Raw genomic sequence first — 230,686 nt, forward strand, 5'->3', positions numbered from 1 at the left:
ATCATAGCTTTGGACTTCCCCCAATTGAAGGAAGTCCTGACTACACAACATGTGATTTTGAATGATTTAGCGGTATGAACTATACAGCTCACGCGTAACTTCATATGCAAGCTTTGGCCTACGATATTCATCCACCAGTCCTTTGCTATTGCGAGTGCAGGAGCGAGTCAGCAACCAACCTTCTCCTTCAGTCACTCTGCAATCGCTAAATTGCCATATAAACATGCCGCAAATATGTGGAGAATCCTGATACGCTTTCAAACAAATACGCAGAATGTCGGCTTGCCGTTCTTCCGACCCTTTTTCCCTATTAGCACTACGGAAACCATAGAATCCATCTGCTCCAAATTCACTCATAATGATTGGCTTGCCTGCTCCACCCAGTTGATTAGCCCATTGGAGTGCTTCCATGGCTAAATCAACTGGATTCTCATCTGTATACCAGCCAGGATACAGGTTAAACGAAACGATCTCTGCAAGCTCAAAGCAGAGCTCGTGACCTCTATGGTGGGATGCAAAGGAACGCGGCCGACTAGGATCTAACTCACCGATAATGCCCAGTTGCTTGGCATAATGGACCTTACCTTCCTCCGTATCACTGGCACATTCATTCAGGATCGCCCAGATGATAATAGAGGGATGATTAAAATGTTGTTCCACCATTTCCCGCGTTACTTGCTCACTTTGCCAGGCAAAATTAGGATTACGCATCTGTTCCAGGCTCAACCCTCTAGCATGATTCTCTTCCCAGATCACAATTCCTCGCTCGTCACATATATCAAGGAACCGTTCATCATACGGATAATGACTTGTCCTGATTGAATTACATCCCATGCCTTGTATAAGGTCGATATCCCTAACCATCAGTGGAAGAGGGAATGAACAACCCACCATGGGATGATCTTCATGTCGATTTACACCTTTCAGGTTAATTTTATGTCCATTTAAATGTATTTTTCCGTTAGCAGTAGAAATTTCTCTGAACCCTATTCTATCGATATAATCATCGATTTTTGATTCATTAACGATGATTTGGGCTTGTAGGCTATAGAGATTTGGCTTTTCCAGCGACCACTCCAAAACTTCCGGATAAGATAGCGTTTGTATGAATTCTGCTTGCGCACCAGGTAGCAACTCTCCTTGACCTATCATAGATTCGGTTCCTGCAAGCTCTCCAATGACCTGGACTTGATGAGAGGTTTGGCCGATATTCCGAATAATCACTCTCCATTGCCCCGTCCACTGACTAGATTGCAGCAGAGGTGTGAACATCACCTTTTCAATGAATACATCGCTCAGTTCTTCCAAAACAACAGGGCGAATGAGACCGCCATAGGTATAATAATCATTCGGCACATGCAGTGCGGACGCTTCGCTGAAGGTGTTATCCACGTAAACTAAAATTTCATGTTCACCTGCAACAACGTCGGGGATAATTGCATCAAAGGATGTGTAAGCATTGTAGTGAGATGTAACTAAAGCTCCGTCAAAATACACATCAGCCGTATGGCTCACGCCTTTGAATTCCAATCGGATATGAGTCTGGTTTGATACCGAAATCACTCTTCGATATACAGCTTTCCCTCTGTAGGTGCCAAAATGAGGGTGAGTCTCCCAGCATCCTGGAACAGGTAGCTTATAAGGAAATTCTTCAGGTCGTTCGCCTACATAATGAATGGGAGAAAATTCCCACAGACCTTCAAGCTCACTGCTGATCCGAATATGATGCGTATCGAAAAGTCTAATCATCTTTTACAATTCCTCCTATGTCCAATCCCATTTGCGGTAATACATTTAAATTAACGAATTGGGAAGAGGTTATCCATGGTCAATTCGATCCAAGGCATGTCAAAATCGCTCCATCTTTGAGTTTATTTATATCGACAAAGAAGGTAGGATAGTCTATGTAGGAGGTTGAATAAAAAATGTATAATCCCCTTGATTTGGTGGTTCGAATCGTATGGAGCGCACGAAAGCAAACACCGATGGATTGGTCGGATATCCGCAACAATACATCTATACACACCTTTTATTGGATACATGAAGGTAAGGGGGTATTTCATACAAAAGATCAAATTTATGAAGTACAACAGGGAATGTTATTTTATATGGCGCCTGGTGCACAGATGAGGATGGAAAGTTCACAACAGTCTCCCTTGACCATTAGCATGATCTTGTTTGACTGTTGTGCGCTTCCATATATAACGCCCGAGTGGCAGTCACCTCAACCCATGCATCGGATGAACATTCCATTTTTCAGCAAGCACTATTCGGAGCAAGCCTTACGACTTGATCATGCTTTTAATGAAATCACGGAATCGTGGTTATTGGGAAATCACTATCGCGAGATGGTAAGTTGCGCTCTGCTTTTGAAGCTAATCGCCACATTACACCGACCTGATCATTTTCCGGCGACGAGAGACACCACTTCCATTTTCTTTCGAATTAAAGAGGAACTGGAGACACGATTTGCTGAAAAACTCTACATCCGAGACATCGCTAACAAACATGCCATTTCCGAATCTTATCTTCGTAAAATATTTATGAATCACCTGGGGAGGTCTCCCAAAGATTATCTAACAGAAGTAAGGCTACGCCAGTCCGAACGTTATTTGACCTATACAAATTACACGTTTAAGCGAATTTCCAGTGCTTGCGGATACAATGATGAATATCATTTCAGCAAAGCCTTTCGCAAGTGGAAAGGGATTTCTCCATCCGTATATCGCAAGAATTACGAAAAGGAAGAACAGATGGTTGAAGACAGGGTAGACCAGCGCTATTAACCAAGAGCGTTTACGGATACCATCGCCGCGTACAAAGGCATTTAAAAGCCAAGCGGTCCATGTCGGACGCAAAGCACACCAAAACATCATAACTGATTGAGCTTGCTTTCAGGCTCTTCACCATTTTCTACACGTTTTATATTCTTTATAAAAAAATCATATCTTGTTTTATGATATTTCCGACCATCAGGCATTCCCGCTGTATGGGGAGTAAGTATCACATTACCCAGATTCCGGAGATCACTGTCCATAGGAAGTGGTTCAGATTCAAACACATCCAGACATGCACCTGAAATATCCCCGTTTTTTAATGCATCCATTAAGTCCTTTTCGTTGACAATCCCGCCACGGGCTGTGTTGATAAAAAGAGATGTATTCTTCATTTTTTTGAATGTCGCTTTGTTGATCATCTGTTTGGTCTGTTGATTCAAGGGTACATGTACACTGACGATGTCCGATGTGCTTATAAGCGTATCGAAATCCACCATTTTCACCAAATCGTCCGATTGTGCAATGGCATTTCTGGCATAAGCCAGCACATTCATATCAAAGACCCTGCAAAACGCAGCTACTTTTTTTCCGATCGCGCCCAAACCGATAATCCCAATCGTTTTGTCTTTTAATTCACTCCCTGCATAGTCCAATTGATGTTCATCCATCTTGTTTTTCATGAAAGTATCCAGAAACGGTATGTTTTTATAATAAGACAATATCAGTGCCATTACGTGCTCGGCCACTGCCTGTGCATTTACTCCTGCAGCATTGGCCACCCAAATGCCGAGCTGTGTACAGGCAGGGACATCCACATTATCATATCCCGCACCCGTCTGTACCAATTTCAATTTTTTTGCGATAGAAAGCAGGCTATGATCCACTTTAATATGTTCAGGAATGATTACTTGGCAATCTTTAATATGATGCAGCATTTCGTTTCCAGGCGGAACAATTACAACGTTCCAGTCTTGCGGAAAACACCTTGCAATATTTAATTTTGAAGTCTCGCTAAAATAGCCAACGATGAGAATCTTCATTTGTCAAACCACCTTTCATAACCTATACCATTTTTCAAATATAACACGTATGATGTTCGTTATTGAGTAACGTCGTTAGGAGAGTATGGAAAAGAATCCAAATAAACAATATACTAGCTATATAGTTTTTTGTAGAGGTGAATATCAAATGGATGAAATGCATGAATCAAAACAAATTGTATTACAAATCGGCATTGCATTGAAAAAGTACAGAAAAGAAAAAAACATGACCTTAGACGACTTATCGGAATTAACAGGCGTAAGCAAACTTACACTGGGAAATATAGAACGTGGCGAGACCAATCCAACTTTGGCCATTATATGGAAAATATCAAAAGGAATATCTTTACCGCTATTGGCCTTGTTCACAGCAGAGAAACCTGTTAGTTTGTATCGGGCAGGCGAGGGACTGCGGTTTTCTAATGATGAAAAAAATTGGATCATTGAACCCGTTTTTAAAAGCAATGATATTGAAATGTGTCGGGCTTATTTACAGCCAAATAGCTCATATTACCCTGAAGGTCATCATGTGAATACAACTGAAATTGCGACAGTAATGACCGGTTCCATTGAGTTACAAGTCAATGGAGAGATTCACATATTGAATCAATATGATACGATCAGTTTCCGTGCAGATTATCCTCACGCTTATACCAATCATACGAATAGCGAAACAGTGCTCCATATATCCTTAAAATATGGTTTCTAAAAGTCGAAAAGCCACTTATTAAATGCAACTCCGAATTCCATGACGGAAACTCGGAGCTGCATTTTTTTAGGTGGTTTTAGTATATCATAAAATAATTATTGTTTAATAAAGTATATTATAATATACTTTCGTTATTCGCGCGAATGTTATAGCAAAGTTTTTAAGCAGCAGGAAGGAAATATAATATGCAAGAATTCAGGAAGGAGACATAAAGAATGCCGACTAAACAAAATAAAAAATTCGTGCCATCCTCTATAGCGTTGATCATTCTCGGCATTATCGTTATTGCAGCTAATTTACGCACGCCCTTGACCTCAGTTGGTCCTTTAGTGGGTTTTATAAGGGATGACGTTCATATTTCTAATACATTAGCAGGTCTGATCACAACGGTACCTTTGCTTGCCTTTGCTTTATTATCACCTCTCGTACCCAAATTAGGGAGAAGGTATGGGGTTGAGCGTATCATTTTGATTGCCTTAATCTTGCTGACTGTTGGTATTGTAATACGATCTTTATCTGGTGCAGTTAATCTGTTTATTGGGACAGCAGTTCTTGGATTCGCCATTGCCGTATGTAATGTATTATTGCCGAGTATAATCAAACGGGATTTTCCAAATAAAATCGGATCCATGACAGGAGTTTACTCTATTTCAATGAATTTATCTGGGGCAATCGCTTCGGGAATCAGTGTACCGCTAGCCATAACCGCAGGGCTAAAATGGCAGGGAGCACTGGCGGTATGGGGGATACTAAGCTTTGTATCAATCCTGTGTTGGTTACCCCAATTAAGAAATCAAACGGACCAAACAGCCAAGACGAGTCAACAGATGGCCAGCAACGATGTGAATGTCTGGCGATCCCCACTTGCCTGGCAAGTAACGATTTTTATGGGGATACAGTCCATGGTTTTCTATGTGTTGATCGCATGGTTGCCCGAAATTTTAAAGCAGCAAGGAATTGAATCCAACCAATCAGGCTGGTATCTCTCCATCATGCAGTTAGCTATGCTTCCATTTACCTTTATTGTGCCTGTGATTGCTGGGCGTATGTCTAGTCAACGCTTGTTAGTCGTCATCACAACCATTTTGCTTTTGAGCGGGACGCTCGGACTTCTTTACGGCAGTTCCACTATCATTCTGTTGTGGATCATCATACTCGGAATTGGTGGAGGCTTCGCCTTTAGTTTGGCCATGATGTTTTTCGGGTTACGCACTGAAAATGCGCATCAAGCAGCGGAACTATCTGGTATGGCCCAATCGATCGGATATCTTCTTGCCGCACTCGGTCCAGCTCTTATAGGATATCTGCATGATGCAACAAATAGCTGGAACCTGCCACTTTTCATTCTTCTAGGGGCTTCGATCTTACTCTTTTTAGTGGGTATAGGAGCAGCAAACAACCGCTTTGTGGGTAGTCAAAATAGTTACGAAATGTCACGGAAAGGATGATAACTATGTTTGACAAAATTCTAGTCGCCATTGATAAAGGCGAAATAACGAACAAACTCCTTGATGCAACCGTTGAAATAGCACAAAATAAACAAGCTCAAGTTACCTTGGTTCATGTTAGCCAGAGTTATGTGCCGATCGGCATGACGTTTTTACCAGAGAATTTTCTGGAAGACATAATGAACGAAATGGAGAAAGCGAGTTTGGAACAGTTGCATCAAGCCAAATCTAAATTAAAGTCTGCGGGAATTAACCCGGAAACTGTTCATCTTAAGGGAGATCCTGGGCATGAACTATTGAATTATGCAAGGGATACCGAGCAGCAACTTATTATTATCGGAAGCCGTGGGCTAATAGGCATAAAAGAAATGATGCTTGGAAGTGTCAGCCACAAGGTTTCACAGTTATCAAGTTGCCCAGTCCTCATTGTTCATTAACTCCTCTATACAGCGGCATTTCAGGATATTGTGTCCTACAAATGCCGCTGTTTTTTCTATCCTTTAGTTGCCGAAAATGATGAAGGATCAGAGGTTCCATAACACTATAAGCAGCTTAATTATAATATGTGGTAAAATAGACGGGGCAATAAGCCTAGATAAGCACATGCATCTGGCAAAGGAGTTAACCATGACCAAACAACGTAAAATCATTCTAACCTTAACCATATTCTATACATTGTTTATTCTTTATTTTATGTTCCTCGCCTTCGGTAGAAGAGATGCTTCAGAGACAACGACTGGCTATACCTTTCTTTTCTCCCCAGATAGCTTTTTTAAACTGCCGGCTCTATCTGAACTCCTGCATCCCAGTCTCATGACTTTAGTTGATTTGGGTAACATTGCCGCCTTTATCCCTTTTGGTATCCTGATGCCATGGTTGTACAGGATTACCTTTGCCCGGTTCTTTACCTTGTTTGTTATAGCGATTCTTGTGCTGGAAACCATCCAGGCCCTTACCTTACTTGGTAGTTTCGATATAAACGATGCCATTCAGAATACGATAGGAGCAACCATTGGTTATGGGGCGTACAAACTTGGTTTCCGTTCCCGGAACCTCTGGCGCAATCTGGTAAGAACGGCTATTTCCGGTATGATTCTTTTATTAGTCGTATGGGGATTATTCGGAGCGATAGATAACGCAGCAACTAAAGTAGAAGGCCCTTTTATGGCAATCAACGAATGGATGGACAGTTCGGGTAATTCATCATCTGCAGACAAACCGGACAGCATCAAAATAAGCGATCAAAATGTAAAGATTCTCTATAATATGTACGGCGCTGAAGGCGGAGATCCTAAAACGTTTACATACACGTCTGAGGGAGAGACGATTTTCTCTTTTTATTACGGAATCCCTGAACCAACAGATTATTCAGGAAAAATTCGTGTTACCCTCAATGGAAACGAGATAATGACCGGGTCTGGAGAAGATCAACGGAGTGATCCTGAACTATTCCCGTTGATATTCAAGATTCCTCTCGAACCGGGAAGCCAACTGAAGATCACCATCGAAGGGAACGAAAAAGTATGGGATGTAGGCTATAAACGGATGCAATATTTTTGGAGCAGCTAAATGTTTGATCTTCCATGCCTTTTTAGGCTTGAAAAATGGATAAAGCAGTACAAAAAAAGGACCGTAAGTGTTCATCTCCCATCGATGAATGCTTTCGGTCCTTTTATCTAATGAACGACGGTATCGGTCTTCGTCTCTCTTGATTAACGTCTTCGGAAGGCTCCGCCACGTGCGAGAGCGAAGAAGATGAGCAGGGCAATAATGGAGCCAACGATGGCTGGAATAATGTGAAATCCGCCAATCACCGGTCCCCTTGGTCCCAGCAATTCCGTTCCTAACCAGGAACCGATAAAACCCGCAATAACGTTCCCAAGTACACCGCCCGGTACATCTCGCCCAATCAAGTTGCCGCTTAACCAACCAATAAGTCCACCAACAATGAGTACCCAGAGCAGATCCATGGATTGTTCTCCTTTCTTCGGGTTTATTACAAGTTATGTGGGGTTCGTTGGATTATACCTCATCTTCCTGTCGGTGGAGGAATCTAAAGCGTCTGTGCTAAGATGGGTTAATATAGGATTGAAGACGTTGGAGAACAAGGGTAGATAGGGGTGCGTGTACATTTTGAAGAAAATCTTAGTCATTGATGATGAAATCGCTATTCGAGATTTAATTGAGCTGGTGCTAAGGCGAGAAAACTATGATGTGCAGACCGCAGAGGACGGCAAAACGGGCCTGAGGCTGCTCGACTCTTTTCAACCCGATATAGTGGTACTTGATCTGATGCTGCCAGATTGCTCCGGATATGATTTGTGCAAGGAAATTACCGGAAAACGCGCCATTCCTGTGATTATGCTCTCAGCCAAAAATGAGGTAATCGACAAGGTGCTTGGACTAGAACTGGGCGCGGAAGATTATATGACCAAACCCTTTGATAATCGTGAGTTGCTCGCTCGCATCAAGGTGATTCTGAGAAGAAACGAGAGCAAGGAGGAATCAAGCGAAGGAACAGAGGTGACATCTACACGCATCATTCATGAAGAGTTGACATTTGACTTGGAAAGCCGAAGAGTGCTGAAAAACGATGTACCTGTGTCTTTAACGGCCAAAGAGTTTAAAATTCTGGAAACGTTACTAAAAAGGCCAGAAAAAATTTTTACCCGGGATGAATTGCTGCAGATTGGGTGGGGATATGACTTTATGGGAGACAGTCGCAGTGTGGATATGACCATCATGCGATTACGGAAGAAGTTGGAGGATAACGCGGACGAACCGAAGTATGTTAGGACGATCTATGGATTTGGCTATCAACTTGGAGGTGGCGAGGCCTGAAGTATGCAACCCGGTTACTGCTGAATTATTTATTTTTCTCCGTGCTGTCCTTTGGCATCATCATTTTTGCGGTGAACAAAGCAATCGATTACTACAGCTTCGTTACCATTGAGAAACAGATGATGGAGAAGGCGGATCTGTCCGAGCTGTCCTTCCGTGAGGTGTTGGCACAGCACAGGTCATCGTCAGGAGAGCCGCAGACGGAGGAAATCGTCAGACTTGCTCTGGAGAAGCTGAAAGCTTCAGGCAAGGAAGTACGTATCTATGATAGCTCCAAGCAATTACTGGGCTTGGCTGTGGATGGCATCATCATTAATGATGGCAAACCGCTTATTTTCGACAAAAATATAGAGAAAGCACTGAGCGGCAGTTATGCCTACACCGTCACGGAAGATCATCAGCTTTATTTTGCGACGCCCATTCAGAATCAATTCTACGAAAACGCTTATGTGTATGAATTCGTGGATGACATTTCCTACTTTTATGCGATCATGAATCAAATCCGTTATATCCTGTTTGCAGGTGCAGGCGGTTTCATTGTGCTGATTACGTTATCCAGTCTGTGGATTGCACGCAATACAACCAAGCCGATTAAGATACTACTTGGCGCTGTGCAAAGCTTCTCCAGACAGGAGTTTCGGAGAGTTCATCTAAAACGGAAGGATGAGCTGGGCATGCTGGCAGATGGGCTGGATTCCATGGGGCGACAGCTTCATGATTACATTCAGTACCAGAAACAATTTGTCTCCAACGTATCTCACGAGTTAAAAACACCCTTGGCAGCCATTCGTGGTTTCTCTCAATACTTGGTTGAAGGAGAGACTGAGAACAAGGAGCTGCAAAAAATCTATGCTCATCTGTTGCAGGAATCAGATCGACTCACCCGCTTGATTAATGAACTGTTATTATTATCTCGATTCGATAAGGCGGGTTCTAATGATTTGGAAGCCCGGAAGACGGAAATGAACGAACTGATTCAGCAAGTTGCAATGAATATGGGAGCCAAGGCTAAGGATAGAGGGATCGAGATCAGAGTTAGTCAGGCGGAGCAAGAACCGGAAGATGACGGTATGACAAGAGTGCAAGCCAACGTGAATCCAATGCTGATGTCCCATGCCATCGCCAATCTTGTGGACAATGCCATCAAATATTCAGGCAGTCCATCGCTGATCGAATTGAAGTTGGAACATACGCCAAGCGAGGTCGTTATACGGATACGTGATCAAGGCATAGGCATCGCGGGCGATGAGCTGGAGCGAGTGCAGGAACGCTTTTACCGAGCGAAAAATGCAAGTACAGCAAATGGGTCGGGTCTTGGACTTTCCATTTGCAAAGAGATTGTAGAGCGGTTTAATGGATATATCGACATTGAAAGTCAACTGGGAAAAGGGACGACCGTTACAATTGTTTTGCCTCGTGCGTAGCCCTGCATTTCAAACCCAAGCCTAAATAGGTAACGTTACAAGATTGGTACATTTCTGTTATAAGACTAACAAATCTTTTATTTATAATCACTTCATAAGAACAAATCACACATTTATGGAGGGATCATGATGAAATTAACAAAGAAAGCTGCAAGTTTTATCGTACTAGGTGCGTTACTAACGGCGGCATTAACGGGCTGTCAATCCAGTGATGCTACATCTCCAGCAACCGGACAGAACACAGCAAACGAACAGAACACAGGCGAAGGTACAACAAATGCTAATACGCCTGCTTCCGAAAGTACTGAAGAAAAGGGAACTGAAGCTATTAAGGAAGGTTCGATGGAGAAGGAAGGCAATGTGGTACTGAAGGAGCTTGCTTTTGTCTATAATGAGCATACCTTTGCGATTTCGGATACAGCGAATGAAGAACAGATGGAACAGATGCTGGGCAAACCGGATAACCTGAAATCTCATACGTACAGTGCTGACGATGGAACCAATATGGATAACTTAATCGGTTTTACGGAAAAAGTGTACACGTATCCCGGTCTGGAGATTAAAACCATCAGTATACCTGAGGGGAAACAAGACTCCATCTTTCATATCGAAATCACAGATCCTAAGTACGCCACAGTGCGAAACATTCAAGCAGGGGATAGCCTCGATACACTCAAAAACGCCTACCCTGAGGGGAAACTCGTTGGTGATGGCGCTCCAGATGAGGAGGATGACTTCCGTTACGAGCCGTCCAATTATGTGGATGTGATGTCATTTCATATCAAGGATGCCAAGGTCGAGAGCATTCAAATCTACAGTCTTCTGGACTAATAAGTAGTGAGCAATGTTGGTAAGCCATTCATGCGATTCACCTTCAATATCTGAATAAAAATGAAAAGTTAACCCTCATACATCCTGAAAAGGAGCATTGAGGGTTAACTTGGTTTTAGGACTTTTAAATTAAGCGCTGCTTGGGCAAATGCAGAATAACGTTGAATTGATCGCCATGAATTTCGATGTTGATCTCCCCGCCGTGCAGCTCAACGATGCTTTTCACAATGGACAGCCCTAGGCCAGAGCCTTCTGTCTGGCGGGATTCATCTGCTCTTTTGAAACGCTCGAACAACTCTTCCGCAGCAAAATCAATCTCATACGCAGCCGTATTTTGAATTTTGAATTGTACCTGATCATCAGACTCGTCCAAATAAATATAGATTCTGGTTCCTGGAAGCGAATATTTCTGCGCGTTGCCAATTAAATTTTCGAATACACGCCAAATTTTATTGCCGTCCAAATGTGCATGGATGGGGAATTTCGCGATCCTCTCCCGAATCACTGCCGACGCTTGTCCCATACCAGTGTTGGACTCGGCGATCGCCTGTGTCAATAATGTCGCGACATCGACGTATTCAATATCCAGCTCTACTGTACCGCTGGCCATCTTGGAGATTTCGAACAGGTCTTCAATCAACAGCTTCATCCGTAGCGCCTTCCGGTCCAGGGTTTCAATATAGGCTCGGGTAGTCTCCGTAGACAGATCTTCTTTTTTTAATAAATCAACATAGTTGATAATAGAAGTAAGCGGGGTTTTCAAATCATGCGATACATTGGTAATCAGCTCTGTTTTTAACCGTTCACTCTTCATTTGATTCTCCAGCGCGCTTTGATACCCGGCTTTCATATTGTTAATATAGCCAGCAAGCTTGGATAGGGCATCCTTGCCGGTTACCTGAATCGTATTCTGAATATTGCCTTCAGCAATTTCTTTGCTCCCGTTGATGATGGCGATAAAGCGTCCAAGCTTGGAAAGGATATACGGAACCAGGAACAGCACATACAGCAACACATAGAGTATGAGCAAGTCCTGTTCGTATACACCGTAATATGTGGCTGCCTGCCAAATACAAATGCCCGCTATCGGAGTTAGCAGAAACATCATGATGATGCCAAACGTTAATCTCCAGTTCTGCAAACTGGCTCTAAGACCGGTTCTCCAGCTATGAAAGTAATCCATCAGCAGGCTACCATGCCAGAAGGAACGTCCAGCTTGGGGTGCCTTAAAATAAAGAAACAACCTGCTTGCCAGTAAGCAAAGAATAATAAAGGCAAGCAGTGCCTGGATGTAACTTGAAGTTGAATAGCTAATACTCAACCCCGTGTATGAATACGAGTTTATAAGTATGAGGATCCATGAGATCGCGGCGACAATGATGACAATAAGGTCGATTGGAAGCTTCCGATCGGCTTTATTTTTTCTCGATTTTGTATCCAATTCCCCATACCACCTTTAAATATTTTGGGTCTTTAGGGTTGATTTCAATTTTTTCACGGATGTTTCTTACATGTACGGCAACCGTATTCTCTGAAGTGAAGATCAGTTCATTCCACACGCGCTCATAAATCTCTTCAATGGAGAAAACTCTGCCTTTGTTCTCCATCAGCAGCTCCAGAATTTTGTATTCCTTCGGGGTTAATCTAACGTCCTCACCATCTATCTCAACAGTCTTCGAGCTTTTGTTCAGCACGAGTCCTCTTACTTGTATAAGCTCATCCCCGTTTGACTGAAAGGAACCTAAATTCGTAAACCGGCGCAGCTGAGATCGGACTCTGGCAATCAGCTCTAGAGGATTGAACGGCTTCGTAATATAGTCATCAGCACCAACGTTGAGTCCTAAAATCTTGTCGCTATCTTCTGACTTGGCGGAAAGCATAATGATCGGTATATTTTTGTTTTCACGAATTTTAAATGTCGTTTTAATTCCATCGAGCTGCGGCATCATGTTGTCCATAATAATAAGATGAATGGTTTCTTGTTCAAGAATTTCCAGCGCCTCCAATCCGTTAGAGGCAGTGAATACATCCACATCTTCGCTTTTCAAATAAATAACGAGCGCTTCTCGAATTTCTGGTTCATCGTCTACAACAAGAATGTTATTGATAGCCATTATTTCTCACCTTCATCACGATATTTCTTATACTTGCTAATCCGGAACTCATGTATCCCGAAAATTCAACATGGCCGGGGGGAGCGTCTGCAAGCATCAGCTCCTCTGGTGATTCTTCCTGATCTGTGTAAAACCCATGTACCCCAAACCTGGACAGAATCTGCATAACCGGTCTGCTGTTCACCGTGTGAACATAACTTTTTACCCCAAACTTATTCAGTGCTGAAACTAAATTGGGGTTTAGATACACGCGGTATGCAGGCATGGCAACAGCTGTCAGTTGTTTGTCCCTTACGAATTCTACAATACTTTCGGCGGAGGCGCCAGTTTTGTAAAGTGAATATATTTTGTTTGGAAAGGGATGGATTCCCATAACCGTGTCATACATTTCCGGGCTGAAGATTTCAGGTATAACCCGGTGCTGAATTTGCGCTTTGCTGCCTGCTTTCGTGTCCACAATTAAGTCAAAATCAGGATATTGCTGCATCAGCTGCAGGATGTCCGGCAGGGTAAGAGGGTGGAATCTTCCCATAATAAGCGAGTTCGCAAACTGAAGCTTGGTTACGTTTCGTCCGCGATGAGCAGTCAAGCCGGGCTGTAGCTTCTGCGACCAATCATGTCTGGCTACAAGCTTCCCGTCCGTCGTCTGCACAAGATCAACCTCGAACAAACGGTACCCTCTATTGTAATTGGTTATAAATGCCTCATAAGAATTGGTGTAGCTGGCACCGTCAACTCCACCGAATGCATGTGCAATAAGCCTGTTTTCCTGCCAGCCGCTGGCACCAGGTATAGAGTCCGGCTGATTCTGACTTGTCCTAACAAGCCCCCAGTTGCACCAGATCATTCCTGCCATAATGACTATGAGTAAGCTTAACATCATCGTTTTCTTCATTCGTTCTGCTCCTTCGTTATCCCGATGTAAGTCATACTACAGGACGCAAATGAAGAAGGAGTGGTATAAAAACGAAGGAATTTATGAAGTTTGTATACATTGAAATTCATATAAAAAGAACAAAGCGAAGGCTCGGAAACGGCAAGTTGATCCGCTGGTTTGAGACTGGCACTCAACAAATGCATGAGACGTTGTTGGATGTGTGGATTATAAACAGGGAGGGTGGAAGAGTGAACAAGTCGAGGACGTTTCTTTAAGTATGTATCGTGACGCAGCAGAAACAAAGGCGGAATGGTTCCCCCCTTGTTTCATTACTAGATTATGGACACAGGGTACATTATGCACTTAGAAATCTCCGGCAGTAGTTAGGCGCTGTCAGGACGGAATGTTGATAGCCGTTTGAATGTTTTTCAGGTCGAGCTGAATTTGCTCTGAAATATGGAAGGGATGATATAAGCCATGCTGTGCCATGTAATTTGATATCTTCTCATGAGAGTCTATCGCTTCATCGAGCTGTTTCATCAGAATTTGCTTGATTTCGGGAGTGGCACATTCGGTCACAGCCATGGCATAATTTCTGACTCCACTCTTGGCGTTAGGGAGAGTCATCCGGTACAGCCAGCTTCCGTACCTTATGGGACCCCAAAAACCTCTATCTTCTGGTCGATGTACAAGATGCGAAAGTCGATAAGAATGACCGCGTAGACATCTTTGTTGATTTTAATAATGGCAAGACCTCCTCCTACGAAGAAGATGACCGACATATTATGATTACACGTACAGGCAAATATCAGGGTAAAGATGTGCGTTCATCTCGTGTAAGAGAAACGAAAGGCGGGTATCAGGTAGAATTGTCCATTCCTTGGAGTCATATAAAGGTGAATTCTGGCTCTGAAATCGGCTTCGACATCCGTGTGACGGACGGCAGTGCAGGTGTAGAGCAACCGAATCAAGCACTGTATTGGAACGACCGCACACAATCTCAGGACACAGATACCAGCAAATACGGCGTGATTCAACTTGACCCTATGCCAAAATCAGTAGAAGCTGTGCAAGCTCAAGTTCAGATTGACGGGCATAAAGAGGCGGTGTGGAATAAGGCCGTTCCTTTTGAAATAAAACGGTTGAATAAAGAGCCAGGCGCTGAGGCTGTGGCTCGTGCGCTGTGGTCAGATGAGTATCTGTATCTGCTGATCGACGTTACAGACCCAAACATTATCACGGATAGTATTAATCCATGGGATCAGGATTCGGTTGAGATTTTCCTGGACGAAAATCACCAGCGCACACCGTATTTCCAATATGATGACGCCCAATTCAGAGTCAGCGCAGACAACGTGGGAACCTTCGCAGGCAGCGCCTCGCCTGGACGGTTCACAAGTGCGGTGAAGAAAACCAAAAAAGGCTATCTGGTCGAAGCCAGAATCAAGTTGCAGTCCCTGACACCCAAAGCAGGAGATGTGATCGGTTTCGAGCTTCAAATTAATGATAACCAGGGGGAGGGCAAGCAAAACGTAGCGAAGTGGAATGATACAACGAATGAAAGCTGGAGAAATACGTCCCAGTATGGCATTCTCTCTTTTGCAGGAAAAGACAAACATTAAATCTTCGTTAGGTATCACTGTATAGTCAGAACCCTCGTACTTGTGGAGAGAACGATCCATAGGTATGAGGGTTCTTTTCGTGCAAACGACAAGTCATATTAACAATTTGTTATCGAAGCTATGGTTTTATCATGTTGACTTGGAGGAAGCCAATCTATACTTAAACCTACAGAGATCATACAGAACCTTGGCTGATGTCTCTGAAACCAATAGAGAAAGAGGGGGAGCACACGAATGAGTAATGCAAAAGCCAATACACCGCCCCAAGCCGATGTGATTCGTCCGAGTCCCCGGCGTACCAAACGCAATAAAGGCTCCAGGCGAACGCTGGCACTGGATCTGATGTTATTGCCAGCAGTTATCCTGACGTTCATATTTGCGTACATACCGATGGGTGGATTGGTCATTGCTTTTCAGGATTACAAGCCCTGGCTCGGGTTTGCCAAGTCTTCCTGGATTGGACTTGAGCATTTCCAATTCCTGTTCAGTATGCCGGAGAATGTGAAGGTGATCTGGAACACCCTGATTATTGCGGGGTTGAAACTGATTGGAGGTCTGATTGCACCGCTGATCTTTGCCTTGCTCCTTAACGAAGTACGAAAGGAAACCTTCAAGAAGAGTATACAAACGTTCGTTTATCTGCCGCACTTTCTGTCATGGGTCATTCTAGGCGGAATTTTGCTGGACATGCTTGCAACGAAAGGCATGATCAATCAGTTTCTTGGGGCGGTGTTTGGTATTGAACCGATCTTTTTCCTTGGGGATGGCACTTGGTTTAGAATCGTCGTTGTTACAAGTGATATCTGGAAGGAATTTGGGTTCGGTGCCATTATCTTTCTTGCCTCGCTGGCAGGCATTAATCCAGCACTGTACGAGGCAGCTGAGGTGGACGGAGCAAGTCGCTGGCAGCAAACCTGGTCCATTACGATTCCGGCTCTCATTCCCATCATGATCGTGGTAGGAACGTTGTCCCTCGGGAATATCCTGAACGGAGGATTCGATCAGATTTTCAATCTGTATAACCCGCTCGTTTACGATAAGGGTGATATCATCGACACCTTTGTATATCGGGTAGGTCTCATCGATGGCAAGTTTGGATTCTCGGCTGCAGTCGGACTTTTCAAATCGGTGGTTGGATTCGTGTTGATCGTGATTGCATACCGTGCAGCGTATAAATTTGCGAACTACCGTATTTTCTAGAAAGGAGACCTCACCTCATGTATCACAAAACGAAGCCTTACAAAGTATTCACTGTGTTTAACTATACGTTCTTAATTTTATTATCACTACTCTGTATAGTCCCGTTGATTCACATTCTCGCGGTCTCCTTCAGCGGTAAAGCAGCTGCCAATGCGAATCTGGTTGGACTCTTTCCGGTAGAATTTACGCTAGATGCTTATGAGAAAACATTGGCCAATGAGAACTTCCTTCGTTCCCTATGGATTGCTGTACAGCGAACTGTGCTGGGTACAATCCTGAGTATGGTTATTGTCACGTTAGCGGCCTACCCTTTATCTCGGGAGAATCGCAGCTTCAAGCGGCGTAACATCTACACCTGGTATTTTGTATTTACGATGTTGTTCAGCGGAGGATTAATTCCATTCTACATTCTTATCCAGAAACTCAATTTACTCAACACGATGTGGGTGCTTATTCTTCCCGGAGCGGTATCTGTCTGGAACATGATTCTTTTATTGAATTTCTTCCGCAACGTTCCCAAAGAGCTGGAGGAGGCTGCCTTCATCGATGGTGCGGGTTACTTTCGAACATTGATCTCTGTCTTTTTGCCCGTGTCGATGCCAGCCATCGCTACACTCTCCTTGTTCTCCATGGTAGGGCACTGGAATGCCTGGTTCGATGGGTTGATTTTCCTGACGGATCACGAAAAGTATCCATTAGCCACTTTCCTCCAGACGATCATCGTACAGCAGGACTTCAGTAAAGTTTCCGTGCGGCCCGAAGACCTGGAGAACATCTCACAACGGACGATCAAGGCCGCTCAGATATTCATTGGCATGGCACCGATTTTGTTTGTATACCCCTTACTGCAACGCTTTTTTGTTAAAGGGATTGTTCTTGGTGCTGTTAAAGAGTAAGACGGATTCAGATCTAACCAATTTAGAATGATATGGGGGAGACAAGATGTTTAAAACATGGCAAAAACCGCTTCGCATATTGATGGCTGCTACAATGTTATCTGGTGTGCTCGCAGCGTGCAGCAATGAATCGACATCAGAGAACAAGCCTAGCGACAGTAATGAATTTTATTCCGCTCCGTTTGAAAATGGTAAATATGTTGAGCCGGTTACCATCTCGACTGTATTTCCGATCACCAGCAGCTTGAAGTTCAAAAATGGGGAAAATATTGAAAATAACGTTCATACGAAGTGGGCTCACGATACACTGGGGATCGATATTAAATACTTATGGACGGTGAGTGAACAAAATAATGCGTACCAGACCAAACTTCGTCTCATGTTAACCTCGGGACAGAAAATGCCGGATATTATCTCTTTCCGTGGTGACTCCACGCTAATCAGTGATTTGATCGAATCGGGTCAATTCACGGATGCGGGGGATTTATTTGATAAATATGCCTCCGATGTTTACAAAAAAGCGATGGCGGAAGATCCAAACGTATGGAATCCGTATGTCCGTGATGGTAAACGAATGGCTATTCCCATTCTGGAGAACGCTTACAATAATGATCCCGTCATGTACATTCGCGAAGATTGGCTCAAGAAGTTAAACCTGAAAGCACCGACCACCTTAGCCGAGTTGGAGACGGTCATGGATGCCTTCGTCAATCAAGATCCGGATGGCAACGGCAAGAAGGATACCATTGCTTTGTCTGTAGGTTTCAAGAATGACTTGAACACCTGGATGTCGGAATCCGGCTGGATTTTTGGCATGTTTGGAGCGATGCCTAATCAGTGGAACAAAGCCGCAGACGGTTCACTTGCTTACGGCTCCATCCAGCCTGAGATGAAGCCCGCACTGACGAAAATGAAAGAATGGATGGAAAAAGGATACATTGATAAGGAAGCGGGGCTTTATGATGAGCCCAAAGCAACGGAGGCGTTTACTGCAGGCAAGTCCGGTATAATCGTTGGCCCTTACTGGATGACAGGCTGGCCGCTCCCGGATCTGCAAAAAAACGTGCCTGATGCCGAGTATAAAGCCTATCCACTTCCGGCCGGCCCTGACGGGAAGATGGGACGACATGGAACACCAATAAGTACAGGAGCCGTTCTCATTAATAAGGATATGGAACATAAAGATGCATTCTTTGTATATCAGAACTATTTGTTTGATCACTGGGCTAATCCGGACAGCACAACGTTCGTGCACGGATTTGCTAAAGGTTATGATTATGACATCGCTCCAGACGGAACCGTTTATAAAGAACTGCAAAGCGATAAAATTCCTGGTGGCTGGATTGATGCGATCCGCTATACGTTGACGTTTGACGGCGCGATTATACCTAACCTGATGATGAATACCCTGGCAGAGCTTGCAGGTGGGAAAGAAGCAACCACTCAGTATGAGAAAAACCTGGCAGACCGTATCCCTGAACAGATTAAGGCCGCCAAGATTGTCATTGACCAGAAGGATATCATCATGCCTGAAATGTTCACGGGTGTCCCCACGAAAACACAAGTTTCCCGAGGCGATATGCTGAGCAAGCTGGAAAAGGAAGTGTTGAATAAAATCATTTATGGCCAAGCACCTGTTGAGGATTTTGATGCATTCGTGCAACAGTACATGTCTTCTGGCGGTAAACAGATCACGGAAGAAGTAAACGAATGGTATGACACGATAAAATAAAAAACGAACCGCACTACATGTATAAGGAGTTTTATTTACCTTTATACATGTAGTGCGGTTTTTTACTTTGTTTTACGCTAACTTTCTTCATGATAATCTGCTTTATTGCTCCCGGTAATCCTGGGGCGTCATACCGAATTTATCGCGAAACACCTTGATGAAGTATTGGGAGTTGGCGTAGCCCAGTTTATCGGAAATCTCATATACCTTATCCTGCGAGTGGTTAAGCAGGTAGAGAGCAAGATCCATTTTGACACTTAAAATGTACTCACTCAAGCTGATGCCTTGAAATTGTTTAAACAGCTTGGAGACGTAAACCGGATGCAAACATACATGATCTGCGATCGATTGAAGGCTAAGGGAGTGCAGATTGGCGGAAACAAACGTCTTGATCTGATGAATGACGTCATGTTGCTCACCTAAAGACTGTTCTTCCAGCTTCGTGCGCAGTCGATCAAGCATGTTCTCGGCCCAATCTGTAAGCTGGGATACGGACCGAAAAGGCACACGTGGAACCCATTCGTTTCCGGCCAGATCGGATAACAGCGCTTGATTTTTGTGGGCAATGTAATGAAAGGCTGACAACAATATAATCTGAATCTCGTCCAGATGTTCTTCGGTTTGTTCAGGCAGCGTGCCATAACCTGCCTCAATTCGGTGCAGACGTTCTTTGAATACTTCCCATTGTCCTGTTTCAAGCAAATGATTGAAGGTTGGTGGTTCATATAAAATATGCAAGGAACGAATGGATACGGGACGATAGCTTTCCTGAAGGGAAAGGAAGTACCCTGTACCGTTACCTACCTGCTTTTTGAGAGCGGACAGGGCTTGCTCATACATGTCACGGATATCATGCTGGAGTTTACCCTTTTGGCTCAGGATGACGGAAATGCCACCTTTCAGATATTCATTGACGTTATGATGCAGTTGTAGGGAAATATGCGTGAGACCCTGATTCTGATCCTCAATCTGATCCTGTGCCGGCAATTGCTTACAGTGACTTACCTTTAACAAAAAAACCAGATAATCATAACGATCCCTGCAATGCCAGGTATGAAAAGCTGTATTAAATAACTCACATGCAATGTTGGTCACAGCGTATTCAAACAATTGCAGGCTGCTCGTCGTATGCCTGGTGAAATGTTCTTCTAGCCGTACCAGAACGAGTTGAACTTCATCTTCGGCATGGAAGGGCAGATGATAGTGTGCCAACTTGTCGTTCAAAGCATCTTCTGCATAACGATTACCTTCAATCAACTGATTCAGCAGCCTGTCCTTCAACGAAGGCAGATGCTCGCGAAACGAGTTCATCGCCTGTTCATAGGACAAGGCTCTGCGAATGTGCTCCTCAATGGAAAGTACCGTCTTTTCCAGACATGCCGCCAGTTTTTCCACATCTAGCGGTTTTAATAAATACTCAACAACCCCATGTTTGGTCGCTTCTTTCGCATACTCGAACTCGGCATAACCGGTAAGCAAAATACAGGGCAGGTTGGGTTTAGCCGCCTTGATCTGCCGAATCAGCTCTAGTCCGTTCATCACCGGCATTGAAATATCGGTAATCACGATATCTACGGTCTGTTCATCCAGAATGGATAAGGCCTGCATTCCGGAATATGCTTTGTGAATACGCTCAATCCGATATTCATCCCATGGAAATGAGATCTCAAGATCGTCAATCACATAGGATTCATCGTCAACTAACAGAATCTGATGCATCTGCAATATCCTCCTTATGTATCGTAATCATGCACAGGGTACCTTCATATAGGCCAGATTGAACGGACAAGCCCGACCGTTTGCCATATGTGAGTCTGATTCGCTGATTGACATTTCGAACTCCAGTTCCGATCTGTTCCTCCGGGCGGGTTAGTTCATCCATGTGTCTGCAGATCAGCGACAGTCGCTCTTCGGGCATGCCTACACCATTATCTGCAACGATGATACGGATGACCTCTTGGTCCTGCTCCGCGCGAATCGTAATTTGCCCTGAACCCATGGAGGGTTCAATCCCATGTTTGACCCCATTTTCAACAAGTGGCTGCAAAATCATACGAGGGATACGTACCGAGAGAAGCTCTTTGGGTACATCGATATCAAAAGTAATCGTTTTTTTTCGCATATGAATAATCGACATGTAATGATTCACAAAACGTAGCTCTTCACCTAGCGTGGAATCCATATCTTCAATACGATGAATATAACGGCAGTAGGAAGCCAGTTCCAAGGTCATGGCTGTGACTGATTCATAATCCTTTACACTCGATTTGCTCTGAATATAGTTGAGACAGTTGTATAGGAAATGGGGATTAATCTGAGCCTGATACTGCTTGAGTCTGGCCTCTTTGACAGAAAGCTCGCCAAGAAGGACTTGCTCAATTAATGTCTGCGTATTCTCAGCCATTCGGTTGAACGATCGACCCAGGATTTTGAATTCCAGAATCTGAGTTTCGTCGACCCGGCTGGAGAAATCTCCACGGTCAAACCGGTCGATCGCTTTACGCAACCGAATAATGGGTTGTTGAATCTGATTACGCAGAGCCATGATGTACAAAAGCGAGAGAAGCAGCAGGGCTATAAGTGCCAGCACAAACAACGTATTGTTACGTGAAATGGATTGCTGAAGCTGATTGGTTGGATGATAGTCGATAAAGTACAAATCCAGAATACTTGCTTTCATATACGTGATGAAGTAATTCCTGTCCTGAAAGGAAATTTCAAAGAAACCTCTGTCATTTCTGAGCTGTGGAACAACCTGAGCATCAGCCTGGGCAAGTTCAAGGGAGCCTGAACCGCGAATGGCTGTTTGAAAATGGGAATCATACAGCATCGGTGTTCCGGATGTGTAATCAGACATCATTTTCTGCATGACGTCTAATGAGATCCTGATCTCGATATACATCGGCCCTCGATGTCCCTTGGTGAGATGTGAATAATAACCTGTGCCATCCTTGTTCATATGTAATATCCATTGATCGAGCGGGTCTTGAGACATGGAGAATGATCGAAACGAGAACTGTGGATCAGAAGATACCGTGTCCTTATGATCCGGATAATACAAAATAATGGTATTGTTCCATGAGGTGGAAGCACTGTTTAAAGCCAGCTTCTCAATGAGCTCCAGCTTGGCCTTGTATTTAGCAAAATCATTTCCGTAATGAAGAACATATGTATAACCTCTGACGGATTGATCCTCTGATAATGTTAGCGCATTCATTAATACCTGTTCAAATTGATTTGATAGCTGGGAGGACATGAATCGCACTTCGCCCAATTTATTCTTTTCCAACTCTCGTTGAATATCTTCCACATTTAATCGATAGATCCACCAGAAGATCAGTACAATCAGCATAAACATCAGTACTAGACCGAGTGCCAGCTTTCGAAAAATAGAGCCGTTCTCTGTGGCATACTTTTCCTTCAACATGTCATTTCCTCCTGTAGAAAAAGAACGATCATCTCCAGCTTTATTGTTGTTTGTTCAACCACTCCGATTGCAGCATTGCATATTGAAACTCATCTATCCAGAAACCTTTGGACATGTAATTTTCGAGCAGGTGTCCTTCACGTCTCATGCCCAATCGCTCTAACACTTGAATCGACTTGGTGTTCCTTACATCGGCAAAAGCGATCAGCTTATGTTTATTTAGAGCGCCAAATACATAGTCCATCAGGGCACAAAGTGCCTCATTCATGTATCCTTTGCCTTGAAATTCAGGTGCAAGAGTGAATCCGAGCTCGACAATCTGAGGTTCATCTGCACGTGTATGAATGGCACAATCGCCGATTAATTGATCCGACTCCGTTAGAGCAATGGCGTATTGGAACCAGGTCCCGGGCTGGTTAGGGGAATGTACTATTTGTTTGTTGATAAATGCTTCAGCTTCTTGGAGCGTATAATTTGCCCAGGATTGAAAACGGGAAACATCTGGATTAGCACGGTAGTGATAGAACGAATGTACATCCTGCAAAATGAAATTGCGAATAACAAGGCGCTCAGTCACGCAATATACTTCGTTTGATTTCTTCATATCATAAACCTCACTTTTTCTGTGTAATGTTCTCTTGCAGGTGGTGGCATCATTACTCTGGTTTTGATTCTAACATAAATCGCCGCAGCCTATTATTTTCACAGGCTTACGGCGATTGTCCAATCTAAACTGCTTTTGCTTCAAGTGTTGACGTTAGCACCTGTGATTCTCTTCGCAGGAATAATCCTATACCTAATGAAGCCAAACCGATAATCAGTATACAGGCTCCTAGCTCTACACTATAAAAAGTCAACTCACCGTGTCTAAAGGCCATTCCACGAATCATACGATTGAGCCAATTCATAGGCAAACCCCATGCTGTAACCTGAAAAAATGTTGGAAATGCAAGCGGCGTCAGTTGAATACCGGTTACCAGAAATGATGGATATAGGATCAAGCTCATTCTGGCACCAACCCTGGACACGTTTTGAACAGAATAACCGAGTAACATCGCGAGCAAACATAATGCCATCGAATACAGCAATAAAGGAATGATAAAGACATACGGTGCCGCTTCAAATCGCATATGTCCCACTTGTTTTAACATCCCATAACTGAGCAGGGAAGAGCAGGTGCTTAATATCACATAGGGCAAGACACGAATCCACAGCTGGAAGGGGGAACTCCCCTCAGATATAAGCTTACCCTCTTGCCGAAGACGGGGAGCGATCGCGCCAGCTGCACCCGTCGTGAGCATCAGTATAATGATATTTACAAATCCAATCACCATGGTACCAATATAACTTGAATTTGGATTATATAACATGCGCTGCACTTGAGATAGCGGGGACACCAGAGCTTTTGCTGATTCGATGTCCATGCCGGTTTGAGCAAGACGTGATACAGCAAGCGTCATATTTTCGGTTGTTATTATTTCTTGAATTGCAGGCCGAATACCGCTCAGGCTAGAAGGCATGGTGTTGTCCATCCATACCCCGATACTTGAGGGCAATCCCTGGTCTTTACGTTGCTCTATTCCTTCCGGCAAGAAAATGACTGCCACTGCCTTCTCGTTCGCCAGCAGCGTATCCGGAGAGAGGCGATTGGCAAACACATTTGTGACTTTCATATATTGAGAAGCATTGATTTCTTCAATAAGTTGCCTTGAATATGAAGAGTGATCCTCATCCATAACGACAACCGGTGTTTCGCTCAACTGATTGCGGGAGAACATAAGCCCGAAAAATACAGCGGCAATTAGAGGGGCAGCAAAAATAATAATGATCCACTTACTCCCGCGTATGTGCTTCCATTCATCAGCCAGTGATTTCATCAAGCTGCACCTCCGCAGTCATTCCCGGAAGCAAATCTGTACTTGTTGGAATAGAGATCCGGATCAGAAACATACTTAGATCTGCTTGGCCTTTTTCCCGCGTCATGCGCAGATTGGCGAATTGAGGAGAGGGGGCGATCGACGTAACCACACCTTCCTTTACAAGAAGATTCTCTAGATATGGAAAACGAACGTTTACCTTTTGATCTGCCTGAATCTGGTTAATCTGCGATTCCGGAATATACAGATCAACATAAAATCCTTCAGTTTTAGGTTCCGTATTCAATATTCCCTGCTTTTTACTTTCAGCCTGACTCACGGCGTCTGTACCTTTCGTGATCAACAAACCGCCTGCCAAAATAATGATCAAAGTTATGACGATATACAAACTCCATTTAGACTTCAAGATGATCTCTCCCTAATCTTATTACTCTCTATTATGATAAGAGTTGGTTCACACACATTTTCCAAGAGTAATCAAACGACTCCGGTTACCTTCTTTCCATTCTCTGATGGGCCTGTTCTGCTGCCTCCATGATGATTTCGCCCAGGGTTGGATGCGGATGAATGGTCATGGTTATATCTTCTACCGTTGCTCCCATCTCAATTGCAAGGGAAAGCTCAGATATAAGAGTAGATGCTTCAGCCCCGACAATCTGTGCACCCAATACAAGGCCAGACTCAGCGTGAGCAACGATTTTGACATATCCTTCGGTTTCCTTCAGAGCCAGTGCACGGCCATTAATGGAGAAAACAGATTTGCCAACGACAACAGGAATTGATTTTTGCTTACACGCCGTTTCGCTAAGACCAACGCTCGTAATCTCCGGGTGAGAGAACACAACGAGCGGAATAGCTTTGTAGTCGATGACAGAGGGTTTGCCTGCGATCGCTTCTGCTGCAATTTTTGCTTCATAAGAAGCTTTATGAGCCAAAGCAGGGCCTTGAACAATATCTCCAATGGCATAGATATGCGGGATGGATGTTCTGCACTGTTCGTCAATCTCAATCAAGCCTTGTGGAGTAGGGGACAGACCTATATGTTCAAGACCCAAGGCTCCATCTGTGTTCGGTTTTCTGCCTACCGTAATTAATGCATATTCAGCTTGAACAACATGGTGTTCATTCTGACGCATATAGTGGAGATCGATATGACTCGTATTTTGATCTGCTCCTGTAACCTTAGCTTCGGTTAAGATGGTTATCCCGTCCTTTTTCAGTTGACGAACGACAGGTGCAACAAGCTCTGCCTCGAATCCGGGCAAAATCTGTTCACCGCCCTCGAGCATCGTAACGTTAGTTCCAAATCTCGCAAACATCTGACCCAGTTCCACGCCAATATAACCGCCGCCAACCACAACGAGACTCTTTGGAATGTGCGGCAGCGATAGCGCCTCAGTGGAAGAGAGAATCCGTCCGCCGTAAGGAAGAGAGCTTATTTCAATCGGACGGGAACCGGTAGCCAGGATGAGATGCTTAAAGCTTATTCGACGCGCACCCTGTTCAGCGTGATATATTTCAGCGATATTCGCATCAGTTAATCTAGCTTCTCCTTCGATAACAGTCACACCCGCCGTTTTGAGTAAAAACCGAACCCCTCCAGACTGCTTATCCACCACAGCTTGCTTGAACACCTGAGCCTCCTGATAAGAAGAAGCTCCGTCAACAGCTCCCCATTGTCTGCGCATATGAAGACGCTCCGCTTCAGCAATGAGCGCTTTGGAAGGAATACAGCCTACATGCGTACAGACACCTCCGATCTGTTGGCGCTCTACAATGGCTGTTTTCATGCCTAGTTGTGACGAACGTAAAGCAGCCACATAACCGCCAGGCCCTGATCCAATGACCAGCGTATCTACGACTTCTAATAAATTCATGATTCGTACCTCCAAATTTAAAATATGATGATCGTAATATATTATAGTCATCATATTTTAAGGGAGTCAATACTCCATTTATAATCACTCTCCCTTTGCTGAAGATGGTGATATATGAATTGACATTAAATAATATGATAACTATAATATTTTAAAATACACTCACAGATACAGTCTTATATAAGGGGGAGAAGTAGGGATGCCTTATCCAAAAGGGCACAAGCTCAAAGTTCGGAACCATATTATTACCAGTGCGGCCAAAGCATTTCGAACCCATGGCGTGCGGAATATTAGTCTTCCACATATTATGAAAGGTGCTGGACTGACACATGGGGGATTTTACTCCCATTTTGAAAATAAAGATCAGCTTGTGATGGAGACCTGTCATTTCGCCATTAGTGATACCATTGCAATGCTACAGAGCATTGCAGACAAAAACAAAAACGAAGATCAGACGTCGATTGAGGCTGTCATTGATTTTTATTTAAGCTCCCTGCACCGAGATCAGACGGAAGTCGGTTGTATCTTACCAGCTTTATCGGGAGAGATTTCCCAACTATCGGAGGATATTCGACAAGCTTACACGCAGGAGTTGCAACGTTTTATCGCGTTTATTACAACTATGGCTGGGATGAATACCGCTGATGGTTATGCGTTGGTAAGCAGTATGGTAGGTACCGTTGCACTGGCACGGGCAGTTAGTGATGCGAAGTTCAGTGATGACTTGTTACAGGCAGGTCGTGTGCAGGCCAAACAAATGGTAAAGATCGGCTCCAGGTAACAACGACATTGATGACACAGAGGAAATGGGGGATTGATCGGATGATCATTAGAGAAGCCCGTATTGCAGACTATCCACAATTGAGACATATTTATTTGGATTCCCGGCGGGAGAGCTTTCACTGGGCCAATGCCGATGAGATGAGACTAGACGATTTTGACCGGGATACATCGGAAGAACAGATTCTTTTGGCAGAGAACAACGATCAAGTACTTGGATTTGCGTCACTATATGTACCTGACCGCTTTATTCATAATTTGTTTGTGCACCCAAGTGCTGCCGGCAAAGGGGTGGGAAAGCAGTTACTTCAGCAATCCGTGGTCGAACTGGGAACGCCTGTCACATTAAAATGTGTCTCGGATAATCATAAAGCACTCACATTTTATAAAAAGCAAGGCTGGAAAGCTATTGTAGAAGAAGGTGAACCTGGATCAAGATATTGGGTTCTTCAATATAAGGAATGAGGGAAAAGAAGACATGAATATCAGAAAAATAAATGAAAATGGAGTATCTATTGCTTACGTTACGAGTGATGAAGAATTAATTACCGATGTTCAATCCGCTATCGATTTTATGGCTACGGTTCGATATGAAGCCGATTGTCACCGTATTATAGTTAACAAATCTGCTGTCAGTGAAGTGTTTTTTGATCTGAAAACACGGCTGGCAGGTGAAGTGTTGCAAAAGTTCATCAATTACCAGACCAAAATTGCGATCATTGGTGATTTTTCCGGTTATACCAGTAAAAGTCTTCGAGATTTTATCTATGAAAGCAACATGGGGAACGATATATTCTTCGTAACAGAGGAAGAACTGGCTATTGAAAAGCTAAGCAAGAAACAGTGATTTAAATTAACTAGGGCGTGTCTGAAAACTCCGAAGGGAGCAGATTTTGCCGAATTTTCGTTCCAAGCAAGAAAGTTTTCTGCAGGCGTGCCGGGGCACGTCAAGGGAAAGTGACGCAGCAGGGGGCGAAAAGGCGGTGAAAGATGCAGTTCAGCGAGCTTTGAGACACGCCCTAAAGAGAGATGGAGAGATTGAGATGGATATTGTGTCATATCGGGAGCAAGATCAGGAACGACTGGTTCAGATTTGGGAGAGAGCTGTTCGAGCAACACATACATTTTTGGAGGAACAACACATTCAATTCTATCGGGATGTGGTAAGCAAAGTATTACAGGAACGGCAAGTCGAGGTGTGGGAAACTCTAGATAAAGAACATCAGCCTGTCGGTTTTATCGGGTTGCAAGATAACTTAATTGAGATGTTATTCGTCGATCCAAGTCAGCATGGACAGGGAGTTGGTCGTCTGCTGATCGAACATACTATCAAGATCAAAGGACGCCACCTGAAGGTGGATGTCAACGAACAGAATCCTGGAGCTGCACAATTCTATAGCAAAATGGGGTTTGTACAGATCGGACGCTCCGAATTCGATGGTTCTGGTAATCCGTTCCCGCTATTGCATCTGGAAATTTCATAAAGGATAAGAATGTTCCCATTGAAGTCGCTAATTTAGCGACTTTTTTTGCGAGCGTAACCTAGTATGATCTGAATCCTTCACTTGGTCCTATGCCAAATATAAATATTTACCTCTTGCATAAAGAACACATGTTCGGTTTATAATATATACAAACATACGTTCTTAAATGTACAGGAGTGATTTCAGTGTGGACTAAGCAGCGAACCATCATGCTCATTGATATGCAGAGTTTTTATGCTTCAGTCGAAAAGGCAAAAATGCCCCAATACAAAAATAGACCTCTCGCCGTTGCAGGCGATCCAGCAAGACGTTCTGGCATTATTCTTGCCGCTTGTCCATTAGCCAAAGCTAAGGGGGTATCTACCGCAGAACCACTCTGGCAGTCTCTTCAGAAGTGCCCTGAACTGATCATTGTCAGACCTCACATGCAAGAATACATTGAAGTTTCCACCCAAATTATGTCCATTATTGAGGAATTCACCGATCTGGTTGAGCCATACAGTATAGACGAATTATTCGCTGATTTTACAGGGTCTATGCATTTATTTGGTAATGATCCAATCGATTTGGCCAAACAAATTCAAGACAAAATCTATAACGAAACAGGGGTTTACGCCAGAGCGGGCATTGGTGAAAACAAAATTATCAGTAAATTGTGCTGCGATATGATTGCTAAAAAAGCGGAAGGTGGCATTTTTCACTTAAAGAAAGAGGAGTTACATCTTCACATTGGAGATAAGCCCATCCGCGATATGTGGGGGATTGGCTCAAGAATGGAAAAACATCTCTGGAAGATGGGTATCCGAACCATTAAAGACCTGGCGAATACGCCTCTTTCCAAATTAAGAAGCAAATGGGGTGTTAATGGAGAAGTCATCTGGAGGGTTGCCAATGGACTCGACAATTCGCCGGTAACGGTCAACACACATAATACACAAAAGGATATCGGAAACGGAATGACCCTGCCCAGAGATTTCACAGAAGCATGGGAGATTGAAGTGGTTATTCTCGATATCTGTACAGAAGTGTGCAGAAGAGCCCGTAAAAAGGGGCTGATGGGTAGTGTCATATCTGTGAGTGTATCGGGAGCAGATTTTGATCACCCAACCGGTTTTCACAGGCAGGTTAAACTGTCTGATCCTACAAACATAACCGTTGATGTGTGCAAAATAGCCAAACGCATATTCCATCAACATTGGGATGGGCAACCTGTGCGCCGTGTAGGCGTATCCCTATCTCAATTATCCAATGCGGATACATATCAACTATCTTTCTTCGATGATCAAGAGCAGAAACGAGCCATTGATCAGGTGATGGACAACATCAAGGATCGATATGGCGACATTGCCATTCTTCGAGCGAGCTCCATTACGGCTGCGGGCCAAGCGATCGATCGAGCATCTAAAATTGGGGGGCATTACAAATGAGCAAAAAACTGGAGGCCAATGGATTATGGGAATCGAGCCGCATGATGCTTCCACAACATAAAGAACGAATTATACAGCATCGTACTCAAATTCATGTTCAGGCGAAACCTCTGATTCATGAAGATGAGTGGGAGATTATTGCTCAACATATAGATATGTCCCTCAACTATACGTTGCGAGCCACCTTTGAAGTATTTCATGAGTCAGGCAATCGGTATATACACGGGATCGTCACTTCAGTCAGTGCCTTTGGAAAAAAAATAAAAATTGAAATGGAAAATGGATTTGAATGGGTCGATTTTGATCAACTGGTCACTGTAAAGTTTGAAGAAGGAGGAGGTGTGTACGGTGAGACAAACTTCTGAGGAACTTGCACTCGTCAAGAGGCTGGTTGAGCTTCCGTATCTTTTAGGTGCTCTGGAGGTAGATAAGCATAAAATATACGCTTCAAACTTTAAGATGAAATCGGTGTATATTGATTACCTGGACGGTACTCAAAAGAAAATTGCTTTAGAGATGTACAAGTCAAAACAAAGTTTAAAGGAACATCATATAAAAATCATTGAAGAGGAGAGATCCGAGCTGAGTTTAACAGTAAATTATTCGGTAAGAGGTTACCTTCACAAAATGACTCTATTGTGGAGCAAAGTGAAAGTGGATGTGACCTTAATGCTTACTGAACATATGAGCGTTGATATTACTGATATGCCAAGATAAACATAGAGTTAGAGCAGAATACGGTATATAACGGCATAAGGTGGATATAATACAGCTATAACCATTGTTTTCTTCTCCCGATTTGGGTAAACCGACCTTTGAAATTGAAGGGTCGGTATTTTTTGTCTTAAATTTTGTGATTGGCATATTAACCATATAAAATGAGAGAACTCAAGATTCAGTTACATACAGATAGATACATTTATCCATATTGTTCCGTCCCGAAACAAGAATTTATCCTTCAGAAGAATGGTATCAACATATCTGGATAGCACGGCATGGTTCCATTATCTTGACAGCCAGGAGTATTATAATACAACGTTGAATAAGAGTAGTACGTTGGTAACTCACCGTTGAACAACGAAAGATTTTAATGGGTGGAGGGGAGGAAAGTTATGGACTACAATTCACGGAAGGTAGCAGTGTTTGAGACAGAAGGGTTCCGTAACTGTACTGTAGCGGCAGGTCGCCGTCATACCGTCGCTCTTAAATCTGACGGAACAGTCATAGCCGTGGGTGATAATAAATACGGTCAATGTGATGTAAGCGATTGGTCCCATATCGTCGCCGTTGATGCCGGTAATGTTCATATGGCTACGAACACAGGTAATGCTCATACCGTTGGTCTTAAATCTGATGGTACGGTAACAGCTATAGGTTGGAATAAGCATGATCAATGCAATGTAAGCGAATGGCGCGATATCGTAACCATTTCAGCAGGTTGGTGCCGTACTGTTGGGGTTAAATCAGATGGCACCGTGGTTGCGGTGGGGCGAAATAATGAAGGGGAATGCAACGTGAGCAGCTGGCATGATATTATATCGGTCACGACGGGGGACTGGCATACAGTTGGTCTAAAAATAGACGGTACGGTAACAGCAGTTGGTAACAATAAATATAACCAATGTAGCGTAAACGACTGGGGCGACATGTTGACTGTTTCGGCAGGGTATCTTCATACGGTTGGGCTTAGATCGGATGGCAAGGTAGTGGCTACGGGTAGAAATCATGAAGGGGAATGCGACGTAAGCGGTTGGCTCGATATTGTCGCAGTTGCAGCGGGAAGTTATCATACCGTTGGTCTTAAGTCTGACGGTACAATGGTTGCTGTGGGTTCTAATAAACATCAACAATGCGACGTAAGGGGCTGGCATGACATTAGAGCTATTTCAGCGGGCTGTGCCCACACAATTGGATTGAAATCGGATGGTACGATGGTTGCTGTGGGTGATAATGATTATGCACAATGTGATGTAAGCGGATGGAGTAACATCCAACAATATCATTTCAACAAGGAAACGAATTGAACAACTCTCAGGACCCGTGCTGTCTTTTAAGATAACATGGGTTTTCTATTTATACTGCAAAAGAGGATTGCCATCTCAGTAGGAGACAAACCAAAGTCCCGTTGAATCCAAAGCTGTATGCTCCTTAAGTAGAGGGGGAGAGTAGATTAAAGTCGAAGAGGGACTGCATTTTGCATTCCCTCTTCTTAGTGATTTTACAATTAGGAAGATATAATCTTCTAGTTTTTAGCCTAGTTTTCGCGAACCATTGAACCACACGGATTGGATTGACAATGTATCTGAAATATTAGTGATCGGATCACCGTTTATGAGAATAAGATCAGCACGTGCACCTTCGGTAATCCGGCCACGATCATGTAGACCAAAGCAACGGGCCGGTTTGGAAGTAGCCGACTGAAGAGCTTCGATCGGAGTGAACCCAGCCTTCACCAGCAGCTGCATTTCGTGGTGAACACTGGCCCCATGAGCAAGGCCACCAAGGTTCGGAACGGGAACCGGTGCGACATCCGTCCCTACAAGAATATCAACTCCGGCACGGTGAAGATCCATCACATTTTTAAAGCTGTTCTCCATATTGCCATGTGGGAACGTATTGAAGCTTGAGTTCAAGATATCGATCCAATCTGGACTTAATTTGGAATGAACTCGTGGATCATTAGCCAATTCCGATGCCGGATTACCTATAATCGATGAATTCAACACCAAGCACGGTGTAACAAAAGCTCCAGAATCAGCTATGGATTTGACCAATTCGGACGTGTACTCGGGTCTGTCGATAAACAAGTGCCCCAAACCGTCGACTCCAAAATCGATGGCTGCTTTCGATGAAAGAGCCGTCAAAACGTGGGCAATAACCAACTTATCAAATTTGTGGGCTTCAGTAACGGCTGTTTTTAGGATCTCATCACTTAGAACAGGCAGGCCAGGTGCACCCATAACCGTTCCTTCTTCAATCATGATCTTAATATAGTCGGATCCATTCTCCACTTGGGTATGCACATGTTTGATCGCTTCTTCAACCGTCGTCACTTGAGGTATTTCGTCGTGATCGTGAGCGTAGGCGGCCAACATGGCTTCCCGGTCTTCCTCCGATAACTTCTCCAGTTCCTTTAATACGAATTCAGGTATTTCATCTCCATCAGGCAGTAATTCATCTGGGTGCCCACCAGGAGCGGTAATCGCCGTACCAGCAGATCGGACGTCTGCGATGTCATCGACATTTTTTAGCTGAATTTCGCGCCCTCTTTTAGTAAAGTCGCCGTTCATTTCGAGTTCTGTTGTAACGCCGAATTTTAAGGCATCCCGTAATCCGCCAATTGAGGTATGGACATGTGCATCAATCAGGCCGGGTATTAATGTCGCATTTTCTCCATCGATAATTGTTGCGTCGCTTGGAATGTCTCCGCCCACTGAAATAATGGACACCCCTTTAATGACAATATGTCTGGGAGCAATGATTTGATATCCATCAAAGATCCGTACATTCGTAATCGCAGTAATTTTTTCTAACCCAGCATTCTGATTTAATTTCTCCATCATAAATCCTCCTAATGTGTTTGTGACTGAACAACTCGCAGTATAACTGTTAGATACCTAACAGTCAATAGTCTAACAATCGTTTGACAAGCCTACTGGGATCACTGTATATTTTAGCTACTTACAATTAGATTCCTAACAATTAGAGAGGGGACGATGGACGGTCATGCATTCCCGAGAAGATACGCCTTATATGGAGTTGTTTCAAATTATCGGTCTTAAGTTAAAGAAAAGAGCGGATGAAAGTATAAAAGAGTTAGGATTAAGTTCTCAACAAGGAAAAGTAATCGATTATATTTATGAGAATCAAGATAATCATATTATTCAAAAGGATCTTGCAGATCGGTTTCATCTGCGTGGGGCAAGTGTTACAAGCATGCTTCAAGGTCTAGAGCAAAAAGGTTTCATCGAACGGAAAATCCCGGCCAATAATGAACGGCAAAAAAATATTTATGTATTACCAAAAGCGGTTGACTTGATTGAAGACTTTAATAACTCATTTCAAAAAGTAGAGGATGAAATCGTTCAAGCCCTAAATGACGAGGAGAAGCAAATCTTAAAGAAATTATTGATCAGAATTAATGAACGCATATAACAGATGAGCCTGCATAGGTAACTGAGGGCCATAGAACACTGATTTAATATAATCTTTAGAAAAAATTGGATAGGGACAAGAACATTAGTTAAGTAAAAGTCACTATCTATGAACATTACCCTGTCAAAGTAGACAAAAAGGGGAAATTTAAGCTACGACCGTTTCTCGGTATTCCACCGGGGGATGGTCGTTTGGATTATGAGACATACAAAAACTGTAATATTTAAAACAAAAGTGAGAGGAGCATAATTCATGTTTGATGAAATTGCTTTCTCACCAGGAATTATTCTTACAATGGAATGGAAATCTTGGATCAAAAAGATATTTTTCAAATCAGGTATAATTATAGAATGAATGTTATTGATGTTTAGACTCGAATAATTTACATAACTTAGTCCAAGAGTGCTATAAATATGTAAAGGAAATAATAGGATGAAGATAGTTGGCACTGAATAGAGTAAATACTTCATCATTTGAAATCTTTCTATTTAAGGCGGTATATTGATGAAAAAAATTGAAATTAAAGTAACTAACTATAATCCCAAGTATGCTGAACATACCGTGAAAATGTGGAGAGATAGCAAGGAACGGGCAATTGGCCAGGCTGAAACCCATAGCTTCGAAGACCATCTAAATTTTTTAAATCATATCCTATCTAAACAGTATCAAATAGATTTAGCGTTAATTGATGAAAAAGTAGTTGGAATGATTGCCTATAGTGAAACTGAGATAAGCCAACTTTATATTCATATTGATTATCAAGGGAATGGAATAGGGCGAACCTTGCTTAATAAAGCAAAAGCACAAGCAAATGGAAACTTAACTTTGTATACATTTGAAATTAATAAAAATGCCCAAAGATTTTATGAGAATAATGGTTTTGAAATCACTGGTAGAGGACAAGAAAATGAAGAGAATTTACCTGATATACGATATGAATTGAAGTTGTAAAAATCGAATATCAATTTACAGTCCAAAAAGAAACAGTCTGCAGGTTAGCTGGGTGCTTGACCACCCAACCATATTCACTGGAACTGTAATCCCACGTATTTATTATCTTGACAGTAATTGAGTCTGACTCGTAATATTTGAAGTGGAGATGTAGGAAAGGGGACTCGCTGGACAATGTGGACTTCCTTGTAATGATTATCTAAACTGGATCGCTCGACTTGGTGTTTTGGTTATAACCACACGCCTCGTTTGTGATGCCGATCTGCAATCATTCAAGGGACGCGAGGAACCGTTTGATCAAACCCGGGCGCGGATACTTGATGTATCCGTTTTTTGTTTTACCCAGGATAATTCCATCTCCAACGAAAAATGGATTTCTCCCTCCCCTATTAAACGGAGGAAATAAAATGAGCAAACTATATGGAAAAACGGCTATCGTGACAGGCACAAGCCGCCCTGGTGGGATCGGAACCGCCGTCTGCCGCACGTTGGCGCAAGAAGGCGCTAATGTGTTCTATACCCATCTGTACGATTACGATAAGACAGAGAATCCGGGAGATGCCGACAAGAACTGGCCGGATCTCTTCGCTGAAGAACTTCGCTCGTATGGCATTAAGGCAGCGCATATGGAGGTCGATCTTACCGATCCCGCTTCTCCGGCGCGAGTGCTTGATGCGTGCCGGTCGGCTGTCGGGCTGCCGACCATTCTCGTCAACAACGCTACGTACAGCGTATCAGCTGATTTCCGTCAATTGAATGCATCACTGATCGATGCGCACTGCGCTATGAACATTCGAGGCACGTTCATGCTATCGGCCGAATTTGCGCGTATGCTGGAGGTTGAACTGGCCGGCCGGCAGGTCCTTTGCGGTGGCCGGATCATCAACCTTACATCCGGTCAGGGTAAGGGGCCGATGCCTGGCAATCTCGCTTATGCCGCAACAAAAGGCGCTGTCTCCACCTTTACCGAATGTCTGTCTGCTGAGCTGGCTCCGTTTCACATTACTGTGAATGCGGTTGATCCCGGTCCTACTGATACGGGTTGGATGTCAGAAGAAGTGAAAAAAGCCTTGCTACCGGGATTTCCGATGGGCAGGATCGGTCTTCCTGAAGATGTATCCCGCCTGATTGCTTTTCTGGCAAGCGATGACTCCCAATGGATCACCGGACAAATCATCCATTCTCGAGGTGGGTTTAATTAGGCGACGGTTCATTAACTCAAGGGAAACAATAGTTCCATAAAATCAAAGAAGGCCGCCGATCAACAGGATCGGCGGCTTTATTCAATTACTAAGCAGTAAAGTTTAGTTATAATCAATTTTTATCACCAGAAAATAAAGTCTGCTTGGTAGAATTGTGGAGTAAAAATCACATTAACTGGAGTGGATACTATGCTTTCTGAGGAAGATTATGCGAAGGTAGCGAAAGAAGCTTTACATCGATACCCAATCATTTGGGAAAAACTTGTGTATCTCGGAAAGAATGATAATGTTACATTTCAAGTTCAGACCAACGATGATAATCAAAAGTATCTTATCAAAATCCATATCTTAACGATTTCCATTCATCCAAAAGGGAATGTGGCATCAGAGCTTATTTGGCTTGAAGCTTTGGTTAAAGATACAAATCTCGTCGTACCTGCCCCTGTCAGAAATTTTCAAGGTGATCTGGTAACAGAAATATCAACTGATCTTAGCGAAAATACAATCATGGTGACTATTCATCATTGGATTCATGGAAGTGTGCTTAGAAGAGAGCCAACAAGTAATGAAACTGAAAATTTGGCTCTCTTAATGGCGGCTCTCCATAAACATTCTATGCAGTGGAATCCACCTAAAGGCTTTAATAGACCAATATACAATTCTGATCATTTATATTCATCACTTAATCAATTAAAACAGTTGGTAAATTTGGAGCTTATCTCAAGTGAGGTATTTGTTTATGTGGAAGAGTCAGCCCATAAAATAGCAAATGTGATACAAAATCATAAACGTTTGCCAAGTAACTGGGGAATTATCCATTCTGACCTTCATGAGAGTAACTATGTTTTTTATGAGGATACTCCTCGACCCATAGATTTTTCCAATTGTGGCTATGGTTTTTATTTATTTGATATGGCTGAAACATTTATGCATCTTTCATCTGAGAATAGGAAAGTCTTTATTTCAACGTATAGCAAAGTAAATCAACTACAAGAGAATTATTTCGAGTTATTAGAAGCATTTTTTATATGGTCAATAATTAGGACTTTTGCATTCCACTCTCTAAATTCAAATGAACAACCATCCTTAGCGGAAAATTTCCCATCGGTTATTCAGAACTATTTTAAGAAATATCTTAAAGGTGAAAATTTTTTATTGAACTGACGGCGAAATTATAGTTTAACAAAAAACTAGGAAACAGCCGACCAAATTAATCGGCTGCCCTCACGACTAATTTACTCAAACCGATCCGGTTGACTTCTTCATTAATACGCTAGCAAACGTGAGGGGAGCTTAATTAATGTTTGATGACATAAATTTCTCACCGGGAATTATTGCTTACAATGGAACAGAATTCTTGGATCAAGAAGATATTTTTCAAGTCAGCTATAACGATGGAAGGATTATTATTGATGTTGGCCCGAATCGGTAATCATTCTAAGATTATCGGTTCGGACCTTTTTGATGAAAGTCTCTGATGTCGCAGCATCTCTGATCAGGATTATCCAATATACAACAGGTTTACGTCTCCGCCTGTTAACGTCTTCGGAACGCTCCACCACGGGCCAGAGCATAGAAAATCAAGAGAGCAATGATTGAGCCAACGATCGCGGGTATGATATGAAATCCACCCACCACCGGCCCCCTCGGTCCCAACAGTTCATACCCTAACCATGATCCCACAAAACCAGCAATGATATTCCCGAGTACGCCTCCCGGCACGTCCCGTCCAATCAGATTTCCACTTAACCAGCCAATTAGCCCACCGACAATAAGTATCCAGATTAGATACACGCATTGGTCTCCCTTCCATTGAATTATTACAAGTTATGTTTCATTAGGGGGAATGTTGCGGATGATCCGAGAATCGATCATGAAATCATTTCCATTTTAATCCAATGATAGTAAAATCGGTTGTACCACCACTAGGTATGAATGCTGGTGCAGATAGGGATTGAAGATGACTAGTACAGAAAGGAGGCAGTTAGGTGTTCTTATTTCGAAGTCCTTTTATTATAGCCTTGTTGATGATGTGTCTGATGTCGGGCTTGGCTGCTTGTTCCAAGTCAGAGCATGCGGAAGATAGGGGTGTTACGACAAATGCTGACTTCACAGAGCAGAGCCAGCATTTTAATCTGAATGTGCAAGAACCGTCATGGAAGCTGGATACCACCCCCGTCAATCTAACGTGGTTTGTTGGAGCCGAATGGTACGGGCACACTTGGGGTGAGAGTCTGACTTCCAAATATGTCACCCAAAAAACAGGGGTCAATATCGAATTTGAAGTATTAACTGGTGAACCAAACGAGAGGTTATCACGGATGTTGACGACCGATCATCTGCCGGATTTGATAACCATCGGCTCCTGGGAGAGTGCGGTTATCAAACTTCGGGAGAGTCATCTCATCTATGCCCTGGATGAGCTGGCCAACCAGTATGATCCTTACTTTTTCAAGGTAGCAGATGATGGTGCTCTACAATGGTATCGGCAGGAGGACGGTCATACCTATGTCATTCCAAATGATGCGTACAGTCCCGAACAGATGCGTTCAACCGGCTTGACGGGAGCAAACCAAACCTTTCTCGTACGTAAAGATCTGTATGAGTCGATGGGCAAACCGGACCTTAGCACGTCGACAGGTTTTATTAATGCATTGCGATTGTTGAAGAATCAATATTCGGTTTATAAAGGCCAACTAATCAGCCCGTTTTGGGCACAGGGAAATGCATCCTATGGAATGACCGAATACTTGCAAAATTTGCTTGCGATCCCCCATGAACAGAACGGAAAGGTATACGACCGAATGACAGATCCCGATTATATCGAGTGGCTGAAAACATTTCGTACTGCATACGAGCAGGGCTTGATTAATGTTGATTTTCTGGTCGACTCCAGTGCACAGGTGCAGGAAAAAACCAGCCATGCCCAATATTTTATGATGATTCGGGAATGGACAGACATATCGGACCTCAATTCGAAATTGGAAGTCCTTACGAATCAAAATTCAACCTATATTGCTGTGGATGGACCCCGGAACAGCAGGGGAGAATCCGCCAAACTGTTCCCTGGCAGCATGGATGGCTGGATGGTTACGATGATCAGCAAATCCACGAAAAACCCTGAACGAGCCATCCGTTTTTTGACCTATCTGGCCAGCGAAGAAGGCCAAAGAGATTTATTTTTGGGCAAAGAAGGTGAAACTTGGACGATGGAGAATGGCAAACCCCGATTGACAGCGGCAATGGTCCAGTTGTATGACACGGATCGGGAGCGGCTTGAAAAGGAATATGGCATTATAGATACCTACTGGATGCTGCGAAACCCTGCTTTCGTCAACCCGTGGAGACCCGAGCATACTCCGTCCATTAAGCAAATGGAGGCGTTCGCTAACCAACACGCCGATCTGGACAGCGGCATCTATAAGGGACTCGATCCTGTAGGGGATTCCGATATAGCATTAGCCTGGTCACGTATTTCTCAGAATTGGGAAGAGGTGCTGCCAGAACTGATTACAGCGAAGGATGAAGCTGCCTTTGACAAAATTTTCGAAAATTTTCTGATCCGTCGTGTGAACTACGGCTTTAACCAGGTAATGGAATATCGCCAAGCTGAACTGGAACTGCGAAAATCCAAGATAGCCAGATAACCATTCCCTAATACATTGTTACCGACATAATAACTAGTAATATACGGTATAACAAAGGTGGTGAATACATCCGAATGAAATACCTACTGACGAGATTGAGGAAGCTTTATCGCAATGCCCGTATATCCCAAAAGCTGTTTCTCGCATTTAGCCTGATGATTGCCATACCTGTTATTTTGATATCCTTTGTGTATATCCGCATGCAAGAAACCCAGCTATATAAGGACGCTATGGCGACAGGCAACAGCCACGTTACATGGCTGAATGAACAATTGCGCAGAAGAATGGACATGATTGAGAACGCTTCCAATACAGCCCTCACTCAAAAGTCCTTTGTGGATTTTATTCATTCCAATATGCTTGTGGATGGACTGCGCCTGGTGAAGTTTAAGCAAAACCAGTTTGAGCAAATGCTCAATATCATTCAAAGTAATGCGATGATCAGTGAACTTAGTTTTTACGTCGATAACCCAAACTTGTATGAAATCTGGCCTGAAATCTATCATTACAAGAAATTTTCACCGCAGGATTATTGGGTAAAGCTTCGGGATGAAGGCGGTGCGGCATACCGCTTATTTTCTTTTAGGGATGGTGAGCACACCTTATCCTACTATCGTCTGGTTCGCCTTCAAGGGCAGGAACAAAAACGCCCTAGCATTATGGAAGTGCGCGTTCCCCACAGCATGTTTTTCAGCGACCTGCTACAAGAGAACAAGGGGGACTTCTTTTCGGTGTTGATGAACGCAAGCGATTCTCCCCAGTATATTTACAATCCCCAGCATGAGTTTTCGGAGAAGTACGGGCAGGGGATGGAGGAGATCCTTGGCAATATTCATCGCCAGCTGGATATATTGCCGCAGGAAAGCCCGCTTCAGGTTAAGGTGGGAGATCAGAGCTACTATGCATTGTATCGATACATCGCTCCGTTGAACACATATGTGGTCGATATTGCTTCTCGTCAGGCATTGATGAAAGGGCCGCGCAGTTGGTATGCATTTGTGGTAACGATTACATTATGTGTATTGCTGCTGATTATGCTACTTGTATCCCAAACGACGCGGCGTATTTTCCGGCGGTTGGACAGCGTATTGGTATCCATGCGTCAGGTACGGAAAGGCGAGCTGGATGCAATGATTGATACAGGCCTTGATGAGAACGAAAGAGGGGATGAAATCGATGAGGTGGCAGTGAATTACAATAAAATGTTACATGAGGTCAAACGCCTAATGACACAGGTCGTGGATAAACAGTTAATTGCCAAAAACGCACAGTTGCACTCCCTGCATTCGCAGATCAATTCTCATTTTTTATATAACGCCCTGGAATCGATCCGGATGGTGGCAGAAGTACAGAGGCAGCCTGCTATAGCCAATTCATTGGTGTCGTTGGGCTCGCAGCTACGTTACAGCATGCAGTGGCGTAGCGATACCGTTGCTTTTCGTGAGGAGCTTGCCAATATCCAAAGTTATATTGAATTTATCAACTTTATGGAAGGCGGCAGTATCGTTATGACGGCAGATCTTCCTCAGGAGATCCTTCGCTACGCCATTCCCAAGATGTGTATGCAGCCCATCGTTGAAAATGCCGTTCATCACGGGGCACCTTCAGGCGGCAGGGTATCTATAGAGATTACCTTTTCTGTGGAGAATGACAGTCTGCTATTCATTAACATAAGAGATGACGGAGAGGGGTTAGAGCCGGAGATGTTACACCGTCTTCAGGCAGTACTGCGAAGCGAATCGGATACGCCTATGGTTACTAGCAGGAGCGGACTTGGTTTGGAAAACGTGAATAAGCGGTTGCAGCTCCATTATGGCAAAAATTGCGGTCTTTGGATTGATAGTGTGCAAGGTGCATATACCTGTGTAACGATACGCTTGCCTTGGGAAAATGTAAATCTTGGAGGGTGGTAGAGCATGATTAATATCCTGATTGTGGACGATCAAAAACACATTCGTGACGGACTGCAGGCCATGCTGCATCAATTTCCTCTGAAGCTGAACAACATATACTCTGCCGCCAGCGGGATAGAGGCGCTGAGCCTACTACGGCAGCATTGCATTCACATCGTTATTACCGATATCAGGATGCCGGATATGGATGGGTTGGCACTTATGGCTCAAACCAAAGAGGAATACATGGATGTGCAATACCTTATTATCAGCGGTTATAGTGATTTTACATATGCCCAAAAAGCGATCGGGCTTGGTGCAAAAGGCTACTTGCTAAAACCTTTGAAGCGAGAGGATCTGCAAAATTCCCTGGAGCATATATGGCAAGAGATCCAGACACGGCAGGCACTTACGCATAATATGCAGCATGTATCCCGTCTCGCCCAAGAGACCGAGAGTAAAGAATTAAGAATGTTTATGCAGGGTGCGTTAAGTGATGAAGCATGGATTTTTCAGATTGAGGAACAAAATGATGCATTATGGCGTAATTATCGCCTAGCCCTGTTGCGGGAAGATGTTTGCATGAGCCAGCCCGGAGCCAGCAGCGTCCATAGCATGGAAGCCATTGCTTATCGTGTGTTTGGCAGACAAGGTTGTATTTGCCTGCAACATCGCCCATACCTGATCCTTGCGGTGGATGCGTCCATAGATCCAAGTGTCCTGCCTGCAGCGCTCAAGGAAGGAAAGATCGATGCCATAACGGCCATAACTAACCCGATTCAGGGGTTAAAAGAACTACCATACAGCTATATCCAAGTGCTTGAGCTCTATCGCCACAGTTACTTGTTTCCTGATCAGTGCAGTATCTTCCCAGCACATATTGAGCATATGGAGCAGCAGTGGCAACTTCCCTATGAAGACTTATATGAACTCTTCCAGTCAGTCGGAACAGATAACAGTGGAATAATGACTCAGGGTATTTCTGCACTATTTCACAAAAAGGTATTGCAACGCTATCCTATTCACTATACCCAGCAGCTCTGCGCCGCCACCGTTCAGATGATGGAGGAATACGAACGAGTTATCCGCCCTTATATGGGGGAAGAAGCGCTGGACCTTGAATCATTGCGTAATCTCTTTGATTATCAAGGGATGCGTGATTATATACAAGCACTGCAACAGCAGCTGCTTCGGCTGAATCAGTTCTATTATGACTATAAATGCAGCTATCGCCATTCGAACGATCTTAATGAAGCCATTCGTTTTATACACGAGAGTTACCATAAACCGCTGGATCTTGCGATGGTATCCAATCATGTATCGCTTAATTATGCTTATTTTTCAAATCTGTTTAAGAAGAATATGGGTAAAGGTTTTGCTGAATACCTACGGGATGTACGTCTGGATAAAGCGCGGCGGCTTCTCGCCGAAACTGATCATAAAATTGTTGAGGTGGCTGCTATGGTTGGATATGAAAGCTATAAAAGCTTTACACGTGCGTTCCGACATGTGATGCAGATCCAACCCACTGAGTACCGACAGATGATGCGGCAGAAGGCAGATTGAATCAAAAGCCAAAAAAATGGGATACCACAAAAACAATTGTACCTTTTCAGCAAATTAACCTATTCGATAGAATAAAGATATCCCTTATGTAAGCGATTACCTTAATACGTATGGATTGGGAGAATCTATTATTCTATTAAAGGAGGGCAATTATGAATACATCTCACTTTAGGGAGAAACGGTTTATGAAAAAGGTACTCGGTATGTTGCTTGTGGTTGTGATGCTGGCTAGTATTGGCATACTTCCGGCTTCAAAGGTTCAGGCAGCGGGAACTACCGTAACCTCAATGGAGTACTTCTCACCCGCAGACGGGCCTGTTATTTCAAAATCAGGTGTTGGGAAGGCCAGCTACGGATTTGTTATGCCTAAGTTCAATGGTGGCTCCGCGACATGGAATGATGTTTACAGTGATGTAGGCGTTAATGTGAAAGTGGGCAGCAACTGGGTTGATATCGACCAGGCAGGCGGATATATCTATAACCAAAACTGGGGGCACTGGAGCGATGGCGGATTCAATGGCTATTGGTTCACACTCTCCGCAACAACCGAGATTCAACTGTACTCCAAAGCAAATGGTGTGAAGCTGGAGTATCAACTTGTATTTCAAAACATCAACAAAACAACCATCACAGCGATGAATGCAACACAAGGTCCACAGATCACAGCAGGCTTCACCGGCGGTGCAGGTTTTACATATCCAACGTTCAACAATAATCCTGCGGTCACTTATGAAGCTGTTGCGGATGATTTGAAGGTATATGTCAAACCTGTAAACAGCAGCACGTGGATTGATATTGACAATAACGCAGCCAGCGGCTGGATCTACGATCAAAATTTTGGCCAATTCACGGATGGCGGCGGTGGATACTGGTTTAACGTAACGGAGTCGATCAATGTCAAATTGGAATCAAAGACTTCTTCGGCTAACCTTGTTTATACCATTACGTTTAATGAACCTACAAGAAATTCATATGTCATTACGCCATACGAAGGAACAACCTTCACAGCAGATGCGAATGGTTCCATTGGGGTTCCGCTTCCGAAAATTGATGGGGGGGCGCCAATCGCCAAGGAACTGGGCAATTTTGTATACCAAATTAACATCAATGGACAATGGGTTGATTTGAGTAACGCCAGCCAGAGCAAATTTGCATACTCCGGTAATGGGTACAACAATATGTCCGATGCCAACCAGTGGGGATACTGGGCCGATTACGTCTATGGCCTGTGGTTCCAGCCGATCCAGGAAAATATGCAGATTCGTATCGGCTATCCACTGAACGGTCAGGCGGGCGGAAGTATTGGCAACAACTTCGTCAACTATACCTTTATCGGCAATCCCAATGCTCCGCGTCCGGATATATCTGACCAAGAGGATATCTCCATCGGAACGCCAACCAACCCGGCTATCGCGGGCATGAACCTCATCTGGCAGGATGAGTTTAACGGAACTACGCTGGATACAAGTAAATGGAACTATGAAACAGGATATTATCTCAACAACGATCCCGGTACATGGGGGTGGGGTAATGCAGAGCTACAGCACTACACGAATAGCACCCAAAATGTATATGTACAGGACGGAAAGCTGAATATCAAAGCTATGAACGACAGCAAATCTTTCCCGCAGGACCCTAATCGGTATGCACAGTATTCTTCTGGAAAGATTAACACCAAGGATAAACTGTCCTTGAAGTACGGCAGAGTCGATTTTCGTGCCAAACTTCCTACCGGTGATGGCATATGGCCAGCACTGTGGATGCTTCCACAAAACTCGGTATATGGTACTTGGGCTGCATCAGGTGAAATTGATGTGATGGAAGCGAGAGGCCGTCTGCCTGGATCCGTAAGCGGTACCATACACTTTGGTGGACAATGGCCCGCGAACCAGTATTCGGGCGGCGATTATCACTTCCCGGCAGGGCAAACTTTTGCCAATGATTATCATGTATACTCAGTAGTCTGGGAAGAGGACAACATTAAATGGTATGTAGACGGCAAGTTTTACTATAAAGTCACTAACGAGCAGTGGTATTCCGCAGCTGCACCGAACAATCCGAATGCACCTTTCGATGAGCCGTTCTACCTCATTATGAACCTGGCAGTCGGCGGAAACTTTGACGGCGGCCGCACGTTGTTCGATGTGACCGGAAATATCGAGGCTTTGCTCGTGGCCGAGCCAGACTTAATCATTGGCGCCGGAGAGGTCGATGCAGAACAATACGAGCTTTATTCCAAGGTTGCACCGACGTTTCGCTTGCCGGACGACGTACTTTCGGATTCGCGCAAAACATTGACCTTAATTGCTGATTTGCTTGGTCTCAGCGAGAAGGCAGAACAGGTTATTGCCGATTATGATGCTCACATTGCCGATGTAAAAGCAAAGTTGAACTCAGCGATCGGCGATGAGAAGATTGTTGTTCTGCGGATGAACGTCGCGGACAAATCGATCAATATTTTCGGCATCCATAACACGTTTGTCGGAGAAATCTTGTATAAGGAACTTGGGCTGAAGGCTCCCGCATTTGCCGAGGCAATGACGGAGGGCAACATCGTCTTGTCGAATGAGGTTATTCCGGAACTTGACGCGGACCATATTATTTTGCTGCCGTCCAACGGAACATGGGAGGAAGAGAGTAACGCAAAAGCGCTTGAAGAAATGAAGGCCAATTCGTTATGGCAGACGGTTCCTGCATTTAAGAACGGCCATGTATATCCCGTTGAGAGATCGTATTGGCAGACGGGAGCCATTACAGCCAACGGGCTGAAGATGGATGATTTGCTTCGATTGCTTGCCCCATAACGGAGCAGGGAAGAGCCACTTTTCAACGAAGGTTGAAGGGTGACTCTTTTTAATTTACACTATATACATTGAGAATGAATATCAATTGAAAGGCGATGGATAGTAAGAATGGATATTGAAGAGGGCAAACAAGCGTGGACGGCTCCTTCAGTTCAATATGTGCTACGATCGATCCGCTTTTTTGTAGTGGGCGAACAAGTAGAGACGAGTGACTGGGACGGCGAAGACGAGGATCGAAACCGAAACGACAAAGAAGGTTTTGAACTCTTCTTTCTCATGAATGGAACCGGTCAGGGAAAATGCTATTTACAGGATGCTGACACAGCTTTCTCTATTGATCAACAGGTCATAAACTGCAGCTATTACCGAGTGTGCTTCACAATGATCGGCAATGATGAAGCTTCAAGTTTGCTGCCGGACAAGCAAGAGCTTGCATGCACACCCTTCGCGAAAGCGATGGAGCTGCTTGATGAGTTATATGGACTTAGCGGAGCGACAGGCGAGCTGGAGCTGTTCCAACGATATGTTAAATTCCAAGAGCTGTTGCTCTTTCTATTCCGCCAAAATGCACCTGCAACTGAAGATAAAGGAACGGATATCGAGCGTCACGGGGTAGAGCGCAGTATACGGCACATCCATGAATATTACAGTGAGCTTCTGACCGTCGAGGAGCTGGCTTCCATTGCAGGCATTGATCGCTGGAAGTATACTCGCCTGTTCAAAGAGGTTACGGGTCAAGTACCGCTTCAGTACTTGAATGAAGTACGGATTAGTCAAGCCAAAAAGTGGCTGGCATGCGCCGATGACAGACTGCTCGATATTGCGCTCAATGCAGGATTCAACAATGAATATTATTTCAGTCGTCGTTTCAAGCAGACGGTAGGCATCTCGCCCGGACAATACCGCCGAAGCCGCAAGGGAGAGCTTAGAGTAGTGGCACCGTATCTGGAGGATTTTCTCGTTGCGCTGGGTATGCAACCGATCGTCCAATATCGACATGAGAAATGGGGAAAACAAGAGTATCTAGGTTTAAACCACATTCCGACGTTCGACGAGAATAGCGGCAACTTTGACGAGCTTACCTATTATAAGCCGGATCTGATAATGCTTGCGGATCGTTACGAGCAACAACAATATTCTCAGTACCGACGTATATCCAACACGTGCATCCTGCGAGAGCAGACCACGAATTGGCGTACGCTGCTGAGTACCGTCGCCGATTATTTTGGCCGGATGGAGTTGGCCGACGATGCGATTGCAAATTATGCTTTCAAAGCACGGAACGCGAGCCATATGCTGAATCAGCTTATGAAAGGTGAAACAGTCGCTTTTTTGCGTATCTCGGCGGACCAGATCATCCAATATACAGAAGAAGGACAAGGTTTTGTTTCAACGGTGCTCTATGGTGATGTTGGCTTACGCGCCCATTCCGCAGTAGGTATAGCCTCAAAATCGAATAAGCCGGGTATGTTCACTCTCTCTGTAGAGGAACTGAGTACGTTAACCGCGGACCATCTGTTCATTACTTTTGATAAGTGGCATAGCCAAGAAGAAGGGATGGAAAGGGTCCTGCTGGAACAGCCAGAGTGGCGCGATCTTCCCGCTGTAAGAAACAACTGCGTATATGAGGTAGATTTTCTAACTTGGATGAATAACGGTATTATTTCTAACGGCAAAAAAATAGATGATATCCTGCGATCGTTAGCATAAGTTTGTTTTCCTCGCGGCCAAAGGCTCAGCACTCTTTGTTTTGTATAAAGCAACCGTCGGTTTTGTCCATTGTTATTGTCACACTGTCGAAGCTAAAATAGTATTGATAATGATTATCATATGTGCGGACATGTACATACGCCCTCAGGAGGAGGACTTCAATTGAACGAGCAGCTTGAATTATACGATGTGACAATTATCGGCGGTGGTCCTGCGGGAATGTATACTGCTTTTTACAGTGGAATGCGTGATTTGAAGACGAAGTTAATAGAAGCGAAAGACGAGCTGGGAGGGCGGATGCTCATTTATCCCGAGAAAATGATCTGGGATGTTGGAGGATTTACCCCAATCCTATGCGAGAAGTTAATCACCCAATTATCGGAGCAGGCAAAAACGTTCGACCCAACGATTGTATTCGGCCAGCACATTGTCGGATTGGAGAAACAAGCGGATTCGACTTACATTCTGGAGGCGGCAACAGGGGAGAAACACTGGACACGCACAGTCATTCTGGCGATTAGTCGCGGCATTCTGCGAATGGCTAAGCTGGAACTGGAAGGGGCTGAGCGCTACGAGGTGTCCAATCTGCATTATACGGTGCAGGAACTGGAGCCTTTTAGAGGAAAACGAATACTTATTTCGGGAGGGGGAAATTCCGCTGTCGATTGGGCGAACGAGCTGGTGTCCATCGCTGCTCAGGTGACGGTCGTACATCGACGGGACCACTTTGGCGGACACGAAAAAAACGTTGTTCGAATGAAGGAGTCCTCCGCCGATGTGCTTACGCCATATGAAGTTACGCAATTATATAGCGGCAATGGAAAGGCAATTGAACGGGTGACGATTGCCCACATCGAATCAGGGGACTCGCACGAGCTAGAAGTTGACGAGGTCATCGTCAACCACGGACTGAAATCCGATTTTACAGGGATTAAGGATTGGGGACTGGATATGGATGACTGGAACATATTTGTTAGCCCAAAACTTGAGACCAACTTGCCGGGCATTTTCGGGGCAGGCGACTTTGCCAATTACGACAGCAAGCTCAACCTGATTGCAGGGGCATTCACCGATGCAGCTCTAGCCCTTAACAGCGCCAAACAATATTTAGATCCCGAAGCGCCGAGAATGGCTTATGTATCGTCACATAACGAGAGGTTTAAAGAGCGGAACAAAGCGCTTGGGGTAGCCACTGAATAGAATAGCGGGGCCTGCAAACCATTTACGAATAAAAAATGGGTAGAATCGCAACTGGCTCACATACACTCGTGTTCGAGCTAGACTAAAATTCTTAATATGTACGTAAGACTAAACAAAGTCGCTATTTTAGCGGCTTTGTTTATTTTATTTTATTGTTACAAGTTCTTGTCCCAAGATGGCTAAATGCGTTCTTCTCATTGCTGATACATTTCCTTCTTTTTACCTTGAAGTCCACGCTCATATAACACATACTTAAATTTATTTACTCAATCATCACGGCTTAACAGAAAGACTTCTCGGTATTACAGGGGGTGGAAGGTTGTGAGTTCAAAAATTACCAGATGGACCCTGCGATCCAAATTTATCTTGATCTTGCTGCTCTTTGGTGTGCTTCCCATGATTGTTATCGGCTGGGCTGGTTATAATGCCTCCAAACGTACAATCATTCACCAGGCTATGGAAATCCAGTCTCGTTTACTCGAACAGACAGTTGCCTCTCTAAACAGTGAGCTGTCCATGTACCAGATGCTTGCTGGATCGTTCGGGCAGGAGGAAAGCGTCCGCCAGATGCTTGATCCAGAATCTTCACCAGACGATCTAAAGCGGTACATCAAGGAATGGGATATGTTCAATCAATTGATGAGCAAACTAGTCTTTTCCAAATTCGAAAAAACGCCCTCCATCCTAATTTACGGCTATAACCGTAAAGTGTTCACAAGTTGGGGGGCGGACGGCAGCAGGCTAGTCGACTATCTCGACAGCAAGGCGGAGTTCAAAAAAGTTTTGCAAGCCGGAAGCAGCGAACGGTTCGTGTGGGTAACTCCGCATCTGGCGTTCGATCCGTCAAGCGCGACTGAGCCTATGCTCACTTATGAGGCCGGATATACGGATATAGAGACCGGCACAGAGTGGGGGAAGATAATGATTTCGAGTTCTGTGGCGGCCTTGGTAGACGATCTTGCTTCAAATAACCAGTTTATCATCGCGAAAACGGATGGGTCGCTGGTATATTCTCCCCCAAAAGCAACCGCGCCTGTTGCAATCCTCCAAGAAGCGGTCTCAGCGGATTACGGTAAAGTCACCACCGTACTGAATCAGGGTAAGAGCATGGATAATTCTCTCTATATATCCGCCAAGCTTCTGAATGATTGGGTCGTCGTCAAGGAGATTCCCTATCAGAATTTCCTGTCCGAACTTGGACAAATCCGCAACATTCTGTTAGTGGTCATCGGACTCTGCGCATTACTTTCCATCCTACTCGGACACTTGTTCACCGGCCGAATTCTGCGGCCGATTAAGCAGATGGTCCGTGTCATGAGAAGGATCGGGTCAGGAGAATGGACGCATGTTCCGCTGATTCGCACCGATCCTGAGCTTGATATGCTCCAGCGTTCATTCCTAAGCATGACCTCCGATTTGAAGGAATTGCATGAGCGTATGGAGATGGAGCAGCGACAGAAGCTAGAGCTAGAGTTGCAAACACTGCAATCGCAAATTCAGCCCCATATGATTAAGAATACACTGGCGGTGATCAGTGGGCTGGCGTTACACGGACAGATGGAGCAGATCCGTGAGGTCGTCCATGCTCTGGGATACTTTCTATCATCAAAAATATATCCGGAGAACCCGCTCGTGACTGTTGAAGAGGAACTGGATGCACTGCAGCATTACCTGACCATTATGCGGATTCGCTACCCGGACCGCATTCATGTCCTGATTGATGTACCAGACGCACTGCTTGGGCAGCACATTCCCCGCTTTACTTTGCAGCCGCTGGTGGAGAACAGTATCTATCACGGTATGTACGGCGAGGCGGCCATTCATATCTGGATACAGGCTTATGATATATCCGACACCTTCACCATCACCGTATCCGACAACGGAGCCGGTACAGCCAGTCGTCCACTCGAAGCGACCGTAGAAGTGAAGAACATAGAGCAGATGCAAACATATTCCGGTATTGGGTTGTCCAATATTCAGCAACGCATTGCCCTGTATTTCGGTGGAGCAGGAACCTTGCAATTCGAAAGCTCTCCAGGATCCGGCGCTCAGGTGGAGATATCGCTGCCGAAGCGACAATAATCTAGAAAAAGTTGTGTTCATAAGGAGGCGAAAACATGTCCATTCGAACGATGCTGGTAGAAGATGAGTGGCTAATTAGAGAGGCGCTGCTAAGAACAGTACCCTGGGAGCAATACGGATTTGAGATTGCGGGCCAGGCAAGTAATGGAAGAGACGCACTCGAAATGTTCATCCAGCTACAGCCGGATGTTGTGATTACGGATATTCGCATGCCGGGAATGGACGGGCTGGAACTGATCGGCTGTATCCGCGAGATATCACCGACAGTGCTGATTTGTATACTTAGCAGTCATACCGACTTTGGACTCGCTAGGCAAGGCATACGCTACGGTGTGTTTGAGTATTTGGACAAACTTAATCTATCATCTGGAGAGGTTGAACACTGCCTAGAGCGGCTATATGATACCTTTCACAAGAAGCTTTCCGAGCAACGCGGGGGGACCAGTTTACTGGTAGCATCACGGCCTGAAGTCCGGATCCTTGAGCTTCAGTCTCCATCCGCCTGGCTGAAACAGTTCAGGTTAAGTGCGCGGGAGTGCGCAGGCTGGAGATGGATTATTATGCTGATAGATCGGGAAATATGGGGGCAGACGGATATTCACGCTTGGCTGGAGTGGTTTCCCTATCCGGCCGTCATTGCGGAGAGGCGATTGTTCGTTGACACCGAGCAGCGACTGCATCTGATTCTCGAGGACGAGATTGAAGCGCCGCACTTGCTGCTAGAGCGCTATGAAGATACGGGCATACTGATCAGTTCCAGAGTAGCCGGACCGAACGAGTGGGAGAAGGCATACCGTGAAGCTGAGGAATTGCAGGCGGACTTATTCTATACGGGCTGGAACCATATGGTCGATTATGAGCACAAGCGTATATATCAAATGTCCGTCACGGTACTTCAGGCTGAACAGGAGGAAAATCTGATTGCTTTGCTGGCGGGCGGCAATGCGAATGCCATCATGGATTGTTTAGATCAGTTGATGCAGGACGCCGAGCGGCGTAGCGTTCATCCTAAGCGGCTGGTTCAGGCGCTAACGATGCTGCTCACGCGGAATATTCCCGGCAGATATTTTCATCGTGAGCATATTGCAGCTTGGGGGGAAACCATCAGCCTTGCCCATTCCTGTACAACCGCCAGACAATTCATGGAGCGTATGTCAGCTGCCTTAAGGACCGTTATGCAGGATAATGAACGTTCGGTGACCATAGATGTAGAATTGGCGATCCGCTATGTGCAGCAACATTATCCAGAGAAGATAACGCTTGGGCGCTTGGCCGGTGCTGTTCATTTGAATCCAAATTATTTCTCCACGCTGTTTAAGGAACAGACTGGAGAGACGCCTATGTCCTTCGTAGCTGGCTTTCGGGTGGAAAAGGCAAAAGAGCTGCTCAGGCGCAGGGAAGGAAGCATACAGGAGATTGCAGAGCAGGTAGGTCTGCATAATCTCAGTCATTTCTCACGGGTATTCAAAAAAATGACAGGAAAAACGCCCTCAGAATACCGCGGGGATCTGTAAAACAGAACACAAAACTGAATAATTGACTAACCAAGGGGAACCCCCCCTTTTTTTTCTTTTTAAATGTTATATATAAGATATATTTACTTACACTAAGTTAACAGAAAGCGCTATCAAAAATATGAATAACTCAACAATTGTGCTGAGATTTGTGCAAAGACAAAAGTTTAGAACTCTATTATAGTTACGTCAAGTAAGAAATACTCACACATTCGAACTTGGAGGGGACTACATGAGAAATTGGTTTAAACCTTTGATTGGAATTATGACCAGTGCAGTAATACTGGCCGGATGCGGATCGAGCACAATGGATAATACGACAGTGAATTCATCAACTTCGAAGCAAGCAGTAGCCATCAAGTTCATGCTATGGAACGACAGCGCCTCAGAGCGGATGTATGATGAACTGGCTCAAGCGTTCGAAGCGAAGAACCCGGGCATCACCATTGATTTTACCAAAAGTGATGCAAACACCTACAGCGAACGTCTAACCGTAACGCTGACAGGCGGTGGCGAGGTTGATGCTTTTGCTTTTAAGAGTCTGGATGAATATTACAAGCTGGCCTCGTCGGGGCGCACGCTGGCAATCGATGATCTTGCGACTGCTGACAACACAGAGCTTTCCGGTGTTCAATCCTTTTTTAACGATCTGAAAATTAACGATAGACTTTACGGCTTGCCATTCCGTTCGGACGGCTGGGCGCTCTACTACAATAAAGATCTTTTTGATCAAGCGGGAGTTGCATATCCCGGCGATGACCTGACTTGGGAGCAATATGTTGAACTAGCCAAGAAGATGACAAGCGGAAGCGGGACAGATAAAATTTACGGTTCCTTTATGCCGGACTGGCCGCAGACCTGGTACTCCTATGGACAGCAACTGGGAAGCTCGCTCTACAGTGACAACTTGACCCCTTATGTGGAAGGACTCAAGCTCCGCAAGGAGCTGTCAGAAAGCGGTGCGCAGCCTTCCGTAGCCGAGAATAAAGCAACCAATGCACATTACAGAACGGCTTTCCTCACTGGGAAATATGCCATGGTTGTTACTGGAACCTGGTTCCCAGGCATGCTGGAACAGGATCAGAAGGACAATAAGCTCAACTTTAACTGGGGGATGACGTATGTTCCTCATCCGCCGGGAGTGCAGAAGGGCACAACAATGACTGCAGTCGTTGTTCATGCCGTGAACTCGGAGTCCAAGCATCCCGAAGAAGCCAAGAAGTGGATCAGCTTCATTTCCAGTGAAGAAGGACAGCAGATCGTGGCAAAATATCAGACACCGGCTTCCTCAGCAGATCGTGTCAAGGATCAGTACAAAGCAACCTTTACCAATGATGCGGTGAACATGGATGCCATATTCAATATTATATCTGTTCCGGAACGGGAACTGCGCAAGGGGATTACCCAGATGAACACGATCGCCACAGAAGAAGGAGAATTAGCATTGCTGGGCGAGCTGACACCTGAGGAAGCAATCGAAAACATCAAGAAGAGAAGAGAGCAAGAGATTCAATAGATCAAGAAGTGGGAAGTGATGAAATGTCTTCTTTGAATAAAAGCACACTAGGGACGCAGGGAACCAGCCTGTTGGAAAAAAGCAAAAAAACGTCATTGTGGCAAAGGATGATGCATCCGCAAGCGAGAACAGCCTATCTCTTTCTGCTCCCAAATCTGCTAGGGTTCTTGCTATTTATTGCTATTCCGAGTGTGATGGCGTTCGGACTTGGCTTCACAGAATGGGACGGGTATAATCCGGTGAAATGGAACGGGCTGGATAATTATTTCCGGCTTGTGCGGGACGAGAACTTTCGAATTGCTTTACAGAATACGTTGCTCTACACCTTTGGCTCCTGCCTGCTCGTTATCATTGCATCTCTATCATTGGCCTTGCTTGTTAACCAGAAAATGAAAGGGATGTCGCTCTACAGAGCGGCATTCTTCTTCCCACATATTGCATCGTTTATCGCAGTAGCGGTGGTATGGCAGGCCATTTTCAATCCAACGCTCGGACCACTGAACATGTTCCTCAGCAAATTTATGGAGCAGCCCCCCGGATGGCTGGTCAGCTCGAATTGGGCTTTGCTCAGCATTATACTTGTCTCGGCCTGGAAGATGGCTGGCTACTATATGCTGCTGTTCCTGGCCGGCTTGCAGGGAATTTCCAAAGAGCTGTACGAGGCAGCCAACATTGACGGTGCCAATATCCTGCAGCGCTTCCGCAATATAACACTGCCTATGTTATCTCCAGTGACGTTTTTTGTCATCATTACCTGCATTATTAATCTGTTCAAGTCATTTGATCTCGTGTATGTCATGACCGGTGGTGGTCCGGGCCGCTCCACGAAGCTGCTCGTCTATGATATCTTCGTTCAATCATTTCGCAATTCCGCATTTGGTTACGCCTCGGCTGAGGCCATCGTGCTGTTCCTGATCGTTCTGGCGATTACTTATGTTCAATTTAAGGGGGAGAAACGATGGGTCAACTACTAGGTCGAGCAGTGCCTAAATCTCTGGCGCATCTGTTCATGATCTTAATATCTCTGGTTATGATCGTACCCTTTCTGTGGATGCTGTCCACCTCCTTCAAGTTGCAGGAGGAAGTGTTCCAGTATCCGATACAGTGGATTCCGCAGGTATTTCACTTCGAGAATTACGTCGAGGTATGGACCAGTATTCCATTTCCATTATACTATTTCAACTCTCTGAAGGTCTCTATCCTGGTTACTTTGGGGCAGCTGATTACCTGTTCTCTGGCTGGTTACGCTTTTGCCAGATTGGATTTCCCCGGGAAGAACCGACTGTTCATCATGTATTTTGCAGCCTTTATGATCCCTTATCAGGTCATTATGATTCCGCAGTATTTCGTTATTAAGAAGCTAGGCCTTGTCGACAGCCATTGGGCACTGATCCTGTTGGAAATCTTTAGTCCCTATGGCGTGTTCCTAATGCGCCAGTTCTTGTCGGGAATCTCGAAGGAACTCTCTGAGGCGGCGCGGATTGACGGCTGCAACGAATTTGGCATCTTTGCGAGAATCATCATGCCGCTGGCCAAGCCGGCGTTAGCAACGCTTGGAATCTTCGCTTTCTCCTGGGTGTGGAATGATTTTCAGGCTCCACTTATTTATCTTACCAGCGATAGCCTTAAGACACTGCCACTCGGCTTGGCCAGTCTAAACGGCGAGTTCACATCGCAGACCCAATTAATTATGGCAGGTACAGTACTGTCACTTATTCCGGTAGTCACTGTATTCCTATTCTTCCAACGATACTTTATCTCGGGCATTACTGCCGGTTCTGTGAAAGGATGAGAACTGTGAAGAAAACTCTAGTAACGAACGTAAAATGGCATGAGGCCATCGAATATGCAGTCCTCAAAACAAAACAAAATTTGTCCCGGTACAACCAGAAGTTCCCCCATATCTCCAATGACAAGTGTTATGAATGGGGTGATAACGAGGACTGGATCGAAGGCTTCTGGACCGGCATAGTCTGGCTATGTTACGAGTACAGCGGTGACGAATATCTGCGTTTGCAGGCTAATAGCCAGATTGCCAGCTTTCATCGCCGGCTTCAGGCCCAACATGCACTTGAACATCATGACATTGGCTTCCTATATGGATTATCCGCACTCGCGGGCTGGATCGTTGAAGAGGATGAACGGCACAAACTGCTTGCACTGCAAGCCGCTGATCATCTACTGGGACGTTGGCGAGAGACATCTGGGCTCATTCAGGCTTGGGGGCCGGAAGATGATTCGGAGAATGGGGGGCGTATCATCATCGACTGTTTAATGAATCTCCCGCTGCTGTACTGGGCTTCCAGTGCAACCGGCAATCCCCGCTATGCGGAGGTTGCCGTCCGACAGGCCGAGTTGTCAAGGAAATTTCTTGTGCGGGGAGACGACTCGTCCTATCACACCTTTTATTTTGACCGAAGCGGAAATTCGCTGAGAGGGGGAACACATCAAGGCAACAGTGACGGGTCCACATGGACACGTGGACAGGCTTGGGGCATCTATGGATTTGCTCTGTCTTATCGCCAAACGGGAAACATCAATTTTCTGGAAACCTCGAAACGCCTGGCTGCTTATTTCATAGAACGAATACCGGCTGACGGCATCGTTTATTGGGACTTTGATGTTCCCGTGACCGGCTCTACCAGTCGGGACAGCTCCGCTTCCGCTATTGCAGCTTGTGGCATGCTGGAACTACTGGAACATTTAGCACCTGACGATCCGCAGAGGCAGCGATTAGAAGATGCGGTCTTGGTGACTATGACGGCACTAGCCGAGTCCTCAATGAGCATGGCGCAGGAAAAGGAAGGCCTTATCGATCATGGATCATATCATGTCAGGGGCAGCTACGGGCTGGATGGTTATATGATCTGGGGGGATTATTTTTATCTTGAAGCGCTAATGCGTCTGGAAAAGCAGATTCCCGGGTATTGGTATGAGCGGGGGAAAAGCCTGATTCCGTTCAAGGATATAAATCGATAAATGTTCATTCTTCCTGATGTTTTGAAGCGGCTAGAATTTCGTTTGCTGCATTTATAGGCTTTTGACGCAAAATCAGAAATTTGGAGGGGTTGGTATGCAAGTGTATAATCAGCCATTCATTAAATCGTTCTTCTTCCGTTTGATCATCATGCTGCTGGTTCTGTCGCTTATCATTCCCCCTACAGCCTTGCCATCGGCGTTCGCCGCTGGCACCGTATACGTAAATGTTAACTATGATGAAAGCGGAAATGCCAAGAATACAAAGCTCTATAACGGCTCCACATACAGCGGCTCGGTCGGCGGAAGTTGGGGCATCTATAATTCTTTGGCAGAAACAGATTATGTGACTATAGAAAATGCTCCCCAGCGCGAGGATTACAGTCTCAAAATCGTTTCCAATACCAAAAACGTGAGTACCGGAAGAAATAATCTGGGCGGAACGGAAGCTGGCAATTCCGGCATCGCCGGAAAGCTGGTTTTTGAAGCGTCGGTTTATATGAACAGTACTACACATCGCCGGGAGATTCAGTTCAGAAGCCTTAATGCGCCTTCCCCCGCTACAAGCACTACCAATATTTCAGCCCTTACCTTCAATGCTGCGGGAGAAATAAGGGATGTCAGCAACCAGTTCCTAACACATTACGAGAAGAATTCATGGTACAAAATAAAAATGTTCATAGACAATTCAGCACGCTCCATAACTTATTTCCTGAATGATCAGTATTTAGGAGAAGCCTTGCTGCCTTCCGTCTGGATGAATATTAGACATATATACCTGAATCAGTATTTTCAAAGTGGGATGCAGGCAGAGTGGATGGTCGATGACCTGAAACTCGCGGAATACGTTCCAATTACGGGAATCAGTACTTCAGTGGCACAGCTTGAGCTGCCGGTGAGTGCCAGCACCAATATAGTGGTTACGGCCTTTCCGCAAAATGCTTCCGACCAGCGTTTACTTTGGAGTACGAATGACCCTGATGTGGCCACGGTGACTAATGGCACGGTCCATGCGCTCAAAGAAGGTAGCACTACAGTGAATGTAAGCACTTATGAGGGCAATTATTCGCTTGCGGTTCCAGTGTCAGTGACCAAACCGGTGCTGCCGCTCGGCATCATACTGCCGGATGAAATTAATCTGGCGGTAACAAGCAAGCAAACTCTGCAGCCTGTATTTAATCCCCAGAATACAACGAATCAGGCATTGAGCTGGAGTTCCAACAATCCAGCTGTTGCCACCGTAAATGCCGTTGGTGAAATCACCGGAATATCGGTCGGATCGACGGCGATTACAGCAGTATCACAAACCGATCCGACGATCTCTGCAGAGGTTACCGTTATTATTACTCCCTATATTCCTGTCGCCTCTGTTGCCATAACCTCTCCACCCTCACAAATTTCCAAATACGACAGCCTGCAACTCATCGCAAATGTTGAGCCGGCGAATGCAACGGAATCACAGCTAAGCTGGGTATCGGATCACCCGGAAATTGTAAGTGTGGCTGCAGATGGAAAAATACAGGCACTTGGCGTCGGTACAGCTACGGTGTCCGCAAACACAGTTAACGGAGTGGGAGATTCAGTTACACTTGAGGTGGTTGCTCCCCAGCCAGAAAATCCCGAAGAATATGATGAAATCAGGCAGCGTTGGAAGGAGACTCTGATCGGCAAAAATTCTCTGGATGTTAATGAAACAGCAGTGCAAACCATTATTCAGGCCAATGCATCTGCAGCTCAACAATACTGGGATAGCATGCAACTCGCATCGGGAGGCACAACGCTCTGGAATGACCTGCCTGCTTCTGCCAGTGATTCTACTTTTATCAACAACCACTATACCCGATTGAAGACAATGGCATTAGCCTATCAGACAAGAGGAACATCTCTATACCATAATTCCGGGCTAAAGGACGATCTGCTTCAAGCCATGGACTGGATGCTGGATAAGTTGTACACGGACACGGGCACCGAATTCGGGAACTGGTGGAACTGGGATATCGGCGTTCCCAATCGTTTGGTCGATATTCTGATCTTGATGTATGACGAGTTGACACCGGAACAAATTCTGAGGAATACGGCAAGCATCGATCATTATATCGGGGACATCACTTCCGCTTCTTTTACACAGACAGGTGCCAACCGCTCCGATATCATGCTGATTCAAGTCCGTATGGGGCTTGTCGAACATAACTACGACCGGCTAATTCAAGCCAGGAACGGGATGAGTGAGCTATTTCAGTACACAGCTGCAGGCGATGGCTTCTATGAAGACGGCTCGTATGTGCAGCACAGCACGATAGCCTATACGGGAAGTTATGGGGAGGTTCTGATACAGGGGATCGGGAACCTGATGTTTCTGCTGAACGGAAGCACCTGGGAGCCGATTGTTCCCGAAATGAGTAATGTCTATCGGTGGATCGACGAAGGATTTGCTCCTGTATTATATAAAGGGCAGGCTATTGATATGACAAGAGGACGCGCAATCGTCAGGCCGGCAGCAGATGCCTATTACTCCGGCAGAAACATTCTGGCAGGTATCTCCCGAATTGCAGTGACATCTCCTGCCGAGCTATCGCTTCAATTAAAGAGCTTGGTGAAATATCATGTAGAGTATCAGCTGAGTAGGGGGGGATCATACTATCAGTTTCCACTGGATTTGGCAGATACGATCAGGGATTGGGTGGAGGATCCTGCGATTGTTCCTGCCACCGATGTTCAGGCACACTATGAGTTGAGTGGCATGGCTCGTAGTGTACATCGGGGCGAAGACTTCCTGTTCGGGGTCAGTAAAAGTTCAAAGCGTATTGCTACCTATGAGCTTACCAACGGAGAGAATCCTAAAGGCTGGTATACTGGTGACGGGATGACGTATCTCTACAACCAGGATCTGTCCCAGTATACAGGCAGCTTCTGGGCAACGGTGAACTGGAGCCGACTTCCAGGCACAACGGTTGTCTCGCGGACAAGAAATTCTAGCAATTATCAATATGGGGATGGCGAGACCGTCCCGCTTAATTCCTGGGCGGGCGGCACAACGTTGGATACTTTCGGCGTTACAGGCATGGAACTGCTTCAGAACGGCACACAAATGCAGGCGCGGAAATCCTGGTTCGCTTTTGACAATGAAATTGTTGCGCTAGGTGCTGGCATTACAAGCACAGATAACCTTCCTGTAGAAACCGTCATTGAGCAGCGGAAGTTGAGAGAAGACAATTCAAACAGTTTCTACGTGGATGGTGAAGTTCTGAATGGGACCATAGTAAATGAAGAGATAGAGAATCCATCATGGGCTTATCTGGAGGGAAATGTGATAGGTTCGAACATTGGTTATATCTTCCCGAATCATTCACCGATCAGATTGACCAGACAAATTCAAGAGGGAAGATGGTCCGACATTAATCTCAGCAATCCTCCTTCTGCAACATTACCTACCGAACTGCTACAGAATTATTTCCTGACCATGTGGATTGATCATGGGAATAATCCTGCTGACAGTCAGTATGAATATATGATTTTGCCAAATGCAAGCAAACAGGAAACAAAAGAATACGCCGATTCGCCGGATGTCACCGTTCTCGCCAATTCTAAGACGGTTCAGGCGGTCCGAGAGAATACGCTTAACGTTGCCGGGTATAATTTCTGGACGGATACTCTGACTTCGGTAAATGGCGTTACTTCGAATAAGCAAGCCTCTGTCATGATTAGAAAAAATCCGGAGGCGAATACGATTGAGCTTTCAGTGTCTGATCCTACACTAGAGAATCAGGGGTATATTGAACTGGAACTGGATACAGATGCAGCAGGAATACTAGGTAAAGACGATCAGATCGAGGTACTACAGCTATCACCCACGGTGAAGCTAAAGATTAATATGCGAGATACCCTCGGGCAGACATTGCGGACTAAATTGCAAACCCAATGAAACCATGACGAGGCAGATTAATTTGTTTGGCTATCCCTGAGTTGGTCCAAGGCTAGGTCGCTGCTTCACCCTGACAGACGTAGAGAGTTCGAAATCATACAGTCGCCGTCTGGGGAGTTTGCCTGGAGGTAAATAGTACAGATATTATTACATCTAAATTTGGTCGATACAGTGACGGGACTACCACCCCCACGGTTCCGATTCTGTCATGTAAGTAATGTGAAATACAGAAGGCTAACGGATGTAGTTTATACTTAACATTACGCAGGAATGGATACAATGGATATTCGTGTAGATGATTTGAGTGGGGTACAGGTGATTGGATTAATTGCAGAACATTTGCAAGGAATGGCAGAGGACTTCCCACCAGAAAGCGTTCATGCCCTTAATCTGGACGGGTTGAAGAAGCCCGGAATTACTTTCTGGTGTGCATGGGAAGATGAAAGCTGCTTGGCTGTGGGGCTATCAAGGAATTGGACAAAGAGCATGCAGAACTCAAATCGATGCGAACAGCTAAGAATCATATGCGCAAAGGTGTAGCTAGAAATGTTCTTGCTCACATTATTGAAGCAGCCATAAGCCGTGGATACAAACGGATCAGCTCGCAAGCTGTATGAAGGTTTTGGTTTCACGTATTGTGAGCCGTTTGCAGATTATATCCTAGATGGGATTAGTACATTTATGACGAAGGAACTGTAGTACACGTTTTGTAAATATACAGAACGTTCAGAATATTTAGAGAACGTTACTTGAAGAACAGCATTCTGTAGATGCAGAGGGTGCTGTTCTTTGGCGTATATATGTTTCCTTCTACTGAAAAGGTGCAAATATGCTGTGTATTCAGGAGATCTTCGAGAAATCGGTTACTGGAGCACATGATTTATTTAGTCGTCTTCTATCAGTATCAGTACAGCATTGGGACACAACCAAAATACCTGGCTGATTCTATTTCCGATTAGATGATTGTAGGAAAAGGTCTCGGTGGGAAAGTTGCTCTCATAACATCCGGCAGATTCTCTGGTGGTTCGCATGGATTTATAGTCGGCCACGTATCACCTGAAGCACAAGTATGCGGGCCAATCTCTTTACTCCAAAATGGAGATATTATTACCATGAACAGTGACATTCAGGAAAGTAAGGTTGAGGTGACAGAAGAAGAGTTAGCCGCTCGAGCGCAAGCGTGGATACAACCTCCACTAAAAGTAAAATCCGGTGTACTCGGCAAATATGCCAAATTAGTTTCCTCTGCTTCAAAAGGTGCAGTAACAGATTTGATGGAATAAACAAGCAAATATTGATGCTGCATATAAAATAGGACGTTAGAAGCTGCTACAACGAATGCATAGAGCGTGTGAAACAAAAAAATGCAAGCTTTAAAGATTAAGAATGTCGCGCCATAAGATTCTACAACAGTTGTATGTAAAAAGATTGAATTTTAAAAACCCGTTAATCAGAAAAGTTTAGCGGATTTTTGTTGACCAGGGTGGAAATCCAGGTTCGGAATGGGCAGGTTAAAAAGATAAGATATTCCTTTTAAGGCAGGTCTCTGTCCGGACTTTAGCGTGATGTTGCAAGGTCAGAAAATTTATTTGATAATCATTATCATTCATGTTATATTGTTCACGAGTAAACAAAATAAAATTAATTATCCTTAAACACCATACTATTAAAGTGATATTTTTGTTTACAAGTAAATAAGGAGCGATCACAAGATGACTTCAAAAGATCGAACAAAACAATTGCTTCATGACCAATTTATCCGTTTTTTACATGTATATGAGAACCACAAGAATACAGAAATTGAGCATTTCCTAAGTATCGCCCAGCGAGAAAGCATCGAGAAAATCCCCCAGCATTTGACCGCCGTTCATATGATAGATTGCATAGGAAAGCATGAGCCTATTAACAACACAGGTATTGCCGAAGCGATGAATTTATCCAAAGCAAGTATCACCAAAATTGGCAACAAACTACTGGAAGAAGGATTCGTCAAACGCACAAAAATGAATGACAACAAGAAGGAGAGTTATTTCCGGTTGTCACCGCAAGGCAAAAAGATCTTTGAATTGCATGAACGTCTGCATGTACATGAGGCTGAACGCTTCTATCGTACGCTCGACAAATATTCGGAAACAGAGCTAAAAGTAATTCATCAATTTCTTCAAGACAGTAGCATCAATATTGAATCCAGATCAAACGAAGGAGAGTGAAGCATTTGAGTCTGGCGGAATTGATCAGGGAGCGCAGAAGCATTCGTAAATGTAACTCTACGCCGGTGGACCAGGAGTTAGTTGTTGAATTACTACGTAAGGCTAATCGGCTTCAACCATTTGATGAGGCTGGCTCGTGGCGTGTGGTATATGCCGGAACTCCAGAAGCGCGCAAACGGTTGGTGGACTGCATGCTCGAACAGATGTCGCAGAGCAAACTCGGCAAACTGATTCCCGGGAAACTTCTGGATGTGTTCAAAAAGAGAGTTACCGATATTCCTGCACACGTCATTGTTATGTCGACTGTAGGGCCGGATCGTTTGACCAATGACCGCAATTATGCGGCTGCCTGCGGGATGATGCAGAGTTTCCAACTGATGGGTTGGGAACATGGGTTAGGAATGTTATGGGATACAGAGTCCATGATTCAGCATGAAGGATTTTTCAGAGGAATTGGCATGCGTGAGGATGAAAGATTCGTTGGCATTCTTCATATAGGGTATTTCGACAAAGTGCCGAGAAGTCGGAAAAGAACACCAGCCGAGCAGAAGTGGACCGTATTACGAGGTCAATCTACATAGAAGAGGAGGTTGTAAAAATGAAATTGTCAGATCTGGAAGGAGACATGGGCGGTCCGAGTGAATTTTTGGATCAATCAGTATCGCAGGATCTAATCCTTGAGTTGCTCAATCACGCCGTATGGGCGCCAAATGATGGACTCCGAGAACCGTGGCGATTTATCTTTGTTGATAACCCGTATGGGGACATCATGCAGGGATTACAGGAGCAAGCACCTGCGTATCTTCTGGTCTTGGTGAATGCAGAGTCAGATCAACATAAGCGGGAAGAGGATTTTGCAGCGGTCTGCTGCCTAATTCAAAATTTCCGCTTGCTGGCATATGAGCAGAGTCTGGGTGTGCGCTGTACATTGCATGACTGGATGTACGAATCGAGCCGTACTGAAGTGTTTGGTGTACTGAGTAACGAGCGTATTGCTGCGGTTCTAGAATTGGGATACGGTGCAAATCAGTCGAAAGGAACTACTGATTTGCCTGAGACTCAACTTCATTTTGAACTTCTCTAGAGTGTTTTTCATTAAAGTCGCTTTTTGAGCGGCTTTTTTTATTTTATCGACCACGTTTTGATCGTGTTGATCTTTTTGAAAGCTTGACAAAGTCAAAATGTTTATATATAACTAAATTAGTTATAACCATTATGGTTATATTTAAAAAATCAAAATTGGAGGTTCATATGAAAATCATAAATCATTTTATACCCGTTTTTACCGAGCAATTGGAGGTAACCGTTGCATATTATGAATCTCTTGCGAATCGATCTATGGATCGTACGTGGAATATTCCCGAGGCAGGCTTATCTTTAGCCACAGTATATCCTTACGTCATTGTGTCTGGAAGTCCTGAGGCGCTGGAACCTGCTAGATCACTCCGAGCAGTGGTGTATGTCGATTCCATGGACGAATTAAAGGCAGAATTAACCAAACAAAATACCCTTATCGTAAGAGATCAGCATGGTCCTATTGGTCCAAGCGTTTTTGTTCAACATCCAGATGGCAGTTTTATTGAATATGTTGAGCCTGAGGCAGCTTCTGTCTGAATTGGTGCAACATCAAAACATACAAAATAAGCTACTCCATTAGAGGAGCAGCTTTATTTTGTATTTGCCTTTATCCGTAGTTGCTCCACAATTTGAGCAAGGGTAACAGAAGCGAGTTCATCCTCCATAGCCTTCTGGGCATTAGAGAATTGGGGTAATAGAATGGATTCAATGTTCATTCCTACAGAACAATTGGGGTCAGTATCCTTGTGGATTTTGAAAAGCTGGTCTCCGTCCACCGATTCGACTGCTTGGAAGATATCCAGTAGCGTTAACTTTTCAGGAGATATCAGAAGAGAGGCCCCTGCAACTCCTGGTTTTGTATCGATATAACCCGCTTTCTTGAGCTGGGCCATGATCCTTCTAATGACTACAGGGTTACTATTGATGCTACGCGCAATTCGATCGCCTGTACTGTAAAGCGGGTCCAGCGCGATCATGGATAGAATATGGACGGCCATCGAAAAGCGACTACTTATTTGTTTCAATCTACTCACCTTCTTTGCTGAATAGTATAGTTTCTTTCATAGAACAGGTCAATCGACGGCTTCGTCACCAGGCAAACAGAGTGGATGTGAGGAATTGTCAAAAACCACCCGCTATGAACTGCACCTCCAATCGTTAGATAGCCTCCAACAATTTAAGATACAGCTCACCGAGCGCGTGGTTACGATTTTCCTTATCCTAATGGAAGGTAATGAATTGGTGCTTATGTTTCTATGGAAGAGCAGTAATCATAATATCATCCACGAAAGCTGTGTTGTCCCCGGTTCCCGAAGTTGCCACAAACCGGATTTGATGTTTTCCCGGCTTGATGAGCTGAAAGGAGTTCGTGGTGAACTCGGCATAAGCACCGCTTGTCGGTATAAATGAACCGAGCAACTGATCATCCATGTAGACATCAAACGACTGTTGCCCCCCAAAACTGCTCCGCTTCGCAGACTGAAATTGAATGGCGTAGTGGCCTGCTGGGAAAATCAGGGATTGGCTGAACTCGCCCTGCTTGCCATTCAGGGTCTGCAAATACGCAGCTTGCGTGCCTTCCGGTGCGTCGGAAGCACCGAACACACTGCCATTGCGAATGCGGCCTGCATTGTTTTTGAAGCTCCAACCGTCACCACTTGCCACAGCTACTCCGTTCTGGGACGTGACGGTTGGACTTTCGAATCCGCCATGTTGCAGAGCGACATAGTCAGGAACGGCAACCTTTTCTATGGAAACCTGATCAATAAAGGTTGCACCTGTGCCTGTACCCGTTGCGGAAAATAGGATCGTATGCGAGCCAGGTTCAACGGTAAACCAATCCGTTGTAAAGGATGCATAGGTGCTGCCGGACGGCGTAATCGTTGCGACCGTTTGCCCATCCACTTCAATCTGCACTGGTTGAGCTGGCCCTGCATTCTGAGCAGCAGCTTTCAGATTAATGACGTAGCTGCCTGCAGGAAACGTCAGCGACTGTTGAAATGAACCATGAGCGCCATCTTGTATTCGAACAAATGCAGCCTGAACCCCGGCAGTTGCTGGAGTAGAAGTCATGCTGCTGCCACTTCGCAATATCCCCGCCTGATCATTAAAGCTCCATCCAGCAGTTATGCCGCTCACCGTGCCCGACGGATTAGTAACCACAGGTGACTCAAAGCTCGAATTGGTGATATAAGGGTCTTCCGGAGTCTGTGGTAACGTAATCCGTACATCATCGATAAAAGCCGTATTGTCACCTTCCGTCGTTGTGGCTAAAAACTTGATCGTGTGTTTGCCCCCAGCGCTCTCGAAGGGCTCTGTTCGGAAAGTTTGGAAATTACCGGATTCAGGCCGAAACGAGCCAATGACCTGATCATCGAAGTAGATGTCAAAGGACTGCGTACCGCCAAAGCTGGTGCGTTTGGCCGCCTTGAACGACATTTGGTATGTTCCCGGCTTGAAATGGATCGACTGCCTTATCGTGCCGGAGACGCCACCATCCGTTTTCAGATAACCTGTCTGTACACCTTGAGGTGCAGCACTAGCCTGGAATGGACCGTTGTTATGCTGCACGCCGGAACGGCTGTCGAACACCCATCCGTTGGTCATGGGTCCCGGTCTGGCCGATGTGGTAGCCGGTTTTTCAAATCCAGCGTTGAAGAACGTGACCACAGGAAGCTCATCCGGTATCTCGGGGTTAACAAAGCATCGCTTGTCTACGCCCGGAATCGGATCGCCCAGAATGGCACTTGTACAGGCAACGCCGTTTTCCTGAATGGAATAATTAAATAATCCGTCTGCACCGTAAGCAACGACCGCTTTACCCTGAAAATAACACTCTCCGCCGTTTTCAATCATGCACAGCTTATACCCGTCCGGGGCGCTGCTGATTTGTCCGATCTGATACAGGGAGGACACCGTGCCGGATGGTTGCAAACCATCTTTAAATGCTTTGGCTTTGTAGAGCGCAAGCGAACCTTCGTTCAGAACAATGGGCCTCACATACAGGGAGGACTGGGCTGTAGGCTCGCTGCCGTCTGTCGTGTACCGAATTTGCGCTCCGCTGGTCGTTGTCTCCAAATAGAGCATCTCGGAGCTAGGGAATATGTGCCGATCCAGGCTGAATGTTGGCACTTCAACTTTACCCGCCTGTGACGAAGGCAGAACGCGTACGAGGGCGACGCCATATGCCGATGGATCGGCCGTACTGGTCGCACGAACCGCAATCAGCGTTTCATCCGTCACCTGAGGTGCCTGATATACGCCGCTGCTGCTGTTAATGGTGCCGTTGTTCTGTCCGACCACGCTCCAGGTCACACTTCCGGTATTATCGATTACTTCTGCCCCAAGCGTGATGGAGTCACCTGAGCGAACCGTAGGATTAACTTCATCCAGCTTGATCTGGGTCTCGGCAGGCCGGGTTGTGTAAATGATTACATTGTAATCTCCATCCACGTTGCTGTCCGTCAATGAAGTCCCTCCTGGAAAAGTTGCTGCAACCGGAGGAAGAACCGCGTTGGCTTCTTGAACAATATCGTTCTTGTATACAAATTTGCGGAACGTTTGATTCACCGCAGTATCGCCAAAATCAAGCTTGATTTCTTTTTCCGTGCCGGCTTTGGTCTCCACAAGCACGGTATAATTGCCGTCGTCGCCTCTGAACGCCGCAGCGCGTACATCGTTCGAACCGCCCGTGTCCACAGCCAGAACCTCGCTATGCTCGGGAATATAACGGTTCAGCATGCCTGCGATATAAAATGTTTTGCGAGGGATCAGCCCCAGAACAAGCGCATCCCACATCGTATATGTGCCGTTCGTTCCGCCGGTAGGATCATTGGTCCAAACCCCGTTTAACTGCCACATGAGGGCTGATTTCACACCCATATTGGCGGTTTGGATGACCGAGTTCGCATATCCCGCATCCCAATTGCTCGCCTGATCATCTGCCCAGCCGAATTCGGTCAGGTGTAGCGGCTTGTCGCCAACATACCCTTTCCGCAGCGCAAAGGCGCTGCCGAGCCCTTCATACGATTCTCCATATACATGGAAGCTGTATCCATCGATGGCGTCATCCGCATATTGCTTCATGTACTCAATCCAGGCCGGAGCGCCCGTCTCTTCAGGACCCCAGATTTCGATCAGATCGCGCAGACCATCCACAGTCAGCCTGGCACTCGTTTTATTCACCATTTCGGCATAATAGGCTTTCTGGTCACCGGGAGCCTCAAAGTCCCAACTGCCGTTCGGTTCGTTATAAAACGTCAGATATTTCACGTTGTCGTAACCGCGGTTCAGTATCAATTCCTCCAGCAGGGCAGAGGCAGAAGCGGCATAAGCATCCAAATCAGCTGGCGCACTCGTCCATGGATCAATGCCCGGTATTGTGAACCAGTCATGCACAGTCGATCCGACTTTCCAACCAAAGTTTAGCTCAATTTCGGTTCCGGCAGCCTTGAAGGCGTCGAGATATTTGTAGAAAGCTTTCATTTTTGCACTGTCCCATGTATAGGTTCCTTTCGCGGGTTCCATCCAGTCGATCTGAAACCACACTCTGGCCACCTTGGGCTGAATGGTCTGAATTCGCTTGTTGTCTACCTCCCAGTGGGCTTCCGAATAGCCGTATTGAGTTTGCCCGGGCATGAGGGCCGTAGGAATGGTGTTGACGCCGACGCCGAGAAAATCATCCTGAATCACATCACTCGTATCCATCGTAATTGTGTGGCTGGTACGGTTCAGATTCTGGCTCTCGTTCTGATCCGCATAAATGAGGGAAGGAGCGGGAACAAACGAAGCGAGCATGGTGGATATAAGGAACGGAATTGCCCATCGTGAAGCTAAACGACCGGATCTACTTTTCATTTCAGCTCTCCTTTTTTATGGTTTACCGCAAGGGCTACTCCATGAGGTGGTTTAAGACAGTCGACTTGCGGCACTTAAAATGATAGCGTTTACAATATAAGTCAGATTTGAATTATCCATGGATACAGTTGAAAAAATAACGGCTGAGGTTGAACAAAACGAAGCCGGGTTGAACGATTCTGCTTGGTAAAGGCCCTTTACGAATACAAATGTGCATTTTATGCTTTTATTAGAGAGTGTTTCGTCAGAAACATGAAAATGATCGTCATAGCAATGCCCATGGAACTGTAAAAATAGGGAGGGTCCAATAACATGTCAACTAATCCATACTCTACCATCACTGCGCTTCAGGTTTCCGACACCGGTCGCTATCTGGAAACGTCGGAAGGAGTCCCTTTTTTCTGGCTTGGTGACACGGCTTGGGAACTTCTGCATCGTTTGAACCGGGAAGACACTGAACTGTACCTTCGTACAAGGGCCAACCAGCGTTTCACGGTCATTCAAACAGTGCTGCTGGCCGAGTTCAGCGGTACCACAACGGGCAATGCTCAAGGCAGACTGCCTTTTCATATGGACGAGAACGGTCAACCTGAACCAATCCGTCCGGATACCGATGGACCTTATTCCTATTGGGATCATGTAGACGCTATGCTTCAACTTGCAGGCAATCTGGGTCTGTATGTTGCACTGCTCCCGACTTGGGGTGACAAGTTCAACAGGAAGTGGGGGAAAGGCCCAGAAGTATTTTCACCGGAAACGGCCTTTGATTACGGAAAATGGCTGGGAGAGCGATACGCTGAATATCCTCAGATTATCTGGGTACTGGGGGGAGACCGTCCTCTGGAGACAAAGCGTCATTTCGCAATTGTCACGTCCATGGCACAGGGGCTGAAACAAGGCGGTGCCCGGCAACTAATGACGTTCCATCCACCGGGATGCGAGTCATCTTCTCGCCAACTGCATGATGAGCCGTGGCTTGATTTCAACATGATTCAATCCGGACACGGGGAGCGGGAGATTACCAATGATAGACGTGTGCAGCAAGATTATGAACGTAAGCCGGCGAAACCCACGCTGGATGCCGAGCCATGTTACGAGGATATTCCTGTCGGATTTCGGGGGGAACAAGGTTATTTCGATGCAGCGGATGTGAGGAAAGCTGCGTATTACGCTTTATTTGCCGGTGCGCTGGGTCATACGTATGGACACCATTCCATATGGTCAATGTACCAAGGTCCGCATGATCTCATGGAATCGAACAGCCAAGGGGATTATTTCATTATGTCCTGGCGGGAAGCACTGCATCGTCCTGGTGCGGAGCAGATGCGCCATGCGCGTGCATTACTCGAAGGGGAGCTGGGCCCGGATTGGAGACCCAATTCGAATCTGATTCATCAGAACCGTGCAGGCGCAAATCATGCCGTAGCTGCGCAGAGTAAATATAACGCTTACATTTATCTGCCCAATGGCTTGTACGTCGATGTCGTCATGGGGTATATTGAGGGCAAGAAAACAAATGCCATGTGGTTTTGCCCCAGAACAGGAGATACAACCAAGGTTTCTTCAGATTCAGATTCTACAATACCGAATCAAGGCATTAAACGTTTTGCAGCCCCAACCAGCGGAAGAGGGAATGACTGGATTTTGATTTTGAAGGGGGTCTAATGCATGTATAAGGTGATGATCGTAGAGGATGAAATGCTCGTTCGCATCGGATTGAAAAATTCCGTCGAATGGAGTAAATTCGGCTTGGAGGTTACGGCCGATTTCCCGGATGGCCTGGCCGCATGGGATTATTATGAGCGCGAGAAACCCGACGTGGTCATTACCGATATCAGTATGCCCAGAATGGATGGCATGGAGCTGATCTCCAACATCCGCAAGCAAGACAAACATACACGCGTCATTGTGCTGTCATGTCTGGAAGAATTTGAATTGGCTCGCAAAGCACTGACACTGGATGTCTCCAGTTATATTCTTAAACTAACCATGACCGAAGAAGAGATTGAGCAGGTACTAACAGGGGTCAGGGAAGAGCTGGATCAGCAGCATATCCCACCCCAATCGCAAAAGACAGGGACGGCGTCTCCGGATATGGAGCTTGTGAAGGAAAAGATGTTTAAAGATTTTATGTTCTATCGCATCTTCTCAACGCAGGAATTCGCCAGATTCGTCTCGGAGAGCGGTCTACGCCTTTCGCCCGTTCGTCTCGTCGTGTGCGTAATGGAAGTGGATCGATATGCCTCGCTCAAGGAACGTTTTCGGGATGAACACGGCCACTTGGTCAAGATGTCGCTGTTAAACATTTTAAGCGAGATTATGTCCGGTTATAAACGGGGAGAGGCGGTTCAGATCAACGATCGGCATTACGCGCTTGTATTGCATTATGCCGATATACTGTCCGAACAATCCATCGTGCAGGAACTTCGGCAGTTGCTCGAACATGTTCAGGATACGATCCGTCATTATTTCAACAGTACCGTTTCGTTCGGGATCAGCAGCATCAATGGGGGATATGACTCGCTGCCGAGACAATACGCCGAGGCACAACGCGCGTTACAGCGTAAATTCATCACCGGTCCCGGACAACATCATCAAGGAATAGGGCGTGCAGACCATTCGGGCGTGCTTGAACGACTTGTACGGCTTCGAAGTCATACACCTCTTCGGGAATTGCTTCCTTCGCTCAAACAGAAAGAATACGACGAATTCCTGGATGAGATCGAACGTGGCATGAACGAAGAGCGAAAATCAATGGAGATCACCATTTACCAGTTTGTACAGTGGATTAATACGAATGTATATGATCATAACAATGAAAAAACGCTGCTGCTTAGCATGACCGAACAGTTGGAAATCTGTGACACGATGCCGGATATGCTTGACCAGGTCGTTATCTATATTGACACGTTGGTTGATTTAATTCGCAAGCGCTTACAAATGAGTGATGAGATTACCCGCGCCATTGAGTACATCAAACGTCATTATACCGAAAACATCAGTCTCCAGATGGTTGCGGACCATGTAGGTCTAAGCATGGGGTATCTCAGCAACCTGTTCCGGAGAGAGCTGCAGATCACTTATATTGATTATGTGAACCGTTATCGGATTGAACGTGCCAAGGACCTGCTTGCCCAAAATCAACTGCGCTCGTCCGATGTGCCGGCTCTGGTCGGCTTTTCGCCCGAGTATACGTATTTTAGCAAGGTATTTAAAAGAATTACGGGTCTTAATCCGAACGAATATCGGCGCCAAACGACGCTCAAAGACAGAGGGTGACATGAATGAGAACATCCGTCAAATCCCTGTTTGTCTCCAGACAGCTCCGAACACAGCTTATTCTGTATATTATGGTCATCAGCCTCGCCGTACTGGCGGGGGCTTCTTATTTTATTTATTCCTTTATGCAGAACATGATCAAAATCCAGAACGAACGGTTGCTCTACCAGCAATTCCAACAGCTTGACCATAACATAGGCGGCCTGGTGAAAGAAATCGATCGCCTATCCATGCTTTTTCTGCGGGATGATCACATTCAGCAGTTTTTGTACAAAATTTCAGAGAAAACGGAAGAGGAATTTCTCGAATCGAAAAACGACGTGCAGCGGGTGATTGCCGATTTCATCGACAACTACAACTATATTGACTCGATTTATATTACGGCGGACAATCTCGGGGCAGTAGGAGGCAGTCAGAAGCGGACGCTCGTTTACGATCGGGACGCATGGCAGCAGAGCTTCTTTACTTCCGAGCCCTTCCGTCAAACGCTCGAACAGTACCCTCATCTGGTTATGCATTCCGGGATCAAAAAATCATTCTACAATCCGTATCTGACCGGAGAGGACGATGGTTACCTGATCAGCCTGATGCGTGGCACGCGTGCCATCTATGATCCAACCACAAGCGCCACCCTGATTTTTAATATCGATGAACGGTATCTATCATCCATCTACGCTACGGCGCTCAATAGTGAAGAAGGCGATATGTATATCGCCAGCGCTGACGGAACAATCATTTCGGCAAGTGAGGCGGATCGGGTAGGGACGCAGAGCCACTTCACACCGGGAGCGGAATTGACGGACGGGGCCTACGGAAGCCTGGATGACGAAAAAGCCGGACGCAGCATGCAGGTTGTATATTACAAACTCCATGACGGCGGGTGGTACCTGCTGAAGGAAATTCCGCTCAGTCAATACGCAGACCAGATTCTGGGCGTTCAACGAATGCTTGTACTCGTGTTCACGATTAGTGTGTTCGCGATATTCATAGCCTCCTATTTCTGGCTTCGCAAAATCATTAAACCCCTCAACCAATTGTCTAGCAAAATGAAAGACATGAGCCGCGGTGAACTCGGGGTTACCGTCGATCACGTTCCGAATAATGAGCTGGGCACGGTCATTCGCCGCTTTAATGAGATGTCGCTCAGCATGGTAGAACTGGTGGACAAAAACAATGAGATTCAGGAGAAAAAGAGGGAGCTGGAACTGGAGGCATTGCAGTATCAGATTAATCCGCATTTTCTGTATAACACCTTGAACATGATCCGCTGGATGGCTGTCATTGTGAAGGCGGACAACATCGTAAATACGATTGTAGCACTGGGCAATATATTGCGCCCCGTATTCTCCAGCAAAGACTCCATGTGTTCTCTGCGGGACGAACTGTCGTATCTGGACAATTATCTGAAGATCATTAATATGCGATTCAACAATAATATTACATTTACAATGGACGTGGATGAAGAGTGGATGGATTGTCAGGTGCCACGTTTTATCCTGCAACCGCTACTGGAAAATTCCATTGCTTCCGGCAGACAGAGTGAAGATTTTGCCCTTCAGATTGGAATTACGGCCTCAGTCAACCAGGAACGTCTGATGCTGAGGGTCACCGATTCTGGCGTCGGAATGGATGCAGAGAGCATCTTAAAGTTAAACGAAAAGCTGGCTAAGGGGGATTCGCCCAAATCCACTGTTGGCGGGAGCGGAATCGGACTGAATAACGTCAATAAACGGATTCGTTTGTATTATGGACCGGACTTCGGAATTCATTTCGTTCCGGCCGATCAGGGCGCAGAGGCCATCGTTACCTTGCCTGTACATCGATTATAGAAGAGGAGCTGCGGCTTCGAATGATCCATGCTCTCGTGAGCTTCGCCGAAAGGCAGCACATGAGGGCGTTTTTTGCATATTGGAGCACTGCTTATTCGTTCAAGCGGAGTCTCAAAATTGTTCAAGTCGGCTCGGAAGGCAGCTTTGTTTTTTTCAAGCAAATCAGGAGATCTTTCATTCAAGGGCCATCAAGAAAGCGTTATCATATGAATAAGCCAATACGAAAGCACACGTACAAAGGAGAAATTCATATGCAACGTACCAAGACCCTGAACAGAGCCGTAACCCAAAGGACCGGCAAGCTGAATCGCAAGGACGGCATACACCTCCTGCTTCTGGCCACACCATTTGTACTGTTTACGCTGGCCTTCAGCTACGTACCTTTATTCGGATGGATCTACGCATTCTTTGATTACAAACCAGGCATCCCACTTCAACAAACCCCTTTTCTGGGGCTGGAAAATTTCCGCAACATGCTGGATGATCCACGGATGGGACCCGTGCTGGCGAACACGCTGGCACTAAGCTTGTTGTCCATTGCAACCGCTCCCGTACCGATGCTGCTTGCCATACTGATCTCGGAAGTCCGCTCCGGCTGGTTCAAAAGGCTGGTGCAGACCGTCTCTACACTACCGAATTATATTAGCTGGATCATCGTATTTTCCCTCGCATTCAGCATGTTCAGTACGGAGGGAGCCGTCAATTCCATCATGATGAAAACGGGGATCGGCAGTCCACCCGTGGATATTCTTGGTAACTATGACCGGGTATGGACGGTGCAAACCTTGCTGTTGCTGTGGAAGTCCGCAGGATGGAGCGCCATCATCTATCTGGCTGCCATCGTTGGCATCGACAGCGAACAGTATGATGCAGCCAAGGTGGATGGCGCCGGGCGCATGCGTACGATCTGGCACATTACGCTACCGAGCATCATGCCGACCTTCATTGTGCTTTTGCTGCTCTCTGTCAGCAACCTGCTGTCCGCAGGGTTTGAGCAATATCTCGTATTCAGCAACGTCATGATTGCAGACCGGATCGAAGTGCTTGACCTCTACGTGTACCGGCTCGGATTGGTGACAGGTGACTACTCGTACTCGACGGCTGTGGGCATTTTCAAAACGGTAATTAGCGTTCTGCTGCTCTTCAGCGTCAACATTCTATCCAAGAAAGTTCGCGGTCAAGGCATCGTCTGACCCCAGGGAAAGGAGCAAAACAAACATGCGCACACAACCCGCAGGACAGACGCTTCGTCCCGTCCGCCATACCGATTGGAAAGACCTTACGTTCACCCTTTTTAATTACATCGTGCTATCCTTGCTTGTCATCATCACCATCTATCCGTTTTATTATATCTTCATCTATTCGATCAGTGATCCCATCGAGGTTCAGAAAGGGGTATATTTCTGGCCAGCCGGCTTCTCCCTTGAAGCATACCAAGCGACGGTGAAATTGCCGGGCATCATGGACGCAGCCATTGTCAGTGTCTCCCGGACCGTGCTCGGAACGTTAATTACGGTGTTCAGCTGTTCCTTCTTTGCCTATCTCATTACCAAAGAAGAGATGCCATTCCGCAAAATCATTTACCGTTTTGTACTGATCACCATGTACTTCAATGCAGGCTTTATCCCATGGTATCTGACGATGAAAACGTATGGATTGCAGAATAATTTCCTGCTGTACATCATTCCAAGCGCGATGTCGGGCTTTAACATCATCTTGATCAAAACGTTCATCGAACAGCTACCCGCATCCCTGGAGGAATCGGCCAAGATCGATGGGGCCGGGTACTTCCGGATCTATCGCAGCATTATTTTCCCGCTGTCGATGCCGATTATCGCCACCATTGCCGTATTCTCCGCCGTAGGTCAGTGGAATACCTGGTTCGACAACTTTTTCCTGGTGGAAAATCCGAAGCTGCAAACGTTGCAACTGGTACTCTACAACTTCCTGAACCAGTCCAGTAACCTGTCCAACATGACGACAGATGAGTTGACCCGCGGCGATGTTGTCCGGACGCTCACACCACAGTCCATTCGCATGACCATTACGATGCTTGTCACGCTGCCGATTGTCCTGGTGTATCCGATGCTGCAGCGGTATTTTGTCAAAGGCATCATGATGGGAGCCGTCAAGGGTTAAGGTTGTATATGGTGCAATCACACCGGATTATCCGGCAATCGCCGATAATTATAGAAGAAGAAACAGGAGGGTTATGACATGAGAACTAAAAAGTCGTTCCGCCATGTAATTGCACTGCTCATGATGACGTCCTTGCTGCTGGCAGCTTGTACGGGCAGCGGCTCGGGAACGGGCCAGACCAGCACGGGCGAAACCGGTTCGTCAGATACCGGCTCGGACAAAGACCTCGTGACGCTGCGGGTGCTCATCATGGAAACCGGCTCCAAGTGGAATACGCAGCAGAACAACGAAGTGGCCAAGGCTATTGCCGAGAAGATCGGTGTCAAAATTGAATACGTTGAGGCAGACGAAAACAAATTCAATGTATTGCTCGCTGGTGGCGATCTGCCCGACCTGGTACGTACGGACGTGAACAAATATCAAAAACAGTTAATTGAAGGGGATCTAATCGTTCCGCTCGACGATCTGCTCGCTACATCCGGCAAAGACATTACGGCGAACATCGGTACTGTGGTCGAATACAGCAAAAAGAACTGGAGCAACGGCACCGGAAACCTGTATTTCCTGCCTCCCCAAGTGCAATCCAAACCGGGCACTTCCATTGCGCCAATTACCATAGGCCCGACGATTCGTTGGGACTGGTATAAGGAGATTGGCACCCCGGAAATGGCCACAATGGATGACTTGCTGGACGTTGTAGGAAAAATTGTGGAAAAGCACCCGCAGACCGAAGACGGCAAAAAAGTGTACGGCGTGTCCATGTGGCAAGATTGGGGATTATGGCCTTATACGATTCCGCCAATTATCTTTACCGAGAATGTAGGCACGACAAGCGACCTGACTGCAGCCAAAGTTGGCGGCAGCGATTTCATCAGCAACTTGACCGACGAATCCTCCAACTTCTGGACTGCACTTAACTTTTATAACAAGGCTCAACGCAGAGGATTGCTCGATCCGGATTCCCTGACGATGAAGAACAATGACTACATGGCTAAGGCAACTGCAGGACAGATCGTTGTTGGCCCCGCCACCTGGGCGATGGGAGATTTCAATGCACAGCATGCCAAGGATGGCAAAGGATATCTGGTTGTGCCTGCCGGCAAACTGGCCTGGACGGGTGCAGTCAATCCGCTCGGATGGCAGGATAAAGCCTACAGCATATCCAAAACATCCAAACATCCTGAAAAAGCGATGGAATTCCTCAATTATATCTACTCCTATGAAGGTGCACGCACCATGTATAACGGCGTAGAAGGCAAGCACTGGAAGATGGTAGACGGCAAACCGACACTTACGGACGAAACACTCGCATTGAAAGCAGCAGGCGGAGCTCCATACGAAGCCACCGGACTTTCACTGGATCGCAACATCATTGGTCTGGGCGGTGACATGGTCAATCCCGATGACAAAATGCCGGTCGACCTCTTTACCTCGGAGGAGGCGCTGTCCAAAGCGGCCACCCCGCTTGAGAAAGATTTTGCAGAACACTATGGCGCTTCTTACTCGGGAGAAGTATTCAAAAATTGGATCGATCAAGGCAAACTAAATACGTTCACCAGCTGGATGGACGGCATGACGGACGAGGAGATCGTACAGCGGAACACCGTTCCAGGCGTAACCTTGGACGACAAATTGAAGAAACAGGAAGCAGAACTTAAAGAACTGGCAGCGCGCGAAGCGGCCAAAGTAATTCTTTCCAAGGATGAACAGGCATTCGAAGCAAATAAACAGGCGGCACTTGCGGCATTCAAAAAAGCAGGAGCAGATGAGTTTACCGCCTGGTATAACGCCGAAGTACAGCGGCTTCGTCAAGCTCACGGGCTGTAATACGACTTCGCTCGTAACGACAAGCGTCACGAAGAGGGGCTAAAGCTGTGAAGTTTTAGCTCCTTTTCTTTTAAAACATTCAGTCAAACGGGAGTTGATACAGCCGTGGAGCACATTTTATCAACTGGCGGGAGGGATCTGCCGACGGAACGGAAAGAGAGCGCTGTTCAGACGGAAGCATTCACGTGGCATGCCTCATGGATCTGGGGAGAAGGCGAGGACTGGCCGCGCAACGAATGGCGTTGTTTTCGCCGGGAATTCGAATGGCATCATGGGGACCATGGAAGCGCTGAGGTAACCATCACAGCAGATGCCCGATATGTGTTATATGTCAACGGAGTGCTATGCGGAAGAGGACCCAATCGCTCTTGGCCTTTTGAACTTAACTATCACGTGCATGAAGTGGGCCATCTGCTGCATTCCGGTCGTAATACGCTGGCTGTACTTGTTATCAGCTATGGTGTAGCTACGTTTGCGTATTTGCCGGGAAGGGGCGGGCTTCTCGCTCAACTGGAGTCCGTTCACTATGAGGCTGATGGGAGTTACCTGAGAAAAGAACTTATCGTGGGTACGGATGCATCCTGGCAGACCGCTCTGCATGACGGATATGAACGAAGGTCGGCGCGCATGTCTTGTCAGCTTGGCTTTGCCGAACAGATGGATGTGAGCTGCTGGAATGATCGTTGGCAAGGAGTTGACACCTTGCCGCTCGAAGAGCAAGGTATCTGGACTCCTGCCCGCATCATTGGCACGCCTGGCGATGCGCCATGGGAATGCTTGGTCGCAAGTGATATTCCGGAGCTAACGGAGCAAGAAGTATGGCCTGTCCGAGTAGAATCATTGAAAGAAGCATCTCTCGTGTACTGGACGCATGTGCTTGATGTACGTGAAGCGATGGAGCCGACAAGTCGGATGCACGCCAATCCGGTATCCTTTGCCGGTTATGTCGCAGCGGTCATTCGGGCAAGTAGCGAAGCCGAAGCGGTTGTCGGATTTTTCAGCGCGTTCCATGCTCTTCGCGGCATCACGCTTAACGGCTCATATTACCCTGCATCAGATATGGAGGGAGAACGGCCGCGCAGGCTTCAGCAGGTTAGATTGCAGCAGGGAGAGAATCTTCTGCTGATCGAGCTGGCAGGGCAGGATCATGGCGGAGGACTGCACTTTGGAATCGACTGCGATGTTCCGTTTACGGTTGTATCGCCATTCGATGATGCGCCAATAGGCAACACACCGTTTGTCCTGATTGGTCCGTTTGCCACCCTCGTGCATATCGACCACCAGCCGGATCGTGATCCCATCCGTGCATATCAGGGCTTTGGAGGCGGTAGGCCTTTGGACGAGAAGGCATTTCCGGATGCCGAGGTATATCTGCGATGCCGCAGCTTGGCTTCCATCCCTGAACTTGCTCCATTCCGCAGCTGGATGAAGCCATTTCCCGAGAGGCTTAGTTCGGAAGCTTCAATCTTTGTGTCCAGCATCTGGAAGATGCAGGAGCAGGCGCGTCCCGTTCCTGCGGACTTGCAGCAGGTATGCGTCGCCAATCGGCAGCCGGCAATCGTGCCGACAAGCTCTGGCGGAAGGAGCACGGAGCTGATTCTAGACTTTGGCCGCGAATGGTCGGGCTATCTGCGATTCGAGGTCGATGCGGGGGAAGGCACCGTCATCGACGCGTATGGCTTCGAGTATATGGACGGTGACTGGCGACAGGATACCTTTGGTGTGGATAATACGCTTCGCTATGTATGCCGCGAAGGCAGACAACGCTACGAATCGCCGATTCGGCGCGGACTTCGTTATCTCATGCTTACCATACACGGAAATACGAGACCAGTACGGCTGTTCGGCATTAGCCTTGTGCAAAGCAACTATCCGGTGACAGAGATCGGCCGATTCCATAGTTCGGACGCGATCCTCAATGACATTTGGGAGATCAGCAAGCATACTACCTTACTGTGCATGGAAGATACATTTGTGGATTGTCCCACGTATGAACAGGTATTTTGGGTTGGCGACAGCCGTAATGAAGCGCTCGTGAACTACTATCTATTCGGTGCAACAGATATCGTACAACATGGTCTGCAGCTTGTTCCGGGATCAAGCCGGCAAACGCCGCTCTATGTGAATCAGGTACCTAGCGGCTGGAGCAGCGTGATTCCAAACTGGACGTTTTTCTGGGTCACCGCGTGCCTTGAATATGTCCGACATACAGGAAGCAGGGACTTTGCAGCGAAAATCTGGCCAAAGGTAAAGTTCACGCTTGATCACTATATCTCACATATCGATGCCAGAGGATTATTGTTCATTGAAGCCTGGAATCTGTTGGACTGGGCACCATTGGAGCAGCCGAACGACGGAACGGTCACCCATCAAAATGCGATATTTGCACGCACGTTGGCAGATGCGGCCCAACTGGCCGAATTGGCAGGTTGCACAGAAGACAGCCCTTACTACTGTTCCGCATCGGAAAGAGTAACCCGCGCCATAAACAATCATCTATGGAGTGAGGATCGGCAGGCTTATATGGACTGCATTCATGCCGATGGCTCTCTTTCCAGCACCTATAGTATGCAGACGCAGGTCATGGCGCTGGTTACCGGCATTGCAGTTGATGAGCGAAAGGAGAAGCTCAACGCATATTTAACATCGCCACCTGAAGATTTTGTAGCCATAGGCAGTCCGTTCATGACGTTTTTCTATTATGAAGCGCTGGTGATGCACGGCAAGACGGATCTAATGCTCCGGGACATGAGAGAGAAGTTTGGGGAAATGGTGAAACATGAGGCGACCACTTGCTGGGAGATGTATCCGGGATTTGCCGAGAATCGGCCCCATCCGAAATACCTGACACGCAGTCATTGCCACGCCTGGTCGGCAGCACCAGGTTACTTTTTGGGAACATCCGTGCTCGGGGTTCGCCCGATTGCAGACGGTTGGACACAAGTTAAGGTTGCCCCCCAGCCTTGCAATCTGCAATGGGCGAAAGGAGCTGTACCTCTGCCTGGCAACGGAAGGATCGACGTGAAATGGGAGATTTGGGAAGAGGAAGGTAGCGAGTCCACGTTTCATTTGGAGGTATGTGCTTCGAAAGAAATTGCAATTGTGATGGAAGCACCTGAAGGATACCGACCAGTACTGGTACACAGGACATTATGAGTGCACATGCAAAGCGAAACTGATCAAGAATGGAGAATTAGCGCGATGACACACATCTCATATTACCGTTCAGATGAAGGTAAACGCTTTCTGGACGAAGTTCAGGACGAGGCCTACGTCCGTTCCTCGCTGCATGGGGATGCATGGGTGGAGAAGGACAGCCGCATCCCAATCCGCTGTACGACAGACAAAGTGCAAATTTCAATAGCATCCCGCCATGCCGATGCAGAGCCATCAGCTGATTTCACATATGCCAATCACCACAACGTTCGCAATTCTGCCTCCAAAAAAACATTACTTCTGTCCGGAATCTGGCGTATGAAGGGAGGCGAAGCAGCTGATCATGGAGATCCCGCGCCTGCGACGGGCTGGTATGGACGAAAAGCTCGGGCGAGTGAAGGCATGCGGGAACGCTGGTACGAACCGGCTCACGATCGAAGCGATTGGCTGGAAGTCAGCGTACCCACAACGGTGCAAAAAGCGCTGGTTGATCAGGAACTGCTCGATGATCCCCACTGGAATACCAACACGATCGATGAACTGAAGAATCACGGTATGCCTGAAGAGACCCCCGTCTGGTTCCGCAGGACACGTGTGGAATGCGAGGAATGGTGGTTTGCTACATCATTTGAACTGCCTGAAGAATCGGTGGGAGGCCGACTCTCCTTGCAATTCGACGGGATCGACTACTCGGGCACCGTATTTTTTAATGGCGCATCACTGGGACATCATCAGGGCATGTTTGGCGGCCCAATTCATGATATTACAGACTTGGTTCGACATGATAAATCCAATGTGGTTGTTGTTCGACTGGACCCTGCACCTCAAAGTTGGAACGGCCTGATGAAGCCCAGTCCGGGCTTTGGCTGGCATTATGGACACCTGATTTCACTCGGCATCTGGAAGGATGTACGGGTGGTGGCCGAACCGGACATCGCTTTGCTTGATCCGTATGTTGTAACCCTGTCCCACACCTCGGATGAAGCTGTGCTTCACTTGGAGTTTACGACGGAGAGCAGTCTCATTGAGCAAGTGAAATTAACCATCAAAGGCTGTATCCGGTCGAAGAAATCGAAAACGGTTGTGGGTTCATTTGACCCCGATAACCAGACATTTTGCCAAAGGGATACCCATTTTACGTATTCCATTGAAGTGCCCTATGGTCGCAGCAAATTCAGTACCGCAATCAGACTGACTGATCCCGAGGTTTGGTGGCCGACGGGTTACGGGGAACAGCCTCTCTATGAGCTTGTGTTATCTGGATCCAATTCTGGGCCCATTAACGTTGGAGAAGCTCACACGACTTTTGGCATCCGTACGATTGAAATGCGTCCTCTGAACGATGCAGTACCGGAAACGGAATATCGCTGGCAGTTTGTCATCAATGGCGAGCCAATGTTCATCAAAGGCGCGAACTGGTGTTGGCCTGATGCCATGCTTGACCATCAGAATGGGCAGTATGAACGGCTGCTGGAGCTCGCCCGCAGGGGAAATGTGCAGATGCTCCGGGCCTGGGGAGGCGGCTTGGTGGAAAGTGAAGAATTTTATAATCTGTGTGATGAAAAAGGCATTATGGTCTATCAGGAATTCCCGCTCTGCTGGGGTCCACCCGATTCACCACTGACGGACCTTGGCGTTATTGACCGCCAGACCACAATTTCAGTAAAACGGCTCAGAAACCACCCTTCCTTGATCATGTGGGGGGGAGGCAATGAGAACGGCAATCATGGCGGTGCAGATGAAGGATTATTTTTGGTCGGAAAAAGATGCCGTGGATACGATCCATCCCGTCCGTTCCATCGAACCGATCCATGGGGCGGAAGTGTGCATAACTGGAACGTATATCACGGGGGTGAATCCCTGGATGAGGCAACGTTAGCGATGCCATCGGTGTTTTATGGCGAATTCGGCATTCCAAGTCAGACCAATGTTTCAAGCTGTCTGCGCTATATGCCGGAAGAAGCGTTGGCGTCATTTCCTCCAACGGAAGATAGCAGGGGTTGGAAAGCGCATTTTCACCAGTTCGGTCTGAAGGATATCATTAAAGTCATGCGCTACGCGGCGTACGGACCGATCCGCAACTGGCAGGACTACATCACGTATTCTCAAACCGCTCAAGGTGATGCGATTCGACTGACCGCTGATGTACAGAGGGCGGGAACAGGAAGAGATAAGAGCGGCTTCTGGTACTACAAATTCACGGATTGTTTTCCCGGACATTCGTGGGCGGTGGTCGATTATTACGGAACAGCCAAGCTTTCCTATTATCGTGCCAAACAGGCTTCACGTCCGCAAAATGCCTTCATCACCTGCACCAAACTGGATGCGTGGCAGCCAGATGAGATATTCCGCGCAGCACTGCATGTCGTGAACGATTCGCGTAACGCCCTTATCAATGCAGCTATCCAAGTCTCGATGTACGACAGTCAATTAAGCGAGGTGATGAAGTGGAATTATCCAGCGCTAACCGTGAAGACCGGGCTGGCGAGCTGCATCGATCAACTGGAAATCACGTTGCCGGAAGAATCAGCAATTCGGCCGTTCTTGATTGTCATCACGCTTCATGAAAGCAATGGAGATCTTGTGTCCGATCAGTGGTATTGGTTCAATGCCCAGCCGAAGAGCCCAGAGCTGATCACGTTTGAGAGGGAGCACCGCCATCAAGCAAACGAATACCCTGGCGATGAGGCCAAGCAGGCATTTGCATTGTACGCCGAACTCTCCGATGCACCGCTGCATGAACTCCCGCGAACTACGCTTGAATGGTCTGTCGAGACCCAAGACCAGAGCGGTTTCATTGTCATTCGAAACATGGGAAACGTGCCTGCGATTCGAGTGATGATTCACCATTTTCCAGACGAGTGGAGTTGTTATCTGGATGACAATGATTTTGGATTGCTTGCGGGAGAAGAGAGACGTATCCCGTTTGAAATCGGGCCTGACGTGATCCTGGACGGCATCACGGTAAGTGCCTGGAATGCGTTTGAGATATCCCGAAGTGGCGTGCCCATCACAAGTAAATCGTGCTGACTGACAGGAAGGAGCGACAACATGACATCCATGAAGAACATGGCGGAAACGAAGGAGAAATCAGTATCTGACGAATGGTGTGCCAAGTGGATTACACGCCCGGTAGTCCAGCCTCATGACTGGATTTCATATCAGGCGGAAGTCATTCTCAGCGTGGAAGAAGGCGGTGCAGCATTTCTGTTCGGTTATCGTGACGAAGGCAATCACTGTGGTATTGAACTGCTTGAGCCTGAAGAAGATGCACAGCAGACACACGTGTGCATATACCGCGTTGAAGAAGACGTACGCCAGGTTCTGGGGAAGATGGTTTTACCTGCACTGCACAAACTTCCTCAACGTTTATCACTCAAGATAAGTACGGAAGCCGGGGAATGGCAAGTATCCATCGATGAACATTACACGCATCGCTGCATGGCAGCAGCTTATGAAGGAACGATTGCATTCCGGACGACTGACGGGCAAAAGGCAACCTTCCGTGATCTAAGGCTCAGCGGGAGTGATGGCCGCGTGCTGTACTCCAACCGCTTTTATGATCCGAAGACGACTCATTTTACCACAGATACGATTAGCCCTTCGGGGAATGGGCTTGTGCTTGAGGAAAATATGCTGTCGATCTGTGAGGCACCCATTCCAGTTGACAGCCCTCTGTTTCGCAAACCATTTGAATTGCCATCGTCCGCAGTTGAAGCCAGATTGCGCATCTATTCGGTAGGTTGGTATGAGCTCTGCATCAACGGGAACCCGGCGGACAACCGAGTTCTGGCTCCAGCCAATTCGCCGTATTCCCGCAGAATGCTCTATGACACCTATGACGTGACCCATCTGCTTCAAGACAACGATAACGTACTCGGCGTGTGGCTCGGGAATGGTTACCATTTCAATTATTCACGGTGGGGATGGAAATGGAATCAGGATAAAGCCTTTATCATGCAATTGGACCTCCAGTTTGAGGATGGCAGCAAGCGTACCATCATAACGGATGAATCTTGGTCATTCGCGTCAAGCCCGATACTTTCCAATGATATCTATGACGGAGAGTCCTATGATGCACGAGAGGAGTACATCGGTTGGGATCAACCGGGATTTCTTGAAAACGGAAATTGGTCGAGGGCTGTAACTGCCGAACCACCTATCGGCAAGCTTGAAGCGAACATCCAACCTCCTGTTGTACCTCACAACCCGGTCGAGCCCATCGCTGTCTTCAGGCCAAGTCCGGGCGTGGGCGTATACGATTTTGGTCAGAACATGGCAGGGTGGGTTCGCATTCAGGTAACAGGAGCGGAAGGCAGTCAAGTGCGGCTGAGATACAGCGAGCTAGTCGATGAACAAGGCAACATTGATCCCTGGACGAATCGAAATGCCAAAGCAACCGACACATACATTCTCCGTGGAGAGGCGGAAGAACGTTATGAACCTCGCTTTACGTATCACGGCTTCCGTTATGTGGAAGTCAGCGGTGAAACAGATCATCTCTCCATTCAGGCCATTCCCATTCATGCAGACGTAGAGCCGGCAGGCAGCTTTGAATGTTCAGATGAAGGGCTCAATCAGCTCTACAGTAATATTCGCTGGTCATACCTCAACAATCTGGTCAGCATACCCACGGACTGCTGTCAGCGAGATGAACGTACGCCTTGTCTCATGGATTCTGCTGTTGTTGAGGAAGCCGGCATGCACCATTTCAATATGCAGAATTATTATCGCAAATGGCTCGGAGATATTGAAGAAAGCATGACCAACCCGGACTGGAGCGGGGACAAAGTGTTTCTTCCTTGGCGTCTCTATCAGCATTATAACGATCTGGATATCTTGCTCCAGCGTTATCCTTCCATGAAAGCATATATTGACCATCTGCATCAGGAGTGGCCAGACCATCAGGTGAAGGATGGCTTTGGGGACTGGTGTCCTCCCAATGATGATGGTTGGGAGAACTACTTCCACGAAGTCGAACTGGTGAATACAAGTATTTACTACAAAATCACGTCCATTGTTGCCGAAACGGCGTTGATCCTGGACATGAGCGCAGATCATGAACATTATTCGACACTGGCTCGGGATATCAACCAGGCCTTTCATCGCCATTGGGACGTGGGGAACGGCGTTTACAGCAGCGGTTCCCAGACTGCTCAGCTGCTGCCGCTCGCTTTTGGCATGGTGCCGGTCAAAGAGCGGGCCTCAGCCGCAAAGCGGCTAGTGGAAGCTATTGAGGAACATGGCGGTCATCTTCATACCGGTATCTATGGCACCAGATATCTGATTGACGTGCTGGCGGACTACGGATACATCGATGTTGCCTATGAGCTTCTGAGCAAGAAGGAATATCCCGGGTTCGGATACCAGATTGAGCGCGGAGCTACGACGCTCTGGGAGCAATGGAGCGAGAAAGGTGGCATGCATTCCCATGACCACGCCATGTTCGGGGGCATCAGTGTTTCTTTTTACACGCGACTGGCTGGTATTAGGCCCGACTCTCCCGGTTACGAAAAAATATGGATTGAGCCGATGATCCCCTCGAAGTTGGAAAGGGTGAGCGCTTCGCTCAGGACGGCACATGGACTCATTGCAGTAGCGTGGAAAAAAGACGAGGCAGGTCTTCATATGGAGGTGACGATCCCTGAAGGAACCACAGCCACGTTTGTCGTGCCTGCTGATATGGTAAATGCCGTGAATCTACGTCGTTCTCACACATTGAACCCGGGACAACACATCTTCTCCATCCCAATCCATACCATCCAATAAAATATGCAGAAAAGGGGAAATACAGATGACGGATATGAAGCATCGTTATGAGAGCGGATTTCCAAAGATCGGCATTCGCCCCATCGTGGATCGCCGCAAGCTTGTAAAGGCTGCGCTGGCTGAAAGCACGATGGAACTGGCGCACGAAGCTGCTGCTGCGATTACCTCCGTTCTCCGAAACCCGGACGGCTCCCCGGTGCAGGTTGTCATCTTTGATACATGCATCTCGGGAATGAGCGAAGCAGCCCGTTGTGCCGAGCAATTCAGAAAGAATGGTGTCGGAGTTCTGGTCACGGTAGCAAACGGTTGGTGTTATCCACTTGAAACGATGGAAACCGACCCAACCTTGCCGCACGCCGTCTGGGGATTCAATGGCACCGAACGGCCCGGTGCGGTCTACCTGGCCGCGCTGCATGCGGCGCATAACCAGAAAGGTCTGCCCATTTTCAAAATCTATGGCAGACATATTCAGGATCTGGAGGAACGCAAACTGCCAGAGGATGTCCGGGATCAACTGGTCCGGTTCACCCGTGCAGGTCTGGCTGCTGCACTGCTGCGAGGAAAATCCTATCTGTCGATCGGTTCCGTCTCCATGGGCATCGCAGGTTGTATTGTAGATGAAGATTTCTACCAGCGTTATCTGGGCATGCGTAACGCCTATGTGGATATGACTGAGGTTACGCGCAGGCTGGAGAAACATATCTATGACGAGCAGGAATTCCACTCAGCTATGGCTTGGGCCGATCTTCATTGCAAGGAAGGGCCTGATCCCAATCCGGAGTCGGTTCAAATTGATCCAGAGAGCAAAAAGGAGAACTGGAAAACTTCTATTCGCATGACGTTGATTGTGCGTGATCTGATGATTGGCAATCCCAAACTGGCCGAAATGGGATACGAAGAAGAGGCGTATGGTTATAATGCCATTGCTTCCGGGTTTCAGGGACAGCGTGAATGGACCGATCACCTTCCCAGTGCAGATGTGCTGGAGGCGATTCTGTGCAGTTCATTCGACTGGAATGGCACTCGCGAACCCTACATGGTCGCCACCGAGAACGACAATCTGAACGCCATCACCATGTTGTTCAATCACTATTTGTCGCATACTGCCCAGATTTTTGCGGATGTTCGTGCATTTTGGAGCCCGGAAGCTGTGAAACGCGTAACAGACTGGCAGCCGGATGGTCTGGCTGCGGCAGGGTTCATACATCTGATCAATTCTGGACCAGCGGCGCTTGATGGAACGGGAGAGCAGCTTCGCGACGGTCAGCCCGTGATGAAGCCTCACTGGGAGATTGGTGAACAGGAAGTTCATGCCTGTCTCAATGCAGTTAGCTGGCGACCAACCTATATGGACCAATTTGCAGGCGGAGGCTATTCTACCGATTATACAACCCGTGGGGGGATGCCCGTCACCATGGCACGCATTAACCTCATAGCCGGGCTGGGGCCGGTGCTTCAGCTTGCGGAAGGGTATACGTTGGAGCTGCCGGAGGACGTGCATCAACGACTGGATCTGCGAACGACGCCAACGTGGCCAACGACATGGTTTGTCCCGAATCGGGTAGCAGGTGATCCGATATTTGATGACGTCTACAGCGTTATGGAGGCCTGGGGTTCGAACCATTGTGCTGTAAGCTATGGCCATATCGGAGGTGACTTGATTACGCTTGCGAGCATACTCCGCATTCCGGTTAACATGCACAATGTTGAAGCACAGCGCATTTTTCGGCCTAGCGCCTGGTCAGCATTTGGCACAAAAGATCATGAGGGTGCAGACTATCGTGCTTGTGCTGCATATGGCCCTTTATATGGCTAAGCAGAGAGGATGACAGGATTGAGAATGCTTTGTGAATATGGACAGGTATTCATTCATGACTCGGAGGTTGCAGACATATGACGACTCATTTACAGCCTAAAGGGATTGGCAATATGGAGAAGTTCGACTTGCTTCCTGTATTAAAAGACGGCGTGCAGGTTCACTATGAAGGAAGCATCGACAAGCAGGGACGAAATGCAGACTGGGACTGGTGGCTTTATAAGGACAGAGAGGAGTGGGTCATTTTTGATTATTGCGGCCCAGGCTGCATCTATAATTTTGTCCAACACCGTTATCCCGAAAGTCCGGAACCGACCTTTTCCTTTTATTTTGACGGCGAAGATACACCCCAATATGTGATCAAGGCCTCCGAATTCGGGAGTAAATTTCCTTTCGTAACTCCGCTGGCAGACGCTTATCTTGGCCCCGAGGACAATGGGCGCGGACCGATACGCGTTGTTCGAAGTTATGTCCCTATGCCCTTTGAGAAATCATGCAGAATCACTTCGGATATTCAACTGAAAGGAGCTGCCAAAGGGCATGGCGGATGGGGCCATGTCGTTTATCATTCCTATGATGACTCTGATCAAATATCTACGTTCACCGGAAAAGAAAACTATACCCCGCTGATTGAAATATGGTCTCGGGTTGGTGAAGATCCCAAACCAGCCGTAAAATGCAAATCCCGATATTACGAAATGCTGACCGTTAAAGCAGGAGAGAAACGAACCATTCTGGAAGAGGTGGGTCAAGGCAGTATCTCCTCGATAAGCGCTGCATTCAATCCCCACTCCTTTTCATCCGAAGACCTGCAACACCTCTGGATCAAAGCAAGCTGGGATAAACATGAACAACCGGATATTTGGTGCCCCATAGGTGTATTCTTTGGCAACGAGCTTGGATTCAATCCTGTCGGTGTACTGTCGCATGGAAGAAGAGGGGACGGATTATTCTATAACTATTTCTCCATGCCGTACTGGGAGCATGCGGTAATTGAACTGGTGAACAAAGGGAACCGTGGCGCCTTATTATCCGAATTACACATTGAATTTACAGCAGAGCGAAACGCGGTTTATGAGAAGGGTCGAACCGGTTATTTTCGCACATCGAAATATTATGAACGTTTGGCAACAGAAGGGTCTGACAGCATCATCGGTCAAATCAAGGGAAAAGGACATATGGTGGCTGGACACGTAACAGGCTTTACCCGTAAACCAGGTACTATCAGCTGTGAAGGCGATGTCCGTATCCACATTGACGGCAATGCGACACCACAAGTTGAAAGCGACGGTTCCGAGAGCTGGGTATGTTATGGTTGGGGATTTCCCACGCCGCCTGAATGTAATCCATCCAGCGCCTATGACGGAATCCCTGACAACCCATGGTCCATGGTCAGAATGTGCAGCGGTGACTGGTATCCGTTTCAGACGGAGCTTGTATTTGGTATCGAAGCAGGCGAGTATAACAACCAGTATCTCGAACATTCAGGCATTCTGTTCTACTATGGTGTGGACGAACCCGGAATGGTTCTGACGGACGAAATGGATATTGGCGATCCGATATCGGAGAGGAACCATGATTACAAAACAGAAGGCAGCCGCGGTTACTATACTCTGGATTCAGCTTATGAAGGCGACCAAGACGATATCATAATTCGTGATAGAGGTCATGAGACAGATGGTTATAGTGAATTCACAATCCGTATCAGGGAGGACAACAGAGGCGTAAGACTGCGGCGGCGGTGTGATCAGATCACAGGCAGACAACGGGCCTTCGTTCATGTAGATGGGGTGAGAGTAACAGAAAGAACGTGGTACACGGCGGACCGAAATCCCTATAAACGATGGTTGGATGATGAGTTTGTAATCCCTGAATCCTATACCAGAGGAAAAAAGGAGCTGCATATTCGAGTCGAATTCATTCAGGACGGCGAGGCCAGAGCATGGAATGAATTCCGTTATTGGGTATATGCGATGAACTAGAGGAACGGAAAGATGAGCTGGACGTTCGACTCTTTCACTCAGTTCCTAATCAAGAGTTCAAACAGACATTATTTGAGGGAACTACGGATATCCCTTATATGCTTGACGAACCTATTTAGAAGAAAAGCTGCGTTCGTAAATGGTTATGGTTTATCAAAAATGGTCTGGACCCGAATGGACAGCCGTATGTTATGGCAGTCACATTCCATCGTAGTGAAGTGGATGAACTGGCCATTAAGAGTCTTGGCGATTCCGTTCGGGATACAGCGCAGTATGATAACCTGAATCCGGATGGGCTAACACCTCAAGCACTGACCGCCCCAGAAGGTGAAGGATATATGGATCAGAGTATTACGAGAGCCATTATTGCTCCAAGTGAAGCTGAAGCCAACACTGTATTTGACAAGATGCTGGAGGATATGAAGAAGGCTGGCGATGAGAAAGTGGAAGATATCATTAACGAGAAATATGCTCAGCGTATGGAACTGTGGTCTTCAAAATAATTGGAAATAAACTTATAAATAAAAGTGTCCCGGGCGATTGCTCGGGGCGCTTTTTATTTGTGGACGCATTTAATCATAAATCCGTACGAAGTGAGAGGTAATTCATAGATCAATTAACAATTTCTTTGACTCTAATTGACTAAATCATTTCTTATCTGATGAACTAGTAAAAATGCTACAGAAAGTGGGAACAACATCTATGATTCCATTTGTATATGACCAGATTAACCATTGGGGAAAAGACGACGAGTTTTTCCTTGCCTTACCAAATATATTAAAAGTAGAGTCTATCGTTGACTTAGGCTGCGGAACAGGAAGATGGACGACTCATCTTGTTCAGTACGGTTATAAAATTACAGCTATTGATCCCCATGAAGAAGCAATTGAAGTAGCGAGAATTAAAGATAATGCAGACAAAGTGAATTGGATTGTAGGAGATAGCTCAAATTTACAAATCAATACCAATGACGCGGTTATTATGACTGCCAATGTTGCACAGGTATTTCTTACAGATGATAGTTGGAAGAAAGTAATCTCAGACGTATTTCGATCCCTAAACGTTGGCGGTCACTTTATTTTTGATATTAGAAACCCTTTGGCAAAAGTGTGGGAAGAGTGGGAGAAGGACGGGACGCCGGACTTAGCTAAAGATATGCGAAGTGGAGTACCCTCTTGAAATCTCTACAGAATATGAAGGGTTTGAGGGAGATATCTATACTTTTTATGAAACTGTGAAAAATACAAAAACAGACGAAGTCCTAGTTCATGAAAAAATGCAGATCAGATTTCGAAATCAAGAAGAATTGGATGAGTCGCTGAAACAAACAGGGTTTTCGGAAATTGAAACATATGGCGATTGGGAATTTGAACACGCAAATTCTAAAAATCGATCCTTTATTTTTCATTGTGTAAAATAGAGTCATGCACAGAAATTAAAATCTTTAGCCTTTAGCTATGGTGTCAGACATTCCCAATCGTATATTTCAAGGCAACCGGATCAAGTTGCTAAATTTCAACCGAATTCTTTACCGAAGTCCTCCATCTTTTCAAGAATTGGAAGTAACTTCATTCCCTTTTCTGTCAACGAGTACTCGACTCGTGGAGGAACTTCCGGATAAATATCACGTTGAATAACGCCATCATTCTCTAATTCCTTAAGTTGCTTGGTAAGTGAGCCTTGAGAAAGATCCCCAAGGAATTTTTTGATGTCCGAATAGCGACGTGTTTCATCTTTTAGATACCATAATATAAAATACTTCCATCGTCCGGAAAGAACATTTTGCGTAAAGGCTATCGCGTACATATCACTATTTCCATCGATGAACTCTTGCTCAAATCCTTCATTACAAACCCGCATTGATATCACTCCTATTCTATAGGTACAGAAAGATGTACTATGTTCATTTATATTGCCCTCTTTGCAAAACAAACGAACACACTTAAGATTGGGTCAACAACCAAGACAATTTAATTTTGTTTTATAACATAATATTATTTTTTAGTTATATATTTAGCATGCTAAGTAATTATTATATTTTTCAATGTCATCTTTAGCAAGCTAGACTATTAAATTAATTGTGTATTGTAAATCCACTACTTGCTTATATGGAATGAATGAAGGAGAAGAATTATATGCAACAAAATAAGAAGATGCAATTGGCTCTACAGATGGTTTCGGGATACGGCGGTGAATTCAGCGCTTGGAGAGTGCCTGGCACTGACCCAGCAGCTTATACAAATATAGATAGTTATGTAGAACGGGCGAAGATAGCCGAAAAAGGGAAGTTTCAAATGATTTTTATTGCCGACACTCCTTCATTAACTGTGAACTTAGGCCCTCAGACGCCTGCGTTCCCAATGGATCCAACGTTGGCTCTAATGGCCGTAGCCCGAGAAACGAAACACATTGGACTTGTTGCTACACTCTCTACGACATTCAACTATCCATACAACATTGCGCGTCAGTTCAAAGCACTGGATGTAATTAGTCAAGGACGTGTAGGGTGGAATGCGGTTACAACATCCGACCCCTCAGCTGCTGCAAATTTTGGTGCCAAAGTTGCCAACCGTAAAGAGCGGTATGACAAAGCACATGAAAGTATACAAATTGTTCAGGCTTTGTGGGGGAGTTGGGAGTCCGATGCTTGGACACTTGATGTAGAGGGAGGGCAATTCGCTGATATGGACAAAATCAAGCCAATAAACCTTCAAGGTCAATATTATGCATCTCGTGGTCCTTTGCCAATTCCCCCTTCTGCACAAGGCCAACCTGTTATCTTCCAAGCGGGAGGAGGAGGTGAGGGATTAGAATTAGCTGGGAGATATGCCTCGGGCGTGTACGCGAATCCCTATGATATCGAATCTGCTCGTGAACAAAGACAAGCGATTCGGCAAAGTGCCGTTCATTTTGGGCGAGAACCTGATGATATCAAAATGTTTGCTGGTTTTATGTTTTCGCTGGCATCTACCGAAGAAGAAGCCTTGAACCGTCGAAAACAGCTTATGAGCTTTAATCCTCAGGAGATTCCTAGTCGGGTAAGTTATCTCGGTTCTATGATCGGTTTAGCCTTGTCGGTAAACTCGATAGATATTGATAAACCAGTACCTCCTGACTTGTTGAAACATGCATATGCTCATCCAATGGACCCAAGATCACCAAAAGCTTTGCAATTACTGCAGCAAGGGCTATCCATTCGCGATGTTCTTGCCCATGGGGTCATTAATTATCATCCTGTCGTTGCAGGAACACCCACACAAGTTGCTGATTTTTTAGAAGAATGGTTTTTGGCTGAAGCTTGTGACGGCTTTTCGGTCGTCCCCGATATAGCTTTTGATGGCGTTGCGGATTTTGTAGAGCTGGTTGTGCCTATCTTACAGAAACGTGGTTTGTTTCACACTGAATACGAAGGAAAAACCCTTCGAGAGAACATGGGCGTTCCATACGAATATGGGATGCGGGTATTGAAATAAACAAATAAAGGAGAGATTACATGAATCACACACTTGAGTTGCTTCATAATCACACATCGTATCGTACGTACACATCGCAACCCTTAGCAGAGGAACAAGTCGATGCGATCTTTAAGGCCGCCAATCAAACTTCATCGTTCAGTCTTTTGCAGGCCGTGTCCATTGTTCGTATCACTGATCCGGTTCTACGAAAAAAGGTGAGAAAACTTTGTGTTGATCAACCTTATATTGAAGAGGCGGCAGAGTTTTGGATTTTTTGTGCGGATTTTAACCGAAACCATCAAATTGCTCCGGATGTAGATATCGAATATATTGAATTCCTCTTGATTGGTTCATTCGATGCCGGGCTCATGGCACAAAATGCATTAACTGCGGCTGAATCCATGGGACTAGGCGGTGTTTTTATTGGTGCGGTCAGAGCTAATATTGAGGAATTATCAGACTTGTTGGGCTTACCGAACTATGTGATTCCCTTGGTGGGATTATGCATAGGCAGTCCCACGGGAGATAAACCTGAACTGAAACCTCGTCTGCCTCAATCTATGGTTTTACTTGAAAATCAGTATCAGGCACTCGATCAAGATATAATGGCTAGCTATGACGAAACCATGTTGAATTACTATGAGAATCGTCTGGTAAGAGCTCCTTTCACAGTCAAAAAAGTAACAGGATGGAGTGACCACATTCAGGATCATCTACAAAGAAGTATCCTACCTCAAATGATGGACTATTTGAACAAACAAGGATTTGCTAAAAAGTAACACGGCACACCTTATCAAACAATTAAAATGAAGAACTATGCTATGAGGTAACATGACTCACAAAATGGAATATCAAAAAGGGGAGCAAAAAAATGAGATTTGGAATAATCGGAGCAGGACCCATTGCATTATCTATTTCGAAAAAGTTGGTAAATAATAATCACGATGTGAAAATTGCAGATGCTCGTGATATAGAACGGTTGAAAGGGAAACCTATTAACGCAATACCTGTAAAGGTAGAGGATGTCATTTCCAATATTGATGTTCTCATTATATCAATTCCTCTTCATGCGCTGCCTAATATTCGTAGTGTAGTTGAAAAAGCGGCGGATGAAGTTATTGTAGTCGACACTTCCAATTACTATCCTCAAATGGGAGTGAAAATTGATGACATCGAGAATGGGATGGTTGAAAGTGTCTGGGTTACAAAACAATTAGGCAGATCAATTATCAAAGCTTTTAATAATTTGTTAGCCTATACTTTAGAACATGAGGGTACACCGGAAGGAAGCAGTCATCGCATTGCGGCAGCTATTGCCGGTGATGATCTTCAGCAAAAGCAAACAATTATGAGCATAGTCAGTGAATTAGGTTTCGATACAGTGGATAGCGGGAGTTTAAATGATTCATGGAGACAGCAGCCAGGAACACCAGCATATTGCACAGAACTAACCCAAGAGGAATTAAGTGAAGCACTTCAAAAGGCCAAAAAAGAACAAGCCCCATTTCTGCGGGACAAAGTTATGGAGAAGCTGATCGCGGCTTCTGGTGGATATTCGCATAAAGAAATCGTCAACCTAAATAGAGAAATGTATAATTCCTAAATCAATAACTCGGATACTAATATAGAAGAAGCGGCAGATGAGGACACGCAATAATGTCTATCTGTCGTTTTTTTGAAATTTTGGGTCACATGCAGTACGGTTCCCAGAGAGATATTTGCTAGAAATGATGTCCTTAGCACCTGGGTGTTTGACTTGAAAGTGAATTGACTCCTAAAATAACGTCGTGATACATTTAGTTTGCTTAATATTAATCAGTTTAAAGGGAGGGATCATATATGACAGATGCAGTAGACTGTGACATTCGACAGTCTTTAGATCGGATTTCCTCCCAAATGCGTCGTAATTATAGTGAATCACTGCGGGAACTTAATCTTTATGTAGGGCAGGATAATTTGCTCTATCGTCTGTGGACAGGTGACGGCGTAACACAGATGCAGCTATGTGAACACTTAAAATGTGAGCCTCCAACAGTAACAAATATGGTTAAATCACTGGAGCATAATGGATTTATATATCGCAAACGGGATGTACAAGATGCGCGAGTCATGCGTATTTATCTGACCGAAAAAGGGAAAGAATTAGAGCAACCAGTCAATAAAAAATGGAGGGAGCAACAAGCAAAATTGCTTCACTCCATTTCTGAGGAAGAACGTCTGATCTTAAGAAAGCTAATGCACCAAATGGAGAGGAATATAATACGACCGGGGATCGGTTGCAGTTTTGCTGAAATGTAATCAACTGAGCGAAGATACTCGGCAGCACTGACCGAATGTCGCGAGACGAGAACATGTTTCCACTTAAGTCGCTAATTTAGCGGCTTTTTTATTTTATCTGTACCGATTACCGGAATGGACAAGAGCATATTTAAATCCCTTAATTTGCTTGATGTCTTGGATTCTAAAACTCTTAAAATTCTCAGTTTAATGGGCAGGTTAGTTTTAAATTTAACGGGATTATATTTTTGAATTTGAATAGTACCTATGCTATCATTTACACAAATATTTATAAGAGGAGTGCTTACTTTGAGAAGCGTCAACATACATATTAGGGATATTTCCGTCGATGATGCTGCTGGACTACTCCAGTTGCAGAAAGAAAACCGTGATTTTTTTGAAATCTACGCACCGATACGCACCGACGATTTCTATACGATAGAAGGACAGCTTAAGTATATTCAAAAGCAGGTCGAAGCTAGAAAAAATGACCAAGCATATAATTTTGGAATCTTCACAAACACCGATAATATGTTAGTGGGGACGGTAAGCCTTTTCCACGTGATGCGGGGCCCACTTCAAAGTGCATACATCGGATACGACTTAGATCAAAAAAGTAACGGTAGAGGCTACACAACTGAGGCTGTTCGGTTAGTCGTTGACTATGGCTTCAATAAATTAAAATTACATAGAATTGAAGCAGGGGCAATGACGCATAATATCGCCTCAATTCGAGTGCTTGAGAAGGTTGGTTTTCAAAAAGAAGGTATTGCTCGACAGAATGTTCATATTAATGGAAAATGGGAGGATCATCAGATACTCGCGATTCTTAATCCATACAGTTAGTTCTTTAGAATATGAGTAGTACTGCCTCCATATAACTTTACGTTATAGAGTATAGTAAGACGGGAAACGTTAGCTCAATAATATGAAAAAAGCAGCTGATCAATGTGATTGGCTGCTTTTTATTTTAACTATCGAGCAGGATCATTCAATGACTAAAAGGAAATAAATCAACGAAACAAGTGTCGAGGGACAAGAACATGATCCCATTGAATTGAAGTCGCTATTTTAGCGGCTTTTTTATGTTATCGGTAGAAGTTCTTGCCCCGAATCAAAGACAAGAACTTCTACCGATTACCGAAATGGACAAGAATATATTCCTTTTTCCGATTAGGTGAATATCTATGTGGTCAGGAGAGCCTAACTTCGGCAAGCGCTTCCCTACGAAGTCATCTCATTGCGTTGGCACTTAAGGACCCGTTTGCATTGGGGAAAATCGATTAATTAAAAGATATAAACAAAAATTTAATAGCGATTACTTCCGGGGATGAGAGAATAATCACTATGTATATTTGCGTATTTTTTTAATTTTTGTCCTCCACATGTGTACAAAGAATAAAAATGATGCTACATTGAAATTAGTAAAATCCCATTAACAACAAGGTTTTTTTGCATAATGACATGTCTCCTGTAAAAGGACAAACGTATATTAAGGAGGGAATCGAATGTCAAGTCAAGCATTGGACCAATTTTTAAGTTCGAACATCGAAGATATAAAGAATAAAGGTCTATATAACTCCATCGATACACTGCAGGGTGCAAATGGTCCTGTTATTCGTATTGACGAAAAGTCCCTAATCAATTTGTCTTCTAATAACTATCTAGGCTTGGCAACAGATTACCGACTGATTGATGCTTCTGTTAAGGCGGCGCAGACATACGGGGCAGGAGCAGGGGCTGTGAGAACAATTAATGGTACGATGGATCTTCATATTGAGCTGGAAGAAAAACTGGCCCGTTTCAAACAAACGGAAGCCGTTATCGTGTATCAATCTGGATTTAACTGCAATATGGCTGCGATATCCGCGGTAATGGACCAACATGATGCGATTTTATCAGATGAGCTGAACCACGCTTCCATTATTGATGGCTGCCGCTTGTCGAGAGCCAAGGTAATTCGCTTTAAGCATTCGGATATGAATGATTTAAGACGGCTGGCGAAAGAGACCAAGGAATCCGGTCAGTACCATAAAATTATGGTCATCACCGACGGGGTTTTCTCCATGGATGGTGATATAGCAAAGCTGCCCGAAATTGTGAAAATAGCAGAAGAATTCGATCTGATTACTTATGTGGATGATGCCCACGGTTCGGGCGTTCTCGGAGCAGGTGCAGGAACCGTGAAGCATTTTGGATTGTCCGACCGTATCGACTTTCAAATTGGTACTCTTTCCAAGGCAATTGGCGTTGTCGGCGGTTATGTGGCGGGAAAAAAACAACTGATCGAATGGTTGAAGCTGAGAAGCCGCCCGTTTCTGTTCTCCACATCTCTACCTCCGGCTGCAATCGCTTCCTGTAGCGCTTCGATCGACATTTTGATGAATGACAAGGAGCTGATTGAAAAGCTGTGGGAGAACGGCAATCATTTGAAAAATGGCTTGAGCAGGCTTGGATATAATGTAGGTCAAAGTGAAACACCGATCACCCCTTGTATCATTGGTGATGAATTAACCGCCCAAGAGTTCAGCAAACGACTCTATGAAGAAGGCGTGTACGCTAAGGCCATCGTGTTTCCGACAGTCCCGAAGGGAACCGGAAGAATACGCAACATGCCGACAGCAGCCCATACTAAGGAGATGCTCGAACAGGTGATCTCCGTTTATGAGAAAGTTGGCACAGAAATGAAGCTGATTTAGCTACATTCGCGGGAGACTATTTCGGGAGGAATGTCTTATGAAGAAGATATTGGTGACCGGAGCACTGGGCCAGATCGGTTCTGAGTTAGTTGTTAAATTACGTGAGATTTATGGTGCGGATCACGTTGTTGCTACGGATCTCAGGTCATCATCCCACGAGATCACCCGATCCGGGCCATTCGAACTGCTGGATGTGACAAATGATAAAGCGATGTTTGAAATCGCCAAGCGGTACGAAGTAGATACCGTCATGCATTTGGCTGCGCTACTCTCGGCTACGGCAGAGGAGAAGCCCCTGCTTGCCTGGAATTTGAATATGGGCGGATTGATGAATGCACTTGAAATATCCAGGGAGCTCAGTTGCCAATTTTTCACTCCGAGCTCCATTGGATCTTTTGGCCCTTCGACTCCGAAAGATAATACCCCGCAGGATACGATCCAGAGGCCTAATACGATGTACGGCGTGAACAAGGTGTCCGGCGAACTGCTTTGTGATTATTATTTTCACAAATATGGTCTTGATACCAGGGGACTGCGATTCCCGGGTTTGATATCTTATATGACGCCTCCCGGCGGAGGAACGACGGATTATGCAGTGGAAATTTACTATGCAGCTGTGACGAGTGGTCGGTATACATCTTATATCGCCAAAGACTCAAATATGGACATGATGTATATGCCGGATGCGCTGAACGCCATCATTGATTTAATGGAAGCGGATTCATCCCATTTGATACATCGAAACTCATTTAATGTCACCGCAATGAGCGTCGATCCAGAAGCGATCGCTGCCGCGATTCGGGAAGAGATTCCCGGATTCATCCTGGATTATGACGTTGATCCGAAGAGACAGGCGATAGCTGATGGCTGGCCGCATTCCATTGATGCGACAGCTGCGAAAACAGAATGGGGATTTCATGCCCGCTACGACTTGAAGACCATGACGAAAGATATGCTATCACAGTTAAGTGAGAGACAAATGCTTCGCAAAGCTTAATGTTATTGTAAACTTACAGTACAGAGCGAGTAGAAATAAGGCTGGGTTGAAGGAACAGAACATGTTGATTACGAAATTTATCATTTCCATTAGGCCAACGGGCAGGATAGTGGTAAAGCGAAGAACGGAGATGTTTTGATTTATCTTCAAGCGTACAATATTATTTTTTAAAAGTGTAATCACAGAAAAGGAGCCATCATTCGAGGGGCTCCTTTTCTGTGATATCTACCCAGCTACTGTTCGCAAGCATTTATCACTCATCATCTATTGGAATACCTGCGGCTTTTAAGTGTCCATGAGTGAGAATTTTTCCGAATTGAGAAGCAAGTTCACTTGGAGTATAAGAAAAATCATTTTTAACCCACCATATTACAATGCCCATAAAAGTAGATGCGATATATTGAAGTAATAATTCCTTTGAAATCTGAAGGGGCATATTATCCAAGCCATCTTCCACTGTATTTTTTATAATTTCCTCCATCTTTGATTGAAACCCATAAATTCTATTCTCATCAAGTAACAATGCTTTATAAAAGGGAATATTGCCTTTAATTTTCTCCAGTATGGTTTGCATTAGTTGTTCAAGCATAAAGCCGCTTATAGGAGATTTGCTGCTCGAACAAAGATTGAGTGTACTCTTTAGTTCTTCTAATAATTCGTCCATAGATACGTTTAACAAATCGGGTTTGTTCTGATAATGAAGGTAAAAGGTATTTCGGTTAATCATCGCCTTATCGGCTATATCTTGAATCGTAATTCCTTCGTACCCTTTTTCATTAAGAAGTTCTATAAACGCCTTTTTTATCGAATGTTTGGAGCGAAGGATACGCAAATCGATTTTTTTGCTCATTATGGCTCATTCCCTTAACTTTTTTTGTTAGATATACGACATTTAAGTTGAAACTGTATTTTATCTCTCAAAATCAAAATTATTAAACATTGAATGCTGACCTTTTATTTATCATAATAAACAAAAGATAAATATACAACACATTGACCATTATTTATCTGGTTGATAATTAACTTTAACTAAAGGAGAGATTTTAGATGAAAACGATAGCGATTGTTGGAGCAGGAGCAGGTTTAGGGATGTCCATTGCAAAGAAATTCGGACAAAATGGATTCCGCGTAGCGCTTATTGCACGAAATGAAGAAAAGTTGAACCAACTAGTTATTGAATTAGAACAATTGGGAATCGAAGCTGCTTCATTTCAAGCGGACATATTAAATAAAGAACAAATTGAGATGGCATTTGCTGCTATTAAAGAGAAATACGGATTTATTGATGTTCTTGAATACAGTCCAACGCCGAGCTTTGACTCAGTAGCGCCAACACTAGATGTAACTGAAGAAAATGCATTATACCAATTTCAATATAATGTTTTAGGTGCTTTATCAAGTGTTAAACAAGTGCTTCCGGATATGTTGGATAAGCAAAGCGGTGCTCTGTTATTTACAACGGGAGGTGCTTCAGTACACCCGGTACCGATGATGGGTAATGTCGGCATTGCAATTTCAGGACTTCGTAATTATATCTTTAATTTGAACAGCGAACTAGCTGACAAAGGAGTTTATGCAGGTCACCTTTCGATCGGAATTTGGATGCAGCCAAATTCAGGAGTTCAAGATAAAATCGCTGATATTTGGTACGACATGTACAGCAAAAGAGACAGAGTAGAAGAGTTTATAACTGAAGATAAAGTCTAAGCTGAATAATTTATATTAGAGGAGACACAGGAAAGAATATGAATATCACTGTTTTTGGTGCAACTGGTGCAATTGGACAGCTTGTGACCCAACAAGCATTAGATCACGGAGATTTCGTTACGGCATACGTTAGAAACCCCCAAAAAATCAGCCTCAAACATCCAAATTTGAGTCTTGTACAAGGGGAACTTTCGAATAGCTCAACCATCGAGAAAGCCGTTGCCGAATCCGATGTCGTAATCAGCACATTGGGGCCAGCCTCCGATATGTCACGAAAGCTTAAAGGCACGCCGATTGCTGACGGACACGAACTGATAATTAAGGCTATGAAGAAACATAACAAAAAAAGGTTCATTACACTTGCGACGCCAGCTTTGCAATCAGATGACGATAAGAAAAACATGTCCACGATACTTCCAGGTGTATTAGCCAAAGTTCTCCTTCCGAACGGTTATGCAGAAATGAAGAAAATAGAAGGAATAATTAAAACATCGAATATGGATTGGACAGTCGTTCGAATTATTAACCCCAATGTTAAATACACAGGGCAGTCTTATGACTATTCATTTGGAGATCAATCGGCTAAAATGTCTGTTTCCAGAGAAAATGTTGCCAAATTCATGTATTCTGCTGCTCGTGACAACCAATTGATTAGAAAAATGCCTATTATTTATAACAAATAAACTCAATAAAAATGAAGTATTCACCGATTAAGGTGGTTAGTGAGGGAGAATTCAAAATGAAAATCGAGATATGGTCGGATTATGTTTGTCCATTTTGTTATATTGGTAAACGACGATTAGAGTCTGCACTGGAGCAATTCGCTCATCCAAATGAAGTGGTCATTGAATATAGAAGCTTTGAACTTAATCCGCAAACATCCATGTACTCAGGCAAAAGTATGCATCAAATTCTTTCTGAGAAACATGGTATGAGTATCGAGCAAGCGAAAAAGGCACATGCTGAACTTGAAAAACAAGCAGCAATGATGGGTCTCGTGTATAATATCGACCAAATACAGCCCACCAATACGTTTGATGCGCATCGTTTAACCCAATATGCCAAATCAGTGGGTAAAGATCAGGAATTAGCAGAGAAGTTGTTCTATTCTTATTATACGGACGCCAAGCTAATTAGTGATTATGATACATTAGCAGATATTGCAGAATCAGTTGGAATGAACAGAGATGAGTCCATGGCAGTTCTCCATGACCCCTCCAAATATGCTAGCGAAGTGCGTTCAGATGAAGCTACAGCAAAACAATTAGGGATTACAGGAGCACCTTTCTTTGTCATTGATAGAAAATACGCGATATCCGGCGCACAACCAACAGAGGTATTTTTAAAAGCTCTTAACCAAGCATCTCAATAAATAAATCCAGGTATTGGTAAGACAAAGATACTATGAAAGCATTATCGAGAGAGCAATCACAATGTATTTTAGAACAGCGTGTAGATAGTCAGTTCAAGCGAAATAGGCAAAATCATAAACCGCCCAAACTCCTTATTGGAATTGGACGGTTTTTTCTTTTCGTCATCAAATAATATTTGCTTCTCAATCGTGTATGCGATATATTGCATATAAGATTAATTGTAATGAGGATGAAAACCATGCCAATTCCCAAAGATTTTGCCTTACCCGCCCGTATGTCTGCAAAAGAAAGAGCGTTTTCTCAGATTCAGCGATGGATTATTGATGGAACACTGCAACCAGGTGAAAAGCTTATGGATGCGGAATTGGCTGAATCGCTTGGAGTCAGCCGGACACCGATTCGGGAGGCATTTCAGTTGCTCGAAGTTCAAGGCCTCGTGTCTATGCATCCAGGAAAAGAAACAAAAGTAACGAATATTGAGAAAAACGATATTTTCAAGATGTACTCAACGATGGCTGCTCTTCAGGCTTTAGCTGCTGAAATCACCGCCCAAATTATTGTTTCAGAACAGATCGAGAAACTAAGATCCATAAATTTGGAATTTGCTAGTTCCATTAAAAATGGACAAGTTTATCAGGCTATGGAGGTGGATGAGCAATTTCATAACTATATTGTGGAGCTCTCAGATAATCCTTATGTAGCCACATTTAATGCCTCTCTACAGATTCATATTAGGCGATTTAAGTATGTGTTTTTAAAACAACCCATCACGGCTACACTAGCTTCAGTGGAAGAGCATGATTTGATTATTAAAGCTTTTGAAGGCAAAAATAGCGATGATGCTCACATACTAATGAAACAAAATTTTATCCGACCGATGCAGGAACTGTACGAAATACTTTGAAATGAGGAATAAAAAACATGGAGAATAAAAAAGATCTTCGTATTCGAAGCAAGGTAATCAGTGAAGGTGCTAACCGTGTACCGAACAGAGCCATGCTGCGTGCAGTTGGTTTTCAGGATGATGATTTTAAAAAGCCAATGATTGGAATAGCGAGTACGTGGAGTGAGGTAACGCCGTGTAATATGCACATCAATGATTTGGCGGTACAAGCTAAGCAGGGCGCACGTGATAACGGCGGTGCTCCACTGATTTTTAATACGATTACCGTTTCGGATGGAATTTCGATGGGGCACGGCGGGATGTTGTTCTCGCTGCCAAGTCGGGAAGCTATCGCTGATTCGATTGAAATTGTGACCGGAGCGGAGCGATTTGACGGCGTTGTTGCAATCGGTGGCTGTGACAAGAATACACCCGCATGTCTGATGGCTATTGGACGCATGAACATTCCTTCCGTTTATGTATATGGGGGAACCATTCAACCAGGTAATCTCGACGGCAAAAAAGTGGATATCGTTTCCGCTTTTGAAGCCGTTGGTCAATATCAAGATGGCAAAATAACAGATGAACAGTTGCATAAAGTAGAATGCAGTGTTTGCCCAGGTCCAGGCGCTTGCGGAGGCATGTATACCGCTAATACGATGGCAGCCGCTGCAGAAGCAATGGGGATGTGTTTACCTGGTTCTTCTTCGACATCAGCCATTTCAGCGGATAAAGCATCGGAATGCGAAGCAGCCGGTAAGCAGGTCATCTCACTGCTTGAACAAGAGATTTATCCAAGAGACATTATGACGAAGAAAGCATTTGAGAATGCGATCACTGTTGTTATGGCTCTGGGGGGATCAACTAACGCATTTCTCCATCTGCTAGCTATTGCGCACTCGGTAGAAGTCGATTTAACTTTGGATGATTTTGAGCACATTCGCCTGCGTGTTCCTCATTTGGCGGATCTGAAGCCAAGTGGTCAATATGTAATGCAGGACTTGAACGATATCGGTGGCGTTTCAGGGGTAATGAAGCTATTGCTTGCTGAGGGATTACTTCATGGGGATTGCCTCACGGTAACAGGCAAAACGTTGGCGGAGAATTTAGCGGAAGCTGCTCCACTTCCGAATGATCAAGAGATTATACGTCCGCTCGATAATCCGCTGAAGCCAGATGGACCATTAGTTGTGCTTCGCGGAAACCTCGCTCCTGAAGGCGCTGTTGCAAAAATGTCAGGTATGAAGATACAACAGTTCTCTGGCCCAACTAAGGTGTATGATAGCGAAGATGAGGCGACAGTAGCGATTATGAATGATGAAATTAAAGAAGGCGATGTCGTGGTCATACGTTACTGTGGTCCGAAGGGTGGACCAGGTATGCCAGAGATGCTTTCCGTAACAGCACTCATCGTAGGCAAAGGACTCGGTGGGAAAGTTGCTCTCATTACAGATGGTCGATTCTCGGGTGGCTCGCATGGATTTGTAGTCGGCCATGTATCACCTGAAGCACAGGTAGGTGGACCGATCGCTTTGCTCCAAAATGGGGATATGATCACCATTAACAGTGACATCCAGGAGATGAAGGTTGAGGTGTCAGAAGAAGAGTTAGCCGCTCGAGCGGAAGCGTGGGTACAACCTCCGCTGAAAGTAAAATCTGGTGTACTGGGCAAATATGCCAAATTAGTTTCATCTGCTTCCAAAGGGGCAGTAACCGATTCGATGGATTAAACCAAATATAATCGATAAATTTTAATGATTGCTTTTTCAAAGTCGCTCCGCTATGCGGGGCGACTTTTTGTTGCTCTCTATCACATGAACGATATATAGATATTGCGATTGAAAAAAGAGTTAATTTCTATGTGGGAATTGTATATTTTATCGGGGGAAGACCTTTAGTATGTGTATAGGAAAAAACTAGCGGGGAGTGTAGAATTACATCATATATTGTAAGCGCTTGCTTTAATTGCTGAGAGAGGGTACGATGCATTCAATGAATTAACTCAACCCCGTAATTCTATTATTCCAATACCAAAGGAGATGCCTTATGAATCAACAACAACTACCTAAGCCTCACCAGCCGCTCGTAACCCACATCTTCACTGCTGACCCGTCCGCCCATGTCTACGAGGGCAAAATCTACATCTATCCTTCCCATGACCTCGATCATGATGAGCCGAGCAACGATAACGGCGACCAGTATAAAATGGAAGACTACCATGTTCTCTCAATGGACAACTTCGATTCCCCGGTGGTCGATCACGGTGAAGCACTGCATCTGAGAGATATTCCATGGGCCTCCAAGCAGCTCTGGGCACCGGACGCCGCTTACAAGAACAATACCTATTACCTGTTCTTCCCGGCACGGGACCATGACGGCATCTTCCGTCTGGGTGTGGCAACATCAGAGTCTCCGGCAGGCCCGTTCACGCCGCAGCCGAATTATATGGAAGGCAGCTTCAGTATCGATCCGGCCGTATTGGTGGATGACGACAATCAGTCATACATCTATTTCGGCGGACTCTGGGGTGGCCAGCTGGAGAAGTGGCAGACTGGCAGCTTCGTGCCAGATGCAGAAGGACCGGCTCCTGACCAGCCGGCGCTTGGACCGCAAGTTGCCGTGCTTAGCGACGACATGCTGTCCTTCCAGGGCAAGCCTGCTGAGATATCAATTGTCGATGAAGACGGGAATCCGATTCTGGCGGGGGATGAGGACCGGAGATATTTTGAAGGACCGTGGATGCATAAATATAACGGATATTACTACCTGTCTTACTCTACAGGCACCACACATAAGCTCGTATATGCGATCGGCAAGAATCCGATGGGACCATTCACGTTCAAGGGCGAGATTCTATCTCCGGTTATCGGCTGGACAACACACCACTCCATTGTGCAAGTTGAAGACAAGTGGTATTTGTTCTATCACGACAGCTCCCTGTCGGAAGGGGTCAACCACAAGCGGTGCGTTAAATATTCCGAGCTGAAATACAACGAAGACGGAACGATTCAGAAGATCAATCCTTATCCGGACGGTGAGTAAGCTGGCCGGTTAGCGGAAACAGATACAAATCAAGATAAGGCATAACATGAGGCAGCTCCTGACGGAGCTGCTTTTTTGATAGGAGGATCAATTGTGTCTCAAACGTAATTCTTAACTCCTGATCATGTTTAGGCTGCTTAAACTCGTTACATTGAATTTTAACCCAGGTTTGTAATCTACTATCTTTTTGCACTTTATAAACAAACCGACCTTATTCCGATTTAAGTAGAATGTAAGGTCGGTTTGTTTGTTTTAATGAAGGGACATTACTAACTGTCAATAATGCTCTTGATATTTTTAATTGTTGCAAAGTGCATGGCTTCATGGTAAATCAGAAAACTCAGTAATTGTTCTACATTTGTAAAGGTAAGTCCTGTAGAAGACTTGTAATGGGGATTGATTTCTTCTTTCAATTTGCCTGAAAGTATCGTTTCAACCCTTTCAATTTGTTCAGTTAACAAGTCGATTAGCTGTGCCATCGTTGGAGGCTCTATATTCCAGTCAGACGGTTTAGTTCCTGGATCAAACAACTTGCTAAAATGAGCAGGATATTTGGTTTCTTCCCCAGAAAGTTGGAACGCGAACTTCTCATGTATTACATACATGTGGCCTAGATTCCATTTTATATTGTTTTTCAAACCAGTTGGAATGATTTCCGAGGCAGAGTCAACTATATCCCTCACATAATCAACTGTCTGACGGCGAACAAATCCCAATTGATCAGCGACAAAATTGCTCATGATATTGACCTCCTATTAAAACAATTTTGTGTCAGTTAGCAGAGTTGCTTTTGGAAACATGAGTTGAGACCCGTTGTGACAGATTTGCCAACGTACGTTCAAAAAAGGATTCATCATTAAGAGCTCTACTCAGAATTAATCCCCCTTGAATACTGGCAATGGTTTCCTCTGAAATTTGGTCAGCAGTCTCTTTAGAGATACCTGTTTGAACTAGTGCCGCGCTGAAGGCTTCAATCCATCTTATAAAATATTGCCGAATGACAGCAGCGAATCGATCTCTTGTTTCGTCCAATGCGAATGCACCAATAAGGCATATACGCTGACCGGATTGAAAATAAGTATCGACCTCTTGCCACATATGTTCAATGGCTGCCCGGGGTTCATTCTTTTCGAGCGGTTCAAAAATGTTCTTGATAAACCATTGATCAATATGGGCAAGAATTTCAGCAGCCATCTCATCTTTTCCACCCGGAAAGAAATAATACAAGCTTCCTTTAGATAGACGAGTACGGGCTGTAATTTTACTCAAAGATGCGCCCTCATAACCTAATTCACGAAATACCTCAGCAACGAGAGGGATGACATCCGCTTTTTCAAAAACAGTACGAGTCATAGGTTTAACTCACTTAGGCTTGGGTGATCAGCGGGGCGCGTGCCGAGAGGCCAATGAAATTTACGTTCCTCTTCCTTAATCGGCATGTCATTAATCGAGGCAAATCTGCGCTGCATCAAGCCGTCCTCAGCAAATTCCCAATTCTCGTTTCCATACGATCTGAACCAATTGCCACTATCATCACGCCATTCATATGCAAATCTAACGGCAATACGGTTATCCGTAAATGACCAAAGTTCCTTGATCAGGCGGTATTCCAGTTCTTTGGCCCATTTCCGAGTTAGTAAAGATACAATTTCTTGGCGGCCTGTTATAAATTCGCTCCGATTTCTCCAATAACAATCCTCAGTATACACAAGTGAGACGCGCTGAGGATCTCGGCTATTCCAGCTGTCTTCAGCCATACGCGTTTTTTGGATTGCTGTCTCAAGAGTGAATGGGGGAGTTAAATTATTCATTAGATTTCCTCGCTTTCTAAACTGTTTGTATCAGTATAAACCGATCGGTTTATAAGTGCAAGTTTACATCCGAAATTCAATACAAATTTCGAATCGGTTCAGATTCATAATGTACCAAGTAGCCGTCAATCTTATGCGTAGTGGCTCTTTTGGTGTATTACCAATGATCACGAGAGTGTTCATTCTTCATATGCATATCCTATGAAAATTTTGAACAAGCAGGACGCTCTCCTCTATAGTAGGCGTTCTGCTTGTTCTTTCATTTTGTTCTTTTGGCTAAATGATCAGTCGAATTAACTTTAATCTTGCAAAAATTCGATCAATGCTGCATTAAATTGTTCAGAATGGGTCGCATTGAAACCGTGTGGTCCACCTTCAACAACGACCAGACGGCTGCCAGGGATGGATTCATGAGTACGTTGTCCGCTCACCTCCAAAGGCACGATGGCATCGGAATCACCATGGATAACCAGTGTAGGAATGTTGAACTTCTCCAGATCCTGACGGAAATCCGTAAGGGCAAAGGCAGCAATACAATCCAGTGTGCCTTTAGGTGAAGCCAGAGCTGCAATATCACGGTTATAAATACGGAATGGTTCGCTCACAAGATCTGTGCGGTCTCCAGCAGCGAAAAAGTTGCTTGTAAAACCATCCAGGAATGCTAGCCGATCCGCTTTTACCCCGTTTTGGAACTCTGCAATCGTTGCATCATCCAATCCGCCTTCAGGATTGTCTTCGGTTATATAGAGATAGGGAGGGACCGCTCCCGCAAATACGGCTTTAGAAACGCGTTCTGTCCCGTAGGTTCCCACATAACGTGCAACTTCGCCGCCACCCATGGAGAATCCGACTAATGTGGCATCACGCAGATCAAGGTGAAGTATCAATTTATGCAAATCCGAAGCAAATGAATCATAGTCATAACCATCCCAAGGTTGAGAAGACTGACCGAATCCACGACGGTCATATGTGATAACACGGTAGCCTGCTTCAATTAGGGCAGGAACTTGCTTCTCCCAGGATCGCCCACTCAAAGGCCAGCCATGAATCAGAATAATTGGTTTTCCCGCACCATGATCTTCATAATAGAGTTCAATTGCTTGTTCATTCTCAGCGCCTACATTCACTTTTGTCATGGAAAATACCTCCATTAGTTGTTATATTTTTGTTTATACACAAGCTATTTGGATCAGACATACGAAAGGGGACTTGTTCATGAATCGCCTCACTCTCTATACCGTTTGTTTTATTATAAACCGATCGGTTTATAATTGCAAGTTCATATCTTAGTGTGGGTACTCAGTTGAGTTACCACGATAATTGAGAATCTGAGATGTTAACGCTTCAATTTATTGAATCCATTATTTAATAAAGGAGTGTATTAATATCGATATTCAATTACGTTTAACTGTCAAAGAGAATATTGAACAACGAATTGAAGAGCAAAAAAAAGAGGCTGATCAAATGGACAAGTGGTTGATCACTTATTTCAACATATCCAATAGCCTTACTTACAAATCATCTGCTTTTAAAATCTGTACTATTAGAGGGAACAGCAACAAGTTCGAAATCTCGAGTTTCAGTTTGTAACTCGAGATTTCGAACTTGTTTTTTTGGTGTTCATCTTGAATGAAGGAAATCAAGTCCGTGCATAACGTAAGGAATAGCCGATTTTATATATTCTTCTGGTGGCACAGTGTTATTGTGTTGCCAATCAACTGAAGCCCCGAAAATTCCCCAACTTAACATGACTGCTGCAATTCTCAGTGATTCATCGCTGTCTGTGGAATGTTGTTTTAATAACATTTGGTAAAATAAAAGTTCTAGTTCTTTTTGTATTATGACTTCAATTGTTGTCTTAAAAGTCTCGAAGCCGCTTCGACACTGTTTTGATAAATCCACTTGAAAATTTATGATGGACAGGAAAACATTTATGATCGTTGTTTGATTTAGCTCTCTATACTCAACGATTTCATTATACACAGTGGTCATGAATCCCTCTTTTATTACTTTTTCCAATAAATCATATTTATCAATGAAGTGATAATAGAAGGTGGCACGATTTACTGTTGCTTCTTCCGTAATATCATGGATGGTGATATCCTTAAATTCTTTGTTCTTTAAAACGTGAATAAATCCATCCATGATTAATCTACGTGTTCGAATAATACGTGGATCTATTTTTGTTTCAGCCATAAGAAATCTCCTTTTCTTTTTACTATTTTCTATACATATTCGCTTATTTGTCGGATATCCGACATCGGTTTAAAACTGTTGGTTGAACAATATTTGAATAATAATATAATTCAATTATACAACATGTGTTGTAAAAACAATAGGTGATAAAAAAGCGAGGTGTTTACAGCTAAATATAAGTGACTTGGAATTTAACAAGTTAACTCGCAAATAGATGGAAGCTTGAGATATTAAAAATTATTATTTTGGAGGTTATCCTTATGACAAGTGTATTATTCATCAAAGCTAACAACAGACCAGCAGAACAAGCTGTGAGCGTTCAAATGTACGATACTTTTCTGAAAACATACAAGGAGCGCAATCCGCAGGACACCATCATAGAACTCGACCTTTACAGTGCGGAGCTGCCGTATTACGGCAATGAGACCATCTCGGGACTTTATAAGAATGCTCAGGGATTGGAAGCCACTGCGGAAGAACGGCTGGCTGCGGAAATCGCGAACCGTTACTTGGACGAATTCCTGTCCGTGGACAAAGTCGTTTTCGCATTCCCTTTATGGAACTTAACAGTTCCGGCCCCTCTCATCACTTATCTTTCCTATTTGTTGCAAGCAGGGAAAACGTTCAGATACACGGCAGAAGGGCAACCCGAAGGGCTGATTGGGGACAAAAAATTTGCTCTTCTCAATGCGCGCGGCAGTGACTTCTCATCGGAAGAAGTGGCCCCGTTGGACATGGGTTTAAACTACGTCAAGAATATAATCGGATTATTGTTTGGTATTAAAAATCCAGAGAGCGTCGTTATTGAAGGACATGCTAAATATCGGGACCAAGCTGCGGAGATTATCGAATCCGGATTGAAAAAAACGGCTGAACTGGCGGCAAGATTCTAAAAAAGCAAGCACACGAAAGAGGCGGAAGGAATTAAAAGTTAGAGATTTGGGCAGACATCGGCTGCCCCTTTTGTTATATCGGTAAACGCTATTTAACTCAATCTGCTAGCATAAAGGGGCTTAACGATATGAAAAATGTAATTTTCCAAGGCACAATAGAACATTCGGGATTTGTAGTACCCAATATTGAAGTAGCAGTTGAATTCTTCACTAACATTTTGGGTTTTGAAGTCTTGTTCCGGCCAAAAGGAATGCAATTTGAAGACGATAGTTTAAAGAGGTGCTTCGGGGTTCACGAGAATTCCGTTGTGGAAGGGGCAGCATTTTTACAATACGGGGGTAGAAAGATTGAATTGGTTCAATGGTCGACGCCAGATCAACAGAATGTTCACCTAAAACCCAGTGATATCGGTGTAGCTCATCTAGCTATTACAGTTACCAATTTAGAAGAGGCTTTGAAGTATTTCGCAGAACAGTCTGATGTTAAAGTTAGAGAGCTGAGCCCTCTTGGATTTTTCTATATAACAACTTCATGGGGGATGGAGATTCAAATAATGAAACAGATGCCAGGCACAGAAAGTATTCTTGAACACTCTTAACTATAAGTTCCACTAACTCTGGAAGAAGCAGTACTTTCGCTGGCGTCTCAAGAGGTACGTGTGTCGGTGCTTCATCTTTCAGCAACAGGTCATGGCGGTGGTGAACACAATTTTATTAAGAAGCTAATTCACTTCGCACGTGATAAAGGTGTTTCAGCGTATACAGGCAACGGGACTAACCGTTGGGCGTCTGGTAGCAAGAGTTGTTTGTGACCATGCTGGAGCTCTTCAAGCGCATCGACAATTTGGTTCAGCGGAATATATGCCATGACAATCACTTCCTAGCATTAGTTCTCATCAAAGAATACAAGTAAGAATGTTCCTAACTAACAAAGACGCTGAACTCGCCGAAAAATTAGAGGAGTGATTTATTTGACACGCCAAACGGGCAAAAGCGGAGAAATCGGTCACACAGGATTTACGGATGCCAATGTACCTGACCAGTCGGGCAAATGCTTCATCGTCACCGGGGCCAATACTGGAATTGGCTTCGAAGTATCGCAAGTACTGGCAGCGCGAGGTGCACGGGTGCTGCTGGCCTGCCGCAACGAAACGAAGGCCAAAGAAGCCATGGATCGGATTCGGATGAAGACCCCCGGAGCTGACCTAGCTTTCCTGCCGCTCGACCTGGCGGACCTGGAGAGTGTGCGGAGTGCAGCCGAATTGGCTTCCAAGGAGCCGCGCGTCGATGTATTGATCAACAATGCCGGCGTACAGGGTTCGAAGCTGAGGCATACAGTGCAAGGCTTCGAGCTGACGTTCGGTGTCAATCACCTCGGTTGCTTCGCGCTCACCACACTGTTGCTGCCCAAGCTCATGGAAACGCCTGGGTCGCGCATCGTCGTCACAAGTAGCGGTCAACACAAAGACGCGAAAATCGAATGGGACGATCTTAATGCAGAAAAGAGCTACAAATGGCTCCCACGCTATGGCGCGAGTAAGCTCGCGAATATGCTCTTCGTCTTCGAGTTGGACCGGCGGCTACGGGCTGCGGGATCACCTGTAACAGTCGTGGCCTGTCACCCGGGCCTTGTGGGAACGGACCTTGGACGCGATAACATGGCTGGCAAAGTGATGATGCCGTTGATCGGCCTATTCTTTGCCAAACCTGCCATGGGTGCCTGGGGCGCGTTGCACGCAGCCTCAGGGAAGATAAAGCCAGGCGGCTATTACGGACCGTCAGGATTAGGCGAGTTGCGGGGACCTTCCCGCGAATGCTCCTGCTCCGAGCAGGCGCGAGATCCGAAGCTTGCCAAGCAACTGTGGGATATATCCGTCGACATGACAGGGATCGATCCCGGCTTGCCTCCTGTAAACTGAAAGTGCACTTTTGTTTATAACAAGAAAAAGTTCTCCTATGGCGTCATCCACGGGACGAACCGATTCCTGGTACCGGTGTTGGAATTGAGGGAGCTTTCGAGCAAACGGATGGGAATTGTCATGGAGCAGGTGGTGCGTCATACCTCCTCACTGGGACTTGGCACCTGCTGGCCAGGAGGCACATTTAACTCTTCGGCAAAATGATGGGGGCTCGAGAGAAGGAATAACATTCGCGCAATCGGCTATCCGAAGGACGTTCTGGTTCATGGGACAAGAACACGCTCCCATTGAAGTCGCTATTTTAGCGGCTTTTTTTATTTTACCGATTACCGTATTGGACAAGAGCCTGTTCCAATTCATGATTAGATATATATCTAATTTAAATATTACGGATTAGATTAGAGTAGCCTCCCCCTTTTTAAAGCTAAACGATATCATTTGCTAAATGGAAGTGTACATTATGAAGAAAATAAAAATAGAAGAAGGAATTTACCTCGAAATGATTTACTTCGGCGAAGTCTGCGCGACCTCCAGTCATTGCTGATTAATATCCAAAAGTTCCAATACTGTGATTGGATCAATTTTGTTAGCTATGGCAATTGTATGGTACGTTTTTGGATCACTGAGGCTCATATCTCATCCTAGAATGCTTGTTGCATGGCGGACGTTAGATATAAAGCAAAGAAATTGAGTCTCCTAGGTATACCCTAGACCTTTTTTTTAAATTTGTCTCTCCGGAGACATTAAATGCCTAAACATAAGTCCCAGCTTTAAGAGCAGCAGATGATCGGTATTCTTTAAATCCAGATTCAGCAGCCCCGAAATTTTCTCCAGTCTGTACAGTACGGTGTTGCGATGGATATATAACTCACGTGCAGTTTCATTCACTTGACCGTTGTTGGCGAAATAGGCTTCAAGTGTGTGCATCATCTCGCTGGTGTATTCCTCTTCTTTGTCCAGTAGAGGACGGAATAAATAAGAGCAATACCTGATCATGACCTCCTGTGGAATATGTTTGAAGAGATAAATAAATTCCAGGTCAGCAAACATGACAATCGGTTCGCTTAAACCAAGCTCCGTACTGATTCTCTCAGCATCCCCGCACTCCCGGAAGCCGTCGATGAACTCCTCCATTCCCGTTCTTACTTTACTGATAAAACATGTCCTTGTTCCGTGGTCCCATGAATGCATCAAATCCGCATACAAACGTACCGAATCCTCATACTTCCTTCGATCCTTGGCCTCTTCTTCTAGAAGGGGGAAGAGTGAATATATGCGATTCATCACATAAAAATGATGGGATTCCAAGGAGGACGTTTTGGGATGATCCTGAAGCCTATTCTGAATCTCCCTCAGTTTGCGCCTCTGAATTTCATGGTCCCAAGCATCCGCTCTTGAGGAAGATACCATGCATACGTAAGGCGTGCTCCAAAATGTGCTGCCCAATGCTTCGGCAAATTCAAGCACCGTTTTTAAAGAGGCGTTCCCCTTTAAGTAACGTTCCATGGCCGTGCCAAGACGACTACCTGCTGCAGTTGCCTCCTGATTCTGGATGACCTCCAGATGATAGGAAAGAATAACGGCAGCTTGGTGAAAAATGCCCTCCATTTCATGTGCTTCGAGCAGGTTTTCAGTTTGTATCAGCAAGTAGCCGTATGACTTTCCGTTTTTCAGCAGGGGCACCCGATACAATAAGTTGCTCGCCGACTTGTAAAACCGATTGTCCTGATTCCAGGGCCAATCGCTCAATAGCTCCATATCGGAACAGCGGGTCATATTATACAAGGTCTGTCCTTCAGAGGTAACAATGGCTAAAGGAACCCCTAAAATGCTTGTGATACTTTGAAAATAATTGGTGTACTCATCCGCCTGCATCGCAAAATCAACCAGCTTCTTCTGTGTTTCAAGCAATTCATTCAGCCGGCGCGTATCGCGTTGGAACTCGGATTGGTAGAGAGCAGTGATCTGCTCGGAAAAGGTGAATTGAAAAGGCAGCTCAATTAGGGGCAGGCCCAGCCGATCAGCTTCCAGCAGGGCTATCTCTGGTATTTCGGCCCAATATCGACCAAGCTTGATGCCAAGTCCGGAGGCCCCACGTTCATTCAGCTTTTGCAGCAAATTAACAAATTCCTCGGGTGAATCCCTAATCGCATACGCTGTAGTCAACAAGAGTTCCCCTTCTTTCATCCAGTTGATCACATCCGGCGCATCCATCAAATTGATGGAGCTAATCGTTCGAGAAATTCCTTTTTTACCGGCTGCCAACTTGCCTTCCGATAACGGGTACACCGCCAACGCATCTTCTATCGTCAATTGCATGTCAATTCATCCTCCTAAAAGATACATATCTGAATCAGGTACCGGACACCATGTAACTTTTTAAGCAATTATATAGGGGCTTGTCGAATTTCTGCAATCCCTTTTGTTATATATATGTAATATAAATTAACACAAAACATCAAATGTTCTGTTTTTGAACCAACGTAAAGCGTATACCATTAGATAAAAAACCAAAATTGTGTCAGGAATATTTACACCCATATTTTTTGGCTATATGATAGGACACAACTTCAAAGAGAAGAGGGGATTCAGATGCAGCTCACCCAAAATCAACAGGCAGCGGCCCAAAAGGACAGTCGTTCCATGCTTGTAATCGATGATGTCGGCAAAATCTACCCCAATGGCACTGTAGCTGTGCAGCATGCGAATCTGCATGTGGGGGAAGGAGAATTCCTATGTTTTGTCGGTCCTTCCGGTTGCGGGAAATCTACCATTTTCAATATGATTGCCGGTTTGACGGAACCGACCTCCGGTCATCTGACCGTGCTGGGTACTTCCCCAAAGGAAGCACGCAAACAGAATGAAATTGCCTTTGTATTTCAGGAGCATACCCTGCTCCCGTGGGCCAAGCTGATTGATAATGTCACCATGCCTCTTACTTTGCGTGGTGTATCCAAAAAGGAGCGGATTACCGAAGGGGAGCGGGTTCTAGAGTTGGTAGGCCTGAAGGATTATATGAAAGTGCTGCCCCGTGAGTTGTCAGGCGGAATGAAGATGAGAGTATCTATTGCACGAGCGTTGATATCTCGTCCCAAGCTGCTGTTAATGGACGAACCGTTTGGCGCGCTTGATGAAATTACCAGGCAGACGCTGCAGAATGAACTGCTAAATATTTGGGAACAGGACAAGAAGATGTCGGTTCTGTTCATTACGCATAACGTGTTCGAAAGTGTGTTCCTATCAACAAAAGTCGTGGTGATGACGCCTCGTCCCGGTAAAATTTCGGATTTCATTGATATTCCGTTTGCCTATCCGAGGGATGATGAATTCCGGACCCAACCTGAATTCGGTGAATATGTACGCAGCGTGTCCAATGTACTGAATCATTGATAGCCAGAAATGAGAGGAGAGGGAAGCAACATGGAAGAGATGGTAGCTAATCCAGCCGTTGAAACGACACCAGGTATCCGAGCTTCCGGGAAGGACAATGCCCGCAGCCATCATCCGGCAGAAGAGAGCCCAATCATTGGACTGCTGAAAAAAATTCTGCCGCCAATCGTCGTGTTTGTCCTGTTTATCGGTGGATGGGAATTAATCGTGCGGATACTCGGAATGCCCCCATATATCTTGCCCAAGCCATCCGATATTGCCGCAGCCGCTGCTGAGAACAGCGCGAATCTGATTACGTCGGTAAGCACAACCATTGTTGAGGCGTTGATCGGTTTTACGATCAGTGTCGTGCTCGGTATTTCATTGGCCATTCTACTGGCCCTGTCCAAAACGGTAGAAAAAAGCGTATATCCTTATGCTATTATCCTACAGACTATTCCGGTCGTTGCGGTAGCGCCAATTATAGTGATCTGGTTCGGAGCGGGAATAAATGCCATTGTGATCATTTCATTCTTAATCAGCTTTTTCCCGATTTTATCAAATACGCTGATCGGATTGAATTCAACGGATCAGAACATGAAGAATTTATTCTATTTGTATAATGCAAGCAAGCTACAAACCATTTGGAGGCTGAGATTTCCAGCGGCACTTCCATACATTATGGCAGGACTGAAAATTTCATGCTCCAGTTCGGTTGTCGGAGCGATCGTGGGTGAATACATTGCAGGCATTGGTGGCGGACAAGGCGGACTCGGTTACGGGATTACTGTTGCGGCAACCCGTCTGCAAACGCCTTATCTGTTCGCCTGCGGTTTAGCGGCATCTGCCCTAGGAATCGCATTTTTCCTGATCATCAACATGGTGTCGAACAAACTTTTGAAGTCCTGGCATGAATCAGCAATGAAATGATACCAGAACCGGGGGAGAAGATCCAACATGTCCAAACATCATATGAACTTTCGTTACAAGAAATGGCTGCTGTCGGCTGCTTCTTTGATCCTACTGCTTCTAAGCGCATGCTCCAATTCCTCCGCTCTAGAATCCGCCGCCTCGGCGGGAGGGGAAGCGGGAACAGATTTGAAACAGGTGAAACTGATCGAGGGCTGGTACGCCAAAGGGGAAGATGGAGGCTATTTTGCGGCATTGCAGCAGAACTTTTATAAGGACAAGGGCATAGACATGACGATTCAGCCAGGAGGCCCCGAGGTGTCAACCATGCAGCTTGTCGCTGCAGGCAAAGCTGAATTCGGTATCTCGTATGCGGATGAAATTCTGAAGGCGCGGGAACAGGGAATCCCTGTTGTCGGTATCCTTGCCGGTTTCCAAAGCACACCGCAGGTTCTGATGTACCACAAGGGGGAGAACATTCAGGATTTCGCAGACCTGAACGGCAAAACCGTATACATCGGTACAGCGGTGCCTTACTGGGAATATATCAAGAGCCAATACAATCTGACAGATGTAAAAGAAATGAAGTATAACGGGCAGCTGGTCAATTTTATCAATGATCCCAGTTCGCTCAATCAGGGTTACATCACGAATGAGCCTTACGCACTTTCTCAGCAGGGGGTTGAGGTGGACTATCTGAAAATCGCCGATTCCGGTTATGCGAACTATGCAGACGTTCTTTTTACGACGGAAGATTACCTTAAAGAGCACCCTGATGTTGTTGAAGCTGTGGTGCAGGCAAGTCAGAAAGGTTGGAGCTATTATCTGGACAACTATGAAAAGGTAAACCCGTTTATCCAAACCTACAATCCCGATATGACGGTAGAAGCAATGAATTATGAAGCAGTGCAGGAAAAACCCTTTATTCTTAACAAGGATTCCGAAGCAAATGGTGTTGGTTATATGACAAAGGAACGCTGGAGCACCTTGCAGGATCAGATGATCAAGGGCGGAGGATTAACGAAATCACTAGATGTTACCCAGGCGTTTACAACGGAGTATCTGATGAAGCCATAGACCTGAACCAAAAGTAATGTGAAGCTTCAAATCAGAAATTTCAGAAAAAATGAGGGGACTTAATATGTTCAAACTTGGAAATCGAAAGAGCTATTGGCAAGTGTCCGAAACGCTGGTGGATCTGAGGCGAACGCAAAAGTACGGCAAGTCAGTAACCCTCCCTGCACAGCCGCAGGAAGTCATATTTGATCTCGACCATACGGCAGTTATTGTCATCGATATGCAGAATGATTTCTGTACACCGGGTGGATGGCTGGATTCCATTGGGGTCGATACCTCTCCACTCCTTAACCCGGTCAGCCGGCTGAACCGACTGATGCCCGAGCTGCGCAAAGCGGGAGTGCCTGTGATATGGGTGAACTGGGGCAATCGGGAAGACCGAATGAACGTGCCGCCATCCGTGCTTCATGTATACAATTCGGATGGGCGAGGCAACGGCATCGGGGACCCGCTGCCGGGGAACGGCTCCAAGGTGCTGGAGAAAGGCAGTTGGGGAACGGCCATTGTCGATGGTCTGGATTCGTCCCCCGATGATATCTATGTGGATAAATATCGCATGAGCGGGTTCTGGGATACACCACTGGACAGTATTCTACGCAATCTCAATATTCAAACAGTGTTGTTTGCCGGGGTAAATCTCGATCAGTGTGTCATGCATACACTGCAGGACGCGGCTTGTCTCGGATATGACGGCATACTTCTGGAGGATTGCTCGGCAACAAGCTCCCCGGATTTCTGCATAGAAGCGACATTGTACAATATCAAGCAATGTTATGGCTTCGTTACGGATTCCACATGGTTGGTACAAGAGCTGAGCGAGGGAGCGACTCCTATAGAGAGGAATACCTCGGAAGAGCTGGCATCGTTAGAAGGCTGAGCGGAAGGATGGGATGAAGAAATGAATGACCAATGGAACTCCATTGTCAACCAGGTGATCGTTGAACCGACAGGACAGGGTAGGCTGAACGGACTCAGCTATATGGTCAAGGATGTATATGCCGTCCGTGGCAATACAAATGGCGCGGGTAATCCGTGTTGGCTCCAGACGCATGGACCCGAGGCGGAACACGCGGAAACGCTCAACCTGTTATTGCAGCAAGGAGCAAGGCTAACGGGCATGACGCATACGGATGAGCTGATGTTCAGCTTGAATGGTGAAAATGTTCATTATGGAACACCAGTGAATCCAAGGGCTCCCGATCGCATCCCTGGCGGTTCATCGAGCGGATCGGCGGTTGCTGTCGCCGCTGGGCTTACTGACTTCTCCCTTGGAACGGATACGGGAGGATCGGTCCGTGTGCCATCTTCGTACTGTGGAATTTATGGAATGCGTCCATCGCATGGCCTTGTCTCCGCGAAAGGCGTTATCCCACTCGCTCCCAGCTTCGACACCGTCGGCTGGATGGCACGTGATCTCGAGACGCTGTGCCGGGTAGGAGAAGTGCTTTTGCCGCAGACAGACTCGGGTACAGGCTTCAGCCGGGTGCTCATCGGTGAGGATGCGTGGGAGCTTGCTGACACGGAGAGCAAAGAGGCACTTACCCCTTACCTGAAGTTGCTTTGCGGCATGGCTGCGAGCCATGAAACTGTTCGCATCGCCCCGCAGGGTCTACCAGAATGGATGACCATGTTCAGGACGATCCAGGGTTATGAAATATGGCAGGAGCACGGGGCCTGGATTGAACGTGAGCAGCCGACCTTCGGACCAGATACGGCCGGGCGATTCTCCTGGGCAAGCACCGTTGAACGTGCCGATCAGGAGAAGGCAGCCAAACGCCGGGTTGAGGTGTGCAAGCACATGGCTGACCTGCTCAGAACGGATACGGTGCTTGTGATTCCGACGACGACTGGAGCGGCCCCGAAGTTGGGCTTGGGTGGGCCTTTAATTGAAGAACGAAGAGTGAAAACGATGCGTTTAACCTGCATTTCCGGCTTGTCGGGTCTGCCGCAACTTACGATTCCGGCTGCGGAGGTACTGGGCTGCCCGGTCGGTATTTCGATCATTGCCGGTCCGGGACAAGATCAACGTCTGCTGGAATGGGCCACATCCTTTCTTTCAGCAGTACATTCTGAAGTAAAAGGATAAGAGCATCATTCGATATATGAACATGAAGCTACGCGTAAAAACAATAAAGCCTCAGGAGAAAGGGTGTCTGTTATGTTTCAACGATATGAAGGAACAGCGTGGGAGGAGCGATTTTTGCCCCGTCTTACAAGCAAACAGGTTCAAGAACTGCCGAAGGATAAGGCGCTGATTATTCTCCCAGTCGGAGCTGTGGAGCAGCATGGCCCCCATCTGCCTGTATATACGGACACTTTGATTGGGGAAGCGACATTATCACAAACGCTGGAGCGGGTGCGGGCGGATAAGGAAATCTGGCTGCTGCCTCCGGTCTCGTATGGCAAAAGCAATGAACATATCGGACTTCCGGGCACGATTTCCTTATCTGCGAGCACACTGCATGCCATCATGCTGGACATTGCAGAAAGTCTGAAGGCTAGTGGTTTTCGCAAGTTACTGTTGTTTAACACCCATGGCGGCAACGCGGATTTGCTAAATACGGTATCACGAGAAATACGGATCAGAACGGGGATGATGGTTTTCTATCTCAGTCCCGGCAGTCTGAATGTGGCAGAGGATCTCCTGTCTTCCGAGGAGCTGGAATACGGTATTCATGGTGGCGATTATGAGACCTCTCTCGTGATGTCCATCAAACCGGACTGGGTGAACAAGGAGTTCCTCGTCAAAGAACTTCCTGATATGTCCTCTTACCGCTTTCTTACATTAGAAGGGAAAATTCGTTTCGCCTGGAAGATGGCTGATATCTCCGCTACCGGCATTGCTGGTGATGCTACGACGGCCACGCCTGAGAAAGGTAGCATTATTCAGGATAGAATCTCAACGATTTTGTCAGAGGCGCTGGAGGAACTGTGTGATTTTGAAATCACCGATGTCCGCGGGACTGAACCGGTTCAGCAGCCAGCAGGAAGCACTCTGTGAAGCTCGTCAGTCTGAAACACGGCGATGGTGAACAGGCCGCGATTGAACATGCGGAACGATTCTTTCTTCTAGAGGAGATCAATAGGGCGGAAGGAAGCTCATGGGGCACCTCCGTTATGGAGATCTTGCAGCAAAGCCAGCTAGAGGAGCTAATCCAGTGGTATCAGAAGCACGGGGATAGAGCAGTTTCATCAATACCTTTCATACCTTCAAAAGAAGCCACAGCTGCTCCTCTCTTCCGCCACCCTCGTAAAATATGGGGAATTGGCATGAATTATGTGCAAAAAGCGATCGATCTCGCATCTACTCCTCCAGAGCGTGAGCCAGTCTGCTTCATGAAGCCGGACTCAAGCCTGATCGGGCCGGAAGAGTATATCCAGCTGACGGCTCAGGATGTGAATGTGACATCAGAAGCAGAGCTTGGCATTATCATCGGCCGAACCTGCAAAAATGTGCCGGAAGAACGTGCGCAGGAGGTCATTGCAGGTTTTGCCGCAACGCTGGATATGACTAACCAGGACATTCACGCACGGAACCCGAGATTCCTGCAGCGATCCAAGGTATTCGATACATTCTTCAGTCTTGGACCACAACTAATAACACCTGATGAAATAAGTGATCTGCAGAGCCTCGTCGTTGAAACGGTGTTGAATGATGAGGTTATTCATAGCAATACGGTGTCTCGCATGATGTATCATCCATGGTTCATTGTCTCGTATTTTTCACAGATGATGACTCTCTATCCGGGTGATGTGATCATGACAGGCACACCCGGGTCCGTCCGGATTCAGCAAGGAGATGTGGCCGAGTGTAGAATCAGTGGCTTTATGACGCTTCGAAATCCGGTAGGGGAAGTCGTACAAATCATCAGTAATTTTCCTTGGGGAGTGGTAATGAGATGAACAAGTACAGACAAAAGGGAACTGTCGTTTTACTCGCAGCAATATTTTCCTTATCCACATTGCTCGCGGCTTGCGGGAATCAGCCAACGGCTGAGAATGCCTCTGCTGCAGGGGGAAGCGAGGAACTCACGGCAATTACACAGGTGACGAACTGGTTTGCACAAGCAGAGCATGGGGGACTGTATGCGGCAAAGGAACAAGGATATTACAATGAGGCTGGTCTCGATATGACCATCCAGGCAGGTGGGCCGCAGGTGTCTCCAACACAGATTGTGGCTTCAGGCAAGGCGCAGTTCGGACTGGCAACAGCGGATCAATTGCTGGTCGCTCGTGAAGAAGGAATCCCTCTTGTAGCGATTGCAACGATATTCCAGAAAAGCCCGCAGGGACTTATGGTTCATGCCAATCAGAACCTGTCCTCCCTGGCCGATTTGAACAACCGCTCCGTATACGTGGGGACAGGCTCGGTGTTTTGGGATTTTGTGAAGAGTAAGTACCAATTGGGTAACGTGAAGGAATTGGCTTATACCGGTTCTTTGGCTCCTTTTGTAGCCGATGAAACGGTTGCCATTCAGGGATATGTAACCAGTGAGCCGTACGAGATGAAGCAGCAGAATGTAGACATTGATTTCCTGCTACTGGCGGATGCCGGTTATAACCCGTATTCCAATGTGCTGTTCACCACGGAGCAGTATATCCAGGATCATCCTGATATTGTGCGTGGTTATGTCGAGGCTTCGATGAAGGGCTGGGATTATTACAAAACCAATTATGATACCGTGAATGACGTCATTTTAAAGGAAAACCCTGATTTTACGAAAGAAAAGCTGAACTATGCCGCAGAAGCGCTTATCCCGTTTGTATATGAAGGTGATGCGGCGACACATGGTGTTGGCTACATGACAGAGGAACGCTGGACGGAGCTCGGAAAGCAGCTTAAGGAGATTGGGGCATTGAAAGAGGAGCCTGATGTCAGCAAAGTATTTACGGATGAGTTCTTGCCGAATTCCTAAGAGATTCCTTTAATGAGATCAGTATTACAACATACGGGAGGGGAACCGAATGAATGAACATTGGATAGCCGTATTGAAAGAACGCATGGATCCGGAATTGCTGCATTGGGAGGAGGCGGCGCTTGCCAAATATTCGATGGATTATCATCACTTCTCTCCTGTGCTGGCCAGTCAGCTGCAGGGTAAGGTCGCCGAGTGCATCGCCAGTCCGCGCACCGAGGAAGAACTTGACGATCTGCTCTCCATAGCAGCAGAGCTGGGAGTTCCGCTAACCATCAGGGGGAACGGCACCGGCAACTATGGCCAATGTGTTCCGGTCACAGGCGGAATCGTCCTGAATCTGGCCAAATACAACAAGGTGCTCGAAATGGGAGAAGGCACGATGCGGATCCAGGCCGGGGCCAGACTCGGCAAAATGGAATCTACTGCCCGCAAGGCAGGTTACGAGCTGCGTACGATGCCTTCCACCTTTCAATCCGCGACGATCGGCGGTTTTTTATGCGGCGGTTTTGGCGGCATCGGTTCGATCAGCTGGGGAACGATCTGGGATGGGCTGGTACGTTCTCTAAAAATCAAGACTGTTGAGGTTCATCCCCGTACCATTGAGCTCCAGGGGGACGAAGTGCTGCCTTACCTGCATACTTACGGTACAATCGGCATTTTGTCCGAAGTGGAAATCAATCTGGCTCCCCGAGTGGAATGGATGCAATGGGCAGTGACCTTTGACCGTTTTGAACAGGCTTTTCGCTTCGGGCAGTCGGTAGCTGAGGACAATTCCTTGGTGAAACGGCTAATTTCCATCCATGAATGGCCGGTACCATCCTATTTTCTTCCGCTTGATCTCCCCGCTGACCATGCTGTCGCATTACTGGAAGTGGATACAGCCAACGAATCCCAGCTTGAACGTATCCTATCGGAGTATGGAGGGCACTTGGCTATGAAGGTCTCTGCCGAACAGTATCACAAAGGTGTAGGTGTCTCCGATTTCACATGGAATCATACAACTTTGTGGGCGCGCAAGGCAGATCCTGACTTGACTTACCTGCAGCTCAATTTTGACCCCTCTAGTGCCCTTGAGCAAATCTCATCAATGAAAAAGGAATATCCGGAAGTGATGAATCATATCGAGTTTGCCCGGCAAAACGGAAATTTGCTGATCTCCGGCTTGCCGCTGGTTCCCTTCACAACGGAGGAGAACCTGAATCAGCTGATGGAATGTTACGAGAAAAACCGCGTTATCGTCAACAATCCGCATACATGGGATTTGAAGGAAGGCGGGCGATCATACGCCCATGATCGATTGTGGGAAATTAAACATCGCAATGACCCGAAGGGAATTTTGAATCAGGAGAAATTAAAGCGTTCGGCAGTTAGCGGTATCTGATCAACGGGTGACGGAAAAATGGCGCAACCTGCAGCAGTTAACGTGCCATGCGGATTTTACTAGTCAATCCGTATCTACAGCAAAGGAGCGAGTTGCATGAAATTTGGAAATGTAGTCATCCGCCGAAAGGTCCCTTGCACGATGCGCGACGGCATAACGTTGTATTCAGATATATACCTGCCGGACGAGACAGGAGAATATCCTGTGCTGCTGATGCGCCAGCCCTACGGACGGTCGATTGCTTCTACCGTTACGCATGCCCACCCCGTCTGGTATGCAAGTAAGGGATATATCGTGGTAATCCAGGATGTCAGAGGGCGGGGCGAGTCGGAAGGCGAATTTAATCCGTTTGTTCAAGAAGCAGAGGACGGATTTGATACCATCGAATGGGCAGCCAGTCTGTCCGGCTCGACCGGGAACGTAGGCATGTACGGTTTCTCTTATCAAGGGCTAACACAATGGGCAGCAGCTTCCCTTCACCCTCCTGCGCTCAAGGCGATTGCACCGAGCATGTGTCCGGCAGACATGTATCATGGCTTGTTTTATCCACATGGCTCCTTCGCACTTGGCAACCATCTGCCGTGGGCTTTCCAACTGGCTCGTGACACGGCACAAAGAGCGGGTGACTTCGAAACGGCAGAGCAATGCTCACGACTCATGCGCAGCCCCGATGAGATGCTTTGGAAAATGCCATTGAATGAAAGACATCCAATTCTGGAGCAATACTTTCCCTCATTTTATGATTGGATCGATCATCAAGCGTACGATGAGTACTGGGAGCAGATGAACTGGATCAACGATATCGTAAAGGAACCCGTGCCGGCGCTTCATATTGGGGGATGGTATGACGGTTTCCTCATGGGCACGTTACAGTCGTTCGAAGCTCTGCAAGCTACGGCCACACCGGATTGCTTTCATCGGCTCATTGTCGGCCCGTGGGCCCATATTCCATGGGGGCGAAGAGCGGGCGGAATCGATCATGGCGAGCAGGCGGATGGTGGTCATCATCTGGAGCAGCTGCGCTGGTTTGATTATTGGCTGAAGGGCAAGGAAGACATGGAACTGTCTGGTGAACTGCCGATCCGATATTTTGACCAATTGAGTCATGAATGGCATACGGGAGAACAGCTGCCTTCTCTATATGAGGATGGGGCCTCTCCGTCCGAATGGTTTTATCTGTCCGGGTCACAGACCCCGGCGAATGGTGCGGCAGGAGGGGGGAGACTCGAAAAGCATAAGGAAGATGTAGAGGAAGCTGTGCCGGATGTATTCGTGTACGACTCACGTCTGCCGATGCGCCTGGACTCTTACCTGCCGTCCGACCGAGCTGCCATTCAGGAACGGCAAGAAATTCTGGTATATACGGGAGGACCGCTTGCAGAGGATATCCCGATTTTTGGGTCCCCGGAGTTATCCGTGCAGTACCAAACATTGGGAGGTCCGACGGATCTGGTAGCCATCCTCACCACCGTATCCGAGAAAGGGACGGCCCGGCTACTGAGTGTGGGTCGCACGGAAATCTGCAGTGACGGAGCAGATGCTTCTAATGAATGGAGAACAGCGCAGATCCGGCTGCGTCCCTTGGCGGCCACCCTTCCGGCTGGCTCGTATGTCCGGCTTGAGTTGACAGGCAGCGCCTTCCCGTTATTCGCCCGGCATCCAAACGGTGTTAGAGACGAGATGAACAGCACGGGAACAGGTGGGTTGAAAATTGCTACCACAGCTGTTCGCAGTACAGAACAGGACATATCCTGTTTGAGGCTACCGGTAAAAAGATAAAAAGCGAAGCATAAATTAAAATCAATCAAAGTGAGGTTGAATGTATATGGTGAACATTCCAGGTCTGGTTGCTGGTAACTTTGAGAATTGTCCCGTCCACAAAATTTCCGCACAGGATACGAATAAGTTCATCCTGCTGTGCGACAGGGAGCAGGTTCCTTTCACTTCATTTGTGGAGATCTTCGAGGTTGGAGGCAGAACTCCATCCAATGAACACCGGGAAGCTTATGAATATTTTTATGTGTTAAAAGGGGAGGGGCTAGCCAAAGTTGGCAGCGAGTATGAGACTCCGATCCGCCAAGGCTCGTTCATTATCATTCCACCGGGCAACCATCACGATATTATTAACACGGGCAGCACACGTCTGTATTGTCTGACGACCATGGTACCAGACGAAATGTTCTCGGATATGATCAAAGCGGGTCCGGCCACCCAGCTTGACGAGGAGGATCTGGCCGTGCTTCAAGCGCTGGCTACCGCACAATGAGTGCAGGGCTGCGTTTCATTAATGTATGCCTTCCGCACCGGAAAGACCTTGGTCTTTATGAACTAAAGGCGGAGGTTGGAAAATGGGTTAGCATCCGTCGGCAAGATGATTTCCTTGATGCATGGGAAAGCGGCGCTTCCCGTCTGATGGTCCCGCATCAGGCTGGATCGGATCTGAAACGGCTCGCAGACGCAGATTGCATCGATCTGCAGGGCGGCATGATGCTTCCTGGCCTGGTTGACTGTCATATGCATCTGGATAAGGCCTTCTCGCTTGAGCAGGTGTCGAATCGATCCGGTACACTTCATGAAGCTATTCTTAATTACAGCCAGGCTGTACAGACATTCAGCAAGGAGCAGTTAGCGGAACGCATGCTGACGGCTGCCAGAATGGCACTGAGCTACGGGACCACGACCATAAGGAGCCACCTCGACTTCCCTGTTCATTTGGGGAGAGAGGTGGCCTTTCGGACAATTGAGGCAGCCTTGGAAGTACGGGAGAAGTTGAAGGGTAATCTGGCTATCCAATATGCGCTCATGGTTCCGTTCCGTGGCAATCATGAAGCTGCGGATGAGGCCATCGAGGAAGCACTGCGGATGGGAATTGATGTACTTGGCGGAGCCCCTCATCTGGCAGACGACTCTGAAAGAGAGATTAGCAGGATTTTTCGGTTAGCAGAACGTTTTGGCGTACCCATTGATCTGCATGCTGATGAAAGTGATCATCCCGGAAAAAAAACCGTGCTGAGCATCGCTGAGCATACGATTCGCTACGGTTATCAGGGCAGAGTGACGGCAGATCATCTGTGCTCATTGTCCGCAATGACGGAAAAAGATGCACAGCATGTGATGGCGAAGATGAAGGAAGCCGGTCTGAACGCGGTAACGCTGCCTGCGGTGAACCTGTATCTTCAAGGACGGGAAGATCGCGGCCTGGTAAGACGGGGTACAACACGCATTCGCGAGCTGCTTGCAGAAGGCATTCCGCTTGCTGCGGCCTCCGACAATATCCAAGACCCATTCCATCCGTTCGGCCGCGGGGATTTGATACAGATCGCCCAAATCACATCATATGCTGCCCATATGGGCAGTGAACGGGATTTCGTACAGCTGCTGCGGATGATCACGGATATACCTGCTGAAATCACGGGCTGCGACGAGTATGGAATAGAAGAAGGGCATGACTGCAACTTTGTTGTCACGGATGCTTCGGATGTGACGCAGCTGCTATCAGGTACAAAAATGAGTCGCTGGGTGTATGCCTCCGGCAGATGGCAGTCTGCTTTGCATACCGCTCAGGCATTCACGTCTGAACTGGTAACATGATTAGCAACAAACAGGAATTACCCTCAGTTGAACATAGAAGAGAAAGAAGGTGGCAAGATGGTTCCACAAGTCACAGGCACACAGACGATGGTAGTCAGCCCTCACTCTTTGGCCAGCGCGGCAGGATCGCGTATTTTGCAGCAGGGAGGTAACGCCTTTGATGCCGCCGTGGCGGTGAGCGCCTGTCTTGCCGTCGTATACCCCCATATGACGGGACTGGGAGGTGATTCCTTCTGGCTGACCTATAGCACCGAAGAGAGAAAGGTCAGGGCATATAACGCGAGTGGACGTTCGGGCAGTCGGATTACCGCGGCCTGCTTTGCCGGCAAATCAGCCATCCCGCAGCGGGGACCCCGAAGCGTCATTACCGTGCCGGGTATGGTGGACGGTTGGGATGCCATATTACAGGAATATGGTACGAAGACGCTGGCGGAGGTGCTTGAGCCCGCGATCCGTTATGCGCTGGAAGGCTTCCCGCTATCGCCGGACCAGCATGTCAATACGGCTGAGCGTTTCGATGTGCTGGCAGCTTATCCACAGACTGCCGCCATCTATCTGCCTGGAGGCAAGGTCCCGGAGCAAGGCAGCCGCTTTGTGCAGTCTGCTTTGGGACGCAGCCTGCTCCAGGTTGCGGATCAGGGTCGAGATGTATTTTATTCAGGCAGTGTTGGTCAGGAGATTGTTCGCGCACTTAAGGAGCAGGGAGGTCTACTGACACTGGAGGACTTTGCGAGACACAGAGGTGAATGGGCGGAGCCGATCAAAGGAAGTTACCGAGGACTTGATCTTTATCAGGTCCCGCCGAATTCACAGGGCTTTACCGGTATAATGGCGCTTCAAATTATAGAACAGTTTGATTTGGAGAATATAGAGCACGGTTCCTATGAGTACTATCACTTGCTCGTGGAGGCGCTGAAGCTGAGCTTCCGTGACCGTGATCGTTATTTGACAGACCCACAATTTTCCTCCATTCCGTTGGACCGACTGCTATCCAAATCCTATGCTGCGAAGCTGGCGGCCTGCATCGATATGGAGCGAGCTCTGCCCATGGATACCCAGCCGGTAGGTCATGATACGGCATATGCGGCGGTAGTAGACAGCGAGGGTAATGCTGTGTCATTTATCCAAAGTCTCTATTTTGAATTCGGCTCGGCTGTGGTTGGGGGAGACACCGGTATATTGCTACAGAACCGAGGCTCATTCTTCTCCCTTGATCCGTCGCATGTGAACAGGCTAGAACCGGACAAAAGAACCTTTCATACGCTGATGCCGGCGATGGCTTGCCGTGATGGGAAGCCATATATTTTGTACGGTACCCAGGGAGGAGAAGGTCAGCCCCAGACTCAGACCGCGCTGCTGACTCGCATGGTGGACTATGGTATGACTCCCCAGACCGCTGTGCGTGAACCCCGCTGGGTGTGGGGAAGAACGTGGGGAGAGGCAACACAAGAATTGAGAGTGGAGGGCCGAATCGCGGCAGAAGTGCAGCAGCGTTTAAAGCTAGCCGGACACAAGGTAAACACAGTTGAAGAGTTTGCTAGAGTCATGGGACATGCGCATGCCATTATGATCGATGACAATGGTTTCCTGCTCGGAGGCACAGACCCCCGCTGCGATGGTGCGGCTATCGGATGGTAAAGCAGAATCAAGTGAAAGGTCTGAGTGTATGCCGCCCAGGCTTTTATTATGGCTTTAGCCAGTTGAGTGCGCGAAACAAAAACCACCTGCTATGCGGGTGGAGGGATTGAGGGTTTGACCACTAAGATCATTCCGATACAAACCCGCTCTAGGCGCGTTTTTTTCAATTTAAAGGGTCAAGTTCATGTCCTTGGTCAGGCACATGAATTTGACCCTTATAGCCGTTGACTACACAGAGAGCCTACTCCCGCTACTCTGGTGAATGGGACTGGGAAACTGTATATAACTTACGGAATACTCAGAAACTGCTCGGGTAAAATGGTTTACCAAGGCACAACTCCATTTTCATCAAAAAATCTACCGGTTGGACCATCATTATTGATTGTGGCGAGCTTAACTACACTGGAAGCTGCTTGTTCGACTGTGCGATAGCCATTATTACCATTTAAATCGGTAGCTGTAAATCCAGGGCAAACCGAGTTGATTTTAATAGGAGTATCTCTTAATTCTTTAGCAAAGAAAACAGTTAAAGCATTTACAGCCGTTTTGGAACTATTATAGGCGAGCGAATTCACATTATAAAATTCCGACGTTGGGTCTGAATTCAAAGTTAAGGAACCTAATCCGCTGGAAAGATTTACGATTCTTCCGGCAGAAGATTTTTGGAGCAAGGGAAGTAATGATTTCGTGACAGAAAATACGCCGAAAACGTTTGTCTCAAAAGTATTCTTGAGAACGGACAGTTCCAGTTCACTTGGAGAGGTGGTGCCTTCAAAAAACACGCCTGCATTATTAATCAAGATATCAAGGTATCCATATTCTTGTTCAATCCATTCTACTGCGGAGAGAATGGAGCTGGGTTTTGTGACATCAAGAACCACCGTTTTAGCTTTAATGTTCTCCGTTTCCAAGTGCATTACGGCCTCTTGTCCTTTTTCTTCGCTTCTTGCTCCTATTAAAATCTCATACCCCATGTTTCCCAATTGTCTTGCTGTCTCAAAACCAATACCCTTATTGCCACCTGTAATTAATACGATCTTGGATTTATTCATAAGATTGCCTCCCTAATCTGTTTTCTAAAACCTGTACCTACGAAAATATATTTAATTCTTATAGTTGTGACTGCCATTAAGATTCTCTCATTGTACCCATGATATATCTCCTTTCATTTTTGATATAGTTAATATAGTGGAAATGATTGAGACTTATAAGTACGCACATTTTTGTAACTTAATGAATGGAGTGGCAATATGGGATATGGATTAAAAAATTATGGGGATTGCAGTGAAGAGGTTATAAAGGCTTGTCCTGTTGAAATGGTTTTACATATGATAGGAGGAAAATGGAAGGGAATCATTATCGACATTTTATCCGAAAAATCGGTCAGATTTAATGAACTTAAACGATTAATACCAGGGATTACACAACGGATGTTGACTTTACAGCTCAGGGAACTTGAGGCGGATGGAATTGTGAAGAGGATAGTAGATGATACTGTGCCACCCAAAGTAGAATACTCCCTCACTGAACAAGGAAATAAATTGTCGAGTATCATCGATTCTATAAGAGTATGGGGAAAAGAGTTTCAATCCTAAGTCTGCGATCGGGAAGTCTTAATGGATAGCCGCATCGAAAAAAAATCCTAGGCGTCTCCACTTTTCACCGCGCTGCATAGCGAGATTCGATTCAGAAGTTTTGGTTCTGGGCGGACTGCAACTCTAATGTTGGAATGCCTGAATCACTGAACCAAAAAGGCTTTTGTTCCCTAAGGGATCACCAAGCACGATTAGTTTATGGCCACACGAGAGTAGGGAATCAACACCTGATGATCCTGCGCCCAGAAAAATGGTTTGTCTCCCCAATAGAGAAGATGAGTCAAGGAATGAAGGATTGACAGGCATTATGCGGTTGTTTATTGTACTTATATGTGTAAAAATATATTTTATATATAAAAATATAATGAATGAATTGGTGATGTGATTATCATGAGTACGAATGATAGAATACCGTTGTACCAACAAATTCAAGACTACATCCGCAAATTCATTGCTTCCGAAAATATGAAGCCGGGTGATCGAATACCGACAGAGAAGGAACTCATGGATCGATTTAACGTTAGCAAAATTACAGTTGTGAATGCCCTGACAGGCTTGGCTAACGAGAAATTGATTGCACGCGTCCCGGGGAAAGGAAGCTTTGTCGCGGAAGGCACAGATGCAACAGACACCGCAATTTCTGAATCTCCGGCAGTAAAGGGAGGCAGATCGAGTACAAGAATGATTGGGGTGATCATGCCTACGATTCACGACTACTTTGCGATTCGACTCATCGAAGGAATCGAGCAGTCACTCAATCAGGAAGGTTATCGCAGCATGATCATGCTGACGCATGGCAACATCGAGAAAGAAAAGGATGCGATCAGGGAGTTAAAGGCACTTGGAACTGAGGGGCTGTTAATCTTTCCTGTGGATGAAGGTAACTATAACGAGGAGATTCTCGGCATGAAGTTATCCGGCTTCCCTTTTTTACTGATTGACCGATATTTGCCTGGCGTCGAAACCCATTACATTGCGGCTGATGGAAGGTTGGGCGTGAGGCTGGCCGTTGAACATCTATGGGAGCTTGGACATCGTGATATAGCGATCTGCTCGGATTCTCCATTGCAAACCGTCACTGTCCAGGAGCGGATTGATGGTTATATTGAAGCACTGAAGGATAAAGAAGCATTGATTAACCCTGCACATATGATTACAGATTTCAAACCGCTGTCTGTTCTGAAAGACGCCGAAGCCCATCCGTTGTACCGATATATCAGCAACAAAATGGTGACTGCTTATATATCGCTGAATGGCAGGCTGGGGGTTCAGATCTATCAAATGGCCAAGCAAGCCGGTCTTCGCATTCCCGAAGATGTATCGATTGTAAGCTTTGATGACCCCACTTCCATCGTGGAGGAATTCAGTATTTTTACACATGTAAAGCAATTTGAGAGAGAGATGGGAATCCGAGCAGGCAACCAGCTTCTAGAAGTCATTCGGAATAGCCGCGAGATTACGGGCTTCAGCAAAATTCTGATTGAACCTGAACTTGTCGTTCGTCAAACGACTGGAAGATGTCCCTAATCATATATGAATGCTTAAATTTAAGTCTTTTCCGTAGATGTACGGAAAAGACTTTTTTATTTTTATAAAAACATATTGAATATATTCTTAATATATATTATATTTTGTAAAATGGTGAATATTTACAACGAAAGACCAATCCAACAGGGGCAGGGAGGTCATAGCTGTGGTTAGAGATCGGAAAGAAGAACGAACCGGATTCCAGGAATCAGCACCCTATCATCCTGATTATGATCTGCAAACGGATTTTGTCATGGTCTATGGAATGGACGATACGATGCCGCAACGTATTCAGGAATGGAAGGATAAAGGGTACGTGGTTCATTTAATGACAGGAGTAGCATGGGGGACCTATAACGACTATCTGGACGGGGAAATAGACGGGGAAACGCACTGGGATGAAGCCCAGATGGATCGCGATGGCGAGATGATTGTACATGGGAAGGAACCTATTATTCCTTACATGGTCCCAACGGTTTCCTTTGGTAAATATATCGCTGAACGCATCCGTGCAGCTGTTGATTCTGGCGTGGAGGCGATCCATCTGGAGGAGCCTGAATTCTGGGTAAATGGGGGGTACTCGGAATCGTTTAAGAGAGAATGGCAGTTGTACTACAAAGAACCCTGGAGTCCGCCTCAATCCTCACCCGATGCACAGTTTCGGGCTTCCAAATTGAAAGCGTATTTATACACACGTGTGTTAGACCGATTGTGTACCGAGATGAAAGATTACGCTCTGAAACGTTACAATCGCATCTTACGATTCTACGTTCCGACCCACAGCCTGATCAATTATACGCAGTGGCGCATTGTTAGCCCGCAGTCTCGATTGATAGAGCTTCCCTCCGTAGATGGATATATTGCACAAATCTGGACCGGGACATCACGAACACCGAACGTGTATGAAGGGGTGCGCAAAGAACGCACTTTTGAAACCGCTTACTTGGAATATGGTGTCATGCAAGAGCTTGTGCGGAGTACAGACAGACGAATGTGGTTTCTGCATGACCCTATCGAGGACAATCCGAATTATACATGGGCCGACTATAAACAGAACTACCTGAAGACCGTTGCTGCTTCCCTGCTTCATCCCGGGGTTTCCCATTACGAGGTCGCACCTTGGCCGCGAAGAATTTTCAAAGGAACTTATCCTTCCGATGAAGGCACGCATAAAGAGCGGATTCCACCTGACTATGCAACGACATTGCTGCATGTGATGCACACACTTGGAAATATGGATCAAGATAATATCGAAACAGAAGGTGAATCTCCCCGCATTGGTGTATTAATTGCCGACTCAGCAATGTTTCAGCGCATGAAGCCTGAGCCGGAAGCACCGAATGCAGGAAAGTATGTCGGCACAGATCCGGAAGGTTTTCAAGAGGATGGCGACACGGAGCTGCTGGATTTCTCTCCATTCTATGGGCTTGCCCTGCCATTGCTTAAACACGGAATACCTGTGAGACCCGTCCAGCTTGATAATGTGAGGCGCTATCCACATTACTTGGCTCCATATCGTGTTCTGCTGTTGAGTTATGAGTACATGAAGCCGGAGCACTCCGATATCCATTATGCACTGGCCCAATGGGTACAGGATGGTGGTGCATTGATTTATGTGGGAGACGACAGCGACCCCTATCACAACATCCGGGCTTGGTGGAATGATGACCAGCGCAGGGAAAGCACGCATACCATATATCCCTCACCACGCGAGCACTTGTTTGAACAGCTAGGGCTTAAGTTAGAACAGGAAGGGATTCATCCTGTGGGCAAAGGGGCGATGTATTGGCTTCCTGTACATCCGGCTGCATGTGCGTCAAGTAAAGCGAGTGCAGATCAACTTCGCCAGACTGTGAAAGAAACATGGGAGAGACTACAGGATACCAACTTCCGTTGGGAAGCCAAGCATTATTTTAAAATTAAACGTGGGCCCTACATCATAGCCTCTGTCCTGGAAGAGTCCATATCCGAAGAACCACTGATTATCCCAGGTCCGGTGGTGGACTTGTTCGATCCTGACCTGCATGTTCGGCAAGAAGTAAGGTTGGCTCCTGGTGAGCAAGCACTGTTATACGACATTACGGCCGGAAGGCCACAGCAAGACAAGGTGAGCCTGATCTCTGCCTCTTCCAGAATTGAAGATCTGACGATAACGAATACAGGTTTTCAATGTGTAGCCAAGGGTCCGACCAACATGCAGGCCACCGCCAGATTCTATTGCCCATTTGAACCCATATCCGTTTGCAGTATAGATCAACACCAGACTGTGCTTGCCGAATGGAAATGGGATTCAAAATCGAAAACCGTACTGCTGAACTATGGGCATGGCAGCAAGAACAAGGTGGAGATTCAAGTAAGGTGGGATCATGAGAATGCAAAAGCAAAAACTTGATGAACGAGAGGAGAGAACACAATTATTATGCCATATGAACCGATTAGACTCGGACATCTGAATCAAATGCTGTCCAAACTCCGTGAAGGCATATATGAGCCCATTGCCCAGTTGAATGTGAAGGCATGGGTTACCCCGGAGCCTGTTCCATTCGAGGAAAGAATGTCAGGTCAGCAAATCACTCTTTCACAGGGCGAGCATTGGGGGAAGTTATGGGATTGTGCCTGGTTTTGTTTTACAGGGAGCATTCCACCGTCCGGTAGTGACGCCAAGGCTGTTCTTCTACTGGACGTAAACGGCGAACTCTGTCTGGTGGACCACGAAGGGACGCCTGTACAGGGATTGACAACGATCAATTCAGAGTTTGAATTCACACTCGGTCTCCCTGGGAAAAGAGTTGTTGAACTGGACCATTCGTCAATAACGGTGACGGACGGGGCATTCGAGCTGTGGGCTGATGCCGGCAATAACGACTTATTTGGAAAGTATCAGGGCGGTACGATAAAAGAAGCGATGTTGGCCATTTGTCATGAAGATATACGAAGCTTGTATTACGATACCGAAGTGCTTCTGGAGACGGCAGAACACCTTCCTGTCAACATGGCGCGCAGAGAAAGGATTCTTCAATCCCTGTATGACGCTTCCATCGTATTGACGGAATTAACGCCTGATCGCATACATCGCGCCAAGTTATTATTGAACGAACCATTATCACGTCGTGGCGGCGATCCTGTGCTGAACATAAGTGCGGTTGGGCATGCACATATTGATTTGGCCTGGTTATGGCCGATCCGTGAGACGATCCGAAAAGGCGCAAGAACATTCTCCACGGTGCTTCGCATGATGGAGCGTTATCCCGATTATGTGTTCGGAGCGAGTCAGCCTCAGCTATACGATTGGATGAAGCAACACTATCCCAAGATGTATGACCAGATCAAGGAACGGGTGCAGGAAGGCAGGTGGGAACCGCAAGGGGCCATGTGGGTGGAATCGGATACCAATGTGCCAGGCGGTGAATCTCTTGTACGCCAGATTCTGTATGGCAAACGTTATTTCCAACAGGAATTTGGAATGGAGATGAAGTCGCTGTGGATGCCGGATGTATTTGGCTACTCCGCAAGCTTGCCGCAGTTGTTGAAGAAATCCGGTGTAGATTACATGATGACCCAGAAGCTCTCCTGGAGTGAGTACAACCGCCATCCTCACCATTCCTTTCTGTGGGAAGGGATCGACGGTTCCTCGGTGTTAACACATATGCCACCTGAGGATACGTACAACAGTCCGGCCGCCCCACGTTCCATTGCCAAAGCAGAGCGGGAGTATCTGGACAGAAATGTTTCCAGCCACGCATTGATGCTCTTCGGCATTGGAGACGGCGGCGGCGGGCCGGGAGAAGAGCATTTGGAACGGTTGGAGCGGGAGAAGAACCTGCTCGGTCTGGCACCTGTTGTGCAGGAACCTTCCTGGAAATTTTTTGAACGATTGAATGAAGAAAGAGATCGATTCCAGACCTGGCGTGGGGAGTTGTATCTCGAAAAGCACCAAGGAACCCTGACCAGTCAGGCACGGAGCAAGTGGTATAACCGCAAGATGGAGAAAGCTCTGCGCGAGCTGGAATTTGCTGCTGTACTGGCTGCCCGCATAGGCAAGTCTTATCCGGCCGAAACATTGGAGACGATCTGGAAGGAAGTGCTTCTGTACCAATTCCATGATATCCTCCCCGGATCTTCGATTAAGCGAGTATATGATGAGTCGTTAATACGGTATGAAGCATTGCTCCAGCAGACGGAAGGCATGATCACCGAAACCTACAGCTATATTACAGATTATATCTCTTCCCAAAAGGAAAGCTCCAATTCAACTGTGGTATTCAACTCACTACCGTGGGAACGTCAGGAGTGGCTGCACCTCCATGGACGATGGCATAAGGTGCAGGTTCCATCCATGGGCTACACCGTGGTATCTAATCATGAAGATCAGGAGGTCATGGGGGAGATCGCAACGGGTATTGAAACGGATGTTGCTGCGCTGGAAACAGATTTCCGTGAAACAGCCAAGGAGTACAGTATGGAGAATGACATTCTCATCGTGAAATTTGACCCCAATGGCGGCATTACCTCAATCCTGGATAAGCTGGAGGCACGTGAAGTTATCCTGCAAGGACAGCGGGGGAACGATCTTCGTGTATATCATGATGAAGGCGATGCCTGGGATTTCCGCCATGATTATTCAGCGCAAGTGGGGATGCCATTAATTCTGAATGATATCCATGAGCTTCGGGATGGTCCGAAAGTTGGGCTGGTTTTTGATTACAGCTACGGAGAATCGTCTCTAACCCAAACCGTTATTTTAACGGAGGGCAGTCGGCGTATTGATTTTGAGACGGTCGTGGATTGGCAGGAACACGGTAAAATGTTGCGCACTTCGTTCCCGGTGCAGATTCGTACCGATCAGGTACACTGTGAAATCCAGTTTGGCAGCCTGAGCAGGCCGACTCACCGCAATACGATGTGGGACTTTGCCAAGGATGAGATATGCGCTCACCAATGGGTGGATATATCGGAACCGGATTACGGAGTCGCCTTACTCAACGATTGCAAATACGGGCATCGAGCCATTAACAATGTGCTTGACCTTCATTTGCTGCGCAGCAGTTCGTACCCGGATCCGGTGGCGGATCGTGCAGAGCACCAATTCACCTATTCGTTATATCCGCATCAGGGGAACCATGTTCAGGCTGAAATCTATCGAAGAGGCAATGAGCTCAATATTCCGCTGCGCCTGAGTTCATTGCCTGCACCTTCAATGGATGTCGAAGAGGAAAAGCTGCCTTACACGAAAGCATTCCTGCAGCCAGATCATCCGCACATCATGGTGGAGTCCATCAAAAAAGCCGAGGACAGCAATGACATTATTGTCCGTCTGTATGAGACCTCGGGAACCCAGGTTAAAACGAAACTGTCTATCGGATGGGATACTGCTGAAGTTTGGGCGGTTGATCTCATGGAAAATAACATTTCATCGCTGGAGCTTCGGGATCAATCTGACGTAGTTTTGTCCTTTACACCATTCGAGATCATCTCGCTGCGATTGAAAGGTTAGTTTAAGAGAAAGGAGCGTTGGGAATGTGATTAAGAACAGTGTGTTAATGAAGCGAGTCTGGAAGCATAAGCTCTTTTACTTGTTCATGTTACCTGGCATTATCTGGTTTTTCTTATTCTCCTATGTTCCCTTATATGGAATTCAGGTTGCCTTCAGGGACTATACCTTCGTTGGCGGTTTTACCGGAAGCCCTTGGGCAGGTTTCAAGTACTTTCAACAGTTCTTTAACTATTATCAATCTGGTGATATCATCCGCAACACGGTGATCATCAGTCTCATGAAGCTGTTAATCGGCTTTCCGATGCCAATCATTCTCGCCATTCTTTTAAATGAAATCCGCATGATCAGGTTCAAGAAAACCGTTCAGACACTTTCCTATTTACCCTACTTTGTATCCTGGATTGTGGTTGTCACCCTGATGCAGAGATTGCTTACGCCATACGGTGGGCCAGTGAATGATTTGCTGGGGTCGTTCGGAACTGATCCTATCCAATTCCTGAACAATCCCACCTGGTTCTATCAGATGATTGTTGGATCGGATATTTGGAAGAACATCGGCTGGAACTCCATCATATTCATGGCTGCGATTGCCGGAATTGACCAGCAGCAATATGAAGCTGCCAAGATCGATGGTGCTGGGCGTTTCCAACAGATGTGGCATGTGACCCTGCCGGGTATCCGTAATGTCGCCATTATATTATTTATTCTCGCCGTGGGTAACTTGATGAGCGCGGGTTATGAGCAGCTGCTTCTCCTGAATGGACCTGCGACCGCTGGCATGGGAAGTGTACTCGACGTGCACGCCATTAACTCGGGTATCCGGGAAGGGCGTCTGAGTTACGCGGCAGCTGTGGGGCTGTTCCAGAGTGTAATTGGGCTGATTTTGGTGCTAACGGTCAACCGGATTGCCCGCAAAGTCAGTGATGTATCCCTGTTCTAAGGAGGTGATGTGATGACACGCAAATGGTCCTTATTTTCAGTTATAAACTATACCATTCTCACTTTGGTCGGATTCTCCATGATCTACCCGTTTATTTACATCCTGGCGTACTCGCTGAATGACGGCAAAGATTCCATGCAGGGCGCGATCTATTTCCTTCCACGCCAATTTACATTGGAGAACTATGCCCAGGTATTTGATAATGCACGCATCTGGAAGGCGTACCAGATCACCATCATGCGAACCGTGCTGGGTACGTTCCTTCATGTGATTCTGTGTACATTGATGGCTTACGCGCTCTCGAAGAAATCATTGCCGGGCCGTTCATTTTTCACCTTTTACATCTTTTTGCCTACGATTTTCAGTGCCGGATTCATCCCGTTCTTCATTACGCTTCAGAAGCTGCATCTGATCAATACCTTCTGGGTGTACGTCTTACCGCTGTTATTCAACTTCATGCATATCATCATTATCCGGACCTTTCTGCAAGGAATTCCCGAAGAGCTGGAGGAATCAGCCCACATTGACGGGTACGGGGATTTTCAAATCTTCATTCGCATCATTCTGCCTCTCTCGGGACCCGTACTGGCAACCATCTCCCTCTTCATTGGGGTCGCCCACTGGAATGACTGGTTCTCGGGTGCCTACTATGTATCCAACAAGGATCTGATTCCGGTGCAAACCCTCTTGCAGGAAATGCTGACCGAAGCGGAGTCGCTGTCCAATTCGATGCAGCGCGCAGCACAACAGGGCGGGCAGACGCTTGGCAGTTCAGGCGGAGCGGGTGCGACACCCGAATCCCTGCGTATGGCTTTGCTCGTCATTACGGTCTTCCCGATCCTGTGTATCTACCCGTTCCTGCAACGATATTTCGTAAAAGGAGTGATGATCGGTTCGGTGAAAGGTTAGGTGATCCTAACCTGGAATTTGCTGAGTTTTATCAGGCTTGACCCAGATCATTCATCATCATATTTCAGGAGGCGATTGGTTTGAACCGAATTTGGTCGAAAGGCGTATCCGTATTACTCGTGTCCATCTTGGTTGGAGGATCGTTGAGCGGATGCACGGATTCATCAGGAAACGGGAATAGCGGAGAAGCAGCTGATGGTTCATACAAGCTCAAAATATTGCACAACTGGAACGGTTCAGGTGGTTCGGACAACGGAATAACGCCTGTGGAAGAAGTCATCAAGGAGAAGACTGGCGTCACGCTGGATTGGGAGTATACCAAAGGCAGTGAGACCGAGAAGGTAAACCAGATATTTGCCACGCAGGATCTGCCGGATATCTATACCGGACCCGCATGGGGAGGGGAGCTGGACGGCATTATCAAGGCGGCCAAAGAAGGGCAGCTCGTCGATATTTCCGACAAATTGGGGGACTATCCTAACCTCGCGAAATCCATTGCTGAAGAAAATGTACCCCCAGCGCTCTACGAAAAAGCGATTAATGCCTATGACGGCAAAAAATATCTACTCCTGCAAAACCAGCCTGCCCAGAATGAAGATGGCATGGATTGGCTGTACGGCTTCTATGTTCGCAAGGATATCGCGGATAAGGTGGGTATAGACCCTCAATCGGTCGTGACAAAGGAGGAATTCTATAACTTCCTCAAAGCAATCAAGGATGCCAATCTGCAAGAGAACGGGCAGCCGGTCTTTCCATTGGGTGGCTTCAGCAACGGCTGGTCCGTCGGCATCGGCAATACCATGTTCAATTCGGGTGGCAGTTATGTTGACAAAGGTGACGGAACGGTAGAGCATAACTTTTTCACCAAAGGTTATGAAGAATACACCCTGTTCTACCGGAAATTGGTTGAAGAAGGGTTAATGGACCCGGAAGCATTCACCCAAACTGACCCGATCGCCAAGGAGAAAATCAATCAGGGCCGCATCGCCACTCTGGCCGCACACTATCCGGCCATTTTGGATGCCTCCAAAGAATATGTTACTTCACACCCTGGAAGCGATTACATCCCGATCGGCCCTTTAGAGCGTGCAGATGTTGAACCGAATCGCCCTGCGGATCTGGGCATTCAGGGCAACAACGTAACAGTGATCACCAAAAACTGCAAGGGCGCATGTGTAGATGCGGCGCTGAAGTTCCTCGATTACATGGCTTCCGATGAAGGATTTATGCTGGCAAGATACGGAGTGCAGGGCGTTCATTGGGATATGAAGGAGGGTAAACCTGTTGCCAAAAAGGAGTGGTTCGATAAATTTACGGCAGATCAATCGGGTAAAGTTCGCAAGAACGAAGGCATTTCCATTGGTTTGGAATCCATCACGGGGCCTGATCGAATCAATTCGGTCGCAGGCGGAGATATCTGGGCCGATCAGAAACGGCTTGATGCCATGGAACAAGCCAGAAAAATTCTGCGTCCTAATGGCATTCATGTCATTACAGCCTATAACCCGGGCGATGTGATTACCAAAGCACCGGAATGGGAGATGCTGAAGCCTTCCATGGACCGGATGGGTGATGCCTGGAAGGAAGCCATCTTTGCGAAATCGGATGAAGCGGCGTTCGGCATTATCAACGAGCTTCGCGAGCAGCTTCGAAAGACCGGATATGATCAAGCCATGCAGTTTACGAACGAAAACTTGAAAGGGAAAGACGTAGTTACCGTTCAGATGCCGAACTGATCACCTCCATATTCTTAATTCTTAATTCGAAGGAGTTGCATTCATATGACGACTGAGTTCAGACCGCCTTCCGTACCTCTGGTTACTGTGGACCCTTATTTTAGCGTATGGTCAGCCGCGGACCATCTGTATGAAGATCATACCCGGCATTGGACGAACAAAACGAATGGCATGGTGGGCTTGGCGGTGATCGATGGAAAGCTTCGACGATTTATGGGGAAAGTGGGATCGGAGGAGCGTACAGCTGTCCAGGAACCTGAAGTGCTGGTGCAGACCAACCTGACTGTCCAGCCTGTAACGACTCGATATACGTTTCAAGGGGAAGGAATTGAACTTCATGTTCAGTTCCATACACCTTTATTGCTGGATGATCTGGACCTGTTATCCAGGCCGGTGACGTATTTGACTTTTCAGGCCAAATCCATCGATGGGGCATCCCATCAAGTCAAAATATATTTTGATGTGACAGGTGAATGGTGTGTAAACACATCCGATCAACACATTACATGGGAACGCCATGTGATTGAGGGGCAATGGAATGTCATGTCCATGGGCACTGTGGATCAGCCCGTATTACAGCTTGCCGGTGATGATACACGAATCGATTGGGGATACATGGTTCTGGCTGTTCCCCAATCTTCCGATATCCAGACGGCCATTCATTCAGTAACAGGCCGTGAGCAGTATGCACGCACTGGACAATTGCCTATCGAAGATGATCATCCTCAGCCGCGAGCTGTATCGGACAACATGCCGGTTATGGCCGCCGAGATCGATCTGGGGGCTGTCCGGAACGAACCGATATCCGAATTTCTCATGCTTGCGTATGACGATATCCATGCGATTGAATATTTTCAACAGCCTTTACATGCCTATTGGAAAAGAGATGGATTAACGTTTCATGAAATGCTATTACTGGCAGCTCAACAATACGAAGAGATTCAGCAGCGCTGTGACAGCTTTAATCTTGAACTCATGGCAGAGAGTCAGGCCGCAGGCGGTGAGAAATACCGGGATATGGTGGCGCTAACCTACAGACAGGCGATTGCAGCGCATAAGCTGGTTGCCGATGAGGAGGGGAATGTTTTATTTTTCTCCAAAGAGAATTTCAGCAACGGATGTATCGCTACGGTGGATGTCAGTTACCCTTCGATCCCATTGTTCCTGAGATACAACCCTGAACTGATCAAGGGCATGATGCGTCCAATTTACAAGTATGCGATGAGCCCGGATTGGACGTTTGATTTTGCTCCTCATGATGTAGGAACCTACCCTAGGGCCAACGGTCAGGTGTATGGAGAGAATAAGCTGGAATACCAGATGCCGATTGAGGAATGCGGCAATATGCTGCTGATGGCTGCGGCGGTCAGCAAATATGAGGGAGATATCGAATTTGCTCGGCAGCATTGGGAACCTCTTACGCGATGGGCAGATTATTTGCTGCATAATGGACTCGATCCTGTAAACCAGCTGTGTACGGATGACTTCGCCGGGCATCTGGCGCACAATACCAATTTATCGATCAAGGCCATATTGGGTATTGCTGCTTATTCCTACCTGTGTGAAAAGCTCGGTTTGCAGGAAGGGGCGAAGTACCTGAAGGAAGCTCGGAACATGGCTCAGGAGTGGGTGTCCATGGCAGATGCCGGGGACCATTATAAGCTGACGTTCGACAGTCCAACCGAGTCATGGAGCATGAAGTACAATCTGGTGTGGGATCATCTGCTAGACCTGCACCTGTTCCCGAAAGAGATCGCCGCCAAAGAACTTGAATATTACATGCACAAACAAAACCGCTATGGCCTGCCGCTGGATAGTCGTGAAACGTATACCAAATCCGATTGGCTGGTATGGTGTGCCTCCATGAGTGCAACGAAAGCGCAGTTTGAGTCTTTCATTTCACCGCTGTGGGATTTCATGAATGAAACTTCGTCTCGTGTTCCCGTAACGGATTGGTATGACACGATCACCGCTAAGCAGATGAATTTTCAGAATCGCTCTGTGGTCGGCGGCTTCTTTATCCAATTACTCATGCAACAGTCTACAGACTAATGGGTGTGAAGGCAGGTGGTGAATATGAAGGCAGGCGCAGAGGAAGTCTGTGATCATTTACAGCAGCTCAAGCAGCAATTTGCGAATCCGGATGCAACGTATCGTCCGCAGCCTTTCTGGTTTCTGAATCATGCGCTGGAGAAGACCGAACTGGAGAGTCAGATTCAATCCATGTATGAAGCGGGTGTCGGCGGTGTGGTTCTGCATGCCCGGCACGGAATGCTAATCCCATATCTCTCGCCGGAATTTATGGAGGTGCTGGAGTTTTGCACAGCAGAATGCAAGAAACGGAATATGGTCGTCTGGCTGTACGATGAGGAGAATTGGCCGAGCGGAACCTTGGGCGGCAGACTGACACGGGAACAACCGGAATATCGCATGCGTTATTTGAGAATAGAGGAAAAGCGATATGTGCGAGATGTGCCGCAGGAAAGCTTGAAGCTGGATTTTGCCTCCCATGATCACAATGAGCTGATCGCCATCCTGGCCTATCGCGCGGTTAACCGCGATGGAGAGTGGTTGCTTCATGATGAACCGGAAAATATCACGCATTATTGGGGAGAGGAGTGGAGTCCGGGTCACGCCCATGAGTCTTATATTGTTCTCGCTTGCTGGTCCTGTGAGATTGCCGAGGGAATCACCTTCGCTAAAGGGTATTACCTGGATACATTGAATCCGGAAGCGGTTCAGTCTTTCATTCGGATGTCTTATGAACCGTTTCTCGCATTAAAGCCCTATTACGGATCAACCATTCAAGGGGTGTTTACTGACGAGCCGGGTCTTATGATTCACGATGGCTTCTTCGGGGTGGAGGCCATCCGAACCGCCGTTCATGATGTGGATGCTACGTTGCCCGGCCTCGTCTTCGCTTGGACCGAGGGAATGGCTGAACGATATCAGCAAGAGAATGGTTATGATCTAATCCCGCGGTTGGGGGCATTGTTGTATCCCATGGCAGACGGCAGCCGATCCGCAAGACAGGGATATTATGATACGATCACCCGCTGGTACGTGGATGGATATCATGCAGCGATTCGTACATGGTGTGAACAATCCGGTCTGCTCTATATCGGTCATACGCTGGAGGAGCCTGTCTGGGGGCAGGCTCGATCTCAGGGCAATCAGACCCGGGTATTGCAGCAATTCCACTATGCAGGCGTGGATTATCTCACTCCCGGCATCGGGTCAAAGGCAAATCCGCATCGCATTGTGTCCGTCAAGACGGCTGCTTCTGTCGCGCAGCTGAACAGGAAGGAGCGGGTGATCTGTGAAGCCTTTGGTGCAAGTGGTCATGGTTATTCCATGCGCCAGCGGCGACTTGATGCCAATTTTATGGCCTTTTTGGGAGTTAATCTGTTTATTCCGCATGCATTCTATTATTCGTTTGCCGGGTATCGGAAGACCGACTTTCCGCCGACTGAATTCAAACATGCACCCCATTGGCTGCATTATCGTGCTTTTGCCGATTATATAGGGCGATTGAGTCTGCTTGGAGCAAAAGGAAAACGAATGCCAGAAGTTCTGCTGTTATCGCCTATCCATACGGTATATGAAACCATGTTCACATCAGGCGAAGCGGATATGCATCCTGCATCAGATGTGCTGTTCTCGCTTTTGTCAGATCGCTTGCTGCGATCATCTATCGACTACGACTATGTGGATGAATGCCAGCTTCGCGAAGCGCTCCTTGTTGAAGGAGAGGGTTTGCAATTTGATGGCCATGGATATTCGATCCTCGTTATGCCGGAAATAGAGGTGCTGTCAAGGGACATCGCAACTAGGCTTGTATCCTTTGTTAAGCAGGGCGGAACGTTAATTGCAATAGGTACAATTCCGCAGCATAGTGAATCTTTGCGGCATGATCCGGTGTTGATGAAGGATATCCAGCAGCTGTTTGGTTCCGATCCGCCGCACGGAAAATTACGTGCTATTGGCAAGGGGCACAGCCTCTTTTATTCCATGGATGACGCTGTTCATCAAGGCGGTCAGAGTCAGCGTCTGGATCAACTCGAAGCGTTTTGTATTCAATTAGGGGAGTTGATTAGAGAACCACCGGTAATACGATGGGATTGGCTTGAAGGTCAGTCTGACGATTTGATTAGTGTCGAACGCAGAATTGGAAATCTGGTGTATGTATGGCTGATGAATTGGTCGGAGCACTCCGTGACCATAAAGCTCATTTGCGATGAAAAGAAAGGTGGCTTGCAAGAGTGGGAGTTGGAGAACGGAAGCGTATGCAGCATTGACGCTGAATCGTTCCTTTCATTCGTACCCGGAGAGCTGCGTGTGCTGTCGGTAAGTTCTCAAGAGAGCTCCTCTATTCCGCAAGAACGTACGGATCATGCGGAGTATACAGAGCAAGCGTGCCTGGGAGATAAATCTTTTTCCATGAATGTGGTAGAGGTCAATCTGGATGAGCAGTGGGAGTTCAGGACCGCAGGACCCAACGTTCTTCTGCTAGATCAATGGCATGTCACATTGAATGACCGACACTCCAGGATGAACGCGACCATGCCCGGGCAAGTAAATACGTATCGCACGACGTTTGGCATGACGCCAAAATTGATTGAACGGCTTCAATCCCGGTGTGGTTCGGATCGTTCCGGTAAGGCGGGAGAAGAATCATGGGGCAGGATGGAATTGCTTCTGGATGATGTAGATCAGAACATTCCATCCCATATCGGATTTTTGCAGCGTAGGCGTAATCTGGAAATATTCGTCAATGGGGTACGTCAGGAAGCGTTAAGACGCTCTTCGTGGCAGGCTGGTGATGTTGACAGTGTAGATATCACTCCACATTTGTTGGCTGGCGAGAATGAGCTGGAAATTCTGACGGTTTCGTTATTGGAGCCGATGCCTGCTATTTCATTCCCAGCCTTTCTGATTGGTCCGTTCGCGATAGAAAACGATACAACGTTAAATACCGATGTGGAACAATGGGGTCGATGTTGGAATACTGCTGGCTATCCTTATTATTCAGGTACGGGTGTCTACTCGCAGCAGGTGGATCTGTCTAACGTAAACTTAGCTGCAAATGAGGAGCTATGGCTGGTGGCCGAAGATATAAGGGAGACAGCCAGCCTATATGTGAATGATATTGAAGCAGGTACTCGTTTATGGCCGCCTTACCAATGGAACATTACGCCATATATTCAAGAAGGATTGAATGAAATAAACTTACATGCCGCAAATACACTAGAGAATTTGTATGGAAAGTCAGCGCTGACATCAGGAATTAATGGACAGGTGAGGTTGATCCGACGAACGCGAAGAACATCACAGACGCAACATCACAACAAATCATAAAAAACATTAAAAATGCGTGTTCAAAAAGTTAGTTTTTCAGCACCGAAGCTTATGCTTCCGAAGTGCGTTTTTTCAAAACGCTGGAGTTGGATGAAGCTAGGGACGGAGTAGCGGAGCTACACGTTTTTGGAGAAAACGGCTTCGGAAGCATGTGCTTGAGAACCTACGTGAGCAACGGAAGGCCCGGCTGAATTCAAGATTCGATGTCGAATCCGCTTCTCGAGTTACCTCGTGATCAAAATTTGGCTTTTTGAACAACCTCTAAAAGGAGATATGAACTTTATGATTCGTAAATTAACTATTTTGTGTGTTGCCCTGGTCTGTACAACCGTGTTATCGGCTAGTGCATTTGCTGCCACAGATGAGTTGAAGCATACCAACTCTTTGAAGTGGCCTCAAAATCAAGCGCTTCCAACTTTCAATAAAGTAGAACGTTTGGATGTGGCGAATGTATATGAGGAATCTGGCGATATCAAATTGCTTTTGACGACGCTTGAAGGGGTAATCAATCGAGAAAAGCCGCGAATCTACATTCAACAGAATAAAGTAGACCCTTGGCTGCAGGACTTAAACGTCCCTTATAAGCAGCATGACAACGTAATGGATGTTTTCAATAAATATGCGAAAGAGATCAAAGGCATTATCGTATATGATCCGCAGCTGCCGGACTCCATTAACGTGGCCACGACACTAGCCGGGCTCAAAAATGCTGTTGTTGCCAGTCCTGAATTGGCTCAACAATTGACTGCTGCACCGTATCACCTTTCGGTAATCGAAGACTTGCAGGGCAAGTTCAAGAATCGTATGGATGCATACAACTGGCAGTATGAGCATCTCTGGAGCCAGTCCACTCAACGAATGTTGGTCGGATTGAGTCCAAACACCTCCATCCCGATTCCGTCCGGAAATTTTGATTCATTCCAAACGGTTGGAGTGGAGAAGGAACAGATTCGTGATGCAAGTAACAGGAAGACCTATGACTATGACTTGTCATCCTATTTGGGAAAAGAAGCGGTCTACCTCCGCTTTAATGATGCCTTTCCTCAGGATGGCTGGGGACCTGCCGTTCATCAAGTGACGGTGAAAGCAGATGGACAGATTATTGCGGATTTCAAAACGGGTTCTACTGAGGAAGAAGCGTTTCTCTATGACCGACATAACTCCAAATTTTTGCCTGGAAGCGATCACCGCTTCGCAGATAATGGAAACTACTTTGTATACGAATTTAAGCCTACAGCGGACACAAAGCAACTAACTGTATCGATCGAGATGTGGAACCAATACAAGGTATCTGCGAGCAATGTTCAACCACTCTCGTCTGAAGAAAAGGAACCTTATGGCTATCTCCGCGATTATGCTGTAGCGAACAAAGCCATGGTGTTCTGGTTGTCTACCAGTGTGCCAGAGGAAAAAGCGCTATTTGAGAAGATTCTGTCTGATGTAAAGCCAGGGACACCTTATCTGGGTTGGTTCGATAATGATTTTGAAGGCGAAGTTGCTGGCATAGAACTCACATCTCGTCATGGTGTCTATGTTGTTCCTTCCGACTGGTTCCATAACATGACCGTATTTTCAGGAACAAACGTAAAACAACAGCCTGCTCCCAAACCGATAAAATCCAAGCTGGAGAACAAAATCTATGTAACCTATACCTTTGGCGAAGGTGACAACCTGCAATACGATCAGAATCATATGCGCAACCTGTGGGCTGATCCCGCTCGGGGTAAAGTGCCTATCAACTGGACTTCCAGTCCGTTGCTCTACGATGCAGCGCCTGCCATTCTAAACTATTACCGTTCAACCGCGACGCCAAATGATCAGCTTGTTGCAGGCCCATCCGGAGTGGGTTATTTCAATCCAAATGTCTGGCCAACAGACACATTCCCGGCGTATCTGAAACAAACCTTCTCATATCTGAAGAAAACTAACATGTCGTACCCTTTTGTACTCAATCGTGAACTTGGAAAAGACGTTCCGCTGAGTGATTCGATTGCAGCTGCGTATGAGAAGAACTATAAACTTCCAGGCCTGTTCCTCGCAGGCGAGGACAAAGCCAATGTTCAGATCATGAATGGCAGCCTTCCGGTTTCCATTCTGCGAGGCATCTCAACGGTGCAGGATGGTAAAGATATTTTGAATCGTACCAAGACCGAATGGGATGGCAAATCTCCAACGTTTATTTCGGTTGGGATTAATGCATGGAGCATGACCCCATCGGATGTGCTGGCGATTACGGATTCTCTTGGAGCCGAGTTCCAGGTCGTTAAGGCGGACGAATATTTCTCACTGATCCGAAAAGCGTACGGCTTGTCCAAGTAGGATGACAAAGTGAGCTTAAGGAGCTTTGATCCGTCTTCAAAGCAATCGGAAGCTCGAATCTGGCAAAGCGATCTATAGATATTCAAATATCATTCGGCCAATAAAAGACCTGCCGGATCCTTGCGGATCAGGCGGGTCTTTAGCTTGTGAATACGTTTATTATGGTAGAATTAATGAATGGATTATGTCCAAGGACAATGTACAATGACACATCAAAACTACGCCCATGGGATTACAGGAAGGAAAGAATCAGATGTATCTAAAAGCATTTGACTTAGACTTACCATATATTGCGAATGATGAAAGCATTGAATCTATAATGAAAACACAAATATGTGAGTACAACGAGGCAACAAAATTAGATTATGAATTGAATTGGAAATGGAAAAGACGTTCATTTAGATTGGAAACTCGCTGTATTACAGCAATGTTTGAACGTTTATTCGGGAAATACAAAACGAAAGATTGTTGGAAAGTCCTAATAGAATGTGTAGAAAATATTTCGGACGAAAGAATTGTTAATGATTCAGGTGTTTGTTCGGCGCCAATCCAATTTAATTTGAATGACTTTCGTGCAAAACATGAGTTGGAGAAAAAAAAGGTTACGCTTCGACTACTCATGGACGGGATCGAGAAACTTGCTCTACGTAATGGTTGGAATATTGATCTATTTAGAGAAATAGCATTACAGATAGAAGAGTTAGGTTATGTAAATGAATGGACTTGGAAAAAAACAGTAAGGAGTTCTAATATGAAGTACACTGCTAAAGTTATATGCCATCATAATGTAGAAAGCATGGATATATTCATATCTATTCTACAACGAGATGGTAAGCAAGTGCTTTTAAAAAAGGTCATATCAGAACAACCAGATGAATTTGCTTATACTAAGCATTTAGGCGAACTTAAATGGGAATCTGATTTTGAAGTTGCTTTAATCAATAAAAAGGCAAATGAAAAGTATTTGGTAGCCATAGAACACTAATTATATTGTCGTTAGAAATAAATTGTATAAGGACAATATGCTCACTTGATGGAAAAGGACATATCAACAATTTAACAAAGCAAAATGTACCAACACCTCATGTTAAAAATAAATCAATACCTGGGGGAGTTAGTCTATAAAGAAAAGATGAAATTCCGCAGAAGAGGTAGAGATGATGAACACATTAAAATGGCTTCAAAACTGGTATCTTGAAAACTGTAATGGTGATTGGGAGCATTCATACGGTGTTAAAATTGATACTGTGGATAATCCCGGTTGGTCTGTCAAAATCGATTTAATAGGTACTTTTTTAGAGGATGTTCCTTTTGATATGATCGAAGAAGAGAGAAATGAAGAAGATTGGTTCTACTGTATCGTGAGTGATAGAGTCTTTCACGGTGCAGGAGGAGCAACAAATTTGGAAGAAGTACTAGACTGCTTTAAAAATTGGGTTTCGAGTTTAGAGATAAGTTAATTTTTACACCTATGCGATGAATCGACAGTTTGTTATTCGATATCACAATTTAAGGGAAACAAATCGTTGGATATTTCTTTGAAGGTAGTACGGCTCATAAACTAATCGATTTTTTTACATTGAGAATAACGATAAAGAAGGGATTTCGCGTAAAAGTTTTTTTCAAGTCATACTTTTATTTAGAAATCAGCACGAAAGGGATCAGTTTATTGTTCATGTGCAGCGGAATGAAAGTGACTTTAAAGATAAGCTTTGCTCTCTAAGCGAAGATTATTCAGCGCTTGGAACACATTGTTGAGCATATGAAAACACCAAAAAGTAGCTAATCAACTATTACTATCTATTTTTTATCATATCTCCGAAATTGGTAATTAAGAAAAAGTATGTGTTAACTTTTCCCATCAGTTAACACTTATTTTATGTTCACATTGTCATGGACAACTGAAGAATAAGTAAGGAGCCGTGCTGTAACACGACTCCAGTGTACATTAACTACATTAAGAGCAGTCGGCCGCTAGGTGGTCGTCGGAATAGACTGTTAGCTTAGGGTGGACGGTCTATTTCTTTTCATGTAAGCAAGAAGCACCAAAATTAAAATACCGAAAAGGAACAGTAATGAAAGTGTGTCTTTGCCTCAATGCTTGGATTTATGGTTATTTCGTGATTGGACTTGCTTTTTTACCCATAATGTAAATTCCAATCCAGCCTAGCAATAAGAAGATCTGAACCAGAGCAACCAGCCACAACACTTCCGTATAACCGCCTATAATGCAAAATATAGTATTGACTAGGGGGAACCCTACGAAAGTAAACATGATAGGAAAATCTTTTTTGGGAGTGATTGAATAATTAACCTTCCGGTCCCAAAACTTTATAAAAGCTAATGCTAAAATTCCGATTGTAATTACAGAAAGTGTAATCAACATCACCTATTGCATATTAGAGGTTCTTTCGAAGAACGGCCCCATATAATTAAGGAAGTTAGATAAAGGTGAGAACATACAGGCTAATGACAGAATGGCCGCCAGAAACGGATAGATATAACCAATTGATTTACTGTAGCCTTTCTTTTTATGCCACCATTCTCCAATTAGAATAAAGACGGTCCAATATCCTGCTATATAAATCCATCCTGTAAAATTCATCACAGGTTCCCCATAGATTTGAGGCTCACCGGCTAGCGGATAATAAGTCCATCTTGCCATGAGTCCATCTGTAGTCTGAAATATCTGTTTAACAGCCACCGGGTCGAGTGAAAAGTCAAAAACCATAGCGCTCAATCCCGTAATAAATGGTTTAGTCCAGGACGGTATATTTACAGACTTTAGAACACGCAAAGTTGAATAAATGATCAGAAACTCAATAATAGGGACAGTAATCGGTATATTAAATAACATTAAAATACTCCGCCCATAGGCGTAAAAGCCTTCCCCAAGCGATGAAGCAGTAATTTCAAAAACGGCTGCGTAAAAAAACACAAAACCTATAAACTGCAGTAGAACCGTTTTAGGATGCGTTTCCTTATCCAGGATATAGAAAACCATTAGAACAGCAGCAATTAAGACTATAAGATCTTGAATTATCCATACAGGTACTACAGTTATATCGCCCATATTTTATCTCCATTTCAGTTTAAAACTAGAATTGAACGTTCAAATAAATTATAATTTCACTATGTTACTTAAACAACAGGCTGTTCGATTGAGATATGTTAGTTATCATACAAGCCACCTTAGATTTGTTCATTATTTTAAATTAGGAGGATATTATGGCAGACAAAAAAACAGATCACAGAGTGAGATACACAAAAATGGTTATCAAAGAAAGCCTGTTGAAGCTGTTGAAAGAACGGTCTATCAATAAAGTTACAGTGACCGACATTTGCAGAGAAGCAGGGATTAATCGCAACACCTTTTATACACACTATGCTAATCAGTTTGAGCTTCTTTCAACGATTGAAAATGATCTTTACGAAGACATTAAGCAGGTTGGGATGAGTTCTTCCAACCCTCAAACGCTATCTTATGAATTATGTAAGTACATAAAAGCGAATAAAACGATATGTGAGGTTCTGTTCTCAGAGCACGGCGATAAAGAATTATTAGAACGAATCCTCTATATCAGTCACGATTTAACTATTGAACGATGGAAGACGGAATTAAAATATTTTGATCCACAATTATTTGAGTCCTGGTATACGTTCACCGCTCATGGCAGTATAGCTATTATTAAAAAGTGGGTGAGTAGTGGTCTGAAGGAAAGCCCGAGTAAAATTGCTGCTTTTATTGATAAAGCTACGGAATCCGTATCTAAAGCTTTTTATTCTGAAGAATTGTAGGATTTCCCCGCTTCTCACCAAAAAGCCCGGCAGCTTCTACGCAGTATGAGTGTTGAAACTCACGCCGGCAAGGTGTGCGGTATTGTATTCGTAGGTCATATCAAAGGAATTATTTATAAGTTTCCTACATCGCGAAATAAATAAACGATAAGACTTTTTTCTCTGAGCAAGAAAACAAACTAGACTTAAAGAAATAGCTAATGAAGATAAGGTTTCAACTTCATTACGAGCAGCAATCAAACGTGATCTAAAAAATGACTTCCATTTTGCCAATAAATATTCTTAAATAATGCTGATCATGCTGTATTAGAAGTGGATATACCGAGGGACAAGAACATATTCCCATTGAAGTCGCTATCGAAGCGGCTTTTTTTATTTTATCGTTGCAAGTTCGTGTCCCGAGCCAAGGACAAGAACTTGCAACGATTGTCGTGTCAAGGAAAGATGAGTTGCACGGGAATAATGGCGTACTTAGGAGAATAAGTATCTTCCATCTGTTCACGTAACAGCTTGACTGCTGTTCGTGCCATTTCCTGTTCATCCTGCTGCACATAAGCTACGCCAGAAAGATGTGGATTATCGAAAGATAGCAAATCGATATTGGAGTGATCGTTCAGACGAAGGATAGCGGTCGATGTAAGGCGTGCTGATTCTTCAGTCAAGGAGAAGGCTGCCGAAATTCCACTGTGGTTCAGCAAGAATTCGCTTACATATTCCAATGCATGCTCGCTGCGTAGAATGCTGAGAGGGATGTGACACCACAAGCTCTTGTCAATCGAGATACCTTGAGCTGTATATGCTAGAAACAACAAGATTTGAAGAGACGGATGAGCCTTTGCCTTGTACGCGTATAATTAATCCTTCGTCAGCGAGTTTTCTCGAATTTGTTTGTAGAGCGCCAGCTTTTTCAAAGAGTAGCATCTCCCCATAAACTTTATGATTTTATAATCAAATGGTTATATAACGCTTATTTCATATATATATTAATACGGCATATGAAGCGCTTACAGTACGGAGTCTAAGAAATTGTTGCGAAGGGGTCTTTTCTTTGAAAGGTTAGAATTATGTTAAGGATGGTGGTGCCAAGATGGATTGTAACCGCTTAAATCAACAGAACTAACTAGTCAGCCGACTTTTCAAATGCATAACAAAAAGAGAGGATGACGAACAAATGAAAAAACGCAGTGCTTTAATCTCCATCGTTACACTCCTTATTATGTCACTTGTTTTTACTGCATGTGGTAATCCTTCTGGTTCAAAAACGGAAACACGTCAATTAGGCGCTAATGCCGGTGAGAATGCAACAGAATTATCATTTTGGACATTCGTAGATTTGCACGGCAAGCATTTGGATAAAATGCTGGGGTTATGGAACCAACAGAACCCAGACAAACAGATTAAGTTAAATGTGACGGTTATGCCTTACGATGATATGCATAACAAGCTTTTACTGGCAGTTACAAGCGGAAAAGGTGCTCCTGATATCGCGGATATTGAGCTAGGTAAATTCCCGAAATTCTTGGAAGGTGACAACGTTCCCCTGGAATCTTTGAATGATGTATATGCACCATACAAAGACGCTGTTGTTCCTTCACGTGTCGAGATTTACTCCAAAGCCGATCAGGTTTATGGCTTTGATTATCACGTAGGTGCTACGCTTGCTTTCTACAACACTGAAATTCTCGAACAAGCAGGTGTTGACTACAAGAAAATCATAACGTGGGAAGATTACAAACAAGCAGGTATCCAGGTTTACGAAAAGACTGGCAAGTACTTAGGTACTGCTGATACGTCAGCTTCGTTCCAAGCATCGCTGCTACTAGCTCAGCAAAATGCTGATTTTACAGATGAAAATGGTAATCCAAAAGTGAATTCGCCTGAAATGATTAAAGCGTTTGAAATGTTAGTCGATCTGCAGAAGAACAATGTTATTCATACGATCCCTGGCGGACAACCCGACACAGAAGAAGCAAAAGGCGAATATAACAAAGGCAACTACGCAAGTGCATTAATGCCTGAGTGGTACATGTCCCGCTTTGTAAACGAAATGAAAGACCTTAAAGGGAAGTATGCAATAGCTCCATTGCCTGTATTCGAAGAAGGTAACCCTCGTTCCGTTGGCTTAGGCGGTACTGGCACAGTTGTTACTAAAAATGGTAAAGACGTTCAGTTGGCAAAAGAATTTGTAGCCTTTGCTAAGCTTTCGAAAGAAGCTACGACTGAAATTTGGAATACACTTGGATTTGACCCAATCAACATGGAAGTATGGAAAGATGATGCCGTAACGAAAAATCCTGAAAATGAATACGTCCAATACTTTAAAACAAATGCATTTGATACTTTGAATGAAATCAAGGACGAAATTCAAGCGATAAAGTCCGTTAAAGCTTCACCAACCATCGGCAATATATTCAATACGGTTACTTTGAACGCGATCTTTGAAGATGGCCAAGACGTGAAAGAAGCGTTGGATGAAGCACAAGCAGCCATTGAACAAGAATTGAAATAAATATAATACGTAAATGATTTGGTTAAACCTGTTGGCAGGTATAGTGGTCGGCAGGTTTAACCATAGTCAAGGGAGATTGAGAATATGATAAAGAAATTTGTATACTCTCAAAAAGTTGCACCTTATGTTTTTGTATTGCCATTTATACTCATATTTTTGATGTTCTGGTTTTTCCCGCTTGTAAATTCATTCATAATGAGTTTTCAAGATCGGATGTTGGGGCAGGATCCTAAATGGATTGGTGAAGCAAATTATTCGAAATTGCTTACAGATAAAGTGTTTTTGATATCGATTAAAAATAGCGTTGTGTACATGTTAGGAACCTTAGTGCTGTTAATTCCCTTTCCCATGTTATTCGCCGTTATGATCAACAGTAAGTTAATGATGGGAAGAGAGTTTTTTAAATCTTCGTTCTTTCTCCCTGCATTGACATCTGTCGCAGTTGCGGGTACCATTTTCCGCCTGACATTCGGTGAAATGGAAGGTTCATTAATGAACAGTTTCCTGGGTCTATTTGGTGTAGAACCTATTAAATTTTTGAAAGACGGAAATTGGAGTATGGCAGCACTGTTAATCCTCGCATGTTGGAGATGGACAGGCGTTAATATGCTTTACTATCTATCGGGTTTGAAGAGCATTGACAATGAATATTATGAGGCTGCTTCAATTGACGGTGCATCTGCTTGGCAGAAGTTTAGAATGATCACAATGCCATTAATGAAGCCGACCACGGTATATGTTACCACAATTAGTGTTTATGCTGGTTTAGCCATGTTTACCGAGAGTCTGATGATGTTCAACGGTAACAAATCACCCCAAAATATTGGCTTAACCATTGTTGGATATCTGTATAGACAAGGGATTGAGCAGAATAAGCTGGGTTACGCAGCTGCAGTTGGTATCATTCTGTTAGTCATTGCGATGGTTATCAATTTAACACAGTTGAAATTTAGTGGAATGTTCAAAAAGGAGGAGGATTAAAGTGGGCAGAAGTCAGACGAGGAGTGATTTCATCTCTAGAATAGTAATTATTGGTTTATTCATTATACTATTCGTTATAATTATGATCCCATTCTACGCAGTGGCCCTATCTTCCTTTAAACCAGGTGAATCATTAGTTAGATATGGTCTTAACCTAAGTTTGGATTTTGAAATCATGAGTTTTGATAATTTCATCTTTCTGTTTACTGGAGAACATGATTATTTTGTGTGGTTTTGGAATAGTATGATTCTAACAATTGTTCAAGTGGTTTTAACACTTTTTGTAAGCGCATTTGTTGCTTATGGTTTTGCAGCATATGATTTTAAAGGCAAGAACTTCCTCTTTATATGTGTTTTGCTCATTATGATGGTGCCTTTTGAAATACTGCTGGTTCCTTTGTATAGCCTAATTAATGATTTGGGAATGGTGAATAGCTATTCGGCAATCATTTTGCCAGGTATAGCCAATGCCGCGACAATATTTTTCTTCAGGCAATATCTAAGAAGCATACCCAAAGAGATTATTCAATCTGGGCGAGTTGATGGGGCAAACGAGTATGCAATTTATTTCAGGCTAATTATGCCGATTATGAAGCCATCCTTGGCGGCAATGGCCATTCTGAATGGGATGAATAGCTGGAATAATCTGTTGTGGCCATTCATGGTGTTAGGAGATCAGAGTAAGTATACACTTCCAATCGGTTTGAAAACGTTATTAACTCCCTATGGCAATAACTATGATCTATTGATCGTGGGCTCTTTCTTCTCCATCATTCCAATTTTTATACTGTTCATTGCTTTCCAGAAATACTTCATAGACGGTATGACTGCAGGTGCTGTTAAAGGGTAGTAATATTATGATGAAACAGGTGATAAGATGGAAATCCAACAACGAGCGAAAGTGAACGAAGGCGCGGCATTTCTTCGCAAGGGTAATATATCTATTAGTAAGGATGTAAGCAATCGGATTGAATTGTGCAGATATTTATAGAAGGAAAGGGATGAAATATTTGTTTACTTAGATACGTATTGTGTCTTATAATCCCCATAAAGATACATTTCGTATCTTTGAAATTTGTATCACGCAAGTAATGTAAGGGTGCTCGCATCTTGGTTCCGGTTTTGTAGAAAGGAGGAGACGACCGCTGGAAACGAAAAAAACGCCTTGGCAGGCACCGAAATTAGAGGTTCTGGATGTGCGACAGCAAACGATGGCTGGCCGTGGATACAAGCAAATTGATTGGATCTCCGAACATGATGCAGACCTATATAATCCAGCGTCCTCAAGTTGAAAATCGTATTCTTGCTCAAAAGGTCGCCTGTGGGCGGCTTTTTCGATGCTCAGATGAGGTGTATCCGCCTCCTGTTGATGTAACATTAGTTCGAATAGATTGCGAAATCATTACGCCGCTCGACAAACATTGTCCAATTGAGGCCTTCACGAAAAAATGATTTCTATACATAAGCGATTTCAACAAAATATAGTGATGCATCATCGTAAACGGCTCTTCTTTTGTCAGCTTCAAATGGACGGGGGAGAAGGAGTCAAAAAAATACTCTTCTCTAAATACGATTGAATTGTGCATGATCAGATTCCCTTCGCTTCGTAAGTCATTCAATTGGATTCGTTTGTTATGTTAGAACAGGTTTTACACCATTCATAGCGTTGTGAGAGGGGAGTGATGCTTTTGAATACTTCTAAACAAATGATGCCTCATAATTCTAATGATCGTTTTAGTAAACTAGGAATTTATAGCGTCCAAAGTGTCTTTATTATTCTGTTCTTGCTGTTAACCCCTGTCTACTATTTGAACAAATGGGACTTTAAACGTCACAAAAAGCGGAAACCTTTCTACACCAGTAAATTGGTTCGATTGCAAGAGCGCTATCCGATTTTCTACGAATTGGCCATGTACGTTCAAAATTTCCCTATTCCTCGTAATGTCTACAAAATTTTACCCCCTTTAAAGGGCGATGTTCTTCAGGTGGGCTGTGGTACAGGTTTATTGAACAAGTATCTTCGCAAGCAGAAGGATGTTCGTTTTCTCAACATGGATCCGAATTTAAATGCCCTAAAATTTGGAAAGAAGTGGGGAAGGTTTAATTCTTATATCCATGCTTTCATTGATAAGCCAACTTCTTTACCTGATCATAGCTGCGATATGATTTTGTTTGCACGAAGCTTTCATCACATTCGCTATCACAAAAAAGCCTTCATCGAGAGCTGCAGACTGTTACGTGACGGTGGATCTATCATTATTGCGGACCCGGTTGTTCTCAAGTCTCTTTCAGGTTCTGTAACAGACCGTGGTTATATGGCGAACTCTTCGATTGATGGTGTAATTTGGAGATTTACCAAAGAAACATTAATTACTCACATAGAGCGCTGTCTTCCTCCTGAATTAAAGATAGAATCCGTAACCGAAACGAGACAAGTGCATGTAACGAATTATAATTTATTTGTACCTCAGACAGATATCGTAGTGGTACTGCGAAAAAGGGAGGCTGTATACAATGACAACTAAATTTATTTATGGTGTTTGAAATCTGCAGCATTATTTAATGCTTATCCGTTGCTAGAGGTACCTGCTGGTGTTTTTTAGACGGAAGTTAATGACGTAGGGAGGCAGCACTAAGAAATAGTTGCCGTTCCGAACCAGGCTGTTATTTCATGTGAGGAATCACATATACGCTGCATGCAGGGTATCGTCAGAGCTAACTGCTTCCTTATTTAAACGATACATAATGCTTGAAAAGCTATGATTGCGCTTAGGCTGGTGCCCTATATACTTTAATATTTATACTAAAACCTCCACTGTAGTGGAGGTTTTTCGTGTTGTCTTAAGAAATAGAGAGAATCAGTCATTCCGCAAAATTGATACGCATGAATTTTCTTAGGCCAAGTCGTCCCCATTGCTTTCAATTACTTTCTTATACCAGTTAAAACTTTTCTTTCTTGTTCTATTCAATGTTCCTTTTCCTTCATTATCCCGATCTACGTAAATGAATCCGTATCTTTTCTTCAGTTCTCCTGTTCCGGCGCTAACGATATCAATCGGTCCCCAATAGGTATAGCCCATGAGTTCTACACCATCTACAACGGCTTCTTTCAATTCTTCGATATGAGCTCTTACATAGTCAATGCGATAATCGTCATTGATTTCACCGTTCTCGATTTCGTCATTTGTTCCCAAACCGTTTTCCACAATGAAGAGTGGCTTCTGATAACGGTCATATAATTCATTACATACATAACGAAGACCTTTGGAGTCAATCTGCCAACCCCAGGGTGTAGCCTCCAAGTATGGATTCGGCGTTCCTGCTATTCCTCCCGTGTGTCCCAAGATTCGAGTTCCGGCTTTGTGTGTAGTTGATCGATAATAACTAAAACCTAAATAGTCCGCTGGATATTGTTTAATTAGATCCAGATCACTGTCTTCCATCTTGATTTGAACATCATGTTCATCCCAAATACGATAAATATAACTTGGATACGTTCCCCGAAGAAGAACATCACCAAAGAATAGGGCACGTCTTCGTACTTCGTAGGTTTCGAATACATCATCAGGGTGGCATGTATTTGGATAAATCGCACTAAGTGCTAACATAGCCCCCATTTGAGAACCAGGGATGATGTCATGACATAATTTCGTTGCTAATGCACTTGCTACAAAACAATTGTGACTTGCTTGATAGATAGCCTGAAGTCGATTCTCATTTTCTTCAATCAAGATTGCTCCCGCGGCTATGGGGCTTGTGTAGATGTTATTGATTTCATTGAAACCCATCCAATATTTCACTTTATTCTTGTAGCGATTAAATATCGTTTCACAATAACGAATATAGAAATCGATCAGTTTACGGTTTTTCCAGCCGCCATATTCTTTGACTAAATGCCAAGGGGTTTCAAAGTGAGAAATGGTCACAACCGGCTCGATTCCATACTTCAATAATTCACCGAATAGATTGTCATAGAATTCCAAACCCTTTTCATTTGGATTCGGTTCGTCTCCTTTTGGAAAGATACGGCTCCAGGCAATAGAGGTACGAAATGTTTTAAACCCCATTTCCGCGAACATAGCCACATCTTCCTTGTAGTGATGATAGAAGCCAATCCCTTCATGATAAAGGTTCAGGTCGGTACTATCCTCTTTAAGCTCCGCGAGAAGCCCATTTGGCATTAAATCAACAATAGATAAGCCCTTGCCATTTTCAAGATGAGCACCTTCAGTTTGGTTGGCGGCAATCGCACCTCCCCATAGGAATCCTTGTGGAAATGATTTATTTCTTTGATTCATTGTTAGTCCTCCAGAGTTAGCTTATTTTATAACGGTTAGTATCTGATCTCCTGCATTAGTTTGCTTGCGATCAGCAGGAAGCACATCCAGATAGTCACTTGTATTCGCAATAATAACAGGTGTAACGGTTTGAAATCCTGCATCCTTGATTCCTTGAACATCAAAAGTAACTAATTTGTCTCCCTTTTTCACCACTGCACCACTCTCAACATGAGATTCAAAATATTTGCCTTTTAATTTGACCGTGTCAATTCCAATATGAATTAGTAACTCAACACCTTCATCGCTTGCTAAACCAATGGCATGTTTTGTGCGGAATAAATCGACCACTTTTCCGTCAAACGGAGAGAATACGATCCCTTCAGTAGGTTCAATTCCGATGCCTTTACCCATCGCGCCTGTTGAAAATACAGGATCATCTATTTTATCCAGCGGTACGACTTCACCCTTCAAAGGCGAAAAGATTTCTTCAACTGCACTTGATTTAATTTTATCTTGCTTGAACGTAGTAACTTCATCCTGTTTTTTTTCATTTGAAGAGCTAGTTTTATCGATATCTTTAATACCAAAAATAAATGCTAAAATCGTTGCCGCAAAAAATGAAGAGCCTATTCCCATTGCATATCCAAGTGTAGGCGTGTAATTAGGAATTGTAAAAATGCTGTTAAATACAAAGGTCGAAATTCTCACATCGAATACAGCAATCATTGCTCCGCCAATCGCTCCTGAGATAAACAGCAGGGGAATCAATTTTCTGTGTCTTAGAATCAAACCATACAGAATAGGCTCAGTTACGCCGGCTAACAGTCCCGATACCGTGCCTGCAAACGTAAAGGAGCGTAAATCTTTGTTTTTTCTTGAACGCAGGAAGATACCAAATGCGATCCCCATTTGTGCAAAAACAGATGCGGCAGTAATCGGTTTAATCATATCTCCGCCATTGGCCATGTTATCCAATATGATAGGCAGAGTGCCCCAGTGGATACCAAATATAACGAGAAACGGCCAAGCAGAGGCAATGATAATACCTGTCAAAATTGAAGAGAAGTCCATCATGAAAGCAACGCCGTTTCCAATTCCTGAACTGATATATTGTCCAAATGGACCAAACACGAGAGCTGTAGCTGGAACCATGATCAAGATACCAACCATAGACACGAAAAATAACTGAATCGTATCAGGAGTTATTCGTTTTAACCATTTTTCCAGTGGGGCGTAAACAGCCATCGCCATGAGAATTGGAAATACCGTTGAAGAATAGCTGGCAAGGATTAATGGAATACCCATGAAGGTTGTATCCAAACCGCTTTCTTTTAATGCGGTGAAATTAGGGTCCAGCAAGCCTGCTGCAATCACACCGCCAACAAAAGAATTGGCGCCAAGTTTTTTTGCAGCAGATATACCTACAAAGATAGGCAAAAAGTAGAACAGACCACTGGATGCAGCATTTAATACGGCATACGTTGAACCCTTGACATCAATCCAGTGAAGCACACTGAGAATGGCAAGCAAAGCCTTTATCATACCGGCACCGGCTAAAGCAGGGATGAGTGGAGTAAATACACCTGCGATGTAATCAAAAACTTTTGCCATAACTCCATCTTTCTGGTCATTAGGATCACCGTCTTCAGATGCACCAGAAGTGATATGGTGGGAATTCATAATCTCATCAAATACCTTACCTACTTTATTTCCAACGACAACTTGAAGTTGTCCCCCTTTTTCTACAACAGTAATAACATCAGGAATGGTGGACAAGGATTCTTTATCGGCCTTACTGCTATCTTTCAGCTTAAATCTTAACCGTGTTGCACAGTGAATGAGTGATTCAACATTTTTCTCGCCACCGACTAAGTGTACGATTTTGTCGCCTAATTCTTTATTGTTCATCGTTGGATCTCCTTTATCGCAATAGTATAGTCTGGGATGTTTGTAAGACTAGAAGGAGGGTAGAAGATAAAAAAAACTTGAATTAAACCTAAAGCAATTGTCTTTGTGACAATGCTCCAGATTGAATTCAAGTCTAGCCTCCCGAAGAGTAACAAGTTTGAAAAGTGTTATTCAGTTTTTCTAGTTAATAAACGCTGAATATGAATGGTTAAGTAAGTCACCTCCGTATCGGAAACCTCATATGCATACTGATTACGTATAAAAGTTTTTACTTTCTCCGTAGTTTTGAAAGCTTCCGAGTATCTCTCTTTGACTAGCTCATATATATAAAAATCCTCATCTCCGTCTTCGTAAGTTTCTTGAGAGAAAATTCTATTCGCAAAGAATTTCAAATGTGTGATAAAGCGAAATCCGGATAAGGATTCCTCATCCACTGTAATTCGAAGTTGATAGTTGATAATATTTAAAATCTCTTTTATAAACTGCGTTATCTTAGTAACTGTATTCATGCCGTTATTCAACTGAGCATTCACAAAATGAAAAGCAATAAAACCTGCTTCATCTTCGCCAAGCTCGACTTTGAATTTTTCGTTAATCATCTGGACTGCTACTTTGGCTATACTAAACTCCTCTTTGTATATTTTTTTTATCTCCCAAAGTAGTCCGTTCTTCACATCCAAGCCATCTCTTGTTCGTGTAACGGCTAAGTTAATATGATCTGGCAATGAGATGTAGATGCTTTCATTCAGATCTTTTTTCAGCCTTTTTTTAGCAAGGCTAATGATGTCATCGGATATATCTATATCTTCAACGGAAACCTCTTTGAGGAGTTTTTTGAACTTAGCATACAATCCTTTGTCTTCCAGATAGAAGCGTTTTTCCACAAGCCTTGTATCTAGATCATCACCCTTTTTTTTATTAAATGCTAAACCTTTTCCAATCAGTATGATTTCATCTCCTTGGGCATCCACACTTATGGCAATGTTATTATTAATGACTTGTTTTATTACCACTAAACTCCCTCCCGAACCCAGACATGAAAAAAAGACTTCAACAAAACATAGGATATATTATCCCCATTTTTGCTGAAGTCTCGCCTGCATGACCAGTAACAATCTTCAATCGATTTGTATTTACTTATGGAATAGATGATAACTCGTAAACGTTCAAATGTAAACACTTACTTTAAACGCATATTCCGCAGCAATATGCGTTTAGATTCCATTACCATTCAAGCTCAGGAAGATCCTGATTCGCTAACCCCCAAAAAAGCAGTTGATCAATATGATCAGCTGCTTTTTTGTTTTGTTGTCCATCGAATCAAAACGTTGAACTTCAATGGAGTTTATCCTGCATTTGTTTTAGCTGAGGGTTTGGTGATTTTCCAACCTAAGACAATCACTACGAATCCAATAGCAATCAACAGATACATGGTTGGTAAGAAGCTTCCTGTGTAGTCATACAATAGTCCAATGATAAAAGGACCTACTGCACCAATCATATATCCAATCGCCTGTGTCATTGCAGACCATGTGCTGGCCTCGATGGGGGAACTTGTCTTATCAATGGGTAATAACAAGGTGAGTGAAACTAGTCCACCTGCACCAATACCCAAACATATACTGGCTACAATTGGTGTAATATTAGTAAAACTTAAAAGAGCTAATCCAACAATTTCACTTATCGTGAAAAAAGTAATCCAAAACCTTCTACTCGGAATGCTTTTTAAGAGGAAAGGCAACAATAGAGTTGCTGGTAGCTGTGCGAGCATAGATAATGTGCCTATAAAACCAGCGTAAGACGATGCATATCCCTTTTTCTCCACAATGGCTGGCAGCCAAGCCGCGAAACAATAAAACAAAAGAATAACAATCCCTACAAAAGAGGTTAAAAGCCAGGCTTCCTTATTTTTCAGCGGTAAGGAGACGTTACTGCGTATTAATGCTTTTTCTTTGGTAGTATGAGGATGCCTTATGATCTTAAACCAAAGTGGAACAGCAATAAGTGCAAATACAAACCAGAAACCTAAACCAATTTTCCATGAATCATTGAACAAGTGTTGAAGAGGCGTCGTTAAACCTATGGCAATGGATGCACCTACGACCATAGAAGTAGAATACATACTAATCATCAAAGGCACCTTATCTGGAAAATAACTTTTAATGAAACCGGACATTAACGGGCTCACAATACCTATTCCAGCGCCAATAAATAACGCAGTGAATAATAGATATACTGGTGAATTCGTAAAGAAGCGTAGGAATGTTGCGATACCAATACAAGTAATAAAGATGGTAATGATTTTCTCGGCTTGGTAGCGGTTTGCCAGACGTCCGGCAAATAAGGAGCAAAACCCGATACAGAGTAAAGGGATCGAAGTCAATAAACTTGCTGAAGTCGAACTCATGCCTAAGTCATCGGTTATGCCGTGTAAGACTGGACTGATTGAAGTAATGCCAGGCCTAAGATTGAAAGAAGCCAAAATGAGTGCGAAAAAAAATAACTTGTAACGAGTTGCCATGCACGAAATACCTCCAATGAATGTCTTGATGAAATATTTTCTTTTATGTTACATTAAATTTTACATATTATAAAATGCATATTCATTATAAAGGAGATATCAAAATTGATATGGAATGAGACGCAAATTCAACTTATTGTTAAAATATCGGAGACAGGCAGTTTCACAAAAGCTGGTGAACAGTTGCATATGACACAACCAGCGGTAAGTCGTATTGTTGCGACGGTTGAATCCGAATTGGGAACGAAACTGATTAAGAGAAATAAGAAGAGTGGACTGGTTTTTACAGAGGTAGGGGAACAGATACTAGTCCTTTTTAGAAATGTGCTGAGTGAATTGCGAAAAGTAGAAGAGTTAGTTGCAGCTGAACAAGGCTTGGAGATCGGTAAAATTCACGTTGGAGCTTATCCCACAGCATGTACAAGGTTCATTCCTAAAGTTATACGAAAGCTTGAAGAGGAACATCCTGGTCTTGAAATTAGGCTCTCGGAAGGCAGTGTAAGTCAAGTGAAAGACTGGTTACGAACGAAATCCATAGACGTAGGAATAACGATTTCGCCGGATCAAGATTTTGATGTCATTCCTTTAGTAAAAGATGAGTTAATCGTAGTTATTCATTCACATCATCCTTTAGTTCAGAAAGAATTTATAGAAATTCCTGACTTGGAAACCGAAAATTTGATAGTGGGGAGAGGTGGTTATGATGTAGAAGTGCATGCTATATTCAAAAATTATCATATGAAGCCTAAGGTTCGGTTCGTCGTTGATCATATCGATACAGCATTGAGTATGGTCAAAGAAGGTCTGGGGATTATCGTTACAACGAAAGGCGCCATTTTGTCGCTACCAGAGCAAGTGACATACCGAGAACTTAAACCAAGTATGTTTAGAGATATTAACATCGCAGTGCCAGATCTGAAGGATATGTCTAAGGCAACGGATGTTTTTATCCAAACGGCACGTTCCCTTTTTAGTAATAACATCTAAATGAGGCTGAAGAGTGAATAAAAAAATCCCTTACTCTGATGAGGTACCATCGTAGTAAGGAAAAGACTGAGATCATTCGATTTTTGAAACCTCTTTGGCCAACCACTCTACTAGAAAGAGAACAGGGAATTGAGTTGTAATGTTAGCTGATTCATAAAATTCTTCAGCAACGTAGTATGAAATATTAATATCTGACATTTTTGCAATGGTAGACTGACGATTGTTGGTTATACTCACAATTTTGTTTTTTTCCTGCTTAATTTGTTTCAGAAGTGGCAGTGTAAAAGGGTTCTCACCTGAAGTTGATAAAGCAATGGTAACACTATTTTTACGCATTTTAGCATGGACAGGGAAATGGGGATCATCGATATACATGGAGAATGTACCCAAACTTGAAAAGTACCTTGCTCCATATTCAGCCATAATACCAGAACTTCCTGTACCTATAAAAATGACACCGCTGGCTTTAGAAATCAACTGGGCAGCATTTTTAATTTTTTCTTCCAAATCAGGATGTTGAAACCTCTCAAAAAATTCATAGGCAGCCTGGTGGGGACTTTTTAAGGTTCTCGTTGATGTTCTTTGTTGAGACAAGAGCATTTTGAGCTTTACTTTAAACTCGGAAAAGCCTTCGCAATCGTTTTTTTTGCAGAAACGCAAGACGGTGGTCGTCGAAACATGAGTTGCATCGGCTAGCTCTCGTATACGCATATATGTAACTTTATCCATGTTCTGCATAATATAGTTAAAAAGAGACATTTCCAAATCATTATATGAAGAAATTTGCTCGTTAGTAAACATGATTTTCCTCCTCTGATTGATAAACTTTAAAACAAAACATCTAACTTACCATCCTTGCTAATGTAATATACTATTCCCCAAGAAAACAAGGCGTTACACATAAATAACAAAATTCATTTGATGTTAAATCAAACTAAAGGACTGCAACATATATATTTTCTATGGTATTAACATGAAATTTAAAAAGCCTTTCTTTCTAGCTCTCACTGGGGGAGCTGGAGCATTTACAGGGATACTTGTCATTAAATCTTTTTTTTTGTTGTGACTGCAGGTAAAAAAGTAGCAACTCTCCAAACATAACTTGGAAAGGTGCTGCTTTTCTAAAAGCTTAAATCCAAAGAAATTAAGAAACAGTTTCAAAACAAAAACACAGCGTTTTATTTAAGTAACAAATTCGAATAAGTGTTAAATCAAACTAAAAGTTGTGTATCTATTTATTTTCCTTTGTGATCTAAGTAACATGGATGATGCAAGCTTGAATCTGTTTAAAAAACGGATTGAACAGATACTCTAATAAATAAGAATTATTTGATCGCAACATGAAAGGTGGAACAATAATGAATCAAACATTTCAATTTCCAGATGGCTTCCTGTGGGGTGGGTCTGTATCCGCTAACCAATTAGAAGGTGCTTATCTTGAGGATGGAAAAGGGTTATCCATTCAAGATATCATGCCGAATGGTATTATGACACCTCCAACGGCTGAACCTACCGAAGATAATATGAAGTTAGTTGGTATCGACTTTTATCATCGATACAAAGAAGACATTAAACTGTTAGCGGAAATGGGATTTAAGGTGTTCAGAACATCAATCGCTTGGTCCAGAATCTTTCCGAAGGGCGACGAGCTTGAACCAAACGAAAAAGGACTTCAATTTTACGATAACTTGTTCGATGAGTGCCTGAAATACGGCATAGAGCCGTTAGTTACCATTTCTCATTATGAAACTCCGTTACATCTGTCCCGTGAATATGATGGATGGGTTAACCGTAAAATGATTGATTTCTACGAACGATATGTGCGGACTATTTTTAACAGATATAAAAACAAGGTTAAATACTGGCTGACATTTAATGAGATCAACTCGATTTTGGAGCATCCATTTATTAGTGGTGGTATCAGCACACCTAAAGAGCAACTTAGCAAACAGGATTTGTACCAAGCGGTTCATCATGAATTTGTGGCAAGTGCACTTGCCGTGAAAATTGGTCATGAAATCAATCCGGATTTCAAAATCGGTTGTATGGTTATTGCAATGCCCATTTATCCATTAACTCCTGACCCTAAAGATATGATTCAAGTTATGAATGCTGACCATAAAAATACGTTTTTTGCCGATGTGCATGTACGTGGATATTATCCAAGCTATATCAAGCGGTATTTGAGAGAGAACGGAATCAATATCCACTTCGAGCCTGGAGATGAGGATATCCTCAAACACACGGTTGATTTTATTTCGTTCAGTTATTATCAGAGCAGTTGTGAAACAGCAGATCCTGCTAAACAAATTAAGGGAGAAGGTAACCTTATTGGCGGTGTACCTAATCCACATCTGAAAGCAAGTGATTGGGGATGGCAGATCGATCCGGAAGGCTTGAGATACATTATGAATGTTCTGTATGATCGCTATCAGAAACCATTGTTTATCGTGGAAAATGGATTAGGTGCAGTAGATCAATTGATTACAGATCAAAACGGAGAAAAAACAGTTGAAGATGACTATCGTATCGATTATCTGAAGCAGCATTTAATCCAAGTAGCTGAAGCTATTCAAGATGGTGTTGAACTTATGGGGTACACGACTTGGGGTTGTATCGATTTGGTGAGTGCAACTACAGCGCAACTGAAAAAACGCTATGGTTTTATCTACGTCGATCGTCATGATGACGGCACGGGTACATTGGAACGTTATCGTAAGAAGTCGTTTTATTGGTATAAAGATGTAATCAGCAGCAATGGAGGAAGTTTGTTCAAATAATAAGAAAAGGAATGAATAGGGAAAACCATCATTCGTGAGGAAAGCCGCTGTAATAGCGGCTTTTTTTCTATTCCAGCATGATCTTCTCATTAACTAACTGGTAGTAGTACTCATCCATCTGTTCTGCTGTAACATCTTCTTCAAGATGATATATCCACCATGTGACCAGTAAACTAATAACGCCAGAATGATATTCGGCTAAAAGTTCAATAGGGGCTGAAAGTCGTTTCCCCCTTCGTTTGAGTTCAAGAAAATCTCTTCTGGAAATATCACCGATATAGTTTTTAAAAAAATCAGTAAATTCCTTGTCATTTTTTTGATTTTGCACAATCGGCTCCAGCAAATTTTCCAACATGAATTTAGACAGGCTTTGCAGGGGCTGTTTTAGCCGATCCTCTGTGTTCATTTTCAGATAATCCTGAAGCACCCAGGTCAGGGTTGAGTGTAAGAGTGCAAATTTATCCTCAAAATGTTTGTAAAATGTGGTACGGTGAACCATCGCTCTGTCGCATATTTCATTAATCGTAATATTGCTGAATAGTTTTCCTTGCTCGGATAACAAATCTTTAAAGGAGGTAGTTAACAATTTATGTGTTCTGAGAACCCTCAAATCTACCTTGGTTTCCGTCTTTTTCATCTACATCACTTCCATATTGTAGTTTAACTATATAGTGACTTTGTATTGAATCTTACCAGAAGAGAGATTTTAATTATATATTGGTAGTATAAGTAATATTTTGATCCTTCTACAACCGTAGAACAAAACTAAGTTTGAAGAAAGGATGAAGTTGAGATGTCTGAAGCGAAAAAAGCTCTGGTCATTGGGGCAGGGATTGCAGGATTGATTACGGCAAGAATGTTAGCTGACTATTATGACGAGGTATGTGTGATTGAAAGAGATGAATTCCCTTTGAATCCATATAACAGGCAGGGTGTACCTCAATCATTTCATCCACACCGTGTACAACCACGTGGCGCACTCATTATGGAGCATTACTTCCCGGGATACAATGATGAATTAATCCATATGGGAGCAATATCTTCACATGATGAGCAGTTTCTGATTGCTAACCGATACGGCACATTAGTCAACAAGGAGGACCCTTCTTCGTTTGAAATTGCATCGTGTAGCAGAGCTTTGCTGGAATGGGTGCTGCGCAAGCGAATCCAGAACATGCCTCAGATCAGCTTTTCAACAAGCAAGGAAGTGACTGGACTTATCGTATCTGAAGATCAGCGTACTGTCACAGGCGTTTATACCAAAGAAAGAAGCGGAGAAAAAAAAGAAGAGCAAATTTCAGCAAATATGGTTATTGATGCTTCTGGACGTTCTTCCAAGATAATCAGATGGCTTAATAAGATTGGATTAACAGTACCAGAGCCTGAAGTGCTTAAGGTATCTCTTGGTTACAGTACCCGGTATTACAAAATAAAAGGCTCCATTCCGAACGAATGGGTGATGTCTGACTCCGATCCTGAGCAAGGTATTCGTGCAGGTATATTTACGCGTATTGAGGATGATATTGTTGGACTCATTCTTTTTAATGCAGGAGGAAATGAATACCCGTCTACTCAGCCGGAGGAGTTTCAAGAACAAATCAAACATCTGTTCGCTGGAGATAAAATCGTCGAACTTATGGAGCAATTAGAACCCTTGCAAGGGCCTAGAGGATACCGTATTTCGGAGTCTGTTCGTCAGCGTTTTGAACTGATGGAGAATTGGCCCTCTGGCTTACTCGTCCTTGGTGATGCTCTGTGTGGTTTCGATCCTATTCACGGACAGGGCATAACTGTTGCGGCGATTGAAGCCGAGACGATAGGGAAATGTCTTGAAGAACAGCGCTTACAACCTGAACCACAGTTTGAGCGTAAGGCGTTACAGCGTATGCAGCAGGCCATTGAGCCAGCCTGGTGGCTTAGTTCTGTGGCTGACATGCGTTGGAAAGGGGTGGAACATGGTGGACCTTTCGAAATGAAAGGAGTTACTTTTGGTCAGAAATATATTAATTTGTTTACCAAGCAGGCGATGAAAAAAGCTGAACAAGAAAAAGATAATCAACTTTTCTTTATGCAATTCCTGATGAACGCATTGATCCTTCCGCCAAGTGAATACTTTAAAAAGGAAGTTCTGGACATGATTCTGGACGATAATGGTTCAAAAGAGGAGATGGAATTAAGAGCAGAGCTTGGTGTACAGGATCCTGATTTGTTTCAGCAAAAATTAGATAAGATTCTTCCTACATTTGAACTGGAGTATAATGAGCAGATTAAAGAACTTTTAGACTCACTTCAACCTGCGATGAGCTAATCAATAACAGAAAAGTCTTGTATGTACGAGTAAATTATGCCCCTCCATCGTTTCAAGAAACCCAGGTCATTCCGAGACTCTGGGTTTTTTAGCCTGTGTACTCCAGCGGTCATTTGTCACACCTTTCTAGATGCCCTATAATGATGAACAAGAACAATAACAAATGAGGGAATTCCATGGATTTATATAATATTACCGGTTTTCTTATACACCGAACAGATATAAAGCTGACCAATTATTTTACAAAACAATTAAAACCTTACCAAGTCACACCTGAACAATGGAATATTATAAGCTATTTGAATACGGATAAAGGGATGAACCAAAAAGAATTGGCAGAGGCCATTGATCGTGACCAGACAACCGTCGTTAGAATGGTACATTCTCTTGAGCGTAAGGCTATGGTAAAACGAATGACGAACAAACAAGACAAACGTTCCCATGACTTATTTTTAACCCCTAAAGGAGAAGAAATCAAACAGAAATTGTCACTAATTGTATTAAATGCTCATCATTATGTAACGCGGGGAATCGAATCTCAAGAGTTGGAACAATTAAAAGTGCTACTGGAAAAGTTGTATTCAAACGTACAGAACGAATAATTCCTTTTAAAGGTCTCATATTCATTTTTCCATCGAATAGAAGCTTGTTACAATACAGTTGGCTACAGGAAATACTTTGTTTATAGGTGGAACTGCTTTGAAAAATAATCATGATGACTTGAATGTATGGATATTTTAGCGTACTAATTCCAGCTTGAATGTAGGAACTCACTGTATTTTAGTGAGTTTTTTATGGTTTTGTAAATCAAAATCTTCTCCACACTCTTGATTATTTGACAGGCTTAATGGACATAGTGTTATAATATATATGCGTACACATGTAAAATCAAAAAATGCGTTAGGAGCGGGAAACGAATGACTGTAAAATTATTTACACCTTTCACCATTAAAGATACTACATTTAGAAACAGAATTGTTATGTCTCCCATGTGTATGAACTCCAGCTTGAACAAAGATGGAAAAGCTACCAATTGGCATGTGCTCCATTATGGCAGCCGAGCGGTTGGCCAAGTCGGATTAATTATGGTTGAAGCAACAGCAGTTTCTTCTGAAGGTAGAATTACGGATGAAGACCTCGGGATTTGGTCTGACGAGCAAATGGACGATTTAAAAAAAGTTGTTGATGCTGTTCATGAGAATGGATCGAAAATTGGAATTCAGATTGGTCATGCTGGCAGAAAGGCGGAGCTAGACGAAGAAATTGTTGCTCCATCAGCAATCACGTCAGAGGGTAAAAAAGTACCCAAAGAGATGACCCAAACTGATATTTCCGAAATGGTCTATAAATTTAAAGAAGCGGCCCGTAGAGTTAAAGAAATAGGATTCGATGTGATAGAGCTACATGCCGCTCATGGATATTTAATCAATCAATTTTTATCTCCAATTACGAACCAAAGAACGGATAAATACGGTGGAAATGAAGAGAATCGTTACCGTTTCCTTGAAGAAGTTATAGATGCTGTTAAAACAGAATGGCAGGGGCCTTTGTTCGCACGTATTTCAGCTACGGAATATGACAAACAGGGGAACTTGATCGAAACATACATTCGCTATTCATTGAAAATGAAAGAACAGGGCATAGATCTGATCGATTGCAGCTCCGGTGGAGTTGTCACCCTTCCCATTGATGTGTATCCAGGATACCAAGTTCAACTAGCTGAGACTATTCGCAAAGAATCCAACATTCCAACTGGAGCCGTTGGACTCATTACTACAGGTATTCAATCGGAAGAAATTCTCAAGAACGAAAGAGCTGATCTCGTATTTATCGGGCGCGAACTTCTTCGTGATCCATATTGGGCTCGAACAGCAGCAATTGAATTAAACACAATAATTGATTCTCCAGCACCTTATCAAAATTATGGAGCAAGCTGGTTTCCTAAGAAATAATTTTTTTCACCTTTAGAAACGTTTACCTCAATGTAGGGATTGAGAACAAAAAGCCACTTTATTGATATAGCGGCTTTTTGTTCTATGCGAAAAATCTTAATGTTGTATTTAGTAAAAGCTTCTCTTAACAAAAGTTCTTGCTAATCAGAACTCCATTAAAGATTGACATTGTATCAAATTTCAAACGAAATATATGCTATAGCATATATTCAAGGGACAAAAGGAGACTTTATATGGACATGATCAGCGAAAAACTCTGTTCAACCTATAACATTCTCACTAAACGGTGGAGTATTCATATACTTTACGTGCTCTTGAATAATCCTAAAAAATTCAAAGAGATTTACCAAGAGATCGGTGGAATTTCGGAAATGATGTTGGCCAGAAGGTTAGTTGATCTTCAAAAAGAACATTTAATTACAAAAAACCTGAACTCCAATAAAGTTTATCCTAAGTATGTCCTAACTGAAAAAGGGCGAGCGCTATCTTCATTCATACCTACTCTAATTCAATGGGGCTGTACTGACTTCCCCTTAACAGGAGATAGTTACTCAATAAATAAGGAGGAGAGAGGAGATGGAACGGCTTTCTCATAAAATTTTGATTGTTGACGATGAGCAGCGAATTCGAAATCTTCTGCGCCTTTACTTAGAACGAGAAGGGGTTGATGTAGAGGAAGCTAGTACAGGAGAAGACGGGCTAGACAAGGCACTCAGCGGTTACTACGACCTTCTTATCTTAGATGTCATGTTACCAGGTATGGATGGCCTCTTCTTAACATCAAAAATTCGTCAATACAAAACAACGCCTATACTTATGATAACGGCAAAAGCGAGTGAAAAAGATATCATTGAAGGGTTTGAAGCAGGAGCAGATGATTATGTAATCAAACCTTTTAGCCCCCGTGAAGTGGTACAACGAATAAAAAGGTTAATTCAAAGAAGTCAGGGGATGAACGAAGACAATATTAATTTTCAGAGAAGATTGAAACTGCGTAATTTTGTTATTGAAGAGAATCACTTATTGACTTCAAATGGAAGAGAAGTATATCTTACAACAAAGGAATATGAATTGTTATTTTATTTGGCAACCTCTCCAGATAAATTGTTTACAAGAGAAAACATTCTACAACATGTATGGGATTATGATTATAGTGTTGATTATCGAACTGTAGACACTCATATTATGCGAATCCGTGAAAAGCTGGATATGATCTCACCCAATTCATCCTCTATGATTAGAACTGTATGGGGATTAGGATATAAATTTGAGCTCAATTAATTATTTTTAATTCTTAGGATTTACTTTTAATTATGGAGGAGGATTTGTATGTCACAATATACTAGACCTGATTGGAGCCGTAGCGCTTTAATCACTATTGATTTGCAAAAAGATAACTCTCTTGCCGGATCAGTTGCAGAAGTTCAAGGTACCGCTGAACTTTTACCAACGATAGAATTGATAACGAATGCTTTCCGAGCTGCTAGTCGGCCTATTATTCATGTTATTCGACTTTATAAAACAGATGGATCAAATGTCGATCTTTGTCGCAGAGAAGTCGTAGAGAATGGTTTCCAATTTGTAGTGCCTGATACGGAAGGCTCCAATTTGGTTAACGCCGTAAGACCAGCAAACAGCCCCGATCTTGATGGAGATGAACTTCTTAGCGGGAAGTTCCAGCAATTAGGAGAACAGGATTGGGCCATGTATAAACCCAGATGGGGAGCATTTTACCAAACTCATTTAGAAAAATTTCTAATTGAAAAAAAGATTGATACATTAGTTTTTACGGGCTGCAACTTTCCCAATTGTCCACGAACAAGTATTTACGAAGCTAGCGAAAGGGATTTCAAGGTGGTCATGGCCGATGATGCTATATCTGGACTATATGAGAAAGGCGTAGCAGAGATGAACAATATTGGTGTTTCAGTCGTATCCTCCTCTGAAATTATACGGAATTTAGAACTTATCTCCGAGTAGATCAAAAATGAGCTCAGCTCCAACTATAGAATTCATAATTAGTCGCTATTATAGCGACTTTTTTTATATTATGGGTATGGTACAGGATTTTGATTCTAGAGTGCAACTTCTTCTCAAGAAAGAATTTTATGTTGCTTATTCCTTATGAGAATAATTATATTAACAAAGGGTACCATGAAAAAGTAAAGATATGCTGCTCCCACACAACGAAGAAAAGAGAGTGATTGATTTGGAATATATTAATCGTTGGGGATTATTGAATTCTTTGATTAGCATTATAAATGAAACTTCAGATAATGATACCAATGTGATGCTAGCTAAATATCTACTAGAAAATTACAATCGCTTACATGAACTTAATGTTTATGATATTGCGGATGAATGTTTTGTTAGTCGAGCAACGGTCAGGCGACTCGCACAAAACTTAGGATACGATAATTTCAAAGATTTAAAAAAACAATTCGACGATTTTTATAGTAATTATAGTTTTTATCGCTTTGGAATTCCTGCTACCAGCGAAGAACACTCCGTTGCCAAACAGTTATATGAGATGGCTTTGGAATGTGATCGTCACCTCACACCTGATTTTCTAGAGCGGGCGGTTACAAAAATTCATCAAAGCAAGCAGATCGTTTTCTTGACTTCAGACGTTTATAGTGACCAGTGCAGTGATTTTCAAAAGGCTATGATTTTATCCGGTAAAATTGTTAGAATTATTTCAAATAAGTTTGAAGATAACGCTGTGCTTGAAAGACTAAACCGGGATGATATGCTGGTTGTTCTATCGGTCGCTGGTTTTTTTGCGAGTGTATCATTTGATATGGTCAATTCCTTAGATACCAACAAGATACTAATCACAACCATTCATAAGGAATTGTATGAGAAACATTATGATGAGGTATGGTATCTAAGCAGTTCGGATCTTTCTCAAAGCCGAAGTGTGTATACAATCTATGCTCTTAAATATTATCTCGAAAGCATTTATGCGACATATATCAAAAAGTACGGCAAATAAAGTGTATCCGCTGGACTGCCGAGTCTCCTCCAATTTGATTTCCTAAAGAAACCAACGTTCTAACGTTAGGTTTCTTTTTAATTCAATTTTTGTAAATCAGAGTCGGAGGTGTCGTAAGCGCTTTCGGAAAGATTGAAAATCTGGGGTGCAGATTTTGTCCCCAACTTTATAAATCAAATAAATATAATGAAATTACAGTATACTTCATCTTCAAATGAGCACATCGAACATGAGGATGTACTAAAAAAGGTGTAGGGTGGGTGGGAGTATGGTTTCAAATAAAACGCTTGTACAGGATATTCTTGATGCTGCCGGGGGGACATCTAATATCCGAAGCATAACACATTGTGCGACAAGACTACGTCTGACAGTCAATGATCCAGCAAAAACAAAAGATGAACAATCAATCAAAAAAATCAACGGTGTTCTTGGCATGGTCATGCGAAATGATGAATATCAGATCATTATTGGCCCAGGAGTTGAAGCTGTGTATCTAGACTTTTTGAAGTTGGGAGAGTTCAAAAAGTCTGAAGTTGATGAAGATTCGCAGAGTGCACCGGAAAAGACAAAAAAGGGTCTTCGATCCCTCTTATTGAAAGCGATTGATTTCATCTCTGGTTCGTTTGTACCTGTGTTACCCATTATAGTGGCCGGTGGTTTAATCAGTGCCATTCTTGTTGTATGTACTACCTTTTTTGGAATGAGCACCGAATCAGGGACATATGTCGTACTCAATGCGATTTACAAAGCAGCATTTACTTTTTTACCTATATACGTGGGGTATAATACGGCTAAAAAATTGAATGTTACACCTATGTTGGGGGCGCTTTTAGGCGGTGTGTTTGTTACCGGCAGTATTAGTGGAGTTAAAGGACTTGATTTCTTAGGAATCCCTATTACAGCAGTAGACTATGGAAGTTCAGTTCTGCCAGTTGTGTTCGGTGTGCTCTTTATGTCTGCAATATATCATCCGCTCGAAAAACGGATTCCTAAGTCGATCAAATTCTTTGTAGTACCAACCATTACGATGATAATTACCGTTCCAGTCGCTTTAATTGCAATTGGTCCATTGGCAACTTGGCTTGGTAGCTACATTGCAATCGGTCTGGCTTGGCTTCATACGAACCTTGGTTGGTTCTCTGTTGGGGTTATGGGTGCCCTTGCACCAATATTGATCTTTAGCGGCACGGGTACTGCGTTATATCCTGCGATCTTTCTTTCATTCACAGAGAATGGATATGAAGGTTTTGTAATGACGGGCCTGTTGGCAGGGAATCTTGCGGTTGCAGGGGCTGCCATTGCAACAAGCATGCTGTTAAAGAACAAGGAATCCAAATCTGTGGCCATGTCTACAGGCATCACTGCTTCTTTCGGTATTACAGAGCCCGCGATTTTCGGAGTATTAACTAAATTTAAACGTCCATTTATAGGGGCGATCATTGGTGGAGCTATTGCTGGATTGTTTGCAGGATTAATGCGGGTCGTAGAGTATAGCTTTTCATCACCCGGTATTGCTAGTGTTATCGCCTTTATTAATCCCGATGGAACGCTTTTTAATTTCTTCATGGCCATTATAACGATCGTAATTGCATTTGTTTGTGGCTTTGTTGCTACTCGTATACTGGGTGTGGAAGAAGACACGTTAATTGAAAATTAGTTTGTTTTAGGAAACTGCATATGTAAATGCTAAAATTCAATATTGAAAGGAACGAATACAATGACTACTATTTTTCCAAAAGGATTCTTGTTTGGAGGAGCAACAGCAGCAAATCAGCTTGAAGGAGCTTTTGATCAAGGAAATAAAGGTCTCTCCAGCTCGGATATGGTTCGTTACATTCCACTGGATAAGGCTAATAAAGAGACCTCTTTTACCTTTGATGTAAACCAAGAACAAATTGACGAAATACTCAATGATCCTGACAAATTTAACCTTCCTAAACGTAGAGGTGTCGATTTCTACCATCACTACAAAGAGGACATTGCTCTTTTTGCCGAGATGGGCTTCAATGTATTCCGTATGTCGATTTCTTGGCCTCGGATCTTCCCAACAGGTGAAGAGACCGAACCTAATGAAGAGGGCTTGCAATTCTATGATGATGTGTTCGATGAGTTGGCTAAATATAATATCACTCCGTTAGTCACGATCTCGCACTATGATTATCCGCTGCATCTCGTTCAGAAATACAATGGATTTGAAAGTCGGGAAATGATTGATCTATTTGTGAAGTATGCAAAAACGTTATTTTCTCGTTATCACAATAAAGTGAAATACTGGCTCACATTTAATGAAATTAACATGGTGATGGACAGTCCTTATACTTGCAGTGGAGCTATCCCTGAAAACTCAAAACGAAATGAAATGGATTTTAGGTTCCAGTGTACGCACAATCAATTCGTTGCATCTGCCTTGGCTGTTCAGGCAGCACACGAAATTGATCCAAGCCTCAAGGTTGGCTGCATGGTTTGCCGCTTGGAATACTACCCAGAAACATGTGAACCAGCTAACCAATGGCGCGCTTTGCAAGAAGGGCAGTTGAACAATTTCTTTGGTGATGTGCATGTATTTGGTGAATATCCATTTTACATGGAGCGTTATTTTAAAGAAAATAATGTTCATATTGAGATGCAGCCTGGTGATCTTGAGATTCTGAAAAATGGACGTGTGGATTTTGTATCTTTTAGCTACTACATGTCTTATATCGCTCGTGCCAACTCAGGTGATCTGGGTCATTTGAACAGTAAAATTAAGAATCCTTATCTGAGCTCAACCAAGAGCGGCTGGCAAATCGATCCGCTGGGATTCAGAATTGCTTTAAATAATTTGTACGATCGATACGAACTTCCGTTAATCATTGCAGAGAACGGCTTCTCAGATGTAGAGATCCTTGATGACAACAACGAGATTCAAGATGAAGGAAGAATTCAGTTTTTGAAGGAACACTTGGAACAATTACAAGAAGCTATCCTCGATGGGGTAGACGTATTCGGTTATTGCTGGTGGGGACCAATCGACATTATTTCTTCAAGCTCATCTGAGATGACTAAACGATATGGATTTATTTATGTGGATCAAGATAATGAAGGAAACGGCAGTTTAAAACGGTATAGAAAGAAAAGCTTCTATTGGTATAAACAATTTATCGCTGAACACTCCAGTAAATAGAGCTTCCAGAATTACCTGCTACTCCATTTTAAAAATGAACTAGATGTACCGTCTTGGAGTCATTTTAAAAGATACACTGATCACGGTAATCGTCTTTCCAAGACCAGACTAAAAAAAAAGGAAATGATTGTTATGTTTAAAAACTTGTTTGGAAAAAAAGAAGAAGTGCCCACAACGATTGAATTAAAGGCATATGCAACAGGGCAATTGGTGGGTATTGAAGAAGTGCCAGATCCGGTTTTTTCAGAAAAGATGATGGGAGAAGGCGTCGCCATTATTCCTTCAGAAGGGAAAATATACGCACCCATTGAGGGTGAAGTGGTTCGTGTATTCCCGAGAAAACATGCAGTTGTCATAAGAGCGCACAATGGCGCAGAAATTCTAATTCATATTGGCCTTGAAACGGTATCCATGAAGGGTGAAGGATTTACCACACATGTTACCGAGGGAAAAAAAGTCAAAGCAGGGGATTTGCTTGTAACCGTTGATTTAAATTTGGTGAAAGAGAAAGCAAAAGATATTATTACACCGCTTGTTATCACCAACGCTGATATAATCGAACGTGTAGAAAAGCCAATTTCTACTGGAAAAGTGAGTGCTAACGAGCAAATTATTTTAACGGTAACTGCAAAGTAGTATGACGTCCTGAAAACATATCTATATGAGGAACTGCTAGTGATAGCAGTTTCTTTATTAGCCGTTTTGAATGCCAATAACGTCCTTAACGGAGAACGTGTCGAGGGACAAGAACATTGTACCATTCAAAGTCGCTATTATAGCGGCTTTTTTGTTTTAAGGAACCAAATCCTTGTCCCAAGCTGAGGTCAAGGACTTGGTTCCTTTGATGAAAAGGGACAAGAACATTGTGTCATTGCGGATTAGATTATTCTCTAAATATTATCATGGCAGAAATAATGTGTTGGGATAAGGCTCAAATCTTTCTTTGAGGGCAAAATCCTTGTTTCACTGCTGAATAGAGTCTAGACTTCAAACTATCGAGTGGGGACAGAACTTGTTCTCTTAATGATTAGATAATGTGCAAAAATAGTAGAATTATTTTAAATATAGTTTACGAAACTGTAACGGTGAAGTACCGAATTCTTTCTTAAAGCAAGCAGAGAAATAGGGTGAATGTCGAAAGCCTACTTCCTCAGAGACACGTTCGATGGACCAGTCATTGCTAACCAAGAGGCGCTTGGCCCTCTCCAGTCGATACTGTAGTAAATAATCTAATGGTGTGCAGTTGTATCTCTCTTGCATACAACGAACGATATAGTTTGGGTGAAAATGTAAGGCAGAAGCGATTACAGTGTTAGTAATTTTGTCTTTATAATTTTCTTGAAGGAACATGACCGTCCGTTCAGCAATCTTTGAAGTGGCAGAGTCTTTCTTTTCGAAACTCATTTCCTCTATTAGGCCGAGTAGCTCTCCAAGTAATTGCTGTTCTTGCCAAAATGATAGCACGGATGGATGAGCAAGCAGCTCTTCTAACATCTTGAATACTCTCTTAGTGTCGGGTAATCGCATATATTTAGGAATCTGAAGTGTATATGAATTGCTAAATGGTCTGTTAGAAGGTCTAGACAAATGGTCCTGCATCTTTTCAGAGGAAACGAAATTGTTTTGTGTTGAATGTTCAAAATGAATCCAGTAAAAGGCAGTATTCTTCTCACAGGGTTTTACAGAATAGTGTTCTGCATCAGGAAGTAACAGTAATAAGTCTCCATCTGTTAGTGTCCAAGACGAACCATTCTCACCTATATACATTTCACCATGTATCATAATTAGCATATCATACGCCTCAATATTGCTGCGATGAGGATGCTTTTCTCCTTGTGCATACTCTGTTCTTCCGCAGCCCAAATAATGTGGAAGAGGAGGGATGCGAAGCTCAATTCTAGTTTCTTCATTCATCTGTATATTCACCTTTGTTGTGTGAGATTTTATAGAAAATAGTTCATATCATTTGTATTACGCCCATTATACCAAGCTTATAATTGAGTTCGTTAAGAGTCAACTTACACAGGAGGTACTTCTAATGGGAACAACACAGGTCCATATTTCAGATCATTTTTGGAAGAACTATTTGGAGTTAGTGCGCAAAACGGTGATCCCTTATCAATGGGAAGCATTGAACGACCGCATTGAAGGAGCAGAACCGAGCTATGCTATTCGAAATTTTCGTATCGCTGCCGGTTTAGAACAAGGCGAATTTGGTGGATGGGTGTTTCAAGATAGTGATTTATATAAATGGTTGGAAGCGGTCTCTTATTCTCTGCGTAATCACCCGGATTCAAAATTAGAAATCATTGCGGATGAAGCAATCGATCTTATAGGTCGTGCGCAACGTGATGATGGTTATATAAACACGTACTTCACGATCAAGGAGCCCGGTAAAGAATGGACCAACCTTTATGAGGCTCATGAGTTATATTGTGCTGGTCATCTTATTGAGGCAGCAGTAGCGTATGCAGATGCAACAGGTAAACACAAGTTGATTGATATCGCTTGCCGTTTTGCTGATCTAATTGATAGTCTGTTTGGGACAGGGGAGAACCAAAAGCAAGCTTATTGTGGTCACCAAGAGATCGAACTAGCGCTAATCAAACTATATCAGGCAACCGGAGAAGAAAGGTATCTGAAATTGAGCCAATATTTTATTGACGAACGAGGCAAGAGTCCTAATTATTTTATTAAAGAGTGGGAAGCGCGGGAGAGAAAAAGTATTTGGCCTTGGTCCCTAGGTTCCCCTAATTTGCAGATGTTTCAATCACATCTTCCGGTGCGCCAGCAGACCGTTGCGACTGGTCACTCCGTACGTGCAATGTATATGTATACTGCAATGGCAGATTTGGCTCGGCTGAAAAAAGACGATAGCTTGCTTACAACATGTCAACAACTGTGGGCGAACACTACACGTAGACAAATGTATATTACGGGTGGGATCGGCGCGACACATCTGGGTGAGGCGTTCACATTTGATTACGACTTGCCCAATGACTCGGTGTATGCTGAGACTTGTGCATCCATAGGTCTTATATTCTGGGCGCGTAGGATGCTTCGCTTAGAAGCCAAAAGTGAATATGCGGACGTGATGGAACGAGCGTTGTATAACAATGTACTTGGGAGTATGTCTAAAGATGGAACGCATTTTTTCTATGTAAATCCACTCGAAGTATGGCCGGAAGCAAGTGAACAAAATCCCGATAAGCATCATATTAAACCCGTCCGTCAGAAATGGTTTGGTTGCTCATGTTGTCCGCCTAACGTTGCCCGTTTACTTAGTTCGTTAAATGATTATATCTATGATGTTTGTATGGAAGAAAGAATAATTCATGTACATCTGTATATTGGAAGTACTGTACATTTTAAAACACTGAATGATCGGAAAGTCACACTTACGCAGCGTTCAAATTTACCATGGAAGGGCGACGTTGGGTTCGAAGTTTTACTTTCATCTGATTGTACTGATGGTGTTGAATTCTCTCTTGCATTAAGAATCCCGAATTGGTTCCAGAGTGAGAACCCTGTTCTTCTAGTCAATGGTGAAGTGCATGCTTATTCCGTAATCAACGGTTACGCTCATATTCATCGGATTTGGTCAAATGAAGATGTATTGGACTGGATACTGCCAACAGAAACGCGGTTAATCGAAGCTCATCCGCAAATTCGTGCAAACGCGGGGAAAGTTGCGATACAACGAGGACCACTTGTCTATTGTGTAGAAGAGGCTGACAACGAAGTGCCTCTTGCCACACTGTCCATTGTTGGTACTCCCAATGAGATAGAGTTGGAGAACTCCGAATTACTTGACGGATGTGTTGTTCTGGAAGGTGAAGGATTAAAAAGTGATGGATCGACTTGGCCAGAAGATCAGCCGTATCATTCATTAGCCAAGCCGCTTCTACCAACTCGATTTAAAGCTATACCTTATTTTTTGTGGGGTAACCGTGAATCTGGGGAAATGAGTGTATGGCTGCGCGATTAACATCCCCTAGAAACACATTTCGTTTGATAAATGATATGGGAGGTAAACAGATGAAAAGTCCCTTATTTCGGGATCCGATTTATGACGGAGCAGCCGATCCTGTTTTGATTTGGAATAGGCAGGCTGAAGAGTGGTGGTTAATATATACAAATCGGAGAGCTACAGTCGATGGATCGGGTGTAGCGTGGGTGCATGGTACCGAACTAGGTGTTGCATCTTCTAAGGATGGCAAAAGGTGGCTGTATCGAGGGACATTATCAGGATTAGAACTAGAGTGGGGACATAATACATTTTGGGCTCCGGAGATTATATGGAATAATGGGCTTTACCACATGTATGTTACCTATATTCAAGGAGTACCTGATGAATGGGATTCTTATTTTAGACATATTGTGCATTACACAAGTCCTGACCTACTTCAATGGACTTATCATTCTAGAATTAAGCTCAGTTCCGAACGAGTAATCGATGCCTGTGTTTATCCTCTTCCTGATGGCCGATTTCGAATGTGGTACAAAGATGAGGCAAATGATTCTGCAACCTATGCTGCAGATAGTTCTGATTTGTATGAATGGGAAGTGATCGGCCCTGTTTTGAATCATAGGCCTCATGAGGGACCAAACGTTTTCAAATTTAGAGACTACTATTGGATGATTGTTGATGAGTGGAGTGGTCAAGGTGTATTTCGATCAAGCAACCTTGAACACTGGGAGAGCAATGGTTTGATTCTTGATAAACCTGGTATTCGGCAAGATGATGGAACAATAGGTTTACATGCTGATGTAGTTGTTCAAGGTGAACATGCATATATTTTCTACTTTACCCATCCAGATCGCACTGGCAATTTCGATGCTGACAAAACATATGCCGCGCGGAGATCTTCAATACAAGTAGCAAGATTAGATGTAATTGACGGCCATTTAGTGTGCAACCGAGATGAAGATTTTGAGTTAACCCTACTTCAAGAAACTTAAACTCTTCTTTTGAATATCACTTAATAATAAAGACTTCAGAGGAGATACTATGATGAAAAAAGACTACAATGTTATGTCCAAAAAAGGAAAATGGGGCGATCAGGGGGACGGTACTTATGTCAATCCTGTTCTGCCAGGAGATTACTGTGATCCGGATGTCATACGAGTTGCGGAAGATTATTATTGTATCTCTTCGACGTTGCATTGCTCACCAGGCATGGCCGTTCTGCATTCAAAAGACTTGGTAAATTGGAGTGTGATTAGTCATGTTGTCCATGATCTGACATTCATCGGGCCTGAATACCGACATGATCGAATGAATCGATATGGAAGAGGAGTCTGGGCGGGTGCTATCCGTTATCATCTCAATAAATACTGGGTATATTTCTTCACACCGGATGAAGGCTTATTCATGAGCACGGCTACAAATCCCGCTGGACCGTGGGATCCTCTTCATCACATGTGGGAAACTGATGGCTGGGATGATTGCTGTCCTTTTTGGGATGATGATGGTCAAGGGTATCTGGTTGCTACGAATTTTGCTGACAATTACAACATCCACCTATTTAAGTTAAGTGACGACGGGCAAAGTCTTCTGCATGACAGCGGGGTTGTGATACATCAATATAACGGAAGCGAAGCAAGTAAGCTCTACAAAATAGACGGATATTATTTCCTTTTCCACAGTGAAGTACGGCAAGAGAATGGTCAGGATGTAAGGGTCGTGATGATGCTGCGATCCACCCAACTATACGGCCCTTATGAAGAAAAAGAATTGATTCATACGCATGGCGTGGAAGTGGATCGCGAACCGAATCAAGGCGGATTTGTCCAAACACAAACTGGGGAATGGTACTTCATTAGCCACCAAGGAGCGGGCGGCTATTTTGAAGGCAGAACCCTACATTTGCTTCCCGTTTGGTGGATGGACGGTTGGCCCATGATCGGTGAAGATGTTGACGGTGATGGAATAGGAGAGATGGTATGGGGAGGAATAAAGCCAATTAACGGGTATCCCCAAACGGCCTTAGCCATAAATGATGATTTTGAAAGCCAAGTATTGAAACCGCATTGGGAATGGAATCATCAGCCTAAGGCAGATAAGTGGTCTTTAAAAGAAAGAACTGGATATTTGCGGTTATATGCTTGTGTTCCTTTGGAGAAGAACAATTTCTTTAAGATATGTAATACTATTTCGCAGCGTACATTTCGAGTTAATCATAATGTAGTAACTGCCAAATATGATATCAGTGGTATGGTTGACGATCAGGAAGCGGGGCTCTGCCATTTTGGACAAACTTACTGTACGATTGGTGTATATCAACGGCAAGGAGCTCGGATTTTGAAGTATAACCATTCAGGTGAGATAGAATGGGGGCCGGCTATCCCATCATCTTTCATATGGTTAAGGTCGGTTTGGAACCTACAGGGTGAAAACTCTTATGAATACAGTCTAGATGGTGAGAATTTTATTAGATTTGGTGAAGTCTACCAGATGGGTTGGGGATACTATCGGGGAGATCGAGTGGGGGTTTATAATTTTAACAACGAAAGAGAGCAAGGCTATATTGATGTGGACAATTTCTATTACGAGCATGATTAGCTTATTGTTGTAGTAATATATCTCGTATGCAAAGTCCTCTATATAAAATTGAAGGACTTTGCAATGAGTTTAGGATCCTACCCCATTGAAGACGCTAATTTAGCGTTTTTTTTGGTACAAATTCGTATCCCGAGCAAAGGACAAGAACTTTTTTTCTTGTAGCTCTGTATAAATTCCCTGAATTCATGTTTAAAGTAGTAATGATTGGGTGAATTCATACTTTAGATAGCCAGTATAATCTGACTAAGCAAAAAGGTTAATCAGTTGTAATGGTAGCGGACGTCCATTTACTTGTTTATTTAGGGGGAATATTGATTGGACACTTTTTTAGAGGCTCTTGATTATCATAAATCTGCAATTTCCGTACACTTAGTCAGCGGAGAGTATTATGTAGGTCAATGTATAAAAACATCCGATCCAAATATAATTGTAATAAAAACATCGGATCGGTATGAAAAAATTAAACTTTGGACGATAAAACGTTTTCAACTTTTGGACAATTAAAGATTTAACCCGAATCCATGCATTTGCTGAAATGTGTGGAATACTACGTAGCATTATCAAGATTTGAATAGTTTCCGGGAATTATATGAACTCCGCTTTCTTTAAATATCTGACTAAAGATTCTATTTAAATTATTACGGTTAAGTTGACTCCGTGAATAGAGCCTGTAACTTAACCGTATTCTTCAAGGCTTACATCATTGAAGATAAGTTTTTTTACGATTTTTAACGAAAGATGAAGAGGAGTAGACTACAAGTCCCAGCCATATGAAACTAAATGCAATGATATGTGCATTGGTTAACGTTTCGTGATAGAGAAAAACCCAGTAATTAATGCGATCGTTGGAGAAATATATTGAAGGATGCCTAGTAAGGATAACGTTACTTTTTGAGCACTCTTTGTAAATAATAGTAGAGGTAGGGCGGTGACGACACCAGTTCCAATCAATAGTAAGCTATTCGGGATCGATTCAATAAATTGCAGTCTATTTCCAATAATTAGATATATGATATAGCTCAAAGCGATCGGAGTAATTACCATCGTTTCAAGGGCTAAACTAACGGTAGAGTCTGTTCTAATTTTCTTTTTCAAAAGGCCGTAAAATCCAAAAGTCAGTGCCAAGCACAGGGAAATCCAAGGGAAAACCCCATAGGCTAAGCTAAGTGAAAGAACACCTAGACCTGCTAGTATAAAAGAAATAGTTTGAGAAACAGTTAACCTTTCCTTTAAGGCTATGACTCCAATTATCATACTTGTTAAAGGATTAATATATTGTCCGAGACTTGCTTCTAACATCTTCCCATTGATTACAGCCCACATAAATATTCCCCAATTAGAACTGATGAGTAGAGAAGCGATAACAAGTAGTGAGAGCAACTTTAAGTTTCTCATGAGTTGCTTGGTGAAATTAATGTAATTTCTCCATTTTTTTGTGATTATGATTAGAAAAAGAATAAAAATATAAGACCAGATCACACGTTGAGCTAAAATTTCACCAGGGGATACATATTGAACCACTTTCCAGTATAAAGGAGTTAATCCCCATAATATGTAGGAGAATATAGCATACATAACACCATCTTTTTCATTATTCATCTTTTAATGTCTCTTCTCCTATATATCAAGATATATGTCAACCAATGAATAATATTATGGTTAACAATCAGGGCTGTCAAGTGAAGGATTAGGTTAGCAAATACACAATTTGCAATAATGAGCTAATAGAAAATGCAATGTTTTTAGGTCAAGATAATTTAATTAAGTAATTTTGAGGGAGTGCTCTGGATGCGTTTTGATTGTTAGTAGCAAATATAAGCATACTGGGAGAGACCTTGTTCGTTGCTTAGATAAGTATGTTCTTTAGATATGTTTAAAAATCCATATTACATATCGTTCATACATTGTTTGCAATTGAGTAAAAATCTTTGAACGCATGGCTCTATAGAGTCATGCGTTTTTTTATCATTTAACGGTATGCTGTTTACGATAAACTCATTTTACATTTCTCACTGGGGCAAAACGTAAATGAACGCTATCTCAGTTTGATCAGATGGAGGTATGACCTATGAATGGGACCCTGCAAAAAAACAGAATATTGATCGTAGATGATGATGAACGGGTCCGGAGGTTACTTAGAATGTACCTGGAAAAAGAACAATATATTATCGAAGAGGCCTCCCTTGGTGTGCAAGCTTTGAGCAAACTTCATAAAGGTTCTTATGCATTAATCATTCTCGATTGGATGCTCCCTGACATTAAGGGTATTGAAATATGCAATTATCTGCGATTGAGTACAAGCATTCCTGTGATGTTCTTAACAGGAAAGTCTGAAGAAGCGGACCGAATTGAGGCGTTTAAGGCAGGAGCAGATGACTTTGTGATGAAACCCTTCAGCCCCAGGGAAGTTGTGCTTCGGATCAAGTCAATGATGGCACGTTTTACAGGGTTTTACGGGCATGTTATACCCGATCATTCCGCCAGTGAAGTACTGATTTCATCCATTTTAATTAATCCCACTTCTAGAAAAGTGCTGGTAAAAGATGAAGAAATTCATATGACACCCAAAGAATTTGATTTGTTATACCATCTGGCAACTCATCCGGAGATCGCTTTCTCCAGACAGGATTTGCTGAAAATCGTCTGGAAGGTGGAGAAAGATGAAGAACTGGACTATCGAACCGTAGATACCCATGTTAAACGATTACGTGACAAATTATCGGAATATGTAATGAATCGTGAAGATCTCATTCAAACCCTGTGGGGGTTTGGTTACATCCTTCGTTTGCCCCATTAATTTCTTATTAAAACCCAGGAGGAGCATCATGTCCTATAAACAAATCAAATCGATGATTCTATTCATTCCAACCATTACAGTCGCTATCTGGGAATATGTCAGGCACCAATTTTTACTTCCCTATATCTCGATGGATTTGGGCAATTGGTTAACACCGGTGTTAGTTTATCTCGTTACGATTACATTGCTAACCAAGCTATTTCGTATCCTTGAAAACATTCAGAAAGAATTGGAACGTGCACGTTCTGCAAAAGCTGCTCTTGAAGCACGCGAAGAGCTTGCGCGAGAACTTCATGACGGAATTGCCCAATCCTTGTTCCTGCTTTCCGTGAAAGCAGAAAAGCTTGAATCCGGTAACGATATGAAGCAGCAAGAACAAAATGTTTTGTCTATTCGTAAAACGATTCATGAGGTGAATCGCTATGTCAGACAAGCCATCACAAATCTTCGACTTGATCGTGACGAGACGGCAGATGGAAATCAAAATTCACCATCACTGGTGAAGCAAGTACATGCGATTTCCAAAGATATCCGTACTCCCATCCGGATTCGCTGGGAACTGGAGGATCATCGTCAGACGGATAAAGAACAAATAGAATTACTAGCTTGCATACGTGAGGCACTCATTAATATGGATAAATACGCGTTAGCAACCGAGGGATCAATCACTGCAGTAGGAATGAGTCATAGCTGGAAGATTACTGTAGCGGATAATGGTAAAGGATTTGAAGGAGATCCGTTTGCCAAGAAAAACAAGTTCGGTTTACGAATTATGAAGGAGCGCTGTAATGAGATGGGATGGATTATGAACATGTATCGAAAGGATGGGAAAACCTTAGTTGAGATCCAAAAGGGGGGACTCGTATGACAATGACCACAACCAGAGTATTGGTCGTTGATGATCACGCCCATGCAAGGGAAGCCATTCGTGAAATTCTGAGTATAGACAAACACTTTGAGATCATTGGCACGGTTAACAACGGTCAAGAGGCGATTGACTTCATGGAGAAGTGGCTTCCTGACCTTATTCTGATGGATATTCAAATGCCCATTATGGACGGACTCGAAGCAACGCGAAGAATCAAGCTCGTTTTTCCCTATGTGAAAATAGTTATGATTACGGTTTCGGACGACATGATTCATCTACTTGAGGCGCTCAAAAGGGGTGCACAAGGATATCTGCTTAAAAATTTGGAACCCACGACATGGCTTGAATATCTGCATTCCATCATTAATGAGGAAGCCCCTATGTCCAGAGATGTGGCCTATCAGATTCTGAAGGAAGTCAATGTAACCGAAAAGAAGAAAACCGAAGTTAAGCTGACGACCCGAGAACTGGATATTTTATATGGGGTAGCTGAAGGATGGACGAACAAAGAAATTGCAGGGAAATATGACATATCAGAATACACCGTAAAGAACCATTTGAAAAATATTTTGCAGAAGCTACAGTTACAAAATCGGGTTCAACTAACCCGGTACGCACTTGAACAGGGACTTGTGTGGGAAGCTAAAAGACAACGAGGGTGAACCTCTGTTTTTCATCCGCAATATCAAGCAAAATCTGTTCTAGGTTCTTGCATATAGTGTCATTGACATTCCCATTGCAGCTTTGGGATTCTTGGCGCCATGGATTGCTGGTGCCAGATAAAGAGACAAGATGTGCACAGTGAAGCGTGAGCAGGTTAAGAAGTCGCTAATATAGCGACTTCTTTTTTTACATGGAATAGATTTGTCGTAAGGGTCCCAGAATCATTTAAAAATTGAAGTTGGAGTGTATAGGAGGGAACGTTTGTTTAATGATGTCCGGCTGCTGGGGCAGACACATCCGCAGGCTGATCGCTCTCAAGCTGTGCAAGACGCTCTATCGCTTGATCTCCAATAGCAAAGCGTTTGGTTGGCATAACCTGAGCATCAGCAAATTTGACTCGTGATTGCACAACATATAACCCTTCTTTTTTAATAACATAAGAGACTACATATGAACCGGGGGAGGGCTCATCTGCTTGAATAATTACAGCAGCATTCTTGTCGTCCTCTGGCCATATCACAAATTCTGCTTTCTCTGCATGTTCCAGTGGTACATTACGTTTGGACACTTGTACTGAAAAAACATTAGAGCTACCTATTTTGAATTCCTCAGGTAATTGAAGATCCACGCTTATATGAGGGGGAAGGCCATTCTCATCGGTTTCTGCAACTTTGGCAGTACATCCGCACAGCAACACAATAAGCAGTATAGGCCATGTCCATGTATACATTCGATGCATTTTTATGTTCATATATAACTCCTTTAGCTATTAAATCGAGAACCAATGCCTGAGCGACTTGATTCTGCGGAGAATGAATAGATCAAGAACAAGAACGATTAAAATGGACAAGCCTACTAGCGGCATGACGGCGCCGCAAATCAGCATGATTATCAACACACCTATGGTTACTTTTGGATTTTTCGGTTTAGACGGTGCTCCGAGCTTACCTGAAGGTTTTCGCTTGCGCCACATGACGTAAGAGCTAATTGAAACGAGTATCAATCCCAGGCAAGCAATCAAACCCAGAAGTTGATTAGCCAGCCCGAATAGTCTGCCTTCATGAAAGGCGATGCCATACGAGATAAGCTTGGCCATAATTCCATAATCCGCAAAGCGAACATCGGTCAGTACTGCACCGCTGTATTGGTCAATATGAAGTGTGGCGCTGTGACCTGGCTTGGAATGAGAAGTAGATACGGTGAACACACCGGTTTCTCCGCTAGGATAGGTAATCGTATAGGGCTTGATAACTTGCTGATCATCCGCGATATGGGCAATGTCGTTGAGTCCAAGTGGAACATATCCTCCAGCCATCAAAACAGGAACGGGAATATTCTCGGCTGCCCAAGGCAGATCCTCGGCAATATCTTTCGCTACTGTAATGGATTCCGGTTTTTCTCCAAAACTGTAGGCGAATGGAGGCGTATTCGTGTTGGTCGAGTTGGCTAATTTATCGATCTGACCGCCGAGTATCCCTGACCAAGGAAGGCCACTTAAGATAATTATTAGAATCAGCAGAGATAGCCAGAAGGCAGGAACAGCATGTACATCACGCCAAAAGAGGCGGCTTCCCGGTTTACTAAGTCGTGGTAAAATCGTTCCCCATATGGATGATTTATTTCTAGGCCACCACAGGAACAGTCCCGTTAAAATTAGAATAATTGCCCAGCATGCCGCAAGTTCGACAAGTCGGTTCGCGAACGTACCACCGATCACAAGTTCACTATGCATTTTTTTGAAAAAGGCTGAGAACGTCTTGCTGCTATCCATTGCGCCCCGCGCGTGCCCCGTATAAGGGTCCACATACATCGTCTTGGAAATTCCATCACTGATGACGGAAAGCTTATAAGTAGACTCCCTATTGTTTTCCAATGTGATCGAGGATACTACCGTTCCGGGATAACCCTTGACTATTTTCCCGACAATACTCTCTGGTGCCATCGGTGTTGTTCCGACTTCACGGACCGTCAACATATCTTTGTACAGCTGGCCTTCGATCTGAGGCTTGAATAAATAGACGGCGCCGCTAAAAGCTAAAATAATTAAAAAAGGCGCAAAAATAATACCAGCGTAAAAATGCCACCTCCATACGGATTGATAGACGGACTGGCGTACTACGGATGATGTTTTTCTTTTCATTTCGGGTGTAGAAGAGCTTGAATGTTCTGTGGGCATCGTCCTCATCATCTAACTCCATTCTTAACTGAATAAAATACTTTTTAAGTATACTGGAGCCTTTCGAATTAGAAGATGGCTCAACAGAGCTATCTCATATCGAATAAAAGTTTTTTTGTTCATCGTTTGTTCAATAATCGGAATAGAAGGTCATATTTACAACACCCATATCCTAAATAATGTTGATCACGCATTCCGTACAGAAACATGAGGATTTTCGTTTGCTTCAGTGGCTATTACCGATCGCGGATCGTATGGAAGGGAGAAAATGAGTTGAAGCTCTTTGAGTAGCATACGATTAAGACGAATTAAACAAAACAAATAAACGTATCAAGAATCTCCATCAGTTTAATCGTGAACGAGATACGGTAATAATTCATTAATCTTAGGAAGTACGGTTAGTCAGAAAAGAAAAGAAGGGAGAAGTGTCGAGGAACAAGAACATGTACTTGACTAAAGAAAAAAAAGAGCATATCATGAATAAAACTGAATGATCAATCAATTAAAAAAACAAACAATCAAATTTCATGAAAGTGGATGAAACGATGAAAAACAAACAATATCTAATCGCTGATGCTCGCAAAGAGCAAATCATTAACTCTGCAATTGAAGTTCTAAATGAGAATGGATATTTCAGCACCAGTCTTTCCAAAATAGCCAAAAAAGCAAATATTAGTACTGGATTAATTTCTTATCATTTCTCCAGCAAAGAAGATTTAATGAACAACACGTTGCTCTATCTGGTTCAACATGAGCAAGCATTCATTAAGGACAAGGTAGAAATTAAAGAAACATATTTGGAGAAATTGAAGGCTTTTATTGAAGCGGGGGTAGCCTATCGGGCTACAAAACGTGAAAATACTATGGCATTGTTAGAGATTGCCTTTAATGTTCGAACACCTGAAAATATTCCTTATTTTCGGGTAGAAATGAGCCCTGAAGATGAGTTAAATATCTTTTTAGAGGACATCCTCTCCAAAGGACAAGATTCCAAAGAATTTAAAGATTTTAACACCCAAGTTGTTGCCATGATCATTAGGGGAGCTATATCCCTATCGATGTCTTTACCTCAAAAAACAATTCTACTAAGTTTTGAAGACTATACTGAAGAGGTGAAGGAAAATATTTTAAAACTAGTTAGATAACTTAATCAGAAAGGACAAAATATAATGACAATAAAGTCAACTAGAATAAGGGCTCCAAGCGAGAACAGCTCTCATATCATCTTTTTAATAACCGTTTAGATAGTAGAGCATATTATTTTTTTTGTTAAATTTTGATTGAACAATTAATTTTTTATATGTTCGTTCAACCAAGTATGAACTACAGAGGGGATGGTTACTTCTAAAATGAACTCTTTAAGGTTTATGTTCACGCACTATTTCATAACAAACTATTACTACTTACGGGTTTAGTCTGGCAAAGTTCATATATGTACGGGGATGTTCGAATTTTTAAAAAGGAGAGTGAATCGTTAAAATGAATAAATGGTATTTTATAGGGATTTCTTTGGTTATTTTGTTCTTAACCGGAACGTCTTGTCAATCTTTTAATGTTATCAACAAGTTGTCTGCACACGAGCAGAAGTGGATTTTTTCTCATGACGATCTGGATGCGCTTGTCATCAATAGCGAATATGACGTAAACATGGAATTTATATCTAGCTCTGACGACACTAACTACGTGGAAATCAGCGGCAATATGCAGCAAAGTACGATCGATCAATTGAAAGGGACAGAGGTTGCAGGTAATACGTTGGAACTCCAGCTGCATAAGGATGTGAAGTTAGTCGCTCCCAATTATAAATCCATCAAGACACGCATTATCGTTGCGCTCGCGGATGATACCCAGTTGCAACAGATTAGCTATATATCAAGTTCCGGCAATACCAGCTTTACTGGGTTGAAGGCAGAAATGATCGATTTGTCCGTTTCTTCCGGTAATCTGCGCACGGAAGCTATCACCGCTGGCAGGTTGAGTTTAACTTCAAAATCCGGGGATATTACTGCGGAGCGAATCCAAGGGAATACGGATATCCAGTTGCACTCAGGGAATATCAAGGTGAATGGGCTCCAGGGCTCCCTGACAATAAAGTCGACTTCCGGAAACATTAACACAGTCGATGTTGAAGGTACAACCAATACTACGCTACATTCAGGCAACATCAAATTTGACCGGTTCAGGGGAAACGGCGTGTTTAAATCAGTTTCCGGCAACGTTTCGCTGACTGGTCAGCGCTCGGACAGTCTTGATATCTCCGTCCGCACCGGAAACGTTACTTTGTCGCTCGATCCACAGTTTAAAGGGTTCTTTGACCTAAAGACCACATCAGGACACATCACGGCTCCCAATTCCAAGAAAGAGACGACGGACGTTGTAATGGTACGGACAGTTTCGGGTGATATCCGGATCATGTAAGAGAGTCGATTGAGAAACACGTTATGAAAGAGTTGAGGCAGAATTATGCTTTTGAAGAAAATAAAAAAGGAAGGTGTGGAAATGTTCTCAAAAAGGAGTCAACTTAAAGCCGCACGACGGGTCAAGATCGGGAATGGACGTCCATTAAAGGTTTTTCGCTGGTGGCAGCCACTCTCCCGTGCTTTGTTCTACCTCACGTTGAAAAACGATGAAGGCCAACAAGTAAACTTCGCTGTTGATGTCTCTTATTGGCAACAGTTTCTGGGGGATGATGGTAAGGGAAAGGCTCATCTATACCTCGATGGCAAACATCACGCTGAGTCTAAACTCCCTGCTGCCTTCCCTGTGACTGGAGGAACAATCGAAGTAGCGTCCACGGTTTTTGGCCTAAAACGCTGCCACTACGTTACCGACGAAGGACTTGTGCACCAACTTATCCCGGACGAGAATTCTGCGGAAGGGCATCGCGCTCGTCTTGATCGCGAGCATCCGGCGTTGAGCCGATGGATCGGATTCCTTTCTTTAATCATGCTCATCGTTCCTATGTTTCTAGCCATCCCTCAAATTATCGGTTCGATCACTCAGGTACCTTTTATAGCTCAGAACATTGGAACGTTCAACTCGCCCATCAATCTGCCGATTTGGCTGAATATCGTGCTCGGTCTTTGCGCAGCAGCGGGTAGTGTAGAGCGCGCAACGCGACTTAAATGGAATAGTTTTCTGGACGGTAGCTTTTAGATCACATGAAGAAACCTATATATTTGATTTAATTCATCCTTCATCACCATTGATACCTTTCCTTTCGTTACCGAAATGATTGTTTTGTATCTGTCTTGACATATCGAAAGGTAGAAGAGGATATAGTTCAACTTGTCTTTACGGCGTGATTAACGAACATTTTGTTATTATTCTATTTACGCTCAATATATTGGTAATATCCCTTTTTAGTAGGCAAGAGAAAACAGATCGACTTAATCTTGTCCAAAGAAAGGGATATTTTTGACTAATAAAACAAACGGTGACACCTTTATTATACTTAATTAAGTAGGTTCTCATAAAAAGAGTGGGAAATGGATCATCTGAATGGGTCACTGATTTATTAACTGTGGGAAGAAAGTGGTATACTAAGTTGCCAATCGGCTTGATTTGTTCAGGGGAGCCGGGTAACGATCGTTAAATAATATCAAGAAAGTAGCGGATCAATGTGATCAACTGCTCGATTAAGGCGTGTTACATAAATAGGGCTAGCTACAGACTTTGAATTTAACTTTTAAATAACTTTAAACTTTAACACGCTTAATCGTCCACAATGGAATTTCAATTTTTGCTCTCTCTCCATGAAGAATCGTTCCTGACGGACGTGTGGATCTGTTTTTTGTATTTACTCGGTCCGGATGCTCCGCGATCAGGAGAAGCAGATGCTGCACCAATAAATTAAATCGTATCCCGTGAAAAAAGTTAACGACTGAACTTGCGCCCCATCTTTGCTTTTGTCCCCCTTATGTGACCGTGGCAGGGTAGCTACGTATTTTTAGCTGAACCGCTTGATATCACTCACCGGAGAGAAGCCAAACAAACGTGCATATTCCCGGCTGAATTGGGAAGGACTTTCATAACCTACCTCAAATGCAATATCTGCCACGTGAGTTGATTCGGTTAAAAGGCGACGGCGTGCTTCCTGCAATCGGATTTGCTTCTGATACTGTACCGGAGTCATGGTAGTCACTGCTTTGAAGTGACGATATAACGAAGAGAAGCTCATGTTCGCCAACTCAGCTAATCCTTCGATGCGCAACGGTTGGTTGTAATCCCTTTTGATCCGCTCGACTACTTGTGCAATGGATGCGTAATTGCTTCCGGCCATAGCAATTTGCTTGAACACATCACCTTGATCATCGCTTAGCAGTCTGTAAATAATCTCACGTATGATGAGGGGAGATAATGCAGGAATGTCCTTCGGCGTTTTTAATAGACCTACCAGTCTGACGGCTGCATCGAGTAAGTCATGATTCATTTTGCCTACAAATAGCCCTCTGTGGTATCTCTTCGTGCTATCTGGAAGTAATTCTGTCTCCTTCATGATCTGAAAGATTTGGCTTGCCTCTAAATCTAGACGAATCGCTAAGTAGGGCGATTCAGGTGAGGACTTAGTGGCTCGGCCGGTTATCGGTACATCCAGGGAAACCGCAAGGTAATCGGATACCCCGTATCGGTAGCGTTTATTGGCGAGCATAATAAGCTTCTCGCCTTGGGCAACAATGCATAGCGAAGGTTTTTGAATTCTGCATATCGGTACCTCGGAGTGGGAATCACGAACTAGGTGCAAAGAGGGAATTAAGGTAGTGTGATCACCATCTACACCAGAGAACTTCTCAATGAGTTGTGCAAGCTCCCGTTGTTTATAGTAAGTTTTCTGAACGTCATCTAGCATATGAATCCCTCCTTTTGTTGTGTTCTATTATAAATTCTTGGACTGTCTTTGTTAAGCGGGGTGAGAATAATAGGCAAGAACGCGAGAATATTAGTCTAACCGAAATTACCTGACTCGTACATAATAAGGATGTTCCAACAGACCGCCAACAATCGCCAATAACACAACAGTAAATTCCATTGGAGGAAAAAATATGTCAAATGATAAAGTATGGTACGTGACCGGTGCTTCGAAAGGACTGGGACTGTCCTTAGTAAGAAAATTGATTGAGTCCGGATATAAAGTCGCTGCAACTTCACGTAAAATAGAAGATTTAAAGCAAGCTGTTGGTGAAGTGCCCGAAGGACAATTCCTGCCGTTGGCAGTTGATTTGACCCAAGCGGATTCGATTAAGTCATCCTTGAACAAAATGTATGAACAGTTCGGGCAAATAGATGTGGCCGTTAACAATGCAGGTTATGGCATCGGTGGTGCGATCGAGGAATTGTCGGAGAAGGAAATCAGGGCCAATTTCGAAGTCAACGTATTTGCTCCAATTAATGTCATTCAAAGTGTACTGCCTTACATGCGGAAGCAGAGATCAGGACACATTTTCAATATCGCGTCAATCGCTGGCTTCGCTCCGCATATGGGCTGGAGTGTGTATGCAGCGACTAAGTTCTCGCTAATGGGGTTGACCGAAGTGCTTGCCCAAGATGTTCAATCACTAGGGATTAAAGTGACGGGAGTTGCTCCCGGAGGTTTCAGAACGGAGTTCAATAAAATGAGTTCCCTCGTTTTATCTTCCCGTAAAATTGAGGACTACATCGAGCTGCATGGTGGGCATAACCGATTCGTGGCGCAAGATGGAACACAGCTCGGTGATCCTGAAAAAGCGGCAGAGGTGTTCATTGATTTGGCTGAATCTCCGAATCCTCCGTCTCAATTATTCCTGGGCAGTGATGCTTACCGGAGAGCGTCCGAGAAGTTGGATCAATTGCGTGAAGAACTAGAAGCGAACAAGAATATCACATTCCGAACTGATTTTGAATAAGGGGGATCACTCTACTGTGAAGAAGGAAAAGACGTTGGTGTTCCCTGGAAAATGAGCGTGACTTGAATCCAGATCGCTTTGTTCAGCCGGACGCTCGTAAAACTAAAAAGATGTTGGAGAAGTATTCAGTTCCCATTGAAAAGATTCTCAAACTCGGTATTGGTGCATAGGACTCCTAAGGAAAACTTCATATCAAAACAAGTCTAGTCAATGGTGTGAATACAGCTCGTCTTGCGAAGCACTGATCTCTGCAAAAATGAAACATCCGAACATGTATTGTCTGTTCATGCAGGAGTCAATATCCGTTCAGCTATCATGTGGGTTGTCAAATTTTACGAGGCGTAGCCGATAAAAAGGGAGCTATTGGACAATGATCTTTCAAACCAAAAGCAAATGGCTTCGAAACAAAGGGCGGTCTATTGAAATTTGGAAGCTTAAGTTTCTATACCTTCACATGAATAGCGGTTATGTACTTAGCTCAAATAGGACGGGAAAGCGTCCTGTCTGGGTTAGCACCAGAGCATTTCGCATCTCTAACCGAAACTTAGAAAAAAATGATAGGTTGGTAGGAACCTTTTGCAGAAACAGCTTCTTATCTAGGGATTGGGCTTGCCAACCTAATCGATACGGTTCATCCAGTTTGGAAACATGGTTATACCCTAAGAGCCATCATCCTTTGGATGGTAGTAAGTTCGTGTCCCAAGCCAAGGTCAAGGACTAATGAGCAATTTAGTTACAATGTTAGGTGGAATATTAAAAGGAACTTGAAGGGAGAAACGTATGGAAAAAAGTATCTCAGAAATGATAGATACAGATTGGCTTCGTAACTTATCAAAAAACTATCCTCACTCTGAAAAAGGAATCGTTAAACACTGGTCTTGTAATTCAATCGGCGCTGTTGATAAGAATCTTGTGACAGGAGGGGTCTATCGGATATCTGGAACAACCGAAATGGATAGTAGGGCGCAGCAATCTTGGTCATTTATTCTGAAAGTAGTTAATCCTGCGTGAAGACCCAGCCAGCTCATTATAATTAATGGCGAGGGACAAGAACATATTCCCATTGAAGTCGCTATTTTAGCGGCTTTTTTTATTTTATCGGTACAAGTTCTTGTCCCAAGTCAAGGACAAGAACTTGTACCGATTGCCGGAATGGACAAGAACATAGTCCGATTGCTGATTAGGTAAATATCTAAACATTAAGCATATCACTTAAGACCTCATTTATCTTAAAAATAAGAATTTAGTTGTGAAAGACATGGAGAAGTAAATAATCCCCCACCTAAGCAATGGCTTTGAGGTGGGGGATTATTTACTTCTCTATTCTAGGGGGTATATGGGCTGAGAATCGTACACTTTGTTCCAAATTATTCATCGTGTACGTAATAGAAAGTGCTGCGAAAATTTGCTTTACAATAAATAATCCTAAGCCACTTCCACCCGTATTCCGATTTCTTGATTTTTCAACTCGATAAAAGGGTTGAAAAATTTGTTGAATATCCTGTTCGTTAATTTGTACACCTGAATTAATAACTTGAAATTGAATGTCTGATTGTTGTGAACCCTTTGTGAGTTGGATATATACTTTTTCACCAGATGGAGAACGGGAAATTATTTTTGCCGAAGATCGAATTAAATATGACCTCGAACCAATCCATTGGCATTATAACGGACCTGAAGCGAAAGCAGCTTTTGATGAATCAATTAGTTGACCATTCCCAATATTACATATTTCGAGCTGGGCAAAATGAGTATATACGTTTAACGGTAAAAGAACTGATCACTTTTCTAATCCAAGTAACAGAGGACCGAGAGTGTCGCTTTGTTGCTGGATTATTTTACATTATAAGAAGAGCGGAAGGTAAAAATCAAGGACTTAAGCTCATCGAAAAAGATGTATGTAACATTACTACGTGTATTTTTTGCACATCAAGCTACTATTGTGTTGGAGAAACCCTATATTTAGGCCGTTGTATGCGTGGGCAGCTTTGTTCTGTGCACTTTACCCTCCGCTGCCGACATGACCCTCGGTTCTACTAATATCAAAAGTAACTTCAACATCTCCGGACCCTAAAGCTTGTGCCAAACCTGCGGAATCTTCAATGCTACCAATTCTTGTATAACTATAAGAGGTATTAAAACTATCATAGAACAAGACGAGAGTTCTTGATCCATACAACATTAAATCTCCTGTATTGATCCGTCCGGGATTACTTGGATTGGTTGTTAATCCACTCGATAAATCAAAGAATTTTTCATTTGACAAATGATCTTTCAGTGTCACTGTCATTGGCAATAAGCTAATAAACTCTCTTGCTGTTTGATTATCTTCTATTGTTGCTTGAAACGTGTGATTATTTACTCTAATGGTTAAATCTGACAAAATACCTTCCTCCTCATTGTTCGATTCTTCTTCTGGTTCAGTTTCTTCATTTTCTATTGGTATCTGAACCTCTGGCTCGTTATCCGGCTCTTCTGAAGCTTCAGGTGTCGGTGCACGGCTGCAAGCAACAAATAATATAAGTCCTAGTGTGGATATCAATACAGTTTTAAGTATTCTAGTCATAAATATCTTCCTGCTAATTTATCTTTAATTATTGACATACAACTAACTCTCCTTGTATTTCGTTCTATTATTAAGCTATTCCACTTGTCAACACAGACAGGTTTGCGGCTAGTCACTCACGGAAAATGTAATTTGTACACTGCCTGAACCAACGGCTTCTGCAAGACCCGTTGTGTCGTTTATGCGTCCGAGCTTTACGTAGCTGTATGAAGTAGAAAATGTCTTGTAGAATAAAACCAGAACGTTATCTCCATAGAGCATCAAATCGCCTTCACGGATTGTGCCTGGATTGACAGACCGGTCTGCACGCAAATTGTCTGATAAATTATAAAACTTTTCATCGCCATTGAGTTCGGACATATCCATTGTTAATGGAAGTTGGGCAGTAAATGCCCTCGCTGTGTCGTTATTCTCAAGGGTTGCAGTGAAAGTTGTATTGCCGATTATGATATCCACGTTAATCCTGTCATTCGTCCTGGGTGTTTCAGGAAGCGGCGAAATAGGCTGTTCCGGTTGCATAGGGGACTCTGGATCTGTGGGTTCTACAGGAACAGTAGGTTCGGGCGCTTCTTCTTCCGTTACGGTTTCCATAAATCGCATGAGTATAACTGCAGCTTGGGCACGAGTGGCATAACCACCAGGCGTTAATTTACCGCTGCTGCCCTGCATGATCTGGCTGCCTAATGCCCAATGCATCGCATTTATTGCAAAGGAGCTGACTTGGGTTGCATCGGAATAACCGTCAAATCCCGCAAATGCAGAAGTATTATATCCCTTAAAGTTGGCATAACGATGCAGGATGGTGGCAAACTGCTCACGGGTAATCATGTTGTTTGGCGCAAATATGGCATTGCCGATACCCGTCACAATATGATTGTCAGCCGCCCATGTTACCGCAGCGGGATAATAGCTGTTATCAGGTACATCGGAAAAACCGCCATCGCCAGATACCGGCGGAGTGCCTTCCAAACGATGCAAAATGGTAACCAGCATTGCGCGGGTCATAGGTGTGTCCGGTTCAAAGTTACCTCCGCCTGTACCGGCCATGAGGTTATTCTCTGTCACATAGTCCACGGCAACACGATGCCATGCGTTCTCTGTTATATCGTTGTAGTCTGCCGCGAAAGCAGTAGGGATCATGGATAAAATCAGAACAATTCCCAGTAGCAGACTAATGAAACGCGATGTTTGCTTTTTTCTCATAAAATCATCCCTCTAAATTCGTTTGCATTCTTTTTGATTCTTGAGGCACGTCGATTTTTTTTATGACTTTGGCAGGAACGCCGCCTACAATCGTATTTTCCAACACATCCTTTGTCACGACGGCTCCGGCTGCGATAACGGCATTGTCACCAATGGTTACTCCTTGCAGGACGGTCGCATTCGCGCCGATCCAAACATTTTTCCCAATCATAATTGGGGCAGGATAAGTCGTGCCTCGATCTTCCGGCATGAGACCGTGATTGAGCGTCGCCAACACCACGTTATGTCCAATGAATGTGCCATCGCCAATGATAATACCGCCTTGATCTTGGAAATGACAGCCGGAATTAATGAACACATTTTTGCCAATGATTATGTTCTTACCGCAGTCCGTGTAAAAAGGCGGGAACATACTAAAGGAGTCATCTACTGGTTTGCCGATCAGCTTGGCGATCAAGGCGCGGATTTCTTCCGGTTCGTGATAGGAGCAGTTTAACTCACTCGTAATTCGCATAGCCTCATGACTAAGTCCAACCATATAAGTATGGATTTCTGAACCACCAGGTAGCGGCAATCCGCTATTTACATGATCTAAAAATTCTTTGAGGTTCATTGTGTACACATCCTTTTCTGCTAATCTGTAAACCACCTATAAACGAACTTTATCTTGTTATTTATTCTATCCCCATTTCTTTCAACATAACAAATACTCATATCTTATAACATGATATGCTTGATGAGCATTTCCAAATGGGTACAATAGAAGGGGAGGGATGCAGATGGAAATTAGAGTTTTGCGTTATTTCGTTACGGTCGCAAGGGAAGGAAGCATAACCGGTGCCGCAGATTTTTTACATGTGACACAACCCACGCTTTCCAGACAATTGAAGGATCTTGAACAAGAATTGGGAAAAAAACTGTTTATTCGCAGCAGTCACAGCATCATTCTCACCGATGAAGGCATGCTTTTAAGGAACAGGGCAGAAGAAATCCTAGATATGGTCGACAAACTGGAAGACGAGTTTAAATCAATGGAGGAAACGGTAGGCGGAGATATCTATTTGGGTGGTGGAGAAACAGACGCTATGAAACAGATCGCGCGAGTCGCAAGAGACCTCCAATCACGTTATCCCAATATACGATATCACCTTTACAGCGGAAACGAAGATGATGTGACAGAACGGCTTGACAAAGGATTGTTGGACTTCGGGGTTTTAATTGAACCGGCTAATATATCCAAATACAACTACATCAATATCCCGGCTAAGGATGTGTGGGGCGTTGTGATGAGGAAGGATAGTCCCCTTGCTGTCAAAGACTCAATTCAAGCCTCGGATTTGATTCAAGCTCCATTAATCTGTTCTCGACAAGCGATCAAACAAACTTTTTCCAAAAATGATTTTGCTGATTGGTTCGGTGAGGATTTCAATAAATTAAATGTCGTAACAACCTACAATCTGGCCTATAATGCAGGGGCTATGGTTGAGGGAGGCATTGGTTACGCCATAGCGATTGATAAAATAGTGAATACGTCCAATGAGAGCAAGCTGTGTTTCAGACCGCTGGAGCCACGACTTGAATCCGGCTTGAATATCGTTTGGAAAAAACATCATGTCTTATCGGCAGCAGCCGATAAGTTGCTAAAAGCAATTCAAGAAAAGTTTTGAAAACTGGCGAACAAACCGAAGAAGATGCTTACAGCATTTTCTTCGGTAACACGGAGTATTACAGATTCATAGCAGCCATGTTGCACTACTATGAAAATTCATAGAAATGGGAATCATTATGCTAACCGCCAGGGAAGAAGTTGACGATCGAGTCAAGGCTCTTAATCTGGGGGCCACGATAATGGGATTCCATAATGGTAATGCCACTACACCTGATGACTTACGTGCTGGATAAATGACCTATGTTTGGCTTGCTGAAGGTATCGAAGAAGGTACGGGTATCACAGGAAAATACTTTTTCCAAAGTGAGGAAGATTCAAATGCCTCCGATGTAGAATGACATAAAGTTACCAACCATGAAATCCCTTATAGAATAAGGTTTTTTTATTCTTTGGTAGAGAACTTTGTGTCAATTAATGTACTGTCGCAGGACAAGAACATTGTACCATTCCCCATTAGAATGTTATCTAAACAGTTGCATGATAGGAATTATGTCGATTGAAAAGAGCACATTACCATAAAAAGTCGCTAAAATAGAGGGCGTATGAGCTAAGAACAGATCCCCAAAAAAAACTAATTGTAAAGTAATATCCATTTTTAAAGTTAACGGGCAGTTTAGTTTAATGAACGATGCTAAAATAAAGAAAATATAAGAATAAATTGAGGTAAGAAATTGAAAACAAAGAAAAGTATGAGACAGATATGCCCAAAATGTGGGTACGAGAAATGTGTTCCCAAACTGTATATCGATAATCCAAAATATCCTTCTGGTTCGATTCTGAGATGTAAGCAGTGTAAATCACTTTTTTCGCTTAAAAATGGAGGATGGGTCTTTTGGAAGGAATGGGAATAAGCTAACGAGAACCGTTAGCTCAATCAAATACATAAAAAGCAGCCGATCATATGCGTTTGGCTTCTTTACACCGTGATCCGTGAGAAGTGCAGTATACTAACATGGCGATTTGTGGAGGGACAAGAACATGTTCCCATTGAAGTCGCTATTATAGCGGCTTTTTTGTTTTATCGGTACAACTATGGCAAATTAAACAAAACAAACAAACGTATCATGCATTTCCATCAGTTTAATCGTGAACGAGATACGGCAATAGTTTCACTAATCTTAGGATCAGGGCTTAGATTATCAGAAGTTTCCGGAATCAATCTTGAGGATTTAGATCTGACGAAATCATCAGTAAGAGTAGTCCGAAAAGGGGGAAAAGAGCAATATGTTTACTTTAGCAGCCAAGCATCCCTAGATATTGAGAATTATCTGCAGATAAGGGAAACAAGATATACCCCAGAAAAAAATGAAAGATTTTTGTTTATTGCAGCACCTGTAGGACGCAAAGGTAAAAATAGACGTTTAACACAACGTTCTATAGAAAAACTTGTTGAGAAATATGCAACAGCCTTTGGAAAGCCGGCTTTGACGGTTCATTCTTTGAGGCATTCATTTGCCACACGTTATCATATTGAGAATAATGATGTCCCAAAATTAAAGAATCAATTAGGACATTCTACAATACAAACTACAATGATTTATACTCACTTAACAGATGATCAAATGAGAAGCGCTGTAAATAACATGGATAAATAATCTGGAGGGAGTGACATAAAGTTTCCTACCAGACTGGAAAATTGACACAAAGTTACCCACCAGACTGGAGAATGACACATAAAGTTGCCTACCAAGTACCAAATTTGCTCCGTTAATTAAAGACAAAGGGCATAAATGCAGAACTTTGTGTCAATGTACAGTACAACATTGTCGAGGGACAAGAACATGTTCCCATTGTAGTCGCTAATTTAGCGGCTTTTTTATTTTATCGGTACAAGTTCTTGTCCCAAGCCAAGGACAAGAACTTGTACCGATTACCGGAATTGACAAGAACATAGTCCGATTACCGATTAGATGTGAATCATTGATCACATGCACCTAAACAAGAAAATATTCACGATGTTCGTTCTCCATTTTAGAATGAGTCAGCAATTCGTTCTATTCGGCAGTATGTAGAGGTTTATTTAGAAATCTTGATCAGTAAAAATAAATGACATTTAAGGTTTAGCTGCCACAATGAATAGAAGCCTTTCACTCGTGAGTTATTAGTGAAAAGCTTCTCGTGCTGCCCCCATGGTCGACCGTCTCCATCATTAAACTGGAAACAAGATGAAGGAGCCTGTTTCATAAGTAATTGAGACAGGAGTATACGTTAAAAAATACATAAACCTCTTGTGTCCCAATATGTTAATAAATGTAATAAACAGTGTCCCAATTGCTCATTGAGATAAGGGAAGAGAACTTATATACTCACTAATGAGAAAGCGTTTACATCTAAAAGCTGGTTACCTTCTCAGCTTCCGATGAATGTTTTCAACTTAATTAAGGGAGGCTAAAGCATTTGATACGTACACTATTTTCTAAAGGGAAACTGCTGCTATTGGCAGCAGCAGTTGTCAGCTCCACACTTCTCTCTTCGTCGCAGGTATCAGCATCTACTGCTTACACTGGTATGCGCAATATCTCATCTCAACAAATCGTAAATGAAATGAAGGTAGGTTGGAATTTAGGGAACACGCTGGATGCTACAGGTGGAGAGACGAATTGGGGCAATCCATTAACAACGAAGAGCATGATCGACAAGATTAAGGAAGCCGGATTCAATACGGTACGTATTCCAATCACCTGGGACGGTCACATGGGTGGAAGTCCGAATTATATTATTGATTCGAATTTTATGGACAGGGTGGAGCAAGTCGTTAATTATGCACTGGATAACAATATGTACGTTATTATTAATCTGCATCATGAAAATGCTTGGATTAAGCCATTTTATGCGAATGAGGCTCAAACTACTGCACAATTGACAAAAGTTTGGACTCAGATTGCGAACCGTTTCAAGGCCTATGGAGATTATGTTGTTTTTGAAACTATGAACGAACCGAGACCAGTAGGTACACCTTCTGAATGGACTGGGGGGACTGCTGAAAACCGCGATGTCGTGAATAAATTCAATCTGGCTGCAGTCAATGCAATCAGAAGTACAGGCGGAAACAATACGAGTCGTCATATCATGATTCCGACTATTGCAGCATCAGCGAGTTCTATAGCCTTGGATAATTTGGTCTTCCCTAACAATGACAGTCGGATAATCGTATCCGTTCATATGTATTCCCCGTATTTATTTGCTATGGACAATGCGGCTACTTCCTCCTGGGGAACCGCACAAGATAAAGCGGCTCTTGATGCAGAGTTCGATGCAGTGTACAACAAGTTCGTTAAGAATGGTAGAGCTGTCGTTATTGGTGAGATGGGAACGATCAATAAGAACAATACTTCCGTTAGAGCATCACACGCTGCATATTTTGCTCAATCCGCAAGAGCCAGAAGCATGACTCCCATTTGGTGGGACAACAATGCTACAACGGCTTGGCAATCCGATACCTATGGTTTATTTAATAGAAGCGCCTTGAGCTGGTATTTCCCCGAAATTGCACAAGCATTTGTTAACGGTGCTGGAGGAGTACCTGGTGGAAATTCAACAATTCTCTTTAATTTTACGTCGAGTAGTGAGGGATGGACCGGGGCTAATTTAGCAGGTGGACCTTGGATGGTTAATGAATGGAGCAGCAATGGTAGTAGTTCCCTTAAGGCGGATGTTAACTTATCGGGAGCAGCTCAATATTCTTTGTTTAGTTCAACAGGTCAGAACCTAAGTGGAAAGTCACAACTGAAAGCTGTAGTCCGTCATGCTACATGGGGAAACCAAGGAACAGGGATGAATGCTAAAATTTATATCAAAACAGGAAGTTCATATACCTGGAATGATGGAGGTAGTGTCCAAATAAACTCAAGTACTTCGGGTACTGTATTGACACTGAACCTATCTGGTATAACTAATCTACATGATGTAAGAGAAATTGGGATTCAATTTATTACAGGAGCAAATGCATCAGGAGCTTCATCTATCTATGTAGATTATGTAAATGTTCAATGAAATTGAAAATACAGGAATAGTTAACCGAAATCCAAACGAATCCCAACGTTATCTTTTCTGAAATGAAACTAATACATTTTATATGACGAAGGAGGAAGAAGATGAAGACAAGAAGAGCACGGAAGTGGACGATGATCTGCACACTTGCATTGTCACTTATAGTACCTTTTGTTGGAGGTACTCCTGCAGACGCAGCAAACGGGTTTTATGTCAGTGGATCGACTCTTAAGGATGCTAACGGCAACAATTTTGTAATGAGAGGAGTAAACAATCCCCATGCCTGGTTTGATACCCAAGCCTATACCGCTCTCACTACAATTAACAACAATAAAGCGAACACCGTTCGAATTGTGTGGTCTCTAAGTGGGAGTGCATCCCGTCTTCAACAAATCGTTGATCGCTGTAAAGAATTGGGCTTGGTAGCCATGATAGAGTTGCATGATGCAACAGGTTCTGATGATGCCACAAAATTAAATCAACTTGCTCAATATTTTACACGAAGTGATATTAAACCGATCTTGACCAATAATGAAAAGTATGTACTCGTCAATATTGCTAACGAGTGGGGGAGCGCTAACCTGTCTGATACAGGTTGGAGAGATGCCTACAAGACAGCTATCAGTACAATTAGAAATGCTGGAATTCATAATACCATTGTTGTAGATGCCTCGGGTTGGGGGCAGAATTCTTCACCAATCAAAACTCAAGGGAAGGCTCTACTAAATCACGATCCGGATCATAATATTTTATTTTCAATTCACATGTATGGTTCATGGAATGATGCATCTCGTATCGGAAATGAACTCCAAGCCATTAAAAACCTTGGTCTTGCCGTTATTGTCGGAGAATTTGGATACAACTATAATAATGGGAATAATAACCTAGGAAGCCAAGTCAATACACAGGAAGTCCTTAATCAGGCTCAGGCAAAGGAGATTGGATATCTGGCTTGGTCCTGGACTGGGAATGACACTGCAAACTCATGGCTTGATCTTGTTTCAAGTAGTGATTGGCAAACATTTACTCCATGGGGGAATCTCGTATTTAATGGAGCGAATGGAATTAAAGCTACTGCTGTCAAAGCATCCGTATTTAACACGGTTGGCAGCAGCATTATATATGACTTCGAAGGAAGTAATATACAGGGTTGGACAGGCTCAAACATAACAGGTGGGCCTTGGTCCGTAACGGAGTGGTCTTCGAGTGGTTCAGCTTCTTTGAAAGCGGATATCAACCTAGGCGGAGGTCAATTTACTCTTAGCCGAGGAGCAGCTCATGATTTTAACGGCAAACAAACATTGATGGCGAAAGTGAAACACGCGGGATGGGGCAATTTCGGAAGTGGTCTTCAAGCCAAGCTGTTCATTAAAACAGGATCAGGATACACCTGGTATGATTCAGGCATTGTTAATATCAACTCTTCCAATACAACAACGCTGACATTAAATCTAGCTGGTGTTGTTAATTTGCACGATGTGAAGGAAGTCGGTGTTCAATTCATCTCACCTGTGAACTCTAGCGGTACAACATCGATCTATCTTGATAGTGTAGTCGTACAATAAATTATTCTCAGGGAGCCCTTATAGTCATAGCGGGCTTCCTTTTTTGATATTCCTAAGATTGAAGTTCAAGTGGAGTCAAGTACATGTGCGTGTTAATTTCCTGTCTTCTAAAAGCTCCCGGCGTCAGACCAGTCCATTTGGAAAATTGCCTGATAAAGCTTTGCACATTGCCAAAACCAATTCGGTATGCAATTTGTTCAATCGTTTCTTCAGTATTCATTAGCAGCTGGATGGCCTCTTGCTGCCGCAAAATAGTTAAATATTCTCGAGGAGACATACCATAAGCTTCTTTGAACACACGGCTGCAGTGTCTTCTACTTCGTCCCAGCTTAGAAGAGATATCTTCAAACCAGTTGATGTTCAGATCAGCCTCTGCATCAATGCCGAACACCACTAGTTCATCTATCTTTCTGGCGATTTCATAAGACAATTCCGTTCCCAAAGAGAGCATGGAAGCTTTTTCATCACAGTAATTCTCAATGTGAAGTGAAATGTCCAGTATGGTTTGGAAAATGGATATATCAGATGCATCTTTTTTAAGCTTATTCATTAAGTCATACACCAGCGGTTTTACTAGATCCGTTAATTCTGAATTCCTTTGCTGGATGAACAGCGGAGCAATGGTAGCAATTTTCTGCAAGAAATTGATATCAGTTATTTTAATATGCGCAACAAAAAATTTAGTGAATTGAGCTTTCTCCGTTTTGTATTGATGAACGGTCATTGGCGGTATCAATACAAGTTCTCCTGTATGCTGCTCATATGAGTAGTCATTAAATATCACGACCTGTGAGCCCGCAAGCACGATATTTACCTCAAACATCATATGATGCAAATGTCTTTGACATATCGTTCTCGCATTATTAAATCCTGACTCGTGAGCACCATGTAAGTAGATTTCCATTCGTTTATTCTCAAATATAAGATGTTGAAATGACGCGTTCTCCATCTTCGACCCTCCCCATTTAATGTTCTATCGTGATGAATTAGAAGAACTATGTCCCATTTGGTTCATTAATAACGCTTTTGAAGTCCTTGTTGGTTATCCATTAATTCAATACATAGTTTTATAATCAATTTAATTCGTATGGTTCATTTCATAATCGGGAAGGGGGCAAGTGCGATAGACATTTTATATTATAGTTGCTCTATCTCAAATATGAAAGCGTTCTAATTTTGATGAGTACTATAATAATACCCAATCGAGGAGTGGATAAGAATTGAAAAGTATTACGAACAGTAGAACCAAACATTTCTACCTGTTTATTTCACCATGGTTGTTTGGTTTCTTAGCCCTTACTGCCGGCCCAATGATTTACTCCTTGTATATGTCCTTCACAGATTGGAAGTTATTTGGGGGTTCTAGCTGGATTGGATTGGAGAATTATCGCTTACTTACTCAGGATTTTATCTTTTGGAAGTCTCTATGGAATACGTTCTACTACACCTTTGTTGGAGTGCCTCTAGGCTTGGTGGCGGGATATCTGCTTGCCGTACTGCTAAACACCAAAGTGAAATTCATGGGCACATTTCGTACATTGTTCTACTTGCCTTCCCTCGTTCCAGCGGTGGCCAATTCGTTATTATGGTTGCTCATTTTCCAACCCGAGTTCGGGCTGGCCAACACCGTCTTATCCTCTATCGGCTTTCCCACTTCAGACTGGATTGCTAGTGAAACGATGGTCAAACCAGCACTGATCATCATGAGTCTGTGGGGAGCAGGGGGAGGGATGGTTATATATCTAGCCGGTTTGCAGGGTGTTCCTCAATCATTATACGAAGCTGCAGAAATGGACGGCGCTGGCCGATTCAAAAAATTTATCCATGTCACAATACCAATGACGTCTCATGTTATTTTCTTTAATCTGATTATGGGGATGATTGGTTCATTTCAGATCTTTACGCAATCTTATGTCATGAGTAACGGAGGACCCAATTACGCCTCGCTTTTCATGGTTCAGTATTTATATCAAAATGCCTTTGATTATTTCAATATGGGTTATGCTTCGGCTGTTGCATGGGCATTGTTTGTCATTATTCTCATCTTTACGGTAATTCAGTTCAAAGTCTTTGGCAAGCGCGTCTACTACGAAGATTAAGGAGGATATGATGGCTAATACAGTTCTTAATACAAATGTCTCTGAGCAAACCCTTCAGAGTATTCAAGCTTCAAAACGTTGGGATCGTATCGTAACTTATATACTCCTTGTGTTCATGTCTATTTTGTTCCTTTTACCTTTTATATGGCTAATTGGGACATCACTGAAACCAGAGGCAGAAGCTATTAGTTATCCGCCATCGCTTTTCCCTAAAGAAGTGGACTGGAAAAACTATGCAGAAGTCTTTGATCTTGTTCCCTTCCTGAAATTCTATCAGAACACAATCATCGTTACATTGACTTCTGTCGCGGGTACTGTGTTCTCAAGTGCGCTGGTCGGGTATGGTTTTGCGCGTATAAACGGAAGGGGGAGAAACTTTTGGTTTATGATGTTACTTGCAACCATGATGCTTCCTTCCCAAGTCACCATGATACCGGTCTACTTAATTTTTGCTAAACTCGGTTGGATCAACACGTTTTTACCATTGATTGTTCCATCGTTCTTTGGTAGCGCATACTTCATATTTTTACTTCGTCAATTCTTCAGAACCATACCCAAAGAGCTAGATGAAGCAGCTATAATTGACGGCTGTGGTCCTTTCCGGATCTTTTGGAATATCATGTTGCCACTTATTATTCCCTCTTTATTAACAGTTGCAATTTTAAGTTTCATGGGGAGCTGGAATGATTTCTTTGGCCCATTGATTTATTTGAATGATACGAGCAAGTTTACGTTATCTCTGGGGATTCAGACCTTCAAAGGACAAAACACGATGCTGTGGGGACCTATGATGGCAGCAAGTACGATGGTTATCACCCCGCTTGTTGTGTTGTTCTTTTTTGCTCAAAAATATTTTATTCAAGGAATAGCAACTTCTGGGTTGAAAGGGTGATACAGATGATAGTAAGTAAAACAAAGTTGCTGAGTGGTTTAGCGATTTTAATCCTGATGTGTATGACGCTTACTAGCTGTACAGAAGCAGCTCAGGAGGATTCGTCCGGTAAAAAGACAATTCGTATTATGATGTGGGGGAATGGTCCTGCTGAAGTAAATGGCGATCGTCAAATTATTGAAGAATTTGAAAAACAAAATCAAGATATCAATGTTGATATCGTCGTGGCACCTTACGATAATATTATGCAAAAATTTGTAACGATGTCCGCAGGGAATGATCAGCCGGATTTGATATGGATACAGGACGTATACTTGGCAGATTTTGCAGAGAAAGGTTTACTTCTCGAACTGAACAATTATATGGAGAGCAATAAGTTAAGCAGGGAGGATTGGCTGCCTGGAGCCATGGAGAGAGGCACATGGGCAGATAAACTGTATGCGCTTCCTAGAGATTTGATTACGATTAATATCGCGTACAACAAAGATATGTTTGACGAAGCGGGTGTTTCTTACCCGCAAGATAACTGGACCTGGGATGAGTTTTTGGATGCTGCAAAAAAACTTACAAAGCGTGATGACAAGGGTAGGACTCTTCAGTTCGGCATGGCTTCTTATTCTTGGCAAGAAGCTGTAGTAGCCAATGGAGGCGGACTTTTCAGTCAGGACGGTAGTGAGGTGTTATTGGATTCTCCGGAAACGATAGAAGCCCTTCAGTGGGTCGCCGATTTAACGACAGTTCATCATGTTGCGCCAACTACGGCGGAGTCTCAAGGACTCGGGGATTTGTTTCTAGCCGGCAAAGCAGCGATGACATTTAGTGGTCCATGGAACTGGAAAGCCTATACGGAAGAAACTAATTTTACCTTCGACGTGGTGGAAACGCCAGCAGGTAAAGCAGGCAATAAATCTCAGCTTCTTGGTCTTCCGATTGCCATCGGTTCACAGACAAAACACCCTGATGAAGCATGGAGGCTTCTTGAGTTTCTGACTCATGGAGGTGGGCAGGACATCCAGTCCAATATTGTAGGAGCGTATCCTTCTGTGAAGCGCGCGGAGGAAACTTTTCTGAAAGGTCAGTACTCACCTGATAGTGTAGAAGCTGTTCCAAATGCCATGAAAGAGAATACAGTCGTTATGCCTTCATTTCCGAACTTGGCACAAGCACAGGATCTTATTCAGCCTGTCGTAGACGAAATTGCTAGAGGAAAGCAACGTGCAGAAGTTGCCTTACCCAAACTCGCGAATCAAATTCGAAAAAAATTCGATATGAAATAAAAACTTTTGAGGAGGGTCACTTGAATGCTATTATTTTCTTCAATTCAACCCGATCATGTATATTTGGAAACAATTCAAGGAAGGACAGCTATGAAAAAGGATACTTCAACATTGAAGTGGAGAAATCACTCTACGTGTGTTGAATTCTCTGAGAAAGGTGAGCAAATGGAAGTAAGGCTTCAATCACCGGCATGCGAAGTATTCTATGTTGTCCTTCGATGGGAGGCTCAATGGCCGCAACAAGTGAGTATTCTGGGTGACCACTTTGAGAGAGGATATGGTGACCTGGAGTGGCGAGGGCACGTAACTGACAGAAAATTGCCGTGGTATTTTCTCGTTAACACAGGAGAATCAATCGATGCCTTGGGCGTGAAGACCCGTGCTGGTGCGATTTGTTATTGGAATACAGATCCGCGAGGATTTACATTAACATTAGATGTCAGAAACGGAACAAAGGGCGTCCAGTTAGGCGACCGTGTATTAGAAGCGGCAACCATAATATATCGTCATGGTCTCGCTGAGGAAACGTCCTTTGAAGCGGCCTGTGAATTTTGTAAATTATTGTGCGATGATCCCCTACAGACGGACGAACCTGTATACGGAAGTAACAATTGGTATTATGCCTACGGGAATAGCTCTTACAGCGATATTATTGAGGATAGCAGGTTGCTTGCTGAATTGTCTCCGATTGGTGGTCCTCGCCCGTATATGGTCATTGATGATGGTTGGCAGCCAATACGCCTGAGCGGACAATCTTGTAATGGAGGGCCGTGGGAACGCGGAAATAATCGATTCATGGATATGGAGAAACTTGCTGCTGATATGAAAGAAATTGGGGTTAAACCGGGGATATGGTATCGTCCTTTACTGACCAGTGAAAGACATGAGTCGCATTTTAAACGAAGAACAAGTGAAGGTGACGGTTCAACCATCCTGGATCCCTCTGTGCCGGAAGTACTCGAACTTATTAAAAAGGATATCCGTAGATTTGTAAATTGGGGCTATATGCTGATTAAACACGATTTCTCTACCTTCGATATTTTTGGTAAGTGGGGCTTTGAAATGAATGATTCATTTTTTGCGTATCGTGAAGAATTTAAAGATCGCTCAAAAACCACAGCTGAAATTATCGTTAATCTATATAAAGCAATTCGAGACGCGGCTGGGGACGCTGTCATTATTGGATGTAACACCATTGGTCATCTGGCAGCGGGTCTTGTACATGTACAACGTACAGGTGATGATACAAGCGGTATTGAATGGGAAAGAACGAGGAAGATGGGGATTAACACTTTGGCGTTCCGCATGCCCCAGCACAACGCCCTGTTCCAGGTAGATGCTGACTGTGTGGGTATAACGGATAAGATACCATGGGAGTTAAACAGGCAGTGGCTTCAACTCCTGTCCAGAAGTGGAACTCCATTGTTTATCTCTGCTGATCCCAAAATTGTTGATTCCGAGATGAAAGAAGAGATTCGGGCGGCATATGTAACATCTTCTAAATTTATACCCGCAGGATATGCGAGAGACTGGATGAATACGACCACTCCGGAGAAATGGGTACTTCAAGGACAGGAGGTTGAATTTAACTGGCATGAGGATGCTGTCCTTGAAAAAAAATGATATCTCATGAAAGTGTTGAGATACTGCATTGGTTCACTAAATTATGACCAGATATAGAAGGATGTGAACGTATATGAAAATCGTACTTATAGGCGGAGGCAGCTTCGTGTTTGCGCCTACTGTACTGGAAGATGTGATCGTGAAGCATAGAATCTCTGGTACCTTGGTATTGGTGGATTTGAACAAAGAAGTCGTTGAAGCAATGGCAGGTGCGGGACGAAGAGTGGCTTGGGATCTGCAAGTTCCAATTCAAATTGAAACCACAATAAATCGCAGAGAAGCATTAGTGGATGCGGATTATGTCATCATTTCAGCTTCTCCCCAAGGGGCACAACGTTGGCTTACAGATTTCAATATTTTGTCAGAATATGGATTGGCTGATCAAGCAAGAGAATGCGGAGGGATCGGCGGACTTATGAATACATTCCGTTCGGTGACGCTGATTCTCGACATCTGCAGAGATATGGAGAAACTCTGTCCGAATGCCATTTTGCTGGATGTAACTAATCCCATGCCGCGTGTAATCACAGCGATCGAACGCTATACTACGATTAAAGCTTTTGGATTCTGCAATATTGCCTTTCGCGGACCTAGAAACTATGCTTTTCTTGCCAGTTTGGTTAATCGGTCAGGTGATGAAATCTCCGTTGTTACAGCCGGCCTCAATCATTTTTCCTGGGTTATGAAGATAACAGATAAAATAACAGGCGCAGACCTACTTCCCGAATTAATTGGTGCGCTCCGGGAAGCAAGAGGGGCCAATTATGATGAAGAAACGAAGAGAGAGCTTAGAATTATGGGAGAATGGTATGATCTGTATGGAGCGGTACCAGCAGGCGCAGTTGATCATCATGCGGAGTATTTACCATACAGTGAGGAAATTCATTATACAACTTCCCCCCCGTATCATGGAACAGCCGCAGAACGGCAGAAACGATTACAGGAATTATTAAATATTGCAGAAGGGAAGCTGAATTGGCAGCGGTTGTTTGTAAATCCGAGCTGGGAACATCCCATTGATCTAGCAGTAAAACTCCATCAAGGTGGTCAAACAGAGATTCCAATACTTAATGTACGCAATAACAATGCTCTTCCTCAGTTGCCACGAGATCGAATTGTGGAAGTGCCTGTCACTGTTGACAATGGTGTGATATCGTCTGTAGCTGTTCCTCCATTTTCAGCTCAATTGGCAGAACTTCTCAATGAGATTTCCTACATTCACGAAATTAGTGTTAAAGCGGCAGCTACTGGGGATAAATACTGGGTCAAATTAGCAGTTGATTTGGACCCTGCGATCACCCAGAAAGAAACAGCTTACAAAGTGGTTGAGAAAATGTTAAACGCACATGCGGATCTGCTTCCACAGTTTTAATATCGTAGAAGATTTATCCCCATGAGCATTATAACTTTGAATGATATACTCTAAGGTATAGCTTATTGCCTATGGGGCAGCATGACTACGTTGACCTGAACAATAAATACAAGATAGTGAATATTCATATGATAATCACTGGTTCATCCTGCTTGTAAACGACAGTATGGGAGTTAACACCTGATAATCCGTTAAACTAAGGAGAAACGATGGCAATAATAGCAAGAAAGCAGCTGATCGCATTTTATTATGGCTTTAGACAGTAGAGTGCGTAAAAGGTGCGAAACGAAAAACCACCCGCTATACGGGGTGAGGGATCCAGACATGACAGAACCGATTGCCGGGAGGGGCATTAAGATAATAGTTTAGAAAACTTAAAAAAGGCTATTTTACATGAGATTTTTCATAGCAGTAAAGAAGGGAAATCGGTAACTCTATATAAGATAAGAAACTACATTATACCTGTACCATTGTAAGCTTATACGGGGTCAACCAGAACTAGTCTAGAGAAATGAAAGTAGCATTATAGAAAACACAAAGAAGGGGATGCGAATATGTGGAAATCAATATATTTACACGTCTTTTGGTGTTCAGCATAATTCTAATTACCACCCCGGTTAATACTTTAAGTTATCTATCATAATTGAAAGCAAAGGAAGTTATAACTTCAAGCGTTCTTAAAGCTAACATGCATACTTTGAGCAATTTTATCGGTATAAGTTCGTGTCCCGAGCCAAGGACAAGAACTTGTACCGATTACGGGAATGGACAATAACATAGTCCGATTGTTGATTAGATGTGTATTTAAATGAAGAACAAGCTCATTCTGAACTTTTTTGTTACTATAATCAAGAGAGTATATCTGCTCAAATTGACACTACGGTTGCTATATACTATATGATATTTTTGTAGAATAGGGGGTATCTATTCGAGCTAAATCAGTAGGATTCGATGGGGTTGAGATCCATGGAGCAAATGGCTATTTACTTGATGAGTTTCTTACCGATTATACCAATACTCGTTTAGATGAGTACGGTGGCAATACAGAGAACCGTGTACGATTCCTAGTAGAAGTGTCAACGGCGATCAGGGAAGCTATTGGACAGGATTTTACAGTTGGAATTCGTATCTCTCAAGGTAAAGTGAATGATTATGCTCATCAATGGGAAGGTAAAGAGAAAGATGCAAAGATCATCTTTGAAGCGTTAGGACAAGCGGGTCTAAATTATATCCATGTTACTGAGTACAAAGCTTGGAAACCCGCTTTCCAAGAATCGGATAGAAACATCAATGAAAAATCGCTGGTGTCACTTGCAAAAGAATATGGAAAAGTACCTGTATTAGCGAATGGACATCTGGAAGAACCAACGAAGGCAAGCGAAATGATTACGTCTGGAGGAGCTGATCTAGTTACTCTTGGCAAAGGAGCACTTGCGAGTCATGATTGGGTGAAAAAGGTGAAAATAGGAGAACCAGGGAGAATTTAGATCAGGAAAAGATACTAAGACCTAATGCAAAAATAAAAGATCTCGAAATGAAAGAAAATTGAATGTTAAACTTCTATCCATTCAACTAATGGGAACGAGATAGCTCAATATTACCAAGAAAGCAGCTGATCAATGCGATCAGCTGCTTATTCAGTTTGTTTCACTAAACTACCCGTTAGTAAAAAAAGCAGCATCCTCGAACCTTTGTGAAAAAGTTTCTGACCGATAAAGTTGGTCAAAATTTAATAAAATGCTGTAACACGAAGCAAATAGTCTCTTTGAGGCCACTGTTGGTGTTTTTTTATTGAATATGTATAAGTTGTTGTCCTAAGCCGAGGAATTAAGGATTTGCCGAAGAATAGTTCCTTTTTCCGAACACAGATACGTTTTTTAAAAGATTATACAATACTAAAATGAAATCAGATGGCCAGTCACCTAGAGTTGAAAGCGCATACATTTGCTTGAAGAGGAGGTACGACAAGAGTAGGATTCACAACATGCTTAGGTAGAATGATTGATTAAAGGAGGCAGGGAAATGGTCAGAGTTAGCGTTCCACTCAAGAAAATTAGTTTCATTGTGTGTGCGGTTTTGTTGCTTACGGGACTACTGCCAGGAAAAGCTATGGTCAGCGCAGAAACAGACATCGAAACAGAGTCTCCGAGCGGAGTGGCTCCGATTTCCAACTTGGACACATCAACCTATCAGAAGCCTACACTGGTCGCCAATGGAAAACCGTTCTTCTTTAATGGCGTTCAGATCAGGGATGACAAGATTTTAACGCGTTTTAATTACACTGATGCTCAGATGCAAAACGTATACCAGTTGGCAGCAGACGATGGTTTTACTGTTGCAAACTCACAAATCCTGTGGTCGATGATTCAGCCAGATCAGGTATTCTCAGCCACGGAATCCACTTATATCTCTGGAGGTACCAACGCCAGTACTAATTTCTCAACCAGTAAATCGGTAAAAGCAAAATATGATTCTACGAATGTGAGTAATCAGGCTCTAACCTATTTGAAGTTTGATTTTACCTCCTTATCTGAAACCTCAGCCGACGCTGCCAAAATCAGGATCTACGTGAATAGTATGGATGCTGGAACCGCTAATCTGCATCTATATGGTATTACGGATGACTCATGGAATGCATCAACGATGACTTGGAACAGTGGTGCGCCGAATCACGATGGGTACCAGGTTTCTGGGACGTTGGGCGTCGATTATTTTGACTTAGGCATCACCCCGTCTTACGATCCTGTAAATCAAGTGGCTATGTATGATTTCGACGTTACGGATTTTGTTAATAACCATGCGTTTGGAGACGGTAAGAAAGCAAGCTTTATACTTCAGACGGATACCGTCAATAACGTAGGCGTGACAATGGATGGGACACAAGGAGCCACCTATTCACCTAAGTTAATCATTTCCAGGGCCGATGCTTGGGATTATTCATGGTTAGACAAAGTTATTGGATTTGCAGAGACAGCCAATCTGAAGCTGGAATTAATGTGGTTCGGATCGGATACCACAAAAATGACAAACGATCACAGAGTTCCCTATTATGTCATTCGAAACTTTACAAAGATGCAAACCAATGATGGACAGGTGCTTCTTGAAAAAGCAGCTGGCTACACGAACGAAGCCGTATATACGTTTCGTATGTCCAAAAACGATCCGAATTTGAGGGCTCAGGAATACACTGCTCTAAAAAATATGTTTGACCATGTGGCTGAATATAATGCTACCCATGGTAATAAGCAAACGGTAATAGGTGCGAACATTAGTAATGAACCCGGTAATGGTATTGGGGGAACACGTTCCTACGATTCATATAGCAACGCCGATTATACAGCTGGTGGTTACACATCACACAACAGATTTAACTGGGATTCGTATTGGGTTTGGGCTCAAAATTTAGGTGCCGCAGTAAAACAGTCTAACTACCCGGTATGGACGAGGATCAATTTTCATACCTTCGAAGGGGACTTCATTTTCAGGAATGAGGAAATGAAAGCTAGAGGAGAAACGACTTATGTGGATTTTGTAGGATACGATCCATATATTGGTTCAACCGATGAGGGTTTTCGATATGGATTGGGACTCTGGCCGGATACCAGTTATCTGCCTTACAACTATGGGGGGAACTTTCCAATGATTATGGAGACATCCGGATCAAGATCCACTTCAGATTATCTGAATATTGCTACCCTTGCAGGGGGATCCACCTATAATATCTATAACATGATGGCAAATGACGGTAACGATTTGTACAACAATGGTCCGAATAACTTGCCTGTAGCCAAAAACAATAATACCACAGGAATAAGAAAAACGAACTTGTGGCTTAAGACAATCTGGTACGATCTTGCGACTAAAAAGCCGGATAGCTCGGGAGGAACGATGCTCAAGTTTTTTAACGAACATGCCGATAATGCGGCCAACGTCACTAAAAATATTCGAGATATCAATATTGTCTACAGTACTGCAAATAAAGGAGTCGGTATGGCGATAGAGAGAAGCGAAAACGAAATAGCCCTAGCTAGCAAAACGGCTTCGACATTTACACTTGAAAATTTGCTTGCCTACGGTCCCGTTACAATGACCACTGGTTATTACGATGAAAATAACAGCTGGGTATCGACGGGGAGCAAATCCTTTACCACAAACGGAAATGACGTTACTGTAGCTATGAATGAATATGATACCGTAAGAGTAGTGAGTACGAGTTCTCTTCCAGAACTGAACACATATTATTCAATTAATGACGATTTTCTCAATTCATATGCAGGTTGGACGACCCAAGGAAAAGTAAGTATCGCAGATAAACCAGGAGTACTCGATCAGAGTCTTCATATTGAAGGGTCTTCCTCATCCGCTGAAAGCTCCTTTGCCGAGAAAACGTTCACGCCTGTGAGCGGCGATGTAAAAATGGAGTTTCGTATTCGCCGAAATGAAGCAAGTGGCACTGTTATTGCACCTGATGTGTATGACAACTTAGGTAACGTTGCCCTAAGTCTGGCCATGGATACTGCAGGCAATATCGTCTATAAGAATGCAAGCGGTGCATGGGCGACATTGCAAACCTACACAAACAGAACCTGGTACAAGGTTGAAATGGATGTGAACACGAATACCGATACCTATGATCTCTACATTAACGGTGTGAAAATGTTAGAACAAGAACCATTGGCAACTCCCGTAACCAATATCGCCAAGATCAGATACTTGGCTGAAGATGCAACAAGCGAAGCAAACATTGATAAGGTCAAGATTTACCAGGAAGGTGCACCTACTCAACCAAGCGAGGAACCCTTACATTTTGAAGCTGAGACGACTCCTTTTTCAACTAGTGGTATTACCATAAATAATGTCTCAGCGAATGATGCAAGCGGAGGACAATATGCTCAAACAAGCACATCAACAAACATAGGAGATTGGGTCCAGTATACTGTTCAGGTTCCTACTGCCGGAACCTATAATTTCAATGTCGGATATAAGACACATAAAAAGAGCAGAGGGACCGTACAATTGACGGTCGATGGCGTGAACCAAGGGGCTCAAATCAATCAATTAGCCGCCACTGAAGGATTTACCTCAGTTGATTTAGGCGAAGTTACACTATCTGCTGGAGAGCACACATTTCGATTTACAGTAACGGGAAAGAACGTTTCGAACAATAGCTATGCTGTTACCATTGACTACATCGACTTAATTCCCGCTTCTTCAAAAAATAGCGATCCACTTGATGTACACTTTCACATGAATAACTTATAAGCATAGAGAGGAGAGAATCTCCTCAGTCTATTGTTCTGGTAGAATGTTCTTAACCGAAATTAGAATTCTATTCGAGGGGTGGCAGCACCATGTGGGCATTTCTGAAATACAGACATACGCTGTCATTTCAAAAGAAGTTAATTCTTTTTTTCTTGCCATTAGCTCTGATTCCGATGATTTTCTTGGCAGCGCTATCAAGCTGGATTTACAATGATCAAATCTCCCAAGGGATGAACCGTAATTTGAATAGTACTGTAAATTTAATAAATGATCACCTCAATACATATCTGAATGAATTGACTAGATTGTCAGTTCTCCCCTATTACAACAACACCATTTTGGAAATCATGCAAGGGACAGACAGTGTTAGCACTTCCGATTATTATCAAGTTCAAGGGCTCCTAGTCCAAGCCATTCGAAACCCTAGGGAAGATCTACAGAGTGTGTTCATTTATCGGCGTGATGGTCAGATCTTCTCGAGTGCCATTTACAATGCAAATATAAATGATCAATATAACTTTAAAGATTCAGAGTGGTACCACAAGTCAGTAAAAGCCAATGGAAAAGTTGTGTTTATGGGTAAGGCAAATGATCCTCGTATATTAAACCGCCCAGAGCCCACATTCTCTATTGCCAGAGCGATTAAAATTTATAATGGCCCCATTATAGGGGTGATTATTATCGATGTAAACTTCACGGGGTTCGCCAGCATATTCCAAAACGTAAACTTGGGGAATAACTCAAATATTGTAGTACTTGACCAGAACAAGCATGTTGTATATAGCAAGAACGAACATTATTTGTCGGTTGCGTCTGAAGTAGGTCCTGACAAACCGAATGTACAAGCAGAAGGTGAGCAATTAATCATTAGTCAGATACAGTCTGAAAAAACAGGCTGGAGCATTATGGGAATTGTATCTGAAACGGAGCTTAACCAGGGTAAGGCAACGGTTTACAAACTTATCTTTACCGTAGCAGCTATCGTATTTTTTGTCATTTTAATGGTATCCGTATTCCTGTCCAATACGATTACCAAGCCGCTCAGAACACTTCGCCGGCTGATGGGAAGAGTGGAGAGGGGTGATTTCAACGTGGCTTATAACTCATTAGATGAGAATGTAGAAATTAGTCAGGTGGGGCGCGCCTTCAACAAGATGAATCAACGGATCGATGAGCTTATTAATCAAGTGTTGGAAATCAGATACAAGCAGAAGGAAGCCGAACTAAATAATTTGAAGCTGCAGATCCGACCTCATTTCCTGTATAACAACTTGGAAGCGATAAGGGCTCTAGCTGAAATGGGGGATCGGGAAGGAATCACAGAGATGACATCTGCACTGGGCGGAATGCTTAGATACAGTCTAAATAAACAAGATACGAAAGTCACACTCCGTCAGGAGCTGGAGCAAGTACAAAATTACATTAAAATAGAAAAGATTCGGTCGGGCGATTCCCTAGTTGTTCATTATGATGTGGACACGGATCTATTGGATTGTATGACCATTCCAATCCTGATCCAACCCATTGTGGAGAACTGTATTCACCATGCTTTTAATCACTCAACTGGAGTAAAACAGATTGAACTTGCCATATTAGCAAAAGGAGATGATATGGTCATATGTTTAAAAGATAATGGAATCGGAATAACCGCAGAAAGATTGACCCAACTATCAGCTTACTTGAGAGATGACGTGGAGGAACTTCCATCCGCTAATTTTGGCATCGGGTTAAAAAATGTCCATACCCGAATTCAATTAGAATACGGTCCTACTTATGGACTCTTCTTATTCAGTGAGTATCAAAAAGGCATGATCGTGGAGCTTCACATCCCAAAAAGATGCTAGGAGGTAGGCATGTTTCGATTATTGGTCCATGATGATTATGTCATCGCGCGGCAGCGTTCCGACAACAGAAGTTGTGTTATTGGAAAAAAGGGAAAGGGCTGTTCTCGTTGTGGAATAGTATGTCCTCTGTAGTTTTAATTTAGTATTTAAAGTCCTTTGCAAGCCCTATATCGGATAGACATGTCCTCCGACAAGCAAATTTCCGGGCAATAAAGTGTCGTACATATGTACAAAATACGAGTTTTGTGAAACAGTACTAATGATTTAAAAGCTGCACAGTGATTTTAACCCTGCACAGCCAATTCTCATACGCATTCGTTTTAATCCCAGACTACTTCTGTTCCTGCAATAAAATCATGAATCGCACGTCGATCCTCACGCAAACCAACCATAAAAGCACTCACAATAACTCCGATACCCAAAGTTATTACATACACAAGTCCAGCCACAACAACTCGCATCAGCATCGTACCAATTTTTGGCGGTTCATGTGTATCGTATTTACGGATTCGAATTCCACATATACGTTTTCCAATGGTTCGGCCATACCAGTAAACTGGTAATAAAATTGAATATATCGCACTAAGTAATTTGGCAATCGGTTCATCCGTATCAAAATTACCCGTAAGCACACCTGCAATAATAACTAACGGAATTGAAATAATAAGACTATCCAATACATTTGCTCCTAATCTAATCCAAAAACCTGCTTTATACAAAATGTTTTCCTCCAAACTACAATTTTAAACTAAATTTCTAAATTACTTCCTGAACTCCCTTCATTAAAATATCTAACTTTATGTACACAACTCAAATAGTATAACAGAAAATTTTACCTTTTCACGATAAAACTCCTATTTCATTTTAATTGCAACCTTTGTGAATTTTATAACAAATTTCGAATTAACTTAACTTCTGTTCACACTACTTACTCTTATCTTTTCTAATATTTAGCTTCTGAGTCTCCAATAAAAACACCATAATAATTATGTAAACCAAGAAAGCTACTCAACATTTGTTAAGTAGCCTTCTGTTCGTTCTGCATCTGCCCTCTTCGCCAAATCTTATTCTCCACAATGGCATAGACTAAACCGGCGATGGCAAATATCCATATCGATGTCATTCGGTTCAGATGGTATCCATTCACGAAATATGGATTGTACATGAGATCAAAAACCCACAGCCCGCCCCATCCAAACCCAATCATATAGATGAAAGTTCTCATCATAGGAAAGCATACATATTTCCGCAGCAGCCATGAGATCGGGATAAGAATAATAACATAAAAAGCGACTAAATAGTGACCGAATCCCAGGATAAGCGACAAAATATATATCAAGCCCCCTAGATTACGTATGCCGTAATACTCTGTCGTTGTAATATGGTACCCTTCAATCCTCTCAAGAACGATGAGTGCTGTAAAGAAGATCCCGATAAATATCAGTCCTAATACCATGTAACGTTGAACCGCGTTCACCAACATCAGATCACCCCAATGTCTAAAACGCAGCCAGAACCGTTCAAGTTACATGATTTTGAACAAATTACACAATTACACATAGGCATTATTAGGTTCTGTTAAATGTTAAAGTTAATCCATTGTTTATATTTTTATAACTCAACGACTACTTTTGCCCTTCCAGAATCATCGTACCTAGGCGGTCCATAAGCTCCATTCTCCCCATCGCTGTGTACGAATAATTGTTTAATTATCGACATTAGAGATTTCAGGCCCCATTCACCGTATAACATCTCAGCTGCCCCTTTATTGGAATAGATGACCAGGTTGTTTGGATATGTCTCAATTACGGCAAAGGATTCACCATGTACAACCGCCTCCAGCTTTTGTTTCCACTCTGCAGATTTCGCATCATATTTGATGACCTCGTCGCTTAACTTGAGAATGAATGGTGAAGTAGTTACATTCTCGCCAAGCAAAAAAAGTGTTGTCGGAGAAAATTTTCGTTTTTTATTGTATAGACAAATGTGACTTTTTTGATCTTTAACTCCCGTAATATTTTCCATTTATTATGGATAAATATGAGAATCGGTTACTTATATCATTAAACTGTCGCCTATTGAATCCAACTGCTTGTATGTTATGCTATATTTTAAAATGTTATAACATACAAAAGGAGTGATGCAATGCAATCGCCAGTATTAACTATTGGAGAACGGTTAAAAGAAATACGAGCAACTAGAAATCTTACACTTGAAGATGTTTCTAAACTGACTGATGTAAGTAAGCCTATGCTTGGACAAATTGAAAGAGGACAGTCTTCACCAACGATTACAACTCTTTGGAAAATCGCAGTCGGCTTAAAAGTTCCTTTATCTTTATTATTGGAAGAGCTAGAAGATGAGTGCAGTGTGGTTGATACACGGTCCAAAGACGCTATCGTTGAAAATGATGGAAAAATGAGAGCATTTCCTGTTTTCCCTTTTGACCCTACCCGTAACGTTGAAATATTTTATATCGAATTTGATCCTGGATGTCACCATCCATCTGAAAGACACCTTGATGGTGTGGAAGAATATATTTTTGTGGTACAAGGTATGTTAGAAATGGTAGTCAACACAAAAAAAATTGTTTTAAAAGAAAATCAAGCACTCCGCTTCCGTGCTAATGTTTTTCATTCCTATAATAATCTCTATCAGGAACCATGTATCATTTACAACATGATTTTTTACCCAAGAACATAGACAAGTTTCATCTGTGATCATCTAGAAAATATTTAAAATGAGGTGTGGTGATTATGGCAATTGAAAAAGTAAAAGATTTTTTTAAACAATATGGTATGAATTCTCAAATTATCGAATTTGAAGTATCTAGTGCAACCGTGGATTTGGCTGCATCTGCATTAGGTTGTGAGCCAGAGAGAATCGCAAAAACACTTTCTTTTATGGTGAATGGACAAGCTGTTTTAGTAGTTGCTGCCGGGGATGCAAAAGTGGATAACAAAAAATTCAAAGAGTATTTCAAAACAAAAGCAAAAATGCTTTCTCCTGATGAAACCATGGATATGGTTGGTCATGCCATTGGAGGTGTTTGTCCATTTGCTATCAAAAATGATGTTTCTGTTTATCTGGACATATCTCTAAAACGTTTTGAGACAATCTATCCAGCTTGCGGGAGTAGCAATAGTGCTATTGAACTTACAATAAAACAATTAGAAAAATACTCTAGTTATTCAGAGTGGATTGATGTGTGTAAAGGCTGGAATGTTTGATTTATAGTAGCTCTATATGGGGTAGCGCCAACATTTTGACTAATTTATACGCTAAGTATCAGCGGGCATTTGCTTAAAGCAGGAAAAATCCGCTGTCTTTGCGCCTTAACGTCCTTAGTGTATATTTTCGTTAAAATGTTGGCTGTACCCTCAATCAACTATGAAAAGCTTTCCAGAACGAACCTTCTGTATTAATGATATTTTTGATCTGCACAAACGGAATCGTAAACGTTGGAAACCCTGCTGCATAAGGTGCAATATCATATGGATTGAAATAAAGATGCAACGCATCCGCTGTGACAAAAAACGGCTGATCCGCACTAATGCCCGTATAAGTGTCTGGAAACACATAAGAGTATTGAGGATCATTTTTGATCTGATCCCCCACAATCTGGCTTAACACTTTGACATAGTCACTATTCGGTTTAAATAAATCTTTCAGCTCATACAACTGACCGTTCGTCAGATTAATAATCGCATAGATCATCGTAGGCATACCATGCGCTGCACCAGCCGGGTAGTTATAACCTGTGAGTTGCAATTGCAATAATTGCTGCTGATAGAACGTGATATCAAAATCCCCTGTATACGTGTAATCTAGCTGCTGATCGGCAGGGATTGGTTTAACCTGTGAGAGCTCCTTCAACTTGGCATTCAGCGCAAGCTGCTCCGCTTGGTTCATTAATCCTTCCACTTGCGGATAATATACGAGGTAGTCCCTGTTCGGTTTGTACTTCTCTTCGCGTACACGGTACGGCGGATGAAGTGGAACGATTGTATTTTGCCGCCAAATGATCTGTCCTGCCCGGTTCACATATGATAAGCGCTGATCTACATAGGCTTTAATCAGATCTGGTGCCACGACCTCCAGCGTACCCGAACCTTCTACATGGGGATATCCAGCAGCAGGTCTTCCACTCCGATCCAGCAGATAGGTCTGTCTTCCGTCGGATGCAGATGCCAGACCGTGTGTATAATTGCCTACATCGCGATATATGAAATCCGTAAGCCTTCTGCCATTAATCTCTGCAATCGCGTATACAGAACCAATATAAGGCTGCTCCGGATGAATGGCTTGCCCTAACGCATAACGATGCTCTCCTAATTCGCGAATATCATTATACGCGGGTTGAATAATAAATGATCCTTGCGTATTAATGACACCATAGTTCGATTTGTAGTCCTCCGCTGTATTAACAATCGCTTGCCCGCCACTAAAAGGAAATGCCGATGAAAACTTGGGCTGAATGCGAATATTCCCCCGTTCGTCGATATACCCATATTTGCCAGAAGCCTCTTTTTGAAAAGCAAGCAGTCCATCCCCCAGTGGTCCCACATAGGCATAGGGATAAGTAGCGAGTCGTTGTCCATTGCGATTAATAAGCGCATATTCATTATCTTTGATCTGCACAACCGCTTTGCCATCTTGAAAATCATTCCCTGATGTGAACTGTGCCGGTATCACCTCATTGCCCGAAGCATCCAG

The 230,686-nt window shown here is 44.0% G+C and carries 184 protein-coding genes and 5 pseudogenes (1 of these 189 running past the window's edge); 141 read left to right on the plus strand and 48 right to left on the minus strand.

From position 1 onward, the window contains the following. Window positions 1-66 precede the first annotated feature (66 nt). Window positions 67-1,749: a glycoside hydrolase family 2 TIM barrel-domain containing protein gene (locus MKX40_RS15780; RefSeq protein WP_339233762.1), complete on the minus strand. Its 1,683-nt coding sequence runs from the start codon at window positions 1,747-1,749 to the stop codon at window positions 67-69. A gap of 176 nt (window positions 1,750-1,925) precedes the next feature. Between MKX40_RS15780 and MKX40_RS15785 the strand changes: the two genes are divergently transcribed. Beyond that, window positions 1,926-2,786 (plus strand): AraC family transcriptional regulator, encoded by an 861-nt coding sequence (locus tag MKX40_RS15785; protein ID WP_339233765.1) that lies wholly within the window; start codon window positions 1,926-1,928, stop codon window positions 2,784-2,786. A gap of 86 nt (window positions 2,787-2,872) precedes the next feature. Here MKX40_RS15785 and MKX40_RS15790 read toward each other — a convergent pair whose 3' ends face one another. Continuing rightward, window positions 2,873-3,817 (minus strand): NAD(P)-dependent oxidoreductase, encoded by a 945-nt coding sequence (locus MKX40_RS15790; RefSeq protein WP_339233767.1) that lies wholly within the window; start codon window positions 3,815-3,817, stop codon window positions 2,873-2,875. Window positions 3,818-3,902: 85 nt separating this feature from the next. Between MKX40_RS15790 and MKX40_RS15795 the strand changes: the two genes are divergently transcribed. From MKX40_RS15795 to MKX40_RS15810, 4 genes are all read left to right on the plus strand, one after another. Then, window positions 3,903-4,526: an XRE family transcriptional regulator gene (locus MKX40_RS15795; RefSeq protein WP_339233769.1), complete on the plus strand. Its 624-nt coding sequence runs from the start codon at window positions 3,903-3,905 to the stop codon at window positions 4,524-4,526. 215 nt (window positions 4,527-4,741) lie between these two features. Then, entirely contained in the window at window positions 4,742-5,974 is a 1,233-nt protein-coding gene (locus MKX40_RS15800) for an MFS transporter (protein WP_339233771.1), read from the plus strand. A 5-nt stretch (window positions 5,975-5,979) separates the two neighbouring features. Next, the gene (locus MKX40_RS15805) at window positions 5,980-6,411 is read left to right on the plus strand and encodes a universal stress protein (protein WP_339233773.1); all 432 of its coding nucleotides are present in this window, start codon (window positions 5,980-5,982) and stop codon (window positions 6,409-6,411) included. A 190-nt stretch (window positions 6,412-6,601) separates the two neighbouring features. Further along, on the plus strand, window positions 6,602-7,543 hold the full coding sequence (locus tag MKX40_RS15810; protein WP_339243094.1) for a VanZ family protein: 942 nt from the start codon (window positions 6,602-6,604) through the stop codon (window positions 7,541-7,543). Between the two features lie 143 nt (window positions 7,544-7,686). Here the strand turns inward: MKX40_RS15810 and MKX40_RS15815 are convergent, their stop codons facing one another. Next, window positions 7,687-7,944: a GlsB/YeaQ/YmgE family stress response membrane protein gene (locus MKX40_RS15815; protein ID WP_091029919.1), complete on the minus strand. Its 258-nt coding sequence runs from the start codon at window positions 7,942-7,944 to the stop codon at window positions 7,687-7,689. 154 nt (window positions 7,945-8,098) lie between these two features. On the opposite strand from MKX40_RS15815, the gene MKX40_RS15820 reads away from it, so the two are divergent. From MKX40_RS15820 to MKX40_RS15830, 3 genes are all read left to right on the plus strand, one after another. Continuing rightward, window positions 8,099-8,815 carry a response regulator transcription factor gene (locus MKX40_RS15820; protein WP_253436246.1) on the plus strand — a complete coding sequence of 239 codons (717 nt, stop codon included), beginning with the start codon at window positions 8,099-8,101 and terminating at the stop codon, window positions 8,813-8,815. A 71-nt stretch (window positions 8,816-8,886) separates the two neighbouring features. Next, on the plus strand, window positions 8,887-10,239 hold the full coding sequence (locus tag MKX40_RS15825; RefSeq protein ID WP_339233779.1) for a HAMP domain-containing sensor histidine kinase: 1,353 nt from the start codon (window positions 8,887-8,889) through the stop codon (window positions 10,237-10,239). Between the two features lie 126 nt (window positions 10,240-10,365). Then, complete coding sequence (locus MKX40_RS15830) at window positions 10,366-11,070, plus strand: hypothetical protein (RefSeq protein ID WP_339233782.1); 705 nt, start codon at window positions 10,366-10,368, stop codon at window positions 11,068-11,070. Window positions 11,071-11,194: 124 nt separating this feature from the next. Here the strand turns inward: MKX40_RS15830 and MKX40_RS15835 are convergent, their stop codons facing one another. The 4 genes from MKX40_RS15835 to MKX40_RS15850 form a co-directional block, all read right to left on the minus strand. Continuing rightward, entirely contained in the window at window positions 11,195-12,511 is a 1,317-nt protein-coding gene (locus tag MKX40_RS15835) for a HAMP domain-containing sensor histidine kinase (protein ID WP_339233785.1), read from the minus strand. Then, complete coding sequence (locus MKX40_RS15840; protein WP_339233788.1) at window positions 12,486-13,184, minus strand: response regulator transcription factor; 699 nt, start codon at window positions 13,182-13,184, stop codon at window positions 12,486-12,488. The genes MKX40_RS15835 and MKX40_RS15840 overlap by 26 nt, the downstream gene beginning before the upstream one ends. After that, window positions 13,171-14,079, minus strand: coding sequence for a glycerophosphodiester phosphodiesterase family protein (locus MKX40_RS15845; protein WP_339233791.1), 909 nt, complete (start codon window positions 14,077-14,079; stop codon window positions 13,171-13,173). The genes MKX40_RS15840 and MKX40_RS15845 overlap by 14 nt, the downstream gene beginning before the upstream one ends. A 375-nt stretch (window positions 14,080-14,454) precedes the next feature. Continuing rightward, window positions 14,455-14,688 carry a spore coat protein gene (locus tag MKX40_RS15850; protein WP_339233793.1) on the minus strand — a complete coding sequence of 78 codons (234 nt, stop codon included), beginning with the start codon at window positions 14,686-14,688 and terminating at the stop codon, window positions 14,455-14,457. A 17-nt stretch (window positions 14,689-14,705) separates the two neighbouring features. Here MKX40_RS15850 and MKX40_RS15855 point away from each other — a divergent pair. From MKX40_RS15855 to MKX40_RS15870, 4 genes and pseudogenes are all read left to right on the plus strand, one after another. Then, window positions 14,706-15,683 (plus strand): annotated as a pseudogene (locus MKX40_RS15855) (sugar-binding protein); the annotation flags it as partial. A gap of 342 nt (window positions 15,684-16,025) precedes the next feature. Beyond that, entirely contained in the window at window positions 16,026-16,883 is an 858-nt protein-coding gene (locus MKX40_RS15860) for an ABC transporter permease subunit (protein WP_339243096.1), read from the plus strand. A gap of 17 nt (window positions 16,884-16,900) precedes the next feature. Beyond that, window positions 16,901-17,779: a carbohydrate ABC transporter permease gene (locus MKX40_RS15865; RefSeq protein ID WP_339233796.1), complete on the plus strand. Its 879-nt coding sequence runs from the start codon at window positions 16,901-16,903 to the stop codon at window positions 17,777-17,779. A 46-nt stretch (window positions 17,780-17,825) separates the two neighbouring features. Further along, window positions 17,826-19,511, plus strand: coding sequence for an extracellular solute-binding protein (locus MKX40_RS15870; RefSeq protein WP_339233799.1), 1,686 nt, complete (start codon window positions 17,826-17,828; stop codon window positions 19,509-19,511). 102 nt (window positions 19,512-19,613) lie between these two features. On the opposite strand, the gene MKX40_RS15875 is transcribed toward MKX40_RS15870, so the two are convergent. The 6 genes from MKX40_RS15875 to lpdA form a co-directional block, all read right to left on the minus strand. Beyond that, entirely contained in the window at window positions 19,614-21,230 is a 1,617-nt protein-coding gene (locus MKX40_RS15875; protein WP_339233801.1) for a response regulator, read from the minus strand. After that, window positions 21,208-22,938: a histidine kinase gene (locus tag MKX40_RS15880; protein WP_339233803.1), complete on the minus strand. Its 1,731-nt coding sequence runs from the start codon at window positions 22,936-22,938 to the stop codon at window positions 21,208-21,210. Before MKX40_RS15880 ends, MKX40_RS15875 begins: the two co-directional genes overlap by 23 nt. Window positions 22,939-22,978: 40 nt before the next feature. Continuing rightward, window positions 22,979-23,542, minus strand: coding sequence for a GNAT family protein (locus MKX40_RS15885; RefSeq protein WP_339233806.1), 564 nt, complete (start codon window positions 23,540-23,542; stop codon window positions 22,979-22,981). Window positions 23,543-23,666: 124 nt separating this feature from the next. After that, window positions 23,667-24,815: an ABC transporter permease gene (locus tag MKX40_RS15890; protein ID WP_339233808.1), complete on the minus strand. Its 1,149-nt coding sequence runs from the start codon at window positions 24,813-24,815 to the stop codon at window positions 23,667-23,669. After that, window positions 24,799-25,221, minus strand: coding sequence for an HlyD family efflux transporter periplasmic adaptor subunit (locus tag MKX40_RS15895; RefSeq protein WP_339233810.1), 423 nt, complete (start codon window positions 25,219-25,221; stop codon window positions 24,799-24,801). The genes MKX40_RS15890 and MKX40_RS15895 overlap by 17 nt, the downstream gene beginning before the upstream one ends. Before the next feature lie 85 nt (window positions 25,222-25,306). Then, window positions 25,307-26,692 carry a dihydrolipoyl dehydrogenase gene (lpdA, locus tag MKX40_RS15900; protein ID WP_339233812.1) on the minus strand — a complete coding sequence of 462 codons (1,386 nt, stop codon included), beginning with the start codon at window positions 26,690-26,692 and terminating at the stop codon, window positions 25,307-25,309. Window positions 26,693-26,891: 199 nt separating this feature from the next. On the opposite strand from lpdA, the gene MKX40_RS15905 reads away from it, so the two are divergent. From MKX40_RS15905 to MKX40_RS15940, 8 genes are all read left to right on the plus strand, one after another. Beyond that, complete coding sequence (locus tag MKX40_RS15905) at window positions 26,892-27,473, plus strand: TetR/AcrR family transcriptional regulator (RefSeq protein WP_339233814.1); 582 nt, start codon at window positions 26,892-26,894, stop codon at window positions 27,471-27,473. A gap of 41 nt (window positions 27,474-27,514) precedes the next feature. After that, window positions 27,515-27,937, plus strand: coding sequence for a GNAT family N-acetyltransferase (locus MKX40_RS15910; RefSeq protein ID WP_339233816.1), 423 nt, complete (start codon window positions 27,515-27,517; stop codon window positions 27,935-27,937). 13 nt (window positions 27,938-27,950) lie between these two features. Next, the gene (locus MKX40_RS15915) at window positions 27,951-28,319 is read left to right on the plus strand and encodes a DUF4180 domain-containing protein (RefSeq protein WP_339233818.1); all 369 of its coding nucleotides are present in this window, start codon (window positions 27,951-27,953) and stop codon (window positions 28,317-28,319) included. A 136-nt stretch (window positions 28,320-28,455) separates the two neighbouring features. After that, on the plus strand, window positions 28,456-28,956 hold the full coding sequence (locus tag MKX40_RS15920) for an acetyltransferase (RefSeq protein ID WP_339233821.1): 501 nt from the start codon (window positions 28,456-28,458) through the stop codon (window positions 28,954-28,956). Window positions 28,957-29,165: 209 nt separating this feature from the next. After that, window positions 29,166-30,383 (plus strand): DNA polymerase IV, encoded by a 1,218-nt coding sequence (locus MKX40_RS15925; protein ID WP_253442607.1) that lies wholly within the window; start codon window positions 29,166-29,168, stop codon window positions 30,381-30,383. Beyond that, window positions 30,380-30,748, plus strand: coding sequence for a YolD-like family protein (locus tag MKX40_RS15930; protein WP_339233823.1), 369 nt, complete (start codon window positions 30,380-30,382; stop codon window positions 30,746-30,748). The genes MKX40_RS15925 and MKX40_RS15930 overlap by 4 nt, the downstream gene beginning before the upstream one ends. Further along, the gene (locus tag MKX40_RS15935; RefSeq protein WP_339233825.1) at window positions 30,732-31,100 is read left to right on the plus strand and encodes a hypothetical protein; all 369 of its coding nucleotides are present in this window, start codon (window positions 30,732-30,734) and stop codon (window positions 31,098-31,100) included. Before MKX40_RS15930 ends, MKX40_RS15935 begins: the two co-directional genes overlap by 17 nt. Before the next feature lie 395 nt (window positions 31,101-31,495). Next, complete coding sequence (locus tag MKX40_RS15940; RefSeq protein ID WP_339233827.1) at window positions 31,496-32,407, plus strand: chromosome condensation regulator; 912 nt, start codon at window positions 31,496-31,498, stop codon at window positions 32,405-32,407. Window positions 32,408-32,632: 225 nt separating this feature from the next. Here MKX40_RS15940 and MKX40_RS15945 read toward each other — a convergent pair whose 3' ends face one another. After that, window positions 32,633-33,943 (minus strand): amidohydrolase family protein, encoded by a 1,311-nt coding sequence (locus MKX40_RS15945; RefSeq protein ID WP_339243099.1) that lies wholly within the window; start codon window positions 33,941-33,943, stop codon window positions 32,633-32,635. 166 nt (window positions 33,944-34,109) lie between these two features. Here MKX40_RS15945 and MKX40_RS15950 point away from each other — a divergent pair, with 166 nt between their 5' ends. The 5 genes from MKX40_RS15950 to MKX40_RS15970 all read left to right on the plus strand — a co-directional run bounded on the left by MKX40_RS15950 (window position 34,110) and on the right by MKX40_RS15970 (window position 38,123). Further along, a complete protein-coding gene (locus tag MKX40_RS15950) occupies window positions 34,110-34,538 on the plus strand; it encodes a MarR family transcriptional regulator (RefSeq protein WP_047843226.1) in 429 nt (142 codons plus the stop codon). Between the two features lie 504 nt (window positions 34,539-35,042). Beyond that, the gene (locus MKX40_RS15955) at window positions 35,043-35,489 is read left to right on the plus strand and encodes a GNAT family N-acetyltransferase (RefSeq protein ID WP_339233830.1); all 447 of its coding nucleotides are present in this window, start codon (window positions 35,043-35,045) and stop codon (window positions 35,487-35,489) included. A 407-nt stretch (window positions 35,490-35,896) separates the two neighbouring features. Continuing rightward, window positions 35,897-36,691 (plus strand): SDR family oxidoreductase, encoded by a 795-nt coding sequence (locus tag MKX40_RS15960; RefSeq protein ID WP_339233833.1) that lies wholly within the window; start codon window positions 35,897-35,899, stop codon window positions 36,689-36,691. 189 nt (window positions 36,692-36,880) lie between these two features. Next, a complete protein-coding gene (locus MKX40_RS15965; protein WP_339233836.1) occupies window positions 36,881-37,855 on the plus strand; it encodes a phosphotransferase in 975 nt (324 codons plus the stop codon). A 136-nt stretch (window positions 37,856-37,991) separates the two neighbouring features. Then, window positions 37,992-38,123 (plus strand): hypothetical protein, encoded by a 132-nt coding sequence (locus MKX40_RS15970; protein ID WP_339233838.1) that lies wholly within the window; start codon window positions 37,992-37,994, stop codon window positions 38,121-38,123. Window positions 38,124-38,227: 104 nt separating this feature from the next. Here the strand turns inward: MKX40_RS15970 and MKX40_RS15975 are convergent, their stop codons facing one another. Beyond that, complete coding sequence (locus MKX40_RS15975) at window positions 38,228-38,485, minus strand: GlsB/YeaQ/YmgE family stress response membrane protein (protein ID WP_074095306.1); 258 nt, start codon at window positions 38,483-38,485, stop codon at window positions 38,228-38,230. Between the two features lie 194 nt (window positions 38,486-38,679). Here MKX40_RS15975 and MKX40_RS15980 point away from each other — a divergent pair, with 194 nt between their 5' ends. The 19 genes and pseudogenes from MKX40_RS15980 to MKX40_RS16070 all read left to right on the plus strand — a co-directional run bounded on the left by MKX40_RS15980 (window position 38,680) and on the right by MKX40_RS16070 (window position 65,344). Then, complete coding sequence (locus MKX40_RS15980; protein ID WP_339233840.1) at window positions 38,680-40,338, plus strand: extracellular solute-binding protein; 1,659 nt, start codon at window positions 38,680-38,682, stop codon at window positions 40,336-40,338. A 74-nt stretch (window positions 40,339-40,412) separates the two neighbouring features. After that, the gene (locus MKX40_RS15985) at window positions 40,413-42,251 is read left to right on the plus strand and encodes a histidine kinase (RefSeq protein ID WP_339233842.1); all 1,839 of its coding nucleotides are present in this window, start codon (window positions 40,413-40,415) and stop codon (window positions 42,249-42,251) included. Window positions 42,252-42,254: 3 nt separating this feature from the next. Then, window positions 42,255-43,796 (plus strand): response regulator, encoded by a 1,542-nt coding sequence (locus MKX40_RS15990; protein WP_339233844.1) that lies wholly within the window; start codon window positions 42,255-42,257, stop codon window positions 43,794-43,796. A 152-nt stretch (window positions 43,797-43,948) separates the two neighbouring features. Continuing rightward, window positions 43,949-46,600, plus strand: a complete 2,652-nt coding sequence (locus MKX40_RS15995) for a family 16 glycosylhydrolase (RefSeq protein ID WP_339233846.1) — start codon at window positions 43,949-43,951, stop codon at window positions 46,598-46,600. 108 nt (window positions 46,601-46,708) lie between these two features. Further along, on the plus strand, window positions 46,709-48,310 hold the full coding sequence (locus MKX40_RS16000; RefSeq protein ID WP_339233848.1) for an AraC family transcriptional regulator: 1,602 nt from the start codon (window positions 46,709-46,711) through the stop codon (window positions 48,308-48,310). Window positions 48,311-48,472: 162 nt separating this feature from the next. Continuing rightward, on the plus strand, window positions 48,473-49,510 hold the full coding sequence (locus MKX40_RS16005; protein ID WP_339233850.1) for an NAD(P)/FAD-dependent oxidoreductase: 1,038 nt from the start codon (window positions 48,473-48,475) through the stop codon (window positions 49,508-49,510). A 321-nt stretch (window positions 49,511-49,831) separates the two neighbouring features. Then, on the plus strand, window positions 49,832-51,592 hold the full coding sequence (locus MKX40_RS16010) for a histidine kinase (RefSeq protein WP_339233853.1): 1,761 nt from the start codon (window positions 49,832-49,834) through the stop codon (window positions 51,590-51,592). 35 nt (window positions 51,593-51,627) lie between these two features. After that, window positions 51,628-53,106, plus strand: a complete 1,479-nt coding sequence (locus MKX40_RS16015) for a helix-turn-helix domain-containing protein (RefSeq protein ID WP_339233856.1) — start codon at window positions 51,628-51,630, stop codon at window positions 53,104-53,106. A 232-nt stretch (window positions 53,107-53,338) separates the two neighbouring features. Next, window positions 53,339-54,622 (plus strand): sugar ABC transporter substrate-binding protein, encoded by a 1,284-nt coding sequence (locus tag MKX40_RS16020; protein ID WP_339233859.1) that lies wholly within the window; start codon window positions 53,339-53,341, stop codon window positions 54,620-54,622. 23 nt (window positions 54,623-54,645) lie between these two features. Continuing rightward, window positions 54,646-55,596 (plus strand): sugar ABC transporter permease, encoded by a 951-nt coding sequence (locus tag MKX40_RS16025; RefSeq protein ID WP_339233861.1) that lies wholly within the window; start codon window positions 54,646-54,648, stop codon window positions 55,594-55,596. After that, window positions 55,581-56,414 (plus strand): carbohydrate ABC transporter permease, encoded by an 834-nt coding sequence (locus MKX40_RS16030; RefSeq protein WP_145402123.1) that lies wholly within the window; start codon window positions 55,581-55,583, stop codon window positions 56,412-56,414. Before MKX40_RS16025 ends, MKX40_RS16030 begins: the two co-directional genes overlap by 16 nt. 5 nt (window positions 56,415-56,419) lie before the next feature. Next, window positions 56,420-57,601: a glycoside hydrolase family 88 protein gene (locus MKX40_RS16035; protein ID WP_339233868.1), complete on the plus strand. Its 1,182-nt coding sequence runs from the start codon at window positions 56,420-56,422 to the stop codon at window positions 57,599-57,601. Window positions 57,602-57,695: 94 nt separating this feature from the next. Further along, window positions 57,696-61,520: a polysaccharide lyase family 8 super-sandwich domain-containing protein gene (locus tag MKX40_RS16040; RefSeq protein WP_339233870.1), complete on the plus strand. Its 3,825-nt coding sequence runs from the start codon at window positions 57,696-57,698 to the stop codon at window positions 61,518-61,520. A 279-nt stretch (window positions 61,521-61,799) separates the two neighbouring features. Next, window positions 61,800-62,219, plus strand: a pseudogene (locus tag MKX40_RS16045) (GNAT family N-acetyltransferase). A gap of 260 nt (window positions 62,220-62,479) precedes the next feature. Continuing rightward, window positions 62,480-62,803 (plus strand): annotated as a pseudogene (locus tag MKX40_RS16050) (dihydroxy-acid dehydratase); the annotation flags it as partial. A gap of 429 nt (window positions 62,804-63,232) precedes the next feature. Next, window positions 63,233-63,730: a MarR family transcriptional regulator gene (locus MKX40_RS16055; RefSeq protein ID WP_339233873.1), complete on the plus strand. Its 498-nt coding sequence runs from the start codon at window positions 63,233-63,235 to the stop codon at window positions 63,728-63,730. Next, window positions 63,727-64,311, plus strand: a complete 585-nt coding sequence (locus MKX40_RS16060; protein WP_339233875.1) for a nitroreductase — start codon at window positions 63,727-63,729, stop codon at window positions 64,309-64,311. Before MKX40_RS16055 ends, MKX40_RS16060 begins: the two co-directional genes overlap by 4 nt. A 17-nt stretch (window positions 64,312-64,328) precedes the next feature. Then, entirely contained in the window at window positions 64,329-64,814 is a 486-nt protein-coding gene (locus MKX40_RS16065; protein WP_339233877.1) for a nitroreductase family protein, read from the plus strand. Window positions 64,815-64,981: 167 nt separating this feature from the next. Further along, entirely contained in the window at window positions 64,982-65,344 is a 363-nt protein-coding gene (locus tag MKX40_RS16070) for a VOC family protein (RefSeq protein WP_339233879.1), read from the plus strand. A 53-nt stretch (window positions 65,345-65,397) separates the two neighbouring features. On the opposite strand, the gene MKX40_RS16075 is transcribed toward MKX40_RS16070, so the two are convergent. Next, a complete protein-coding gene (locus MKX40_RS16075; RefSeq protein ID WP_339233881.1) occupies window positions 65,398-65,841 on the minus strand; it encodes an Rrf2 family transcriptional regulator in 444 nt (147 codons plus the stop codon). A 220-nt stretch (window positions 65,842-66,061) separates the two neighbouring features. Next, window positions 66,062-69,664 carry a chitobiase/beta-hexosaminidase C-terminal domain-containing protein gene (locus tag MKX40_RS16080; protein WP_339233884.1) on the minus strand — a complete coding sequence of 1,201 codons (3,603 nt, stop codon included), beginning with the start codon at window positions 69,662-69,664 and terminating at the stop codon, window positions 66,062-66,064. Between the two features lie 312 nt (window positions 69,665-69,976). On the opposite strand from MKX40_RS16080, the gene MKX40_RS16085 reads away from it, so the two are divergent. From MKX40_RS16085 to MKX40_RS16145, 13 genes are all read left to right on the plus strand, one after another. Next, window positions 69,977-71,329 (plus strand): glycoside hydrolase family 140 protein, encoded by a 1,353-nt coding sequence (locus MKX40_RS16085; RefSeq protein WP_339233887.1) that lies wholly within the window; start codon window positions 69,977-69,979, stop codon window positions 71,327-71,329. Between the two features lie 3 nt (window positions 71,330-71,332). Beyond that, window positions 71,333-72,943 (plus strand): response regulator, encoded by a 1,611-nt coding sequence (locus MKX40_RS16090; protein WP_339233889.1) that lies wholly within the window; start codon window positions 71,333-71,335, stop codon window positions 72,941-72,943. A 5-nt stretch (window positions 72,944-72,948) separates the two neighbouring features. Beyond that, window positions 72,949-74,772: a sensor histidine kinase gene (locus tag MKX40_RS16095; protein ID WP_339233891.1), complete on the plus strand. Its 1,824-nt coding sequence runs from the start codon at window positions 72,949-72,951 to the stop codon at window positions 74,770-74,772. 251 nt (window positions 74,773-75,023) lie between these two features. Continuing rightward, window positions 75,024-75,965, plus strand: coding sequence for an ABC transporter permease subunit (locus MKX40_RS16100; RefSeq protein WP_253436441.1), 942 nt, complete (start codon window positions 75,024-75,026; stop codon window positions 75,963-75,965). A 25-nt stretch (window positions 75,966-75,990) separates the two neighbouring features. Continuing rightward, window positions 75,991-76,911 (plus strand): carbohydrate ABC transporter permease, encoded by a 921-nt coding sequence (locus tag MKX40_RS16105; RefSeq protein ID WP_253436444.1) that lies wholly within the window; start codon window positions 75,991-75,993, stop codon window positions 76,909-76,911. A 78-nt stretch (window positions 76,912-76,989) separates the two neighbouring features. After that, a complete protein-coding gene (locus MKX40_RS16110) occupies window positions 76,990-78,738 on the plus strand; it encodes an extracellular solute-binding protein (protein WP_339233898.1) in 1,749 nt (582 codons plus the stop codon). Window positions 78,739-78,843: 105 nt separating this feature from the next. Next, complete coding sequence (locus MKX40_RS16115; RefSeq protein WP_339233901.1) at window positions 78,844-81,894, plus strand: family 78 glycoside hydrolase catalytic domain; 3,051 nt, start codon at window positions 78,844-78,846, stop codon at window positions 81,892-81,894. Window positions 81,895-81,939: 45 nt separating this feature from the next. Beyond that, window positions 81,940-84,924 carry a sugar-binding domain-containing protein gene (locus MKX40_RS16120; protein ID WP_339233904.1) on the plus strand — a complete coding sequence of 995 codons (2,985 nt, stop codon included), beginning with the start codon at window positions 81,940-81,942 and terminating at the stop codon, window positions 84,922-84,924. Window positions 84,925-84,945: 21 nt separating this feature from the next. Beyond that, window positions 84,946-87,663 carry a family 78 glycoside hydrolase catalytic domain gene (locus MKX40_RS16125; RefSeq protein ID WP_339233907.1) on the plus strand — a complete coding sequence of 906 codons (2,718 nt, stop codon included), beginning with the start codon at window positions 84,946-84,948 and terminating at the stop codon, window positions 87,661-87,663. A 25-nt stretch (window positions 87,664-87,688) separates the two neighbouring features. Then, the gene (locus MKX40_RS16130) at window positions 87,689-89,479 is read left to right on the plus strand and encodes an L-fucose isomerase (RefSeq protein WP_339233910.1); all 1,791 of its coding nucleotides are present in this window, start codon (window positions 87,689-87,691) and stop codon (window positions 89,477-89,479) included. A gap of 77 nt (window positions 89,480-89,556) precedes the next feature. Next, complete coding sequence (locus MKX40_RS16135; protein WP_339233913.1) at window positions 89,557-91,461, plus strand: DUF2961 domain-containing protein; 1,905 nt, start codon at window positions 89,557-89,559, stop codon at window positions 91,459-91,461. 191 nt (window positions 91,462-91,652) lie between these two features. Beyond that, a complete protein-coding gene (locus MKX40_RS16140; RefSeq protein ID WP_339233916.1) occupies window positions 91,653-91,964 on the plus strand; it encodes a hypothetical protein in 312 nt (103 codons plus the stop codon). A gap of 199 nt (window positions 91,965-92,163) precedes the next feature. Continuing rightward, a complete protein-coding gene (locus MKX40_RS16145; RefSeq protein WP_339233918.1) occupies window positions 92,164-92,640 on the plus strand; it encodes a class I SAM-dependent methyltransferase in 477 nt (158 codons plus the stop codon). Window positions 92,641-92,976: 336 nt separating this feature from the next. Here MKX40_RS16145 and MKX40_RS16150 read toward each other — a convergent pair whose 3' ends face one another. Then, entirely contained in the window at window positions 92,977-93,321 is a 345-nt protein-coding gene (locus MKX40_RS16150) for a helix-turn-helix domain-containing protein (protein WP_339233920.1), read from the minus strand. A 275-nt stretch (window positions 93,322-93,596) separates the two neighbouring features. Here MKX40_RS16150 and MKX40_RS16155 point away from each other — a divergent pair, with 275 nt between their 5' ends. From MKX40_RS16155 to MKX40_RS16185, 7 genes are all read left to right on the plus strand, one after another. After that, complete coding sequence (locus MKX40_RS16155) at window positions 93,597-94,934, plus strand: NtaA/DmoA family FMN-dependent monooxygenase (protein ID WP_339233922.1); 1,338 nt, start codon at window positions 93,597-93,599, stop codon at window positions 94,932-94,934. Between the two features lie 20 nt (window positions 94,935-94,954). Then, window positions 94,955-95,695, plus strand: coding sequence for an oxygen-insensitive NADPH nitroreductase (nfsA, locus tag MKX40_RS16160; protein WP_339233924.1), 741 nt, complete (start codon window positions 94,955-94,957; stop codon window positions 95,693-95,695). Window positions 95,696-95,787: 92 nt separating this feature from the next. Continuing rightward, the gene (locus tag MKX40_RS16165; protein ID WP_339233926.1) at window positions 95,788-96,519 is read left to right on the plus strand and encodes an NAD(P)-binding domain-containing protein; all 732 of its coding nucleotides are present in this window, start codon (window positions 95,788-95,790) and stop codon (window positions 96,517-96,519) included. A 236-nt stretch (window positions 96,520-96,755) separates the two neighbouring features. Beyond that, window positions 96,756-97,214 (plus strand): MarR family transcriptional regulator, encoded by a 459-nt coding sequence (locus MKX40_RS16170; RefSeq protein ID WP_339233928.1) that lies wholly within the window; start codon window positions 96,756-96,758, stop codon window positions 97,212-97,214. A 288-nt stretch (window positions 97,215-97,502) separates the two neighbouring features. After that, window positions 97,503-98,039: a GNAT family protein gene (locus MKX40_RS16175; protein WP_339233930.1), complete on the plus strand. Its 537-nt coding sequence runs from the start codon at window positions 97,503-97,505 to the stop codon at window positions 98,037-98,039. 662 nt (window positions 98,040-98,701) lie between these two features. After that, window positions 98,702-99,892 (plus strand): glycine C-acetyltransferase, encoded by a 1,191-nt coding sequence (locus tag MKX40_RS16180; RefSeq protein WP_339233933.1) that lies wholly within the window; start codon window positions 98,702-98,704, stop codon window positions 99,890-99,892. 37 nt (window positions 99,893-99,929) lie between these two features. Continuing rightward, entirely contained in the window at window positions 99,930-100,889 is a 960-nt protein-coding gene (locus MKX40_RS16185; protein ID WP_339233935.1) for an L-threonine 3-dehydrogenase, read from the plus strand. 253 nt (window positions 100,890-101,142) lie between these two features. On the opposite strand, the gene MKX40_RS16190 is transcribed toward MKX40_RS16185, so the two are convergent. Further along, the gene (locus MKX40_RS16190) at window positions 101,143-101,739 is read right to left on the minus strand and encodes a TetR/AcrR family transcriptional regulator (RefSeq protein WP_339233937.1); all 597 of its coding nucleotides are present in this window, start codon (window positions 101,737-101,739) and stop codon (window positions 101,143-101,145) included. A gap of 197 nt (window positions 101,740-101,936) precedes the next feature. Between MKX40_RS16190 and MKX40_RS16195 the strand changes: the two genes are divergently transcribed. The 6 genes from MKX40_RS16195 (at window position 101,937) to MKX40_RS16220 (ending at window position 107,894) form a co-directional block, all read left to right on the plus strand. Then, the gene (locus MKX40_RS16195) at window positions 101,937-102,596 is read left to right on the plus strand and encodes an SDR family oxidoreductase (RefSeq protein WP_339233940.1); all 660 of its coding nucleotides are present in this window, start codon (window positions 101,937-101,939) and stop codon (window positions 102,594-102,596) included. Between the two features lie 38 nt (window positions 102,597-102,634). Next, the gene (locus MKX40_RS16200) at window positions 102,635-103,279 is read left to right on the plus strand and encodes an NAD(P)H-binding protein (protein ID WP_339233942.1); all 645 of its coding nucleotides are present in this window, start codon (window positions 102,635-102,637) and stop codon (window positions 103,277-103,279) included. A gap of 56 nt (window positions 103,280-103,335) precedes the next feature. Continuing rightward, entirely contained in the window at window positions 103,336-103,968 is a 633-nt protein-coding gene (locus MKX40_RS16205) for a DsbA family oxidoreductase (RefSeq protein WP_339233945.1), read from the plus strand. A 239-nt stretch (window positions 103,969-104,207) separates the two neighbouring features. Beyond that, entirely contained in the window at window positions 104,208-104,873 is a 666-nt protein-coding gene (locus tag MKX40_RS16210; protein ID WP_339233947.1) for a GntR family transcriptional regulator, read from the plus strand. A gap of 17 nt (window positions 104,874-104,890) precedes the next feature. Beyond that, complete coding sequence (ilvD, locus tag MKX40_RS16215) at window positions 104,891-106,582, plus strand: dihydroxy-acid dehydratase (RefSeq protein ID WP_339233949.1); 1,692 nt, start codon at window positions 104,891-104,893, stop codon at window positions 106,580-106,582. A 316-nt stretch (window positions 106,583-106,898) separates the two neighbouring features. Next, on the plus strand, window positions 106,899-107,894 hold the full coding sequence (locus MKX40_RS16220) for a glycoside hydrolase family 43 protein (protein ID WP_339233951.1): 996 nt from the start codon (window positions 106,899-106,901) through the stop codon (window positions 107,892-107,894). Between the two features lie 269 nt (window positions 107,895-108,163). Here the strand turns inward: MKX40_RS16220 and MKX40_RS16225 are convergent, their stop codons facing one another. The 5 genes from MKX40_RS16225 to MKX40_RS16245 form a co-directional block, all read right to left on the minus strand. Further along, the gene (locus MKX40_RS16225) at window positions 108,164-108,634 is read right to left on the minus strand and encodes a DinB family protein (protein ID WP_339233953.1); all 471 of its coding nucleotides are present in this window, start codon (window positions 108,632-108,634) and stop codon (window positions 108,164-108,166) included. A gap of 31 nt (window positions 108,635-108,665) precedes the next feature. After that, a complete protein-coding gene (locus MKX40_RS16230) occupies window positions 108,666-109,247 on the minus strand; it encodes a TetR/AcrR family transcriptional regulator (RefSeq protein WP_339233956.1) in 582 nt (193 codons plus the stop codon). After that, window positions 109,244-109,705: a nuclear transport factor 2 family protein gene (locus MKX40_RS16235; protein WP_091020113.1), complete on the minus strand. Its 462-nt coding sequence runs from the start codon at window positions 109,703-109,705 to the stop codon at window positions 109,244-109,246. The genes MKX40_RS16230 and MKX40_RS16235 overlap by 4 nt, the downstream gene beginning before the upstream one ends. 299 nt (window positions 109,706-110,004) lie before the next feature. Continuing rightward, the gene (locus MKX40_RS16240; RefSeq protein WP_339233959.1) at window positions 110,005-110,841 is read right to left on the minus strand and encodes an alpha/beta hydrolase; all 837 of its coding nucleotides are present in this window, start codon (window positions 110,839-110,841) and stop codon (window positions 110,005-110,007) included. Between the two features lie 484 nt (window positions 110,842-111,325). Continuing rightward, a complete protein-coding gene (locus tag MKX40_RS16245; protein WP_339233961.1) occupies window positions 111,326-111,901 on the minus strand; it encodes a TetR/AcrR family transcriptional regulator in 576 nt (191 codons plus the stop codon). A gap of 260 nt (window positions 111,902-112,161) precedes the next feature. Here MKX40_RS16245 and MKX40_RS16250 point away from each other — a divergent pair, with 260 nt between their 5' ends. The 3 genes from MKX40_RS16250 (at window position 112,162) to MKX40_RS16260 (ending at window position 114,713) form a co-directional block, all read left to right on the plus strand. Next, entirely contained in the window at window positions 112,162-112,794 is a 633-nt protein-coding gene (locus MKX40_RS16250) for an FMN-dependent NADH-azoreductase (RefSeq protein ID WP_339233964.1), read from the plus strand. A 128-nt stretch (window positions 112,795-112,922) separates the two neighbouring features. Beyond that, window positions 112,923-113,393, plus strand: a complete 471-nt coding sequence (locus MKX40_RS16255; RefSeq protein WP_339233967.1) for a VOC family protein — start codon at window positions 112,923-112,925, stop codon at window positions 113,391-113,393. A gap of 372 nt (window positions 113,394-113,765) precedes the next feature. Beyond that, window positions 113,766-114,713, plus strand: a complete 948-nt coding sequence (locus MKX40_RS16260) for an oxidoreductase (RefSeq protein WP_339233970.1) — start codon at window positions 113,766-113,768, stop codon at window positions 114,711-114,713. Between the two features lie 720 nt (window positions 114,714-115,433). On the opposite strand, the gene MKX40_RS16265 is transcribed toward MKX40_RS16260, so the two are convergent. Beyond that, window positions 115,434-117,032, minus strand: a complete 1,599-nt coding sequence (locus MKX40_RS16265; protein ID WP_339233972.1) for a PucR family transcriptional regulator — start codon at window positions 117,030-117,032, stop codon at window positions 115,434-115,436. Between the two features lie 273 nt (window positions 117,033-117,305). Between MKX40_RS16265 and MKX40_RS16270 the strand changes: the two genes are divergently transcribed. The 13 genes from MKX40_RS16270 (at window position 117,306) to ggt (ending at window position 131,597) form a co-directional block, all read left to right on the plus strand. Beyond that, a complete protein-coding gene (locus MKX40_RS16270) occupies window positions 117,306-118,103 on the plus strand; it encodes an ABC transporter ATP-binding protein (RefSeq protein ID WP_110822780.1) in 798 nt (265 codons plus the stop codon). A 30-nt stretch (window positions 118,104-118,133) separates the two neighbouring features. Then, window positions 118,134-119,012: an ABC transporter permease gene (locus tag MKX40_RS16275; protein ID WP_339233977.1), complete on the plus strand. Its 879-nt coding sequence runs from the start codon at window positions 118,134-118,136 to the stop codon at window positions 119,010-119,012. 27 nt (window positions 119,013-119,039) lie between these two features. Then, a complete protein-coding gene (locus tag MKX40_RS16280; RefSeq protein ID WP_339233980.1) occupies window positions 119,040-120,068 on the plus strand; it encodes an ABC transporter substrate-binding protein in 1,029 nt (342 codons plus the stop codon). 64 nt (window positions 120,069-120,132) lie between these two features. Continuing rightward, window positions 120,133-120,945, plus strand: a complete 813-nt coding sequence (locus MKX40_RS16285; RefSeq protein ID WP_339233983.1) for a cysteine hydrolase family protein — start codon at window positions 120,133-120,135, stop codon at window positions 120,943-120,945. A gap of 21 nt (window positions 120,946-120,966) precedes the next feature. Continuing rightward, window positions 120,967-122,154, plus strand: coding sequence for an amidase (locus tag MKX40_RS16290; protein WP_339233985.1), 1,188 nt, complete (start codon window positions 120,967-120,969; stop codon window positions 122,152-122,154). Window positions 122,155-122,226: 72 nt separating this feature from the next. Then, complete coding sequence (locus MKX40_RS16295) at window positions 122,227-123,069, plus strand: creatininase family protein (protein ID WP_339233986.1); 843 nt, start codon at window positions 122,227-122,229, stop codon at window positions 123,067-123,069. After that, the gene (locus MKX40_RS16300) at window positions 123,066-123,971 is read left to right on the plus strand and encodes a fumarylacetoacetate hydrolase family protein (RefSeq protein ID WP_339233988.1); all 906 of its coding nucleotides are present in this window, start codon (window positions 123,066-123,068) and stop codon (window positions 123,969-123,971) included. The genes MKX40_RS16295 and MKX40_RS16300 overlap by 4 nt, the downstream gene beginning before the upstream one ends. Beyond that, on the plus strand, window positions 123,968-124,984 hold the full coding sequence (locus MKX40_RS16305; RefSeq protein ID WP_339233990.1) for an ABC transporter substrate-binding protein: 1,017 nt from the start codon (window positions 123,968-123,970) through the stop codon (window positions 124,982-124,984). The genes MKX40_RS16300 and MKX40_RS16305 overlap by 4 nt, the downstream gene beginning before the upstream one ends. 49 nt (window positions 124,985-125,033) lie before the next feature. Then, a complete protein-coding gene (locus MKX40_RS16310) occupies window positions 125,034-126,368 on the plus strand; it encodes an FAD-binding oxidoreductase (RefSeq protein WP_339233992.1) in 1,335 nt (444 codons plus the stop codon). 96 nt (window positions 126,369-126,464) lie between these two features. After that, on the plus strand, window positions 126,465-128,147 hold the full coding sequence (locus MKX40_RS16315; RefSeq protein WP_339233995.1) for a CocE/NonD family hydrolase: 1,683 nt from the start codon (window positions 126,465-126,467) through the stop codon (window positions 128,145-128,147). Between the two features lie 46 nt (window positions 128,148-128,193). Further along, window positions 128,194-128,634 (plus strand): cupin domain-containing protein, encoded by a 441-nt coding sequence (locus tag MKX40_RS16320; RefSeq protein WP_339233997.1) that lies wholly within the window; start codon window positions 128,194-128,196, stop codon window positions 128,632-128,634. Then, window positions 128,631-129,959, plus strand: coding sequence for an amidohydrolase family protein (locus tag MKX40_RS16325; RefSeq protein WP_339233999.1), 1,329 nt, complete (start codon window positions 128,631-128,633; stop codon window positions 129,957-129,959). Before MKX40_RS16320 ends, MKX40_RS16325 begins: the two co-directional genes overlap by 4 nt. A 57-nt stretch (window positions 129,960-130,016) precedes the next feature. After that, window positions 130,017-131,597: a gamma-glutamyltransferase gene (gene ggt / locus MKX40_RS16330; RefSeq protein WP_339243101.1), complete on the plus strand. Its 1,581-nt coding sequence runs from the start codon at window positions 130,017-130,019 to the stop codon at window positions 131,595-131,597. A gap of 323 nt (window positions 131,598-131,920) precedes the next feature. On the opposite strand, the gene MKX40_RS16335 is transcribed toward ggt, so the two are convergent. Further along, entirely contained in the window at window positions 131,921-132,649 is a 729-nt protein-coding gene (locus tag MKX40_RS16335; RefSeq protein ID WP_339234001.1) for an SDR family oxidoreductase, read from the minus strand. A gap of 198 nt (window positions 132,650-132,847) precedes the next feature. On the opposite strand from MKX40_RS16335, the gene MKX40_RS16340 reads away from it, so the two are divergent. The 12 genes from MKX40_RS16340 (at window position 132,848) to MKX40_RS16395 (ending at window position 152,935) form a co-directional block, all read left to right on the plus strand. Beyond that, a complete protein-coding gene (locus MKX40_RS16340; RefSeq protein ID WP_307534208.1) occupies window positions 132,848-133,192 on the plus strand; it encodes a helix-turn-helix domain-containing protein in 345 nt (114 codons plus the stop codon). A 390-nt stretch (window positions 133,193-133,582) separates the two neighbouring features. Next, entirely contained in the window at window positions 133,583-134,719 is a 1,137-nt protein-coding gene (locus MKX40_RS16345) for a GntR family transcriptional regulator (RefSeq protein WP_339234004.1), read from the plus strand. A 166-nt stretch (window positions 134,720-134,885) separates the two neighbouring features. Then, the gene (locus MKX40_RS16350) at window positions 134,886-137,111 is read left to right on the plus strand and encodes a hypothetical protein (protein ID WP_339234007.1); all 2,226 of its coding nucleotides are present in this window, start codon (window positions 134,886-134,888) and stop codon (window positions 137,109-137,111) included. A 27-nt stretch (window positions 137,112-137,138) separates the two neighbouring features. After that, entirely contained in the window at window positions 137,139-140,213 is a 3,075-nt protein-coding gene (locus MKX40_RS16355) for a glycoside hydrolase family 38 C-terminal domain-containing protein (protein WP_339234009.1), read from the plus strand. A 25-nt stretch (window positions 140,214-140,238) separates the two neighbouring features. Beyond that, window positions 140,239-141,153: an ABC transporter permease subunit gene (locus tag MKX40_RS16360; protein WP_339234011.1), complete on the plus strand. Its 915-nt coding sequence runs from the start codon at window positions 140,239-140,241 to the stop codon at window positions 141,151-141,153. 12 nt (window positions 141,154-141,165) lie between these two features. Continuing rightward, a complete protein-coding gene (locus MKX40_RS16365; protein WP_339234013.1) occupies window positions 141,166-142,062 on the plus strand; it encodes a carbohydrate ABC transporter permease in 897 nt (298 codons plus the stop codon). Window positions 142,063-142,142: 80 nt separating this feature from the next. Then, window positions 142,143-143,798, plus strand: a complete 1,656-nt coding sequence (locus MKX40_RS16370; RefSeq protein WP_339234015.1) for an extracellular solute-binding protein — start codon at window positions 142,143-142,145, stop codon at window positions 143,796-143,798. Between the two features lie 45 nt (window positions 143,799-143,843). Then, on the plus strand, window positions 143,844-145,850 hold the full coding sequence (locus tag MKX40_RS16375) for a DUF4965 domain-containing protein (RefSeq protein WP_339234017.1): 2,007 nt from the start codon (window positions 143,844-143,846) through the stop codon (window positions 145,848-145,850). A 24-nt stretch (window positions 145,851-145,874) separates the two neighbouring features. Beyond that, complete coding sequence (locus MKX40_RS16380; RefSeq protein WP_339234020.1) at window positions 145,875-149,156, plus strand: glycosyl hydrolase; 3,282 nt, start codon at window positions 145,875-145,877, stop codon at window positions 149,154-149,156. Window positions 149,157-149,438: 282 nt separating this feature from the next. Continuing rightward, window positions 149,439-151,475, plus strand: a complete 2,037-nt coding sequence (locus MKX40_RS16385) for a GxGYxYP domain-containing protein (protein WP_339234022.1) — start codon at window positions 149,439-149,441, stop codon at window positions 151,473-151,475. A gap of 253 nt (window positions 151,476-151,728) precedes the next feature. After that, window positions 151,729-152,460 (plus strand): hypothetical protein, encoded by a 732-nt coding sequence (locus MKX40_RS16390; RefSeq protein WP_339234025.1) that lies wholly within the window; start codon window positions 151,729-151,731, stop codon window positions 152,458-152,460. Between the two features lie 172 nt (window positions 152,461-152,632). After that, on the plus strand, window positions 152,633-152,935 hold the full coding sequence (locus MKX40_RS16395) for an immunity 53 family protein (protein WP_339234028.1): 303 nt from the start codon (window positions 152,633-152,635) through the stop codon (window positions 152,933-152,935). Between the two features lie 929 nt (window positions 152,936-153,864). Here the strand turns inward: MKX40_RS16395 and MKX40_RS16400 are convergent. Further along, entirely contained in the window at window positions 153,865-154,548 is a 684-nt protein-coding gene (locus MKX40_RS16400; RefSeq protein ID WP_339234031.1) for a carotenoid biosynthesis protein, read from the minus strand. Window positions 154,549-154,703: 155 nt separating this feature from the next. Here MKX40_RS16400 and MKX40_RS16405 point away from each other — a divergent pair, with 155 nt between their 5' ends. Next, window positions 154,704-155,273 carry a TetR/AcrR family transcriptional regulator gene (locus MKX40_RS16405; protein ID WP_339234034.1) on the plus strand — a complete coding sequence of 190 codons (570 nt, stop codon included), beginning with the start codon at window positions 154,704-154,706 and terminating at the stop codon, window positions 155,271-155,273. 434 nt (window positions 155,274-155,707) lie between these two features. Here the strand turns inward: MKX40_RS16405 and MKX40_RS16410 are convergent, their stop codons facing one another. Continuing rightward, complete coding sequence (locus tag MKX40_RS16410; protein ID WP_339234036.1) at window positions 155,708-155,935, minus strand: hypothetical protein; 228 nt, start codon at window positions 155,933-155,935, stop codon at window positions 155,708-155,710. Between the two features lie 509 nt (window positions 155,936-156,444). Here MKX40_RS16410 and MKX40_RS16415 point away from each other — a divergent pair. The 5 genes from MKX40_RS16415 to MKX40_RS16435 all read left to right on the plus strand — a co-directional run bounded on the left by MKX40_RS16415 (window position 156,445) and on the right by MKX40_RS16435 (window position 161,288). Further along, on the plus strand, window positions 156,445-157,782 hold the full coding sequence (locus MKX40_RS16415; protein ID WP_339234038.1) for an extracellular solute-binding protein: 1,338 nt from the start codon (window positions 156,445-156,447) through the stop codon (window positions 157,780-157,782). Window positions 157,783-157,866: 84 nt separating this feature from the next. Then, entirely contained in the window at window positions 157,867-158,763 is an 897-nt protein-coding gene (locus tag MKX40_RS16420) for a sugar ABC transporter permease (protein ID WP_339234040.1), read from the plus strand. Between the two features lies 1 nt (window position 158,764). Next, complete coding sequence (locus tag MKX40_RS16425; protein WP_339234042.1) at window positions 158,765-159,613, plus strand: carbohydrate ABC transporter permease; 849 nt, start codon at window positions 158,765-158,767, stop codon at window positions 159,611-159,613. 295 nt (window positions 159,614-159,908) lie between these two features. Then, window positions 159,909-160,055, plus strand: coding sequence for a paeninodin family lasso peptide (locus MKX40_RS16430; protein WP_278299214.1), 147 nt, complete (start codon window positions 159,909-159,911; stop codon window positions 160,053-160,055). A gap of 396 nt (window positions 160,056-160,451) precedes the next feature. Next, window positions 160,452-161,288, plus strand: a complete 837-nt coding sequence (locus MKX40_RS16435) for a class I SAM-dependent methyltransferase (protein ID WP_339234044.1) — start codon at window positions 160,452-160,454, stop codon at window positions 161,286-161,288. 369 nt (window positions 161,289-161,657) lie between these two features. Here MKX40_RS16435 and MKX40_RS16440 read toward each other — a convergent pair whose 3' ends face one another. The 4 genes from MKX40_RS16440 to MKX40_RS16455 form a co-directional block, all read right to left on the minus strand. Beyond that, the gene (locus MKX40_RS16440) at window positions 161,658-163,061 is read right to left on the minus strand and encodes a family 1 glycosylhydrolase (RefSeq protein WP_339234046.1); all 1,404 of its coding nucleotides are present in this window, start codon (window positions 163,059-163,061) and stop codon (window positions 161,658-161,660) included. Between the two features lie 21 nt (window positions 163,062-163,082). Continuing rightward, the gene (locus MKX40_RS16445) at window positions 163,083-164,951 is read right to left on the minus strand and encodes a beta-glucoside-specific PTS transporter subunit IIABC (protein ID WP_339234049.1); all 1,869 of its coding nucleotides are present in this window, start codon (window positions 164,949-164,951) and stop codon (window positions 163,083-163,085) included. 167 nt (window positions 164,952-165,118) lie between these two features. Continuing rightward, a complete protein-coding gene (locus MKX40_RS16450; RefSeq protein ID WP_339234051.1) occupies window positions 165,119-165,964 on the minus strand; it encodes a PRD domain-containing protein in 846 nt (281 codons plus the stop codon). A 332-nt stretch (window positions 165,965-166,296) separates the two neighbouring features. After that, window positions 166,297-167,472, minus strand: coding sequence for an MFS transporter (locus MKX40_RS16455; protein WP_339234054.1), 1,176 nt, complete (start codon window positions 167,470-167,472; stop codon window positions 166,297-166,299). Window positions 167,473-167,577: 105 nt separating this feature from the next. Between MKX40_RS16455 and MKX40_RS16460 the strand changes: the two genes are divergently transcribed. Then, complete coding sequence (locus tag MKX40_RS16460; protein ID WP_339234056.1) at window positions 167,578-168,459, plus strand: LysR family transcriptional regulator; 882 nt, start codon at window positions 167,578-167,580, stop codon at window positions 168,457-168,459. Window positions 168,460-168,531: 72 nt separating this feature from the next. Here MKX40_RS16460 and MKX40_RS16465 read toward each other — a convergent pair whose 3' ends face one another. After that, entirely contained in the window at window positions 168,532-169,260 is a 729-nt protein-coding gene (locus tag MKX40_RS16465) for a MurR/RpiR family transcriptional regulator (RefSeq protein WP_339234058.1), read from the minus strand. 557 nt (window positions 169,261-169,817) lie between these two features. Here MKX40_RS16465 and MKX40_RS16470 point away from each other — a divergent pair. Beyond that, window positions 169,818-171,239 (plus strand): glycoside hydrolase family 1 protein, encoded by a 1,422-nt coding sequence (locus tag MKX40_RS16470; RefSeq protein ID WP_339234060.1) that lies wholly within the window; start codon window positions 169,818-169,820, stop codon window positions 171,237-171,239. Between the two features lie 67 nt (window positions 171,240-171,306). Here the strand turns inward: MKX40_RS16470 and MKX40_RS16475 are convergent, their stop codons facing one another. Beyond that, window positions 171,307-171,876: a TetR/AcrR family transcriptional regulator gene (locus MKX40_RS16475; protein WP_339234062.1), complete on the minus strand. Its 570-nt coding sequence runs from the start codon at window positions 171,874-171,876 to the stop codon at window positions 171,307-171,309. Window positions 171,877-172,032: 156 nt separating this feature from the next. Here MKX40_RS16475 and MKX40_RS16480 point away from each other — a divergent pair, with 156 nt between their 5' ends. The 10 genes from MKX40_RS16480 (at window position 172,033) to MKX40_RS16525 (ending at window position 182,293) form a co-directional block, all read left to right on the plus strand. Continuing rightward, the gene (locus tag MKX40_RS16480) at window positions 172,033-173,547 is read left to right on the plus strand and encodes an FAD-dependent monooxygenase (protein WP_339234065.1); all 1,515 of its coding nucleotides are present in this window, start codon (window positions 172,033-172,035) and stop codon (window positions 173,545-173,547) included. Window positions 173,548-173,723: 176 nt separating this feature from the next. Beyond that, a complete protein-coding gene (locus MKX40_RS16485; RefSeq protein ID WP_339234067.1) occupies window positions 173,724-174,149 on the plus strand; it encodes a MarR family transcriptional regulator in 426 nt (141 codons plus the stop codon). Between the two features lie 315 nt (window positions 174,150-174,464). Continuing rightward, window positions 174,465-175,499, plus strand: a complete 1,035-nt coding sequence (gene namA / locus MKX40_RS16490; protein ID WP_339234069.1) for an NADPH dehydrogenase NamA — start codon at window positions 174,465-174,467, stop codon at window positions 175,497-175,499. A 233-nt stretch (window positions 175,500-175,732) separates the two neighbouring features. Beyond that, a complete protein-coding gene (locus MKX40_RS16495) occupies window positions 175,733-176,095 on the plus strand; it encodes a helix-turn-helix domain-containing protein (RefSeq protein WP_339234071.1) in 363 nt (120 codons plus the stop codon). Then, complete coding sequence (locus tag MKX40_RS16500) at window positions 176,076-176,780, plus strand: response regulator transcription factor (RefSeq protein WP_339234074.1); 705 nt, start codon at window positions 176,076-176,078, stop codon at window positions 176,778-176,780. The genes MKX40_RS16495 and MKX40_RS16500 overlap by 20 nt, the downstream gene beginning before the upstream one ends. A 48-nt stretch (window positions 176,781-176,828) precedes the next feature. Beyond that, on the plus strand, window positions 176,829-177,479 hold the full coding sequence (locus tag MKX40_RS16505) for a cysteine hydrolase (protein ID WP_339234077.1): 651 nt from the start codon (window positions 176,829-176,831) through the stop codon (window positions 177,477-177,479). Between the two features lie 229 nt (window positions 177,480-177,708). Beyond that, a complete protein-coding gene (locus MKX40_RS16510) occupies window positions 177,709-178,494 on the plus strand; it encodes a hypothetical protein (protein ID WP_339234079.1) in 786 nt (261 codons plus the stop codon). A 268-nt stretch (window positions 178,495-178,762) separates the two neighbouring features. Continuing rightward, a complete protein-coding gene (locus tag MKX40_RS16515) occupies window positions 178,763-180,151 on the plus strand; it encodes a PTS transporter subunit EIIC (protein ID WP_339234082.1) in 1,389 nt (462 codons plus the stop codon). Window positions 180,152-180,211: 60 nt separating this feature from the next. Continuing rightward, the gene (locus MKX40_RS16520; protein ID WP_339234084.1) at window positions 180,212-181,657 is read left to right on the plus strand and encodes a glycoside hydrolase family 1 protein; all 1,446 of its coding nucleotides are present in this window, start codon (window positions 180,212-180,214) and stop codon (window positions 181,655-181,657) included. Between the two features lie 132 nt (window positions 181,658-181,789). Next, window positions 181,790-182,293 carry a PTS glucose transporter subunit IIA gene (locus MKX40_RS16525; RefSeq protein ID WP_339234086.1) on the plus strand — a complete coding sequence of 168 codons (504 nt, stop codon included), beginning with the start codon at window positions 181,790-181,792 and terminating at the stop codon, window positions 182,291-182,293. Window positions 182,294-182,710: 417 nt separating this feature from the next. Here MKX40_RS16525 and MKX40_RS16530 read toward each other — a convergent pair whose 3' ends face one another. Next, a complete protein-coding gene (locus tag MKX40_RS16530) occupies window positions 182,711-183,571 on the minus strand; it encodes a helix-turn-helix transcriptional regulator (protein WP_339234088.1) in 861 nt (286 codons plus the stop codon). Window positions 183,572-183,695: 124 nt separating this feature from the next. Between MKX40_RS16530 and MKX40_RS16535 the strand changes: the two genes are divergently transcribed. The 3 genes from MKX40_RS16535 to MKX40_RS16545 are packed head-to-tail and all read left to right on the plus strand — an operon-like array spanning window position 183,696 to window position 188,222. Continuing rightward, window positions 183,696-185,645 (plus strand): beta-L-arabinofuranosidase domain-containing protein, encoded by a 1,950-nt coding sequence (locus MKX40_RS16535; protein WP_339234090.1) that lies wholly within the window; start codon window positions 183,696-183,698, stop codon window positions 185,643-185,645. Window positions 185,646-185,695: 50 nt separating this feature from the next. Further along, window positions 185,696-186,619: a glycosyl hydrolase gene (locus MKX40_RS16540; RefSeq protein WP_339234093.1), complete on the plus strand. Its 924-nt coding sequence runs from the start codon at window positions 185,696-185,698 to the stop codon at window positions 186,617-186,619. A 49-nt stretch (window positions 186,620-186,668) separates the two neighbouring features. Next, on the plus strand, window positions 186,669-188,222 hold the full coding sequence (locus MKX40_RS16545) for a glycoside hydrolase 43 family protein (RefSeq protein ID WP_339234095.1): 1,554 nt from the start codon (window positions 186,669-186,671) through the stop codon (window positions 188,220-188,222). A gap of 801 nt (window positions 188,223-189,023) precedes the next feature. On the opposite strand, the gene rarD is transcribed toward MKX40_RS16545, so the two are convergent. Further along, window positions 189,024-189,821 carry an EamA family transporter RarD gene (gene rarD / locus MKX40_RS16550; protein WP_339234097.1) on the minus strand — a complete coding sequence of 266 codons (798 nt, stop codon included), beginning with the start codon at window positions 189,819-189,821 and terminating at the stop codon, window positions 189,024-189,026. A gap of 469 nt (window positions 189,822-190,290) precedes the next feature. Between rarD and MKX40_RS16555 the strand changes: the two genes are divergently transcribed. Genes MKX40_RS16555 through MKX40_RS16565 form a run of 3 tightly spaced genes read left to right on the plus strand, consistent with a single transcriptional unit; the run spans window position 190,291 to window position 192,549 of the window. Next, entirely contained in the window at window positions 190,291-191,019 is a 729-nt protein-coding gene (locus MKX40_RS16555) for a response regulator transcription factor (protein ID WP_339234100.1), read from the plus strand. A 28-nt stretch (window positions 191,020-191,047) separates the two neighbouring features. Next, window positions 191,048-191,887: a histidine kinase gene (locus MKX40_RS16560; RefSeq protein ID WP_339234102.1), complete on the plus strand. Its 840-nt coding sequence runs from the start codon at window positions 191,048-191,050 to the stop codon at window positions 191,885-191,887. Between the two features lie 2 nt (window positions 191,888-191,889). Next, window positions 191,890-192,549, plus strand: a complete 660-nt coding sequence (locus tag MKX40_RS16565; protein ID WP_339243104.1) for a response regulator transcription factor — start codon at window positions 191,890-191,892, stop codon at window positions 192,547-192,549. A 266-nt stretch (window positions 192,550-192,815) separates the two neighbouring features. Here the strand turns inward: MKX40_RS16565 and MKX40_RS16570 are convergent, their stop codons facing one another. After that, on the minus strand, window positions 192,816-193,301 hold the full coding sequence (locus MKX40_RS16570; RefSeq protein WP_339234104.1) for a FixH family protein: 486 nt from the start codon (window positions 193,299-193,301) through the stop codon (window positions 192,816-192,818). An 18-nt stretch (window positions 193,302-193,319) separates the two neighbouring features. Then, window positions 193,320-194,726: a PepSY domain-containing protein gene (locus MKX40_RS16575; RefSeq protein WP_339234106.1), complete on the minus strand. Its 1,407-nt coding sequence runs from the start codon at window positions 194,724-194,726 to the stop codon at window positions 193,320-193,322. Between the two features lie 545 nt (window positions 194,727-195,271). Between MKX40_RS16575 and MKX40_RS16580 the strand changes: the two genes are divergently transcribed. The 3 genes from MKX40_RS16580 (at window position 195,272) to MKX40_RS16590 (ending at window position 197,882) form a co-directional block, all read left to right on the plus strand. Beyond that, entirely contained in the window at window positions 195,272-195,871 is a 600-nt protein-coding gene (locus MKX40_RS16580) for a TetR/AcrR family transcriptional regulator (protein ID WP_339234109.1), read from the plus strand. Window positions 195,872-196,205: 334 nt separating this feature from the next. Further along, window positions 196,206-197,144, plus strand: a complete 939-nt coding sequence (locus tag MKX40_RS16585) for a DUF4097 family beta strand repeat-containing protein (protein ID WP_339234111.1) — start codon at window positions 196,206-196,208, stop codon at window positions 197,142-197,144. Window positions 197,145-197,189: 45 nt separating this feature from the next. Continuing rightward, on the plus strand, window positions 197,190-197,882 hold the full coding sequence (locus MKX40_RS16590) for a hypothetical protein (protein ID WP_339234113.1): 693 nt from the start codon (window positions 197,190-197,192) through the stop codon (window positions 197,880-197,882). A 793-nt stretch (window positions 197,883-198,675) separates the two neighbouring features. Here MKX40_RS16590 and MKX40_RS16595 read toward each other — a convergent pair. Continuing rightward, a complete protein-coding gene (locus tag MKX40_RS16595) occupies window positions 198,676-199,575 on the minus strand; it encodes an AraC family transcriptional regulator (protein WP_339234115.1) in 900 nt (299 codons plus the stop codon). A gap of 193 nt (window positions 199,576-199,768) precedes the next feature. Between MKX40_RS16595 and MKX40_RS16600 the strand changes: the two genes are divergently transcribed. After that, window positions 199,769-200,608, plus strand: a complete 840-nt coding sequence (locus MKX40_RS16600) for an SDR family NAD(P)-dependent oxidoreductase (protein ID WP_339234117.1) — start codon at window positions 199,769-199,771, stop codon at window positions 200,606-200,608. Window positions 200,609-201,388: 780 nt separating this feature from the next. Beyond that, complete coding sequence (locus tag MKX40_RS16605) at window positions 201,389-201,619, plus strand: hypothetical protein (RefSeq protein WP_339234119.1); 231 nt, start codon at window positions 201,389-201,391, stop codon at window positions 201,617-201,619. A 301-nt stretch (window positions 201,620-201,920) separates the two neighbouring features. Here the strand turns inward: MKX40_RS16605 and MKX40_RS16610 are convergent. The 4 genes and pseudogenes from MKX40_RS16610 to MKX40_RS16625 all read right to left on the minus strand — a co-directional run. Next, window positions 201,921-202,199, minus strand: a pseudogene (locus MKX40_RS16610) (ATP-binding protein); the annotation flags it as partial. 411 nt (window positions 202,200-202,610) lie between these two features. After that, entirely contained in the window at window positions 202,611-203,174 is a 564-nt protein-coding gene (locus MKX40_RS16615; RefSeq protein WP_339234121.1) for a cyclophilin-like fold protein, read from the minus strand. Between the two features lie 108 nt (window positions 203,175-203,282). Further along, the gene (locus MKX40_RS16620; protein WP_339234123.1) at window positions 203,283-204,377 is read right to left on the minus strand and encodes a cyclophilin-like fold protein; all 1,095 of its coding nucleotides are present in this window, start codon (window positions 204,375-204,377) and stop codon (window positions 203,283-203,285) included. Between the two features lie 4 nt (window positions 204,378-204,381). After that, window positions 204,382-204,990 (minus strand): sugar O-acetyltransferase, encoded by a 609-nt coding sequence (locus tag MKX40_RS16625; protein ID WP_339234125.1) that lies wholly within the window; start codon window positions 204,988-204,990, stop codon window positions 204,382-204,384. Window positions 204,991-205,156: 166 nt separating this feature from the next. Between MKX40_RS16625 and MKX40_RS16630 the strand changes: the two genes are divergently transcribed. From MKX40_RS16630 to MKX40_RS16645, 4 genes and pseudogenes are all read left to right on the plus strand, one after another. After that, the gene (locus MKX40_RS16630; RefSeq protein ID WP_339234128.1) at window positions 205,157-206,044 is read left to right on the plus strand and encodes a LysR family transcriptional regulator; all 888 of its coding nucleotides are present in this window, start codon (window positions 205,157-205,159) and stop codon (window positions 206,042-206,044) included. A 1,027-nt stretch (window positions 206,045-207,071) separates the two neighbouring features. Beyond that, window positions 207,072-207,641, plus strand: a pseudogene (locus tag MKX40_RS16635) (tyrosine-type recombinase/integrase); the annotation flags it as partial. 802 nt (window positions 207,642-208,443) lie between these two features. Beyond that, the gene (locus MKX40_RS16640; protein ID WP_339234131.1) at window positions 208,444-210,039 is read left to right on the plus strand and encodes a glycoside hydrolase family 5 protein; all 1,596 of its coding nucleotides are present in this window, start codon (window positions 208,444-208,446) and stop codon (window positions 210,037-210,039) included. 101 nt (window positions 210,040-210,140) lie between these two features. Beyond that, window positions 210,141-211,601, plus strand: a complete 1,461-nt coding sequence (locus MKX40_RS16645; protein WP_339234135.1) for a cellulase family glycosylhydrolase — start codon at window positions 210,141-210,143, stop codon at window positions 211,599-211,601. A 52-nt stretch (window positions 211,602-211,653) separates the two neighbouring features. On the opposite strand, the gene MKX40_RS16650 is transcribed toward MKX40_RS16645, so the two are convergent. Continuing rightward, entirely contained in the window at window positions 211,654-212,550 is an 897-nt protein-coding gene (locus MKX40_RS16650; protein WP_339234137.1) for a helix-turn-helix domain-containing protein, read from the minus strand. Window positions 212,551-212,821: 271 nt separating this feature from the next. On the opposite strand from MKX40_RS16650, the gene MKX40_RS16655 reads away from it, so the two are divergent. From MKX40_RS16655 to MKX40_RS16690, 8 genes are all read left to right on the plus strand, one after another. Beyond that, window positions 212,822-213,700 (plus strand): sugar ABC transporter permease, encoded by an 879-nt coding sequence (locus tag MKX40_RS16655; protein ID WP_339234139.1) that lies wholly within the window; start codon window positions 212,822-212,824, stop codon window positions 213,698-213,700. Window positions 213,701-213,710: 10 nt separating this feature from the next. Then, on the plus strand, window positions 213,711-214,592 hold the full coding sequence (locus tag MKX40_RS16660) for a carbohydrate ABC transporter permease (RefSeq protein ID WP_339234142.1): 882 nt from the start codon (window positions 213,711-213,713) through the stop codon (window positions 214,590-214,592). Window positions 214,593-214,597: 5 nt separating this feature from the next. Next, a complete protein-coding gene (locus tag MKX40_RS16665; protein ID WP_339234145.1) occupies window positions 214,598-215,869 on the plus strand; it encodes a sugar ABC transporter substrate-binding protein in 1,272 nt (423 codons plus the stop codon). Window positions 215,870-215,959: 90 nt separating this feature from the next. Beyond that, a complete protein-coding gene (locus MKX40_RS16670) occupies window positions 215,960-217,492 on the plus strand; it encodes a glycoside hydrolase family 36 protein (protein ID WP_339234147.1) in 1,533 nt (510 codons plus the stop codon). Between the two features lie 73 nt (window positions 217,493-217,565). Then, on the plus strand, window positions 217,566-218,864 hold the full coding sequence (locus MKX40_RS16675; RefSeq protein ID WP_339234149.1) for a hypothetical protein: 1,299 nt from the start codon (window positions 217,566-217,568) through the stop codon (window positions 218,862-218,864). Window positions 218,865-219,826: 962 nt separating this feature from the next. Continuing rightward, window positions 219,827-220,351 (plus strand): hypothetical protein, encoded by a 525-nt coding sequence (locus tag MKX40_RS16680; RefSeq protein WP_339243105.1) that lies wholly within the window; start codon window positions 219,827-219,829, stop codon window positions 220,349-220,351. A gap of 535 nt (window positions 220,352-220,886) precedes the next feature. After that, window positions 220,887-224,126, plus strand: a complete 3,240-nt coding sequence (locus MKX40_RS16685; protein ID WP_339234152.1) for a DNRLRE domain-containing protein — start codon at window positions 220,887-220,889, stop codon at window positions 224,124-224,126. Between the two features lie 89 nt (window positions 224,127-224,215). After that, window positions 224,216-225,970 carry a sensor histidine kinase gene (locus MKX40_RS16690; protein ID WP_339234153.1) on the plus strand — a complete coding sequence of 585 codons (1,755 nt, stop codon included), beginning with the start codon at window positions 224,216-224,218 and terminating at the stop codon, window positions 225,968-225,970. Window positions 225,971-226,290: 320 nt separating this feature from the next. Here MKX40_RS16690 and MKX40_RS16695 read toward each other — a convergent pair whose 3' ends face one another. The 3 genes from MKX40_RS16695 to MKX40_RS16705 all read right to left on the minus strand — a co-directional run bounded on the left by MKX40_RS16695 (window position 226,291) and on the right by MKX40_RS16705 (window position 227,908). Next, the gene (locus tag MKX40_RS16695) at window positions 226,291-226,704 is read right to left on the minus strand and encodes an RDD family protein (RefSeq protein WP_339234155.1); all 414 of its coding nucleotides are present in this window, start codon (window positions 226,702-226,704) and stop codon (window positions 226,291-226,293) included. A gap of 284 nt (window positions 226,705-226,988) precedes the next feature. Beyond that, window positions 226,989-227,453: a hypothetical protein gene (locus tag MKX40_RS16700; RefSeq protein WP_339234157.1), complete on the minus strand. Its 465-nt coding sequence runs from the start codon at window positions 227,451-227,453 to the stop codon at window positions 226,989-226,991. 128 nt (window positions 227,454-227,581) lie between these two features. Next, window positions 227,582-227,908, minus strand: a complete 327-nt coding sequence (locus tag MKX40_RS16705) for a hypothetical protein (protein WP_339234159.1) — start codon at window positions 227,906-227,908, stop codon at window positions 227,582-227,584. Window positions 227,909-228,115: 207 nt separating this feature from the next. On the opposite strand from MKX40_RS16705, the gene MKX40_RS16710 reads away from it, so the two are divergent. Next, window positions 228,116-228,673 carry an XRE family transcriptional regulator gene (locus MKX40_RS16710; protein ID WP_339234162.1) on the plus strand — a complete coding sequence of 186 codons (558 nt, stop codon included), beginning with the start codon at window positions 228,116-228,118 and terminating at the stop codon, window positions 228,671-228,673. Between the two features lie 53 nt (window positions 228,674-228,726). Next, a complete protein-coding gene (locus tag MKX40_RS16715) occupies window positions 228,727-229,200 on the plus strand; it encodes a YbaK/EbsC family protein (RefSeq protein ID WP_339234164.1) in 474 nt (157 codons plus the stop codon). A gap of 154 nt (window positions 229,201-229,354) precedes the next feature. Here MKX40_RS16715 and MKX40_RS16720 read toward each other — a convergent pair whose 3' ends face one another. Next, window positions 229,355-230,686, minus strand: the 3' portion of a protein-coding gene (locus MKX40_RS16720) for a WG repeat-containing protein (RefSeq protein WP_339234167.1). 1,176 nt of this gene lie beyond the right edge of the window; only the last 1,332 of its 2,508 coding nucleotides appear in the window; its start codon lies off the right edge, out of view; the stop codon is at window positions 229,355-229,357.

The organism is Paenibacillus sp. FSL R5-0517 (assembly GCF_037974355.1).
Taxonomy (GTDB): Bacteria; Bacillota; Bacilli; order Paenibacillales; family Paenibacillaceae; genus Paenibacillus.

What these genes read in the sequence shown, in the direction of transcription:
- MKX40_RS15970 (WP_339233838.1), top strand. Translation starts at nt 37,992, where the DNA reads ATGTTTGATGACATAAATTTCTCACCGGGAATTATTGCTTACAATGGA.
- MKX40_RS15925 (WP_253442607.1), top strand. Translation starts at nt 29,166, where the DNA reads ATGCTCATTGATATGCAGAGTTTTTATGCTTCAGTCGAAAAGGCAAAA.
- MKX40_RS16575 (WP_339234106.1), bottom strand. Translation starts at nt 194,726, where the DNA reads ATGCCCACAGAACATTCAAGCTCTTCTACACCCGAAATGAAAAGAAAA.
- ggt (WP_339243101.1), top strand. Translation starts at nt 130,017, where the DNA reads ATGGTTCCACAAGTCACAGGCACACAGACGATGGTAGTCAGCCCTCAC.
- namA (WP_339234069.1), top strand. Translation starts at nt 174,465, where the DNA reads ATGACTGTAAAATTATTTACACCTTTCACCATTAAAGATACTACATTT.
- MKX40_RS16145 (WP_339233918.1), top strand. Translation starts at nt 92,164, where the DNA reads ATGATTCCATTTGTATATGACCAGATTAACCATTGGGGAAAAGACGAC.
- MKX40_RS16505 (WP_339234077.1), top strand. Translation starts at nt 176,829, where the DNA reads ATGTCACAATATACTAGACCTGATTGGAGCCGTAGCGCTTTAATCACT.
- MKX40_RS16315 (WP_339233995.1), top strand. Translation starts at nt 126,465, where the DNA reads ATGAAATTTGGAAATGTAGTCATCCGCCGAAAGGTCCCTTGCACGATG.
- MKX40_RS16390 (WP_339234025.1), top strand. Translation starts at nt 151,729, where the DNA reads ATGTATCTAAAAGCATTTGACTTAGACTTACCATATATTGCGAATGAT.
- MKX40_RS16130 (WP_339233910.1), top strand. Translation starts at nt 87,689, where the DNA reads ATGACGGATATGAAGCATCGTTATGAGAGCGGATTTCCAAAGATCGGC.
- MKX40_RS16555 (WP_339234100.1), top strand. Translation starts at nt 190,291, where the DNA reads ATGAATGGGACCCTGCAAAAAAACAGAATATTGATCGTAGATGATGAT.
- MKX40_RS16185 (WP_339233935.1), top strand. Translation starts at nt 99,930, where the DNA reads ATGAAGAAGATATTGGTGACCGGAGCACTGGGCCAGATCGGTTCTGAG.
- MKX40_RS16560 (WP_339234102.1), top strand. Translation starts at nt 191,048, where the DNA reads ATGTCCTATAAACAAATCAAATCGATGATTCTATTCATTCCAACCATT.
- MKX40_RS16305 (WP_339233990.1), top strand. Translation starts at nt 123,968, where the DNA reads ATGAACAAGTACAGACAAAAGGGAACTGTCGTTTTACTCGCAGCAATA.
- MKX40_RS16480 (WP_339234065.1), top strand. Translation starts at nt 172,033, where the DNA reads ATGTCTGAAGCGAAAAAAGCTCTGGTCATTGGGGCAGGGATTGCAGGA.
- MKX40_RS16650 (WP_339234137.1), bottom strand. Translation starts at nt 212,550, where the DNA reads ATGGAGAACGCGTCATTTCAACATCTTATATTTGAGAATAAACGAATG.
- MKX40_RS16500 (WP_339234074.1), top strand. Translation starts at nt 176,076, where the DNA reads ATGGAACGGCTTTCTCATAAAATTTTGATTGTTGACGATGAGCAGCGA.
- MKX40_RS16070 (WP_339233879.1), top strand. Translation starts at nt 64,982, where the DNA reads ATGAAAATCATAAATCATTTTATACCCGTTTTTACCGAGCAATTGGAG.
- MKX40_RS16100 (WP_253436441.1), top strand. Translation starts at nt 75,024, where the DNA reads ATGCAACGTACCAAGACCCTGAACAGAGCCGTAACCCAAAGGACCGGC.
- MKX40_RS16270 (WP_110822780.1), top strand. Translation starts at nt 117,306, where the DNA reads ATGCAGCTCACCCAAAATCAACAGGCAGCGGCCCAAAAGGACAGTCGT.
- MKX40_RS16135 (WP_339233913.1), top strand. Translation starts at nt 89,557, where the DNA reads ATGACGACTCATTTACAGCCTAAAGGGATTGGCAATATGGAGAAGTTC.
- MKX40_RS16240 (WP_339233959.1), bottom strand. Translation starts at nt 110,841, where the DNA reads ATGACAAAAGTGAATGTAGGCGCTGAGAATGAACAAGCAATTGAACTC.
- MKX40_RS15800 (WP_339233771.1), top strand. Translation starts at nt 4,742, where the DNA reads ATGCCGACTAAACAAAATAAAAAATTCGTGCCATCCTCTATAGCGTTG.
- MKX40_RS16190 (WP_339233937.1), bottom strand. Translation starts at nt 101,739, where the DNA reads ATGAGCAAAAAAATCGATTTGCGTATCCTTCGCTCCAAACATTCGATA.
- MKX40_RS16015 (WP_339233856.1), top strand. Translation starts at nt 51,628, where the DNA reads ATGTCCATTCGAACGATGCTGGTAGAAGATGAGTGGCTAATTAGAGAG.
- MKX40_RS15890 (WP_339233808.1), bottom strand. Translation starts at nt 24,815, where the DNA reads ATGAAATCACTGGCTGATGAATGGAAGCACATACGCGGGAGTAAGTGG.
- MKX40_RS16535 (WP_339234090.1), top strand. Translation starts at nt 183,696, where the DNA reads ATGGGAACAACACAGGTCCATATTTCAGATCATTTTTGGAAGAACTAT.
- ilvD (WP_339233949.1), top strand. Translation starts at nt 104,891, where the DNA reads ATGGAGAATAAAAAAGATCTTCGTATTCGAAGCAAGGTAATCAGTGAA.
- MKX40_RS16120 (WP_339233904.1), top strand. Translation starts at nt 81,940, where the DNA reads ATGACACACATCTCATATTACCGTTCAGATGAAGGTAAACGCTTTCTG.
- MKX40_RS16685 (WP_339234152.1), top strand. Translation starts at nt 220,887, where the DNA reads ATGGTCAGAGTTAGCGTTCCACTCAAGAAAATTAGTTTCATTGTGTGT.
- MKX40_RS15930 (WP_339233823.1), top strand. Translation starts at nt 30,380, where the DNA reads ATGAGCAAAAAACTGGAGGCCAATGGATTATGGGAATCGAGCCGCATG.
- MKX40_RS16465 (WP_339234058.1), bottom strand. Translation starts at nt 169,260, where the DNA reads ATGTTTACTAACGAGCAAATTTCTTCATATAATGATTTGGAAATGTCT.
- MKX40_RS16090 (WP_339233889.1), top strand. Translation starts at nt 71,333, where the DNA reads ATGTATAAGGTGATGATCGTAGAGGATGAAATGCTCGTTCGCATCGGA.
- MKX40_RS16085 (WP_339233887.1), top strand. Translation starts at nt 69,977, where the DNA reads ATGTCAACTAATCCATACTCTACCATCACTGCGCTTCAGGTTTCCGAC.
- MKX40_RS15985 (WP_339233842.1), top strand. Translation starts at nt 40,413, where the DNA reads ATGAAATACCTACTGACGAGATTGAGGAAGCTTTATCGCAATGCCCGT.
- MKX40_RS16385 (WP_339234022.1), top strand. Translation starts at nt 149,439, where the DNA reads ATGATTCGTAAATTAACTATTTTGTGTGTTGCCCTGGTCTGTACAACC.
- MKX40_RS16165 (WP_339233926.1), top strand. Translation starts at nt 95,788, where the DNA reads ATGAGATTTGGAATAATCGGAGCAGGACCCATTGCATTATCTATTTCG.
- MKX40_RS16470 (WP_339234060.1), top strand. Translation starts at nt 169,818, where the DNA reads ATGAATCAAACATTTCAATTTCCAGATGGCTTCCTGTGGGGTGGGTCT.
- MKX40_RS16520 (WP_339234084.1), top strand. Translation starts at nt 180,212, where the DNA reads ATGACTACTATTTTTCCAAAAGGATTCTTGTTTGGAGGAGCAACAGCA.
- MKX40_RS15965 (WP_339233836.1), top strand. Translation starts at nt 36,881, where the DNA reads ATGCTTTCTGAGGAAGATTATGCGAAGGTAGCGAAAGAAGCTTTACAT.
- MKX40_RS15830 (WP_339233782.1), top strand. Translation starts at nt 10,366, where the DNA reads ATGATGAAATTAACAAAGAAAGCTGCAAGTTTTATCGTACTAGGTGCG.
- MKX40_RS16220 (WP_339233951.1), top strand. Translation starts at nt 106,899, where the DNA reads ATGAATCAACAACAACTACCTAAGCCTCACCAGCCGCTCGTAACCCAC.
- MKX40_RS16525 (WP_339234086.1), top strand. Translation starts at nt 181,790, where the DNA reads ATGTTTAAAAACTTGTTTGGAAAAAAAGAAGAAGTGCCCACAACGATT.
- MKX40_RS16395 (WP_339234028.1), top strand. Translation starts at nt 152,633, where the DNA reads ATGATGAACACATTAAAATGGCTTCAAAACTGGTATCTTGAAAACTGT.
- MKX40_RS15805 (WP_339233773.1), top strand. Translation starts at nt 5,980, where the DNA reads ATGTTTGACAAAATTCTAGTCGCCATTGATAAAGGCGAAATAACGAAC.
- MKX40_RS16210 (WP_339233947.1), top strand. Translation starts at nt 104,208, where the DNA reads ATGCCAATTCCCAAAGATTTTGCCTTACCCGCCCGTATGTCTGCAAAA.
- MKX40_RS16495 (WP_339234071.1), top strand. Translation starts at nt 175,733, where the DNA reads ATGGACATGATCAGCGAAAAACTCTGTTCAACCTATAACATTCTCACT.
- MKX40_RS16440 (WP_339234046.1), bottom strand. Translation starts at nt 163,061, where the DNA reads ATGAATCAAAGAAATAAATCATTTCCACAAGGATTCCTATGGGGAGGT.
- MKX40_RS16625 (WP_339234125.1), bottom strand. Translation starts at nt 204,990, where the DNA reads ATGAACCTCAAAGAATTTTTAGATCATGTAAATAGCGGATTGCCGCTA.
- MKX40_RS16445 (WP_339234049.1), bottom strand. Translation starts at nt 164,951, where the DNA reads ATGAACAATAAAGAATTAGGCGACAAAATCGTACACTTAGTCGGTGGC.
- MKX40_RS16225 (WP_339233953.1), bottom strand. Translation starts at nt 108,634, where the DNA reads ATGAGCAATTTTGTCGCTGATCAATTGGGATTTGTTCGCCGTCAGACA.
- MKX40_RS16205 (WP_339233945.1), top strand. Translation starts at nt 103,336, where the DNA reads ATGAAAATCGAGATATGGTCGGATTATGTTTGTCCATTTTGTTATATT.
- MKX40_RS16105 (WP_253436444.1), top strand. Translation starts at nt 75,991, where the DNA reads ATGCGCACACAACCCGCAGGACAGACGCTTCGTCCCGTCCGCCATACC.
- MKX40_RS16700 (WP_339234157.1), bottom strand. Translation starts at nt 227,453, where the DNA reads ATGTTGGTGAACGCGGTTCAACGTTACATGGTATTAGGACTGATATTT.
- MKX40_RS15815 (WP_091029919.1), bottom strand. Translation starts at nt 7,944, where the DNA reads ATGGATCTGCTCTGGGTACTCATTGTTGGTGGACTTATTGGTTGGTTA.
- MKX40_RS15995 (WP_339233846.1), top strand. Translation starts at nt 43,949, where the DNA reads ATGAATACATCTCACTTTAGGGAGAAACGGTTTATGAAAAAGGTACTC.
- MKX40_RS16405 (WP_339234034.1), top strand. Translation starts at nt 154,704, where the DNA reads ATGGCAGACAAAAAAACAGATCACAGAGTGAGATACACAAAAATGGTT.
- MKX40_RS15880 (WP_339233803.1), bottom strand. Translation starts at nt 22,938, where the DNA reads ATGTTGAAGGAAAAGTATGCCACAGAGAACGGCTCTATTTTTCGAAAG.
- MKX40_RS16285 (WP_339233983.1), top strand. Translation starts at nt 120,133, where the DNA reads ATGTTCAAACTTGGAAATCGAAAGAGCTATTGGCAAGTGTCCGAAACG.
- MKX40_RS15945 (WP_339243099.1), bottom strand. Translation starts at nt 33,943, where the DNA reads ATGGAGAAATTAAATCAGAATGCTGGGTTAGAAAAAATTACTGCGATT.
- MKX40_RS16540 (WP_339234093.1), top strand. Translation starts at nt 185,696, where the DNA reads ATGAAAAGTCCCTTATTTCGGGATCCGATTTATGACGGAGCAGCCGAT.
- MKX40_RS16310 (WP_339233992.1), top strand. Translation starts at nt 125,034, where the DNA reads ATGAATGAACATTGGATAGCCGTATTGAAAGAACGCATGGATCCGGAA.
- MKX40_RS16335 (WP_339234001.1), bottom strand. Translation starts at nt 132,649, where the DNA reads ATGAATAAATCCAAGATCGTATTAATTACAGGTGGCAATAAGGGTATT.
- MKX40_RS15845 (WP_339233791.1), bottom strand. Translation starts at nt 14,079, where the DNA reads ATGAAGAAAACGATGATGTTAAGCTTACTCATAGTCATTATGGCAGGA.
- nfsA (WP_339233924.1), top strand. Translation starts at nt 94,955, where the DNA reads ATGAATCACACACTTGAGTTGCTTCATAATCACACATCGTATCGTACG.
- MKX40_RS15840 (WP_339233788.1), bottom strand. Translation starts at nt 13,184, where the DNA reads ATGGCTATCAATAACATTCTTGTTGTAGACGATGAACCAGAAATTCGA.
- MKX40_RS16600 (WP_339234117.1), top strand. Translation starts at nt 199,769, where the DNA reads ATGTCAAATGATAAAGTATGGTACGTGACCGGTGCTTCGAAAGGACTG.
- MKX40_RS16245 (WP_339233961.1), bottom strand. Translation starts at nt 111,901, where the DNA reads ATGGCTGAAACAAAAATAGATCCACGTATTATTCGAACACGTAGATTA.
- MKX40_RS16675 (WP_339234149.1), top strand. Translation starts at nt 217,566, where the DNA reads ATGAAAATCGTACTTATAGGCGGAGGCAGCTTCGTGTTTGCGCCTACT.
- MKX40_RS16715 (WP_339234164.1), top strand. Translation starts at nt 228,727, where the DNA reads ATGGCAATTGAAAAAGTAAAAGATTTTTTTAAACAATATGGTATGAAT.
- MKX40_RS16570 (WP_339234104.1), bottom strand. Translation starts at nt 193,301, where the DNA reads ATGAACATAAAAATGCATCGAATGTATACATGGACATGGCCTATACTG.
- MKX40_RS16400 (WP_339234031.1), bottom strand. Translation starts at nt 154,548, where the DNA reads ATGGGCGATATAACTGTAGTACCTGTATGGATAATTCAAGATCTTATA.
- MKX40_RS15885 (WP_339233806.1), bottom strand. Translation starts at nt 23,542, where the DNA reads ATGAAGAAATCAAACGAAGTATATTGCGTGACTGAGCGCCTTGTTATT.
- MKX40_RS16295 (WP_339233986.1), top strand. Translation starts at nt 122,227, where the DNA reads ATGTTTCAACGATATGAAGGAACAGCGTGGGAGGAGCGATTTTTGCCC.
- MKX40_RS15810 (WP_339243094.1), top strand. Translation starts at nt 6,602, where the DNA reads ATGACCAAACAACGTAAAATCATTCTAACCTTAACCATATTCTATACA.
- MKX40_RS16195 (WP_339233940.1), top strand. Translation starts at nt 101,937, where the DNA reads ATGAAAACGATAGCGATTGTTGGAGCAGGAGCAGGTTTAGGGATGTCC.
- MKX40_RS16140 (WP_339233916.1), top strand. Translation starts at nt 91,653, where the DNA reads ATGGCAGTCACATTCCATCGTAGTGAAGTGGATGAACTGGCCATTAAG.
- MKX40_RS16665 (WP_339234145.1), top strand. Translation starts at nt 214,598, where the DNA reads ATGATAGTAAGTAAAACAAAGTTGCTGAGTGGTTTAGCGATTTTAATC.
- MKX40_RS15795 (WP_339233769.1), top strand. Translation starts at nt 3,903, where the DNA reads ATGGAAAAGAATCCAAATAAACAATATACTAGCTATATAGTTTTTTGT.
- MKX40_RS16420 (WP_339234040.1), top strand. Translation starts at nt 157,867, where the DNA reads ATGATAAAGAAATTTGTATACTCTCAAAAAGTTGCACCTTATGTTTTT.
- MKX40_RS16590 (WP_339234113.1), top strand. Translation starts at nt 197,190, where the DNA reads ATGCTTTTGAAGAAAATAAAAAAGGAAGGTGTGGAAATGTTCTCAAAA.
- MKX40_RS16530 (WP_339234088.1), bottom strand. Translation starts at nt 183,571, where the DNA reads ATGAATGAAGAAACTAGAATTGAGCTTCGCATCCCTCCTCTTCCACAT.
- MKX40_RS16150 (WP_339233920.1), bottom strand. Translation starts at nt 93,321, where the DNA reads ATGCGGGTTTGTAATGAAGGATTTGAGCAAGAGTTCATCGATGGAAAT.
- MKX40_RS16290 (WP_339233985.1), top strand. Translation starts at nt 120,967, where the DNA reads ATGAATGACCAATGGAACTCCATTGTCAACCAGGTGATCGTTGAACCG.
- MKX40_RS15955 (WP_339233830.1), top strand. Translation starts at nt 35,043, where the DNA reads ATGAAAAAAATTGAAATTAAAGTAACTAACTATAATCCCAAGTATGCT.
- MKX40_RS15905 (WP_339233814.1), top strand. Translation starts at nt 26,892, where the DNA reads ATGCCTTATCCAAAAGGGCACAAGCTCAAAGTTCGGAACCATATTATT.
- MKX40_RS16280 (WP_339233980.1), top strand. Translation starts at nt 119,040, where the DNA reads ATGTCCAAACATCATATGAACTTTCGTTACAAGAAATGGCTGCTGTCG.
- MKX40_RS15780 (WP_339233762.1), bottom strand. Translation starts at nt 1,749, where the DNA reads ATGATTAGACTTTTCGATACGCATCATATTCGGATCAGCAGTGAGCTT.
- MKX40_RS15910 (WP_339233816.1), top strand. Translation starts at nt 27,515, where the DNA reads ATGATCATTAGAGAAGCCCGTATTGCAGACTATCCACAATTGAGACAT.
- MKX40_RS16345 (WP_339234004.1), top strand. Translation starts at nt 133,583, where the DNA reads ATGAGTACGAATGATAGAATACCGTTGTACCAACAAATTCAAGACTAC.
- MKX40_RS15960 (WP_339233833.1), top strand. Translation starts at nt 35,897, where the DNA reads ATGAGCAAACTATATGGAAAAACGGCTATCGTGACAGGCACAAGCCGC.
- MKX40_RS16125 (WP_339233907.1), top strand. Translation starts at nt 84,946, where the DNA reads ATGACATCCATGAAGAACATGGCGGAAACGAAGGAGAAATCAGTATCT.
- MKX40_RS16320 (WP_339233997.1), top strand. Translation starts at nt 128,194, where the DNA reads ATGGTGAACATTCCAGGTCTGGTTGCTGGTAACTTTGAGAATTGTCCC.
- MKX40_RS16375 (WP_339234017.1), top strand. Translation starts at nt 143,844, where the DNA reads ATGACGACTGAGTTCAGACCGCCTTCCGTACCTCTGGTTACTGTGGAC.
- MKX40_RS15790 (WP_339233767.1), bottom strand. Translation starts at nt 3,817, where the DNA reads ATGAAGATTCTCATCGTTGGCTATTTTAGCGAGACTTCAAAATTAAAT.
- MKX40_RS16630 (WP_339234128.1), top strand. Translation starts at nt 205,157, where the DNA reads ATGGAAATTAGAGTTTTGCGTTATTTCGTTACGGTCGCAAGGGAAGGA.
- MKX40_RS16025 (WP_339233861.1), top strand. Translation starts at nt 54,646, where the DNA reads ATGTCTTCTTTGAATAAAAGCACACTAGGGACGCAGGGAACCAGCCTG.
- MKX40_RS16000 (WP_339233848.1), top strand. Translation starts at nt 46,709, where the DNA reads ATGGATATTGAAGAGGGCAAACAAGCGTGGACGGCTCCTTCAGTTCAA.
- MKX40_RS16615 (WP_339234121.1), bottom strand. Translation starts at nt 203,174, where the DNA reads ATGACTAGAATACTTAAAACTGTATTGATATCCACACTAGGACTTATA.
- MKX40_RS16580 (WP_339234109.1), top strand. Translation starts at nt 195,272, where the DNA reads ATGAAAAACAAACAATATCTAATCGCTGATGCTCGCAAAGAGCAAATC.
- MKX40_RS16265 (WP_339233972.1), bottom strand. Translation starts at nt 117,032, where the DNA reads ATGCAATTGACGATAGAAGATGCGTTGGCGGTGTACCCGTTATCGGAA.
- MKX40_RS15785 (WP_339233765.1), top strand. Translation starts at nt 1,926, where the DNA reads ATGTATAATCCCCTTGATTTGGTGGTTCGAATCGTATGGAGCGCACGA.
- MKX40_RS16340 (WP_307534208.1), top strand. Translation starts at nt 132,848, where the DNA reads ATGGGATATGGATTAAAAAATTATGGGGATTGCAGTGAAGAGGTTATA.
- MKX40_RS16605 (WP_339234119.1), top strand. Translation starts at nt 201,389, where the DNA reads ATGGAAAAAAGTATCTCAGAAATGATAGATACAGATTGGCTTCGTAAC.
- MKX40_RS16040 (WP_339233870.1), top strand. Translation starts at nt 57,696, where the DNA reads ATGCAAGTGTATAATCAGCCATTCATTAAATCGTTCTTCTTCCGTTTG.
- MKX40_RS16455 (WP_339234054.1), bottom strand. Translation starts at nt 167,472, where the DNA reads ATGGCAACTCGTTACAAGTTATTTTTTTTCGCACTCATTTTGGCTTCT.
- MKX40_RS16545 (WP_339234095.1), top strand. Translation starts at nt 186,669, where the DNA reads ATGATGAAAAAAGACTACAATGTTATGTCCAAAAAAGGAAAATGGGGC.
- MKX40_RS16415 (WP_339234038.1), top strand. Translation starts at nt 156,445, where the DNA reads ATGAAAAAACGCAGTGCTTTAATCTCCATCGTTACACTCCTTATTATG.
- MKX40_RS16065 (WP_339233877.1), top strand. Translation starts at nt 64,329, where the DNA reads ATGAAATTGTCAGATCTGGAAGGAGACATGGGCGGTCCGAGTGAATTT.
- MKX40_RS16585 (WP_339234111.1), top strand. Translation starts at nt 196,206, where the DNA reads ATGAATAAATGGTATTTTATAGGGATTTCTTTGGTTATTTTGTTCTTA.
- MKX40_RS16670 (WP_339234147.1), top strand. Translation starts at nt 215,960, where the DNA reads ATGAAAAAGGATACTTCAACATTGAAGTGGAGAAATCACTCTACGTGT.
- MKX40_RS16110 (WP_339233898.1), top strand. Translation starts at nt 76,990, where the DNA reads ATGAGAACTAAAAAGTCGTTCCGCCATGTAATTGCACTGCTCATGATG.
- MKX40_RS16200 (WP_339233942.1), top strand. Translation starts at nt 102,635, where the DNA reads ATGAATATCACTGTTTTTGGTGCAACTGGTGCAATTGGACAGCTTGTG.
- MKX40_RS15915 (WP_339233818.1), top strand. Translation starts at nt 27,951, where the DNA reads ATGAATATCAGAAAAATAAATGAAAATGGAGTATCTATTGCTTACGTT.
- MKX40_RS16080 (WP_339233884.1), bottom strand. Translation starts at nt 69,664, where the DNA reads ATGAAAAGTAGATCCGGTCGTTTAGCTTCACGATGGGCAATTCCGTTC.
- lpdA (WP_339233812.1), bottom strand. Translation starts at nt 26,692, where the DNA reads ATGAATTTATTAGAAGTCGTAGATACGCTGGTCATTGGATCAGGGCCT.
- MKX40_RS16030 (WP_145402123.1), top strand. Translation starts at nt 55,581, where the DNA reads ATGGGTCAACTACTAGGTCGAGCAGTGCCTAAATCTCTGGCGCATCTG.
- MKX40_RS16055 (WP_339233873.1), top strand. Translation starts at nt 63,233, where the DNA reads ATGACTTCAAAAGATCGAACAAAACAATTGCTTCATGACCAATTTATC.
- MKX40_RS16325 (WP_339233999.1), top strand. Translation starts at nt 128,631, where the DNA reads ATGAGTGCAGGGCTGCGTTTCATTAATGTATGCCTTCCGCACCGGAAA.
- MKX40_RS16095 (WP_339233891.1), top strand. Translation starts at nt 72,949, where the DNA reads ATGAGAACATCCGTCAAATCCCTGTTTGTCTCCAGACAGCTCCGAACA.
- MKX40_RS16180 (WP_339233933.1), top strand. Translation starts at nt 98,702, where the DNA reads ATGTCAAGTCAAGCATTGGACCAATTTTTAAGTTCGAACATCGAAGAT.
- MKX40_RS15865 (WP_339233796.1), top strand. Translation starts at nt 16,901, where the DNA reads ATGTATCACAAAACGAAGCCTTACAAAGTATTCACTGTGTTTAACTAT.
- MKX40_RS16275 (WP_339233977.1), top strand. Translation starts at nt 118,134, where the DNA reads ATGGAAGAGATGGTAGCTAATCCAGCCGTTGAAACGACACCAGGTATC.
- MKX40_RS16170 (WP_339233928.1), top strand. Translation starts at nt 96,756, where the DNA reads ATGACAGATGCAGTAGACTGTGACATTCGACAGTCTTTAGATCGGATT.
- MKX40_RS15870 (WP_339233799.1), top strand. Translation starts at nt 17,826, where the DNA reads ATGTTTAAAACATGGCAAAAACCGCTTCGCATATTGATGGCTGCTACA.
- MKX40_RS16235 (WP_091020113.1), bottom strand. Translation starts at nt 109,705, where the DNA reads ATGAATAATTTAACTCCCCCATTCACTCTTGAGACAGCAATCCAAAAA.
- MKX40_RS15940 (WP_339233827.1), top strand. Translation starts at nt 31,496, where the DNA reads ATGGACTACAATTCACGGAAGGTAGCAGTGTTTGAGACAGAAGGGTTC.
- MKX40_RS16645 (WP_339234135.1), top strand. Translation starts at nt 210,141, where the DNA reads ATGAAGACAAGAAGAGCACGGAAGTGGACGATGATCTGCACACTTGCA.
- MKX40_RS15990 (WP_339233844.1), top strand. Translation starts at nt 42,255, where the DNA reads ATGATTAATATCCTGATTGTGGACGATCAAAAACACATTCGTGACGGA.
- MKX40_RS16660 (WP_339234142.1), top strand. Translation starts at nt 213,711, where the DNA reads ATGGCTAATACAGTTCTTAATACAAATGTCTCTGAGCAAACCCTTCAG.
- MKX40_RS16515 (WP_339234082.1), top strand. Translation starts at nt 178,763, where the DNA reads ATGGTTTCAAATAAAACGCTTGTACAGGATATTCTTGATGCTGCCGGG.
- MKX40_RS16230 (WP_339233956.1), bottom strand. Translation starts at nt 109,247, where the DNA reads ATGACTCGTACTGTTTTTGAAAAAGCGGATGTCATCCCTCTCGTTGCT.
- rarD (WP_339234097.1), bottom strand. Translation starts at nt 189,821, where the DNA reads ATGAATAATGAAAAAGATGGTGTTATGTATGCTATATTCTCCTACATA.
- MKX40_RS16380 (WP_339234020.1), top strand. Translation starts at nt 145,875, where the DNA reads ATGAAGGCAGGCGCAGAGGAAGTCTGTGATCATTTACAGCAGCTCAAG.
- MKX40_RS16710 (WP_339234162.1), top strand. Translation starts at nt 228,116, where the DNA reads ATGCAATCGCCAGTATTAACTATTGGAGAACGGTTAAAAGAAATACGA.
- MKX40_RS16250 (WP_339233964.1), top strand. Translation starts at nt 112,162, where the DNA reads ATGACAAGTGTATTATTCATCAAAGCTAACAACAGACCAGCAGAACAA.
- MKX40_RS15860 (WP_339243096.1), top strand. Translation starts at nt 16,026, where the DNA reads ATGTTATTGCCAGCAGTTATCCTGACGTTCATATTTGCGTACATACCG.
- MKX40_RS16485 (WP_339234067.1), top strand. Translation starts at nt 173,724, where the DNA reads ATGGATTTATATAATATTACCGGTTTTCTTATACACCGAACAGATATA.
- MKX40_RS16690 (WP_339234153.1), top strand. Translation starts at nt 224,216, where the DNA reads ATGTGGGCATTTCTGAAATACAGACATACGCTGTCATTTCAAAAGAAG.
- MKX40_RS16365 (WP_339234013.1), top strand. Translation starts at nt 141,166, where the DNA reads ATGACACGCAAATGGTCCTTATTTTCAGTTATAAACTATACCATTCTC.
- MKX40_RS16355 (WP_339234009.1), top strand. Translation starts at nt 137,139, where the DNA reads ATGCCATATGAACCGATTAGACTCGGACATCTGAATCAAATGCTGTCC.
- MKX40_RS15875 (WP_339233801.1), bottom strand. Translation starts at nt 21,230, where the DNA reads ATGCATCAGATTCTGTTAGTTGACGATGAATCCTATGTGATTGACGAT.
- MKX40_RS16620 (WP_339234123.1), bottom strand. Translation starts at nt 204,377, where the DNA reads ATGAGAAAAAAGCAAACATCGCGTTTCATTAGTCTGCTACTGGGAATT.
- MKX40_RS16155 (WP_339233922.1), top strand. Translation starts at nt 93,597, where the DNA reads ATGCAACAAAATAAGAAGATGCAATTGGCTCTACAGATGGTTTCGGGA.
- MKX40_RS16255 (WP_339233967.1), top strand. Translation starts at nt 112,923, where the DNA reads ATGAAAAATGTAATTTTCCAAGGCACAATAGAACATTCGGGATTTGTA.
- MKX40_RS16475 (WP_339234062.1), bottom strand. Translation starts at nt 171,876, where the DNA reads ATGAAAAAGACGGAAACCAAGGTAGATTTGAGGGTTCTCAGAACACAT.
- MKX40_RS15850 (WP_339233793.1), bottom strand. Translation starts at nt 14,688, where the DNA reads ATGACTCTCCCTAACGCCAAGAGTGGAGTCAGAAATTATGCCATGGCT.
- MKX40_RS15950 (WP_047843226.1), top strand. Translation starts at nt 34,110, where the DNA reads ATGCATTCCCGAGAAGATACGCCTTATATGGAGTTGTTTCAAATTATC.
- MKX40_RS16565 (WP_339243104.1), top strand. Translation starts at nt 191,890, where the DNA reads ATGACCACAACCAGAGTATTGGTCGTTGATGATCACGCCCATGCAAGG.
- MKX40_RS16020 (WP_339233859.1), top strand. Translation starts at nt 53,339, where the DNA reads ATGAGAAATTGGTTTAAACCTTTGATTGGAATTATGACCAGTGCAGTA.
- MKX40_RS16595 (WP_339234115.1), bottom strand. Translation starts at nt 199,575, where the DNA reads ATGCTAGATGACGTTCAGAAAACTTACTATAAACAACGGGAGCTTGCA.